At 71.0% G+C, this 218,843-nt stretch carries 197 protein-coding genes, 1 tRNA gene, 1 pseudogene and 1 riboswitch (1 of these 200 running past the window's edge); of the genes and pseudogenes, 97 read left to right on the top strand and 102 right to left on the bottom strand.

The features are described from left to right. Nucleotides 1–513 precede the first annotated feature (513 nt). Both AB0C26_RS03145 and AB0C26_RS03140 read right to left on the bottom strand, forming a co-directional pair. Nucleotides 514–2,649: a SulP family inorganic anion transporter gene (locus AB0C26_RS03145; RefSeq protein ID WP_360240654.1), complete on the bottom strand. Its 2,136-nt coding sequence runs from the start codon at nucleotides 2,647–2,649 to the stop codon at nucleotides 514–516. Between the two features lie 89 nt (nucleotides 2,650–2,738). Next, nucleotides 2,739–3,815 (bottom strand): NAD-dependent epimerase/dehydratase family protein, encoded by a 1,077-nt coding sequence (locus AB0C26_RS03140; protein ID WP_360240651.1) that lies wholly within the window; start codon nucleotides 3,813–3,815, stop codon nucleotides 2,739–2,741. A gap of 167 nt (nucleotides 3,816–3,982) precedes the next feature. Between AB0C26_RS03140 and AB0C26_RS03135 the strand changes: the two genes are divergently transcribed. The 3 genes from AB0C26_RS03135 to AB0C26_RS03125 are packed head-to-tail and all read left to right on the top strand — an operon-like array spanning nucleotide 3,983 to nucleotide 10,132. Beyond that, complete coding sequence (locus AB0C26_RS03135; RefSeq protein WP_360240648.1) at nucleotides 3,983–6,559, top strand: carboxylate--amine ligase/circularly permuted type 2 ATP-grasp protein; 2,577 nt, start codon at nucleotides 3,983–3,985, stop codon at nucleotides 6,557–6,559. A 19-nt stretch (nucleotides 6,560–6,578) separates the two neighbouring features. After that, nucleotides 6,579–8,351 carry an N-acetylglutaminylglutamine amidotransferase gene (locus AB0C26_RS03130; RefSeq protein ID WP_360240645.1) on the top strand — a complete coding sequence of 591 codons (1,773 nt, stop codon included), beginning with the start codon at nucleotides 6,579–6,581 and terminating at the stop codon, nucleotides 8,349–8,351. A gap of 20 nt (nucleotides 8,352–8,371) precedes the next feature. Further along, nucleotides 8,372–10,132 (top strand): S9 family peptidase, encoded by a 1,761-nt coding sequence (locus tag AB0C26_RS03125; protein WP_360240643.1) that lies wholly within the window; start codon nucleotides 8,372–8,374, stop codon nucleotides 10,130–10,132. A 42-nt stretch (nucleotides 10,133–10,174) separates the two neighbouring features. Here AB0C26_RS03125 and AB0C26_RS03120 read toward each other — a convergent pair whose 3' ends face one another. After that, the gene (locus AB0C26_RS03120; protein ID WP_360240640.1) at nucleotides 10,175–11,221 is read right to left on the bottom strand and encodes a M48 family metallopeptidase; all 1,047 of its coding nucleotides are present in this window, start codon (nucleotides 11,219–11,221) and stop codon (nucleotides 10,175–10,177) included. Nucleotides 11,222–11,380: 159 nt separating this feature from the next. Here AB0C26_RS03120 and AB0C26_RS03115 point away from each other — a divergent pair, with 159 nt between their 5' ends. After that, the gene (locus tag AB0C26_RS03115; RefSeq protein ID WP_360240637.1) at nucleotides 11,381–11,533 is read left to right on the top strand and encodes a hypothetical protein; all 153 of its coding nucleotides are present in this window, start codon (nucleotides 11,381–11,383) and stop codon (nucleotides 11,531–11,533) included. Nucleotides 11,534–11,621: 88 nt separating this feature from the next. On the opposite strand, the gene AB0C26_RS03110 is transcribed toward AB0C26_RS03115, so the two are convergent. From AB0C26_RS03110 to AB0C26_RS03070, 9 genes are all read right to left on the bottom strand, one after another. Continuing rightward, the gene (locus AB0C26_RS03110; protein WP_360240634.1) at nucleotides 11,622–12,440 is read right to left on the bottom strand and encodes an SDR family oxidoreductase; all 819 of its coding nucleotides are present in this window, start codon (nucleotides 12,438–12,440) and stop codon (nucleotides 11,622–11,624) included. A 9-nt stretch (nucleotides 12,441–12,449) separates the two neighbouring features. Beyond that, nucleotides 12,450–13,085 carry a response regulator transcription factor gene (locus tag AB0C26_RS03105; RefSeq protein WP_360240626.1) on the bottom strand — a complete coding sequence of 212 codons (636 nt, stop codon included), beginning with the start codon at nucleotides 13,083–13,085 and terminating at the stop codon, nucleotides 12,450–12,452. Further along, nucleotides 13,076–14,101 carry a histidine kinase gene (locus AB0C26_RS03100; protein WP_360240623.1) on the bottom strand — a complete coding sequence of 342 codons (1,026 nt, stop codon included), beginning with the start codon at nucleotides 14,099–14,101 and terminating at the stop codon, nucleotides 13,076–13,078. The genes AB0C26_RS03105 and AB0C26_RS03100 overlap by 10 nt, the downstream gene beginning before the upstream one ends. A 379-nt stretch (nucleotides 14,102–14,480) precedes the next feature. Then, nucleotides 14,481–15,080, bottom strand: coding sequence for a DedA family protein (locus AB0C26_RS03095; protein WP_360240620.1), 600 nt, complete (start codon nucleotides 15,078–15,080; stop codon nucleotides 14,481–14,483). A gap of 54 nt (nucleotides 15,081–15,134) precedes the next feature. After that, nucleotides 15,135–16,394 (bottom strand): amidohydrolase, encoded by a 1,260-nt coding sequence (locus tag AB0C26_RS03090; protein WP_360240617.1) that lies wholly within the window; start codon nucleotides 16,392–16,394, stop codon nucleotides 15,135–15,137. Next, on the bottom strand, nucleotides 16,391–17,587 hold the full coding sequence (gene kynU / locus AB0C26_RS03085; protein WP_360240614.1) for a kynureninase: 1,197 nt from the start codon (nucleotides 17,585–17,587) through the stop codon (nucleotides 16,391–16,393). The genes AB0C26_RS03090 and kynU overlap by 4 nt, the downstream gene beginning before the upstream one ends. Then, complete coding sequence (locus AB0C26_RS03080) at nucleotides 17,584–18,438, bottom strand: tryptophan 2,3-dioxygenase family protein (protein WP_360240611.1); 855 nt, start codon at nucleotides 18,436–18,438, stop codon at nucleotides 17,584–17,586. Before AB0C26_RS03080 ends, kynU begins: the two co-directional genes overlap by 4 nt. A gap of 22 nt (nucleotides 18,439–18,460) precedes the next feature. Then, nucleotides 18,461–18,871 (bottom strand): YchJ family metal-binding protein, encoded by a 411-nt coding sequence (locus tag AB0C26_RS03075; RefSeq protein WP_360240608.1) that lies wholly within the window; start codon nucleotides 18,869–18,871, stop codon nucleotides 18,461–18,463. An 8-nt stretch (nucleotides 18,872–18,879) separates the two neighbouring features. Next, nucleotides 18,880–19,272, bottom strand: a complete 393-nt coding sequence (locus AB0C26_RS03070) for a methyl-accepting chemotaxis protein (RefSeq protein WP_360240605.1) — start codon at nucleotides 19,270–19,272, stop codon at nucleotides 18,880–18,882. 461 nt (nucleotides 19,273–19,733) lie between these two features. Here AB0C26_RS03070 and AB0C26_RS03065 point away from each other — a divergent pair, with 461 nt between their 5' ends. From AB0C26_RS03065 to AB0C26_RS03035, 7 genes are all read left to right on the top strand, one after another. Next, nucleotides 19,734–20,732, top strand: coding sequence for a LacI family DNA-binding transcriptional regulator (locus tag AB0C26_RS03065; RefSeq protein WP_360240602.1), 999 nt, complete (start codon nucleotides 19,734–19,736; stop codon nucleotides 20,730–20,732). 230 nt (nucleotides 20,733–20,962) lie between these two features. Beyond that, nucleotides 20,963–22,348 carry a sugar ABC transporter substrate-binding protein gene (locus AB0C26_RS03060; RefSeq protein WP_360240599.1) on the top strand — a complete coding sequence of 462 codons (1,386 nt, stop codon included), beginning with the start codon at nucleotides 20,963–20,965 and terminating at the stop codon, nucleotides 22,346–22,348. Nucleotides 22,349–22,401: 53 nt separating this feature from the next. Continuing rightward, the gene (locus AB0C26_RS03055) at nucleotides 22,402–23,340 is read left to right on the top strand and encodes a sugar ABC transporter permease (RefSeq protein ID WP_360240596.1); all 939 of its coding nucleotides are present in this window, start codon (nucleotides 22,402–22,404) and stop codon (nucleotides 23,338–23,340) included. 2 nt (nucleotides 23,341–23,342) lie between these two features. Then, nucleotides 23,343–24,215 (top strand): carbohydrate ABC transporter permease, encoded by an 873-nt coding sequence (locus AB0C26_RS03050; RefSeq protein ID WP_360240593.1) that lies wholly within the window; start codon nucleotides 23,343–23,345, stop codon nucleotides 24,213–24,215. A gap of 67 nt (nucleotides 24,216–24,282) precedes the next feature. Beyond that, a complete protein-coding gene (locus AB0C26_RS03045) occupies nucleotides 24,283–25,866 on the top strand; it encodes an alpha-amylase family glycosyl hydrolase (RefSeq protein WP_360240590.1) in 1,584 nt (527 codons plus the stop codon). Nucleotides 25,867–25,963: 97 nt separating this feature from the next. Then, nucleotides 25,964–29,506, top strand: coding sequence for a discoidin domain-containing protein (locus tag AB0C26_RS03040; RefSeq protein WP_360240587.1), 3,543 nt, complete (start codon nucleotides 25,964–25,966; stop codon nucleotides 29,504–29,506). Between the two features lie 73 nt (nucleotides 29,507–29,579). Further along, a complete protein-coding gene (locus AB0C26_RS03035; protein ID WP_360240584.1) occupies nucleotides 29,580–30,452 on the top strand; it encodes an alpha/beta hydrolase in 873 nt (290 codons plus the stop codon). On the opposite strand, the gene AB0C26_RS03030 is transcribed toward AB0C26_RS03035, so the two are convergent. Both AB0C26_RS03030 and AB0C26_RS03025 read right to left on the bottom strand, forming a co-directional pair. Beyond that, the gene (locus tag AB0C26_RS03030) at nucleotides 30,396–31,745 is read right to left on the bottom strand and encodes a serine hydrolase domain-containing protein (RefSeq protein ID WP_360240581.1); all 1,350 of its coding nucleotides are present in this window, start codon (nucleotides 31,743–31,745) and stop codon (nucleotides 30,396–30,398) included. The two genes, AB0C26_RS03035 and AB0C26_RS03030, sit on opposite strands and share 57 nt — an antisense overlap. Nucleotides 31,746–31,951: 206 nt before the next feature. Further along, nucleotides 31,952–33,391: an MFS transporter gene (locus tag AB0C26_RS03025; protein ID WP_360240578.1), complete on the bottom strand. Its 1,440-nt coding sequence runs from the start codon at nucleotides 33,389–33,391 to the stop codon at nucleotides 31,952–31,954. 64 nt (nucleotides 33,392–33,455) lie between these two features. On the opposite strand from AB0C26_RS03025, the gene AB0C26_RS03020 reads away from it, so the two are divergent. Then, nucleotides 33,456–34,010 (top strand): TetR/AcrR family transcriptional regulator, encoded by a 555-nt coding sequence (locus tag AB0C26_RS03020; protein WP_360240575.1) that lies wholly within the window; start codon nucleotides 33,456–33,458, stop codon nucleotides 34,008–34,010. Here the strand turns inward: AB0C26_RS03020 and AB0C26_RS03015 are convergent. After that, nucleotides 34,007–35,032 (bottom strand): Gfo/Idh/MocA family oxidoreductase, encoded by a 1,026-nt coding sequence (locus AB0C26_RS03015; RefSeq protein ID WP_360240572.1) that lies wholly within the window; start codon nucleotides 35,030–35,032, stop codon nucleotides 34,007–34,009. The two genes, AB0C26_RS03020 and AB0C26_RS03015, sit on opposite strands and share 4 nt — an antisense overlap. Nucleotides 35,033–35,212: 180 nt before the next feature. Between AB0C26_RS03015 and AB0C26_RS03010 the strand changes: the two genes are divergently transcribed. Together AB0C26_RS03010 and AB0C26_RS03005 are read left to right on the top strand one after the other, a co-directional pair. Beyond that, nucleotides 35,213–35,779, top strand: a complete 567-nt coding sequence (locus tag AB0C26_RS03010; RefSeq protein ID WP_360240569.1) for a Uma2 family endonuclease — start codon at nucleotides 35,213–35,215, stop codon at nucleotides 35,777–35,779. A 96-nt stretch (nucleotides 35,780–35,875) separates the two neighbouring features. After that, a complete protein-coding gene (locus AB0C26_RS03005; RefSeq protein WP_360240566.1) occupies nucleotides 35,876–36,685 on the top strand; it encodes a methyltransferase domain-containing protein in 810 nt (269 codons plus the stop codon). Here AB0C26_RS03005 and AB0C26_RS03000 read toward each other — a convergent pair. Beyond that, nucleotides 36,682–37,332 (bottom strand): hypothetical protein, encoded by a 651-nt coding sequence (locus AB0C26_RS03000; protein WP_360240563.1) that lies wholly within the window; start codon nucleotides 37,330–37,332, stop codon nucleotides 36,682–36,684. The genes AB0C26_RS03005 and AB0C26_RS03000 overlap by 4 nt on opposite strands. Nucleotides 37,333–37,442: 110 nt before the next feature. Between AB0C26_RS03000 and AB0C26_RS02995 the strand changes: the two genes are divergently transcribed. Next, nucleotides 37,443–38,546, top strand: coding sequence for a histidine kinase (locus AB0C26_RS02995; protein ID WP_360243485.1), 1,104 nt, complete (start codon nucleotides 37,443–37,445; stop codon nucleotides 38,544–38,546). Further along, a complete protein-coding gene (locus tag AB0C26_RS02990; RefSeq protein ID WP_360243482.1) occupies nucleotides 38,525–39,193 on the top strand; it encodes a response regulator transcription factor in 669 nt (222 codons plus the stop codon). The genes AB0C26_RS02995 and AB0C26_RS02990 overlap by 22 nt, the downstream gene beginning before the upstream one ends. On the opposite strand, the gene AB0C26_RS02985 is transcribed toward AB0C26_RS02990, so the two are convergent. Genes AB0C26_RS02985 through AB0C26_RS02970 form a run of 4 tightly spaced genes read right to left on the bottom strand, consistent with a single transcriptional unit; the run spans nucleotide 39,187 to nucleotide 43,944 of the window. Then, nucleotides 39,187–40,665 carry a glycoside hydrolase family 130 protein gene (locus tag AB0C26_RS02985; RefSeq protein WP_360240560.1) on the bottom strand — a complete coding sequence of 493 codons (1,479 nt, stop codon included), beginning with the start codon at nucleotides 40,663–40,665 and terminating at the stop codon, nucleotides 39,187–39,189. The genes AB0C26_RS02990 and AB0C26_RS02985 overlap by 7 nt on opposite strands. Nucleotides 40,666–40,673: 8 nt before the next feature. Next, entirely contained in the window at nucleotides 40,674–41,759 is a 1,086-nt protein-coding gene (locus AB0C26_RS02980; RefSeq protein ID WP_360240557.1) for a glycosyltransferase, read from the bottom strand. Beyond that, entirely contained in the window at nucleotides 41,756–42,895 is a 1,140-nt protein-coding gene (locus AB0C26_RS02975) for a glycosyltransferase (RefSeq protein ID WP_360240554.1), read from the bottom strand. The genes AB0C26_RS02980 and AB0C26_RS02975 overlap by 4 nt, the downstream gene beginning before the upstream one ends. A 59-nt stretch (nucleotides 42,896–42,954) precedes the next feature. Continuing rightward, on the bottom strand, nucleotides 42,955–43,944 hold the full coding sequence (locus tag AB0C26_RS02970; RefSeq protein WP_360240551.1) for a glycosyltransferase family 4 protein: 990 nt from the start codon (nucleotides 43,942–43,944) through the stop codon (nucleotides 42,955–42,957). 94 nt (nucleotides 43,945–44,038) lie between these two features. On the opposite strand from AB0C26_RS02970, the gene AB0C26_RS02965 reads away from it, so the two are divergent. Continuing rightward, nucleotides 44,039–45,724 carry an alpha-glucosidase gene (locus AB0C26_RS02965; RefSeq protein ID WP_360240548.1) on the top strand — a complete coding sequence of 562 codons (1,686 nt, stop codon included), beginning with the start codon at nucleotides 44,039–44,041 and terminating at the stop codon, nucleotides 45,722–45,724. A gap of 365 nt (nucleotides 45,725–46,089) precedes the next feature. Here AB0C26_RS02965 and AB0C26_RS02960 read toward each other — a convergent pair whose 3' ends face one another. Together AB0C26_RS02960 and AB0C26_RS02955 are read right to left on the bottom strand one after the other, a co-directional pair. After that, on the bottom strand, nucleotides 46,090–46,236 hold the full coding sequence (locus tag AB0C26_RS02960; RefSeq protein WP_360240545.1) for a hypothetical protein: 147 nt from the start codon (nucleotides 46,234–46,236) through the stop codon (nucleotides 46,090–46,092). Nucleotides 46,237–46,293: 57 nt separating this feature from the next. Further along, complete coding sequence (locus AB0C26_RS02955; RefSeq protein ID WP_360240542.1) at nucleotides 46,294–47,844, bottom strand: CocE/NonD family hydrolase; 1,551 nt, start codon at nucleotides 47,842–47,844, stop codon at nucleotides 46,294–46,296. 50 nt (nucleotides 47,845–47,894) lie between these two features. Here AB0C26_RS02955 and AB0C26_RS02950 point away from each other — a divergent pair, with 50 nt between their 5' ends. Further along, nucleotides 47,895–48,521: a TetR/AcrR family transcriptional regulator C-terminal domain-containing protein gene (locus AB0C26_RS02950; protein ID WP_360240539.1), complete on the top strand. Its 627-nt coding sequence runs from the start codon at nucleotides 47,895–47,897 to the stop codon at nucleotides 48,519–48,521. Here AB0C26_RS02950 and AB0C26_RS02945 read toward each other — a convergent pair. After that, nucleotides 48,511–48,876, bottom strand: coding sequence for a VOC family protein (locus AB0C26_RS02945; protein WP_360240536.1), 366 nt, complete (start codon nucleotides 48,874–48,876; stop codon nucleotides 48,511–48,513). The two genes, AB0C26_RS02950 and AB0C26_RS02945, sit on opposite strands and share 11 nt — an antisense overlap. Before the next feature lie 43 nt (nucleotides 48,877–48,919). Then, nucleotides 48,920–50,914 carry an N-acetylmuramoyl-L-alanine amidase gene (locus AB0C26_RS02940; protein ID WP_360240533.1) on the bottom strand — a complete coding sequence of 665 codons (1,995 nt, stop codon included), beginning with the start codon at nucleotides 50,912–50,914 and terminating at the stop codon, nucleotides 48,920–48,922. 168 nt (nucleotides 50,915–51,082) lie between these two features. On the opposite strand from AB0C26_RS02940, the gene AB0C26_RS02935 reads away from it, so the two are divergent. Continuing rightward, a complete protein-coding gene (locus tag AB0C26_RS02935; RefSeq protein WP_360240530.1) occupies nucleotides 51,083–53,365 on the top strand; it encodes a bifunctional diguanylate cyclase/phosphodiesterase in 2,283 nt (760 codons plus the stop codon). Nucleotides 53,366–53,513: 148 nt separating this feature from the next. Here AB0C26_RS02935 and AB0C26_RS02930 read toward each other — a convergent pair whose 3' ends face one another. The 3 genes from AB0C26_RS02930 to AB0C26_RS02920 are packed head-to-tail and all read right to left on the bottom strand — an operon-like array spanning nucleotide 53,514 to nucleotide 55,667. Next, complete coding sequence (locus tag AB0C26_RS02930) at nucleotides 53,514–54,410, bottom strand: sugar kinase (protein ID WP_360240527.1); 897 nt, start codon at nucleotides 54,408–54,410, stop codon at nucleotides 53,514–53,516. Between the two features lie 32 nt (nucleotides 54,411–54,442). After that, the gene (locus AB0C26_RS02925; RefSeq protein WP_360240524.1) at nucleotides 54,443–55,078 is read right to left on the bottom strand and encodes a bifunctional 4-hydroxy-2-oxoglutarate aldolase/2-dehydro-3-deoxy-phosphogluconate aldolase; all 636 of its coding nucleotides are present in this window, start codon (nucleotides 55,076–55,078) and stop codon (nucleotides 54,443–54,445) included. Beyond that, complete coding sequence (locus AB0C26_RS02920) at nucleotides 55,068–55,667, bottom strand: hypothetical protein (protein WP_360240521.1); 600 nt, start codon at nucleotides 55,665–55,667, stop codon at nucleotides 55,068–55,070. The genes AB0C26_RS02925 and AB0C26_RS02920 overlap by 11 nt, the downstream gene beginning before the upstream one ends. Nucleotides 55,668–55,838: 171 nt before the next feature. On the opposite strand from AB0C26_RS02920, the gene AB0C26_RS02915 reads away from it, so the two are divergent. Then, on the top strand, nucleotides 55,839–56,741 hold the full coding sequence (locus tag AB0C26_RS02915; protein WP_360240518.1) for an NADP-dependent oxidoreductase: 903 nt from the start codon (nucleotides 55,839–55,841) through the stop codon (nucleotides 56,739–56,741). On the opposite strand, the gene AB0C26_RS02910 is transcribed toward AB0C26_RS02915, so the two are convergent. After that, the gene (locus AB0C26_RS02910) at nucleotides 56,731–57,423 is read right to left on the bottom strand and encodes an SDR family NAD(P)-dependent oxidoreductase (protein ID WP_360240515.1); all 693 of its coding nucleotides are present in this window, start codon (nucleotides 57,421–57,423) and stop codon (nucleotides 56,731–56,733) included. The two genes, AB0C26_RS02915 and AB0C26_RS02910, sit on opposite strands and share 11 nt — an antisense overlap. Before the next feature lie 87 nt (nucleotides 57,424–57,510). Here AB0C26_RS02910 and AB0C26_RS02905 point away from each other — a divergent pair, with 87 nt between their 5' ends. Beyond that, entirely contained in the window at nucleotides 57,511–58,359 is an 849-nt protein-coding gene (locus tag AB0C26_RS02905) for a helix-turn-helix transcriptional regulator (RefSeq protein ID WP_360240512.1), read from the top strand. On the opposite strand, the gene AB0C26_RS02900 is transcribed toward AB0C26_RS02905, so the two are convergent. Then, nucleotides 58,331–59,212 carry a TetR/AcrR family transcriptional regulator C-terminal domain-containing protein gene (locus AB0C26_RS02900; protein WP_360240508.1) on the bottom strand — a complete coding sequence of 294 codons (882 nt, stop codon included), beginning with the start codon at nucleotides 59,210–59,212 and terminating at the stop codon, nucleotides 58,331–58,333. The genes AB0C26_RS02905 and AB0C26_RS02900 overlap by 29 nt on opposite strands. 114 nt (nucleotides 59,213–59,326) lie before the next feature. On the opposite strand from AB0C26_RS02900, the gene AB0C26_RS02895 reads away from it, so the two are divergent. Further along, complete coding sequence (locus AB0C26_RS02895; protein ID WP_360240505.1) at nucleotides 59,327–60,520, top strand: FAD-dependent monooxygenase; 1,194 nt, start codon at nucleotides 59,327–59,329, stop codon at nucleotides 60,518–60,520. A 754-nt stretch (nucleotides 60,521–61,274) separates the two neighbouring features. Here AB0C26_RS02895 and AB0C26_RS02890 read toward each other — a convergent pair. From AB0C26_RS02890 to AB0C26_RS02880, 3 genes are all read right to left on the bottom strand, one after another. After that, nucleotides 61,275–61,505: a hypothetical protein gene (locus AB0C26_RS02890; protein ID WP_360240502.1), complete on the bottom strand. Its 231-nt coding sequence runs from the start codon at nucleotides 61,503–61,505 to the stop codon at nucleotides 61,275–61,277. A gap of 151 nt (nucleotides 61,506–61,656) precedes the next feature. Next, on the bottom strand, nucleotides 61,657–61,812 hold the full coding sequence (locus AB0C26_RS02885) for a YciI family protein (RefSeq protein ID WP_360240499.1): 156 nt from the start codon (nucleotides 61,810–61,812) through the stop codon (nucleotides 61,657–61,659). A 129-nt stretch (nucleotides 61,813–61,941) separates the two neighbouring features. Beyond that, nucleotides 61,942–62,781 carry an LD-carboxypeptidase gene (locus tag AB0C26_RS02880; RefSeq protein ID WP_360240496.1) on the bottom strand — a complete coding sequence of 280 codons (840 nt, stop codon included), beginning with the start codon at nucleotides 62,779–62,781 and terminating at the stop codon, nucleotides 61,942–61,944. Between the two features lie 125 nt (nucleotides 62,782–62,906). On the opposite strand from AB0C26_RS02880, the gene AB0C26_RS02875 reads away from it, so the two are divergent. Both AB0C26_RS02875 and AB0C26_RS02870 read left to right on the top strand, forming a co-directional pair. Beyond that, the gene (locus tag AB0C26_RS02875; protein ID WP_360240493.1) at nucleotides 62,907–63,491 is read left to right on the top strand and encodes an isochorismatase family protein; all 585 of its coding nucleotides are present in this window, start codon (nucleotides 62,907–62,909) and stop codon (nucleotides 63,489–63,491) included. 7 nt (nucleotides 63,492–63,498) lie between these two features. Then, complete coding sequence (locus AB0C26_RS02870) at nucleotides 63,499–64,383, top strand: DJ-1/PfpI family protein (protein WP_360240490.1); 885 nt, start codon at nucleotides 63,499–63,501, stop codon at nucleotides 64,381–64,383. Here AB0C26_RS02870 and prfH read toward each other — a convergent pair. Further along, nucleotides 64,363–64,977 carry a peptide chain release factor H gene (gene prfH, locus AB0C26_RS02865; protein WP_360240487.1) on the bottom strand — a complete coding sequence of 205 codons (615 nt, stop codon included), beginning with the start codon at nucleotides 64,975–64,977 and terminating at the stop codon, nucleotides 64,363–64,365. The genes AB0C26_RS02870 and prfH overlap by 21 nt on opposite strands. Then, nucleotides 64,977–66,044 (bottom strand): RNA ligase RtcB family protein, encoded by a 1,068-nt coding sequence (locus tag AB0C26_RS02860; RefSeq protein WP_360240484.1) that lies wholly within the window; start codon nucleotides 66,042–66,044, stop codon nucleotides 64,977–64,979. Before AB0C26_RS02860 ends, prfH begins: the two co-directional genes overlap by 1 nt. Nucleotides 66,045–66,136: 92 nt before the next feature. Here AB0C26_RS02860 and AB0C26_RS02855 point away from each other — a divergent pair, with 92 nt between their 5' ends. Beyond that, nucleotides 66,137–66,694, top strand: a complete 558-nt coding sequence (locus tag AB0C26_RS02855) for a nucleotidyltransferase family protein (protein WP_360240481.1) — start codon at nucleotides 66,137–66,139, stop codon at nucleotides 66,692–66,694. Continuing rightward, a complete protein-coding gene (locus AB0C26_RS02850; protein ID WP_360240478.1) occupies nucleotides 66,687–67,805 on the top strand; it encodes an XdhC family protein in 1,119 nt (372 codons plus the stop codon). Before AB0C26_RS02855 ends, AB0C26_RS02850 begins: the two co-directional genes overlap by 8 nt. On the opposite strand, the gene AB0C26_RS02845 is transcribed toward AB0C26_RS02850, so the two are convergent. After that, a complete protein-coding gene (locus AB0C26_RS02845; protein WP_360240475.1) occupies nucleotides 67,786–69,129 on the bottom strand; it encodes a hypothetical protein in 1,344 nt (447 codons plus the stop codon). The genes AB0C26_RS02850 and AB0C26_RS02845 overlap by 20 nt on opposite strands. 99 nt (nucleotides 69,130–69,228) lie before the next feature. Here AB0C26_RS02845 and AB0C26_RS02840 point away from each other — a divergent pair, with 99 nt between their 5' ends. From AB0C26_RS02840 to AB0C26_RS02830, 3 genes are read left to right on the top strand one after another with little or no spacing between them, the layout of a single operon-like run. Next, on the top strand, nucleotides 69,229–70,134 hold the full coding sequence (locus tag AB0C26_RS02840) for a hypothetical protein (RefSeq protein ID WP_360240472.1): 906 nt from the start codon (nucleotides 69,229–69,231) through the stop codon (nucleotides 70,132–70,134). Between the two features lie 36 nt (nucleotides 70,135–70,170). Beyond that, a complete protein-coding gene (locus tag AB0C26_RS02835; RefSeq protein WP_360240469.1) occupies nucleotides 70,171–71,331 on the top strand; it encodes a histidine kinase in 1,161 nt (386 codons plus the stop codon). A gap of 46 nt (nucleotides 71,332–71,377) precedes the next feature. Then, a complete protein-coding gene (locus tag AB0C26_RS02830; RefSeq protein WP_360240466.1) occupies nucleotides 71,378–72,004 on the top strand; it encodes a response regulator transcription factor in 627 nt (208 codons plus the stop codon). A gap of 96 nt (nucleotides 72,005–72,100) precedes the next feature. Here the strand turns inward: AB0C26_RS02830 and AB0C26_RS02825 are convergent, their stop codons facing one another. After that, nucleotides 72,101–72,223: a ribosomal protein bL36 gene (locus AB0C26_RS02825; RefSeq protein ID WP_127501833.1), complete on the bottom strand. Its 123-nt coding sequence runs from the start codon at nucleotides 72,221–72,223 to the stop codon at nucleotides 72,101–72,103. A 186-nt stretch (nucleotides 72,224–72,409) separates the two neighbouring features. On the opposite strand from AB0C26_RS02825, the gene AB0C26_RS02820 reads away from it, so the two are divergent. After that, the gene (locus tag AB0C26_RS02820) at nucleotides 72,410–74,056 is read left to right on the top strand and encodes a S8 family serine peptidase (RefSeq protein ID WP_360240463.1); all 1,647 of its coding nucleotides are present in this window, start codon (nucleotides 72,410–72,412) and stop codon (nucleotides 74,054–74,056) included. 187 nt (nucleotides 74,057–74,243) lie between these two features. Here the strand turns inward: AB0C26_RS02820 and AB0C26_RS02815 are convergent, their stop codons facing one another. Then, nucleotides 74,244–74,714 carry an NAD(P)H-dependent oxidoreductase gene (locus AB0C26_RS02815; RefSeq protein ID WP_360240460.1) on the bottom strand — a complete coding sequence of 157 codons (471 nt, stop codon included), beginning with the start codon at nucleotides 74,712–74,714 and terminating at the stop codon, nucleotides 74,244–74,246. Nucleotides 74,715–74,735: 21 nt separating this feature from the next. Continuing rightward, entirely contained in the window at nucleotides 74,736–75,245 is a 510-nt protein-coding gene (locus AB0C26_RS02810; protein WP_360240457.1) for a flavin reductase family protein, read from the bottom strand. 160 nt (nucleotides 75,246–75,405) lie between these two features. Between AB0C26_RS02810 and AB0C26_RS02805 the strand changes: the two genes are divergently transcribed. The 4 genes from AB0C26_RS02805 (at nucleotide 75,406) to AB0C26_RS02790 (ending at nucleotide 80,090) form a co-directional block, all read left to right on the top strand. Beyond that, complete coding sequence (locus AB0C26_RS02805; RefSeq protein WP_360240454.1) at nucleotides 75,406–76,965, top strand: winged helix-turn-helix domain-containing protein; 1,560 nt, start codon at nucleotides 75,406–75,408, stop codon at nucleotides 76,963–76,965. Nucleotides 76,966–76,979: 14 nt separating this feature from the next. Next, nucleotides 76,980–78,266, top strand: a complete 1,287-nt coding sequence (locus AB0C26_RS02800) for an FAD/NAD(P)-binding protein (protein ID WP_360240451.1) — start codon at nucleotides 76,980–76,982, stop codon at nucleotides 78,264–78,266. Nucleotides 78,267–78,344: 78 nt separating this feature from the next. After that, the gene (locus AB0C26_RS02795) at nucleotides 78,345–79,061 is read left to right on the top strand and encodes a carbon-nitrogen hydrolase family protein (RefSeq protein ID WP_360240448.1); all 717 of its coding nucleotides are present in this window, start codon (nucleotides 78,345–78,347) and stop codon (nucleotides 79,059–79,061) included. A gap of 90 nt (nucleotides 79,062–79,151) precedes the next feature. Continuing rightward, nucleotides 79,152–80,090 carry a serine hydrolase domain-containing protein gene (locus AB0C26_RS02790; protein WP_360243479.1) on the top strand — a complete coding sequence of 313 codons (939 nt, stop codon included), beginning with the start codon at nucleotides 79,152–79,154 and terminating at the stop codon, nucleotides 80,088–80,090. On the opposite strand, the gene AB0C26_RS02785 is transcribed toward AB0C26_RS02790, so the two are convergent. From AB0C26_RS02785 to AB0C26_RS02770, 4 genes are read right to left on the bottom strand one after another with little or no spacing between them, the layout of a single operon-like run. After that, complete coding sequence (locus AB0C26_RS02785) at nucleotides 80,085–80,837, bottom strand: endonuclease/exonuclease/phosphatase family protein (RefSeq protein WP_360240445.1); 753 nt, start codon at nucleotides 80,835–80,837, stop codon at nucleotides 80,085–80,087. The genes AB0C26_RS02790 and AB0C26_RS02785 overlap by 6 nt on opposite strands. Then, nucleotides 80,834–82,303, bottom strand: coding sequence for a phosphatase PAP2 family protein (locus AB0C26_RS02780; protein WP_360240442.1), 1,470 nt, complete (start codon nucleotides 82,301–82,303; stop codon nucleotides 80,834–80,836). Before AB0C26_RS02780 ends, AB0C26_RS02785 begins: the two co-directional genes overlap by 4 nt. A 41-nt stretch (nucleotides 82,304–82,344) precedes the next feature. Then, nucleotides 82,345–83,352 carry a YihY/virulence factor BrkB family protein gene (locus AB0C26_RS02775; RefSeq protein WP_360240439.1) on the bottom strand — a complete coding sequence of 336 codons (1,008 nt, stop codon included), beginning with the start codon at nucleotides 83,350–83,352 and terminating at the stop codon, nucleotides 82,345–82,347. Beyond that, on the bottom strand, nucleotides 83,345–84,313 hold the full coding sequence (locus AB0C26_RS02770; RefSeq protein WP_360240436.1) for a diacylglycerol kinase family protein: 969 nt from the start codon (nucleotides 84,311–84,313) through the stop codon (nucleotides 83,345–83,347). Before AB0C26_RS02770 ends, AB0C26_RS02775 begins: the two co-directional genes overlap by 8 nt. 62 nt (nucleotides 84,314–84,375) lie before the next feature. Here AB0C26_RS02770 and AB0C26_RS02765 point away from each other — a divergent pair, with 62 nt between their 5' ends. From AB0C26_RS02765 to AB0C26_RS02755, 3 genes are read left to right on the top strand one after another with little or no spacing between them, the layout of a single operon-like run. Next, a complete protein-coding gene (locus tag AB0C26_RS02765) occupies nucleotides 84,376–84,876 on the top strand; it encodes a DUF1990 domain-containing protein (protein WP_360240433.1) in 501 nt (166 codons plus the stop codon). Next, entirely contained in the window at nucleotides 84,873–85,649 is a 777-nt protein-coding gene (locus AB0C26_RS02760) for an MBL fold metallo-hydrolase (RefSeq protein WP_360240430.1), read from the top strand. Before AB0C26_RS02765 ends, AB0C26_RS02760 begins: the two co-directional genes overlap by 4 nt. Next, entirely contained in the window at nucleotides 85,649–86,254 is a 606-nt protein-coding gene (locus AB0C26_RS02755) for a VTT domain-containing protein (RefSeq protein WP_360240427.1), read from the top strand. Before AB0C26_RS02760 ends, AB0C26_RS02755 begins: the two co-directional genes overlap by 1 nt. Here AB0C26_RS02755 and AB0C26_RS02750 read toward each other — a convergent pair. After that, nucleotides 86,251–87,216, bottom strand: coding sequence for a serine hydrolase (locus AB0C26_RS02750; protein WP_360240424.1), 966 nt, complete (start codon nucleotides 87,214–87,216; stop codon nucleotides 86,251–86,253). The genes AB0C26_RS02755 and AB0C26_RS02750 overlap by 4 nt on opposite strands. Nucleotides 87,217–87,343: 127 nt before the next feature. On the opposite strand from AB0C26_RS02750, the gene AB0C26_RS02745 reads away from it, so the two are divergent. From AB0C26_RS02745 to AB0C26_RS02730, 4 genes are all read left to right on the top strand, one after another. After that, nucleotides 87,344–88,156 (top strand): hypothetical protein, encoded by an 813-nt coding sequence (locus tag AB0C26_RS02745; RefSeq protein WP_360240421.1) that lies wholly within the window; start codon nucleotides 87,344–87,346, stop codon nucleotides 88,154–88,156. Between the two features lie 115 nt (nucleotides 88,157–88,271). Next, nucleotides 88,272–89,420, top strand: a complete 1,149-nt coding sequence (locus AB0C26_RS02740; RefSeq protein WP_360240418.1) for an acyltransferase — start codon at nucleotides 88,272–88,274, stop codon at nucleotides 89,418–89,420. Between the two features lie 7 nt (nucleotides 89,421–89,427). Next, nucleotides 89,428–89,997: an RNA polymerase sigma factor gene (locus tag AB0C26_RS02735; RefSeq protein WP_360240415.1), complete on the top strand. Its 570-nt coding sequence runs from the start codon at nucleotides 89,428–89,430 to the stop codon at nucleotides 89,995–89,997. Further along, the gene (locus AB0C26_RS02730; RefSeq protein ID WP_360240412.1) at nucleotides 89,994–90,773 is read left to right on the top strand and encodes a hypothetical protein; all 780 of its coding nucleotides are present in this window, start codon (nucleotides 89,994–89,996) and stop codon (nucleotides 90,771–90,773) included. Before AB0C26_RS02735 ends, AB0C26_RS02730 begins: the two co-directional genes overlap by 4 nt. 130 nt (nucleotides 90,774–90,903) lie before the next feature. On the opposite strand, the gene AB0C26_RS02725 is transcribed toward AB0C26_RS02730, so the two are convergent. The 7 genes from AB0C26_RS02725 to AB0C26_RS02695 form a co-directional block, all read right to left on the bottom strand. Beyond that, nucleotides 90,904–91,548, bottom strand: a complete 645-nt coding sequence (locus tag AB0C26_RS02725) for a response regulator transcription factor (protein WP_360243475.1) — start codon at nucleotides 91,546–91,548, stop codon at nucleotides 90,904–90,906. Continuing rightward, nucleotides 91,539–92,777, bottom strand: a complete 1,239-nt coding sequence (locus AB0C26_RS02720) for a sensor domain-containing protein (protein ID WP_360240409.1) — start codon at nucleotides 92,775–92,777, stop codon at nucleotides 91,539–91,541. The genes AB0C26_RS02725 and AB0C26_RS02720 overlap by 10 nt, the downstream gene beginning before the upstream one ends. Nucleotides 92,778–92,779: 2 nt before the next feature. Beyond that, the gene (locus tag AB0C26_RS02715) at nucleotides 92,780–93,640 is read right to left on the bottom strand and encodes a hypothetical protein (RefSeq protein ID WP_360240406.1); all 861 of its coding nucleotides are present in this window, start codon (nucleotides 93,638–93,640) and stop codon (nucleotides 92,780–92,782) included. A 207-nt stretch (nucleotides 93,641–93,847) separates the two neighbouring features. Beyond that, nucleotides 93,848–94,582 (bottom strand): hypothetical protein, encoded by a 735-nt coding sequence (locus AB0C26_RS02710; protein WP_360240403.1) that lies wholly within the window; start codon nucleotides 94,580–94,582, stop codon nucleotides 93,848–93,850. A gap of 89 nt (nucleotides 94,583–94,671) precedes the next feature. Next, nucleotides 94,672–95,169 carry a DinB family protein gene (locus tag AB0C26_RS02705; protein WP_360240400.1) on the bottom strand — a complete coding sequence of 166 codons (498 nt, stop codon included), beginning with the start codon at nucleotides 95,167–95,169 and terminating at the stop codon, nucleotides 94,672–94,674. Nucleotides 95,170–95,237: 68 nt separating this feature from the next. Beyond that, on the bottom strand, nucleotides 95,238–96,284 hold the full coding sequence (locus tag AB0C26_RS02700) for a S1 family peptidase (RefSeq protein WP_360240397.1): 1,047 nt from the start codon (nucleotides 96,282–96,284) through the stop codon (nucleotides 95,238–95,240). Nucleotides 96,285–96,480: 196 nt separating this feature from the next. Then, nucleotides 96,481–98,019: a fibronectin type III domain-containing protein gene (locus tag AB0C26_RS02695; RefSeq protein WP_360240394.1), complete on the bottom strand. Its 1,539-nt coding sequence runs from the start codon at nucleotides 98,017–98,019 to the stop codon at nucleotides 96,481–96,483. Between the two features lie 96 nt (nucleotides 98,020–98,115). Here AB0C26_RS02695 and AB0C26_RS02690 point away from each other — a divergent pair, with 96 nt between their 5' ends. After that, nucleotides 98,116–98,973, top strand: a complete 858-nt coding sequence (locus tag AB0C26_RS02690) for a hypothetical protein (RefSeq protein WP_360240391.1) — start codon at nucleotides 98,116–98,118, stop codon at nucleotides 98,971–98,973. On the opposite strand, the gene AB0C26_RS02685 is transcribed toward AB0C26_RS02690, so the two are convergent. From AB0C26_RS02685 to AB0C26_RS02670, 4 genes are all read right to left on the bottom strand, one after another. After that, nucleotides 98,970–99,149: a DUF4236 domain-containing protein gene (locus AB0C26_RS02685; protein WP_097325190.1), complete on the bottom strand. Its 180-nt coding sequence runs from the start codon at nucleotides 99,147–99,149 to the stop codon at nucleotides 98,970–98,972. The genes AB0C26_RS02690 and AB0C26_RS02685 overlap by 4 nt on opposite strands. Before the next feature lie 76 nt (nucleotides 99,150–99,225). Next, the gene (locus tag AB0C26_RS02680) at nucleotides 99,226–99,681 is read right to left on the bottom strand and encodes an Rrf2 family transcriptional regulator (RefSeq protein ID WP_097325192.1); all 456 of its coding nucleotides are present in this window, start codon (nucleotides 99,679–99,681) and stop codon (nucleotides 99,226–99,228) included. A gap of 59 nt (nucleotides 99,682–99,740) precedes the next feature. Further along, a complete protein-coding gene (locus tag AB0C26_RS02675) occupies nucleotides 99,741–100,592 on the bottom strand; it encodes a helix-turn-helix transcriptional regulator (RefSeq protein WP_360240387.1) in 852 nt (283 codons plus the stop codon). A 204-nt stretch (nucleotides 100,593–100,796) separates the two neighbouring features. Then, nucleotides 100,797–101,228 carry an SsgA family sporulation/cell division regulator gene (locus tag AB0C26_RS02670; protein ID WP_020514863.1) on the bottom strand — a complete coding sequence of 144 codons (432 nt, stop codon included), beginning with the start codon at nucleotides 101,226–101,228 and terminating at the stop codon, nucleotides 100,797–100,799. A 276-nt stretch (nucleotides 101,229–101,504) separates the two neighbouring features. Between AB0C26_RS02670 and AB0C26_RS02665 the strand changes: the two genes are divergently transcribed. Continuing rightward, nucleotides 101,505–101,906, top strand: a complete 402-nt coding sequence (locus tag AB0C26_RS02665) for a TIGR02611 family protein (protein WP_360240384.1) — start codon at nucleotides 101,505–101,507, stop codon at nucleotides 101,904–101,906. 51 nt (nucleotides 101,907–101,957) lie between these two features. Further along, nucleotides 101,958–102,029 (top strand) — tRNA-Val (locus tag AB0C26_RS02660). A 322-nt stretch (nucleotides 102,030–102,351) separates the two neighbouring features. Here the strand turns inward: AB0C26_RS02660 and AB0C26_RS02655 are convergent. Beyond that, nucleotides 102,352–102,975 (bottom strand): TetR/AcrR family transcriptional regulator, encoded by a 624-nt coding sequence (locus AB0C26_RS02655; protein WP_360240381.1) that lies wholly within the window; start codon nucleotides 102,973–102,975, stop codon nucleotides 102,352–102,354. Nucleotides 102,976–103,093: 118 nt separating this feature from the next. Here AB0C26_RS02655 and AB0C26_RS02650 point away from each other — a divergent pair. Continuing rightward, nucleotides 103,094–103,947, top strand: a pseudogene (locus AB0C26_RS02650) (aldo/keto reductase). A gap of 3 nt (nucleotides 103,948–103,950) precedes the next feature. Here the strand turns inward: AB0C26_RS02650 and AB0C26_RS02645 are convergent. Then, the gene (locus AB0C26_RS02645; RefSeq protein WP_360240378.1) at nucleotides 103,951–105,441 is read right to left on the bottom strand and encodes a glycosyltransferase family 39 protein; all 1,491 of its coding nucleotides are present in this window, start codon (nucleotides 105,439–105,441) and stop codon (nucleotides 103,951–103,953) included. Between the two features lie 303 nt (nucleotides 105,442–105,744). On the opposite strand from AB0C26_RS02645, the gene AB0C26_RS02640 reads away from it, so the two are divergent. The 3 genes from AB0C26_RS02640 to AB0C26_RS02630 are packed head-to-tail and all read left to right on the top strand — an operon-like array spanning nucleotide 105,745 to nucleotide 112,101. Continuing rightward, nucleotides 105,745–108,051: a S1 family peptidase gene (locus AB0C26_RS02640; RefSeq protein ID WP_360240375.1), complete on the top strand. Its 2,307-nt coding sequence runs from the start codon at nucleotides 105,745–105,747 to the stop codon at nucleotides 108,049–108,051. Between the two features lie 58 nt (nucleotides 108,052–108,109). Then, nucleotides 108,110–108,598, top strand: coding sequence for a hypothetical protein (locus AB0C26_RS02635; RefSeq protein ID WP_360240372.1), 489 nt, complete (start codon nucleotides 108,110–108,112; stop codon nucleotides 108,596–108,598). A 35-nt stretch (nucleotides 108,599–108,633) separates the two neighbouring features. Then, entirely contained in the window at nucleotides 108,634–112,101 is a 3,468-nt protein-coding gene (locus AB0C26_RS02630; RefSeq protein WP_360240369.1) for a polymorphic toxin type 44 domain-containing protein, read from the top strand. 58 nt (nucleotides 112,102–112,159) lie between these two features. Here AB0C26_RS02630 and AB0C26_RS02625 read toward each other — a convergent pair whose 3' ends face one another. Together AB0C26_RS02625 and AB0C26_RS02620 are read right to left on the bottom strand one after the other, a co-directional pair. Next, complete coding sequence (locus tag AB0C26_RS02625; protein ID WP_360240366.1) at nucleotides 112,160–112,558, bottom strand: carboxymuconolactone decarboxylase family protein; 399 nt, start codon at nucleotides 112,556–112,558, stop codon at nucleotides 112,160–112,162. Between the two features lie 152 nt (nucleotides 112,559–112,710). Continuing rightward, nucleotides 112,711–113,589: a DUF6745 domain-containing protein gene (locus AB0C26_RS02620; protein WP_360240363.1), complete on the bottom strand. Its 879-nt coding sequence runs from the start codon at nucleotides 113,587–113,589 to the stop codon at nucleotides 112,711–112,713. A gap of 311 nt (nucleotides 113,590–113,900) precedes the next feature. Here AB0C26_RS02620 and AB0C26_RS02615 point away from each other — a divergent pair, with 311 nt between their 5' ends. After that, complete coding sequence (locus tag AB0C26_RS02615; RefSeq protein WP_360240360.1) at nucleotides 113,901–114,164, top strand: hypothetical protein; 264 nt, start codon at nucleotides 113,901–113,903, stop codon at nucleotides 114,162–114,164. A 212-nt stretch (nucleotides 114,165–114,376) separates the two neighbouring features. On the opposite strand, the gene AB0C26_RS02610 is transcribed toward AB0C26_RS02615, so the two are convergent. From AB0C26_RS02610 to AB0C26_RS02580, 7 genes are all read right to left on the bottom strand, one after another. Continuing rightward, entirely contained in the window at nucleotides 114,377–114,676 is a 300-nt protein-coding gene (locus tag AB0C26_RS02610) for a hypothetical protein (RefSeq protein WP_360240357.1), read from the bottom strand. A 57-nt stretch (nucleotides 114,677–114,733) separates the two neighbouring features. Next, the gene (locus tag AB0C26_RS02605; RefSeq protein ID WP_360240354.1) at nucleotides 114,734–115,615 is read right to left on the bottom strand and encodes an STM4011 family radical SAM protein; all 882 of its coding nucleotides are present in this window, start codon (nucleotides 115,613–115,615) and stop codon (nucleotides 114,734–114,736) included. After that, nucleotides 115,612–116,910, bottom strand: coding sequence for an STM4012 family radical SAM protein (locus AB0C26_RS02600; protein ID WP_360240351.1), 1,299 nt, complete (start codon nucleotides 116,908–116,910; stop codon nucleotides 115,612–115,614). Before AB0C26_RS02600 ends, AB0C26_RS02605 begins: the two co-directional genes overlap by 4 nt. Continuing rightward, nucleotides 116,907–117,704 carry an STM4013/SEN3800 family hydrolase gene (locus tag AB0C26_RS02595; RefSeq protein ID WP_360240348.1) on the bottom strand — a complete coding sequence of 266 codons (798 nt, stop codon included), beginning with the start codon at nucleotides 117,702–117,704 and terminating at the stop codon, nucleotides 116,907–116,909. The genes AB0C26_RS02600 and AB0C26_RS02595 overlap by 4 nt, the downstream gene beginning before the upstream one ends. Then, nucleotides 117,692–118,756: an STM4014 family protein gene (locus AB0C26_RS02590; RefSeq protein WP_360240345.1), complete on the bottom strand. Its 1,065-nt coding sequence runs from the start codon at nucleotides 118,754–118,756 to the stop codon at nucleotides 117,692–117,694. The genes AB0C26_RS02595 and AB0C26_RS02590 overlap by 13 nt, the downstream gene beginning before the upstream one ends. Then, nucleotides 118,756–119,676 (bottom strand): STM4015 family protein, encoded by a 921-nt coding sequence (locus AB0C26_RS02585; RefSeq protein ID WP_360240342.1) that lies wholly within the window; start codon nucleotides 119,674–119,676, stop codon nucleotides 118,756–118,758. The genes AB0C26_RS02590 and AB0C26_RS02585 overlap by 1 nt, the downstream gene beginning before the upstream one ends. Nucleotides 119,677–119,820: 144 nt before the next feature. Continuing rightward, a complete protein-coding gene (locus tag AB0C26_RS02580; protein ID WP_360240339.1) occupies nucleotides 119,821–120,987 on the bottom strand; it encodes a lanthionine synthetase LanC family protein in 1,167 nt (388 codons plus the stop codon). Between the two features lie 38 nt (nucleotides 120,988–121,025). On the opposite strand from AB0C26_RS02580, the gene AB0C26_RS02575 reads away from it, so the two are divergent. Further along, complete coding sequence (locus AB0C26_RS02575) at nucleotides 121,026–121,181, top strand: hypothetical protein (RefSeq protein ID WP_360240336.1); 156 nt, start codon at nucleotides 121,026–121,028, stop codon at nucleotides 121,179–121,181. 14 nt (nucleotides 121,182–121,195) lie between these two features. Next, nucleotides 121,196–121,687, top strand: coding sequence for a hypothetical protein (locus AB0C26_RS02570; protein ID WP_360240333.1), 492 nt, complete (start codon nucleotides 121,196–121,198; stop codon nucleotides 121,685–121,687). Nucleotides 121,688–121,856: 169 nt separating this feature from the next. On the opposite strand, the gene AB0C26_RS02565 is transcribed toward AB0C26_RS02570, so the two are convergent. Next, the gene (locus AB0C26_RS02565) at nucleotides 121,857–123,047 is read right to left on the bottom strand and encodes an aminotransferase class V-fold PLP-dependent enzyme (protein WP_360240330.1); all 1,191 of its coding nucleotides are present in this window, start codon (nucleotides 123,045–123,047) and stop codon (nucleotides 121,857–121,859) included. A gap of 35 nt (nucleotides 123,048–123,082) precedes the next feature. Next, nucleotides 123,083–123,199: riboswitch (SAM riboswitch) on the bottom strand. 59 nt (nucleotides 123,200–123,258) lie between these two features. On the opposite strand from AB0C26_RS02565, the gene AB0C26_RS02560 reads away from it, so the two are divergent. From AB0C26_RS02560 to AB0C26_RS02545, 4 genes are all read left to right on the top strand, one after another. Further along, a complete protein-coding gene (locus AB0C26_RS02560; RefSeq protein ID WP_360240327.1) occupies nucleotides 123,259–124,035 on the top strand; it encodes a DUF1684 domain-containing protein in 777 nt (258 codons plus the stop codon). Nucleotides 124,036–124,188: 153 nt separating this feature from the next. Continuing rightward, entirely contained in the window at nucleotides 124,189–124,488 is a 300-nt protein-coding gene (locus AB0C26_RS02555; protein ID WP_360240324.1) for a hypothetical protein, read from the top strand. After that, nucleotides 124,485–125,558 carry an FAD-dependent oxidoreductase gene (locus tag AB0C26_RS02550; RefSeq protein ID WP_360240321.1) on the top strand — a complete coding sequence of 358 codons (1,074 nt, stop codon included), beginning with the start codon at nucleotides 124,485–124,487 and terminating at the stop codon, nucleotides 125,556–125,558. The genes AB0C26_RS02555 and AB0C26_RS02550 overlap by 4 nt, the downstream gene beginning before the upstream one ends. After that, the gene (locus AB0C26_RS02545) at nucleotides 125,555–126,043 is read left to right on the top strand and encodes a flavin reductase family protein (RefSeq protein ID WP_360240318.1); all 489 of its coding nucleotides are present in this window, start codon (nucleotides 125,555–125,557) and stop codon (nucleotides 126,041–126,043) included. The genes AB0C26_RS02550 and AB0C26_RS02545 overlap by 4 nt, the downstream gene beginning before the upstream one ends. Here the strand turns inward: AB0C26_RS02545 and AB0C26_RS02540 are convergent. Further along, a complete protein-coding gene (locus tag AB0C26_RS02540; protein WP_360240315.1) occupies nucleotides 126,032–126,718 on the bottom strand; it encodes an aspartate/glutamate racemase family protein in 687 nt (228 codons plus the stop codon). The two genes, AB0C26_RS02545 and AB0C26_RS02540, sit on opposite strands and share 12 nt — an antisense overlap. Before the next feature lie 72 nt (nucleotides 126,719–126,790). On the opposite strand from AB0C26_RS02540, the gene AB0C26_RS02535 reads away from it, so the two are divergent. Together AB0C26_RS02535 and AB0C26_RS02530 are read left to right on the top strand one after the other, a co-directional pair. Continuing rightward, entirely contained in the window at nucleotides 126,791–127,855 is a 1,065-nt protein-coding gene (locus AB0C26_RS02535) for a serine hydrolase domain-containing protein (RefSeq protein WP_360240312.1), read from the top strand. A gap of 72 nt (nucleotides 127,856–127,927) precedes the next feature. Then, complete coding sequence (locus AB0C26_RS02530; RefSeq protein ID WP_360243472.1) at nucleotides 127,928–128,380, top strand: DUF3052 family protein; 453 nt, start codon at nucleotides 127,928–127,930, stop codon at nucleotides 128,378–128,380. Here AB0C26_RS02530 and AB0C26_RS02525 read toward each other — a convergent pair. Continuing rightward, entirely contained in the window at nucleotides 128,353–129,054 is a 702-nt protein-coding gene (locus tag AB0C26_RS02525; protein WP_360240309.1) for an APH(3') family aminoglycoside O-phosphotransferase, read from the bottom strand. The two genes, AB0C26_RS02530 and AB0C26_RS02525, sit on opposite strands and share 28 nt — an antisense overlap. 397 nt (nucleotides 129,055–129,451) lie before the next feature. Here AB0C26_RS02525 and AB0C26_RS02520 point away from each other — a divergent pair, with 397 nt between their 5' ends. Then, nucleotides 129,452–129,805 carry a hypothetical protein gene (locus tag AB0C26_RS02520; RefSeq protein WP_360240306.1) on the top strand — a complete coding sequence of 118 codons (354 nt, stop codon included), beginning with the start codon at nucleotides 129,452–129,454 and terminating at the stop codon, nucleotides 129,803–129,805. A gap of 3 nt (nucleotides 129,806–129,808) precedes the next feature. Here AB0C26_RS02520 and AB0C26_RS02515 read toward each other — a convergent pair whose 3' ends face one another. After that, nucleotides 129,809–130,471, bottom strand: a complete 663-nt coding sequence (locus AB0C26_RS02515; protein ID WP_360240304.1) for a hypothetical protein — start codon at nucleotides 130,469–130,471, stop codon at nucleotides 129,809–129,811. A gap of 134 nt (nucleotides 130,472–130,605) precedes the next feature. Between AB0C26_RS02515 and AB0C26_RS02510 the strand changes: the two genes are divergently transcribed. From AB0C26_RS02510 to AB0C26_RS02500, 3 genes are all read left to right on the top strand, one after another. Then, complete coding sequence (locus tag AB0C26_RS02510) at nucleotides 130,606–131,784, top strand: HupE/UreJ family protein (RefSeq protein WP_360240301.1); 1,179 nt, start codon at nucleotides 130,606–130,608, stop codon at nucleotides 131,782–131,784. A gap of 113 nt (nucleotides 131,785–131,897) precedes the next feature. Continuing rightward, on the top strand, nucleotides 131,898–133,853 hold the full coding sequence (locus AB0C26_RS02505; protein WP_360240298.1) for a fibronectin type III domain-containing protein: 1,956 nt from the start codon (nucleotides 131,898–131,900) through the stop codon (nucleotides 133,851–133,853). Nucleotides 133,854–133,917: 64 nt separating this feature from the next. Then, nucleotides 133,918–134,949 (top strand): WxL protein peptidoglycan domain-containing protein, encoded by a 1,032-nt coding sequence (locus AB0C26_RS02500; protein ID WP_360240295.1) that lies wholly within the window; start codon nucleotides 133,918–133,920, stop codon nucleotides 134,947–134,949. Here AB0C26_RS02500 and AB0C26_RS02495 read toward each other — a convergent pair. Further along, a complete protein-coding gene (locus AB0C26_RS02495; RefSeq protein ID WP_360240292.1) occupies nucleotides 134,935–136,425 on the bottom strand; it encodes a hypothetical protein in 1,491 nt (496 codons plus the stop codon). The genes AB0C26_RS02500 and AB0C26_RS02495 overlap by 15 nt on opposite strands. Before the next feature lie 303 nt (nucleotides 136,426–136,728). On the opposite strand from AB0C26_RS02495, the gene AB0C26_RS02490 reads away from it, so the two are divergent. Beyond that, nucleotides 136,729–137,412 (top strand): hypothetical protein, encoded by a 684-nt coding sequence (locus tag AB0C26_RS02490; RefSeq protein WP_360240289.1) that lies wholly within the window; start codon nucleotides 136,729–136,731, stop codon nucleotides 137,410–137,412. 13 nt (nucleotides 137,413–137,425) lie between these two features. Continuing rightward, nucleotides 137,426–142,297 (top strand): carbohydrate-binding protein, encoded by a 4,872-nt coding sequence (locus AB0C26_RS02485; protein WP_360240286.1) that lies wholly within the window; start codon nucleotides 137,426–137,428, stop codon nucleotides 142,295–142,297. Nucleotides 142,298–142,340: 43 nt separating this feature from the next. On the opposite strand, the gene AB0C26_RS02480 is transcribed toward AB0C26_RS02485, so the two are convergent. Together AB0C26_RS02480 and AB0C26_RS02475 are read right to left on the bottom strand one after the other, a co-directional pair. Beyond that, nucleotides 142,341–143,117, bottom strand: coding sequence for an NmrA family NAD(P)-binding protein (locus AB0C26_RS02480; RefSeq protein WP_360240283.1), 777 nt, complete (start codon nucleotides 143,115–143,117; stop codon nucleotides 142,341–142,343). After that, on the bottom strand, nucleotides 143,114–144,418 hold the full coding sequence (locus AB0C26_RS02475; RefSeq protein ID WP_360240280.1) for an FAD-binding oxidoreductase: 1,305 nt from the start codon (nucleotides 144,416–144,418) through the stop codon (nucleotides 143,114–143,116). The genes AB0C26_RS02480 and AB0C26_RS02475 overlap by 4 nt, the downstream gene beginning before the upstream one ends. A gap of 46 nt (nucleotides 144,419–144,464) precedes the next feature. On the opposite strand from AB0C26_RS02475, the gene AB0C26_RS02470 reads away from it, so the two are divergent. After that, nucleotides 144,465–146,120 (top strand): alpha/beta fold hydrolase, encoded by a 1,656-nt coding sequence (locus AB0C26_RS02470; protein WP_360240277.1) that lies wholly within the window; start codon nucleotides 144,465–144,467, stop codon nucleotides 146,118–146,120. On the opposite strand, the gene AB0C26_RS02465 is transcribed toward AB0C26_RS02470, so the two are convergent. Both AB0C26_RS02465 and AB0C26_RS02460 read right to left on the bottom strand, forming a co-directional pair. Continuing rightward, the gene (locus AB0C26_RS02465) at nucleotides 146,110–147,780 is read right to left on the bottom strand and encodes a gamma-glutamyltransferase (RefSeq protein WP_360240274.1); all 1,671 of its coding nucleotides are present in this window, start codon (nucleotides 147,778–147,780) and stop codon (nucleotides 146,110–146,112) included. The two genes, AB0C26_RS02470 and AB0C26_RS02465, sit on opposite strands and share 11 nt — an antisense overlap. Continuing rightward, on the bottom strand, nucleotides 147,777–148,898 hold the full coding sequence (locus AB0C26_RS02460; protein WP_360240271.1) for an epoxide hydrolase family protein: 1,122 nt from the start codon (nucleotides 148,896–148,898) through the stop codon (nucleotides 147,777–147,779). Before AB0C26_RS02460 ends, AB0C26_RS02465 begins: the two co-directional genes overlap by 4 nt. Before the next feature lie 638 nt (nucleotides 148,899–149,536). Between AB0C26_RS02460 and AB0C26_RS02455 the strand changes: the two genes are divergently transcribed. Beyond that, nucleotides 149,537–150,142 carry a helix-turn-helix domain-containing protein gene (locus AB0C26_RS02455; protein ID WP_360240268.1) on the top strand — a complete coding sequence of 202 codons (606 nt, stop codon included), beginning with the start codon at nucleotides 149,537–149,539 and terminating at the stop codon, nucleotides 150,140–150,142. Between the two features lie 223 nt (nucleotides 150,143–150,365). Here AB0C26_RS02455 and AB0C26_RS02450 read toward each other — a convergent pair whose 3' ends face one another. Continuing rightward, nucleotides 150,366–150,821, bottom strand: a complete 456-nt coding sequence (locus AB0C26_RS02450; protein WP_360240265.1) for a hypothetical protein — start codon at nucleotides 150,819–150,821, stop codon at nucleotides 150,366–150,368. Between the two features lie 74 nt (nucleotides 150,822–150,895). Between AB0C26_RS02450 and AB0C26_RS02445 the strand changes: the two genes are divergently transcribed. Beyond that, nucleotides 150,896–151,885, top strand: a complete 990-nt coding sequence (locus tag AB0C26_RS02445) for a helix-turn-helix domain-containing protein (RefSeq protein ID WP_360240262.1) — start codon at nucleotides 150,896–150,898, stop codon at nucleotides 151,883–151,885. 76 nt (nucleotides 151,886–151,961) lie between these two features. Beyond that, complete coding sequence (gene gap / locus AB0C26_RS02440; protein ID WP_360240260.1) at nucleotides 151,962–152,963, top strand: type I glyceraldehyde-3-phosphate dehydrogenase; 1,002 nt, start codon at nucleotides 151,962–151,964, stop codon at nucleotides 152,961–152,963. A gap of 3 nt (nucleotides 152,964–152,966) precedes the next feature. Here the strand turns inward: gap and AB0C26_RS02435 are convergent, their stop codons facing one another. After that, a complete protein-coding gene (locus tag AB0C26_RS02435) occupies nucleotides 152,967–155,717 on the bottom strand; it encodes an AAA family ATPase (protein ID WP_360240257.1) in 2,751 nt (916 codons plus the stop codon). Nucleotides 155,718–155,799: 82 nt separating this feature from the next. On the opposite strand from AB0C26_RS02435, the gene AB0C26_RS02430 reads away from it, so the two are divergent. Further along, nucleotides 155,800–156,048 carry an SCO4226 family nickel-binding protein gene (locus AB0C26_RS02430; RefSeq protein WP_360240254.1) on the top strand — a complete coding sequence of 83 codons (249 nt, stop codon included), beginning with the start codon at nucleotides 155,800–155,802 and terminating at the stop codon, nucleotides 156,046–156,048. Here the strand turns inward: AB0C26_RS02430 and thrS are convergent. Then, nucleotides 156,024–158,048 carry a threonine--tRNA ligase gene (gene thrS, locus AB0C26_RS02425; protein ID WP_360240251.1) on the bottom strand — a complete coding sequence of 675 codons (2,025 nt, stop codon included), beginning with the start codon at nucleotides 158,046–158,048 and terminating at the stop codon, nucleotides 156,024–156,026. The two genes, AB0C26_RS02430 and thrS, sit on opposite strands and share 25 nt — an antisense overlap. Before the next feature lie 442 nt (nucleotides 158,049–158,490). On the opposite strand from thrS, the gene AB0C26_RS02420 reads away from it, so the two are divergent. From AB0C26_RS02420 to AB0C26_RS02405, 4 genes are all read left to right on the top strand, one after another. Next, the gene (locus AB0C26_RS02420) at nucleotides 158,491–158,997 is read left to right on the top strand and encodes an RICIN domain-containing protein (RefSeq protein ID WP_360240248.1); all 507 of its coding nucleotides are present in this window, start codon (nucleotides 158,491–158,493) and stop codon (nucleotides 158,995–158,997) included. 193 nt (nucleotides 158,998–159,190) lie between these two features. Beyond that, nucleotides 159,191–160,168: a winged helix-turn-helix domain-containing protein gene (locus AB0C26_RS02415; RefSeq protein WP_360240245.1), complete on the top strand. Its 978-nt coding sequence runs from the start codon at nucleotides 159,191–159,193 to the stop codon at nucleotides 160,166–160,168. 44 nt (nucleotides 160,169–160,212) lie between these two features. After that, on the top strand, nucleotides 160,213–160,710 hold the full coding sequence (locus AB0C26_RS02410; RefSeq protein ID WP_360240242.1) for an NUDIX hydrolase: 498 nt from the start codon (nucleotides 160,213–160,215) through the stop codon (nucleotides 160,708–160,710). Nucleotides 160,711–160,790: 80 nt separating this feature from the next. After that, on the top strand, nucleotides 160,791–161,366 hold the full coding sequence (locus AB0C26_RS02405; RefSeq protein ID WP_360240239.1) for a hypothetical protein: 576 nt from the start codon (nucleotides 160,791–160,793) through the stop codon (nucleotides 161,364–161,366). An 83-nt stretch (nucleotides 161,367–161,449) separates the two neighbouring features. Here the strand turns inward: AB0C26_RS02405 and AB0C26_RS02400 are convergent, their stop codons facing one another. Beyond that, nucleotides 161,450–162,835 carry a non-reducing end alpha-L-arabinofuranosidase family hydrolase gene (locus AB0C26_RS02400; RefSeq protein WP_360240236.1) on the bottom strand — a complete coding sequence of 462 codons (1,386 nt, stop codon included), beginning with the start codon at nucleotides 162,833–162,835 and terminating at the stop codon, nucleotides 161,450–161,452. A 119-nt stretch (nucleotides 162,836–162,954) separates the two neighbouring features. Next, nucleotides 162,955–163,521: an NAD(P)-binding oxidoreductase gene (locus AB0C26_RS02395; protein ID WP_360240233.1), complete on the bottom strand. Its 567-nt coding sequence runs from the start codon at nucleotides 163,519–163,521 to the stop codon at nucleotides 162,955–162,957. Between the two features lie 143 nt (nucleotides 163,522–163,664). Here AB0C26_RS02395 and AB0C26_RS02390 point away from each other — a divergent pair, with 143 nt between their 5' ends. Next, nucleotides 163,665–163,823: a hypothetical protein gene (locus tag AB0C26_RS02390; RefSeq protein WP_360240230.1), complete on the top strand. Its 159-nt coding sequence runs from the start codon at nucleotides 163,665–163,667 to the stop codon at nucleotides 163,821–163,823. A gap of 277 nt (nucleotides 163,824–164,100) precedes the next feature. Here AB0C26_RS02390 and AB0C26_RS02385 read toward each other — a convergent pair whose 3' ends face one another. Continuing rightward, the gene (locus AB0C26_RS02385) at nucleotides 164,101–164,475 is read right to left on the bottom strand and encodes a hypothetical protein (protein WP_360240227.1); all 375 of its coding nucleotides are present in this window, start codon (nucleotides 164,473–164,475) and stop codon (nucleotides 164,101–164,103) included. 21 nt (nucleotides 164,476–164,496) lie between these two features. On the opposite strand from AB0C26_RS02385, the gene AB0C26_RS02380 reads away from it, so the two are divergent. Next, nucleotides 164,497–165,141 (top strand): DUF6308 family protein, encoded by a 645-nt coding sequence (locus AB0C26_RS02380; RefSeq protein WP_360240224.1) that lies wholly within the window; start codon nucleotides 164,497–164,499, stop codon nucleotides 165,139–165,141. Nucleotides 165,142–165,152: 11 nt separating this feature from the next. On the opposite strand, the gene AB0C26_RS02375 is transcribed toward AB0C26_RS02380, so the two are convergent. The 4 genes from AB0C26_RS02375 to AB0C26_RS02360 form a co-directional block, all read right to left on the bottom strand. Beyond that, a complete protein-coding gene (locus AB0C26_RS02375) occupies nucleotides 165,153–165,770 on the bottom strand; it encodes a DUF6518 family protein (RefSeq protein WP_360240221.1) in 618 nt (205 codons plus the stop codon). A 351-nt stretch (nucleotides 165,771–166,121) separates the two neighbouring features. Next, the gene (locus AB0C26_RS02370) at nucleotides 166,122–166,790 is read right to left on the bottom strand and encodes a hypothetical protein (protein ID WP_360240218.1); all 669 of its coding nucleotides are present in this window, start codon (nucleotides 166,788–166,790) and stop codon (nucleotides 166,122–166,124) included. Continuing rightward, nucleotides 166,787–167,443 carry an ATP-binding cassette domain-containing protein gene (locus AB0C26_RS02365; RefSeq protein ID WP_360240215.1) on the bottom strand — a complete coding sequence of 219 codons (657 nt, stop codon included), beginning with the start codon at nucleotides 167,441–167,443 and terminating at the stop codon, nucleotides 166,787–166,789. Before AB0C26_RS02365 ends, AB0C26_RS02370 begins: the two co-directional genes overlap by 4 nt. Before the next feature lie 9 nt (nucleotides 167,444–167,452). Then, nucleotides 167,453–168,442, bottom strand: coding sequence for a magnesium transporter CorA family protein (locus tag AB0C26_RS02360; protein ID WP_360240212.1), 990 nt, complete (start codon nucleotides 168,440–168,442; stop codon nucleotides 167,453–167,455). 47 nt (nucleotides 168,443–168,489) lie between these two features. On the opposite strand from AB0C26_RS02360, the gene AB0C26_RS02355 reads away from it, so the two are divergent. Genes AB0C26_RS02355 through AB0C26_RS02345 form a run of 3 tightly spaced genes read left to right on the top strand, consistent with a single transcriptional unit; the run spans nucleotide 168,490 to nucleotide 170,331 of the window. Continuing rightward, nucleotides 168,490–169,188, top strand: a complete 699-nt coding sequence (locus AB0C26_RS02355; RefSeq protein WP_360240209.1) for a nicotinamide mononucleotide transporter family protein — start codon at nucleotides 168,490–168,492, stop codon at nucleotides 169,186–169,188. A gap of 43 nt (nucleotides 169,189–169,231) precedes the next feature. Then, nucleotides 169,232–169,519 (top strand): hypothetical protein, encoded by a 288-nt coding sequence (locus AB0C26_RS02350; RefSeq protein ID WP_360240206.1) that lies wholly within the window; start codon nucleotides 169,232–169,234, stop codon nucleotides 169,517–169,519. Beyond that, the gene (locus AB0C26_RS02345) at nucleotides 169,516–170,331 is read left to right on the top strand and encodes a hypothetical protein (protein ID WP_360240203.1); all 816 of its coding nucleotides are present in this window, start codon (nucleotides 169,516–169,518) and stop codon (nucleotides 170,329–170,331) included. Before AB0C26_RS02350 ends, AB0C26_RS02345 begins: the two co-directional genes overlap by 4 nt. Nucleotides 170,332–170,583: 252 nt before the next feature. On the opposite strand, the gene AB0C26_RS02340 is transcribed toward AB0C26_RS02345, so the two are convergent. Beyond that, the gene (locus AB0C26_RS02340; protein WP_360240200.1) at nucleotides 170,584–170,988 is read right to left on the bottom strand and encodes a hypothetical protein; all 405 of its coding nucleotides are present in this window, start codon (nucleotides 170,986–170,988) and stop codon (nucleotides 170,584–170,586) included. Nucleotides 170,989–171,278: 290 nt separating this feature from the next. On the opposite strand from AB0C26_RS02340, the gene AB0C26_RS02335 reads away from it, so the two are divergent. Further along, on the top strand, nucleotides 171,279–171,662 hold the full coding sequence (locus tag AB0C26_RS02335) for a hypothetical protein (protein WP_360240197.1): 384 nt from the start codon (nucleotides 171,279–171,281) through the stop codon (nucleotides 171,660–171,662). A 1,076-nt stretch (nucleotides 171,663–172,738) separates the two neighbouring features. Here AB0C26_RS02335 and AB0C26_RS02330 read toward each other — a convergent pair. Continuing rightward, entirely contained in the window at nucleotides 172,739–173,581 is an 843-nt protein-coding gene (locus tag AB0C26_RS02330) for an ATP-binding cassette domain-containing protein (protein ID WP_360240194.1), read from the bottom strand. 69 nt (nucleotides 173,582–173,650) lie between these two features. On the opposite strand from AB0C26_RS02330, the gene AB0C26_RS02325 reads away from it, so the two are divergent. Beyond that, the gene (locus tag AB0C26_RS02325; protein WP_360240191.1) at nucleotides 173,651–174,589 is read left to right on the top strand and encodes a ribose-phosphate pyrophosphokinase; all 939 of its coding nucleotides are present in this window, start codon (nucleotides 173,651–173,653) and stop codon (nucleotides 174,587–174,589) included. 153 nt (nucleotides 174,590–174,742) lie between these two features. Here the strand turns inward: AB0C26_RS02325 and AB0C26_RS02320 are convergent, their stop codons facing one another. Beyond that, on the bottom strand, nucleotides 174,743–175,753 hold the full coding sequence (locus AB0C26_RS02320) for a lytic polysaccharide monooxygenase (RefSeq protein WP_360243469.1): 1,011 nt from the start codon (nucleotides 175,751–175,753) through the stop codon (nucleotides 174,743–174,745). Between the two features lie 146 nt (nucleotides 175,754–175,899). Here AB0C26_RS02320 and AB0C26_RS02315 point away from each other — a divergent pair, with 146 nt between their 5' ends. The 3 genes from AB0C26_RS02315 to AB0C26_RS02305 all read left to right on the top strand — a co-directional run bounded on the left by AB0C26_RS02315 (nucleotide 175,900) and on the right by AB0C26_RS02305 (nucleotide 180,593). Then, nucleotides 175,900–176,595, top strand: coding sequence for an NAD-dependent deacylase (locus tag AB0C26_RS02315; RefSeq protein WP_360240188.1), 696 nt, complete (start codon nucleotides 175,900–175,902; stop codon nucleotides 176,593–176,595). 60 nt (nucleotides 176,596–176,655) lie between these two features. Continuing rightward, a complete protein-coding gene (locus tag AB0C26_RS02310; RefSeq protein WP_360240185.1) occupies nucleotides 176,656–178,674 on the top strand; it encodes a response regulator in 2,019 nt (672 codons plus the stop codon). A 173-nt stretch (nucleotides 178,675–178,847) separates the two neighbouring features. Further along, nucleotides 178,848–180,593: a protein kinase gene (locus tag AB0C26_RS02305; protein ID WP_360240182.1), complete on the top strand. Its 1,746-nt coding sequence runs from the start codon at nucleotides 178,848–178,850 to the stop codon at nucleotides 180,591–180,593. Between the two features lie 6 nt (nucleotides 180,594–180,599). On the opposite strand, the gene AB0C26_RS02300 is transcribed toward AB0C26_RS02305, so the two are convergent. Then, on the bottom strand, nucleotides 180,600–189,341 hold the full coding sequence (locus AB0C26_RS02300) for a pectinesterase family protein (protein WP_360240179.1): 8,742 nt from the start codon (nucleotides 189,339–189,341) through the stop codon (nucleotides 180,600–180,602). A 470-nt stretch (nucleotides 189,342–189,811) separates the two neighbouring features. Between AB0C26_RS02300 and tuf the strand changes: the two genes are divergently transcribed. Further along, nucleotides 189,812–191,002 (top strand): elongation factor Tu, encoded by a 1,191-nt coding sequence (gene tuf, locus AB0C26_RS02295; RefSeq protein WP_360240176.1) that lies wholly within the window; start codon nucleotides 189,812–189,814, stop codon nucleotides 191,000–191,002. Between the two features lie 55 nt (nucleotides 191,003–191,057). Further along, nucleotides 191,058–191,663: an HAD family phosphatase gene (locus tag AB0C26_RS02290; protein ID WP_360243466.1), complete on the top strand. Its 606-nt coding sequence runs from the start codon at nucleotides 191,058–191,060 to the stop codon at nucleotides 191,661–191,663. A 76-nt stretch (nucleotides 191,664–191,739) separates the two neighbouring features. On the opposite strand, the gene AB0C26_RS02285 is transcribed toward AB0C26_RS02290, so the two are convergent. Next, a complete protein-coding gene (locus AB0C26_RS02285) occupies nucleotides 191,740–193,905 on the bottom strand; it encodes a carbohydrate-binding protein (RefSeq protein WP_360240173.1) in 2,166 nt (721 codons plus the stop codon). A gap of 183 nt (nucleotides 193,906–194,088) precedes the next feature. Between AB0C26_RS02285 and AB0C26_RS02280 the strand changes: the two genes are divergently transcribed. Further along, on the top strand, nucleotides 194,089–195,033 hold the full coding sequence (locus AB0C26_RS02280) for a 50S ribosomal protein L11 methyltransferase (protein ID WP_360240170.1): 945 nt from the start codon (nucleotides 194,089–194,091) through the stop codon (nucleotides 195,031–195,033). Here AB0C26_RS02280 and AB0C26_RS02275 read toward each other — a convergent pair. The 3 genes from AB0C26_RS02275 to AB0C26_RS02265 are packed head-to-tail and all read right to left on the bottom strand — an operon-like array spanning nucleotide 195,008 to nucleotide 196,906. Then, nucleotides 195,008–195,778 (bottom strand): DUF427 domain-containing protein, encoded by a 771-nt coding sequence (locus tag AB0C26_RS02275; RefSeq protein WP_360240167.1) that lies wholly within the window; start codon nucleotides 195,776–195,778, stop codon nucleotides 195,008–195,010. The genes AB0C26_RS02280 and AB0C26_RS02275 overlap by 26 nt on opposite strands. 29 nt (nucleotides 195,779–195,807) lie before the next feature. Continuing rightward, nucleotides 195,808–196,074 carry a PLDc N-terminal domain-containing protein gene (locus tag AB0C26_RS02270; RefSeq protein ID WP_360240164.1) on the bottom strand — a complete coding sequence of 89 codons (267 nt, stop codon included), beginning with the start codon at nucleotides 196,072–196,074 and terminating at the stop codon, nucleotides 195,808–195,810. A 58-nt stretch (nucleotides 196,075–196,132) separates the two neighbouring features. Next, on the bottom strand, nucleotides 196,133–196,906 hold the full coding sequence (locus AB0C26_RS02265; protein ID WP_360240161.1) for an SGNH/GDSL hydrolase family protein: 774 nt from the start codon (nucleotides 196,904–196,906) through the stop codon (nucleotides 196,133–196,135). Nucleotides 196,907–197,102: 196 nt separating this feature from the next. Between AB0C26_RS02265 and AB0C26_RS02260 the strand changes: the two genes are divergently transcribed. Next, nucleotides 197,103–197,486: a hypothetical protein gene (locus tag AB0C26_RS02260; RefSeq protein WP_360240158.1), complete on the top strand. Its 384-nt coding sequence runs from the start codon at nucleotides 197,103–197,105 to the stop codon at nucleotides 197,484–197,486. A gap of 255 nt (nucleotides 197,487–197,741) precedes the next feature. Here the strand turns inward: AB0C26_RS02260 and AB0C26_RS02255 are convergent, their stop codons facing one another. The 4 genes from AB0C26_RS02255 to AB0C26_RS02240 are packed head-to-tail and all read right to left on the bottom strand — an operon-like array spanning nucleotide 197,742 to nucleotide 201,495. Further along, a complete protein-coding gene (locus AB0C26_RS02255) occupies nucleotides 197,742–199,868 on the bottom strand; it encodes a UvrD-helicase domain-containing protein (protein ID WP_360240155.1) in 2,127 nt (708 codons plus the stop codon). A 6-nt stretch (nucleotides 199,869–199,874) separates the two neighbouring features. Continuing rightward, on the bottom strand, nucleotides 199,875–200,171 hold the full coding sequence (locus tag AB0C26_RS02250) for a DUF6510 family protein (protein WP_360240152.1): 297 nt from the start codon (nucleotides 200,169–200,171) through the stop codon (nucleotides 199,875–199,877). Beyond that, entirely contained in the window at nucleotides 200,168–200,926 is a 759-nt protein-coding gene (locus AB0C26_RS02245) for a ferredoxin reductase (RefSeq protein ID WP_360240149.1), read from the bottom strand. The genes AB0C26_RS02250 and AB0C26_RS02245 overlap by 4 nt, the downstream gene beginning before the upstream one ends. Continuing rightward, nucleotides 200,896–201,495, bottom strand: coding sequence for a sulfite oxidase-like oxidoreductase (locus AB0C26_RS02240; protein WP_360240146.1), 600 nt, complete (start codon nucleotides 201,493–201,495; stop codon nucleotides 200,896–200,898). Before AB0C26_RS02240 ends, AB0C26_RS02245 begins: the two co-directional genes overlap by 31 nt. 167 nt (nucleotides 201,496–201,662) lie before the next feature. Between AB0C26_RS02240 and AB0C26_RS02235 the strand changes: the two genes are divergently transcribed. Further along, complete coding sequence (locus AB0C26_RS02235; RefSeq protein WP_360240143.1) at nucleotides 201,663–202,406, top strand: hypothetical protein; 744 nt, start codon at nucleotides 201,663–201,665, stop codon at nucleotides 202,404–202,406. Nucleotides 202,407–202,413: 7 nt separating this feature from the next. Here AB0C26_RS02235 and AB0C26_RS02230 read toward each other — a convergent pair whose 3' ends face one another. Then, on the bottom strand, nucleotides 202,414–203,661 hold the full coding sequence (locus AB0C26_RS02230) for an IPT/TIG domain-containing protein (protein ID WP_360240140.1): 1,248 nt from the start codon (nucleotides 203,659–203,661) through the stop codon (nucleotides 202,414–202,416). Between the two features lie 114 nt (nucleotides 203,662–203,775). Beyond that, a complete protein-coding gene (locus AB0C26_RS02225) occupies nucleotides 203,776–204,408 on the bottom strand; it encodes a hypothetical protein (protein WP_360240137.1) in 633 nt (210 codons plus the stop codon). 188 nt (nucleotides 204,409–204,596) lie between these two features. On the opposite strand from AB0C26_RS02225, the gene AB0C26_RS02220 reads away from it, so the two are divergent. After that, complete coding sequence (locus tag AB0C26_RS02220) at nucleotides 204,597–205,337, top strand: hypothetical protein (protein ID WP_360240134.1); 741 nt, start codon at nucleotides 204,597–204,599, stop codon at nucleotides 205,335–205,337. 150 nt (nucleotides 205,338–205,487) lie between these two features. Further along, complete coding sequence (locus AB0C26_RS02215) at nucleotides 205,488–206,156, top strand: hypothetical protein (RefSeq protein WP_360240131.1); 669 nt, start codon at nucleotides 205,488–205,490, stop codon at nucleotides 206,154–206,156. 68 nt (nucleotides 206,157–206,224) lie between these two features. Here the strand turns inward: AB0C26_RS02215 and AB0C26_RS02210 are convergent, their stop codons facing one another. Then, the gene (locus AB0C26_RS02210; RefSeq protein WP_360240128.1) at nucleotides 206,225–207,892 is read right to left on the bottom strand and encodes an IPT/TIG domain-containing protein; all 1,668 of its coding nucleotides are present in this window, start codon (nucleotides 207,890–207,892) and stop codon (nucleotides 206,225–206,227) included. A 530-nt stretch (nucleotides 207,893–208,422) separates the two neighbouring features. Between AB0C26_RS02210 and AB0C26_RS02205 the strand changes: the two genes are divergently transcribed. From AB0C26_RS02205 to AB0C26_RS02170, 8 genes are all read left to right on the top strand, one after another. Then, nucleotides 208,423–209,469 carry an IPT/TIG domain-containing protein gene (locus tag AB0C26_RS02205; RefSeq protein WP_360240125.1) on the top strand — a complete coding sequence of 349 codons (1,047 nt, stop codon included), beginning with the start codon at nucleotides 208,423–208,425 and terminating at the stop codon, nucleotides 209,467–209,469. A gap of 105 nt (nucleotides 209,470–209,574) precedes the next feature. Further along, nucleotides 209,575–209,865, top strand: coding sequence for a DUF1540 domain-containing protein (locus tag AB0C26_RS02200; RefSeq protein WP_097327373.1), 291 nt, complete (start codon nucleotides 209,575–209,577; stop codon nucleotides 209,863–209,865). A 156-nt stretch (nucleotides 209,866–210,021) separates the two neighbouring features. Beyond that, a complete protein-coding gene (locus AB0C26_RS02195) occupies nucleotides 210,022–210,753 on the top strand; it encodes an NUDIX domain-containing protein (protein WP_360240121.1) in 732 nt (243 codons plus the stop codon). Beyond that, nucleotides 210,750–211,631: a molecular chaperone DnaJ gene (locus tag AB0C26_RS02190; RefSeq protein ID WP_360240118.1), complete on the top strand. Its 882-nt coding sequence runs from the start codon at nucleotides 210,750–210,752 to the stop codon at nucleotides 211,629–211,631. Before AB0C26_RS02195 ends, AB0C26_RS02190 begins: the two co-directional genes overlap by 4 nt. A gap of 10 nt (nucleotides 211,632–211,641) precedes the next feature. Then, nucleotides 211,642–212,592, top strand: coding sequence for a hypothetical protein (locus tag AB0C26_RS02185; RefSeq protein WP_360240115.1), 951 nt, complete (start codon nucleotides 211,642–211,644; stop codon nucleotides 212,590–212,592). Beyond that, entirely contained in the window at nucleotides 212,589–213,779 is a 1,191-nt protein-coding gene (locus tag AB0C26_RS02180) for an adenylosuccinate synthetase (protein WP_360240112.1), read from the top strand. Before AB0C26_RS02185 ends, AB0C26_RS02180 begins: the two co-directional genes overlap by 4 nt. A gap of 11 nt (nucleotides 213,780–213,790) precedes the next feature. Continuing rightward, entirely contained in the window at nucleotides 213,791–214,243 is a 453-nt protein-coding gene (locus tag AB0C26_RS02175) for a nitroreductase family deazaflavin-dependent oxidoreductase (RefSeq protein ID WP_360240109.1), read from the top strand. A gap of 42 nt (nucleotides 214,244–214,285) precedes the next feature. Further along, nucleotides 214,286–215,428 carry a DUF5925 domain-containing protein gene (locus tag AB0C26_RS02170; protein WP_360240106.1) on the top strand — a complete coding sequence of 381 codons (1,143 nt, stop codon included), beginning with the start codon at nucleotides 214,286–214,288 and terminating at the stop codon, nucleotides 215,426–215,428. 178 nt (nucleotides 215,429–215,606) lie between these two features. Here the strand turns inward: AB0C26_RS02170 and AB0C26_RS02165 are convergent, their stop codons facing one another. From AB0C26_RS02165 to AB0C26_RS02155, 3 genes are all read right to left on the bottom strand, one after another. Continuing rightward, the gene (locus AB0C26_RS02165) at nucleotides 215,607–216,368 is read right to left on the bottom strand and encodes a class I SAM-dependent methyltransferase (protein ID WP_360240103.1); all 762 of its coding nucleotides are present in this window, start codon (nucleotides 216,366–216,368) and stop codon (nucleotides 215,607–215,609) included. 215 nt (nucleotides 216,369–216,583) lie between these two features. Continuing rightward, on the bottom strand, nucleotides 216,584–217,807 hold the full coding sequence (locus AB0C26_RS02160) for a VWA domain-containing protein (protein ID WP_360240100.1): 1,224 nt from the start codon (nucleotides 217,805–217,807) through the stop codon (nucleotides 216,584–216,586). Next, nucleotides 217,804–218,843, bottom strand: partial view of a DUF5682 family protein gene (locus AB0C26_RS02155; RefSeq protein WP_360240097.1) — the end only. It continues 1,411 nt past the right edge of the window; 1,040 of the gene's 2,451 nt are visible here — the last part of the coding sequence; its start codon lies off the right edge, out of view; the stop codon is at nucleotides 217,804–217,806. Before AB0C26_RS02155 ends, AB0C26_RS02160 begins: the two co-directional genes overlap by 4 nt.

Genomic DNA, 218,843 nt, shown 5'->3' with positions numbered 1-218,843 from the left:
TGCGGCGGGACTTCGCCTCTGCGGCGGGACTTCGCCTCTGCGGCGGGACTTCGCCTCTGCGGCGGGACTTCGCCTCTGCGGCGGGACTTCGCCTCTGCGGCGGGACTTCGCCTCCGCCGTCGCAGGCTTTCGTGCCGCCGTCAGTGGCGCGGGCACTTGAGTGCCGGGGCACGTTCCGGCGCTGCGAGAACGAGCTGCACCGGCGGCATTAGGAGCTGGTGGGTGCCTGGCCGGAGTTCGGCTCGGGGCGTTCCGTCAGGCGGCCGACAAGTCGCTGATCCCCGACGCGGACGCGGAGCGGTTTTGGGAGGGGAGGAGTACTCCGACTCGGCCCTGCCCGAACGCGGAAGGCCCCAGGGTGGGACCCTCCGCGCCGCGGGCTCACTTGGCGGTGGTGACCGGACGGGCCTTCCGCATCGGCGGGGTCACCTCGCGAGTCCTCCCCGTCGGCGGGTCACGTCGCGTGTCGCGGGGGTTCGGTATGACGGGTGCGGGGCCCTTTCGCCCGTGGGGTCAGCTTGCGGCGGGTAGCGGAACCGGTGGTGGCAGTGGGGTGCGGGTGCCGTTGGACTCGTCGACTGTGTACATGCGGGCCTCGGCCAAGTTGAAGTAGAGGCCGGTCAAGGTCAGGCGGCCGGCGGCCTCGGCCTCGCGGACCACCGGGTAGGTGCGCAGGTTGGCCAGCTGCTGGGCGACGTTCGCGGTGACGCAGCCTTCCTCGTCGCCGCAGTCGGTGAAGTCGACGCCGGACTGGCTGAGCCAGCGGCCCAAGGGGCGGTCGGGGGTGTAGCCGCCGGTCATCAGCGCGCGGACGGCGCCGCAGCCGGAATGGCCGCAGACTGTGATCGTGCTGACCCGCAGCACCTCCACCGCGAACTCGATGGACGCCCCCACCGACGAATCCCCCGTGCCGTACTGAGGCACGATATTTCCGACATTGCGGACGCAGAACAGGTCCCCGGGACCGCTGGTGGTGATCAGGTTGGGGACCAGCCGGGAGTCGGCGCACGTGATGAACAGCTGCTCCGGAGCCTGGCCGTCGCGGGCCAGGCCGGCCAGGTGCGGGCGTACGAGCGGGGCCACGCTGCGCTCGAACTCCTGGATGCCGGCGGCCATGGCGTCGCGCTTCTGGCGGTCCAGGTTCTGCCACTGCGACCACGATCCGAAGCGCCGCGGCGTCGTCTTCCCGGCGCCCAGCCGGCCGCTTGTGGCCCGGTGGAACCAACCGTCGTGGGTTTCTCTGACCCTGACGGTTCCGCCTGCTTTCTCGTACGCCTCCCGCCAGTCGTCGATGACCTGGAACGCGCCGTGGTCCAGGTAGTCCAGGTGCAGTTCCACCGCCACCGACCGGCCGGCGGGGATCGCCGCCAGCGCCCGCGCCACCCGGCCCGAGCCGACGAAGGCCAGCGTGCCGGTGATCGTGACGACCGTTTCGCCGGGGCCGGGCTCGGCCGTCCGGATGTCGCACCGCGCGACCCGCCACAACATCACGGCGACGGCGGCGGCCAGGCCCAGCGCCACCCCGGTCAGCAGGTCGGTCGCGACCACGCCGACCGCGGTGATCAGGTAGGTCGGGAGCTCGCGATGGCGTACGTAAATTTTGATCTGGGCCAGACTGATCAGCCGAAGCCCGACCACGACCAGCACGGCGGCCAGCGCGGCCATCGGGATCTTCTCGAGCAGGCCGGCCAGCAGGAGCACGCAGCCGGCGACCCACACGCCGTGCAGGATGGCCGAGGCGCGGGTGCGGGCGCCGGCGCCGACGTTCGTCGAGCTGCGGACGATGACGCCGGTGATCGGCAGCCCGCCGAGCAGGCCGGAGACGGTGTTGCCGGCGCCCTGGGCGACCAGTTCCCGGTTGAGGTCGGCCCGGGGACCGTCGTGCATGCGGTCGACGGCCACGGCCGAGAGCAGGGATTCGACGCTGGCGACCAGGGCGATGGTCAGCACGGCCAGGGCGATCTCGCCGGCTCCGGCGTCGGGCCAGCGCGGAACCACCAGCTCGGACAGCGGGTTCTCGGGCAGGTCGACCCGCTGCACGTCGGCGCCGATCAGCGCCGACACCACGGTGGTGACGACGACCGCGACCAGGGCGGCGGGCAGCAGTGACGTGCGGACCAGGCGCGGCCAGAGCAGCAGCAGGCCGATGGTGAGCAGGCCGAGCAGCACCGAGACGCCGTGTATCCCCAGGATCTGGGCGGGCAGCTCCCGCAGGTTGTGCCAGGCGTCGCTCTGCGGCGCCCCGCCGAGGACCACGTGGATCTGGCTGAGCGCGATGACCAGCCCGATGCCGGCGAGCATGCCGTGCACCACGGCCGGCGACAGGGCCAGGGCGGCACGTCCGAGACGGGCCAGGCCCAGCAGCACCTGTACGCCTCCGGCCAGCGCCACGATGGCGGCGGTGGCCGCGAACCCGTAGTTCGCGATGGTGCCCGCGACGATCACGGTGAGCCCGGCGGCGGGCCCGCTGACCTGCAACGGTGCCCCACCGAGGGCCCCCACGACGACCCCGCCGGCCACGGCGGCCACCAGCCCGGCAAGCAGAGGAGCCCCAGAGGCCGCGGCGATGCCGAGAGACAGCGGGATCGCGATCAGAAAGACCACGATCGACGCCGGCACGTCATGACGGATTACCTTCAAGACGGACATGCCGGAAATGTACCGAGCGTCGGTTAACCATCCGTTACGGCACGAGCACCTACAGGTAAGCCACAGGCAATTGCCCGGCTCCACTCAGCTCACGCGGTGGGCTTCCAGACGTCCTGGTTGGCCTCGTACATCTCGCGGAGGATGGCGGGGACGTCGTAGGTGAGCTTCCAGTCCGGGTAGTGCTGTTCGAAACGGGCCGTGCTGCTGATCCACCACTGGTGGTCGCCGGTGCGGGCCTGGTCGACGTAGTCGGTCTTCGCCTCCAGGCCGGTGATCTCGGAGGCGATCTGGAAGGCCTCGATGTGGCTGCAGTTCGAGAAGCGGCCGCCGCCCATGTTGTAGACCTCGGCCACCCGCGGGGCCTTGTGGAACGCCTCGAACGCCGTGACCAGGTCGTGGGAGTGGATGGCGTCGCGGACCATCTTCCCCTTGTAGCCGTAGATGTGGTACGTCCGCTGCTCCATGACGCAGCGCATCACGTACGCCAGGAAGCCGTGCAGTTCGGCCGCCGAGTGGCCGGGGCCGGTCAGCGTGCCGCCGCGGAAGATGGCGGTCGGCATGTCGAAGTAGCGGCCGTACTCCTGGACCATGACGTCGGCCGCGACCTTCGACGCGCCGAAGACCGAGTGCAGGGTCTGGTCGATCGACATCTCTTCGGTGATGCCGTCGTAGAACTCATGACCGGCCGGAAGCTCGTAACGGGAGGCTTCCTCGACCAGCGGCAGGCGGTTGGGGGTGTCCCCGTACACCTTGTTGGTCGAGGTGAAGATGAACGAGGCGTTCGGCGCGTGCTGGCGTACGGCCTCGAGCATGTTCAGGGTGCCGCCGGCGTTGACGTCGAAGTCGGTGAACGGCTCCTTGGCGGCCCAGTCGTGGCTCGGCTGGGCGGCCGCGTGGATCACCAGGCCGACGCTCTTGCCGTAGCGGGCCAGCAGGGCGGCGATGCCGTCCCGGTCGCGGATGTCGATGTTGTGGTGCGTGTAGCGCTCGCCGACCTCTTTGACCAGGCGGTCGAGGTTCCACCGGGTGGAGCCGTCGGTGCCGAAGAAGTACTGCCGCATGTCGTTGTCGATGCCGACCACGTCCATGCCGAGACCGGCGAAGTGCCGGACGGACTCGGAGCCGATCAGGCCGGCGGAGCCGGTCACCACGACGACATTGCTCATCAAAACCTCCCGGTGTGAGAACGGGGCCGAGGTTACAGGGTGTGCGCATCACCGAGGGCCACCGCCCGGGGGGATGTTCGGCGCGAGCTGGAAATGGGCACGGAACAGGATCGGCACATGTGATGGCGAGGCTCGGGGTCAAGTCGGGCTAGGAACAAGGCGGTCTCATGACAGAATCTCTGAGCGTCACGGCGAGCGAGGCACACCGCTCTCAGGAGCTCACCCTCGGTGTCGAGGAGGAGCTGCACGTCGTCGACCTGGTCACCCGGGAGCTGGTGCCGCGGGCGCAGGAGGTGCTCGACCAGCTCGACCCGTCGAAGTTCTCGGCCGAGCTGCATCGCTCCGTGGTCGAGACGAACACCCCGGTCAGCGACACTCTGGACGATCTGCGCGAGGGCATCGCGGGCCGCCGGCGGGAGGCGATCACGGTCGCCGAGTCGCTCGGGCTGGGCCTGGTCGCCGCGGGAACGGTCCCGCTGGTCGACCTGGAGTCACTGCCCGTGACGCCGACGTCGCGCTACCGGCGGATGCTGGACGACTATCAGCTGCTGGCCCGGGAGCAGCTGATCTGCGGCGCGCAGGTGCACGTGGGCGTGCCCGACCGGGACGAGGCGGTAGCCGTCGCCCAGCGGGTCACCTCGGCGCTGCCCACGCTGCTCGCGTTGTCGGCCAGTTCGCCGTACTGGATGGGTGAGGACTCGGGTTATGCCAGCGTGCGCTCGCTGGTGTGGCTGCGCTGGCCGACCGCCGGCGACCCCGGCGTGCTGAACTCGGCCGCCGAGCACGACCAGCTGGTGGCCGACCTGATCGCCTCGGGCACCATCACCGACCCCAAGATGGTGTACTTCGACGTCCGCCCGTCGGCGCACGTGCCGACCGTGGAGCTGCGCGTCACCGACTCCAGCCCGGACGTGGACACCGTCGTGCTGCTGGCCGGGTTGTTCCGGGCGCTGGTGCTGCGCGCCCGCGAGGACTACCGCGCCGGCCATCCCGTGAAGCGAGTACAGCCGCCACTGCACCGGGCCGCCATGTGGCGGTCCGCCCGCTCCGGGCTGGAGGGCGACCTGCTCGACCTGCGCCGCGGGCCGGAGCCGGTTCCGGCCGCGCTCGCGGTGGAGCGGCTGGTCGGCGAGCTGCGCCCGGAGCTGGAGCGGCTGGGCGACTGGGAGCAGGTCTTCGACCTGTCGGTGCGGGCGCTCAGCCGGGGCAGCTCGGCCACCCGTCAGCGCCGGGCCATGACCAGGCGCGGGCGGATCTCCGACGTGGTCGACCTGCTGGTGGCCGACACGCGGGGCGGGGCCACGGGCATCGGCCCGGTGGGCCAGTCGGTTCCGGCGGGGCTCTTCCCGTACGCGCGTACCGGTGACGAGGCTTTCGCCAGTGGCGAGCCCACACCGGCGTACGCGGGAGTGGTGAATGTTCTGAAAGCTCTCGGCTCGGCCGGTCTGCGCCGCCGGGAGGACGCGCGCGACGACGAGCAGCGCCAGCGGGGCATCACGTTCAGCGTGGCCGGCGAGGCGGCGACCCGGCTGTTCCCGTTCGACCTGGTGCCGCGGATCGTGCCGGCCGAGGACTGGAGCGCCCTGCGCGGCGGCCTGGTCCAGCGGGTGCGTGCCCTCGACCTTTTCATTCAGGACGTGTACGGGGACCGGGAAGTGGTCCGCGACGGTGTCGTGCCCGAGTGGGTGATCGACGGGTCGCCGGAGCTGCGGCCCAGCGGCGCCCTGGTCGCCCACGCGGGGGTGCGGGCCCAGGTGGCCGGCGTCGACCTGGTCCGGAACGAGACCGGCGAGTGGTGCGTGCTGGAGGACAACCTGCGGGTGCCGTCCGGCATCGCGTACGCCATGCAGAACCGCCGTCTCACCCACAGCGTGCTCCCGGAGCTGCCCGAGCCGTCCGGCCTGATCTCGGTCGAGGACACCCCGGCGCTGCTCAAACGGGCGCTGATCGAGTCGGCCCGCCCGGCCGCGGGCGACGACCCCAAGGTCGTGGTGCTGAGCCAGGGCCCGGACGACTCGGCCTGGTTCGAGCACCGGATGCTGGCCGAGGAGATGGGCGTGCCGGTGGTGCGCAGCACGGAGCTGTTCGTGGACGAGGGCGTCGTCTACCGGATGCGCGACGGCAAGCGGCGCCGGGTCGACGTCATCTACCTGCGGATGGGCGAGGACAGCCTGGTGCACTCGCCGGGCGCGGACGGGATGCCGCTCGGGCCGAGCCTGATCACGGCGCTGCACGCGGACACCGTGGTGCTGGCCAACGCGCTCGGCAACGGCATCGGCGACGACAAGGCCGTGTACGCGTACGTGCCCAAGCTGATCGAGTACTACCTGGGCGAGAAGCCGCTGCTGGCCGACGTGCCGACCTATCTGTGCGGCATCCCGGAGCAGCGGGCCGAGGTCCTGGACCGGCTCGATCAGCTGGTCTGCAAGCCGGTGGACGGCTACGGCGGCGACCGCATCGTGATCGGTCCCCATGCGAAAGCGGAGGATCTGGCGGCCGTACGGCGTCAGATCCGCACCGCCCCGCACCGATGGGTGGCCCAGGAGGTCGTGCAGCTCTCGACGCACCCGGTCTTCGACGGCCACCAGCTCGCCCCGCGCCACGTCGACCTGCGCGCCTTCATCTTCACCGGCCGCGAGTCGGTGGTCGCCCCGGCCGCGCTGACCCGGGTGGCGCCCGCGGGCAGCATGATCGTCAATTCCTCGCGCGGCGGCGGCTCCAAGGACACGTGGCTGCTCAGCTAAACGACAGGGGAGGTTCTGTATGTGTGGGATCGCCGGTGAACTCCGGTACGACGGCCGGGCGGCCGAGGTGGAAGCCGTCCGGCGGATGTTGCCGTGCCTGGAGTCGCGCGGTCCGGACGGCGAGGGACTGTGGGCCCGGGGGCCGGTGGCGTTCGGCCATCGCCGCCTGAAGATCATCGACCTGTCCGAGGCCGGTGCCCAGCCGATGACCGACGAGGACCTGGGCCTGACCCTGGTCTTCAACGGCTGCGTCTACAACTACCGGCAGCTCCGTGAGGAGCTGCGCGGACACGGCTACAAGTTCTTCTCCACCTCGGACACCGAGGTGATCATCAAGGCGTACCACCGCTGGGGCGCCGACTGTGTGACCCGCTTCCTCGGCATGTTCGCCTTCGCGATCGTCGAGCACGACTCGGGGACCGTGACGCTGGCCCGCGACCGGCTCGGGATCAAGCCGCTCTACCTGGCCGAGAAGCCGGGCCGGGTGCGCTTCGCGTCGACGTTGCCGGCGCTGCTGGCCGCGGGCGACGTCGACACGTCGATCGACAAGGTCGCGCTCCAGCACTACATGACGTTCCACTCGGTGGTGCCGGCCCCCCGGACCATTGTCGCGGGGGTACGGAAACTCCCGCCGGCCACCGTGCGCGTCATCCGCGCCGACGGGTCGTCGACCGACCGGGTGTACTGGGAGGCGTCGCACACGCGGCTGTCCGGCATCACCGACGGCGAGTGGCCGGAGCTGATCCACGAGAAGCTCAAGGTGGCGGTGGAGCGCCGGATGGTGGCCGACGTGCCGGTCGGCGTGCTGCTCTCGGGCGGCATCGACTCCAGCTACATCGTGGCCCTGCTGGCCGAGCAGGGTCAGCGCGGCCTGACCACGTTCAGCATCGGGTTCGAGGCGGCGGGCGGCGAGACCGGCGACGAGTTCGCCTACTCCGACATCATCGCCAAGCAGTTCGACACCGAGCACCACCAGATCCGCATCGGCCGGGACAGGTTCCTGCCCGCTGTCGACCGGACCGTGGCGGCGATGGCCGAGCCGATGGTGAGCCACGACTGCGTCGCGTTCAACCTGCTCAGCGAAGATGTGTCGAAACACGTCAAAGTCGTACAATCGGGGCAGGGCGCGGACGAGATCCTGGCCGGCTACAGCTGGTATCCGCCACTCGCGGACGTGCCCCTCGAGCGGGCCGTCGACGCGTACGCCAAGGAATTCTTCGATCGTCCCCACAGCCGCCTGGCCCAGCAGCTCAACCCGGACTGGCTGATCGGCGAGGACGTGAGCCGCGAGTTCGTGGCGGCGAGTTTCGGGCGGCCCGGAGCCGAGACGGCGGTCGACGCGGCGTTGCGGCTCGACTCTCAGGTGATGCTGGTCGACGATCCGGTCAAACGGGTCGACAACATGACTATGGCGTGGGGGCTGGAAGCTCGCGTACCGTTCCTCGACCACGAGTTGGTCGAGCTGGCCGCGGCCTGCCCGCCCGGACTGAAACTGGCGCACGGGGGCAAGGGGGTGCTCAAGGAGGCGGCCCGCGGGGTCGTGCCCGACGAGGTGATCGACCGGACAAAGGGATACTTCCCGGTACCGGGCATCCGGCACCTCGAGGGAGCGATGCTGGAGAAGGTCCGCGACGCGCTCACCGCGCCGGCTGCCCGGGAGCGGGCGTTGTTCCGCCAGGACTACGTCGACTCCCTGCTGGCCGACCCGAACACCCCGCGTACGACGCTCGGCGCGAACCAGCTGTGGCAGCTCGCATTGCTGGAGATGTGGCTGCAGGACAAGGGAATCTAGCCATTCGAGGGAGGAACCGTATGACCGGTCAGCTCAACCGTGTCGACGTCACTGTGCTGCCCGTAGGGTTTTCCCCCCTCACGAAACCGTTCCCCTCGGAAGTCTCCGGAAGCTGGTCACCCACGCTGTCGCCGGACGGGCGGCACTGCGCGTACGTCTCGGACCGCGGCGGCCGCCCGCAGGTGTGGGTCCAGCCGGTCGGCAGCGACCTGGCGTTCCTCGTCGACACCGGCGAGGCGCCGGTCGCGGCGGTCCAGTGGTCGACCGGCGGCGGCTGGCTGGCCTGCTCGGTCGCGCCCGGCGGGGCGCCCCGGCACGAGGTGTGGCTGGTCCGGCCGGACGGCTCCCAGCTGCACCAGGTGGCCGGCTTCGGGGCGGACACGGCGGACAACATGCGCTGGCTGCCGGGGCGGTCGCTGCTGGCGCTCACCGAGAACCTGACCACCGCCCTGCTGATCGACCCGGTCACCGGCGACCGGACGGTCGTCGGCACGGGCGAGCTGATCTCGCTCCTCGACGTCGCCGAGGGTCGCGCGCTGCTGCGGGTCGGCCCGCGCGGCAGCCGGCACATCGCGGTCCGCGACCTGGCCACCGGCGTCGACTCCTACGTGACGGCGGGGGAGCAGGCGGTCTTCGGGCCGGACGGCACGACGATCTACGCGCGCAGCGAGACCGGCGAGTTCCCGGTGCTGATCCGGGTCGTCGACGGCTCGGTCGAGGTGGTCGCCACCTCCGAGAACGCCGAGGCGGAGTCGTTCACGATCACCGCCGACGGCGGCCGCGCGGCGGTGCTGTGGAACGTCCGAGGCGGCGAGTCCGAGGTCTCGTTGGTTAATTTGTCGGAAATATCGTGGCAGCGGCTGGCTCCGCTGCCCGGCTCCGTGGTCAGCGGGCTCGCCTGGAGCCACGACGGGTCGGCGCTCGCCTTCACCGCGGAGGGGCCCGGCCAGCCGCACGGGGTGTGGGTCTTCAACGGCACCGGCGTGGTGCCGGTCTCGGCCGAGCCCGCCGAGCCGGGCGCCGTACGGCCCACCCTGGAGACCTTCCCGGCCCACGACGGCCTGACGCTGACCGGCTGGCTGTTCCGCCCGGCCGGCCCGGGGCCGCATCCCACAGTCCTGTGGTTCCACGGCGGTCCCGAAGCCCAGGAGCGGCCCGGACACGGGCCGCTCTTCCAGTCGCTGGCCGCGCGCGGCATCGCGGTCTTCGCGCCCAACGTGCGCGGCTCGTCCGGGTTCGGGCGCAGCTTCGTCAACGCCGACAACCTCGGGCTTCGCCACGACGCGATTGCGGACGTACGCACGTGCGCGTCCTACCTGCTCGACAACGGCATCGCCTCGCGCCTGGGGATCATGGGCCGTTCGTACGGCGGCTATCTGACCCTGGCCGCGCTGGTGACGTTCCCCGACCTGTTCGACGCCGGCATCGACGTGTGCGGCATGTCGAACTTCGCCACCTTCTACGAACACACCGAGCCGTGGATCGCCGCGGCCGCCGTCAGCAAGTACGGCGACCCGGTGACCGACCGCGACCTGCTGGCCGACCTGTCGCCGATCACCCGGATCGACCGGCTGCGCACCCCGCTGATGGTCGTGCACGGCGAGAACGACAGCAACGTCCCCCTCATCGAGGCGGAGCAGGTCGTGGCCGCGCTGGCCGCCCGGGGCGTACCCCACAAGTTCCTGCTCTTCCCCGACGAGGGCCATGAGCTGCTGCACCGCTCGTCCCGGGCCGACTACCTGCGCGAGACGGTCGACTGGCTTCTTCAGCACCTGGCGTGAGATTCCGGGCGGCGCGGCCTCGATTCCGCGCCGCCCGGAAGATCAGTTGTTGCTGTTGTCGCTGCCCCGGGCCCAGCCGCGTGCGCCGCGAGCGGCCGAGCCGACCAGGTCGGCGGCCCCGCCCGCGGCCTTGCGGGCGAAGCTGACGAGCGGATCGCTGGAGTCGCGGAAGCTGTCCCGGTAACTGGCCGCGGCGGCCTTGACGTCGGCGGTCACCGAGGCGTCCCGGTCGTCGTCGCGGCGCGGGTAGTCGCCACCCAGGATGCGCGCGTAGTCCCCCGAGTCGACCCACTTCTGCAGCTCGGCGGCCCGGGCCACCGGCACCGGCTCGGAGCTGAACGCGGTCATGCCGATCTTGTGGATGCTGTCCCGCAGGTCGCCGCCCCCTTCGTACTCGGCAGCCTGGGCCAGGAACGCCGCGGTGTCGATCTGCGACAGGTCGCCGCCACCGGCCTGCTTCATGAACAGCCGCAGCGACGCCCCCGGATCCTGCGCCGCCAGCAGCGCCGCCCGGTCGGCCGACAGCTCCGCCTTGCGCCACCACTCGTACATGGCCGCGATGATCGCCCGCAGGGCGAGGGCACCCACCGGCAGCCAGCTCACGCTGGTCACCCACCGGGTCAGCACGGTCATGATGGTCTGGTAGACGGCGTGCCCGCTGCGCACGTGCCCGATCTCACGCCCGAGCAGCGTCCTCAGCTCGTCATCGTCGAGCTTCTCCACGGCGGCCGTGCTGATCACGACGAACGGCCGGTCCATCCCGATCGCCTTGCTCGTGATGACCGGTGACTGGCTGACGTACACCTCGGGCAGCTCCGCCACGTCGAGCGAAGCGGCCGCCTCCCCGAAGAGCCGGTGCACCCGCGGGTACTGCCCCTGCCCGACCCGGATGGCCCCGGCCAGATACGACAGGCGGAACCCGCGCTCGTTCCACATGCCGAACAGCCCACGAACCACGTCGTCGAAGCCCCGAAGCTCCCGAAGAGCCGTCAGAGCCCCCCGATCGGCCGGATGCTCCCAGGCCCGCGAACTGATCCCCGTCAGCACCACCCGGCTACGGCTGGGCAGATTGTCGTCGTCGATGGTCATCGTGACCCTCTCTCTCCGTGATCGTGTTCGAGAGTCCCGCACCACCCCCACCGCGCACATCCGCTCAGAGCCGGAAACCCCTCACGCCCACTACGACTTTCGGCCGACGCCCGGCCCGCCCAGCGGTACCGTCTTCAGCACACCGCTCGCGGAGGCTCCGTGACTGCCGCGATCGACGCCGGCCAGGCACGAAAGCCCCTGCTTCCGCTGATCGAACGGGTGAACGCGGATCACACGCCCGTCGAGATCCGATCGCCGGCCAACGCCAAACGGCTGGCGGAGAGCGTCGAGCAGTGGCGGGCTGGTCGCTGACATCACACGAGACCCAGAAGGCCAAGGAATCGGCAAACCGGAAATCCTGCGGAACGACCTCGATACCACTACTAGTAGACGGCCCTGGTCAGGGCTTGTTCCTGTGCAGGAGGGCGGCCAGGGGTGTTGCGGGGTGGCCGGTCAGGGTGGGGATGTCCGAGGTGATCTCGGCCAGCTCGCCGGCCGCGATCGCGGTGTACGTGCTGACCCAGGCGTCGAGCTGCCAGTCGGGGGCGTTGTATTTGCGCCTCGACTCGTAGGCCTCTTCCAGGGTCTCGTTGTGGAAGCGGGCCGGGTGGCCGGCGGCGGTCAGGGCGGCGGCGGCCTCGGACATGGTCAGGGCCTCGGGGCCGGTCAGGGTGTAGGTGCGGCCGGCGTGCGGGGCCGGGTCGCGCAGGACCGCCGCGGCGGCGTCGGCGATGTCGTCCTGGGCCACGAAGGCGGCGCGGCCGTCGGCGGCCGGGCCGCGGATGACGCCGTCGTCGCCGACCATGAACGGGAGGAAGTCGGCGTAGAGGCTGTCGCGCAGGAAGGTGAAGGGCAGGCCGCTGGCCCGGATGTGCTGCTCGGTGGCCCAGTGGTCGCGGGCCAGGGTGAAGGTCGCGGTGGGCGAGGCCCCGGCGAACGAGATGTACACGAGATGGCCGATGCCGGCCGCAGCCGCGGCGTCGACGAAGCTGGTGTGCTCGGCGACGCGGTCGGGGGCCTCGGCGGCCGACACCATCAGGACCGTGCCGGCGCCGGTCAGCGCCCGCCGAACGGCGTCGCCGTCGTCGTAGGTGGCGACCGCCACCTCGTAGCCGGCCGGCGCCCGGGAAGCGTCCCGGACCAGCAGGCGCGGGGAAGCGTCCAGGCGTTGCAGAATTCGTCCACCAAGGCGCCCGGTCGCGCCCGTCACCACGATCATGAGGCCAGCCTACGAGTCCAGGTAGTGCAGGATGGCCAGGACCCGGCGGTTGTAGTCGGAGGCGGCGGCCAGGTCGAGCTTGTCGAAGATGGCGTTCACGTGTTTCTCGACGGCGCTCAGCGACACGAACAGGCGCTCGGCCACCGCCACGTTCGTGTAGCCGGAGGCCATCAGGCGCAGCACGTCGTTCTCGCGCGGGGTGAGGCGGGTCAAACCCGAAGTGCCGGACATCAATTGCCGTACGACCTCGGGGTCGAGCGCCGTCGACCCGGCCGCGACCCGGTCGAGGGCGTCCAGGAAATCCTCGACCTGGGCCACCCGGTCCTTCAGCACATATCCGACACCGTCGGAACGGTCGGCCAGCAACTGGGAGGCGTAGCGCTTCTCGACGTACTGCGAAAGTACTAGTACACCGGTCGACGGCCATCGCCGCCGGATCTCCAGGGCGGCCCGCAGCCCGTCGTCGGTGCTGGTCGGCGGCATACGGACGTCGGTCACGACGACGTCCGGTCGATTTTCGGCCACGGAGTCGATCAGCGCCGGGGCGTCGGCGACGGCGGCCACGACGTCGTGGCCCTCGTCGGCCAGGAGGCGGACCAGCCCTTCGCGGAGCAGCGTGGAGTCCTCGGCGAGCACTATCCGCACGGCAACGAGACCCGGATCGTGGTGCCGCCGCCGGCCGGGCTGTCCAGCTCGAAACGCCCGTCCAGGGCGGCCACCCGGTCGGCCAGGCCGTGCAGCCCCGGCCCGTCGAGGGTGGCGCCGCCGGCGCCGTCGTCGCTGATCACCATCTCCACTCCCGGGGTCAGCCGCACGGTGATCACCGTAGCGCCGGCGTGCTTGGCGGTGTTGGTGATGGCCTCGCAGGCGACGAAGTAGAGGACGGTCTCGATCGGTCGCGGGGGGCGTTCCACCAGTTCGTACGTCACTCGGACGGGCACCGGGGAGCGCTGGGCCACCATGGTCAGCACGTCGTCGAGCGTGCCATGGTCCAAAGCGGACGGATAGACTCGCCACGCCACTTCGCGCAGCTCGTCGATGGCCCGCTGGGCGTCCTCGTGGGCTTGCGCGAGCAGTTCGCCGGCCCGGTCCGGCGAGCGTCGGGCCCGCCCCAGAAGCATGCCCAGCGCGACCAGCCGCTGCTGCAGTCCGTCGTGCAGGTCCCGCTCGATCCGCCGCCGCTCGGCGTCGACCGCGGCGATCACACCGGCCCGGCTGACTGTCAGTTCGGTGATGCGCCGCTCCAACTCGGAACGCGTCCCCGAGGCGAGCAGCGCCCGCAGCAGCCGCCGGTCCAGCGCGAGCGTGCTGGCCATCGCCTGAAGATCGAGCAGCAGCAGCGCCGAGCCGAACAGCACCTGCTCCAGCAACCCCGCGACCGACATCGCCCCGGTGGCCACCGACCGCACCACGATGCCGGCCAGCACCACGCCGACCAGCAGCATCCCGACGGTCAGCAGACCGAGAAACGCCGGCAGCAGCCGCGCCGCCAGATACCGGAAGGCCCGCCGCTCATCGAAGCGCACCGGCTCGACCCCGAGCCGGCGACGTTCAAATTCGGCAAGCCTTCGCGCGTACGGATACAGACCCGGCCGGAACGCCGAAATCACCGCCACCACGAGAAACAGCGCCTCGACGACACCACTCACCGTCCCGGCCACGAGAGCCCCGATCAGCCGTCCCAGAGCCCGCCGCCTGAGATCCCACGGCCTCCGTTCCGGCCGCCCCGCATCTGGTCGCGCTGGTTCCGGCCGCGCCAGTTCCGGTCGCGCTGGTTCTGGTCGCGCTGGTTCCGGCCGCGCCAGTTCCGGTCGCTCTGGTTCTGGCCGGCCGAGAGGCCGCCGTCCCAGTTCCGGCCGCTCCGGTTCCGGCCGGCCCGGATCTGGCCGTGCCGGTTCCGGCCGTGCCAGTTCCGGTTGCGGTGGTTGCGGTTGCGCTGGTTCCGGCTGCCCCGGTGCCGAGGCTGGGCTTGACGCTGGCTGTCCGCCGTTCCGGCCGTGCGGGTGCCGCGGCCGGATCGGTGGTCGTTCGGCGGTCACCTCAGCCATTCTGCCCGCGCAACAATCGACTGCCGACGAAATAAGCGATCAGCAGGGCGCAGGCGGCGATCACCACGTTCTGCAGTACGCCCACATAGGACTCGACGGCCGTCCAGTTGGCGCCGAGCGCGTAGCCGGCCAGCACGAAGGTCGCGTTCCAGATGAGGCTGCCGAGGGTGGTGCACAGCAGGAACGTGGTGAGCCGCATCCGTTCGACGCCGGCCGGTACCGAGATCAGGCTGCGGAAGATCGGGATCATGCGGCCGAAGAAGACGGCCTTGGTGCCGTGGCGGGCGAACCAGGCCTCCGTACGGTCGAGGTCGCTGACCTTGACCAGCGGCAGCCGGGCGGCGATCGCCCGCACCCGGTCGCGGCCGAGGGCGGCGCCTATGTAGTAGAGCGCGACCGCGCCCACCACCGAGCCGAGCGTGGTCCAGGCGATCGCGGCGATCAGGTTCATCCGGCCCTGGCCGGCCGTGAAACCGGCCAGCGGCAGGATCACCTCGCTCGGGATCGGCGGGAACAGGTTCTCCAGGGCTACGGCCAGGCCCGCGCCGGGGCCGCCGAAACGTTCCACCAGGTCGGTGACGAAGGAAGTCATGTGATCGACAGTAGAAATCGGGCGATCACCGGACCATGAGGACGGCCGCCGGGCTTACCTGGGGAAAACCGCAGGGTGTACGGACTCGTCGAGCACCCGCGCGGTGGCCAGCGAGTCGGCGAACCGGGCCGGGTCGAGGTCGAGACCACCGGGAATCCACGACAGGCCGTCGCCGGTCATCGCCTGCAGGATCTCGTTCGGGGTCAGGCCGGCCGACTGCAGCAGGCGTACCTCCCGGGGGTTGACGGCGGGTGGGAGAGGGCCGTTGCCGAGGTCGGTGCCGTAGCGGACCTGACCGCCGTACGACCGGAAAAGCCGCAAGTTGGCGACGGCCGTGACCGACTCGGGGGTCGGCTCGCCCCAGCCGTGGATGTCGAGGGTGCTGATCCACGTCATGCGGGCGGCGCAGTCGCGGGCGAGGCCGGGGTCGAGGGGCTCGGTCCAGGGGGTGTGCGCGAGGTAGGCGGCGCCCGATTCGAGGGCGAGGCGGACAGTGCCGGGACCTTCGGCGTGGACGACCACCGGGAGCCCCTGCCCGGCGACCGCGGCCATGATCGCGGGGGAGAGCAGCGGGCCGCCGGCGTTGGCGGTGACCTTGATGAGGGTGGCGCCGTGAGCTTTCGCTTCGGCCACCGCCTCGACGGCGTCGGCGGGGGAGCGGAGCTCCCGCCAACTGCCGGCGGGGGCCCAGGCGCGGTCGCTCGGGTAGCCGCCGGGTGCCGTCAGGAAGGGGCCGGCATATCGGATGTACGGCATTTTGCGCCGCTGGTGGTCCTTGGCGAGCGCGGCCACTGTGGAGGGCTCACCGCCGAGGTCCCACACACCGGAGATGCCGCCGGCCCGCACGGTCGCGAGGTCGACCAGCGCGGAGTGCACGTGCGCGTCGACGAGGCCCGGCAACAGCGTCCCGGGCAGGCGCGTCGCCTCACCGGAAAAATCCGTCGCGAGGGAGAAATCGGAAATGTCCGGATGGGTGACGGCGGCGGAATGGGGCTGGAGGGCGGCGTCGTCGGGCTGGACGGCGGCGTCGTGTTGGTGGGAGGTGGCGGCGTTGGGTTGGGGGAGGGCGGCGGTGCCGGGCTGGGGGAGTGCGGCGGCGTGGGTTTGGTGGAAGGCGCCAGCGCCGGGCTGAGGGAGGGGCGCGGTGTTGGGCTGGTGGAGGGGCGCGGTGTTGGGCTGGTCGAGGGCGGCGGTGCCGGGGTGGGAGAGGGGGGCGGCGTGGGGATGGTGAAGGGCAGTGGTGGGGTGGAGGGCGGCGCCTGTGTGGAGGCGGCCCGCCCACCAGATTGAGTCGGCGGTCAGGGGGAGGGTCACAGCAGGTCGCGCAAGGTGGACAAGCCGTGGTGGACCTCGGCGAAGCTGGTGCTCAAGGGGGCCGGGCCGATGCGCAGGCCGTCGGGGCGGCGGTAGTCGGGGATCACGCCGGCCGACCAGAGGGGCTCCAGGAGCTGTTCGAAACCGGGGCGCTTCAGCGTGATGTGGCCGCCTCGGCGGGCCGGGGTGCGGGGGCTGACCACCTCGACGCCGCGGGGCACCAGCCACTCGTCGGCCAGGTCCAGCACGTACGAGGTCAGGAGCAGGGACTTTTCCCGTACGGCCTCGATCGTCGCCTCCTGCAGGACGTCCAGGTTGGCGTGCAGCGGCACCATGGCCAAGATCGGCGGGGTGCCGCTGAGCATGGCCCGTGAACCCTTCGCCGGCTCGTAGCCGGGGCCCATCTCGAACGACGCCCGGTGGCCCATCCAGCCCTGGATCGGCTGGCGCAGCTCCTCCTGGAGGCCGCCGCGCAGGTAGGCGAACGCCGGCGCTCCGGGGCCGCCGTTGAGGTACTTGTAGGTGCAGCCGACGGCCAGGTCGACGCCCCACTCGTCCAGCTCGATCGGTACCGAGCCGGCCGAATGGCACAGGTCCCACATGGTCAGGGCGCCGGCCTCGTGGGCGATCCGGTTGATCTCGGCGACGTCGGCCAACCAGCCCGAGCGGTACGCGACGTGGCTGAACAGGACCAGGGCCGTGCGCTCGTCGACGACCTCGGCCACCTGGGCCGGCTCGACACCGGAGACGGGATCGGTGGAGATCCACACCAGTTCGAGGCCGCGTTCGGCGGCGATGCCCTCCAGCACGTACCGGTCGGTGGGGAAGTTGTCGGTGTCCAGGACCACGCGGCGGCGGCCGGGGCGGGCGTCCACGGCGGCCCGGGCCAGCTTGTAGATCAGCACGGTGGTGGAGTCGGCCACCACCACCTGGCCGGGGGCCGCGCCCAGGGCGATCTTGCCGAGCCGGTCGCCCAGCGTGATCGGCCACTCCAGCCAGCCGTCGGTCCAGCCCTGGATCAAACGATTCGCCCATTGCGTACGGATGAACTCGTCCATCAGGTCGGCGGTGGCCTTCAGCGGACGGCCGAGCGAGTTGCCGTCCAGATAGGAGGCGACGCCGTCGGCCGTCAGGAAGCGGTCGCGGAAGGGCGCCAGCGGGTCGGCCGCGTCCAGGGCGTGCGGGTCGGTCAACTCGTGGCTCCGATCTCAGTGCGTACGGCGTACAGCTCGGGAAAGAACGTCAGGTCAAGCGCCTTGCGCAGGAAATCGACGCCGCTGGACCCGCCCGTGCCCCGTTTGAAGCCGATCGTGCGCTCCACGGTCTTGAGGTGCCGGAAGCGCCAGAGCTGGAAGTTCTCCTCCAGGTCGACCAGTTCCTCGCAGGCCTCGTACGCCTCCCAGAACCGCTCCGGATCGCTGTAGATCCGCACGAAGACCGGCACCAGGTCCTCGTCGAAGTGGTGCGGCTCGGCGACGTCGCGGTGCAACTGCTCGGCCGGGATGTCGTGGCCGTGCCGGCTCAGGTAGCGCAGGAACTCGTCGTACACACTCGGGGTTTCGAGGGCCTCGACGAGCAGCTCGCGGGCCGCCTGATCGTCGTCGAAGAGCGACAGCATGCGGCGGTCCTTGTTGCCGAGCATGAACTCGACCGCCCGGTACTGGTACGACTGGAAGCCCGACGAGGTGCCGAGGAAGCTGCGGAACTCCGAGTACTCGCTCGGGGTGAGCGTGGCCAGCACCGACCACTGCTCGGTGAGGGTGCGCTGGATGTGTTTGACCCGGGCCAGGCCCTTCAGCGCCGGGCGCAGGTCGTCCTTGGCCAGGTACCGCTGGACGGCGCGCAGCTCGTGCAGCACCAGCTTGAGCCAGAGCTCCGAGGTCTGGTGCTGCAGGATGAACAGCAGCTCGTCGTGGTGCTCGGGGACGCTGACCGGGTGCTGGGCGCCGAGGATCTCGTCCAGGTGCAGATAGCGGCCGTACGAAAGGTTGACCTTGAAGTCACGGACGATGCCGTCCTCCATCGGTCGCTGGTCAGGTGCCATCCCTGAAGGGAATCACACGACCTCAGACATTGGCGAGTGACCCGTTGGTAAGGATCGGACCCCAGTAGACCCACTGACCGTCGTGGCGCACGAAGCGGCTGCGCTCGACCATGTCGCCCGGCTTGCCGCGATCGGTGTAGTGGGCCCGGAACTCGACGACGCCCTCGGTGTCGAACATGCCGCCGCGCTCGGTCTCGAGGATCTCCAGGCCGGTCCAGCGCAGGTGCCGGTCGGGTTCGATGCTCGCTGGGCGGGTCTTCGGATGCCAGGACCGCAGGACGTACGCGTCGTCGTCGCGCGCGAAGGCGGAGAACCGTGACCGCATCAGCGCCTCGGCCGTGGCCGGCTTCCCGCCCCGGTGGATCGGCTCGCAGCATTCCGCGTACGGCAGGCCGCGCCCGCACGGGCACGCGGTGGTCGTCTTCTTCGCCATGGCTCCATTTAACCGCTGATCATTCTTTGACAACGTTCCAGCTCGGCGATCGTCTTGCCGACCGCCTCGACGGCGCTGGCGGTGCCGGTGCGGATGCCGTCGACCTCGGAGTCGATGCGCTGGGTGGCGGTGGCGGTCTGGGCGGCCAGCTTCTGCACCTCACCGGCGACCACGGCGAAGCCCTTACCGGCCTCGCCGGCTCGGGCGGCCTCGATGGTGGCGTTGAGGGCGAGCAGGTTGGTCTGCTTGGCGATCACGGCGATGAGCTGCACGACCTGCTCGATCTCGGCGCTGCCGGCGGCCAGCCGTTCGATCACCGAGGCGGCGGCTCGCGCAGCACGCGCCGCCGCCTCCGTGGCGCTCGCCAGTTCCTCGGCGAGCCGCTGATCCGCATCGGTCATCGCGCCTCCCCTTGCGGCTTTCACGGTCCCACCGGCGGCGCCCTCTCGCAGCCGATTCCCCGCGATTGAGGAACTTTCCGCGCGGTTGTCGCCCCGACCCGCCACCGAGTCGTCCGTCAGCGGCCCCACATCGCCCCGCGTGCGCCTCATCGTGGCTCGGCGGCGATACGGCGCGGGCGGTAAGGGCATGAAAGGGGCGGCGTCACGGCTCGCGACGGAGCGGCCGAGCCCAGAGCCGGCGCGCCTCGAGCGACGCGCTTGGTGCAATCTTGGCGCAAGAGATGACTGGCGAATCGTCGCGCAGAGCGATCACTTAACCGCTTCATGGCGGGAGCGATGGATACGCGGCGCAACAATGGCGAAACATGATCGACGCATGGGATGACAGCATCTGAAAGAGTTCCGAAAGATCTGCAAGCAGCCGTTCGAAAATTGCAGCTTCCTGCCGTAGGCTGTCGGGCGTGACCAAACGTCTGGCCGAAGTGGCCAAGAAGGCGGGCGTCAGTGAGGCGACCGTCAGCCGGGTGCTCAACGGGCGCAGTGGCGTCTCCGAGGCCACGCGCGCGTCGGTGCTGACCGCTCTCGATGTCCTCGGGTATGAGCGGCCCACCAAGCTGCGCGGGGAGCGCGGGCGGCTCGTGGGGCTGGTGCTGCCCGAGTTGCAGAACCCGATCTTTCCGGCGCTGGCCGAGGTGGTGACCGCCTCGCTCGCGCAGCGCGGGTTCACGCCGGCTCTCTGTGCGCGGACCATCGGCGGTGTGCCGGAGCGCGACTACATCGAGATGCTTCTCGACCACCAGGTCTCCGGTGTCGTGTTCGCCGGCGGCTCCTACGCGCTGGCCGAGGCCGAGCACGGGCACTACAAGGCGCTCACCGACCGGCGGATGCCCGTGGTCATGGTCAATGCCGGCGTCAACGACCTGGGGTTTCCGCACATCTCCACCGATGACGCGGTGGCGGTCGAGCAGGCGTACGGACATCTCAAGTCTCTCGGGCACGAGCGGGTGGGCATGGTGATGGGGCCGGAGGACCACATGCCCTCACGCCGCAAGCTGGGGGCGCTGGTGAAGATCGCCGGGCCGGAGGGTGACGACTGGTTCGTCGAGCGGACCAACTTCTCGATGGAGAGCGCCCGCCTGGCCGCGGCCAAGCTGATCGAGCGTGGCGTGACCGGCATGATCTGCGCGAGCGACGTGCTCGCGCTCGGTTCGATCCGGGCCGCCCGCCGGCTCGGGCTCGACGTGCCGGCCGACGTGTCGGTGGTCGGCTTCGACGACTCGGCGCTGATGACCTGCACCGATCCGCCGCTCACGACAGTGCGGCAGCCGATCGAGATGATGGGGCAGGCCGCCGTCGACCTGCTGGTCAATCAGATCGAGGGCAGCGGCGTCGAGCCGGACGAGCTGCTGTTCGAGCCGGAGCTGGTGGTCCGGGGATCGACGGCGCCGGCGAAGCGGTAGCAAGCGGACGGAACAAAAAGGGCGAGCCCGTGAGGGCTCGCCCTTTTTGTATGCCCGGAAGTGTCTGGGCTCACAATCTCGACATCTGCCGGTATTGCAGTCGTGTTTTTTCAGCGAACGATCGAAACCTTGCCGAAACAGGTCGGTCTCGTTACAGTGACTCCACTCACTTCCAGCACACGCAACTTATCGATAGCCACGGATACACCCGTTCCTGAAGGGATGGACAGATGTCCACACCGCAGTACCGGAAGGTCGCGGCCCTGGCGCTCGCGACCGGCCTGGGGCTCAGCAGCCTGGTGGGCTGCTCCACGAAGAGCGACGACGACTCCGGGACCGACGCCGCCGGCAAGACCACGATCACCGTCGACTGCCAGCCCGTCGGCGCGCAGAAGGAGCTGCTGGCCAACTGGAACGCGGATGTCGCGGCGTTCGAGAAGGACAACCCCGACATCACCATCAAGAGCGTCAGCGTCGGCGAGCAGTGCAACAACCCGCCGGACTTCACCGCCCGCCTGGCCGGCGGCACGATGACCGACGTCTTCTACGGCTACATGACCGACCTGTCGCAGGTGCTGGACTCCGGTCAGGCCATGGAGATCACCTCGCTGGCGAACAAGGACACCATCCCCACCTGGGACAGCGTCGACCCCGCGCTCAAGGAGGTCTTCACCGACGGCGGCAAGCTGTACGCCGTACCGGTCAAGAACTACTCGATGGGCCTGGTCTACAACAAGGCGCTGTTCAAGAAGGCGGGTCTCGACCCGGCGGCTCCGCCCAAGACGTGGGCCGAGGTCCGTACGGCGGCCAAGAAGATCTCCGCCCTCGGCGGCGGCATCGCCGGCTTCTCCGAGTACAGCGCCGGCAACACCGGCGGCTGGCACTTCACCGCCGAGATCTACTCGCAGGGCGGCCAGGTTCTCAGCGAGGACGGCAAGAAGGCCGACTTCAACAACGCCCAGGGCAAGCAGGTCCTGCAGAACCTCAAGGACATGCGGTACGGCGACAACAGCATGGGCAGCCGCCAGCTGCTGCAGTGGGGCGACCTGCTGACCAACGCCGGCGCCGGCAAGGTCGGCATGTTCATCGGCGCGCCCGACGCCACCCAGGCCATCGTCAGCCAGTTCCAGGGCAAGTACGAGGACTGGGCGATGGGCCCGATGCCCGGCCAGGACGGCCCGGCCAAGGCGACCCTCGGCGGTGGCGAGGGCTACTTCTTCAAGAAGGGCCTCACCGACGACCAGGTCAAGGCCGGTCTGAAGTGGCTCGCGTACCAGAAGCTCACCCCGGGCAAGGGCCAGTTCGACTACGCGCGGGCCAAGCCGCAGAACTACCCGGTCGGCCTGCCCCAGCCGCTGCTGTTCACCAACGGCAGCGACGCCCAGAAGCAGGAGCTCGACCTGCGCAAGGCCAACGCGAACCTCGACACGGCCAACTTCGCGCCGTTCGAGCAGAACCCGGTTCCGATCAAGGGTGAGCCGCGCAACGCGCAGGCCATCTACGCGGTGCTCGACTCGGCGATGTCGGGTGTGCTGACCAACCCGAACGCCAACATCGACGAGCTGCTCAAGACGGCCGAGACCAAGGTCAACCAGCTCCAGGCCGCCGGTAGCTGATTCACCCGGGCGCGGGGGTCGAGAGGCCCCCGCGCCGGTACAAAGGAGTCCCCTTGACGATCGTTGCGCCGCAGATCACGAAGCAGCCCGCCGCGCCCGCGCCCATCCAGAGGACCAAACGAGGCCGCAAACTCCGAGACAACCTCACCGGCCACGCCTTCCTGATCGGGGCGGTCGTCTGCTTCGCCCTCTTCATGTGGTTCCCGATGATCCGCGGCGTCGTGATGAGCTTCCAGCGCACCCGCCGCGGCGAGACGACCTGGGTCGGCTGGGACAACTACACCCGGATCATCGCCGACCCCAGCTTCTGGATCGCCTGGAAGAACACCTTCGTCTTCACCCTGCTGGCGCTGGTCCTGGGCTATCTGCTGCCGTTCTTCGTGGCGATCCTGCTCAACGAGTTCCGGCACTTCAAGGGATACCTGCGGGTCCTGGTCTACCTGCCGGTGATGCTGCCGCCGGCCTCCGCGCTCTTCCTGTTCAAGTACTACGCGTACGACCCGAGCGAAGCCGGCCTGTTCAACGCGATCCTCAAGTTCCTCCACCTGCCCACGTCCGAGTGGATGCAGTCGCCCGGCATGACCATCCCGGCCATGGTCATCGCCTCGACCTGGATGAACATGGGCGGCGCGGTGCTGATCTATCTCGCCTCCCTGCAGAACATTCCGGGCGAGTTGTACGAGGCCGCGGAGCTGGACGGGGCGGGCATCGCGCGCCGCATCTGGAACGTGACGATCCCGCAGACCCGGCTCATCCTGGCCCTGCTGGCGATGCTGCAGATCGTTGCCACCATGCAGCTGTTCATCGAGCCGCTGATCCTGGCCAACGGCGCCGGCACGCAGGACTCGGCGACCTCGGTGGCCTACCTGATCTACCAGCACGGCTTCTTCCAGAACGATCTCAACGGCGCCGCGGCGCTCGGCGTGATCATGCTGCTGGTGCTGGGCGCCTTCAGCGCGGTCTACGTGCGACTGACCACGAAACAGGACTGACGATGACCCGTACCCTCATCTCGCAGGCGCAGCTCCGGCGCGGTCGCGGCCGGTTGATCTACTGGGCGGTCCTGGCCGTCGTGGTCCTCGGGTTCACCCTGGTCTTCCTCGGGCCGCTGTACTGGATGGTCACCGGCGCCTTCAAGTCCGGTCAGGAGATCGCGCAGACGCCGCCGACGTTGTGGCCGCGCGATCCCGAGGTGCGGAACTACGCCGACGCCTGGAACAACCTCGAGCTGGCCAAGCTCATGTTCAACACCTTCTACTACGCGGCCGGGGCGGTCTTCTTCCAGCTCGTGTTCGACACCGCCGCCGCGTACGCCCTGTCGAAGCTGCGTCCCGCGTTCGGCAACGTCATCCTGGCCGCGATGCTGGCCACGCTGATGATCCCGGCCATGGTCCTGATCGTCCCGCAGTACGTGACGGCGATCGACCTGCCGATCATCCACGTCAACCTGCTCGACTCGCCGTGGGCGATCTGGTTGCCGCTGGTCGCCAACGCGTTCAACATCTTCCTGCTCAAGCGGTTCTTCGACTCGATCCCCGAGGACCTAATCGCCGCCGCCCAGGTCGACGGCGCGTCGCCGCTGCGCACCCTGTGGTCGATCATCCTGCCGATGTCGCGGCCCATCCTGGGCGTGGTGTCGATCTTCGCGGTGACCGCGGTCTGGAAGGACTTCCTCTGGCCCAAGCTGGTCATGCCGTCACCGGAGACGCGCACGCTCAGCGTCGGCATCTACGCCTTCGCCGGCGGCACCCCGCAGAACGTGGTGATCGCCGCCTCGGTCATCGCCGCGATCCCGACCGTGATCATCTTCCTGATCTTCCAGCGCAACATCATGTCCGGTTTGACCACCGGTAGCCTCAAGGGCTGAAAATCCACGTAAAACGGGCGGTTTGGAAAAAACCGTCAGCCTCAGCGTGCACAGAAAGCGGGCAAAAGTGTCTCACCAAGATTCCCAGTGGTGGCGCGACGCGGTGATCTATCAGGTCTATCCGCGCAGCTACGCCGACGCGGACGGCGACGGTGTGGGCGACATCGCCGGCATCCGCGCCCACCTGGGACACCTGGCCGACCTGGGCGTCGACGCGATCTGGATGAGCCCCTGGTACCCGTCGCCGATGGCCGACGCCGGCTACGACGTGGCCGACTTCCGCGACATCGACCCCGCCTTCGGCACGCTGGCCGAGGCCGAAGCGCTCGTCGAGGAGGCGCACGCGGCCGGCATCCGGATGATCGTCGACATCGTGCCGAACCACGTCTCGAGCGAACACCCCTGGTTCAAGGCGGCGCTGGCCTCGCCCGGCGCCCCGGAGCGCGACTACTTCTGGTTCCGTCCGGGGCGGGGGCCGAACGGCGATCAGATGCCCACCGACTGGGTCGGCGAGTTCGGCGGCACGACCTGGACCCGCGTCCCCGACGGCCAGTGGTACCTGCACCTGTTCGCCCCGCAGCAGGTCGACCTCAACTGGGACCACCCGGACGTGCGGGCCGAGTTCGAGAGCATTCTGCGGTTCTGGTTCGACCGTGGCGTCGACGGCATCCGCATCGATTCCGCGGCCCTTCTTCTCAAGGACAAGAGCCTTCCCGAGGTACGCGACGGCGAGCCCCACCCGTTCCACGACCTCGACGGCGTGCACGACGTCTACCGGTCCTGGCGCCGCGTCGCCGACGAGTACGGCGGCGACCGCGCCCTGATCGGCGAGGTGTGGATGCCGGAGGTCGAGCGGTTCGCCAACTACCTGCGCCCCGACGAGCTGCACGCCGCGTTCAACTTCGACTTTCTCGGCTGCGCCTGGGATCCGGCCCTCATGCGCGAGTGCGTCGACCGCACCCTGCACGCCCACGAGGCGATCGGCGCCCCCGCCACCTGGGTGCTGTCCAATCACGACGTCACCCGGCACGTGACCCGGTACGGACGCCAGGACACCACCTTCAGCTTCGACAACAACCTCGACGGCACCCCGGTCGACCTCGAGCTGGGCACCCGCCGGGCCCGGGCGGCCGCCCTGCTGTCCCTTTCGCTGCCCGGCGCCACCTACATCTACCAGGGCGAGGAGCTCGGCCTCTGGGAGAACGAGAACATCCCGCCCGAGCAGTTCCAGGACCCGATGTGGGGCCGGCGCGGACACAGCCGTGACGGCTGCCGGGTCCCGCTGCCCTGGTCGGGCGACACCGAGCCGTTCGGTTTCACCACCGGTACCCCGTGGCTTCCCCAGCCCGCCGAGTGGAAGGACCGGACCGTCCAGGCGCAGACCGGCGACCCGAGCTCGATGCTGGAGCTCTACCGGTCGGCGATCGCCCGGCGCCGCACCGAGACCGGCCTGCACCAGCCGGCCATGACCTGGCTCGAGGCGGGCGACGACGTGCTCGCCTACACCCGCGGCGACAGGTTCGCCTGCGTCGTCAACATGTCCGGCGCCCCGATCGCCCTGCCGGACCACGAGACCCTTCTGCTCGCCAGTGGCCCTCTCGACGGTGACCGCCTCCCCCCGGATACCGCCGTCTGGCTGCGCCTGCGCTAATCCCCGGCGGTCGGCCGCCGGGGGGATCCACCCCCCTCGGCGGCCACCGGCGAGCAGAAGAAGGGGGCCTTTCACGGATGAAAGGTTCGCTCCCGAGATGAAGAAACGGCTCCTGGCCGCCTTAGCGGCGGCCGGCCTCGTCGTCACCGTCCTCATCGCACCTTCCCCCGCCAACGCCGCCGGTCTCAACCTGGCCGCCGGCAAGACCTTCAGCGCCAGCAGCTACACCGACGTCTACCCGGCGGGCAACGCCGGCGACGGCAACGCCAGCTCGTACTGGGAGAGCAACAACAACGCCTTCCCGCAGTGGCTCCAGGTCGACCTCGGCACGGCCGTCCAGGTCAACCAGGCCGTGCTCAAGCTGCCCCCGGCGGCCGCCTGGGCGACCCGTACCCAGACCCTGACCGTCCAGGGCAGCACCGACGGTTCCTCGTTCAGCACGCTGAAGGCCAGTGCCGGCTACACCTTCAACCCGGCCACCGGCAACACCGTGACCATCGACTTCACCGCGGCCGCGGCCCGCTTCGTCCGGCTCGCCATCACCGGCAACACCGGCTGGTCGGCCGGTCAGATCTCCGAGCTCGAGGTGTACGGGCCGGTGTCCGGTACCGACACGCAGGCGCCGTCCGCGCCGGGCAACCTCGCCTACACGTCCCCGGCCGCCGACCAGATCCGGCTCACCTGGGGCGCGTCGTCCGACAACGTCGGCGTCACCGGCTACGACGTGTACGCCAACGGCGTGCTGCGCACCAGCGTCGCCGGCAACGTCCTGACCTACACCGACACCCAGCCGGCCGGCGCGACCGTCTCGTATCAGGTGCGGGCCAAGGACGCGGCGGGCAACGTGTCGGCCGCCAGCAACACGGTGACCCGCAACGGCACGTCCACGCCGGGCGGCAACCTGGCCCTGGGCAAGCCGATCGAGGCGTCCTCGGTCGTGCACACGTTCGTGGCCACCAACGCCAACGACGACAACACCGCCACCTACTGGGAGGGCAGCGCCTACCCGGCCACGCTGACGGTCAAGCTCGGCGCGAACGCGGCCGTCTCGTCGGTGGTGGTCAAGCTCAACCCGGACAGCTCGTGGGGCACCCGGCAGCAGACGTTCGCCGTCCTCGGGCGCGAGCAGAGCTCGTCGTCGTACACGACGATCGTGGGCCCGGCCTCGTACACCTTCAATCCCGCCTCCGGCAACAGCGTGACCATCCCGGTCAGCGCGACCACCGCCGATCTGCGTCTCTCCTTCACCGCCAACACCGGCGCGCCGAGCGGCCAGGTCGCCGAGCTCCAGGTCATCGGCACCGCGGCGCCGAACCCGGACCTCACGGTCACGGCCACCTCGGCCTCGCCCGCCTCCCCGGTCGAGACCGACGCGGTCACCCTGTCGGCGACCGTGCGCAACGCGGGCACGGTCTCCAGCGGAGCCACCAACGTCAACTTCTACCTGGGTACGGCCAAGGTCGGCACCGCCACCGTGGGCGCCCTCGCGGGCGGCGCGTCGGCGACCGTCACGGCGTCGATCGGCGCCCGCGACGCCGGTACGTACCAGATCGTCGCCAAGGTCGACGAGGCCAACACCGTCTTCGAGACCAACGAGGCCAACAACTCGGCCACCGGATCGCTGACCGTCACGCCGGTCAGCAGCTCGGACCTGGTCGCCTCGGCGGTCTCCTGGTCGCCGGGCAACCCGACGGCCGGGCAGACGACCACCTTCTCGGTGACCCTCAAGAACCAGGGTTCGGCGGCCTCGGCCGGCGGCGCCCACGGTGTCACCGTCACGATCCTGAACGGCTCGTCCGTGGTGAAGACCCTCACCGGATCGTGGAGCGGCACCCTCGCGGCCGGCGCGTCCTCGCCGGCGATCAACCTCGGCACGTGGACCGCGGTGAACGGGCGCTACACCGTCCGTACCGTCATCGCCAACGACGGCAACGAGCTGCCGGTCAAGCAGGCCAACAACACCAGCGAGAAGTCGTTCTTCGTCGGTCGCGGCGCCAACATGCCCTACGACTACTACGAGGCCGAGGACGGCCAGACCGGTGGCGGCGCGGCGGTCGTCGGCCCCAACCGGACCGTCGGCGACCTCGCCGGTGAGGCGTCGGGCCGCAAGGCCGTGACCCTCAACCAGACCGGGTCGTACGTGCAATGGACCACCCGCGCGGCCACCAACACGATCGTCGCCCGGTTCTCCATCCCGGACGGCACCACCAGCTCGGTAAACGTCTACGTGAACGGCACGCTCAACAAGACGCTGCCGCTGACCTCCAAGTACGCCTGGCTCTACGGCAACGAGACCGCGCCGCAGAACTCCGGCACCGGCCCGCGGCACATCTACGACGAGGCCAACACCCTGCTCACCGGCTCGTTCCCGGCCGGCAGCACGATCAAGCTGCAGAAGGACTCGGGCAACAGCGGGAACATCGCGATCGACTTCATCAACCTGGAACAGGTCGCGCCCAAGGCCAACCCGGACGCCGCCAAGTACGTGGTGCCGGCCGGCTTCGACCAGCAGTCGGTGCAGAACGCCCTGGACGCCGCCCGCCAGGACTCGTCGAAGCTCGGCGTCTACCTGCCGGCCGGTGACTACCAGACCTCCAACAAGTTCCAGGTGTACGGCAAGTCGGTCCGCGTGGTCGGGGCCGGACCCTGGTACACCCGCTTCTCCACGCCGTCCACGCAGTCCGAGACCGACGCCGGCTTCCGGGCCGACAGCACGGCCAACGGGTCGACGTTCGCCGACTTCGCGTTCTTCGGCAACTACACGATCCGGATCGACGGGCCGGGCAAGGTCTTCGACTTCGCCAACACGGCCAACATCACCATCGACAACATCTGGACCGAGCACGTGGTGTGCCTCTACTGGGGCGCCAACACCGACAACATGGTCATCAAGAACTCCCGGATCCGGAACACGTTCGCCGACGGCGTCAACATGACCAACGGCAGCACCGGCAACCTGGTCGACAACAACGAGGCCCGGGCCACCGGCGACGACAGCTTCGCGCTGTTCTCGGCCATCGACGCCGGCGGCGCCGACGAGATCAACAACGTGTACTCGAACCTCACGTCGATCCTGACGTGGCGCGCGGCCGGCATCGCGGTCTACGGCGGCTACGCCAACACGTTCAAGAACATCTACATCGCCGACACCCTGGTCTACTCGGGCATCACGATCAGCTCGCTCGACTTCGGCTACCCGATGAACGGGTTCGGGGCCAACCCGCCGACGGTCTTCGACAACATCTCGATCGTCCGGGCCGGCGGCCACTTCTGGGGCGCGCAGGTCTTCCCGGCCATCTGGGTGTTCAGCGCGTCGAAGGTCTTCCAGGGCATCCGGGTCTCGAACGTCGACATCGTCGACCCCACGTACTCGGGAATCATGTTCCAGACCAACTACGTGGGCGGCCAGCCGCAGAACATCGTGCAGGACACCGTCTTCACCAACGTCACCATCAGCGGCGCCCAGCGCAGCGGTGACGCCTACGACGCCAAGTCCGGGTACGGCATCTGGGCCAACCCGATGCCCGAGGCCGGCCAGGGCCCGGCGGTCGGCTCGGCCACCTTCACCAACCTGCAGTTGAGCAACAACTACCGGGACATCGAGAACCCCACCAGCACCTTCACCATCATCCGGAACTGACCCTCTCCCTGTGGGGCCCGCGATCCGTCCCCCGCGGGCCCCATTCCGGCGGTTTGATGCGTATGTTCGGGTTGTGGAGCGAATCGACCTGCCGGACGGGCGCACGATGGAATACCTCGTCGAGGGGCCGACCGGCGGGCTGCCGCTGGTCTTCCACCACGGCACGCCGTCGGGGGCGGTGCGCTACGAGCCGGTCTTCGCCTCGGCGGTCCGGCACGGCCTGCGGATCATCATGCCGAGCCGGGCCGGGTACGCCGGGTCGACGCCGCACCCGGGCCGCCGGGTGGCCGACGTCGCGGCCGACGTGGCCGCGCTGCTCGACGGGCTCGAGGCGGCCCACTTCGTCACCATCGGCTGGTCCGGGGGCGGTCCCCACGCGCTGGCCTGCGCGGCCCGGCTGCCGGGCCGGTGCCTGGGCGCGGCCCTGATCGCCGGCGTGGCGCCCTACCGGGCGCCGGGGCTCGACTGGCTGGCCGGCATGGGCGAGGAGAACATCGCCGAGTTCGGGGCGGCCGCTCAGGGCGTACCGCAATTGGATCAGCTTTTGACCCGGATGGCCGAAGGCCTGGCCCGGGTGACCGGCGCCGACGTGGCCGAGGCGTTCGGCGACCTGCTGTCCGGCGTCGACAAACAAGCGCTGACCGGCGAGTTCGCCGACTACCTGGCCGAGTCGTCGCGCTACGCGGTCTCGGCCGGCGTCGCCGGCTGGCGCGAGGACGACCTGGCCTTCCTGGCCGACTGGGGCTTCAAGGTCGAGGACGTCAAGGTCCCGGTCGCCGTCTGGCAGGGCGCCGAGGACCGCATGGTCCCACCGGCACACGGCCAGTGGCTGGCCACCCACGTTCCCGGCGCCGAGGCTCACCTCCTGCCCGCCGAGGGCCACCTCTCCCTACTGGCCGGCATCGACGCCGTGGTCGAGAGCCTGCTCGCCCACAGCAACTCCTGACCCCGGCTCCCGGACGGCCACCCGGCCGCCGTAGAGGTAACGGCCGCCGTCGAGAAATGTGAGCGTCGAGTGATCGCCGTCCACCGGCTCGGCGGTGATGAAGGTGTCCCCACCGAGACCGACGTACCTCTCGGTGGTCGTGCCCTCGCCGAGCTGCGCGGCCAGCCCGCGAGGGGTGGACGTCACGTCGAAGCCGTCGTCGGTGGCCACCACGTCGTACGTGGCGAGCGGGAAGCGGTAGCGGCCGGCGAACCGCTCCGGACCGGGCCGCGGCGGCGTGGCCGGGGGCACCGGCCGGGCCGGGATCCGCAGGCCGGTGAGCTCATGGACGATCCGGTCGAGCACCTCGTCGAAGAGGCCGCGGTAGGAGGCGCTGTTGGCGCAGATCGCGACGACCAGATCGTGGTCGGGGACGACCCGCCACTGGGTGGCCTGGCCCATGGTGTCGCCGTCGTGGCCGATCGCCGTCGTGCCGTCCCAGTCGTACAGGACGGGGCCGAGCCCTCGATGCCGGGCGCCCCGCTCGGGGACGCCGGGCAGGTCGAGCTGCGCGGTGGTCATCGCCGCCGGCCCGCCGTCGAGGAACATCCGCCCGAACCGGACCAGCTCCCGGGGCGCGGCGCAGGGCGAGGCGCCGGCCGGCCCGATCGACCGGGGCAGTTGCCAGCGTGGGGTCACCGCGCCCCCGATGTGACCGGCCGCGGCACGGAAGAGGATCGCCTCCTCGGGGAAGAGCGCCACGTGACGCAGGCCCCGGGGCTCGAGAAGGCGGTCACGCAGCACGGATTCCCAGGTTCCGCCGCGTAACCGGGCGACCATCGCCCCGAGCACGCTGAAACCGGAGTTGCAGTACGAGTACAGCGCGCCCGGCGAGGCGATCTGTTCCGCGTTCTCGCCGAGATGGGCCAGGTAGCGGCCGAGCGCGTCGTCACCGCGACCGGTGTCCTCGAAGAGATCGCCCTCGAAGCCGCCGGTGTGCAGAAGCAGCTGCCGCACGGTGACGGTCGCGGTGGCCGCGGGGTCGACCACGGCGAACTCCGGAAGGTAGCGCCGCACCGGCTGGTCGAGATCGACGAGCCCGTCCTCGACCAGCTGCATCACCAGAACAGCGGTCCACACCTTGGTGACGGACCCGATCTGAAAGACGGTGTCCGGCGTGGTGGCCACGCCGGTGTCCACATTGACCACGCCGGTGGCCGCCTCGAACAGCTCACCCCGGTGACCGACGGCCACCGCCACGCCGGGAACGGCGTGCCGCTCGGCCGCTTCGGCGATCCATCCGTGGAGATCCATCCGCCTACCTCACCAGAGATCGAGCTGTCCGTCGACCTCGTCGGTGACCCGGGCCGGAAGCTGCCACAGCCGCAGAACGCCGCTGCGCCAGCCAGCCGACCTCGCGGATGAAGGTCACGCGCCGCGACGGCGGGACCTCGGCCTCGGCTACGGCGAGAGGGCGCACCGCGGCACATCAGCGCGGACGCCCTCCGGCGTGGGGGCGGTCAGACCTCGACCGGGGACAGCTCGGGCAGCACCTCCGGCTCCCGCTTCTGTTCGGTGGCGGCCGGACGGGCCGTCGGGACCAGCAGGGCGACCAGGAAGGCGGCCGCGGCGACGACGGCCAGGATCAGGAAGGACGTCGTGTAGCCGGACTCGGCGGGCAGGCCGGCCGGGCCGGGGTGGCTGGTGACGATGGAGCTGACGACCGCCGTGCCGATGGAGGCGCCGATGGTGCGGATGTTGGTGTTCATGCCGCTGGCGGCGCCGGTCTGGTGGCGGGGGACGGCCTGGACGATCAGGTTGATCATCGAGGAGTAGACCAGGCCGAGGGCGACGCCGAAGACCGCGCCGGCGATCGACAGGGACCAGCGGTCGCCGTGCTCGAGGGCGAAGGACAGGGCGGCCAGGGCGCCCAGGGCCGAGCCGATCAGCAGCTGGACCTTGCCGCTGAGCCAGCGGGTCAGCGGGCCGCTGAGCGAGCCGAAGACGGCCATCATGACCAGCATCGGCAGCATGATCAGGCCGGCCTCGGTGACCGAGGCGCCGAAGCCGTAGCCGGACGCCTTCGGCACCTGCACGAGCTGGGGCAGGAAGGCGAAGACGCCGAACATGGCGGCGCCGAACAGCAGAGCGACCAGGTTGGTGGTCCAGACCGCGGGCAGGCGCATCATCCGCATGTCGATCAGCGGGTTGGCCGAGCGGACCTCGGCCAGCAGCCACGCCGCGAACAGCACGACCGCGGCGGCGAGCAGGCCCAGCGTCGTGCCGGAGGTCCAGCCCCAGCTGGTGGCCTTGCTCAGCGGCAGCAGCAGGGCGACCAGCCAGGCCGAGAGCAGGGCGGCGCCGAGCCAGTTGACCTTGCCGGGGGTGCGTACCGGTGACGGCGGCACAAGGCGCCAGGCGGCGACGCCGACCACTGTCACGACGGCCATCGGGATCCAGAACAGCCAGCGCCAGTCCAGCGCGCCGACGATCGGGCCGGCCAGGACGATGCCGAGGCCGCTGCCGGTGGCGATGACGGCCGCGAGGACGCCGACGGCCGAGGAGACTCGCTCGGCCGGGAACTCGTCGCGGATGATGCCGAACGAGACCGGGAAGACGGCACCGCCGAGGCCCTGCAGGACGCGGGCCACGATCAGGACCGTGATGTTCGGGGCGATCGCGGCGACCAGGCAGCCGACGGCGATCGCGGCCAGCGCGACCAGCAGCGTGCGGTCCTTGCCGAGCATGTCGGCGACGCGGCCCATGAGCGGGGTGGCCACCGAGGCGGACAGCAGCCAGGCGGTGAGCACCCAGGTGACCGTGCCGGCGGACGTGTGCAGGTCCTGCTGGATCGTCGGCAGAACCGGCGTCACCAGCGACTGCATGAGCGAGAAGGCCGCCGCCGCGGCGGCCAGCACCGCGAAGGTCGTTCGCGGTTTGCTCTGATAAAGTCGAGGCATGCCTCCAGATTAGCGGAGGCAGGCCTCCGGTTAGCAATGACCGGAGGGTGTGAGGAGGGTCTCCATGACTGACGTGCCTGTGGCGGTGCGCCGGCCGCAGCGTGCGGACGCGCGGCGCAACTTCGACGCGCTGCTCGCCGCCGCGCGCGACGCGTTCGCCGAGAACGGCACCGACGCGTCGCTGGAGGACATCGCCCGCCGGGCCGGAGTGGGCATCGGCACGCTCTACCGGAACTTCCCGACGCGGCAGGACCTGTTCGAGGCGGTCTACGTCGAGGAGATCGACCAGCTGCGCCAGGTCGCGGAGAAGGTGGCGGCGCTGCCGCCCTGGCAGGCGCTGAGCGCCTGGATGGAGCAATTCGTCCGGTACGCCGTGACGAAGCGCGCCGTCATCGAGGCGCTCAACCGCGAATCGGAGATGTTCCGCTCCTGCCGCGCCACCATGTACGCGGCCGGGGAACCGCTGTTCACCCGAGCCCAGGAGGCCGGTGAGGTCCGCCCGGACGCCAGCTTCGACGACGTCCTGCGCATGATCTCCGGCCTGACCGGCGGCGCCTTCGTCGACGACGCCCAGCGCGACCGGGTGTTCGGTTTCGCGCTGAGCGGCATCAGAACCTAGAGGCGTACGGCCTCGCCGCTACGGGCGCTGCGCCGGGCCGCGTCGAGGACGGCCATCGTCCGTACGGCGTCCTCGGGGTCGACCGGAACCTGACCCACACCCCGGATCGCCGCGGCGAAGGCCGGGTAGTACGTGTCCCAGCGGCCGCGCTCGGTCGGCACCGCCGTGCCCTCGTCGCCGCGGAAGACCTTGCCGTCCAGCGGCTCGACGCCCCACTCGTCGCCCAGCTCGGCCGGGGACTTGCCGGCCTTGAGCAGATCCTCCTGGATGTCGATGCGGCCGTCGAAGCCGGTGATGAAGGCGCCGGTGGTGCCCACGACCCGGAAACGCGGGCCCGGCGCGGGCTGACGCCAGCTGCCCCACAGATGCGACTCGACGCCGTTCACGTGGTGCAGTGCCACGAACATGTCGTCGTCGAGCTCCCCGCTGCCGCGCATCTCGGCGTACACCCGAACCGCCGGGCCATGCAGCAGCAGAGCCTGATCGACGAGGTGGGAGCCGAAGTCCATGAGGGTGCCGCCGCCGGCCGCGCCGACCTGGCGCTGCGGCTGCCAGCGCTCGAAGCGCGACTCGAACCGCCGGATCTGCCCGAGCTGCCCGTCGGCGATGAGCCGGCGCAGCGTCAGCAGATCGGAGTCCCAGCGCCGGTTCTGGTAGACGCTGAGCTTCACACCCTTCTCGGCCGCCGCGTCGACGACCTCCCGCGCGGCCCCGGCGTCCAGCGCGAACGGCTTGTCGACCACGACGTTCAGCCCGTGCGAGATCGCCTCGAGGGCGAGCGCCGCGTGCGTGCCGACCGGCGTCGAGATGGTGACCCCTTCGGCGCCCGCCGCCGCGATGTCGGCGATCGAGTCGAACGCCGCCGCCTCGGGATGCTGCTTGCCCAGCTCGGCCCGCCGCTCCTCGTTGGTGGTGACCACGCCGAGGAATTCGATGTTCCCCGCGGAGGCGATCAGCGGAGCGTGAAAGATCCGCCCTCCCGAGCCATACCCGACAAGCCCGAACCGCACCGCGTCACTCATACCCGAAAGCCTGCCACACCGCCCTCCGCCCTCTGTCCGCGGTCCGTTCGGCCCTGCCTTGACCTCTTACTAGTCGTATGACATCGTGTCCTGCGACAAGGAATTGGTGGTAGTCGTCGCATCGGCGGGGCTTGACATGGCACGCTTACGAGAGCATCCGCCGAGAGGTGAGGCGGTCCGATGAGCGTGGCCATGCTGGAACACCCCGATCCGTGGAGTGAGGACGAGTACTTCGCGCTCGGTGAGACCACGAACCGGATCGAGCTGATCGATGGGAGCCTGTGGGTGAGCCCCGCGCCTAGCAAGCGCCGTCAGCACATTGCGCTCCTGCTCGCGATGGGCCTCTACGCCGCGGCCGAGCGCGTTGGCCTCCTCGTTTTGCAGGACGTCAATCTGCGCCTCGTCAGCGGGCGCATCCTTCAACCCGACATCGTCGTGGCCGATACCGACGATGCCGGAGGAACGGTCGAGGCGGCCGAGGCCAGGCTCGTCGTCGAAGTGGTGTCTCCGGGCAACGCGGGGACCGATCGGTTGCTCAAGCCGCAGCTGTACGCCGCGGCGGGAATCGGTTGGTATCTCCGGGTGGAGCAGCCGGACGACTCGGTCGAGCTGCGGCTCGAGCGGCTGGCCGGCGCGCATTACGTGCCGGCCATGGTCGCCGGCCCCGGTCAGGCGCTCGTCTGTGAGGAGCCGTTCCCGTTCGAGCTGGAAATAGCTTCTCTGCTGGAGCGATGCCGGCCCGGTTAGGTCGCTGCGACGGCTTGAGTGCAGTGCGTGATCTGTCCTGTCGGATGAGTGACCGGGGCTCGATGGCGAAGCGTTTCATGCGTCAACATTTGCCGCATGAAGCAGATGGAGCGCACCCCCTGGGCCGACCTCGACGGCCAGCCTCGCGAGCTGACCGCGATGCTGCTGGCCGCGCTCGAGGCGATGGGCCGCCACCCGGAGATCCGGCGGGTCCGTCGTACGGCCCGGGAGGCTCTGCGCCCCGAGACGGGCTGGCGGCTGCTCGACGCCGGGTGTGGGGCCGGCGACGTGGCGCGCCGGCTGGCCGGTGAGACCGGCGGCGAGGTTGTCGCCCTGGACGTGTCGGCCGCGACCATCGCCGCCGCCGTCGAGCGCCACGACGGCAGCGCCGTGCGGTACGCCGTGGGTGACCTCGCCTCGATCGACCTGCCGGCCGGCAGCGTCGACGGCGTCTGGTGCGAGCGGGTGCTGCAACACGTCGACGACGCCGACGTGGTCATCGCCGAGCTGATCCGGGTCACCCGGCCCGGCGGCCGCGTCTGCCTGATCGACACCGACTGGACCTCGCTGGCCTTCGACGGGGTGCCGCCCGCGCTGGCCCGCACGGTCGTCGACGACATGCACGGGAGGCTCACGCCCCGGCGGGCCGACATGGGCCGTACGCTGCGCCGCCGCCTGGTCGGCAAGGGCCTGCGCGACGTGACCGCCACCCCGGTGACCTGCCTGTTCCCCGATCCGGCGTCGGCCGCTGTGGTGCTGCCGATGCTCAATCCCGGTGTGCCCGAGGATGCCTGGACGACGCCTCCGGGCGTACGGCAGAAGTGGTTCTCGCATGTCGAGGCGGCCGGCGCCCGCGGTGATTTCCTGGCCGTGCTGACGATCTGGGTGGTGACCGGAGCCGTCTAGGAGGCTTGGCGCCAGAACTGTTTCTTCTTGACGTCGCGCACCACGATGCCGAGCCGGCCCAGCTCCTCGCGAAGATCGCGCAGCTCGTCGTCGTCGCCCGACTTCAGGGCCTTCTGCCGCTCGGCCAGGATCGCGTCGGCCGCGGGCGGCAGGCCGGGCAGGCCGGGGACCCAACGGCGATAGGCAGTGAGGTACGGGTCCTCGTCGGCCCACGGCACGCCGTGCTCGGTGAAGGCGGCCCGCAGCCGGTCCTTCGACCAGAGAAAAGGCTCCCGCGCCAGCTCGGAGCCGGTGCGCCCGAGCAGGACCAGCTTGTCGCGGTCGGGGAAGACCACCGCGATGTCGGCCCGCGGCACGACCCGCCGGTGGCCGGGCCGGGTCAGTGTCACCTCGGCCGCCGACACCCGCACCTTCAGCGACTCGGCGTCGACCAGCGCGGCCAGCACCAGACCGAGGACCACGCCCAGGGCCGGCGTGACGTATGTCGTCACCACCTCGGGCAGCTCCTCGATCAGTCCGAACGGCCCCGGCAGCCACTCGACGCCGCCCAGCAGGACGACCAGCTCGGCCAGGCCGAAGCCGAGCGCGGGAACCACGGTCCACACCAGGGTGCGGAGCCACCACGGGGTGGGCACAGTCGTCGTCACGCCGTCAGTCTGCGTGTCAGGTGAACCCCGGGATACCGACCGAGGGCGACGCGACGTAGACCAAAGTCGACTGCCCCCGTTCGCGCGCCGCCGGTAGCGTCGGTGCGGTGATGCGCCGCCCGCTCGTGGAGCTGACTCTGGCCGCCGTCGCGGTCGCGCTCGGCGTCTTCTTCGCGGTCAACTCGGTCGGCGAGGGCGACGGCGCCCCGGTCCAGCTCGAGGCCGTGACCGGCGTGCTCGCGGTGAGCGGCCTGGTCCTGTTCCGCCGCGGCCGCCCGGTCGCCCTGACGCTCGGGCTGATCCCGCTCGCGATCTACTTCGCCGCGCCGATGGGCGCCCTGCCGATCGCGCTGTTCAGCGTCGCCCTGCACCGTCGCGGGCAGGTCACGGTCGCCTTGGCCGCGCTGCACGCCGTGTCGGTCGCCGTCGTCTACGGGCTGGCGCTCGGCCTCACCCGAGTCTTCTACGAGAGCGTCACCTTCATCGTGCTGCTCAACGTCAGCCTGGTCGCGATCGGCATGCTCATCCGGTCGCACCGGCAGTTGGTCGCCTCGTGGGCCGAGCGGGCCCGGCAGGCCGAGGAGGGCCAGCGGCTCCGCGTCGAGCAGGCCCGCTCGGCCGAGCGGGAGCGCATCGCCCGCGAGATGCACGACGTCCTGGCCCATCGCATCTCGCTGCTCGCGGTCCACGCCGGGGCTTTGGAGGTACGGCGGGACGCGTCACCCGAGGAACAGCGGGCCGCGGGCACGATCCGCCAGTCGGCCCACGACGCTCTGGAGGACCTGCGCACCGTGATCGGCATGCTGCGGACGCCGGGCGAGGACCGGCCGCAGCCGACCCTGGGCGACGTGCCGGCGCTGGTCGAGCAGTCCCGCGAGGCCGGGGCCGAGGTCGACCTGCGGTTCGACGGCGCCGACGGGGTGCCCGAGCAGGTGGGGCGCAGCGCCTACCGGATCGTGCAGGAGGCGCTGACGAACGCCCGCAAGCACGCGCCGGGCGCGCCCATCGAGGTCACGATCAGCCGCACGGCCGAGCCCGGCCTCATCGTCGAGGTGGGCAATCCGCTGGCCGCGAGCGGGAGCCTGATACCGGGCGCCGGGGCCGGGCTGACCGGGCTGCGCGAGCGGGTGCAGCTGGTCGGCGGCCGGCTGGAGCACGGGCCGACCCCGGGTGGCGAGTTCCACCTCAAGGCCTGGTTACCGTGTCCGGCGTGATCCGGGTACTGCTGGTCGACGACGACGCCCTCGTCCGGGCCGGGCTGAGGATGATGCTGGCCGCCTTCGACGACATCGAGGTGGTGGGTGAGGCCGTGGACGGCACCGAGGTGGCGTCCTCGGTGAACACGCACCAGCCGGACGTCGTGCTGATGGACATCCGGATGCCGGGCCTGGACGGCCTGACCGCCACCGAGTCGCTGCGGCAGCGCCGCGACGCCCCCGAGGTGATCGTGCTGACCACCTTCGACACCGACGACCACGTGCTCCGGGCCCTGCGCGCCGGCGCCGGGGGTTTCCTGCTCAAACACACCCCACCCCAGCAGATCGCCGAGGCCGTACGCCGGGTGGCCGCGGGCGAGCCGATGATGTCGCCCGAGGTCCTGCGGAAGATGATCGGGCTGGTCGCGGGCGCGCCGGCCGACCCGCGGCGGCAGCGGGCCCGGGCCGCCCTCGCGCGGCTGAGCGCCGGCGAGAGCGACGTCGCCCGGCTGGTCGCCGAGGGCCGCACCAACCAGGAGATCGCCTCCGAGCTCCTGATGAGCACGGCCACCGTCAAGGCGTACGTCTCACGCATCTTCACGAAGTTGTCCTGCACGAACCGCGTGCAGATCGCGCTGGTCGTGCACGACGCCGCGGATCAGTAGCCGGTGGGAACCATCCGCGACAGCAGCTGCTCCAGAGGAACGCTGGCGAAGCCGATGCGGACGTCGCTCGCGCCGTACGGAAGCCAGAAGTTGCCGTCGTGGACCAGGCCGCCGCACGAGTAGACGACGTTGGGCACGTAGCCCTCGCGCTCGATCTCGTCCGGGTCGATCAGGCCCTCGGGCAGGTCGGCGATGACCCGCGCCGGGTTCTCCAGGTCGAGCAGCATGGCGCCGATCGCGTAGCGGCGCATCGGGCCGACGCCGTGGGTCAGCACCAGCCAGCCCTCGCTCGTCTCGATCGGTGAGCCGCAGTTGCCGACCTGGATCAGGTCCCAGCCCCGGTGCGGCACCAGCAGCGGCTCGGCCGCCTGCCAGCGGTGCTGGTCGTCGCGGACGGCCAGGCCCAGCGTCTCGCCGTCGGAGCGGCACAGCGCCATCTTGCGCCCGCCGATGTAGCGCGGGAACAGGGCCATGCCCTTGTTGCGGGCGGCCGGGCCGTGCAGCCGGGTCACCTCGAAGTGCCGCAGGTCGCGCGAGAAGATCACCCGGCCCGAGATCTGCCGTCCGTCGTACGCGGTGTACGTGCCCTGGTAGACGTGCCGGCCGTCCGGGTCGAGGACGCGGACGAAGCGGGCGTCCTCCATGCCGTTGCTCTCGGCCGGGGTGGCCGGCCACAGCACCCGCTGGTGCAGCGGCACGGCCGGCGGGAACTGCACCGCGTACTCGTCGGTGACGATGTGCCGGATCCGGTCGATCGTCTCCTGCGACGTGGGCCGGGCCAGCAGCTCGCCCGGCACGTGGCCGATGACGTCCTCGAAGTCCTGGTCGGTGTAGCGCTCGGGCAGGGCGCAGACCACGTACGCGGCGGCCTCGTGGTCGATGCCGGCGTCGATCAGCGCGGCCTCGAGCTGGTTGCGCCAGTGCTGGGCGCCGACCCGGTGGCCGATCATCAGGGGACCGTCGCGGTCCTCCATCCGGATGCGGTCGCCGGGGCCGAGCACGGCCGAGCAGAAGCCGATCGACGAGATGTGCCCCTCGCCGATCTGCCGCAGGCTGATCGCGACCCGCAGCTCGCCCGGGTCGATACCGGTCTGGTCGGGGTGCGGCACCATCGACGGGTTGCACAGCGCCGCCGCCTCGACCGCGAACTCGTGGCTGAAGTACGCGCCGATCAGCGTCCGGGCGGTGGGGGAGAGGTCGAGCCCGTTGGGCACCCGGTGCTGGACGAGCTCGTAGTGGTGACCGAAGACGCCGAGCAGGTCGTGGTGCCGGCCGGCGAAGCGGGTCAGCACGTCGTCGAGCAGCCGGGCGATCTCGGTCTCGTCGAGTTGCAGGATGCGCTCGATGAGGCTCTGGGTGCGGTTCTTCACGCCCTGGGCGTCCTCGCCGGGCACGAACAGCTTGATCACGACGCGCCGGCCGTCCGGCTCCATCACGATGTCGTGGCGGGTGATCACGCTCTGAGGGTTCATGACTGCGGTCATGCTAGGCCGCCTGACGGTCGGGTCGCGCTCCTGCTCACCAGATTGCGGGCGTGCTGCAGCGTGGAGACGAGCGCGAGGGTTGATTCGGCTCCTTGGTTCACATTAGGACCTTCTACCGTCAATCCGTCATAACATCCGCCGGTTAGGGGGTCGTACATGACGGTTTGTGAGTCGTTGTCCCCGAGAAACCAGGCAATCGCCCGGAAGAGCTGCTCGTCCCAGCGGTCGTCGCCGGTGACCGCCGCCGCCGTGGCGCAGGCGTCCGCCGTGGCCGCCGCCTCGATCGGCTGCTGGTCGAAGCGGTGCTTGGGTACGCCGGGCCGCCACCCGCCGACCGGCACCGTGGACAGGTGCCCGTCGTTGTCCTGCTGCCGGCACAGCCAGGCCAGCATCTTCAGGCCGGCCCGCAGCAGCGGCTCGTCGCCGAGCAGATCGCCGGCCGCGATCAGCACCTCGGCCAGGGCCGGGTTGGCGTAGGTCAGCTCCGGCTCGGGCCAGAACCAGTCGGGAGCGGCGGCCGCCGGCAGCCCGATGACCGTGGCCGCGTCGGCCAGCAGCTGGGCCGCCTCGGTGTCGCGCGGGTCGGCGCGCAGCACCTCGGCCGCGCCCAGGGCCGCGTACGCCATGGCCCGCGACCAGGGCGAGCGCTGCCGCAGGCCCAGCCGGAACGCGGTCATGGCCTCCCGGCGGATCCACGGCACGCTCGAGCGGGCGGCGGCGGTGCCCAGGCCCCACATCGCGCGGCCCCACCAGTCGCCGGTCGACGGCTCGTCGGTCCAGCGGCGGTCGTACGCCATGCGGTTGCGGAACGCGCCGTCCGGGCCCTGCGCGTGCGTGAGGAACGCCAGGTAGCGTTCGGCCAGGCCGACCAGTTGCCCGGTCGGGCGGGGTTCCCGGCTGATCAGCAGGAGGCCGCGGGAGACGTCGTCCACGCAGTAGCCGTGCTCGCGCCGGACGACCGCGTGCCGGGCGTGCTCGAGCAGGCCGGTGTCGTCGGAGAGCCGGGCGACGTGATTCCAGTCGGGCGGGGGTGCGTCGGCGAGCTGAATCGGCGGCGGTACCAGCCGGAGCCCGATCGTCATGCCGGAACCGGCGCGGCGAGCGCGGGCAGCAGGCGGCCGGCCAGGGCCTGGTATCGGGCCGCGACCGCGGGCCAGCGCAGGGTCGGCCCGCCGGCCAGGCCGGTGAGCCGGCCCGGCATGCGGGGTTCGGCCAGCGCGCGGCGGATCGCCACCGCCATCGCCTCCGGGTCCTGGTGGGGTACGAGCAGCCCGGGCCCGTCGGCCAGCAGCTCCACCGCGTGCGGGAACTCGGTCGCCACGACCGGGATCTCGGCCCCGACCGCCTCGATGAGCACGCCCGAGGTGACCTGCTCGGTCGAGTCGTACGGCAGGAGCACGACGTCGGCCGAGCGGATCAACCGGGTCAGGTCGGCCTCCTCCAGGTAGGCGTCGGCCCAGACGATATGGTCGGCCACCCCGAGCGAGGCGGCGAGTTCCTTGAGCGAGTCGCGGTAGACGTCGCCGAACTGCTCCAGCACCTTGGGATGGGTGCGCCCGGCCACCGTGTAGACCGGCTTCGGCTCGAGGTCGCCCAGCCGGGCCAGGGCGCGGATGGCCCACTCGATGCCCTTGCCCGGGCCGAGCAGGCCCCAGGTGAGCAGGTGTGGCCGGTCGTGGTCCTCGCGCGGGGTGCCGGCCCGGCTGCCGGCGCCGTGCGGGATCACCGAGATCTTGCGCGGGTCCACGTCGTACCCGCCGCTCAGCCGCTGCCGCGCGGTGTCGGTCATGGTGACCAGCGCGTCGGCCGTGGCGCCGATCCTTTCGAGGACCCGGCGCTGGAGCGGGTCGGGGTTGCTGAGCACCGTGTGCAGCACGACGATCGACGGGATCCGCAGGGCGCGCAGAAGCGGCAGCACCTCGTCTCCGGCGTCGCCGGGATAGATCCCGTACTCGTGCTGGATGATCGCCACGTCGAAGCGGTTGAGCGCGTTGGCGGCGGCCTGCCAGCCGCCCGGGGTGCCGGTGTGCCAGGTGTGCACGACGCGCGGCGCGGCACGGTCGAGTTCGATGCCGCCGCTCATGCTGTCGCCGGCGAGCAGCCGGACGACGCCGGAGGTGCCACCGGTGTTCAGATGAGTGGCCAAGGCGGCATTGAAGGTCGCCAAACCGCATTGGGTAGGCGGGTAGGTGCTCAAAAAGCCGAACTTCGCGGGCATGGCAGGCCTTTCAGGAAATACACCCGATTAACGCCAAATTCACATTTCGACGTTAACATTCAGCCGACGATCTTGCGGTAAATGGTCAGATAGTCCTCGACCATCCGGCCGGCCGAGAAGCGCTGCCGCGCCCGTTTCGCGCACGCGGCGCGGTCCAGCTCATCGATTTGCCCCACTCTGGCGACCGCTTCGTCCACGTTATCGACCAGATGTCCGGTCACCCCTTCGTCGACGACCTCGGGCATGGACCCTCTCCGGTACGCGATGACGGGCGTCCCGCATGCCATCGACTCCACCACCGAGAGACCGAACGGCTCGGCGAACCGAATCGGATGAAGAAGCGCCAGCCCGGAACCGAGGATGGCGCCCCGCTCGTCCGGGCCGACCGAGCCCCGATAGACCACTCGGTCGCCGTCGATACGCGGCTCCACCTTCTCTTCGAAAAAGCGCCGATCCTGCACGATTCCGCACATGATCAGCCGCCGGCCCGCCCGCTCGGCGATGTCGAGGGCCAGATCGGTGCCCTTGTCCGGGTGGATGCGCCCGAACAGGATCAGGTCCTCGCCGCCCGGCGTGTGTTCCGGCAGCCCGTCCAGGTCGATGCCGTGGTGCACGGTGGCCACGTAGTCGAGGTCGGGGGAGCGGTCGCTGTCCGAGATCGCGACGAAGTGCGACCGCGCCCGCCGGTACGCCGGCAGGATGTTCGCTCCGGAGAAGCCGTGGATCGTGGTGACCATCGGGGCCGCGCAGTGCTGCGAGAAGGCCAGCGGCAGCCAGTCCAGGTGGTTGTGCACCAGATCGAACTCGCCCGAGCGGGCCAGCGCGTGCCCCACGTGCAGGGCCTCCCAGACGCGCCCGTCGAGCTCCGCGTTCTCCTCGTAACCGCTCGGCGCGACGCCGTCGAGGGAGGCCTTGGTGATCGAGTCGAGGCTGGCGAACAGGGTCACGTCGACGCCGCGGGCCACCAGCCCCTCGGTGATCAGGCTGGTGATCAGTTCCCAGGGCCCGTAGTGCAGCGGCGGCGTACGCCAGGCGATCGGCCCCAGCATGGCGACCTTCACGACAAAAGCCGCTTTCGGGTAGTTAACACGTGCTTAGTATGCCGACGGGTTTGAGCCCGCGTTCTCGTGTTAGACAACTCGCATGACGGATCTTTGGTGGAAGAGCGCGGTCGTGTACCAGATCTACCCGCGCAGCTTCGCCGACGCCGACGGCGACGGCATGGGCGACCTGCGCGGCATCATCGAGCACCTGGACCATCTGGCCGGGCTCGGCGTCGACGTGCTCTGGCTCTCGCCGATCTATCCGTCCCCGCAGGACGACAACGGCTACGACATCAGCGACTACCAGAACATCGAGCCGATCTTCGGCACCCTGGAGATCTTCGACGAGCTGCTGGCCGGCGTCCACGCCCGCGGCATGAAGCTGATCATGGACTTGGTGGTGAACCACAGCTCCGACGAACACCCCTGGTTCGCCGACTCCCGCTCCTCGCTCTCCAGCGACAAACGCGACTGGTACTGGTGGCGGCCGGCCCGCGAGGGCATGGAACCCGGCACCCCCGGCGCCGAGCCGACCAACTGGGGATCGGCGTTCGGCGGCTCCGCCTGGGAGTACGACGAGAAGACCGGCGAGTACTACCTGCACCTGTTCTCGAAGAAGCAGCCCGACCTCAACTGGGAGAACGACGAGGTCCGGTCGGCCGTCTACGACATGATGAACTGGTGGCTCGACCGGGGCGTCGACGGCTTCCGGATGGACGTCATCAACATGATCTCCAAGGACGTCTCGCTGCCCGACGGCCGCCTCACGGCCGGTTCCTCGTACGGGGACGGCTCACCGGCGTACATCAATGGTCCTCGCATTCATGAGTTCCTCCAGGAGATGCACGCGAAGGTCTTCGCCGGCCGCGACGCCATGCTGACCGTCGGCGAGATGCCCGGCGTGACAGTGGACGAGGCCAAACTGTTCACCGACCCGGCGCGCGGCGAGGTCGACATGGTCTTCCAGTTCGACCACGTGTGGGCCGACCGCGGCGACGACCCCTGGCAGCTCGTCCCGCTCCAGCTCACCAAGCTCAAAGCCATCTTCAACCGCTGGCAGGCGGGCCTGGCCGAGGTGGGCTGGAACAGCCTGTACTGGAACAACCACGACCAGCCCCGGGCGGTCTCCCGGTACGGCGACGACAGCCCCCAGTTCCGGGTGGCGTCGGCCAAGATGATCGGCACGGTGCTGCACCTGCACCGCGGAACGCCCTACGTCTACCAGGGCGAAGAGCTGGGCATGACCAACTATCCCTTCCGTACGATCGCCGACTTCCGCGACATCGAGGCGCTGGGCCACTACGCGCAGGCGGTCGACCGTGAGGGCCGGACACCCGAAGAGGTGCTGACCGTGCTGCGGGCCCGGGGCCGGGACAACGCCCGTACGCCCATGCAGTGGAACTCCTCGGCGAACGCCGGCTTCACAACGGGAACGCCGTGGCTGGCGGCGAACCCGAACTACCCGGAGATCAACGCGGCGGCCCAGCACGACGACCCGGACTCGGTCTACCACTACTACCGCCGGCTGATCGAGCTGCGCCACAACGAGCCGGCCGTGGTCGACGGCGACTTCACCATGCTGCTGCCGAACGACGAGCGGCTGTACGCCTTCACCCGCCGCCTGGGTTCCACCGAGCTCCTGGTCATCGGCAACTTCTCCGGCGACTCGGTGACAGCGGACATCGACGGCTGGTCCGACGCCGAACTGGTACTGACCAACCTGCCGGCCCCGTCCGGCCTGACCCTGGCCCCCTGGCAGTCCGTGATCTACCGCCGAACCGTGTAGCGCCGACGCCGATTCACCGAGCCGCAGTTCCGCCCGTAGCGCGGGACTGCGGCCGCCTTTCGAACCCGGATGGCGGCAGCCTGTCGCGGTGCGCGCCGGTGTCCGATACTGGTTCGCGCCGCCGGTTGCCGGTGGCTTGCCTGGTGTGGATGGCCGAGCGGGCGGCCGTGCCGGTGGGTGCTCGGCTACTGGCCGAGGACCGCGAGTCGAAGTTGCACTATGCCGGACCTCTTCCGCCCGACCCCTCCACAGCGACCGCTACGACTCTTGGTTCTGAGGGCAAGCGGGTCAGGCGGTCGTCGGGGGTGCACCACGCCCATCGGCGTGCGGGCCGGCGGCGCTGACGGCCGCCGACCGTGCCGGCGTCAGCCGGTGATGGTGTCCCAGGAGTAGCCGAGCAGGGCGAAAGCCGCCCCCAGCAACGCCAGGCTCACGCCGCGCGTGCTGATGGGCAGGGCGGCCAGCACGAGCAGGATGACCGCGATCAGATAGAAAACGCCCTGGATGGACATGAATGCTCCTCGATCTGTGGGGATGGCGGCGCCGAGATACCCCACCGGCCGGGAGCGTCAAACCAAGGTCAGGTTCAGGGTTGCCGTACGGATCGTGGTGTCGGTTGCCCGCATTTCAGTCGCCCGCCCCGGCGGCTCCCCCGTGCCGTAGTTGCGCAGGAACCTTGGGTGGGCACCGCCCGCCACCAGCAGGCGCAGGCGGTGGCCGGGGCGGAAGACGTGGGCCGTCGGGCCCAAGTCGATGTGGGTGGGGCCTTCGGCGGGGATGCGGGTCAGGCCGTCGCAGATGTTGAGGGAGCGGCCGGCCGGGTCGACGTCGCACAGGCGGACGAACAGGTCGCCGCTGGCGGCCGTGGTGGTGGCGTCCACTGTGGCGGTCACCTGGCCCATCACGGTCAGCGCCTCGGCCAGCGGCTCTTCGGTGAGGACGAGCACGTCCGGGCGTTTCTCCAGGTCCGCGTTGTCCACCTGGCCCTGCGTGGGGGACTGGAGCGGGCCTCCGATCGACGGTGTCGGGTCGGCGGGGTCGTAGTGGAAGGTCACCGGTGTGTCGACGAATGAGCGGGGGGCGGCCCGGGTTCCCGGTGGTGGCCACGAGGGCAGGTCGCGCCATTCGCCGGCGCCGCCCACGTGGACCCGTACGGCATAGGGCGATTGTTCGCCGCGCAGCCGGCGCAGAGCCTGGGAGAAGATCTCCGCCCAGCCTTTCTCCAGGCTGGACGTGTGGGTCCACGGGCCGATCAGCAGGTCGACGTCGCGGCCGGCGGCGCGCAGACGGGCGTACTGCTCGAGCGTCTGGTCGATGGAGAGGTCCCACCAGCCGGTGCTGAGGCTGACCGGGACCTCCATGGCGCCGGCGGCCTCGGTCATGTCGGCGTCGCGCCAGAACTCGGGCTCCGGGTGGGCCAGCCACTCCTCGAACGCCGGCCGCCGGCCCCCGAGTACCCGCGGATAGGCGTCGATCAGTGGCACGTCGTGGGTGGCCTGGCGGAGCCGGAACTTCAGGCGCAGCGCCGCCCGCAGCAGGTCGCCGCTGGTCAGCGCGGACGACTGGAACAGGGCCAGGCCGCCGACGAGGGCCCGTTCCAGGCCGAACGCCCCGCCTCTCCAGAAGAAGTCGTGCGGGTCGTTGTGCCCGACCTGCTGCACCGCGCCGCGCCATTCGGGCGGTGGGTCAAGGGCCAGAGCCGATTGGGTGTACGCCATGTAGCTGGCCCCGAGCGTGTAGAGCTCACCGGTGAACCAGTCCTGTTTGCGCAACCATTCGACGGCCGCGCGGCCGTCGGCGGTCTCGTTCACCCAGGCGTGGAACGTGCCACCCGAGCCGCCGGCGCCGCGGGTGCTCTGCAGGAGCACATGGAAGCCCTGTTCGGCGAAGAGGACGCCGTAGAGGTAGTTCCAGGGGAAGCCGCTTCGCACGTACGGGGCGCGGATCAGCACGGTCGGGCAGGGCTCGGCGGTGACCGGGGCGTAGTGGTCGGTCAGCATCGGGCTCCGGTCGGCGGCCGGGACGGGCAGGCCGACGTCGCGGTGGACGTCGTACCGGGCGGGCGGCCCGTTGCGGGTCCGCCGTCGCAGCAGGCGGAGGAACAGTGGCAGTCTTTCCATCGGGCGATCCCCTTTTCCGTACGTCGTACCAGAAATAGTAGGAGGCATCGATGGCTCGCGGAAGACCGCCGTCGCACACGCGTGACCAGGTGGTGGACGCGGCGGTGGCCATCGCCGACGCGGAAGGGCTGGCGGCGGTCACCATGCGCCGGGTCGCCACCGAGATCGGGGCGGGGGCGATGTCGCTCTACACGTACGTCCCCACCAGGGATTTCCTCATCGACCTGATGGTGGACCGGGTCGGCGGCACGGCCGCCCAGGTGGAGCTGACGGGAGACTGGCGGGCCGATCTGCTGGCCATCGCCGGATCGCAGCGGGCGCTGATGTTGGCACATCCGTGGCTGCCGTCGGCCCTGCCGAACCGCCGCCTCACGGGCCGCAACACCCTGGCCTATCTGGAGCGCGGGCTGGCGGCGCTCGCGCCGACCGGGCTCGGCGGGGCGACCCGGATGGAGTTGATCGCTCTCGTGACGGGCTTCGTGGCGTCGTTCGTGACGTCCGAACTGTCGGCCGGCGTTCCGCAGGTCGCCGAGCCCGTCTCGCCCGCGGAGTTTCCGCATCTCACGGCCGCGTTCGCCGAGGGCGGGCCGGTGCGGGAGCCGACCTTCGAGCGCCTGGCCGACTGGATGATCACGGGCCTGGTCACCCAGGCCCGTGATCACTCGGCTAGCTCTTGATACAGATGTCGAACGGCTGACCGGACGGGTCGAGCAGCACCCGCCAGCGGTCCGGTTGCGGCTGCTCGTCCGGCTTGGTGGCGCCCAGCGCGAGCGCCTGCTGCTCGGCCTTGTCCAGATCCTCGACGTAGAAGTCGAGGTGGTAGCGCTTCGGCGCGCTCTCCCGGGGCCAGCCCGGCCCGGAGTATCCCGGCACCTGGCCGAAGCCGATGCTGGCCGAACCGTCGCCGATCATCGCGTACTCGTCCTGGCTGTGCAGCACCTTCCAGCCCAGCACCTCGGAGTAGAACCGGGCCAGGCCGGCCGGATCGGCCGCATCCAGGTTGATCATTGCCAACGTCGCGAATCCACTCATGACCCCGATCCTTCCCCGAGTACCTGACATCTTCTGTCAGTTATCACTTCAGGTAAACCAGGCCGTCGATCGCGACGCCCGGCCGTCCGGTGGTGCCCTCGACCTCGACCCGTACGGTGTGCTCGCTGCTCCCGGCCCACCAGCGCGACCACACGGCCTGGCGGTTGAGCGGCCCGGTCGCCTTCAGGTCGACGGTGCCCTGCGCCTGGCCGTCCACGAACACCCGTACCCGGCCGGCCTTCGAACCCCGGCTGAACGCCAGCGCCACCGAGCTTCCGCTGAAGGTCCAGCTCGCACTGCTTCCCGCGGTGGAGGCGCCCAGCGCGGTACCGCCCAGATAGGCGGGGTTGTTCAGCAGGCGCCAGGTGCCGGTCCGCTGCGACGCGGCCTCGGACAGGACCACCGGCGTACGGGTGACCGAGGCGTTGACGGTGTTGCGGGCCCGGTCGCCGGCCACGATCGCGTAGGTGGCCGGGACGCCGGCCCGGACCGCTAGGTTCCGGCTGGTCGTGGTGGTGAGCAGGTTCGTCCGGGTGGGCTTGGTGAGCCCGACGTAGATCAGGCCGCCCGGGTCGCCGGCCTTCCAGTCGAGACGGACGGGCACGGTGGCGCCGATCGTCCCCGGGCGCAGCACGAGATCGGGTTCCTTGTCGAAGACCGGCGCGACCGCGTCCGCGTACACGGTGGTGGTGATCCCGGCGACCCGGCCCGACAGGTGCAGGGCCCGGACGGAGACGGCGTGCTTGCCGGGCGAGACGGTCAGCGTGGTGGTGCGGTGCGTGCCCGGCACGGCGGCGGCCAGCACCCCGTCGACGTAGATCTCGAACCGGTTGATCAGCGCGCTGGCGGTGCGCGTGTCCCAGCGCGGGGTGATCGTGCCCTTGGTGAACCACATTCCCTCGTACGGCCAGGTCCCGCCCATGCCCAGCAGCCGGAACCCGGCCGGCGCGCCACCGGCGATGGCCCGGATGGCGGGAAGCTGCCGGTAGAGGGCATCGCCCGGACAGTCGGTACGCCCGGCGTCACGGTGTCCGGAGATCCGCCACATCTCGACCCGGGCGCCGGCGGGATAGCGGTTGCTGCCCCCGGAGGTCAGCACGACCCGCCCACTCGGCAGGTTCCCGGCGGCCCCCAGCTTGTACGCGGCGACGGTTGCGATGGCCCGCCGCACGGTGGCCGAGACGCCCGACCCACCGTACGTCCCGATGGCGGCGACTGCGCTGGCATCGGTGTTGAAGCCCATGGTGTGCGCGCCGAGAACGGGCATCTGAACGCCCCCGCCGCGCCCCTCGAAGATCGTCCCGCACTTGTCGACGAGGAAGTTGTACCCGATGTCGTCCCAGCCCCGGCTGCGGACGTGGTACGCCTGAATCCCGCGAATGATCGAGGCCGACTGCGAACAGGAGTAGTTGTTCCCGGTGGCCGTGTGGTGCACGAAGAACTCCTGAACAGCCCCCGTGTACTCGGGCTTGCCCCGCACGATGCTCTCGTCGGCCCCCCACTGCCCCCGCAGAACCATCCGAGGCACAGGCCGAACCGGAATCGTCACGGCCGCCCGCGCAGAGATCGGTGCGGTCGGTGCGGATGTGGTCGGCCGCGACGTCGCGGCTCCGCCGGCGTCAGGGTTGAACAGGTCGACGCGGAGGTCCGCGGGCAGCGGGCCGTGGGTGCCGACCACGCGGGCCTCGAGGCCGTTCGACGGGCCTACCCAGAGTGGGTCGGTTGATCCTCGGCGGTCGGCCGGGGAGACGCTGTCGGCCTCCAACGTCTGCCAGGGCGACCATCGGCCCGTGGCGATCGCCCGGGTTCGCACCCGGACCCCGCCGTCCAGCCGGGCGGCCGGGTCGGACCAGGTTGCCCCGAGCAGGCTGAACGGGCTGGTCTGTGGGCGGTCGGCGGCCGCACCGCTCAAGGTCACCGTCTGGAGTTCCGGTGGCGCCGCGGGTTCGGCCGCGGCCGTGGAACGCGGGATCAGAGTGCCCGCGACTATCGTGAGCAGCGCCGTCGCCGCCCGGGTGTTCGTCCGATTCCGGTGCACATGTCCCCCTGTGGTGCTGGTTCATCGGCCATGTGACACCTTGCCGGGGACGTACCGCGCCTGTCCGGAAAAGTCGGTCAAATCCCCTGGGGTTCGGGGCTGAATGTCCGAACGGCCGGTACATCACAACCGCTTTACCACCGGGTTCGCCCGCCGATGGGCACTGACATGACCAACGCCCGCGGTCTCGGACCGTCCGCAGCGCGCCTGCACCTGGTGCTGGGCGTCGCGCTGCTCGCGGTCCTGGCGGCCGGCCCGGTCTGGGCGCAGGTCCCGGCCACGGCGTTGATCATGGTGCTGGGCGTCGTCGCCCTGCACGTCGGCCCGCACCGGCATCTTCCGGCCGACCAGCGCACGCCGTGGCGGTACATCCGCTACGCGGCGTACCTGTTCGTCGTGGCCAGCGTCATCCGGGCCGCCGTGCCGAGCACGATGACCACACCGCCCACGATGATGGCGCTGATCCCGAACGCCTTCGTCGTACCCGCGTACATCCTGCTCGGCGCCGGTTTCAGCGGCATGCTGCGCCGCCGCCGCGCGGCCGACGACGATCCCGCCCGCATCGACGCCCTGCTCGTGGGCCTGGCCGGCGCGTTCCTGACCTGGACCTTCGTGATCGCGCCGGCGATCGACGGCACCGGGATGACCGTCGTGCGGGTGGTCGACGCGTTCTTCCCGATCATCGACGTGGTCCTGCTGGTGCTCATCGCCCAGCTCCTGCTGGCCGGCGGCGCCCGCCAGCCGGCGCTGTGGATGCTCGTCGTCGCCTCGGCCGACATGTTCGCGGCCGATCTGCTCTTCACGCTGCGCGACGCCGAGATGGTCTCGGCGTCGCAGCATGTCGTGGACGTCCTGTTCGCCGCCATGTTCGTGGCCATTCCGGCCGCCGCGCTGCACCCGTCCATGCGTACGCTCACCCAGCCTCAAAAGATCGTGGTCCGGGATCTGAGCCGCATGCGGTTGGCCGTGATCGCCACCGTGATGGTCGTGCCGACCGTGGTGGCCACCCTGATGCCGCTCGGCAGCCTCACCAACAACCTGGTCCGGGCACTGCTGTGCGCGCTGGTCGTGGTGGCCGTGCTGGTACGTGTGGTCCGCTCCAACAACTCGCGGGTCCGGGCCGAGCGGGCCAACCGCCGCCGCGCCACCCACGACGCCCTCACCGACCTGCCCAACCGCGAACTGCTCGCCGAGACCGTGGCGGGCTGGGCCGGCCGGGTGGCCGACGAGGGGCAGGAGATCAGCCTGCTCTTCCTCGACCTCGACCGCTTCAAGATGATCAACGACCATTGGGGGCACGGCGTCGGCGACGAGCTGCTCTGCGAGGTCGCCGGCCGGTTGAGCGCCCAGGTCCGTACGCAGGACATCGTCGCCCGGATCGGCGGCGACGAGTTCGTGATCGCGCTGGCCAGCCCGTCGCATCTGCGGTTGGCCGACTCGCTGGCCGAACGGCTGCTGGTCGAGCTGGCCCGCCCGTTCCGGCTGACCGTGGGCGAGGTGGTCATCTCGGCCTCGATCGGCGTGGCCAAGTCGCACGGCGGCGCGCACGCCCTGGAACTGATCCGGGACGCCGACACCGCCATGTACAAGGCCAAGGGGTCGGGCCGCAACGCGGTGGCGCTCTTCGACACCTCGCTGCGCGATCAGGTCCGCGACCGGGTGAAGCTCGAGCAGGCGCTGCGCGGCGCCGGTGAGCGCGGCGAGCTGGCCGTGCACTTCCAGCCCATCGTCGACGTACGCTCCGGTGAGCTGGACGGCTTCGAGGCGCTGATGCGCTGGAACTCGGCCGAGCACGGCTTCGTCCGGCCCGACGAGTTCATCCCGATCGCCGAGGAGACCGGCATGATCGTGGAGATGGGTGAGTGGCTGCTCCGCGAGTCGGTCCGGCAGCTCATCGAGTGGCAGGCCCTGCGCCGCCCCGGCGACCGCCGGCTGCACGTCTCGGTGAACGTGGCGGTCCGGCAGCTGCGCGACGGCTCCCTGGTCAACGTCGTCGACGACGTGCTGCGCGAGACCGGCCTGACGCCGTCCAGCCTCTGGCTGGAGATCACCGAGTCCGGCGTCATGGAGGACATCGAGACCGCCCTGCTCACGCTCAACGCCCTGCACGCGCTGGGCGTGGTGCTGTGCATCGACGATTTCGGTACGGGCTACTCGTCACTGAGTTACCTGCATCGCCTCCCGGTCGGCGTCGTGAAGATCGACCGCGCTTTCATCAGCCGCATCGGCGAGGACGGCGGCGACGAGCCCATCGTCCGGGCCGTCCTGGCCATGACCCACGCCATGGGTCACCTCGTCGTCGCCGAGGGCGTCGAGACCCAGGCCCAGCGGGATTGGCTGTACGGCCAGGGCTGCGACCTGATCCAGGGCTGGTTCTACGGCAAGGCCGACCGCCCCGAGAACCTGACCCACTGGATCCGCCCGCAACCCCAGCAGGCCTTCAGCGCGTAGCCGCTCACAGCACCACGTTGAGCAGGACAGTCAGCAGAACCGAGGCCAGGACCGAGAAGAGGATCATGCCGAGGCAGCCGAGCGGGCCGCCCAGGACCCGGACTTCCGTGTTTCCGATGCGCATGGGGGTGGAATACCCCCGGCGTTCTCAGCGATGCACGTCGTCGCCGGTCAGCGCGGTCAGGTCGGCCCGGGTGGGCGCGCCCTCGCAGTCGCCCGGGACGGTGACGGCGAAGGCGCCGGCCGCGATCGCGGTGGTCAGGCGGGCCGCCGGGGCCGCGCCGGCCAGCCGGTCGGCCAGGTAGCCGGCGACGAAGGCGTCGCCGGCGCCGACCGGGTCGACCACCGTGACCGGCAGGACCGGCAGCTCGTGGCGTTCGCCGTCGATCAGGGCGCGGCAGCCGCGGGCGCCGTCCTTGACGACCACCTCGGACGGTCCCAGCTTGGCCAGGGCGCCCAGCAGGTCGTCGGTGTCGACGAACAGCTCGGCCTCCTCGGGCGACGCGAAGACCACGTCGGCCCGCGAGACCAGGTCTCGCAGGACCGGGGCGGCGTCGAAGCGGCTCCACAGTTTCGAGCGGTAGTTGACGTCGACCGACACCGGAACGCCGGCCGCGCGGGCCGTCTCGACCGACTGGAAGACGGCGGCCCGGGCCGTCTCGCTCAGCGCGGGCGTGATGCCGGTGACGTGGACGACGCCGGCCGAGGTCAGCTCGGCCGAGGGCACGTCGGCCGGGGAGAGCCGCGAACCGGCGCTGCCGGCGCGGTGGTAGTCGACCTGCGCGAACTGCGCCGACCGCTTGTGCCGCACCATCAGGCCGGTGAAGGCCTCGTCGGTGATGGCGAGGGCTCGTACACCCGAAGCCGTCAGACGCTCGGCGATCAGCGCGCCCGTCGCGTCCGGCCCGACCCGCCCGAGCCAGGTGGCCTGGCCGCCGAGACGGGCCACGCCCACCGCGACGTTGCTCTCGGCGCCGCCGATGCCGAAGGAGAAGCTCTTGGCGTACGTCAAGGGGCCGATGCCGTCCGCGGCGACCAGGCCCATGGTTTCACCGAAGGTGAAAAGACCCGGGCCGGTCATGAGCGGGCGAACGCGACCGCGCTGACCGCGTGCCGCGCGCGGGCGGCCAGGGCGTGCATGTTGCCGCCGGTGGCGGCGTCGCCGATCAGCGGCGATCCGACGCCGACCGCCTTGGCCCCGGCGAACAGCCAGTCGGCGATGTCCTCGATCTTGATGCCGCCGGTGGGCATGACCGGGATCTGCGGCAGCGGCCCGCGGACGTCACGCAGGAAGGACGGGCCGAGGCCGGCGGCCGGGAAGAGCTTCACGAGCTCGGCGCCGGCGCGGTAGGCCGCGTACATCTCCGTGGGTGTGCTCGTGCCCGGATAGAACGGCACCTCGAAGCCGGCCACGAGCTCGGCGTCGATCACCGGCGAGACGAGAAACTCGGCGCCGGCGTCGACCGCCGCCTTGGCGTCGTCGGCGGTCAGGACCGTGCCGGCGCCGATCGCGACCGAGGCGGGCAGCTGGCGCCGGAGCCCGGCGATGGCCTCGACGGCGCCGCGGGAGGTCAGCGTGACCTCCATGGCGGTGATGCCGGAGTCGACCAGCACCTCGGCGACGGCGGAGAAGTAGTCGGCGGACGGTGCACGCAGGATCGCGACGATCCCGCTGCGGATGACGGCGGCGGTGGTTTCGCTCCTATCGGTCACGACTCAGATCCTGCCGGACATCGGCCGAACCCTCTAGAGGCTGCGTCTGTGGTTGCCGTCGCAGCAGCGACCGCGCGCGCCCGTTGAGCGACTCGGCCTCGACCGGCGGCGTGGCCTCTATCCGCAGCTCCTCGCGGATCGCCGCCTCGAACTGCTGCATCACGAGCGGCACCTGGGTCAGCAATTCACGGAAATGAATTTGCGGTTGTACGCCGGACACCGCGGCCGGGTTCATGTCGCTGTGCAGCTGCTGCAGGAGCAGGTGCACGGCGAGCGCGGCGCTGCGCACCGGCCCGGAGGCGAGCAGCCGCACCTGCATGAGGGCCGGCCCGACCTCGTCGACGTAGGCCAGCGGCGAGGCCGGCTTGGTGCCGGCGTCGTAGGCGGTGCGCAGGCTGTAGGTGTCGCGCTCGAAGACGGCGAGCAGGGCGACGTACGCGGCCTTGCGCTCCTCGTACCACCGCCGGGTGCGCCGCCGGCGACTGCGCAGGCTGGTGGTGCGGGCGGTCACGAGCTGGACGGTCGCGGCTCCGGCCAGGGCGAACACGGCGGCGATGAGGGGCAGCCCCCACCACGGGATCTCAGACACGCGATAACGGTATCGACGCCGCGCCCGGCGGGCTCGGGGCGGCCGGGGATCGTGACCGCCCGGCGATGATTTACCACCTATCCGGCCATCCGGGACGGCGCAGCGTCGATGATCCGTCACGCTCAGTGATTCCCTTGACCTTAAGGTAGGTCGAGGTTGCAGTGTCGACTCATGAGAGCAGCCGTCTTCGATGAGTTCGGTCCGCCGTCGGTTCTCCGCGTCACCGATCTGCCCGATCCGGTGCCCGGCCCGGGGCAGGTGCGGGTCCGGGTGCGCGCGGCCGGGGTGCAGCCGTTCGACGTGGCCGTCCGGCGCGGCCGCATGCCCTGGGCCAAGGTCACTTTTCCGCAGACCATCGGGCAGGAGTACGCCGGGGAGGTCGATCACGTGGGTGCGGGTGTCGAGCGCGTCGCGGCGGGGGACGCCGTGCTCGGTTCGACCATGCTGAACGGCGCCGCCGAGTTCGTGGTGGTTCCCGCCGCCGACGTCGTGCCCAAGCCGGCAAGCCTGGACTTCGCCACCGCGGCCGCCCTGGTCGCGGCCGCGCAGACCGCCAGTGGGTCGCTGCTGGAGCTGGGCGTCGGCCCCGACGACGTGCTGCTCGTGCACGGCGCCTCGGGCAGCGTCGGCACGGTCGCCACCCAGCTCGCCCGCCTGGCCGGGGCCACCGTGATCGGGACGGCGAGCCCGGCCCGCCACGACTGGTTGCGGCAGATCGGTGCCGTCCCCGTCGCGTACGGGCCGGGGCTCGCCGACGACGTCCGTGCCCTCGGTCTCGCGCCGACCGTCGCTCTCGACACCGCCGGCGGCGAGACCCTCGCGCAGTCGGCTGAGCTGGGCGTTCCGCTCGACCGGATCGGCACGATCGCCGATGACCGGGCCGCGGCCGAGGTGGGCGCCCGCGTGGTCCGGGCCGGCCGCGACCCGAAACGCCTGGCCGAGGTGATCGGCCTGGCGGCTCAGGGCCGGATTCTCATCGAGGTGCGCCCGTACCCGCTGGACCGGATCGCCGAGGCGCACGCCGCCGTGGAGTCCCGGCACAGCGGCGGAAAGGTGGTCCTGCTCATCGGGTGAGGTCGTGCCGGTCGATGAAGCGGCCCGAGCCGTGGCCGGGGCCTTCCGTGGCCAGGGCGACCACGGCGTCCGTACCCTCGGTGACGGTTTGTGGTCCGGAGTGGCCGTTGAAGTCGGTGGCCGTGTAACCCGGGTCGGCGGCGTTGACGCGTACGTCGGGAAGGGCCTTGGCGTACTGGTTCGTCAACATCGTCAGGGCCGCCTTGGACGAGGTGTACGCGGGCGCGATGACGTGCGACTCGGGCCGGGACGGGTCGTTCGTGTGCTCGAGAGACCCCATCCCGCTGCTCACGTTGACGATGACCGGGTCGGCCGAGCGGCGCAGCAGCGGCAGGAACGCGGTAGTGGCCCGGACCACACCGGCCACGTTGACGTTCAGCACGTCGAGCACCTCGCCGCCGGTGAGCCCGCTCGGATCCCCCATCGGGCCCGATACGCCCGCGTTGTTGATGAGCACGTCGACCAGCCCTTCGTGCTCCTGGACGTCCTTGGCGGCGGCGGCCACCGAGGCGTCGTCGGTGACGTCGATGGGCACGAAGCGGGCGCCCAGGGCTTCGGCCGCCGCGGCGCCGAGGGCGGGGTTGCGGGCGCCGACGACGACGGTGTGGCCGAGGGCGATGAGGCGGCGGGCGGTCTCGTAGCCGAGGCCCTTGTTGGCCCCGGTGATGAAGGTGATCGTCATGCCGTCGATGCAACGCCTGATCGGGGGTGTCTTCCAGAGAAAGCCAGTACCACCTTCGCGGCCGCCGGCGGAGGAACAATGGTCGTCATGACAGCTCTCGGCACGACGATCCGGGGCTGGCGGGAACGGTTGTCGCCGGCCGCCGCCGGCCTGCCGGCCCGGCACGGGCGCCGGGCCGCCGGCCTGCGCCGGGAGGAACTGGCCGAACTCGCCGGCGTCTCGGTCGACTACGTGGTGCGCCTCGAGCAGAGCCGGGCCACCACGCCGTCGGCCCAGGTCACGGCGGCGCTGGCCCGGGCCCTGCAGCTCACCCCGGACGAGCGCGACCACCTGTTCCGGCTGGCCCGGCTCACCCCGCCGGCGCACGATCAGATCGCCGACCACATCCCGCCCGGCGTGCAGCGGGTGGTGACCCGGCTCGGTGACACGGCCGCCGCCGTCTTCGCGGCCGACTGGCAGTTGCTGTGGTGGAACCGGGGCTGGGCCGGCCTGCTGGGCGACCCGTCGGCGTCGCCGCGCGGCCTGCGCAACTTCGCCCGCGACAACTTCCCGGTCGGTGACGGTGGCCCCCACCTGTCCCGGTGGCCGGTCACCACCCGGGACCCCGGCGGCACCAGGGCGGCCATCGTCTCCGACCTGAGGCGGGCCACCGGCCGCTTCCCGCACGACCGGCGGCTGGCCGTGCTCGTGCGTGAGCTGCGCGAGGGCAACGACGAGTTCGCCGCGCTGTGGGCGGCCGGCGCGGTCGGCGCCCACCGGGAGGACCGCAAGGTGATCGAGCATCCGTCGGCCGGGCCGATCACCGTCGACTGCGACACCCTGACCGACGGCGACGCCGAGCTGAAGATCGTGATCATGACGGCCGTGCCCGGCAGCGAGGACGAGACGAAGCTGCGGCTGGCCACGATCAGCCCCGTGCCTGTACGAACAGGCTGAGCCCGTCCAGCATGCGGGCCAGGCCGAACTCGAAGACCAGGTCGAGCCCGAAGTCGAAGCCCTCCTCGGTGAGCTGCTGGAAGTGGCTCATCCGGTTGGTGTCCATCACCTCGGTCAGGGTGGTCGCCTGCGTGTCCATCCACTGCTCGTTGGTCAGCCCGGTCTCGCGGACGGCCTCGGCCTCCGGTTCCAGCCCGTTGGCCACGCCGCGGACGAAGGTGAAGAGCACGATCTGCACGTACATGCGTTCCTCGAGGTCGAGCCCGGTGCCGTCGAAACAGGCCAGCACCCATTCGCTGAGCCGGAGCCCGTTCGGCGCGATCTGCGGCCGGGTGATCGACATCGACGAGCTGAGCCACGGGTGACGCTGGAAGACCGCCCACTCCTGCCGGGCGGCCAGCTCGATCGCCGGCCGCCAGCCGCCCGGATGCCGCCGGGGCAGCCGGATCTCGCCCAGCGCCTTGTCGATCATCGCGACGATCAGGTCGTCGCGGCTCGGCACGTAGCGGTAGAGCGACATCGTGGCCGCCCCGAGCTCGGCCGCGAGCCGGCGCATGGTCAGCTCGGCCAGCCCGAGCCGGTCGGCCACGTCGATGGCGGTGGCCACGATCCGCTCCCGGGTCAGCTCGTGCTCCCGGCGCGGCGCCGGACCCGCGACCACGGTGCCCACGCCGGGCCGGGCCACGGTCAGCCCTTCGTCGCGCAGGGCCGCGTGGGCCCGGGTCGCGGTGGCGATCGCGACCCCCCACTCCTTGGTGAGGGCCCGGGCCGACGGCACCCGGTCACCCGGCCGCAGCTCGCCCGACTCGATCCGCCGCCGCACGTCCTCGACGATCCTCCGGTACGGATGCACTAGTACACCTCCTGGGTCGACCCACCGCCGTACTAGTACACGTTGCCCTGTCGCCGGTCCGCTTCCTACGCTCAGCTAGTACACCAACGTACACCGTACGCAGAGGAGCGGGGAATGCGCGTACTCATCTCCGGCGCCGGCATCGGCGGCCCGGCCCTGGCGTTCTGGCTGCACCGGGCCGGCGCCGACGTCACCATCGTCGAGAAGGCGCCCGGCCTGCGCCCCGGCGGCCAGGCGGTAGACGTCCGCGGGGTGGCTCGCGGCGTCGTCGAGAACATGGGCCTGATGCCGGCCATCCGGGCCAGCCGCGTCGACGAGCGGGGCATCGCCCTGGTCGACAACCGCGGCCGCCGCCTGGCCGAGATGCCGGCCGACCTGTTCGGCGGCGAGGGCATCGTCGCCGAGATCGAGATCTCCCGCGGCGACCTCTCCCGGATCCTCGTCGAGGCCACCGCGACCATGGCCGACTACCGCTTCGGCGACCGCATCACCGCCCTGACCCCGGACGGCCGGGCGACGTTCCAGAGCGGAGACAGCGCCCGATACGACGTGATCGTCGGCGCCGACGGCGTCCACTCCGGCGTGCGCGCCCTGGCGTTCGGCCCCGAGCCGGACTTCGTACGCCCGCTGGGCGGCTACGGCGCCCTGTTCACCGTGCCGGCCCCCGACGACCTGAACCATTGGGCCCACATGTACAACGCCCCCGGCGGCCGGGTGGCCCTGATCCGCCCCACCGTCGAGGGCCGGGCCATGGCCGCCCTGAACTTCCTGTCCAGGACCCGGTACGGCCGGTTGAGCCGCGAGGAGCAACAGCGGCTGATCGCGCGCAACCTGGAAGGCGCCGGCTGGAAGGTCCCGTCGCTGCTGGCCGCGATGCCGACCGCCGCCGACTTCTACTTCGACTCGATCGACCAGGTACACGTCGACACCTGGTCCCGAGGCCGAACCGTCCTGCTGGGCGACGCCGGATATTGCGGCTCCCCACTGGCCGGCCTGGGCACCAGCATGAGCCTGGTCGGCGCCTACGTGCTGGCCGGCGAACTGGCCACCCACGGGGACCCGGAGGCCGCTTTCCCCGCCTATCAGAACGCGATGGCCTCCTACGTGGCCGAGGGCACCCGCCTGCCACCCGGCGGCATGCACGCCTTCGCCCCCAAGAGCCGCCTCATGATCCGCGCCCGGGCCGCATCGATGCGCTCGATGTCCCGCTGGCCGATGCGCCAGCTCCTGGCCAAGCAGTTCGGAAAGTCCGACGCCATAACGCTGAAGCCCTACACCTTCGCTGCCCTCCAAACCCCCAAGCCGTGAAGCCGCCCCCGCCGGCCTCCGGGATGGCTCCATCATTGCGTGCGCCGCAGGAGCGCGGGGGAGGGCTGTGGACAACTCCGGGACTGTGGAAAACGGGTCGTTGCCACGAGGAGGTGATAGGACTGTCAGGCGGCGAAACCGAGGTCCTGTGGCCGCGAAGGCAGTGCCGCCCGCCGCAAGCCCAGCCTGATCATGTCGCCCTTTGTCCCCCGCACATGGACGAAGGGACTACGCGATCCGTCTTTCTCCCAAGGGTCACCGCGACTGTGGGAGTCAGGCGGAGGAGGGCGGTTCGGCGGCTATGCGGGCCGGAACTACTACGAGGAGGAGGCTCAGGGAGTTGGCGACCGCGCTGCCGGTCGCGTAGTGCGGGATCGCGGCGTTGAGTGCGGGCGACGAAGCCGGGGATGGCCTGGTCGTCCAAGGGCAGGGCGCCGGCAGTGAGGCCGGCGGCCGCGAGCCCCAGCGTGGCTGGTGCTGACAGGTGTCTCCGGCCGGCGGTCGGCGGACCGTCGCTCAGCGGCGACTGGCCGGCGGCAGTGCCGGGTGACTCAAGTCCGCAGGCCGGCCTCGGAGACGCTGAGCGACCCTGCGCGCGTTGGGCGGCCTACGAGCGCGGGACGGCCGTGCGGGCGCTGGGTGGCCTGCGAGCGCGGGCGGCCTACGAGCGCGGGACGGCCGTGCGGGCGCTGGTTGGCGCCTGCGGGCGCTGGGTGGCCTGCGGGCCCGGGGCGGCGACGGGCCGCCGGGTGGCTCAGGAGCGCTGGGCGGACTCGCGGGCCAGGCGTTTGCGTTCGCGCTGTTCGCGGGTGTAGCGCTTGCGGTTTTCGAGGTCTCGTTTCCACTGTTCGCGGGCGCCCTCGTCGCAGCCCTGGACGGCGTTGCGGGTCTGGGCGGGTCCGATGATGGAGCGGAACCACCAGTCGTCGAACGTGTCGTGGAACCACTGCTTCACCCGGCCGCGGCCTTCAGCGTTCTTCGCCATGACCCTCACGCCCTCCTATCGTTGCCACGCCAACTATTTGTACCCCAACTATCGGGTGGGTAACCAGCCTCCTGAGGCAATCGCGGCGGTGGTGTGGCCACCGCCACACGCGAGAGCACGACGAGCCCGGCGCGGGCGGCACCGATGTCGGTCATCCGTGTTCGACCACCGGGCGGATCTCCACCGCGCTGTGCGTGTCGCGCACCTCGGGCAGCAGTGCCGCCAAGCCCTGAACCTCGTCGAGGTCTCCCGCCTCGATCAGGTAGAAGCCGCCGAGGATCTCCGCGTACGGGCCGTCGGTGGCCACGCCCGGTTCCCGCAGGGTGGTGGCGAAGCCGCCGGCGACGCGGCGGCCGGTCGGGGGTCGCTGGCCATGTCGGTTCCTTTCGCTGGTCCTGCCGCCCCGGCGAACGGGTTTCCCCGGCAATCGACTACCTCACGAAACCGCCGCGTCCACGGTCAGGGTTCCGGCGTCCGCGTCCAGCTCGGCCATGGTTCCGACGGGCAGATTTTCACCATCCAGGCCCCCGATCAGGGGTACGGACAGAGCACCGCACCAATCGTGCAGAACGTCCAGCACGCCAGGGCCGCAGTCGGTGTACCGCCCTACGGCCACGCCCCGCAGCCCGTCGAGCCGGCCCGCGTTGCGCAGCATGGTGAGCTGCCGGTCGATGTGGCCGGCGGCCAGCCCGTCCCCCTCGAGCAGCAGGATCGCCCCGCTCAGGCTGGGCAGCACCCACCCGGCGGCCGCGGCCACCTGGTCCTGGTCGCCGCCGAGGAGCACGCCCCGGGCCCGCCCGGTGGTGGTCAGCTCCCCGGTCGGCGCCTTGGGGTCGGACACCAGGGTGACCCGTTCGGCGCCGAACGCGCCGGCCGGATCGCCGCGCAGGCCGGCCAGCCCGGCCCGCTCCCACAGGGCCAGGTGCACGATCGCGCCGTCGCCGCCGGCGATGAACAGCTTCGGGTGGGCGGCGGCGGTGTTGAAGTCGAGGCGGTTCACGATCCGGTGCTCCCGCCGGTCGCCGCGCACGGCCACGAGTGCCCGCACCCCGGGGTCGCGCAGCGCCCGGTTGAGGTCCTCTGCCCGGTGCGTCTCGCTCTCCTGGAACGTGTACGCGCCGGCGCTGACCCGCAGCCCCAGCCCTTCGAGCCGCGCCCGGATCGCCTCGGCGTCCCGGCGGATCGCCGGCCCGCCGGGAGCGACCAGGCGCACCTCGTCACCGGCGCGCAGCCGCGGCGGCTGGACCACATCGACCTCGTTGTATGCAAGCCCCACGAGGGCATTATCGCGCCGCTGACCGGTACGTAGCCGCGCCGGATTGCCGCCCGTGACCGGATCGGTCCGGGGTGGGGCGTGAACGTGCCTTACGGGCGTGGCCGGCGCCGGCGAATCATCAAGGCATGACGAACGCGCTTCTGGTGATCGACGTACAGGAATCGTTCCGCGAGCGGCCGCTGTGGGCGACGCTGAACAACCCGGCTCTGATCGGCAACGTGCGGCGGCTGGTCGAGGCGGCGCGGGCGGCCGGCGACAAGGTCGTCTGGGTGTTGCACGCCGAGCCGGGCAGCGGCGGGCTCTTCGACCCCGAGAGCGGCCACGTGCGGGTGGTGGCGGAACTGGAGCCGGCCAAGGACGAGGCCGTCGTGACCAAGACCTCGCACAACGCCTTCACCACGACCAACCTCCAGCAGCTGTTGACGGCCGCCGGGGTGACCTCGGTGGCGGTGACCGGTCTGCGCACCGAGCAGTGCGTGGAGACGACGGCCCGGGTGGCCTCCGACTTCGGGTACCAGGTCACCTTCCTCACCGACGCCACCGGCACCTTCCCGATCCCGCACTGGACGGCGCCGGCCGGCCAGAGCGTCGAGGAGCTGCTGGCCGACCCGCGTACGCGGGCGGCGGCGGACGTCGTGGCCCGCACCGAGTACGCGCTGGCCGGGCGGTTCGCCGCCGTCCGAACGGTCGCCGACTATCTGGGGGAGTGACCGGATCGTGCAACGGGTGGTCTTCGTACTGACGCCGCAGTTGCATCTGCTCGATCTGGCCGGCCCGGCGCAGGTCTTCAGGACGGCGCCGGGCTACGCGCTGCACTACGTGGCCTCGGCCGCCTCGGTCCCGACCTGGCAGGGTGTCTGGCTGCAGGCCGCCGTCGGGTGGCCGGAGCTCACCCCGGACGACCTGGTGCTGGTGCCCGGCTGGCGGGACGGCTTCGACCCGCCCGGCCCGGCCCTGCTGGCCCGGATCGCCGCCCACCACGAGGCCGGCGGCACGGTGGCCAGCGTCTGCTCGGGCGCCTCCGCGCTCGGCCTGGCCGGCCTGCTCGACGGCCGGCGCTGCACGACGCACCACGACCTGCAGGAGACGCTGGCCCGCCGGCATCCGCGGGCCACGGTGATCCGCGACGTCCTGTACGTCAGCGACGGCCGCGTGGTCACCTCGGCCGGCATCGCCAGCGGCATCGACCTGGCCCTGCACCTGGTCGCCCAGCGGCACGGTCCGGCGGTGGCGGCCCGGGTGGCCCGCGAGATGGTGGTCTACGCCCGGCGCAACGGCGGCGAACAGCAGGCGTCGGCGATGCTGCGCCACCGCGGCCACCTCAGCGACGTCGTGCACCGCGTGCAGGACCGCATCGACGGATCGTTCAGCGATCCCCTGCCCCTGGCCGACCTGGCCGCCGGGGCCGGGGTGAGCGAACGCACCCTGACCCGCCTCTTCGAGGCCGCGACCGGGCAGACGCCCCTGCGCTACCAGCAGCAGTTGCGCGTCGAGCGCGCCGAATACCTGATCGGCCACGGCACCACGGTCGAGGCCGCGGCCCGGGCCGTCGGTTTCGGCGACGCCCGGATGCTGCGCCGCCTACGCGCCCGCGCCACCTGACGGCCGCTCCGTCCGGACCGGGTCGCCCCGGACCAGGTCGTCGTGGATCCGCCAGCGGGACGTCTCGACCGCGCGGGCGGCGGCCTCGTCAGCCTCCTGGAGGCGGGCTTGGAGGCGGCGCAGGGCGACGGCCCGGTTGAGGGAGAACTGTCGCTCGGTGTCGGCCACCACGACCAGGCCGGACGGGCGGTGGGTGGCGCGGACGGCCGTGCTCGCCTTGTTGCGGTGCTGACCGCCCGGGCCGCCGGTGCGGACGGGGACGATGTCGACGTCGTCCTCCGAGAAGGGGGTCGCCACGGTGTCGAACGAGCAGGGCTGGGCGGTCACGTACCAGTTCTTGCGGCCCGTCGACCGGTACGGGCTGGGCGCCTGCCAGCACAGCGTCCCCGTCCAGGAGGCCGCGAAGTCGTCGTCGCCCAGCCGGACCACCGCCGACCGCAGCGTGCCCGGGCGGTCGCCGGCCACCGTCGTCAGTCGCTCGCAGCGCACGCCGTGGCGCCGGGCGTCGGCCTCCAGGCGCGGGAGCAGGCGGGCCACGGCCCACGAGCACTCGAGCGGCCCGCGACCGGCCGACAGCATCAGGTGCCTGGTCATCAGTGGGCCACCGTCTTGTAGGTGACCAGCGGGACGGTGACCGCCACCGGGGTGGCCAGGTCGTGGGCGGTGAGGTCGCCGACGACCTGTTCGATGCGTTTGTACGCCGTGGGCGCCTCCTCGAACAGGAGTTGCCGGTCGCCGCAGACGACGATCGAGCCGACCGGCGTACGGCGAAGCTCCTCGACCGTGTGTTTGGCCTTGCCCCGGCGCAACGCGTCGGAGCGGGACATCTTGCGGCCGGCCCCGTGCGCCACCGAGTAGTTCGCCTCGGCGCCGGCGTGGGCCGCCACGAGAAAGGACGGGGTGCCCCGGGTGCCGGCGACCAGCACGTCGCGGCCGTCGCCCCGGGCCGCGCCCTTGCGGTGCAGATAGGCGCCGTCGCGGACCTCGACCAGGTTGTGGCACTCGTCGACGATCGGGTCCTCGGGGGTGGCGCCGAGGGCGAGGGCGACGCGGGCGGCCATCAGGCGGCGGTTGAGCGAACCCCAGCGCACCGCGTCGTCGTGGGCGGCCAGGTAGGCCGCCGGATCCTCGGCCGGGCCGGCGCCGTGCACCTCGGTGTGCGCGCGCAGGATGCGCTCGCCGAGGCCCCGTGAGCCACTGTGGACGATGAGGACCAGGTCGCCGCGGTCCAGGCCGGGGCGTTCGGCGTGTACGGCGTCGACGCGGGCCAGCTCGACGAAGTGGTTGCCGCGGCCGACGGTGCCGAGGTGGTCGCTGTGGCCGGCCGGGATGCTCGGTTCGACGTACGACCAAGCAAGGTCGTCGGGTTGGGGGGAGTAGTCGAGGTCGGGGAACTTGCGGGCCAGCTTCTCCGCGACCGGGCGTTTGAGCCGGATCGGGAAGACGGCGATGCCGCAGCCGATGTCGGAACCGACCAGGAACGGGTAGAGAACCGTGGAGAGCATGGCGGCGCCGATCGGGGCGCCCTTGCCGGGGTGCAGGTCGGGCATGCCGGCCACGTGGAGCATACCGTCGAGGGCGGCCACCTGGTGGCACTGGTCGACGGCACTGGACTCGATCCAGCTGGAGGGGGACGCGAAGACAGAAACCGTCGCTGACAAAACCGGCGCTCTTTCGAAAAACGGTGGAGAGGAACGGAATCGATGCTTCGTCAGTACGGGCCGTCTGCCAACTCATTTATTAGGCTTCAGGGATGACGGCCGGGTTGGTGCTCGCGGCGGGTGCGGGGCGGCGGTACGGCATGCCCAAGGCGCTCGTCCGATACTCCGGGAAGTTGTTGGTGGAGCGGGCGGTCGACACCCTGCGTGAGGCGCGGTTGTCGCCCATCGTGGTCGTGCTGGGAGCCGCCGCCGATCAGATGCCCGATCTTCCCGGCGTCGTGGTCAACCCGGACTGGGAGACGGGCATGGCGTCCTCGCTGAAGGTGGGGCTGAGCGCCCTCGAGGCGACCGAGGCCGAGGCGGCCGTGGTGCTGCTGGTCGACATGCCGGGCGTCTCGGCCGAGGCGGTCCGCCGGGTCAGCGCCTCGGCGAGCGCGGACGCGCTGGTCATGGGCGGGTACGGAAAACGGCGCGGGCACCCGGTGCTGCTCGGCCGCGAGCACTGGGCAGGTGTGGCGGCGTCCGCCACCGGGGACTCCGGAGCGCGGGACTACCTGCGCGCGCACGCCGGGCTGGTCCAGGTGGTCGCCGTGGGCGACGTATCCGATGATCTCGACCTCGACGTTCCGGAGTTGAATCCCCATGCGTGACGTACTGGATCCCCTGCTCCGCTGGTGGGCGGCGGGCGAGCCGGCCGGCCTGGCCACCGTGACCGCCACCTGGTCGAGCGCGCCTCGCCAGCCGGGCGCGGCGATGGCCGTCGGACCGGACGGCACGGTCGCCGGCAGCGTGTCCGGCGGCTGCGTGGAGGGCGCGGTCTACGAGATCTGCCGTGAGGTGGCCGAGACCGGCCAGGCCCGCACGGTCCGGTTCGGGGTGAGCGACGACGACGCGTTCGAGGTCGGCCTGACCTGCGGCGGCACCATCGAAATGCTCATCGAGCGGGTCGACCGGGAGTCCTTCCCGGAGCTGCCGGCGCTGGCCGAGGCGATCACCGCCAACCGGCCGGTCGCCCTGCTCACCCGCCTCGACGAGACCACGGCCCGGCACCTGCTGATCACCCCCGACGAGCGGAGCGGCACGCTCGGCGGTGACCGGCTCGACGACGCGGCCACCGACGACGGGCGCGGGCTGCTGGCCGCCGGCCGCACCGGGACGCTGCACTACGGCCCCAGCGGCGAACGCCGCGGCGAGGGCCTGTCGGTGCTGGTCGGCTCGTTCGCCCCGCCGGCCCGGATGCTGGTCTTCGGCGCCACCGACCACGCGGCGGCGACCGCCCGCATCGGGTCGTTCCTCGGCTACCACGTGACCGTGTGCGACGCCCGGCCGGTCTTCGCCACCAGGAAGCGTTTCCCGTCGGCCGACGAGGTCGTGGTCGACTGGCCGCACCGCTACCTGGCCGCCGAGGCCGAGGCCGGGCGCGTCGACGGGCGTACCGTCCTCTGTGTCCTGACCCACGACCCCAAGTTCGACGTGCCGGTGCTGGAGGTCGCGTTGCGGCTGCCGGTCGCCTATGTGGGCGCGATGGGCTCCCGGCGTACCCACGACGACCGGCTCAAACGGCTCGAGGAGACCGGCCTGACCGGCGACGAGACGACCCGCCTGGCGTCACCGGTCGGGCTCGACCTGGGCGCCCGCACGCCGGAGGAGACCGCGGTCAGCATCGCCGCCGAGATCGTCGCCCTGCGCTGGGGCGGCTCGGGCGCCCGGCTCACCACCACCGCCGGCCGCATCCACGGCCTCAGCCCAGAAAACCTCTGACCGCGGCCAGCCCCAGCGCCGTACGCGGGTGATAGGCCGTCCGCCACAGCCCGCCGTGCGCCGCCTCGACCGCCTCGTCGCGCCACGCCTCGGCCGCCGCCGGGCGCGGATTGCGCAGCTGGTGGACCATCAGCACGGCCATCAGGCGGTTCGCGGTCGCCGGTTCGAAGATCTCGACGTCGAAGCGGTGCGCGCCGGCGTAGGCCGCGGCCAGGATCCGGTGGGAGACGACCGATCTGGTCCGGGCCGGAGGCGCCACCGAGAAACTGACCGCGCCGTCCCGCCGGGCCAGGCTGGCCCGCCAGCGCTGAATGCGTTTGGCCAGCGCGTAGTTGGGACCCTGCTGCGGAACCAGACTGTCGTTGATGCCCGGCTCAGTGCCGTCCGGGTAGTTCGGCTGCAGAAGCCGCCCACCGGAGAGCGCGCCGGTCACCCGGGCCAGGCGCGACCGCGCGCGGAAACGTTCGGCCGACTGCGCGACGGCCGAGGACGGCACGGCGAAGACGTCCGTCGGCGTGGCGAGAAAGGCCAGGGCGACATCGTCACGGACCTTCTTGAGGTACGCCGCGAGCGCGTCCACGGTCACCGAAAGCTTGGTGTACGCGGCGCCGGGCGCGTAGACGTAGTTGCCCAGCGTCAGGCGCCCCTCCGGCCGGTCGGCCAGCCAGTGCGCGAGCCCGCCGACGTCCTCGAGCAGGTCGACACCCCGCGGCACGATCAACCGCCCGGCCGACCGGGCGGCCAGCGCCGAGATCCGGTCCTCCACACGGGGCAGGTCGACGCCGATGACAGTCGCACCCCACTCGAGCACCGCCGGAAGAGGGCCCATCTCGGCCCCGGCACCGAGCACGACCAGCTGCTGGTCGCTCAGATCGAGCCAGTCCGGGTTGTCCCGCACGGCCCGCACCGCGGTGGCGCACGACTCCTCGATCACACCGGCCTCGACCCATTTGTCGAGCCGGCGATCGAGTGCCGCGCCTCGGAGAAGTTCTTTTCCGTACGGTAGAGCGACCTCGCGCGACGGCTTCTCGCCACCCTCGACCGTGACCGTCTCCAGCGGCTTCCCGGGCGCGGTGATCGGCACCGGCATCCGCTCGTGGACCGAGGCCAGCCCGGCGGCGGCCACCTCGTAGCCGGTCTTCGCCGTCGCGATCAACTGCCGGAAGTGCCGTGGATAGCCGCGCCGCCAATCCGGCTCCGCGGCCGCGGCACCGGCCGCCTCCGGCGAGACGGCGCGCAGGGCGTCCGCGACCACCGACCGCCCGAAGGCCGAACTGCTCGGACGGCCGGACGCGCCGGCGGGAAACGTGATCACGGGCGACATCCTCTCCTACCCCGGTAGGAGGCCGCCTCCGACCCCGGGGCCACCGTCCGGGCCGGCGGCAGGAAGAGACGGCCGTCGAACGGCGCGACGCTGCCAGACATGACAACCACGACTGCCCGCACCGGCCGGCAACGCCGGCACCGGCCGCTGCTGACGCTCACCGCCGCGATGGCCGTGCTGGCGCTCGTCACCGCGGCCGGGCTCGCCGTCGACGACCGGACCCTGCTCGGCGCGAACGTCTGGCTCAAGCCGTTCAAGTTCGCCGTCAGCTTCGCGGTGTACGGCTTCACGCTGGCCTGGATCCTGTCGGTGCTGCCCCGCCGCAGCCGCCTCGCCGAATGGTCGTCCACCGTGATCGTCGCGGTCTCCGTCGTCGAGGTCGCGATCATCACGTTCCAGGCGGCCCGCGGCCACCGCAGTCACTACAACGACACGACTCCCTTCGACAGCCGCCTCTGGTCGATCATGGGCGCCTCGATCATGGTGCTGTTCGTGGCCCACCTCGTGGTCGCGGTGGTGGCCCTGAGGCAGCGCCTCCCCGACCGGGTCGCGGCGTACGGAATCCGCCTCGGCCTGCTCCTGGCCCTGCTCGGCTTCCTGGCCGCCATACCGATGGTCATGTCGACGGACACCGGCATCGACGGCATCAGCGGCGCCCACGCGGTCGGCGTGCCCGACGGCGGCCCCGGCCTGCCCCTGACCGGATGGAGCACCACCGGCGGCGACCTGCGCGTCGGCCACTTCATCGGCATGCACGGCCTGCAGGCGCTGCCGCTGCTGGCGTTCCTGCTCACCCGCACCCGCCTCGGCACGAGCCAGAGCACGCGTCTGCTGCTGACGGCCGCGTCCGCCTACGCGGCGACGGTCGCGATCGTCACGTGGCAGGCGCTGCGTGGTCAGCCCCTGCTGGCGCCCGACGCCGCGACGCTGGCGGCGGCCGGTGCTGTCGTGGTGGCCACGCTCATCGCCACCACCCTGATCGTGCGGAGTGCGCGAGTTGGATGACCGAAGCGGCTCCGTTCGCGGCCTAGGCTGGCGGGCATGGGCTGGGTAGAGCGTCTGTTCGATCGCCGCGACGCGTGGCTGCGTCTCGTGCTGCTCGACCTCAGCGGCCTCGGCTACCTGTACCTCAACGAGCTCACCAGACCGTCCCCGCCGCAGCTGATCCTCGCGCTCGGCGCCTTCGTCGCGATCCTCGCCCTGATCCGGTGGCCGCTGGTCAGCCTGCTCGTGCAGACCGCCCTGCTCGTGCTGGCGCTCCTGGTGGTCGACGACCCGACGATCAACGTGGTCGGCTCGAGCTGGATGCTGGCCGAACTGGTGGCGTGGGCGGCCCGCCCGGTCGTCTACTGGTCCGGCACGGTGCTGCTGCTGGCGGTGCATGTCGTGCTGGGGGCCGAGCGGCCCGTCGAGCTGCTGCTGCCGGTGGGGCTGCCGCTCCTGCTCGGCCTGGTCGTGCGCACGAACCACGAGCTGGGCGAGCAGCGGCGCCGCCGCGAGGCCGAGGAGGCGCGCCGCCGGGAGTCGGAGGCGCGGGCCGACCGGGCCGACGAGCGCAGCGCGATCGCCCGGGAGTTGCACGACGTCGTGGCCCACCATGTCGCCTCGATGGTGTTGCGTGTGGGTGTCGCCCGCCATGTCGTGCCGGGCCTCGATCCTCGGATCTCCGCGGTGCTCGACGACGTCCACGGCACGGGCACGACCGCGCTGGCTGATCTCCGTCGCTTGGTCGCGGCTCTGCGAGACCCTTCCGCCGTACGCGGTGACGCCGCTTTCACCGCGATCGAGCCGGGCGCGCTGCCGGCCGCGCTCGGAGCGGCCGTGGAGCGGGCCCGCATGACCGGCCTCACCGTGGAAGCCGACATCGACGAGGCGGTCGGCGGTTTGGATGCCGTACGGGCGATGGCTGTTCTCCGCCTGACCCAGGAGGCACTGACCAACGTGGCCAAACACGCCGGCCCGGCCGCCGTGGCCCGGCTGCGCGTGAGCGTCGAGGAGGAGAACGTGTGGTGGGAGGTCGCCGATGAGGGCGGCGCTCCACCGGCGTCCGCCCCACCCGGCGGCGGCCACGGCCTGACCGGCATGCACGAGCGGGTCGCCGTCCTCGGCGGTGAACTGACCGCCGGCCCCGCCGGCTCGGGCTGGCGGGTTTCGGCAGTGCTACCCGCGCACAACGGCGCGGCGGAGGGGGCGACAGCGTGAGGCGGGAATGGCCCGGCCGGGCGGATGGCGGCGTGGGGGTGGGCGTGTGATTCGGGTGCTTCTCGTGGACGACCAGCAGCTCATTCGGTCGGGGCTGCGGATGCTGTGTGAGGCCGAGGGTGACCTCGAAGTGGTGGGGGAGGCCGGGGACGGGCGGGAGGCGATCGCTCTGGCCGAGCGGCTCCGGCCCGATGTCGTGGTGATGGATCTGCGCATGCCGGGGGTGGACGGGATCAGTGCGACCAGCCGCATCCTCGCGGGGCGGCCCGCCACGCGGGTGCTGGTGCTGACCACGTTCGGGGACGACGACCACCTCTATCCGGCGCTCACCGCGGGTGCGGCCGGGTTCCTGCTCAAGGACGCGCCGCCGTCCGAGTTGCTGGACGGGATCAGGCGGGTCGCGGCCGGGGACAGCCCGTTCAGTCAGGATGTCCTGCGGCGGCTCGTGCGGCGGGCGGTCGGGGCCGGCAGTGAGCGCCGGCGGCCGGTCGACGGGCTCACCGCGCGGGAGCGCGACGTTCTGGGGCTGGTCGGTGAGGGGCTGTCCAACGCGGAGATCGCCGAGCGGCTGCACATCGGGGTGACCACCGTGAAGACGCACATCACGGCGCTGATGACGAAGACGAACAGTCCCAACCGCGTACGGCTGGCGCTGACCGCTCACCAGGCTTGAAAACATCGAAAGGCCGGAGATCCGTGGCGGCGGATCTCCGGCCCTGCGGCTGTCAAGCTATACGATCACTGCAACGCTGTCGCGCCAGCGCGCCGGTCAGCCCTGGCGGCCGTTCCAGCGGGGGTTCTTCTTGTTGATGACCACCTGGCGGCCGCGGCGACGGGTGACGACGCTGCCCGGCTTGCTCTTCAGCGAACGCAGCGAGTTGCGGACCTTCATGGGATCTCCCTCTTTCCGCGCCGGCTTGCGGTTCGCCAGACGCAATGGAGGTAACGCCACTGGTGAGCCCCCTATTTCCGTACGGGCGAGGAATTCGGACCGATCGGTCCGGGCTGCTGGTTGCGGTCTCGGAGTGATCATCGGGCGGGCATCAGGTGGGGCCGCGCGGCGGCCGATCCGACGGGCATGCGCAAGCGAACCCTCGGGACCCTGGTCACCGCCGCCGTTGTCGCCGTGTCCGGTACGGCCGTTCCCGCCTTGGGCGCGACCGGCGAAGGGACGGTCATCGGGGCCGGCGCGCCCGGCGCGATTCCCGGGCGCTACATCGTCACGCTCGACGAGCACGCCCCCAAGGGTGACGTCGCGGCGATGGCCGCCGGTGGCGACGGCGTCTTCGTGGCCGAGATGAGCGCGAAACAGGCCCGCCGCCTCGCCGCCGACCCCGAGGTCCGCTCCATCGAGCAGGACCGCCGGCTGCGCCTGGAAGGAACTCAGCGCAACCCGGGCTGGAACCTCGACCGCATCGACCAGCGGCCGGCCAAGCTGTCCAAGTCGTTCACGCCGACCGACGACGGCAGCGCCGTCCACGCGTACGTCATCGACACCGGTATCCGGATCACCCATGCCGAGTTCGCGGGCGGCCGGGCCACCTACGGCTACGACGCGGTCGACGGCGACGGCTTCGCCGCCGACTGCAACGGGCACGGTACGCACGTGGCCGGCACCATCGGCGGCACCCGCTTCGGCGTCGCCAAGCGGGTGCGCCTGGTCGCCGTCCGGGTCCTCGACTGCGCCGGCGAGGGCTCGCTGTCGCAGGTCATCGCCGGCGTCAACTGGGTCACGGCCAACGCGGTCAAGCCGGCCGTGGCCAACATGAGCATGGGCGGCGCGTTCAGCCCGGCGCTCGAGGCCAGCATCCAGAAATCCATCAACGCGGGTGTCACCTACGTGGTGGCCGCCGGCAACGAGGACGCCAACGCCACCAACACGAGCCCGGCCGGACTGCCGGCCGCGATCACCGTGGGCGCCACCGACGGCAGGGACCGCCGGGCGGGCTTCTCCAACTTCGGGGCGTCGCTCGACCTGTTCGCGCCGGGCGTGGGCATCCGTTCCGCGTACGCCTGGAGCAATTCCGCCTCCGCGGTCATGGACGGCACCTCGATGGCCTCGCCACACGTGGCCGGCGCGGCCGCGCTGGCCCTGGACGCCAACCCGGGGATGAGCCCGGCCCAGGTCCGCAACTACCTGGTCACCTACTCCACCAAGAACAAGGTCAAGGACGCCCACGGCTCGCCCAACCGGCTGCTCTTCGTGCCCGGGCCGCCGGCCAAGCCGGTCATCAGGTCGGCCGCCGTCGTGGTCGCCGCCAACCGCGCCGCGAAGATCACGCTGTCGGCGAGCCGCAAGGGCACGTGGAGCCTCACCGCGGGCCGCCTGCCGACCGGCCTCAAGCTCTCCGCCGGCGGCGTCATCACCGGCACGCCGACGGGCCGGGGCACGGCGAAGGTCACCGTCAAATTCACCGATTTCGTTCCGTACGCGGTCACGCGCACCCTAGCGGTGACGATCCGCAACACCGTGCCGGTCATCAACCCGGTCGCGATGCCCCAGGGCGTCGTGGGCGCCGGCTTCGAGGCGGCGCTCAGCGTCGCCGACGGGCGTGCCGGGTCGTGGTCGGTGACCGCGGGTTCGCTGCCGGAGGGACTGACGCTGCGCGCGAACGGTGTCATCGAGGGTGTGCCGGCGGTCGCGGGCGCCGGAACCTTCACGGCGGCCTTCGCGGACGGCTGGGGCAACAGGGTGATCCGCACCTACACCATCGAGGTCGCCTGAGGGTCAGGCCGGCCCGTCCCGCTCGACGACCGGGGGCACGGCATCGACGAGCGGGACGGGGGCCGGGTGCGGTGTGTTGCCCGGCTCGGCGTGGGCGGGGCGGATGCCTTCGGCCGAACCGATAACGAGGTTACGGATCCCGGCTCTCAGAAAGCTAGGACCGAGCTGGGTAAAAGCTGAAAATCATTCACGCGGTGAAGGTGGCCGCGTACTTCTCGGCGATCGCGGCGGTCTCCGGCAGGTCCGACTCGACCACCGGCAGGCCGGCCGCGACGTCCGCGCCGAGCTCGGTGAGCAGCCGGCGCAGCAGCGCCTCGGCCGCCGCCGCCTGCGGGGCGACGCCGGCCGTGACCACCGGCACGGCCCGCTTGCCGGCCAGGGCCCGCGCCGGCAGGTTGTCCAGCAGCACCTTGAGGACGCCGGTGTAGCTGCCCTTGTAGGTCGGGGTGGCGATGACCAGCACGTCGGCGCCCTGGACGGCGTCGAGGGCGGCGGCGGTCGCCGCGTCCCCGGGTGTCAGCAGGCCCGGGCCGAGCGCGCCCACCTCGATGACTTCCGGCGTCCCGGTGCCGGCCAGGGCGGCGCCGACGGCGGTGGCGAGCACCGAGGTGCGCGAGCCCGGACGGGGATTGCCGGACACGACGACGATGCGACTCATGATTCTCCTAGCGAGAGGTGGTCAAGCGGCACGGCCCAGTTGGGTGTATCGCCCGTCGTGGTAGACGAGCGGGGCCGCGGTGTGGTCCTCGTGATGCCAGCCGTGTTCGGGCGTGGCCAGCACGATCGTGTGGTCGCCGGCCTCGACGCGCTGGTCGACGCGGCAGACGATGCGGGCCAGCACGCCGTCGAGCAGCGGCACCCCGCCGGGGCCGCGCTCCCAGGCGCCGTGGGTGGCGAAGCGGTCGATGTTCTTGGTCGAGAAGGTTCGCGCGACCTGTTCCTGCTCCTCGGTCAGCACGTGCACGGCGACCGTCGCCGAGGCGGCGATCGCCGGCCAGGCCGAGGCGCTGTGGGCGAGGCAGAACGAGACCAGCGGCGGGTCGAGGGAGACGGAGGTGAACGAGGTGGCGGTGAATCCGGCGGGGGCCTGGCCGGGCGCGCCCGGAGCGGTGATGACCACGACGGCAGCGGCGTGGCGGCGCAGCAGGGCCCGGAAGAGATCGGCGTCCACGAGCGAACTGACGGTCACGGAAGTCTCCTAAGAACGTCGCGTCCACAGATTGAGATGGCGAACGCGCATGACCCCACCGTGCGTCCCGCCTTGTCGTGATGTCAATGGTGTTCTCATATCCTAGTAAACCTAGGGAGTATGGTTGACATGGCGGCATTGCGGCCCGCAAGGTTGGTCCATGTCCGCTCCCACGATTCCTGTCGTACGGCAGTGGCATCGTGGTGACGCCCATCCGTCGCCCCTGCTCGGCCACATCCCGGGTGCCCGGCGTCATCGCTCCCGGGTGGCGCGCCCCTCGGTGCGCCGTCGCTCGGTGCGCCGTCGCTCGGCCGGGCGCGGCTACGACTCGTACGAGGAAATCTCCTGGGATCTCGCCCTTGACCTGGTCGGCGTGACGGCCGGCGGCCGGGCTACCCACGACGTCGAGCGTCATGTGGCGGCGGCCCGGGGTGAGATCGTCTCGATCTCACCGCTGGGCGACGACCTGCCCTCTTCCCGGGGCGGGTGGCTGCCGCTGAAACCCGGCACCGATGTGGCGCTGATGTTCGCCCTGGCCCGGCGGATGGCCGCCGGCCGCACGTTCATCACCGTGAGCTGGTCGCTGCAGCGCGCCCCGTTCGGCGAGCAGCCCCTCTGGGCCGGCTACGCCGAGGCCTTCACCCAGGGGCGCTCCAGTCGGGAGTGGCTGCGTCACCTCTACGGGCGGTGGCGGGCCGAGCCGAAGAAGTCCTTCGACGAGTTCTGGGCGGCGGGCGAAATGGAGCGGCGTGACGACACGGTGCTCTTCGCGGATTTCCGGGACGGCGAGCCGCTGGACACGCCGAGCGGGCGGATCGAGCTTTACTCGGCGACGGTGGCCGGCTTCGGCTATCCGGAATGCCCGGGATGCCCGATCTATGCGCCTCGGCCGGGCTCACCGGCGTACGGGGAAATGGTCTTGATCTGCAATCAGACCGCCACGCGGCTGCACTCCCCGTTCGACATGGGCGGATTCTCGCAGGCCGCGAAGCGGTCCGGTCGCGAGCCGGTGCGGATGCGTCCGGCCGACCCGCAGGCCCGCGGTGTCGCCGACGGTGACGTGGTGCGCCCGCGCCGCTGCCGCCGATCCGGGCCTACGACCCACCGCTGGAGGTGTGAGTCCGCCCTCGTTGCGCGTGTTTTGACCTATCGAACAGATAGGAAATGTATTATTCCAGCGGCCCACCGGCCCGCACCCCCGAGGAGGACCCACATGTCCGCGCTCGCCGTCGCCCATCCGCCCGTTCCGCGCTCCCGCATCGCCCGCCTGCGACCGGTGCCCGACCTCGCCGAGCCGCCGGTCACGGTGACCATCAGCATCGCCGGAGGCGAGGGCGCCGGCCGCGACCGGGTGCTGGCCGCGCTGCGCGACCTGGTCGACGCGGCCGGCACGGCCGTCGAGGTGGCCGTCGAACCGGTCGGCGGGACCGCCCTGCGGCTCGACCCGAAAGCGCGCACCGCCACCCGCGACGGGCAGCCGCTCGACCTGAGCCGCCTCGAGTACGATCTGCTGCTCTTCCTGGCCCGGCACCCGCGCCAGGTGTTCAGCCGCAGCCAGCTGCTGGCCCAGGTGTGGGGGCACACGCACACCACCAACCGCACGGTCGACGTGCACGTCAGCCGCCTGCGCACCAAGCTGTCCGACCCGGAGGTCGTCACCACGGTCTACGGGCTCGGCTACCGTCTGGCCGACGACGCCGCTGTCGTTGTTTCTTCCTGATCGGGGTTCCACACATGTCCAAGCGGACCGTAGCGGTCGTCGGTGGCGGTTGCGCCGGCGTGCTGGCCACCCGGGAGCTGCTGCGCGGCGGCGACGACCGGGTGGTGCTGATCGAGCCGGACGAGCCGGGCGGCGGCCTGGCCTACGGCTCGGCCCGCCCGTGGCATCTGCTCAACTCCCGGGCCGGCGCCATGAGCGCCGACCCCGACGACCTCGGGCACTTCACCCGGTGGTCCGGGAGCACCCCCGACGACTTCCGCCCGCGGACGGAGTACGGCCGCTACCTGCGGTCGGTTTTCGCGGAGACGGCCGCCTCCTTCGGTGAGCGACTCGAGGTGCGGCCGGCCCGTGCCCGCGCTCTCGTCACCGGGGGCCTGGCTCTGGACGACGGCTCGACCGTGCGCGCCGACGAGATCGTGGTGGCCACCGGCAACCCGGCTCCCGCGCAGCCGGCGGCCCGCCCCGACCACCCCGACTACATCGCCGACCCGTGGGCGCCCGGCGTGCTCGACGCCATCCCGTCCGACGTGCCGGTGATGCTGGTCGGCGCCGGCCTGACCGCCGTCGACGTGGCGCTGACCCTCACCGCCGACCGTGACCGCGACGCCCCGATCACGGCGGTCAGCCGCCGAGGTCAGTTGCCGCTGACCCACACCGCGGTCGCGGCCCCGCCGGTCGGCCTGGCCCTGGACGACTGCACCACCCTGCGCGACGTGGTCCGCGCGGTCCGGGCCGAGGCGGCCCGCGCCGGCGACTGGCGCGCGGTGGTCGACGGCCTGCGCCCGTATTTGGACCAGCTCTGGACCGCGCTGACCCCCGACGAGCAGGAGGCGTTCCTGCGCCACCTGGCCCGCCCGTGGGAGTGTCACCGCCACCGGATGGCCCCGTCGGTGGGCAGCCGGGTGGCCGAACTGCGCGCGGAAGGCCGCCTGGAGGTCCGCGCGGGCGGCGTCCGCTCGATGACGGCCCCACCCGCCGGCGGCCTGCTGGTCGAGCTGGAGGCGGGCGTCCAGTGGTTCGGCGCGGTCATCAACTGCGCCGGCCCCGGCCGCCTCCCCGCCGCCGCGGGCGGATTCGTGGGCAGCCTGCTCGACGCGGGCCAGGCCCGCGTGGGCCCGCACGGCCTCGGCCTGGACATCGACGACGCCGGCCACCTGATCGGCGCCGACGGCCACGCCCGCGACAACCTGTGGCTGATCGGCCCGCTGCGCCGGGGCGCCCGCTGGGAGACCACCGCGGTCCCGGAGATCCGAGCCCAGGCCCGGGTCCTGGCCTGCGGCATGTCCCCGGTTCCGGCCTGATCCAGCGTCCACCACGTTCGCCGCGCGCTCGTCACCTCCTCGTCCCAGATCACGGCGGCCTCGGTCTACGCTGGCCCGGTGCGGATCGCGGCGTGTCAGACCCCGGAGATCCTGGGTGACGTCGAGGCGGCGCTGGCCTGCGTCGAGCGGTTCGCCGCCGACGCCGCCGGTGCTGACCTGCTGCTCTTTCCGGAGGGCTTTCTTCAGGGCTATCTGGTGACCGGCGACCACGTACGCCGGCACGCCCTGGCCCTGGACTCGCCGCCCTTCGCGGCGATCCTCCGGCGGCTGGCCCCGCTGCGGCCCGCCCTCGTGCTGGGGATGCTCGAACGCGACGGCGACCGCTTCCACAACACCGCCGCGGTGATCCACGGCGGACGGCTGCTCGGTGCGTACCGCAAGACGCGGTTGGTTCCCGGCGAGGCCGTCTTCACGCCCGGCGACGACTATCCGGTCTTCGACCTGGCGGGCGTCCGCTTCGGCATCAACATCTGCTACGACACCCGCTTCCCGGCCGTGGCCGCCGCCGTGGCCGCGCGGGGTGCCCGGGTCCTGCTCGTGTCGTCGCAGAACATGATGCCGAGGGACAAGGCCGAGCACTGGAAGGACCTGCACCACGCCATCCGCGCCGACCGCGCCCGCGAGACCGGCCTGTGGATCGTCTCGGCCGACGTCACCGGTGAGCGCGACCCCGGCCGCGTCGGCTGGGGCCCGACCAGCGTCCTCGACCCGGACGGCCGGGTGGTGGCCCAGGTCCCCTCGATGACCACGGGCTTCGTCGTCGCGGAGTTGTGAAAGCGGGCAAATCCGGCACACTTTTTTCCCCTGTGGACAACGGGCCGTCGAGGCGCCGATCGTGCCAGGCTGTCTTCCGTGACGACATCGATGCGTGAGCGCCTGGACGAGCTGCTGGCGGCCGGTGAGCTGGACGGCCTGCACGGGGTGGTGGTCGTCCAGGGTGGCCGGACCGTGCTGGAGCATTACGGCGAGGGGCCGGACGTCAGCTGGGCCACCCCGCTGGGCGCCGTCGCGTTCGGGCCCGCGGTTCTGCACGACCTCCGCTCGGTCACCAAGAGCGTGACCGCGCTGCTCTACGGCATCGCGCTCGGCGAAGGGCTGGTTCCGGAGCCCCAGGAGCCGCTTCTGCGCTACTTCCCGGACTATCCCGATCTCGCGCGCGACGCCGGGCGGGCGCGGCTCACCGTCGAGCACGCGCTCACCATGTCGCTCGGGCTGGAGTGGCGGGAGGATCCGCCGTACGACAGCCCGGCCAACGCCGAGATCGCGATGGAGATGGCCGCCGACCGGTACCGGTTCGTGCTGGAGCGGCCGATCGTGGGGCCGCCGGGGGAGCGCTGGTCCTACTGCGGCGGCGCCACCGCGCTGCTCGGCAAGCTGCTCGCCGACGGCACCGGGCGGAGCCTGCCCGAGTACGCGGCGGGGAAGCTGTTCGGGCCGCTCGGCATCCGGGATTTCGGGTGGCTGACCGGCCGGGACGGCGTGCCGTCGGCGGCCTCGGGGCTGCGGCTCGCCCCGCGCGACCTGGCCCGGATCGGTGAGCTCGTGCTGGCGGGCGGTCGCGGGATCGTCCCGGCCGGCTGGATCGAGGCCATGCTGCGGCCCCGGTTCGTGACGGAGTGGGGGCCGCGCTACGGCTATCAGTGGTATGTCGAGGACGGGTTCGTGGCGGCGATGGGCAACGGCGGGCAACGCCTCGTCGTGGTTCCCGGCCGGGAGCTCGTCGCCGCCATCGTCACCGGCAACTACGACCGGCCCGATCAGGGGCTGGTTCCGGCCACGCTGCTGGCGGAGGTGATCCTATAGATCGAGGGTCACCGCCACCGGGTAGTGGTCCGAGGCGTACTCGGTCTCGTCGCCCCGGATGACCGTCATGTCGTGGGCGAATCCGGCCAGTGACGGGCTGGCCAGCACGTAGTCCAGGCGCATGCGGGAGAACTCGCGGCCGCCGCCGTTCGTGGTGGGCACGGTCAGCGGGTTGCCGGAACCGGCCACGTTCCACAGGTCGACGAAGCCGGCGTCGAGGAAGGCGCCGACCGCCCGGGTGTCGGCCGAGCCGTCCGCCGCGAGGTGGCGGCGGCGCAGGAAGCCGGGCTGCGGGGCCAGCGTCGCCGTGTGGTCGGTGCCGGGGTTCAGGCCGTTCAGGTCGCCCGCGATCAGGGTGGGGCCGGGGTGGGCGCGGTAGCGGTGCGCGAGCCAGATCGCCTCGCGCATGCGGCGGTACGGGGCGAACGGGTTCAGGTGCGCGCTCACCACGGTCAGCAGGCCGGCCGACGTGGGCACCCGCACGATCGAGGCCGCGTGGTGCAGCTGCCACCGCACCTCGGCGCTGGCCGAGACGGTCAGCGGGGGCCGGACCAGCACGGCGACCGGCTGGCCGAAGACCGAGCGGGACACGTACGGCACCATGCCGACCGACTCCGCGAAAGACGGCGCGAAGTCGCGCAACTCCTGCATGGCCAGCAGGTCCGGCTTGGCGCGGTTGATCACCGCGGCGATGGCCGGCAGACGCTTGCCGCCGCCGGTCTTGATGTTCCAGGTCATGAACTTCATGCGGCCACCGGCTCCGAACGCGGACGGGAGACTTCCGATGCTGCCTCGGAGACTGTCACGGCGTGGGCGTTCGGGCGGATCACCCAGTACAGGACGCCGATCCAGCAGGCCGTCAGCAGGGCCGCGCCGAGCATGTCGGACGGGTGGTGCATGCCGCGGTACATGCGGGAGAGCGCCACGATGGCCGGCATCAGGACGGCCAGGCCGACGAAGACCCAGCGCCACCACTGGTGCACGCGGGCCATGCAGATCACCGCGATCGCCACCCAGACGCACATGGTGGCGGCGATGTGCCCGGACGGGAACGACGACGTGGGCATCTGGCCGTCGAGCTGCTCGACCGGGGGACGCGGGCGGCCGACCGCGGCCGCCGAGCAGAGGAACAGGGTGAGCTCGCCGACCATCGTCAGCACCAGGAACAGCACCGGGCGCCACTGGCGCCACAGGGCCAGCGCGAGCGGGCAGAAGACCAGCGAGATGAGCAGGATGGCGTGGGTGTCGCCGGCCTTGCTGGCCGCCCAGCTGAGGTCGTCGAGCCGTTCGGTGCGGAACGTCTGGAGCCAGCGCGGTACGCCGTCGTCGAAGCCGGCGAACGGTGTCCAGCGGGTCAGCGAGTAGCCGACCACGTAGAGCAGGCCGAACGTGAGCACCCAGCCGACCAGGATCTCGGCGCCCTTCGCCCACGGGTGCGGCAGCACCCGGTCCTCGGCCGGCGCGGGGGCCAGGTCGGTCTTGGCCTCCGGCTCCAGGCCCTCGGTCAGCGCGTGGTCGGGGTGGCCGGCCTCGCGGCGCCACACCCGGAAGGCGTACGCGGTGACGCTGATCCAGGCCAGTCCGAGGAACCAGCCGGCCAGCACGTCGGAGAGGAAGTGCACGCCGAGCGCGATGCGGGTCAGGCCGACGGCCACGATCACCACCGCGGCCAGCGTGATCACCAGCGGGCGGAAGCGGCGGGTCGCCGACAGGATGACCAGCGCCAGCATCCCGTACACGATGGTCGCCCCGAGGGTGTGCCCGCTCGGGAAGCTGTTGCCCTGCCCGTACGCGATCGGGTCGGCGACGACCGGGCGGACCCGGCCGACCAGGGCCTTCAGCGACGGGTCGAGCAGCAGCGCGCCGAGGCCGGTGACCGCCAGGTAGATCGCCAGCCGGGGCAGGCGGCGGATCAGCAGCAGCAGGATCATCATGATCGTCAGGGCGAACAGGGTCGTCCGCCCGCCGGCCGCGGTGATCGTGGTGAGCACCTTGACCACGGCCGGGTGGGGTGCGACCAGGTCGTTCAGACCGGAGGCGATCGACTGGTCGAGCTCGCGCAGCGGCGTCCAGTGGAAGCGCACGAGCAGCAACAACGTACCGAACGCCAGGCCGGCCAGGACCACCGCGGCCAGGCCGGCGACGCTGCGCTCGGCGAAGTGCCGCACGGGTGCCCAGCCGGCGCGCTCGACCACGCGGTGTTCGTCGGTCACGGCGGGTTCCTCCAGGGGAATCGATCGGGGGTGGACCCGATTTACCCGGTGGGCTCCTTCCGTACACCGTGGTGCCTCTGATGCGGTAGCTCGGGGGTTGGTTCCCATTTGTCGGCTACGGCCGGTTGGGGTACGCCGACGCGGGCGGCCTCCAGCTGGGCGGCGAACGCGATGCCCAGGAAGAGCGCGATCCCGGTCAGGTTGGCCCACAGCAACAAGGCCATGATCGCGGTCAGCGGCCCGTACGTGGCGCCGAACGAGGGGCCGAAGCGCACGTAGCCGGCCAGCATCAGGCTGGCCATCCACCACAGCACCGTCGACACCACCGCGCCGAAGATCAGCCAGGTCAGGCCGGGCTGGTGGCGGCGCGGGCTGTACTTGAACAGCAACCCGACCGCGACCACGATCAGGGCCAGGCTCAGCGGCCAGCGGACCACGTCCCAGGCCACCCGCAGCGTGCCGCCCCACTCCCAGTGCGACTCCGCCGCCTCGCCGAACGGGCGGCCGGCGACCAGCAGCAGGAAGCCGATCAGCGCGGGCACGCCGGCGAACGCCATGAGCAAGGTCGCCCGCAGGTATTTGAACAGGGCCGGCCGGTCCCGTTCGACGCCGTAGATCCGGTTGGCGCCGCGCTCGATCTGGGCCATCGCGGTGGTCAGCGCGACCATCCCGGTGATCAGGCCGAGGGCCAGCGCGACCTCGCCGGCGTCCCGGGTGCGCTCGTCGTTCTCCAGCAGGTCCCGTACGAGGGGGTCGCTCGCGCCCGGGGTCAGCGCCAGCACGGTGTCGGCCACCACCTGACCGCCGGACTCGACACCCAGGTCGGCGGCGAGACCGGCCAGCGCGATCAGGAACGGCACGATCGCCAGGCAGAGCTGGAACGCGAACGCGCGGGCGTGGCTGAAACCGTCGCCGTACCGGAACCGGACGAACGCGTCGCGGATCAGCGGCCACCGGCCGTACTTCTTGAGGGCCAGGAAAGCGTCGTCGGCGGAGAGCTCGTCCCCGCTCATGTCGCGCGTCTCGGGGACCGGCGAGGTACTACTCACGCGCGGCCTCGCGAATGTCCTCGGCTGCTTCCGCCGCGCTGCTCACGTCGTACGCCAGATCGGGATCGCCGGCCGGAACCGGAACGCAGAGCAGAAGCGCCGAGGGCTTGACGTGGATCTTGAGTTGGCGGCCGGAGTCGATGAGGTCGCCGTCGAGCTGCCGCGGCTGGACCTGCCGGGTGTGGATCTCGACGCGCTCGGCCGAGTACGTCTCCATCAGCGGCACCCGCTTCTGGCGGCGCACCACGGCCCACGACAGCCGCGCCCAGTGACCCAGGTTGTTCGGGCTCAGGATCGCCACGTCGAGCTTGCCGTCGGCCGGGTCGGCCTCCTGGAGCAGCCGTACGCCGCCCTGGAGCCGGCCCACGTTGCCGACGATCACGGTCCGCGCCTGCCGGGGCATCGGCGGGCCGCCGTCGAGCACGATCCGCGCCCGCATCGGGCGGTCCCGCAGATGGCGCAGGGCCCCACCGACGTACGCCAGCCAGCCGATCCTCTTCTTGGCCGTCTCGGACGTGCCGGCCAGCATCTGCGCGTCGAAGCCCATGCCGGCCATCACCGCGAAGCACTGGCCGCCCTCGACCACGCCCACGTCGATGCGGCGCCGGCCACCCTCGATGGCCACCTGCACGCCGGTCGCCGGGTCGGCGCCGAGGCCCAGGTTGGCCGCCAGCAGGTTGCCGGTGCCGGCCGGCAGCACCGCCATGGTCACGTCGGAGCCGGCCAGGGCGGTCACCACCGCCATCACCGTGCCGTCGCCGCCGCAGGCGAAGACCAGCTCGGCCCCGTCCTTCACGGCCTGCTCGGCCTGGCCCCGGCCGGGATCGGAGGCGGTGGTCTCGTACCAGGACGGCTCGGGCCAGCCCACGCTCGACAGACCTTCGCCGATGATCCGGCGCAGCTGATCGAGGTCGGGCACCTTGGCGGGGTTGTAGACGACTGCACTGCGGGGTCCGGTCACGCGCACAGTTTGCCCGAGACACTCGAGAATCATTCGTCACCCGGATGGGAAACACTGGGGGAGTGAGTGACTTGACCTATTCGCCCGTCGGCGGCACGCGCACGGGCGAGCGGCCGCCCGGTTTCCGCCACCTGTTCTATCGGACCCCCCTGGGTACGGGCGCCGATCTCCACCGCCGTGCCGGTGAGGCGGTGGTGACCTTCCGCATGCACCGGGCCACCGGGGCCACGGTGACCGCTTCGGCATCGCCGGCGGCGCCGGGCGTACGGCTCAGCGTCGGGGCCGGCCCGCTGACCGTCCCCTGCGAGGTCGTCTGGTCGTCGCTCGAGGGCGACCGGATCGGGTTCGGATACGGCACCCTCCCCGGCCATCAGGCCTCGGGCGAGGAGGCGTTCGTGGTCGAGCGTGACGAGCGGGACAGGGTCTGGTTCACCGTGACGGCCTACAGCCGTCCGGCCAGGCCTTTGATGCGGCTGGGCGGTCCGGTCGCGGTCTTCTTCCAGCACTTGTACGCCCGTGCGTGCGGCCGCGCGCTGAAGCGGCTCTGTACCGTGAACCCGTGAGTACGACCTCGGTCACCTGGTGGGGCCACAGCACCGTGTGGCTGTCCGACTCCGGCACGACCCTGCTGACCGACCCGGTGCTCAGCGACCGCTTCGCCCATCTCAAGCGGATGGCCGGCCCGACACCGCGGCTGCCCGGCGCGCCCGACGGCGTGCTCCTGTCCCACCTGCACGTCGACCACTTCCACCTGGCGTCGCTGCGCGCGGTCGAGGGCGAGCCGCCGCTGATCGTGCCGCGCGGGGCCCGCGCCTTCGTCGCCAAGACCCTCGGTTCGGCGTACGCGGACCGCACGGTCGAGCTGGCGCCGGGCGACGAGACCACCGTGGGGCGCCTGAAGGTGCGCGCGGTCCCGGCCGCCCACGACGGCGGCCGTGGCCCGTGGTCGCGGGACAAGGCGATCGCCGTCGGCTACGTGATCGAGGGCGCCGCCCGGACGTGGCACGCCGGCGACACCGGCCTGTTCGACGAGATGAGCGAATTCGCCCCGCTCGACCTGGCCCTCATCCCGGTCGGCGGCTGGGGCCCGTCGCTCAGCGCCACCCACCACCTCGACCCGGCCGCCGCGGCCGAGGCGGTGCACCGGGCCAAGGCCAGCTGGGCCGTGCCCGTGCACTACGGCACGTTCTGGCCGATCGGGCTGAGCCGGGTGCGCTCGCACATGTTCCACGACCCGGGCGTCCAGTTCGTCCGGCACGCCGAGCTGATCGCTCCCGACACCCAGGTGCGCGTGCTGGCGCACGGCGAGACCCTGACGATCGGCCGTACGGCGTGATGGCCCTGCTCGGAGCGCTCGCCTGGCTCTTCGCCGTGGTCGCCTTCGGCGCGATCATCCCGGTCGTGCCGACCGGCGCCGCCGTCAGCGGCGCCGCCGCCCTGGCCTTCCACGAACACCGCCCGCTCACCATCGTGCTGGTCATCGCGGCCGGCGCGGCCGCCGCGTACGTCGGAGACCTGGTCATGTACGCGGTCTGCCGGGTCGGCGGCGAGAAACTGGCCCGCCGCATGCGCTGGCTGCGCGACGAGGAACACCTGGTCAGCGTGAAGGAGCGCCTGCACCGCAGCCAGGTCCCGGTGCTGCTGGTCTCCCGGCTCATCCCGGGCGGCCGGGTGCCGGTGCTGCTGGCCGCGGCCTTCCTCGGCATGCCGTGGCGCACCTTCGTGGTGGCCAACGCCCCGGCCTGCGCCCTCTGGGCCACGGTCTACGCCACGATCGGCGTGGCCGGCGGCTCGATCTTCCCCGAGCCGTGGCAGGGCGTGATCGCGGCCGTGGCCCTGATCCTGATCGTCAACCAGAGCATCTCCTGGATCAGCAAACGCCGTACGGCCGCCGCCCAGGCCCCCTCGTCGACCTCCCCCGAAACGCCGTCGGAGGCCTAGTACTTCAGGTACTGCCGGGTCATCTTGGCGACCTTCTCCACCACGGAGATGCCGCCGGACATGGTGCCGTTGTTGTGCGACAGGACGGCGATGGAGACGTCCGTGCCGCTGCCGGTGACCCGGCCGACCGTGTTGATGATCCAGCGGTTGTTCTCGGTCGAACGGGCCAGCCAGCCGTTCTTGACGGTGAACTTCTCGCCGGTCCGCGCGGCGGCCGGCACACCCCAGTCCTGGCTGGCGTCGACGGTGCTCATCAGCGTGTAGGCCAGCTTGCGGGAGTCGGCGTCCAGCGGCCCCTTGGTGTCGACCAGCTCACCGAGCAGCCGCACCTGGTCGTCGACGGTCGTGCGGGTCAGGCCCCACGAGCTGCTGACCTTGGTCTGGGTCAAGCCGAGCCGCTTGTTGCAGGCGCCCACCGCCGGCGCCCGCCCGAGCTTGCTGAACAGCGAGGTGGTGGCGTCGTTGTCGCTGAGCCGGATCATGCGCTTGGCCAGAGCCAGCTCGGTCGAGGTGAGATCGCGGCCGGCGTCCTGCGCGGTGAGCAGCAGACAGGCCAGCACCTGCACCTTGACCACGCTGGCGGTCTCGTATTTCTCGGTGCCGCGGTACGAGTATTTCTGCCCCGTCCGCCGGTCGAGCACGGCCACGGAGAACTCGGGCGTGGACGCCGCGTACTTCTTGAGGGCGGCGTCGAGCGCCTTGACCCGCTTGGCCCGCTCGGCGGCGGCCAGCTCGGCCGCGGTCGGGCCGGCCGGCGTCGTCACCCGGGGCGCGGGCGCCGGCGCGGCGGTCGTGGTGGCTTTCGCCGCCGGGGCGGTCGCGCCCTCGAACGTACCGGCCACGGCCTGCGTACCGCCGTCGTCGTCGTTCATCATTCCCGCGCCGACCAACCCCGCACCTCCCAGGACCCCCACTGCCGCCACGGCCAAGATCCAGTTTCGCGTACGTCGCACGCCTGCCATAGTGCCGTGTCCGACCGCATCATGGGCGACCCGACCCCCGGTACATAAGAAGTTGACAGTGACTTTCCACCGATGGCGCGCCGACGGTCACGAAACGTGAGGTGTCCCGCTGGCGCATGATGGAAGAATGCGCTTCCCGTTCTTGTCTCCCGCCACCGTCGCCGACCTGACCCGCGCCGCCGTCGGTCAGGTGGTGGAGACAGCGGCGGCCGCCGTCACCGTCCCGGTACGGGTGGTCGGCCTCCTGGGCCAGGCCGAACTTTTGGTCAGCCGCGTGACGGTGATAGCCGACCAGGCCGAAACCCTGATCCACCGCGTCTCGACAGTCGTCGACACAGCCGAGAAGACAGTGTCCGACGCCCGGCAGACAGCCACCGCCGCCGCCACCTTGGTAGACCGAGCCGGCTCCACCGCCGGCGACGCCGACGCCCTGGTCCAGCGGGCCGCTCTGACCGCCGACGCCGCCGCCCTCCTGGTCGAGCGAGCCGCCACCACCGCCGACGCCGCCGGCGCCTTGGTCGACCGCGCGGGCACGACCGCCGACCGGGCCGGCGCCCTGGTCGACAAGGCCGGCGGTATCAGCGACGCCGCCGCCGGCGTGGTCGGCCAGGCCGAATCGGCCGCCCAGGAGGCGACCGGCCTGCTCAACGAGTACGCCGGGCCGCTGCGCAAGGGCGCCCCACTGGCCCGCCGTTTCGTCGACGAGCTCTCGCAGGAGGAGGTCACCGCCGCCATCCGCATGATCGACACCCTGCCGGCCCTGCGCTCGCACCTCGTCGATGACGTGATGCCTCTGCTGAACAAGCTCGACCAGGTCGGGCCCGACCTCCACAAGCTCCTCGAGGTCACCGAAGACCTGCACCTGGCCATCGCCGGCCTCCCCGGCCTCAAACTCCTCCGCCGCCGTGGCGAGGAGCGGGTCGACGATCGCAAGGCCTGACCGGCCCCTGACCTTCTGTTCAGAGAGTGAGCTGTATCACCTGTAGCTCTGGAGCCCGCGCTGCACATGTGTGACCGGACGCGATCACGTCCCCCCGGATCACCAGGAGCAGCCGATGACGACAGTCAGTCTCGCCCCCGCCCCCGCGGCCGTGCGAGGTGAGTCCGGCCCCGCGCCTGAACGCACGCCTCGGCTGTACGCGCTGGACGGATTGCGGCTGGTGTGCGCGCTGGCCGTGGCCGGCTACCACTTCGGGGACTCCTGGCGGTTGGACGGGGTGCACCCACCCGCGTACTTCCTCCCGGACGCCGCGCCGGTGTTGATCTACGGCTTCCTCGGCGTCGAAGTGTTCTTCCTGATCAGCGGGTTCGTCATCCTGATGAGCGGCTGGGGGCGCACCCTCCGCGGGTTCGCCGCCTCCCGCGCCGCCCGGCTGTACCCGGCCTTATGGGTGTGCGTCCTGATCACCGCCGTGGTCAGCACGGTGCTGCCGATCAGCGGCGGACTGCCGTTTCCGCCCCTGCCAGGCGGCCCGGACGTGCTGATCAACCTGACGATGCTGGCGGAACCTTTGAACAGGCCGCTGGTCGACACCGTGTACTGGACGCTCTGGTGTGAGTTCCGGTTCTATCTGATCGTCGCCTGCATGCTCGCCGCCGGGCTCACCGGCAAGCGGGTGCGGCTGCTCGGCGCCGGATGGCTGACGGCCGCCGTGCTCCTGCCGGCCTTCCCGGGGGCATCGCTCGAGCAGGTCGTGATGCCGGACTTCGCGCCGTACTTCATCGCGGGCATGACCATGTTCATGCTGCGCCGTGACCGCTCCGACCGGTGGTCGTGGGCGCTGTTGGCCGCCTGCTGGCTGGTCAGCTTGCACCACGTGCACGTACGGGCGCTGGACCTGCGTCCCGGCTTCGAGGTCGCGGTCTGGCCGGCGCCGGTGCTGCTCACCATGGCGTACGGCATCCTGCTGGCCATCGCCCTCGGCGCCACCGACCGAATCACCTGGAGTTGGCTGGGCACGGCGGGCGCGCTCACCTACCCGTTCTACCTGCTGCATCAGCGGGTCGGCTACAGCCTGATCCGCACCTTTCACACCGCGACCGGGCTGCCGGCGCCGATACTGATCGGGGGAGCCGTCGTCGTCCTGCTCACCGTGGCCTGGCTGATCCACCGCTACGTCGAGCGTCCGCTCGCACCTTTGATCCGCGTTTTCGTGCGGGGCCGGCGGCAACCGATCACGGCAGATCGGGCGACCCGAGCGTGAGGGAATCGTGAACCGGGCAACGGCGGACGCGGAAGCCGCCTTCCGCGAGCTCTTCGAGGCCGCGTACGACGACCTGCTGGTGTTCGCCGAGCGCCGGGCCGACCTCGCCGTGGCTGAGGACGTGGTCGCCGAGACGTTCCTGGTCGCCTGGCGGCGCCTGGACGACGTGCCGGACTCCCTCGACGAGGCCCGGGCCTGGCTTTTCACCGTCGCGCACAACCTGCTGCGCAACCGGCAGCGCAGCGAACAGCGGCAGCGGAAGCTCGCCCTGCGCATCCTGCGGGAACCGGAAGGGGACACCGGCGGTGACGCTGACGCGGTGGCGGCCCACGTCGACCTGACCCGGGCCTGGCAGCAACTGTCCGCGGCCGACCAGGAAGCGCTCACGCTCACCGCGATCGAGGACCTCACCGGCCCTCAAGCCGCCCACGTGCTGGGCATCTCCCGGACGGCATTCAGCCTGCGCCTGCTGCGAGCCCGCCGCCGCCTGCGCCGGCACCTGCGCCAGCAGCCGGAACCCGGACCCGCACCTTCCCCCGCGCCTGCCCATACCGCGTCACCCGGAGGCCCCGCATGACCAACGACGAACTCGACCACGCCATCCGGTCCGCCGCCGGCCCGGCGCCCGCTCGCGTCACCCAGGCCCGGGCCCAGAACCTGCTGGAGAGCATCGTCAGCACCGACCGGAGCGCGGGCTCGGAGCCGGTCGCATCCCGCCCCCGGCGCCGCCTGCGGATCGCCGGCGTGGCGGCGGCGCTCGCCGCTGGGGGCGCCCTGCTCGCCGGCCTGATCGCCGGCGGGCCCGCGTACGCTTCCTGGACCCCCGATCCGGGGCCGGTCTCGGCCGCCGAGGCCCGCGACATCGTGGCCAAATGCGTGCCGGCGGAGGAGACCGGCGCCGCGCGGATCGTCGTCGGCGAGACCCGCGGTGACTACGCGTACGTCAATGCCGTGACGCCGAGCGGAAGCCGGACCTGCTTCCGTGATCACAACGGGGACGTGCGCCAGTCCAGCATTCTCACCGTGCTGAGCAGCACCGAACAGCTGGGCGCCACCGGCGTCGAGCTGTACACGTGGGGCCAGCTGCGCACCGACGAGGGCTACATCCGGCTCATGGCGGGCCACCTGGGCTCTCAGGTGACCGGCGTCGACATCACCGTACGCTCCGGAAACGGCGACTCGTCCCGAACGGCGCACGCCACCGTCCGCGACGGCTACTTCGCCGCCTGGTACCCGGAAGGCCGCGACGAGGCGAACAGCGACACCACCACCCTCACCCTCACCCTCACCACCGGCGCCACCATCCCCAACCTTTCCGCCAGCCTGCTCTACGACCACCCAAAGCTCGACTGACACTCCCCAGCACCGACCGCCGCCGTATCGCCCCACGCAACCACCGCGCCCCCGGCAGGTACGGGCGAGGCCGCTGTCTGCGCTGTCTGCGCTGTCTGCGCAGTCGTGGCCGACGCCGGCTCGGGCGCGGTCAGCTTCGCAGGTATGTCAGGACGGCGAGGACGCGGCGATGGCCGTCGGCATCGGGAAGGTCGAGTTTGGTGAAGATGTTGCCGATGTGTTTGGCCACTGCGGCGTCGCTGATTCCGAGCGCTCGGGCGATGGACGGGTTGTTGTGGCCTTCGGCCATCAGCTCGAGCACCTCCCGCTCCCGAGCGGTCAAACGGTCGAGTGGGTTCGTCGTGCGGCGGCGGTCCAGCAACTGCCGTACCACGTCGGGGTCGATGACGGTCTCACCGGCCGCGACCCGCGACACCGCGTCGGAGAAATCGGCGATCTCGCCGATGCGGTCCTTGAGCAGATAGCCGACTCCGGCCTGACCGGACGGCCCGAGCAGTTCAGCGGCGTACGCGGTGGCCGCGTACTGCGACAGCACGAGAACCGCCGCGCTCGGGTCGCCGGCGCGTAGGGTCACCGCGGCACGCAGCCCTTCGTCGGTGAAACCGGGCGGCATGCGGACATCGGTGACGACCAGGTCGGGTCGATGCTCTCGGGCGGCCACCATCATCGCGTCACCGTCACCGACCGCCGCCACCACGGTGTGGCCCAGTCCTTCGAGCAGGCTGACGAGGCCGGCCCGCATGAGCGCGGCGTCTTCGGCAAGCACTATTCGCAGCGACACGGCAGGTCCATTCGCACAGTGGTGGGTCCCCCCGGTGGGCTGCTGATCTCCAGGGCGCCGGCCACGACGGCCACTCGGTCGGCCAGCCCTCGCATGCCCGTGCCCAGTGACGGTTCGGCGCCACCGGTGCCGTCGTCGACGATGGTCAGCGTCAGCCGTTGCTCAGCGAGTCTGCCACTGATCTGGATGCGAGTAGCTGCGGCGTGTCGTACCGCATTGGTCATGGCCTCGGAGACCACGAAGTAGGCGGTCGACTCGATCTCGGGCGGCAGCCGGCCGGACACGTCGAGATCGAGCTCGACCGGAATCGGACACCGTTCGGCGAGTTCGCGGACCGCCTCGGTCAGCCCGAGATCGGTGAGGACCTGAGGATGGATGCCGCGGATCTGGTCCCGCAGGGTGACGAGTGCCAGCCGGGCCTGGTCGTGGGCCTCGCCGACGAGTTCGCGGGCCCGTCCGTCCGCGCCGGTCATATGCCGCTCGGCCAAGCCCAGCTTCATCGTCAGGAGTACCAGGTGTTGCTGCGCGCCGTCGTGCAGATCTCGCTCGATCCGACGGCGTTCGGCTTCGAAGGCGTCGACCAACCGGCTGCGTGACAGGGCCAGCTCCTCTACCTGGCGGTTCATCTCGGGACCCGTGGGCGCGAGCAGCCACTTGGCGAAGGCGGCCTGGGCGCCGCCGATCACGCTGATCCCGTACAGGGTGACGACCGTCGCGGGCATCCCGGCCAGGCCGGCGACGGCGCACGCCTGCTCGACGGTCTCGACCGCCCAGGTGCCGATTGTGAGGTGGACGTTCACGCCCAACCCGACCAACAGCGGCAGCGCCAGCAGCAGCAGGCAGGTGAGCAGGACGAACACCGCAGCCAGGTCGAGGAGCGCGAGCACCGACAGCAGGCATCCGCAATAGCCGAGTTCGCGCCAGGTGGCAGCCTCGGTTACCCGCCGCCGCACCCATGCCCAGCCGCCCGGGGGCGCGGGTGCGTGCGGGTCGGGGACTGCGAGCGGCTCCACGAGGCCGAGCCGGTGGCGCTCCAGCGCCCCGATAGGTATGCCGACGAGCATCAGCAGCGGCGGAAACAGCAGCAGCGGTAGAACGGCCAGCCAGGCGATCGCACTGACCGCCACGCTACTGACGACATAGGCCAGGCTGCGCCAGAGCCATCGCGACAGGACGAACCGGACGGGGTTGCCCCCCATCGCCCGCCACACGCTCGTCGCCACGGTCAGCCTGCTCCTAGGACGTCGAGCAGTGAGGTGGCGGGGTCCAGCGCCGAGACTGTGCTGGCCGCTGTCACGAATAGCAGCAGACAAGCGGTCAGGGCCATGGTGACACCGAGTGTACGGTGCATGAATCGGACGCGCGTGGCGCTCGGTTCCCTGGCGATACGCCGCCTCCAGAAATGGGCGCTCACCAGTCCGGTCGCCACCATCAGCGTGGCAGAAACCGCAGCCATGACCCAGTGATATCGCGCGACCTCGCCGAGCAGTAGCGTCAGCGCGCCGGAACCGGCATGCGGACTGGTCGAGGCGGTCAGCCCTTCGCGCATCTCACTCAACACCGGCGCGAGCTTTCCCTCAGAGGTCCTACCGGATAACAGCGGCAGCAACGCGACCAACGGTACGGCCGTCGCCTGGATGTTCACCATCAGCACTCCCGTGGCGAGAACCGTCAACACCGTTACGGCCGTGGCAACCGCCGCGTATCCGGGCCGGCCTCGCACGTATCTCCGCCACAGCGCGGTGGCGAGCAGCGCGAGGACGACGACCAGCAATGCGCTGATCGCCACCTTGATCACATGCCATTCGAACCAGTAGTCGACCAGGGTCGCCAGGCGGGCGGGCAACGCCGCGGTTCCGCTTCGCCAGTACTCGACGAGAGCACGCCCGAGGGCGTCCTGCAGATTCGCCTCACTGTCGTAAGCCCCGAAAGTCGGCCTGAGAAAGGCGGCGGGGGCGAGCACGAAGGCCGCCACCAAAGCTATGCCGAATGCCAGCAGAAACCCGATCGCGGACCCCGAATGCAGCCGAACCTTTTTGCCGTCGGAACCTGGTACCGGTTCGGTTTTTATCGGTCGTAAAAGCATAGGACGACGGTAAAGACCGGCCTCGCACAGCGCGATGGCACAAGAGATAGTGCGGCCGGGTGAGTTTGCGTTACCCCTGAGGTAGAGCTAGCTCTACCTCAGGTCGAGGACCCGGCGGCGTGCCCGGCTGTTCGCGGTGTGGACCGAACGTCATGTGGCGGCTTTCCGGTGAGGCCGCCGAGATTCGGGCGGGACGCCCCGCCGGACCTAACGTCTGAGGCTGCGCGTGAGACGGTAGACGCAAAAGACTGCGCCGGCGGTGAGAGCCAGGAAGGCCAGGATCGGCGCAAGGCCGAACGGGACCTCATCGGGATCGAAGATCGGTCCTAGGAGGAAGAACAGGGCGCAGGCCCCCAGCATCAGCGTGACCGGCACCAGCACCAGCAGGAGGGCGATCAGGCCCACGATCCGGGCCGTCCTTCGGGTCGTCCTCCGCGCCGGCTGCCCGGCGGCTGGCGGGGTCGGCTGCGCGGGGCGGAGGCGGGCGGCAGCCGCCTGGATCTCGCCGAGGGTGGCGTCCAGCCATCGGTCTCCCACGATGAACGGGGTTCCATACTGGGCGGTTACCGCCTGGTACTGCACGCGCTGCAGCGGGTTCATCAGGCGCAGGGCGGCCGCCGGATCGGCCGGGACGATCAGGAGAACGGGCCGGCGGCGGGGTCCCACCGTCTCGGTGAGCCGGGCGATGTGGGGCCAGGTCAGGCGCATGTTGGGCAGCCGGATGCCCTTGTCGTCGACGGTGAGGACCGGGATCCGCAGAACGGTGCTCAAAATGAGCGGCAGGGCGAGGACAAGCGCGACCAGGCCGGAGCCGTCGGTGGCGATGGTGCCGACGGTGTTGTCGCCGTGGACGAGGATCAGGCCGAGGACGGCCGCGAGGGCGAAGCCGGCGAGTGAACCGAGGTAGGGGGTGTCGGGGCGGAACCGGACCTTGAGAGGCACCGCGGGAGCCTATGTTGTTGATCTACATAGGCTGAGACCGGGCGGTCCATGGCTTCGAGGGGCGAGATTTCGAGGTGTGGGCAACCTGTTCACCCCGACGAAGGTTTCTCGGTGCTCCTGGCCCGGATCACGTCCAGCATCAGGTCGAGGTGGCCGCGGTGCTGGGCGGTCTCGCGGATCATCTGGGTCCACAGCCAGCGCAGGCTGACCGGTGCCTTGCCGAACGACGGCAGCGCGGCCCGCGTGTCCAGGTCGTCGATGCGGGCGACGGCGGCTCGGCTGCGGGCGCAGGCCTCGGTGTAGAGCGTGCGGAGCTCGTCCACCGAGTCGTCCGCCGCCGAGCTCCAAGCCCACTGTTCGCCGGGTGGGGCGGACGCCCACGGTTCCGGGTAGGGCTCGCCGAGCAGCTTGTGCGTGAACCACAGGTCTTCCATGTGGGCGAGGTGCTTGACGATCCCGCCGATGGTCATGGTGGTCGCCGGGAGCAGGCGGGCCGCCGCGTCGGCCTCGGTCAGGCCGTCGAGGGCGGCCAGCGTCCACTCGCGGTGCTGGTCGAGGAACTGGGCCAGTGTGTCTCGCTCGTTCATGGCGTGGTTGATCGTCGACACCGGAACAGCCCCACCCGTACGGGCAGGGCTGTTTCGGTGTCGATGGATCAGAAGACCGAGACGCCGTAGACGCTCAGGGGCTCGGTGACCGGCTGGAAGTACGTGGTGCCGCCGGAGGAGCAGTTGCCGCTGCCGCCCGAGGTCAGGCCGAGCGCGGTGGTGCCGGAGTACAGCGGGCCGCCGCTGTCGCCCGGCTCGGCGCAGACGGTGGTGCGGATCAGGCCGGAGACCGAACCCTCGGCGTAGTTGACCGTGCTGTTCAGCGCGGTGACCCGGCCGGAGCGGGTGCCGGTGGTGGAGCCGCGGCGGTAGACGGTCGCGCCGACGGCCGGGGTGCCGGCCGAGGTGATGTCCTGCGAGCCGACGCCACCGGTCTTGGTGATGGTCGTGTTCGTGTAGCGGACGATGCCGTAGTCGTTGCCCGGGAAGCTCGTGCCGGACCGGGTGCCCAGGGTGGTCGAGCCGTTGGTCCAGGTCGAGCCGATGTTGGTGCAGTGGCCGGCGGTCAGGAAGTAGTTCGTGCCGGCGCTGTTGCGCACGTTGAAGCCGAGCGAGCAGCGGCCGCCGCCGGCGTAGATCGCGTCGCCGCCGGAGATCTTGACGGAGATCGTGCCGGGTGCCGACTCGATGCGGGCGCGGTCGCCGAGCTTGGCCACGGTGGCCTGGACGGCGGCGAGCTTGGCGCCGGTGACCGTGCTGTCGACGGACACGACGACCTGGTTGCTGACCGGGTCGATGGCGAACGCGGTGCCGGGGGTCTTGAGTTCGGCCTTCAGGGCGTTGTCGGCGGCGGCCAGGCTGGCGCCGCTGCGGGCGACGAAGCGGGGCGTGGCCCCGGCGGCGGTGACCGAACGGGCGGTGGCCGCGTCGGTGACGTTCACGACCACCTTGCCGGCGTCGTCGATGTACGACCCGGCGATGCTGGCGCCGAACTGGGCGTCGAGCTTGCCGGCGAGCGCCGAGGGCGCGAACGAGGGGTCGGCGCCGGGCGCGGCCGCCGCGGATGACGCGGGCGAGAAGGCCATGAGCGTGGAGCCGACGAGCACAGATGCCGCCAGGCCGACGATCGGTCGGCGCAGCTTCCGGTTGAGCACGGTTCCTCCCGGGGGATGGGGATGACGCCTGATGCGGCGTACCGGGCTCAGTATTGGCAGACGTCGATGCATCCTTCAAGATGCGGGCATTTCTCCCCAACCCCCGGCAGATCCGCTGTGACCTGGGGAAATGAGCTCACATACCGCCGATCGTATTACCGAACCGGGATGACAAGATTTATGTTTATCAATGCTTTTAGCGCTTGGTGCAGGCCGGAGCCGATGTGGCGATGCGGTTGCTCGAGTACGCGACGGCCACGGTGAAGCAGTAGTTCAGGTTCTCGTTCAGGCCGTACACCACGTAATCGCCGCTGCCGGCGGGCAGCTGCTGGAAGGGTTTCGGATCCTGCCCGGCGCGACCGCCGGAAACCAGAATCGGGCCTTCGGCGTCTTGCGGGTACGTCCACTGGAGCACCACGCTGTCGCGGTTGTCCCGCAGGCGCACGTTCTGCGGCGCGCCCGGATCGGCCTTGGCCGCCGGTGGCTTGGACGTGGCCGGCGCCTTACTGGTCGCCTGGGCCGACGGCGCCGCCGCAGTGGTGGCCGGCGGGGGCGGCGGGCCGGTGGCGCCGTCGGCGTCCGGCAGGGTCAACGCGACCACGGCGACGGCGGCGGCGATGCCCGCGACCAGCACCGCGGCCAGGATGAAGGGCTGGCGGCGGCGCGGGGCGGGCGGCTGCTCGGTACGGACCGGCAGGCGGCGCTCGGTGTTGGGCGGCGGCTCGTACGTGCTCGCCGGGGCCGAGCCGACCGGCTGCGGGCGCCCGTCCGGGCCGTAGTCGGGCGCGCGCTGGCCCGGCATCGGCGGCGGCGTGTCGGCTCGCGCGTGCCGGCCGGTCAGGTCACCCGGCGCCTGATGCACGTCGGACAGGTACAGCGGCTGCTGATAGACGGTGCCGTTCGGGTCGGTGGCCCGGTTGTCGGCCGGCTCCTCGGGCGGGAAACCCTCGCTCGGGTCGGGCACGGTCGGACGCCGGGGAAACGGCAGATGGCGTACGCCCGGAGTCTCCACCGTGGTGACGCCCGCCTCCTGGGCCTTGCAGGCGTGCTTCGGCGAGGCCGGCGCCGCCGCCAGCGCCGCCACCTGGCGGACCAGCGGATGATCGGCCGGCAGGTAACGGGCGCAGAGCTCCTGCGCCTTGGCCAGGTGATCGCGGGATTCGGCGTCGCGGCCGCAGTCGCGTTCCATCGCGCCCAGCCGGGCCAGCATCTTGATGCCGGCCGGAGCGGCGTCACCGTACAGGCGGCTGTGCCGGCGCCAGGCCGCGGAGAGCCGGCCGCGGGCGGCGCCGCAGTGGCCGGCGGCGTGCTCGGCGGTGGCCAGATCGGCCTCGGCGGCCAGCACGCGGGGCGTGTCCGGGCCGTCGATCTCGGTCAGGTCGCCGACCAGCCGGCGGTAGACCCGGGCCGCGTGCCCGAACTGGCCGATGCGCTGGAGGACGGCCGCGTGGGTGGCCGCGGCGGCGACCGTACGCTCGTCGTGCGGCCCGTGCAGGCGCTCCTCGGCCGCGTGCGCGAACTCGGCCCACACGCGCGCGCTCTGCACGTCGCCGAGCGCGATCAGGATGCGGGCGTGCAGCGCGGCCGCGAGCGCGAGGTCGGGACTGGCCTGGCGAGGGTCGGCGGCGGCCGGGTCGAGCACATTGGCCAGGACCCGCTGAGCGCCCACGAGATCGCCGGCCGACGTCAACGTCTGGGCGCGGTGGGTGAGCTCGGCTAGCGGAGGAGCGGCCATATATCTCATAGTGCTCGCGTGAATACCGTAGGTACAAGTCAGCAGGCGCGAACACCCAGTCCGATCTGCGCTGGCCAGGCAGGATAGAAATCAGATATGTCCGTCGAAGAGATCGCCATCGTCAAGCGCGAGTTGCTCATCCGCCATCTGGAGGCGTGGGCGCCCGCGGCGCTGCACCGGGCCCGGCGGGTGGTCTACGCGCACGGCTACGCCGACGCGGACGGCGGCCTGGCGGCCTCGGCGGCGGCTCGGGTGCTGGCCGATCAAGCCGATTATGTACGGGGTCGCGAGCTGTCCATGGTGGCCACGGGCGCCGAGGTGCCGGCGCTGGACGCCTTCCCGGTACACGCGATCTCCGGCCCGACGGACACGATGTTGCCGGTGGCGCTGACGGCGATCGGAGCTCAGCGCGTACCGCTGCTGGGTTTTCTGGATGGCGCCTCGGCCGGGGTGAGTCCCGCGCCGGCCACGGTCGCGGCGCTGACGGCCGGCCGGCCGGCCGAGTTCCTGCTGATCCTGCCGCCGGGCGCCGACCCCGGTCCCTATCGGGCCGGATGGCCGCTGGTCACGCGGGTGGAGCTTGCCGTCTCGGACGAGCCGGGCGAACTGCTGATCTACGGAACCACCCTGGGCAAGAGCCTCGAAGGGTTCAAGGAGACCCTGTGGGCGGTCGACGAGTTCGCCGGGGTGCGCTACCGCGACCCCGGCGACCCGGACCGGCACCTGATCGACATCTCGCTCACGCCGCACCCGGGTCCGCTTCGCCGCGAGCTGCTGGCGTTCCTGGAGCGGGGCCCGGCGACCGTGACGGAGTTGCGGACCTTCGCGCTCACCGAGACGGTCTACCGGGCGGCCGACGCCACCCGGGTGCTGCACTCGCTGGTGGACGCGGGAACGGTCTCCCGGTCACCCGAGCACGGCCGCCTCGGCGGAGACGTCGTGATCTCGCTTTAGGACCGGCTCTTGTCCTGCTTCCAGGACAGCGGGCCGGGCAGGTCGACGCGGTGCGCGCGGGTGCGCGAGTTCCACGACCAGCGGCCGATCTTGAAGCTCCACGAGGAGAAACCGTTCTCGGTGAAGTTCAGGATCAGCGGGCCGAACTTCTTGCGGCTCCGGAAGACGATGCCCATCGCTCTATGTCCCTTCGTGGGGGTGTCGGGGATGGGCCGACGATTCCCGATTCGCCGAATCGGCAAACTTGGCTGTCTAACGGGGCTGCCACGCGTCCGGGCGTGTCGTGAGCTTGCGGACGTGGGCCGGCATCCGGCCGCTGAGCACCTCGGCCAGGCTGACCTCGTCGAGCACCTCGCGGATGGCGGCGCGCACGGCGATCCAGAGGTTGGGCAGGTTTTCGGCCGCGCCCGTGTACTGAGTCTCCTCAGGACGGAGACCGCGCACGCCGGCGAGCGGCCCATCGACGGCCCTGATGATCTGGCCGATCATCACATCGCGTGGGGGTTGTGACAGTGTGTAGCCACCCTCGGCGCCTCGCTGGGCCCGGACCACACCGGCGCGGCGCAGGTCGGCCAGCACCGCCTCGAGGAACTTGCGGGGCATTTCCTGGTCTTGGGCGATGGCTTGGGCGGACATCAGCGCCGGGTAGGCCCGCGCCAAACTGAGGGCGGCCCGGACCGCGTAGTCGCCGCGCGCGGAGATCTGCACATACCCATAATGCCTCGTCGGCGCCAGCGACTCACACATACCCCACGGATATATGGGGATTACCCTCTGTCAGGTGGCCGTCGCTGTGCGGGAATGGCTTGCCGGGGTCCGTGCGCGGCGTCCGCACGAAACTGTCCCGGGCTCATGCCGACCTCTCGATGGAAGAAGCGGCCGAAGTTCGTCGGCTCGGCGAACCCCAGGTGACGGCCCACCTCGGCCACGGAGAGCGAGGTGCAGGCGAGCAGCCGGCGCGCCTCCAGGGCGACCCGGTCGTCGACGACCTGCTTGGCCGTGCGGCCGGTCATCGACAGACAGGCCCGGGTGAGGGTACGCACCGAGCAGTTCAGTTCGTCGGCGTAGTCCTCGACCCGGCGGCTGTGCGGATGACCGGACTCGAGCATCGACCGGAAGCGCGTGTAGGTACGGCTCTCCGGCCCGGCGTTGTCGGCCCCGGCCAGCAGGGCGATCCGCAGCAGCAGGACGCGGAGCTGGTGGCGCAGCAACTCGCCGGCCAGCGGGCCCCGGCGGTGCCGGTCGCAGTCGACCGCGAGCTGCGCGAACTCGCTGATCACGGCGTCCTCGTCCTCGCCGCGCAGCTGCCAGCGCCCGACCGCGGGCTCCTCGTCGCCGGCCAGATGGGGCTCGAAGGTGATCGCCGACGCGGTCAGGCCGTTGCGGCCCACCCGCAGCGCCTGGCCCGGCCGGATCCAGAGCAGCGTGCCCGGCCGGCAGGAGTGCGCGAAGAAGTCGACCTCGACCGCGCCGTGGCCGGCCGTCGCCAGCAGCAGCACGTGGAAAGGAAGCCGCTCGGGCGCCCCCGAGCCGGTGGCGTCGAGCGCGCAGGTGCCGACGCCCGCCCAGCCGGGCGGGCGGAAACTGGTCGCGGTGTCACGCGAGGCTGCAAGGGACATCGCGCCGACGGTAACCGCCGATGACCAGCGACGCATCCCTGGTCCGGACGATGTTTCCGTGGTCGGGGAGTTATTCACCCGCAGGCACGGATATGTCCGTTTCTTGACTCGGATTCCGCTATTTGTCCGGTTGTTGATTTTGCGCTCGTAAAAGAGCGACCCGCACGGACCGGCAGTGTCCGTGCGGGTCGCTTCTTTGTATTTCTATCTACCGGCGAGAAGCCGGTTGACCGCCGCGTCGACGTCCAGGTGTTCCGATTCCCGCCCGCGCGGCACCACCACATAGGTGCGCCGGAGGAATCGGACCAGGACGCTGCGAGGCACTTCGAACAGCGCGTTGCCGTCGGGTGACGACAGCGCCAGGGCGACGAAATCCCCCCGGGGCGTGGCCCACGGCCACACCCGGACGTCGCCGATGCCCGCGGGCTCATCGAGCCCGGTCACGAGCAGTTCCCGCGCAAAGGACCAGCTCACGGCTTCCCCACCGGCTGATTCTGCGTGGAACAACACGTGGACCGCATACGGGTCGGCTGGGTCGTAACGCAGACTGGCGCGCACGGGCAGTGCCGTGGCGTCAGGCGCTACGAGCCGCAGCGAGGTCTCGACCTCGACGGTCGTTGGACGAATGGTACTCATGGACGAACTCCCCCCGGCACCGCTGCGAGGCTGGTGAACCCCGCGTTTCCCATACTCAGGTGATCCCTGTCGTTACGCTCCGCCATACGCTGATCTCACCCAGTAGTGGGAAGACGGTTCCGAAAACCCTTTGGTACAAGACGAAAAGCGATATCTTGTCCTGTTCTGCCCAAGTACTCGGTTCCGCCCGGCGTCGGGTGGTCCAGCAGTTGACTTACTCCGGTAACGTCCATTCCTCCCGGGTAGTGACGGGGACCCGGAACACTGGGGGATGAAATGACTACGAAACCCGACGAAGATCAGTCCCCACTCGGTGTGCTGGACAAGATCCGCGCGAACCCGACAGGCCGGCTGGCCCTCAAGATCTCAGTAGCCACACTCGGCGCCATCGTCGTCGCCGTGGGCATCGTCCTGATCCCCTTCCCCGGCCCCGGCTGGGCGATCGTGATCCTCGGCCTGGCCATCTGGGCCATCGAGTTCGCGTGGGCCAGGAAGCTGCTCGAGTTCACGAAGAGGCACGTACAGGGCTGGACCCACTGGATAGCCCGCCAGTCCTGGCCCATCAAAATCATCGTGGGCCTGGTCAGCTGCGCCTTCGTGTGCGCCATCGTCTACATCTCGGTCCGCCTCAGCCTCGGCATCGACCTGATCGACGAGGGACGCAAACTGCTGACGTGACCCCTGATTCGCCCCCACGGGCCGGCGTCTAGTAGAGTCTGACTCCGTTGAGGGCGATTAGCTCAGCGGGAGAGCGCTCCGTTCACACCGGAGAGGTCACTGGTTCGATCCCAGTATCGCCCACATATTTCCGCAGGTCAGGCGGATACCGCCGACCGGATCGTAGATGGCTCCCGAAGTTTGGGAGCTTTTCTGCTCTTGGGGCAAGGAGCGCGGCGTTACGTTGAGCGCCCAGGCCTAGTCCCCTGATCGTGTTTCCACCGCCCGGTGGCCTGCTGAGCTGCGGCTGGAGGCTCTTCTACCGGTCGGCCGGCGGAGCAAACTCCGCGGTGACCTCGTGCCGTGTGGCCCGGAAACGTCACCAGCCGCGCCATGTGCGGTGGGTATGCCGCAGGTCGTGGAAGTGCTTGCGATGGGGCTGTCGGTCAGCGCCGTCGTTGGGCGGCTACTCCCTGCGGTCCGCCACCGGTCCGGATCGGCCCGGGTTGGCGAAAGGTGGCGCGGCGCTGGTGTTGCCGGTCCGAAGTCCGTCGACGATGAGCGTGACCATGCGACGGCCGTGGTCGGGTTCCTCGGTCGGCAGGGGCGTGCACAGTTTGGCGACCGCGTAGAGCAGGTCCTGTGGGCTGACTTCGGGGCGGATCTCCCCGGCGGCGACCGCGGTGTCGAGCAGGGATCCCAGGGCCGGCGCCAGCTTTTCCATCAGGTAGGCGGAGAGGCCGTCGTACGCGGGGTCGCCCGAGTGCAGCGCCGCGGCGAATCCGCGTTTGGTCGCGACGAACTCGGTGAGCCGGTCGAGCCATCGGGCGAGCGCGGTTGCCGGCGTGTGCTCGGCGGCCAGCGCCGGGCCGGCGTCGGCGCAGGCGTCGATCTCGCGCTCGATCACCGCTTTGATCAGGTGGGAGCGCTGGGGGAAGTGCCGGTAGAGCGTGCCGACTCCGACGCCGGCCAGGTCGGTGATCTCCTTCGCCGGCGCGTCCACCCCCGACGTCATGAAGACCGCTTTCGCGGCCTCGAGCAGCGACTCGAGGTTGCGCTGGGCGTCGGTTCGCTTCCGGCGCGTACCCATGCTCGCCCTTGAACCGGTGGTCTCCGGCACCGTCGCCTCCCTTGCTGTTCCGGAAAAGCTTTCCGTATAATTCCGGAAAGGCTTTCCGTTTCAGTCACCGTACCCCGAGGAGACGATCATGCGTTACCGCACCCTGGGCCGGACCGGCATCAAAGTCAGCCCGTACGGGCTCGGCGCGCTGATGTTCGCCACGCGGGTGGGCAACCCGGACCCGGAGGATTCGATCCGGGTGATCCACAAGGCGCTGGACGCGGGGATCAACCTCATCGACACTTCCGACGCCTATGGAGACTCGGAGGAAGTCGTGGGCAGCTGGACCCGGACACGGACATCGAGGAGACCCTCTCCGCGCTCACCGACCTGATCCGCGCCGGCAAGGTGCGGGCGATCGGATCGTCCAACACGCCGGCCGTCGACATCGCCGACGCCCACTGGCTTTCCGAGAGGCGTGGGCTGGAACGCTTCCGCACCGAGCAGCTGCCTTACTCGATCCTCAACCGCGGCGCCGAGAACGACGTGCTGCCGGCCGCGCAGCGCTACGGCCTCGGCACGCTGGTGTGGGGCCCGCTCGGGCAGGGCATGCTCACCGGCCGCGTCCGCAAGGGCCGGCCGAACGACCTGAGCCGCGCTCGCTACTTCAAACACCTCAACGACGAACGCCGCGTCGACGTCGTCGAACAGCTCGTCCCGCTCGCCGGCGAGGCCGGCCTGCCGCTGGCCCACCTCGCCATGGCCTTCACCATCGCGCACCCGGGCGTGACCAGCACGCTGCTCGGCGCACGCACCGTGGAACAGCTCGACGACCTGCTCAACGGCCTCGGCGTAGCGCTCACCGACGACATCCTGGAAAGGATCGACGCGATCGTCCCGCCCGGCACCGACGTCACCCGCCTCGACCAGGCCTACGTACCCCCGGCCGTGCTCGACCCGAACCTGCGCCGCCGGGCCGCCGGCGAACGCGGCGCCGCCTGAACGTCAGCGGGTGGGAGTGGGAGTTTTTCGTTCCAGCAGTACCACTACGAGGAGTTTGGTGGGGAAGCGCTGGACCGTCCGGTAGGACTGGTTGATGCGTTGGCGTTTGCCCGGGTTCATGTCTTGCAGGGGGTCGGTGGGGCTGTCCATCCGGACCACCCAGATGCGGGGTGGGTTGCCCAGGCAGGCGGCGTTGGGGCACTCGGTGGCCAGGAACTTGCCGTCGCGGCGCTGGGGGGTGCGGGCCAGCACGTCGGGCGGGCGTGGGGCCGGCAGGTAGCGCTCGTAGATGTCGCGGGCCGCCCACGGGATGCTCGGGTGGGTGTCGGGGAAGACCACGACGTCGCCCGGGCGGTAGCGGGGGCCGATGACCGCCGCGATGTTCTCCGAGTCCTGGCCGTGGCCGTCGACCAGGCGCAGGCTGACGTAGCTGGGCCAGGAGAGCAGGACGGCCAGGCCGATCGCGAGGAAGGCCTGGGTACGCCCGAAACGCACGGCGGCCGTGGCGGCGAGCAGGGCGATGGCCGGGAGCGAGAACAGCGCGTACCGGGGAACCCAGATCGGAATCACCGCACCCGCGCTCAGCATGAGCGTGGTCGGGATCAGGGCCGTGGCGGCGATGCTGACCAGGGCCGGCTCGGGGCGCAGGCCGACCAGCGCGAGCACCAGCAGGAGGCCGCCGACCGCGGCCGATCCGAACAGCGAGCTGGGGAACGCCTGCAAGCCGGACAGGCCGACCAGCCCGATCCAGGAGACCTGGGCCGTCTGGCCGGAGGCCCACCAGGCCAGCAGCAGCGCCGGTAGGGCGCCCACGACGGCGGCCGCCAGCCAGCGCAGGGTCGTCGGCCAGCCGTCCGTCTTTTTCGCGCACTGCAACCACACCACCGCGACCGCGTGCGCCGCGAGCAGGAACAAGCCGCTCAACGGGTGCAGCGCCCCGGCCAGGCCGGTGACCGCCGCGTAGGTGGCCAGGCGGCCGGCGGAGGGCCGCTCGACGAGCCGGATCAGGCATAGGACGGCGATCGCGGCCAGAAGCATCACGATGGCGTACGGCCGTGCCTCCTGCGCGTACCGGGAGGTGGTCGGCGTGACCACGAACAGCAGTGCCGCCACGCTGCCCGCCAGCGGGCCGGCGACCCGTCGGCCGATCGCCGTGATCACCACGGCGGTCAGGACGAAGGCCAGCAGACCGGGCAGGCGCAACGCCGCGGTCGAGGTGCCCGCGACGGCGGTGTAGACCTTCATGACGGCGTAGTACGGCGCCAGCACCGCGTCCACCGTTCCGGACAGTTGCCACAACTGGGACCACGAGACGCGCACCGCGCCCCAGGTGGCGAGCTCGTCGGCCCACAGCGCCGGGGTCGTCAGGTGCCAGACGCCGAACGTCACCGTGGCCAGCAGGGGCGCGACCCAGGCGGTGACCGACAGCCACCGGCCGGAGGCCGGGGACGGTGCCCGTCGGGACCGGACCGGCGTGGACGTGTCCCCGGTCACGGGGGTGCGCTGCTGGGGTACCAGAGCGCCCGATTTGTGCGTGGGTGCGGCGCTGGCGGTGATCGGTGACGCTCCAGGGCAGAAGGTCCGGGGGCTTTGCATCATAGAGCGCGAGCGATCGCGGTCGACACCGCTGAGTCGAAATCGTGGTGAACGGCGGAGCGTGTTAGATCTGTCACTCCCTATGGGGCCGCACCGTCCACATTGATCACCTACGCTGCACCGCGAGCCGGGCCATCGATCATCATGCGCCGGGCTGACTGCTGGGGCGGTCGAACTCTGTCGAGACACGGGGAGTAATTCGTGCGCAGACGCGCGCAGGTGTGGGGAGGCGGCCTGCTGACAGCAGCGTTGGCCGCTGGTCTTCTCGGGGGCGGTTCGGCGCTGGCCGTGGCCGGAGCCGAGGAGGTCGCCGATGGGGCACTGCCCTTCGTAGCAAAGATCAATTTCGGTGATCAGAGCGGCTGCGGCGGAGCGCTGGTCGCCCCGCAGTGGATCATCACCGCCAAGGACTGCTTCGCTGTCGGTGATGCGGCGGTTACCGCCGGTGCGCCGGCGAAGCCGGCCACGGTCCTGGTCGGGCGGGCCGACGTCACGACGACGACGGCCGGTAAGCGGCTCGCGGTGACGGCGCTCGTTCCGCACCCGGATCGCAATCTGGTACTGGCCGAGCTGTCGGCCACGGTCAGCGGTATCGCGCCGGTGTCGTTCAGCGCCGACGCGCCCCAGGAAGGCGAGACGCTGCGGATCGCCGGCTACGGCCGGACGAGCACCGAGTGGGTGCCGACCCGTATGCACGCCGGTGACTTCGCGGTCGGCGCGGTGTCGGCCGGCCGGTTCGAGCTCAGCGCCGCCTCGGCGGGCGCCACCCTGTGCAAGGGCGACGCCGGTGCTCCGGCGTTCCGGGAGACCGCCTCCGGCCCGAAGCTCGTCGGCATCAGCGTCGAGTCGGGTCAGAAGGGCTGCCTGGGCGAGCCGGACACCCGGACGGGCGAGGCGGCCGGTGCGCGCACCGACGACCTGGCCGACTGGATCCGGACCAGCACGGCCGTCACCCCGAACGGCCTGCGCGAGACCGTGACCGGCGAGTTCACCCGGGACGGGATCCAGGACCTGGCCGGCATCGACGCCGCCGGCGTCCTCTGGCTGTACCCCGGAACGGCCACTCCGGGCGTGTGGGCCGCCAAGGTCAAGATCGCCACCGGCTGGGCGAGCGTGCGTGAGCTCGAGACCGGCCGGATCAACCGCGACGCGTACGACGACCTGACCGGTATCAACGGCACGAACAACACCCAGGTGTACTGGCCCGGCACGGCCGCGGGTGGCTCGTTCGGCAGCAGCGTCCAGATCGGCGCCGGCTGGACCACCGACCTGCGGGACATCGCGATCGGCAAGGTCGACGGGGACGCGTACGACGACCTGCTGGTCGTGAAGACCTCCACTCAGCAGCTGTTCCTTTACCGGGGCACCGCGGCCGGCGGCTCCTTCGCCGGCGGTGTGCAGTACGGATTGGGCTGGGGCAACCTGAAAGACCTGCAGGTCGGCAAGTTCAACAACGACGCGTACGACGACCTGGTGACCGTTCAGTCGACCACCGGCAAGCTGTTCATCTACGCCGGCAAGCCGGACGGCTCGCAGTTCGAGCCCGGCGCCGACACCGGCTCGGGGACGGGCTGGAACACCGCGACCTCTCTCACCAAGGCCAAGATCGACCGTACGGGTCTGGACGGCCTGGTCGAGGTCGATTCCGCCGGAAAGTCGTGGCTGCACACGCGTACCGCCGAGGCCGGATGGAACAACCGCGTCGCGGCGCCCGGAAAGGTCAGCGCGCCGCAGCCCGGCGAGCTGTCGAACATCGTGACCGGCAAGTTCAACCGCGACAACTACACCGACCTGCTCGGCATCGACGCCGCCGGTGTCGCCTGGATGCACCCCGGCACCTCCGCGAACACGTTCGGTTCCCGCGTGCAGATCGCCACCGGCTGGGGCAGCCTGCGGGAACTCGCGGTCGGCCGGATCAACCGCGACTCCTACGACGACCTGTTGGCCATCAACGGCACGACCAACGCCCAGGTCTACTTCCCCGGCACGGCGGCGGGTGGCTCGTTCGGCACCAGCGTCCAGATCGGCGCCGGCTGGACCACCGACCTGCGTGACGTGGCCGTCGGCAAGGTCGACCGCGACGCGTACGACGACCTGCTGGTCGTGAAGAGCTCCACCCAGCAGCTGGTCCTGTACCGGGGAACGGCCGCCGGCGGGGCCTTCGCGGCCGGTGTGCAGTACGGCACCGGCTGGGGCGGCCTGAAGGAACTCCAGGTCGCCAAGTTCGACACCGACGACTACGACGACCTGCAGACCGTGGAGTCCACCACCGGCAAGATGCGGATCTACGCCGGCAAGGCCGACGGATCCCAGTTCGTGCCCGCCGTGGACACCGGCTCGGGCAGCGGCTGGCTGACCCGGTCCAACCTCGTTCCGGTCACCTTCGGCAGCGAGACCCGGGCCGGGCTGCTCGCCAAGGACAACGCCGGCAACCTGCTCCTTTACCCCAACCGGGTCCGCTTCGGCGTCGACTGGGCCGACCCGATCGTCTTCGGCCCTCGTGACTGATTCACCGGCGTCGAATCGCTCGATCGTGGCCCATGTGCAGAAACAAAGGGGAACTTCAATGTCGGCACCGATACGTCATCGGCGGGTAGCGGCCGTGCTCGCCGCCACCGCGCTCCTGGTCGGCGGCCTGGTCGCCCTCACCAGCGGCGCCGCCAGCGCCAAGGACGAGAACGTCGCCTCCGCCCCGCTGGTGGAGGACTTCAGCTACCCGGACGGCAGCGCGGACCCGGGCATCACCCTCACCCGGGGTGACGGCAACCTGGTCAAGGTCGAATGCGTCCTGGGCGAGACCCAGATCAAGGCGGTCTCGCTCGACGACCGGGGCATCAAGAACGATTACTGCTTCCAGCTCCGCGGCGACCACGGATTCGTGGAAATGGTCCTGGTCGGCGCCTTCCAGGTGTGGGCCGACGACACGCACGAGGTCGTCGCCCACTACACCGTGGAGGGCGAGTCCGAGACGACGACGGTCCAGCCCAACGACCTGGAAGGCATCGGCATCGGCGAGAGCCGGGACGCCGCGACGCTTCTGGAGCTGCGGATATGACCGGCCGCATCTCATTCCGTACGGCCGCTGCCTCCATGTCAGCCGTGTTGGTGGCCGGCACCCTGGTGGCGGGTGGCCTCACCCAGCCGGCGATCGCGGCCGAGCCCCAGCTCACCGACCGGGAGCGCGTTCTGCAGGTGCTTCTGGCGGCCAACGGCGGAGTCTCGCCGACCGCCGCCGACCGGATCGGCGACCTCGACGAGGATCTGGTGGCCAAGGTCAGCCCGGCTGACGCTCTCGGCACCGCCTCCAACGTCAGCCGGGCCGCGGGCGCGGCCCTGGCCGGCTCCGACAGCGACGTCAGCGCGTTCCTGAGCAAGGGATATGCCGAGGCTCTGGCACAGGACGAACGGCTGCGGACGGTACGGCTCGTGTCGACCGGCGGGCCGGCCACCCACCTGGCCGCGCAGACCGCGCTGAACGGAAGCGACGCCGACGTACACACCTTCCTGACGACCGGCTGGCAGACGCCGGACCAGGTCGACAACGAGGTGGCGGTCACTCAGCTGCTGACGTCGGCCACCGGCCCGGCCGTGAAGGCCGCGGCCCGGGCCGCCATCGACGGCACCCCCGAGGCCAGGAAGGAGTTCCTGGCCACGGGCTTCGTCGCGGCGCGGGCCACCGACCGCGAGGTCCGGGTCACCCAGCTGATGAGCTCCGGCGGGCCGATCGTCCGCGAAGCGGCGCGAACGGCGCTGCAGGGCGGCCCGGAGGACATCGAGGACTTCCTCGTCGTCGGCTACGAGATCGCCCAGGCCCGGGACGAGGAGGTCGCCACCCTCAGCACCCTGGTCGACCAGGCGACGGCGGCGAACCAGACCGCGGCCGAGGAGACCTTCGCCGCGAAACGCGCGGCGGCCCAGGCCAAGGCGCAGGCGCAGGCGGCCAAGCAGGCGGCCAAGCGCGCGGCCGACGAGACCGCGGCCGCCAAGGACTCGATGCAGAAGGCCAACGCCGCGGCGGCCCGAGCGGCCGAGGCGGCACGTGAGGCGGCGGCCGCCGCGCAGAAGGCGACCAGGGCCGCCCGGGCCGCGGTCGCGGCCGCGAAGACCGCCGCCACCGCGGCGGCCCGCGCGTCCCAGGCCGCCGTCCGGGCCAGCCAGGCGTCGATCAAGGCGCGCCAGGCGGCCCGGGACGCGGCCCACGACAAGACGAAGGCCGCGGCCGCGGCCGCCTCGGCCAAGGACGCGCTGGAGATCGCCCGGGCCTCGGACGACGCGTCTCTGCTGGCCGACCAGGCCGCGCTCGCCGCGGAGGACGCGAGTGACGCCGCGGATGCCGCGACCTCCGCCGCCGGCAACGCCGCCGAGGCCGGGGCGGCGGCGAACACCGCCAGCAAGAACGCCAACGTGAGCAAGAAGGAATCGGCCAAGGCCAAGCGCGCGGCCGCGCAGGCCTCCCGGCAGGCAGCCGAGGCGGACCGGGCGGCCAAGGCGGCCACCGCGCTGGCCCGGCGGGCCGCCGCGGCGGCGAAGCTGGCCGGCAAGTACGCCCGGGACGCCGCCACCCACGCCCGGCGGTCGGCCGAGGCGGCCGACACCGCGGCGGCGCACGCCGGCGAGGCGACCGACCTGGCCAAGAGCGCCGACGAGAACGCCGCCCGCGCTCAGGAGGCGGCCACCATCGCGGCTCAGGCTGCGACGACCGCCGACGAGGTGGACGCCGCCGCCCGCAGTGCCGAGGCGGAGCAGCTCACCGCCCGTACGGCGCAGGCCAAGATGGAGGCGCTGGCGGCGCAGGACGCCGAACTGGACCAGCTCGACGAGCTTCCGGCGTTGACGGCCGTGAACCTTCCGGTGCGCGAGCGCTGGAACGCGGCCACGGTCCAGTTGCTGGCCGAGGCGCGGCAGGCCACGGACACGGCGACGATCGTGAGCAAGACCCGGCAGGCGGCACTGCAGCTGCTCACCACCGACGGTGCTTGGGTGCAGACCGCCGCGGGCGACGCCCTGGTCGGGAGCGAGGACGACGTGGTGGCGTTCCTCCGGACCGACCTCGACTCCGCCGCCGACGAGGACGACCGCGACCAGCTGTTCGACCTGAGCGTCACGGGCGAGCCGCAGGCGCTGGCCGACGCGGCGAAGGCGAAGCTCGACGCCACGCCGAGCGAGGTGCAGGCGTTCCTGCGCACTCGCGTCTATCCCGGCAAGGCCGACTACCAGCGGGCGCAGATCACCGCGATCATGAACGCGGGCGGCGCGGCCTCCAAGGCGGCCGGCACCACGGCGCTCAACGGCAGCGACCAGGACCGGGAGAAGTTCCTGCTCACCGGTCAGGACTACGCGGCGGAGCAGGACGCCGTCGTCGCCACGACGCAGGTTCTGTCGGCGGCTCCGAAGGGATCCGAGGTACGCGCGGCCGCGCAGGCCGCACTGAGCGGGCCGATCAGCTACATCCGCCGGTTCCTCGACGTGGACCAGTACTACGCGCAACGCCGTGACGACAACACCGTGGTTCACCTGGCCCGGGTCGACAGCCTGCTCAACGAGGCGCATCAGGCCGCGTCGACCGCTCAGCGGAGTGCCGACCTGGCCGCCCAGTACGCCTACCTGGCGCACGGGTCGGCGGACGAGGCGCAGGACGCCGCCGACCGGGCCGACGCCTCGGCCACCAAGGCGGCGACCTACGCGACGAACGCGCGCAACGCCGCCATCCGGGCCAACAACTCGGCGACCAAGGCGTCGAACTCGGCCAACCAGGCCAACAACGCCGCGGCGACCGCCCGCAAGGCGGAGAAGTCGGCGATCCGGTCGGCCAAGAACGCACAGGCGGCCGCCAACCGCGCGTCCGCCGCGGCCAAGAGCGCGTCGGCCGCCGCGGCCGCCGCGCGCAAGTCGGCCATCGCCGCCGGCCAGAGCAAGGCTCAGGCGGCGATCGCGGCGCGGGAGACCATGGATGCCTACCGGGAGCAGCGGCGCAAGGATTCCGAGTCGCTGAACCCCTGCGAGAACCCGCCGGGATTCACCACGTACTGCACGTTCCTGGACTTCATGGTGGACGAGATGATCGCGAACGCGAACAGCGAGTTCGTCCGTGACATCCGCAAGGCGATGGCCAGGTGCGGTTCGAACGGAAGCGTCCTGTGTACGTCGGAGCCGGTGACGAAGTACGCGCTGCGGACGCGCCCGGGCGGCCCCTGGGACCACAAGTCCCAGCTCCGGATGATGGTGAACTGGCCGATCGATCCCCGGCTGTGTGAATGCCGATCGGACATTCCGAAGACGTCGTACGAGCTCTACTACGACGTCTGGTCCAACATCCACTTCGGATACGTGGGCACCGAGGCGGGTATCGGCCGTACCTATCTGCAGCTCCCGAACGTCATTCCGAGCAACCCGCTGACCGGGCAGACCGACATCGGGGACAAGGCCACGGTGCGGATGGGTATCGATCTGTCGAACATGTATTCCTCGCACAACAGATTGAGCAGCTACAACCTGCACATGTTGGTGATGATGAACATCCGTGAGCTGCAAATGAAGGACAAGGCCTACCTGAAGTAGCGGAACTGAACGGCCGCCGCGGGTCTCTTCCGAGGCCCGCGGCGACCGTGGGATCGGATCAGGCGCCGGCGGCCTCGCGACTGCTCGCCGCGGCCGCGCCACTGCTCGCCGCGGCCGCGCCACTGCTCGCCTCGGCCGCGGCGGCGGACAGGGCGGCCTCGGTGATGGCGAAGGCGAAACCGAGCGCCTCGGTGATCGCGGCGGCCGCCTTGAGGACGCGCGGGGCGCCGACGATGGGCGCGATGGCGACCAGGACGTCCTGGACGTCGTCGATCTTCACACCGGACTCCACCGCCGGGCCGATGTGCAGAAGGTAGGACGCCGACGGAGCGTCGACGGCGGCCAGGGCGGCGATCCGGGCCAGCAGAACCGTGCCCGGGGCGAGTTCGGTGCGGGCGAGCGCGACCGCGTTGATGTCGATCAGGGCTTCAAGGACTGGTGCTTCTCCGGTGGCCATCGACGTTCCCTTCCGCGAGTTCAGCGGCGGTGGTCGGATCCGATCGCCGCAGCGAGAAGTCTGTCGAGCCAACCGGCAAACCTCATCCTCCCGCCGGGATGAGGTGAGCCTTCCAGCCCTGGTCGGCGTTCGAGTCCGGGTTCGGCCGGGTGTCAGGTCTGGATCGAGGGGTGGTACTCCTCGGCGGTCAGGCCGAACGTCCAGGCGACGCCCTCCCGGGCGGAGTTGGTCTCCGGGGGAACCCGAAGCCAGTAGACGCGGCTGGTGCCGTCGGGCTCGGGAGTGGAGTTGACCACCTCGACCATGACGAGGGGTTCGTCGCCTGGCAGGTCGAGGCGCCACAGGGTGCCGGTCTCGTCGGAGCCGAGGTTGCGGGCGCCGGCCTCGCGCAGGTAGCGCTCGTAGCCGAAGTGTTCGAGCATGACCCGGCGGAGCTCGGCGTTCTCCTCCTGCTGGATGCGGGCCACGGTCAGGGTGGGCAGCTCGGCCACCAGCTCCGGCGGGATCGGCATGCCGCGCCAGGCCCAGAGGCCGTAGCCGTCGGGGAACTCCATGGCCGGGCCCTCGCCGCGATGCAGCCGGCCGACGTTGTCGCGGGTCAGCCGCGTGGGACGCTCGGTCAGGATGGCGAACCGCTCGGTCGCCCACCACCAGCCGGCATGCTGGGCCACCGCGGCCAGGCCGGACAGCGGCGCCAGGAGACCGGCCTCGGGCGCCAGCCGGTCGGCCGCCTCGAAGGTGGCCAGCCAGGTGCCGTCGTGCTGCCCGTAGATCGCGTCGAGAACAGCGCTCCGCAAGGTCCGGCCGGCGGCGCCGGGAAAGTCGGCGGCGAGGTCTTCGCTCAGCCGCAGGCGCAGCCGGCTCGCCACCAGATCCATGACCAGCGGCCACGACCGGCGCCCGGCGGCCGCGCTGAGTTGCGCCCACCCGTCACCGCCCAGAGCATCGACAGCGGCCTGCCGCGCCGCCGCCCACGGCTCCGTACGCACCCGGCGACGCAGCGACGCCCCGGCCACTCCACCCAGGCGCACCGGCGCCCCGTCCATTTCGCCGGGGTGAGGCGGCGCCCCGTCCATTTCGCCGGGGTGAGGCGGCGCCCCGTTCACTTCGCCGGGGTGAGGCGGCGACGACCCGGCCGAATCGCCGGGTTCCCAACCCTGCCGGCGCAACTCCGCGCAGACCTCAGCGAACCACTCGGGCGCCGCGCTGCCCCACACGGCGCCAAGCGAGGAGGGATGAGAGGCGATGGCGGCGGGAGCGGATGACGCCGAGGGAGACGGAGGTGCGGTGACGCTCGCCGAGAAAAGGTCGGGCGAGGAAGAGGTGGGCGACGGAGAAGCGGGTGAGGAGGAGGTGGGCGAGGGAGAAGCAGGTGAGGAGGAGGTGGGCGAGGGAGAAGCGGGTGAGGAGGAGGTTGGCGAGAAAGAAGCGTGTGAGGAGGCTGCGGGAGAAGGGGCCGAGGAGGAGGCGGCCGGCGGAGAAGCGGGTGAAGAAGAGGTGGGCGAGGGAGAAGCAGCCGGGGGAGAGGCGGAGGAGGGAGAAGGCGAAGTGGCGTCGTCACGCCAAGGGAAAGCGGGCGCGGCGCTGGGCTGCAAGGCGCCGGTGAGGAGGGCGAAAGCGGCCGCGCCGGCTCGGGGGGAGCCGAGCCAGAAGATGCGTTCGGGTGGGGTGGCGCCGGCCAGGCGGTAGGCCTCTCGGACGCCGGACTCGGCGGCGGCGCGGGTGGCGGGGCCGGTGGCGACGGCGGCGGCCAGCCACTGGTCCTCGATGGCGGCGGACATGGCTTCCTGGGCGGGGGTCAGCTGCATCGTCGGCCCCTCAGTCCGCGACCGGGCGGAAGGCGCCGGGAATGTACTCCCGCTGGCGGACCACCCGGTAGTGGCCGGCCGGCAGGGAGATGGGGCCGTGCTCCTCGTGGCTCACCCGGCCGTGGGTGGGCACGTCGATGAACATGCGCTCGAGGTCGTCGACGTCGGCCAGCAGCTGCAGGCCGGGGCCGCCCACCACGTGGGCGTGGCCGGTGGCCTCGCCCCGGGCCAGGACCATGCGGCCGCGGCGGTCGCGGGGGACGGGCGCGCAGACGGGCACCTCGCCCTCGGCCACTGGAATGATCAGCACATCGCCCTGCCTGTACATCGGATTCCTCCCCGCTCGCCGACCTCGGATGGACGCACGCTATCGGGTGGGTACGACACTTTCGGGCGTCGCCGGCCAGGCGTGTGGAATGCGTTCGAGAAGGCCCTCGGCGTACACGTCGCGCAGTCGCAGGGGCTCGAGGTGCACGTAGCCGATGTGGCAGTCGCACAGCGCGTTGGTGCAGGCGCGGGGCCGCAGGCCGGCGCGCCACGAGCCGTCGTAGAGGTTGCCGATCGGCGCTGGTATGAAGTGGCAACGGCGTACCGTGCCGTCGCCCAGCACCGAGATGGCGTCCTCGCCGGCCCGGCACGGCCGGCCCAGTGACGCGTGCGGGCGGACGCTGTCGCCGAAGCGGGGATCCAGGGCCGTCCAGCGGCTTTCCTCGGCGGCCGAGTACACGTGTCCCTCGGCCGCGTTGACCCACATGTACACGTGGGCGGGCAAGTCGGACCGCAGGGCGGCCGCCTCCTCGTAGTGGGAGGGCAGCCCGACCACGCCCACCGAGTAGCGCACCCCCAGCGCGTCCAGCTCCCGGCAGCGGGCGAGGAACCGGGACCGGGTCACCTGCCCCGGGTGGTAGGTCGCCCACAGCGCCGCCACGTCGGGGTTCGCCTCGGACAGCCACCCTGTCCGGGCCGCCAGGTTGGTCTGGATCGCCACCCGGGCCACGTGCGGCACGTGTGACAGGCGCACCATCGCGTCGCGGTACCAGGACCGGGTCAGCCCCTCGCCCCATGGCGTGAACAGCACCGACAGCCGCCGGTCGGTGGTCGCCGCGGCCCAGTCGGTGAACCGGAGCAGGTCGGCCTTGTCGGCGCGCAGCAGCGCGGGCGGGTCGACCCGCTTGGCGAACGGGCAGTACGGGCAGTCGTAGTTGCAGCTCGCGAGCGGCCCCCGGTAGAGCACGTAGAGGTCTCTCATCGCGTGACGTACGCCCCCATCGCCTCGCGGACCGTCCCCGAGACCAGCCACGGGCCGATGGCGTCGGAGTGCGCGAGCCCTTCCGCGGTCAGCGCCGAGCCCGCCAGCCAGCCCTTGTCGACGAGCACGGAGAGCTGCGGGAAGTCTTCGTCGTACGGCGTGCCGAACCGCTTGTGGTAGGCGGCGGCATCCACGCCTTCCGTACGCAGCAACGATTTCAGCAGCCACCGCCGTCGCTGCTCGGCCGCGTCGAGGCGGAAGCCGATCTCGGCGTACGCGAAATCGGACGCCGGCCGGCCCAGGTAGTCGTCGATCACCGCCCGTACCTCGGAGACCGAGACCGCGTAGTCGAACGAATAGTGCAGGTCCGATGTGTACGATCGGGCGCCGCACCCCAGCCCGATCGTGCCGTCGTCCTGGCAGCAGTAGTCCGGCCCGTCCGGCACCGGCGCGCCGGCGAGCCGGAACTGCCGCATCGAGTGCTGCTCGTATCCGGCCGCCGTCAGCACCTCGACCGCCTGCCGGTAGAGCGCGAGCCGCTCGGAATCCCAGTCGGCGCGCGCGTGGGCGCGCCGCCCGAGCCCGGTCAGTGGCCGCACGTACAGCGGATAAAGGTAAAGCTCCTCGGGCCGCCGCCGGATCGCCTCGTCGAGCGAGTGCTGCCAGGTCTGCGGCGTCTGCCCGTCGATGCCGTAGATCAGGTCGACGTTGAGCACCGGGACACCGGCCTCCCGGATCACGTCGAGCGCGCGGTCCACCTCGGCCTGCCGTTGCGGGCGCCCGGCCGCGCGGGCCTCGGACTCGAGGAAGCTCTGCACGCCCATGCTGACCCGGGTGGCGCCGTGCGCGGCGAGCATCGCGAGACGGTCCGGCGTGGCCGTGGCCGGCGACGTCTCGACCGACATGGGCACCGCGGCCGTGCCGAACACGCCGCCGACGATCGCGAACAGTTCCTCGAGCTCGCCCGCGGTCAGATAGGTCGGCGTTCCGCCGCCGATCGCGATCCGGGAGAAGGCCGCGCCGGGGGAGAGGCTGTCTTTGACGGCGGCGGCCTGGTGCCGCAGCTGTTCGAGGTACGCCGTCACCTGCTCCGCCGGCGGGTTGGCCCGCGTGAACAGGTTGCAGAAGCCGCAGCGCATCTCGCAGAACGGCAGATGCACGTACCCGAAGAGCGCGTCCTGAGGCTCGGCCGCCCACACCTCGCTCAGCGGCGGGCGCGGATCCAGTTTCCGATAGGCGGTCTTGTGCGGGTACGCGTACAGATAGCCCTGGTAGGGCGAATCGTCGAGGGTCATGAGGCGTCCAGAACAAAATCGGCGTACGGCACTGTCCACACGGCCTCGTGCGGAACCCGATGGCCGACGTGGCCGTCCTCGCCGTACAGGGTCCCGTGGTCGGCGCAGATGATCACCTGGCAGGGCCGTCCCCGGCTCGTGACCAGGGCGAACAGGCGCCCGAGCAGCCCGTCCACGTACTCCAGGGCGGCCGCCTGCGTCGCCGGCCCGTCCTCGGTGGCGCCGGGCACGTAATGCTTGTTGGGCTGGTGCAGGGCGGCGACGTTGACGAAGGTGAACAGCGGCCGCCCGGCCGGCAGACCTTCCACGATCGTGGCCAGCCGGTCGATCTGCGCGCCGAAGCAGTCGGGCTCGGTCACCCCGAAACCCCTTTCCCAGTACGCCTCGGCGAACAGCCCCGGCAGCACGCGCCCGAGCGGCGCCCCGGGGTTGAAGAAGCCGACCCCGCCCAGGCAGACCGTGTGGTAGCCGGCGGCGGCCAGGCCCGACGGCAGGTCGGCGGCGTCGAACACGAACGTGCCCGGCCCGCTGGTCTCGCTGCCGGCGAACCGGGCCGCGAACAGCCGCTCGTGCCGGCCCGGGGTCACCGGCGTCGGCAGGAACCCCGCGAAGAAGGCGTGGTGAGCCGCGTACGTGAAGGTGGCCGGGCTGTGCCGCCGCTCCCACACGCCGCCGGGCAGCACCCGGGCCAGCTCCGGAGTGCGCCCGCGGGCCAGGCACTCGGCGGCCACGTCGTACCGCAGCGTGTCCAGGGTGACGAAGAGCAGATCGTGACTGCCGATCAGGTCGCGCACGCCATCTCCTTGATCGCGGCCACCTGGGCCCCGTACGTGTCGAGACCGTCCACCAGCACGCCGGGCAGGAGATCGCCGAACGCGTTCACCTCGGCCACCGCGTGCTCCCGCCACCCGGCCCGGAACATCAGGTCGACACCGGCCTGCAGGCTGCCGGGGAAGCACTCGGCCACTCGGGCGCACGTGTGCATGGCGGCCTCCCACGCCCGCTCGCCGGCCGCCGCCCGCACCGCCGCGACGTCGCCGCGGGCGTTGCCGAGATGCAGGTTCGTCATCGGCGACCGGCTCGCCCGCACCACCACGTGCCGCGGCCGGCCGGCGATCACGACCACCCGCAGGTCGAGCACGCGGTCGTCCAGGGCGGCTTTCGGGAACCACCGCTCGACGTGCAGCCCGTCCGGCGCCAGGCGGTCGACGATCGACGCGATCACCGGCTCACCGTCGTACCGGCGTACCCGCAAGTTGTTGAAGAGCCGCCCACCGCTCAGCTCGGCCGAGGTGACCGCCGTGACCCGCCGCCCGGCCGCGGCCAGGGCCAGCACCCCGGACGCGGACGAACCGTAGGCCGGCTTGACGAAGACCCGGGGCCAGCCGGCCCGGGCCATGGCCGACCGCAGCGACGCGTAGTCGTGCACCGGCTCCAGAGCCGGCGGCACCGGGACACCCCGCGCCGTCAGCAGGGCGTGGCAGCGCGGTTTCGCCGTCATCGCCAGGATCTCGGCGGGGGAGTTGAGCAGCACACCACCGCCCGCCTCGACCCGGCCGAGGCCCACCCGCAGCCCCGCGAACGCGGCCGCCGCGCCGACGATCTCACCATGCTCGGCCGGCCCGGCCGGACGGCCGCCGCCCAGCTCCCGCAGCAGCGCGCCGACCTCCGCGTTCTCGCCCGGCGAGTCGATGCGCACGAGCGTGCCCGGACCGGGGACGCGCCCGTCCCGCAGCACGTCACGCCACGGGAAGACCTCCGGCGCGGGCAGGCCGGCCCGCTGGACGGCGGCGGCGAACAGGGCGACCCGGCGGTTCTCCGGGTTGCCGACGACGGCGAGCCGCATTACTCGGCGACCACCGTGTACCGGCCCCAGCGCGACTCGTCCTGACGGCCGGACGCGACGACCATGACGTCGGGCAACTCGTCGATCACGCGCTGGATCATCTCCTCGGACATGAAGTGGTGATGCAGGTCGAGCATCGTCAGGTGGGTGAGCGGCTGACCGGCCAGCAGAGCCTCGGCGCCCGCGTCACCGAGCACACCGAGCGACAGGTCGAGCCGAGTGAGCCGGGCGACCACCGGCGCGGCGGCCACGGCGGCGGCGAGCTCGTCGGCGATCTCGGCGTTGCACAGGCTCAGACGGGTCAGCGCCGGGAAGGCGCGCCCGCTCAGAATCGGCGCGAGGTCGTCGGGACGGGCGTCACCGCCGTAGTTGTCGACGCCCAGCCACAGCTCCAGATGGGTGAGGTTGGGGAAGTCGCAGGCCCCGACGGCCCGGACGATGGTGGCCGGCAGGCCGCCGGACTGGATGACGAGCTCGCGCAGACCCTCGTGGCGCAGCGGCTCCAGCTCGAGCCCCTGGGCGCCACGCACCCAGAAGCTCTCCAGAGCCGGGAGGGCCGCGAGCAACGGCGTCACGTCGGACTGGTTGATCCACGAGATCTCACACTGCTCGGAGCTCATCTCGCCCACGAACAGCGCCCGCAGCCCGCCCAGGCGCCCGGCGTTGCGAATCAGAAGGTCATAGGGGAATTTCGTCTCATACGCCGAACCCCACTCACCCACGATCAGCGCGGTCGGCCCCGCCGGCCCGCTGCGTTTCAGCACCCGCTCGAACGCGGCCTCGAACTCCGCGGGCGACGCCTCGAAGTCCTCCATGTCGATCCGCCAGGCCACCGCCGCCGGGTCGGCCGGATCCTTGTCGTCCTCGAGGTCGACGACGGGCAGCCCGAAAAAGGTCGTCAGGTGGTGGTTGATGGTCACGGGACTCCTTCGGCCGAGACGACTCCTGGCGGATCAGTGCCGAGAACCTAGCAAGCCCCTACGACACTTTCCCCGCCGATCAAGCAACGATGTCAGCGGCATCGCATCTGGCCGAAGTGATCGGGCCCCGGCGGCCCACGTTTCTCAGGATGATGGGGGATGGTCCGGCCACGGCACCGCGTACGCCGGGTCCGTTCCCTGGGTGAGGCGGGCGAAGCGCAGCAGTTCGCGGGCGATGCCGGCGTTGCCCATGGCCCAGCCGGGCTCCGGCGGGAGGGCACTGAGCGTCGCGCGGTGCTCGTGATTCGACCAGCGTGCGCCCGAGGCGTCGACGGTGGCCCGGGCCCGCAGGTCGTCGACCAGCACCTGGGCGAAGTCGAGCGGGATACCCCGCTCGAGGTGGCGGTCGCAGGCCAGCGCGAGAACCCCGGCCGTTCCGCAGCAGCGGCCGCTGTTGTCCCAGAAGCCCGGGCGTACGCGGTGCGGAAGCCCCGAGTGTATGACGGTGTGCCAGCAGCGGTCGCCCAGTGCGGTCCAGGCGCTGTCGCCGGTCACAGCGGCCAGCAGCCGGAAGACCTGGGCGTCGCCGGCGGGGCCGTTGCACCAGCCGTAGCTGTAGCGCTCGATCAGTTCCGGCCGGTGCGGCGGGTCGGAATGCGGGACGAGGAAGCCGTCGGGGCCCGCCTCGTCGCGGCTCACCACGTCGGCCGCGCCGGCCAGGGCCACCTCGAGGAAGTCGCCGCGACCGGCGGCGGCCCCCACGGCGGCCAGGGCGTAGACGATCCCGAGGGTTCCGTGCGCGATGTGGTGGGACCGCGGCGGGCTCGGGCGGACCGCCCAGTTGACCCCGCCGGGAGTCGGGTCGGCGGTGTCGAGATAGGGCGCCGCCGCGAGGACGGCCAGCTCCGGGTCGCCGGCGTGCAGAGCGCCCAGGGCGATCCCGGCGTTGCCGAACAGCAGCTCGAACATGGGGCCCCAGCGCTCCCCGTCGAACCGCGAGCGGACGAGCCGCAGAGCCCGGTCCGCGGCCCTCCCGGCGGACGAGTCGCCGAGCAGGCGATGCACCGCGCGCTGGGCGACCGCCGTACCCGTCAAGCCGAAATACAACGAGCAGTCGTCGACCTCGGCCAGGGCGGCCGCACCTCGAAGAGCCGCGTCGCCGTAGCGATCGTCGCCGAAGTGGCGGTGACCCTCCAGCAGCGCGAGCACGGCACCCGCGCCGCCGCTGTACAGCGAGTGGTCGCCCGCCGGCACCGACTCGATCATCCAGTCGAGAGCACCGGCGGCCAGTCCCTCCGCGTCTGCCGTCATGGTGTGGCAGCCTGCCATGACCGTCTAGGGTCGTCCGCATGGCGACACGGCTCGTGCAGATCACCATGAAGGCCCGGGACGACGCGGCGCTGGGCTGGACGCTCTCCAGCGGGGGTCCCGGCATCACCAACCTCGAGCCCGTGAGCCTCACCGACCCGGAAGGCAACGAGTTCTGCCTGCCGACCCCGGCCTGAGCAGGAAAGACGCGATGAGGGAGAACGACTGGCGGGATCCGGAGTGGGTGGCGGGTGCCCATGAGTGGACCGCCGGGCATCTGGACGCGCCCGCGGTGGGGGCTGTTGAAGAGGTTCGGGTGCGGCCGTGGTCGGTTTCGCATCGGGTGATGACGGGGGCGGGGGCCCGCTGGTTCAAGGCGAACATCACCGGGTGTCGCTATGAGGCGGGGCTGGCGGCGGCGCTTGCCGAGTGGGTGCCGGGGCGGACGCTGGCGCCGATCGCGGTGGACACCGAGCGGGGCTGGCTTCTCACGGCGGACGCCGGGCCGACGCTGCGCGATCTCGGTGACGGCGGTCACTCGACGACAACGTCTTCGCCGGGTTCCGGTTCTTCGACTGGGGTGACGCCAGCGTCGGGCATCCGTTCGGGTCGCTGCTCGTCGCGCTGGGTGTGGCCGGTGCGGATCGGGCGGAGCGGCTTCGGGACGCGTACCTGGAAGTCTGGTCGGACCTGGGGTCGCTGAAAAGCCTTCGCCGCTCCGCCTCGCTCGCCTTCCGCCTGGCTCGCGTGTCCCGGGCCATGGCCTGGCGTCGGGCGGTCGAGGGTGCGGCCCTGCCCGTCGACGAGGACTTCCGCACCGCGGCCGACTGGTGGCTCGGGCAGCTGCCCGAGCCCACGCCGATCTAGAGGGTCTAGAGGAGCCGCAGGTCGGTGAGGGCGTCGACCAGGCGGGTGACGTCCTCGGCGGTGGAGCCCAGGCCGAAGCTCGCGCGCAGCAGGCCGGGGGCGGTCTCGCAGCCCTCGGTGGTGGCGTGGCCGGTCAGGCGGCGGACGAGCGGGTGGGCGCAGAACTGGCCGGCCCGCACGCCGATGCCGTAGTCGCGGCCCAGGCGCTCGGCGACGCCGGACGGGTCCGGCAGGGCGAAGGAGACGATGCCGACGCGCGGGACCTCGCCGCCGAACAGGGAGACGCCGTCCAGGCCGGCCAGCAGGCTCTGCTCGTGGTCCAGCAGGGCGGCCCGGTCGGCGCGCAGCAGCGCGTCGCAGACCGCGCCGAGGGCCACCGCGCCGATCAGGTTGGGGGTGCCGCCCTCGTGGCGGGCGGGGCCGGTGGCCCAGGTGACGTCGCCGGCGAGGTCGCCGACGGCGGCGCTGGCGCCACCGCCGTACAGGTAGGGCTGGGCCTCGTCGAGCCAGTCCTGACGGCCGGCCAGAACCCCGGCGCCAAAAGGTGCGTAAAGCTTGTGCCCGGACAAAGCGATGTAGTCGGCGCCGAGATCGTCGAGAGAGACGGGCACGTGGGGAGCCAACTGGGCGGCGTCGACGACGACCCGGGCGCCGTGGGCGTGCGCGATGTCGGCCAGTTGGCGGACGGGCCAGATCTCGCCCGTGACGTTGCTGGCTCCGGTCACCGCGAGGAGTGCCGGGCCGCTCACCGCGGACAGCGCCTGCTCGACGGCGGCCAGCGCGGAGGCGACGGAGGTGGGCGCGGGCAGGCGGACCGGGGAGGGCCAGGGGAGCAGGTTCGCGTGGTGCTCGCCGTCGAAGACGATCGTGGTGGTGCCCTCGGGGAGCGAGCGGGCGAGCAGGTTGAGCGAATCGGTGGTGTTACGGGTGAAGACGACCTCGTCGCCGGGGCGGCAGCCGAGGAATTCGGCCACGATGTCGCGGGCGCGCTCGTACTCGAGGGTCGACTTCTGCGAGCGGCGGCCGGTGCCGCGGTGCACGCTGCCGTACAGCGGAAGCAGGCTGGTCACGGCGTCGGCGGCGACCCGGACGGCCGGGGCCGAGGCCGCGTAGTCGAGGTGGGCGAAACGCACCGTACGGCCGTCGGGAAGATCAACCGTGAGGTCGGCGCCGATGATGTCGAGTTCGTCGGACATGGATGTGCCTCCGCATGGGTCGGGGACCCACCGCGGGCCCGCGCTTGCCCGCGTCGTCTTCGGCGCGAGCCTGGTCCTCACCCGGGGCACCCCATCGCGAACGCAAGGGTTGCCGGCCAGCGAGCCGGGGCTTGTCACTGGCGCTCATGACCTCCAGATCGAGACTAGCACCACCTATCTCCTACCGGGCAAGTAGGCATATGGTCGTCGCATGACGAAGCAGACTTGGGCCGAGTGGCACGCCGCGCACGAGCAGAACCGTGCCGACCGCCACGGGTTCCTCGCGGTGACCAGCCTCAACTTCCTCAACGAGACCCCGCAGCGCTTCACCGACGCCCCGGGCGAGTGGAGCACCGGACCGGACGGCGTAGTGGTCGACCTCACCGACGGCGAGTCCCTGACGGTCGACGGCGCCGAGGTGACCGGCCGGCACAGCTTCGGGGTGCTGCCCGAGCGCGGCGGCGTCACGGCCGGCTACGGCGACGCCGTGATCGAGGTGGCCAAGCGCAGCGGCTTCGACATCGTGCGGCCCCGGCACCCCGACAACCCGGTGCGTACGGGATATCGGGGCACCCCGGCCTTCGAGCCCACCGAGAAGTGGGAGCTGAGCGGGCGCTACGTGCCGTTCGAGGAGCCGCGGCAGATCACCGTGGGTGCGGCCGTCGAGGGTCTGGAGCACGTGTACGAGTCGCCGGGCCGGGTGGAGTTCGAGGCGCTGGGCACCCCGCTCGCCCTGACCGTGTTCAACGGGCACGCGCCGGGCACCTTCTTCGCGCTGTTCACCGACGAGACCTCGGGCGTGACCACGTACGCGGCCAACCGGAGCCTGGCCATCGACGCTCCCGCCGCCGACGGTTCCGTGGTGCTCGACTTCAACAAGGCCACGAACCTGCCGTGCGCCTACACGGAGTTCGCGACCTGCCCGCTGCCGCCGGCCGAGAACAGGCTGCCGATCGCCGTGGAGGCCGGCGAGAAAACCCCGGCGTGACCCCCCGGGCTCGTACGAGCCGGCCCGGACCCGATCGTCCACAAAGGATAGATATGGTCAAGCTGGTGGCCCTCGACGTGGTGAACGCGTTGCGGGACAGCGGGAAGCCGCGGTCGTCTTCACTGCCCTGCCGATGCCGGAGGACGCCCTGACATGCTCGGTGGGGCGGTCCTTTTGTCCGAAGAAAAGCTGGACGAGCCGCTTCCCTCGTGGGCGGTGGCGCGGGACACCGGCCGCTGGTCGGTCGCGGGCACCCCGGAGCAGCTGGCCGCCGCCGTACCGGAAAGATTCGAGGCCGGTGTTCGCGACGTATTGTCGATCAACGGCATCGCCGGCGACCGCACGCACGACTTCGTGGTCGGCGGCCCGCCGACCGAACTACGCCGGCGCGGCATCGTCAAGGAGGACTACCGCGGCAGCACCCTCCGCGACAACTTGGGACTGACGCTATGACACTGGACGCGATCGTCGTCGGCGGCGGGGCGATGGGCTCGGCCGCGGCCTGGCAGCTCGCCCGGCGCGGCGCCGACGTGGCGCTGCTGGAACGGTTCGAGCCGGGGCACAAGCACGGCGCCTCGCACGGAGCGTCGCGGATCTTCCGGTTCGCGTACGCGCAGCCCGACTACATCGCGCTGGCCCGCGAAGCCCTCGACCTGTGGCGGGAACTCGACCCGTCGCTGGTCGAGCTGACCGGCGGGGTCGACCACGGCGACCGCACGTCGATCGAGCCGATCGCCGCGGCCCTGGCCGCGGCCGGGGTGCCCGGCCAGTGGCTCCCGAAGGAGGAGGCCACCGCGCGCTGGCCGGGGCTGCGCTTCACCGGCCCGGTCTTCTTTCACCCGTCCAGCGGGCGCGTGCACGCCGACCGCGCGGTGGCCGCTCTGCAGACGGCCGCGTCGAAGCTCGGCGCCGACGTGCGGCACGAGACCGAGGTCACCGACATCACCGTGCGCGGGGACGACGACGTGGAGGTCGTCACGGCCGGTGCGACCCTGCGGGCGCGCCGGGTCGTCGTGGCGGCCGGCGCCTGGACGTCGAAGCTGCTGCCCGGCCTGCTGCCCCTGCGGGTGACCCAGGAACAACCGGCCCATTTCACGCCGCTCCCCGGGCTCTCATGGCCCAGCTTCATCCACCACGACGGCGGCGCCGGCGTCTACGGGCTGCTCACCCCCGGCGAGGGTGTGAAGGTGGGCTTCCACGGGAACGGGCCGGTGGTGGACCCGGACGTACGCGACTACGCCGCGGAGCCCGTACGGGCGGAACGCCTTCGTGACTACGTACGGCAATGGGTCCCCGGGGTCGACCCGGACCGTGACGTGCCGATCAGCTGTACCTACACGACCACCCCGACCTCGGACTTCGTCGTCGACCGCCACGGGCCGCTGGTGATTGCCGCCGGCTTTTCCGGGCATGGTTTCAAGTTCACGCCGGCGATCGGGCGGCTGCTGGCCGACCTGACCACCACCGGCACCCCGGCGATCCCCCGATTCGCCCTCCCCCTCGGACAGGAGAGCCGCCCATGACCATGCAGTCGGCGCTGGAACCGCTGCGCCTGCGGCGCGTCTTCGGTTCCTTCCCCACCGGCGTGACCGTCGTGTCGGCGCTCGTCGACGGCAAGCCCGCCGGCCTCGCGGCCAACTCGTTCGTCTCCGTGTCGCTGGACCCGCCGATGGTCTCGCTCTGCGTGGCGCACACCTCCACCACCTGGCCCACCTTGCGCCGGGCCGGCCGTCTCGGCGTCAGCGTGCTCGGCGCCCACCAGGAACAGGCCGGCCGCCAGCTCAGCGCCCGCGACGTCGATCGTTTCGCCGCGCTCGACTGGCGCACCAGCCCCGACGGCGCGGTCTTCCTGGAGGGCTCCAGCGCCTGGCTGGACTGCTCCATCGACCGCGAGATACCGGCCGGCGACCACGACATCATCCTGCTGCGCGTGCACGACCTCGACGCCGACGAGTCCGTGCCGCCGCTGGTCTTCCACGGCAGCACGTACCGGTCGCTAGCCCTCTGACAGCATCCAGTCGAGCGCGGCCTCGACGTGGAGCAGCGTGGTGTCGTACACCCGCAACGGGCTCTGCTCCTGATCCAGCAGGAGACCGATCTCCGTGCACCCGAAGATCACCGCTTCCGCCGGCAGTTTTTCCAGGATGCGCAGGTACGCCTGGCGTGAGCCCTCCTCGACCCGCCCCTGACAGAGCTCGTCGAAGATGACCCGGTGCACGGTGTCCCGGTCCTCCTGATCGGGAACGACGACGGTGAGGCCGTTCGCTTCCAGCCGCTTTCGGTAGAAGTCCTGCTCCATCGTGTAGCGCGTCCCCAGCAGAGCGACCTCCTTGACGCCGTCGTCCAGCAGCGCCCGCGCCGTGCCGTCCGCGATGTGCAGAACCGGAATGTCGACCGCGTCCTCGATGGCGCCGATCACCCGGTGCATGGTGTTGGTGCAGAGAATCAGGCCCTCGGCGCCGGCCCGCTCCAGCTTCCGCGCGCACTCACCGAGGAACTTCCCGGCCTCGTCCCAGGCCCCGGCCACCTGCATCCGCTCGATCTCGGCGAAGTCCACCGTGTAGGTGACGCTGTGCGCCGAATGCAGCCCGCCGAGGCGCTCCCGCACCCCACGGTTGAGCCGCTGATAGTAGTAGTCGGTCGATTCCCAGCTCATGCCGCCGAGCAGCCCCAGAACTCGCATGCACCCATGCTCTCGCGCCGGCCGCGCGGCGCCGACGGCCAATTCGCTTGACGCGGCTGATGTGCTGCGGACATGGACCCTGTACGCGCGGCGTTCGAACAGAACTTCACCGACGGGCTCGAAGTCGGTGCGAGCTTCTGCGCGACCGTCGACGGCGAGATCGTGGCCGACCTGTGGGGCGGGCACGCCGACGCGGCCCGCACCCGCCCGTGGGAGCGCGACACGATCGTCAACGTCTACTCGATCACCAAGACGATGGCGGCACTGACCGCGCTGCTGCTCGCCGACCGGGGCGACCTCGACTTCGGCGCCCCGGTGGCCCGCTACTGGCCCGCGTTCGCGGCCGGCGGCAAGGACGAGGTCACGGTCGCGCAGGTGATGAGCCATTCGGCCGGATTGTCGGGCTGGCGTGCGCCGCTGGAGCCGGAAGACCTCTACGACTGGGAGAAGGTCACCACGCTGCTGGCCGCTCAGGAACCGTTCTGGAAACCCGGCACCGCCTCGGGCTATCACGCGGTCACCCAGGGCTTCCTGATCGGTGAGATCGTCCGGCGCGTCACCGGCCGTACCCTGGGAACCGTCTTTCGATCGGAAATAGCCGAGCCGCTGGGCGCCGACTTCCACATCGGGCTGCCCGCCTCGGAGGAGCACCGGGTCGTCGAGCTGATCCCGCCGCCGGAGGAGGCGTTCTCGGGCGAGGTCACCGAGCTGCCGGACAACGCCGCCCACAACCCGCGCCTGACCACGGCCGTCGCCAACACCCGGGCCTGGCGGGCGGCCGAGATCCCGGCCGGCGGCGGCACCGGCAACGCCCGCTCGGTGGCCCGGATCCACACCATCCTGGCCTGCGGCGGCGGTGTGCTCTCGGAGGCGGCACGCCGTCGTGCCCTCGAGGTCCAGATCGAAGGCGTCGACCTCATCCTGGGCCTGCCCGTACGGTTCGGCCTCGGCTTCGCGGTGGGCGGCGACTTCATGCCGAGCCCCAACACCCTCTATTGGGGAGGCGCGGGCGGTTCCCTGGCTGTCATCGACCTGGACGCTCGCGCCACGTACGCCTACACGATGAACAAGATGGCCGGCGGCGTGGCCGACATGCGCGCGTTCGGTCCCATGGCCGCCGCCTGGGCGGCCACGTGATCGCCGTCAGCTGTCGCGCATGCGCGCTAATATCCGTGAGCCACCGACGACGGGAAGGGCAGCGTGGCTGACATGGCCGGCTATTCGGGTACGCCGTTGTACCGCAAGCTCGGCATCAAGCCGGGCCACCGGGTCGTACTTCTCGGCGCGCCGGCCGGCTTCGTGGCCACTCTGGATGGGCTGCCCGCCGGGGTCGTCGTCCGGCCCGAGTTGGCCGCCGGCGCGCCGGCCGACGTGATCGTGCTGTTCGTGACCGAACGCGACGAGTTGCAGTCCCGCCTCGGCGAGGTCAGACGCGGCATGGCCCAGGACGGCGGCTTCTGGGTCGCCTGGCCCAAGCGGGCGTCGAAGGTGCCGACGGACGTCACCGAGGACGTCATCCGCGACGTCGCGTTGCCGACCGGGTTGGTCGACAACAAGGTCTGTGCCATTGACACGACCTGGTCGGGTCTGCGGCTGGTCATCCGCCGCGAGAACCGCACACCGGCCGTTCAGGTTCAGAAGAATTCGTCGAGCAGACGGTAGAAATCGTTCTTCAGAGGATCAAGTTCGATGCCATAACGGTTCAAGAACCGGTCAGCCGGCCGGGGCTCACGCCGCGGATCGAAATCTTCCGTGAGCGACCTGACCACGAGGGCGAGATCGGCCCAGCGGTCGGCCACGCCCAGCCGGCCGGCATCGATGAAGCCGCTCACCTGCCAGGTCTCTGGATCCAGCATCACATTGGGCAGGCTCAGGTCGCCGTGGCAGACCACCAGGTCTTCCTTCGACGGCTGGGTGGAGATCAGTTGGGCGACCAGTTCGTCTCGCGTCCAACCCGTGCGCTCATCGTCCACATCGTCGAGGTCCACGTCGGCCGCCAATGCCTCAGGCATCACCACGGACAGACGGCGATCGAATGGGCACTCGGCGATCGGCAGCGCGTGCAACGCGTGGATCATGTCGGCGAGGGCGTCGACGATGCGCGGACGGGATGCCTCAGGCCACTTCTCGGCGGCCGACACGCCCGGCACCTCGGCTGTCACGAGCAGACCGGGACGGCAATCGATGACCTCGGCGGCGGGAATGCCGTGCTCACGCAGCCAGGACAGGCGCGCGCCCTCACCCACCAAGTCGTCCCGCGGATCGTCCGACACCTTTCGATACAAACCGTTGCGCCGGTCGACCATGACAGTCGCACCGGACTCACCGATCGTCACCGGTTCCCACATTCGGCAAGGATCTCACTATCGATTCCGCTGACAGCGAGGGTCCAGCGGCAGGTGGCTGACTTCATAGTGCCGGAGACCGCCTTCACCTCCGCAGTGACTTGCCACGGTATGCGCCTCAGTGGCGCTCATCGACGGCCCAGCCGCCATTGCCGGTCCGGCAATTACCAGATCGCCCCGGTAACCCGTAGACGCCGTACAGTGTCACCGTGTCGAAGGTCAGGAAGTATGCCTACTGGTCAATTCCAAAGACCAGATCGCCAAGGCCACGTTGGACTTCCTAGGCTCCTCGGCGGTTGAGGACTTCGCCAAGTCGACGCGAGTGGAGATAGCCAAGGGGCACGGCAGAGTCGAGTTCGCTCGCTACGCCGGTGGACATAACGGCGTGGTGACCTACACCGAAGTCGCCACCTCAGAAGGTGAACGCGTCGGCGTCTGTCTCTTTGGCAGCTTGGACAATCTGGCGGACTGGGCTGGGGCGAAGGACGACTTCCCGGCCGGATGGTCTTCTTCGGCCTGGTACGCGATTGCGGATCTGCTGCGGAGCAGGGGCGTCGTGAAGGAATCCCAGTGGGATGATGACGAACAATTGGACACGCGGCTCACGCCCGGCCGTTGGGCAGACCTTCCTGCCAACGTCGATCGGATACTCACGGGGGCGCTCATGTGGGTTCGCACCGGGCCAGAGTCAGTCACACTCTACTCAAAACTGAGGCGAGAACTGGGGACCACCCTGTTCTGAGACTTAGACCTTGTCCAGCCAGAGGACGATGCCGGTGGTGCCGGTGAGGACCGCGGCCACGCCGGCTCGGATGGCGGCGGCGCAGCGGGACTCGGTGAACGACGCCGGGTCGTAGGCCGAGGACATGCCCAGGCCCTCGCCGCGGAACGAGGCGCCGGACCAGTCGGCCGCTGTCACGTTGACCGTGGGTTCGGCCAGTTCGGCTCCGACGACCAGGAAGTGCTGGTCCAGGTGGTTGGCGCTGACGGTGGTCAGGGCGTCGATCAGGGGGTTGCCGGCGCTGACGATCAGGTCCGGTTTCAGGTTCATCGCCGTGACGATGTCGTCGATCGGGTTGCCGGGGTCGGCCGCCACCTCGCGCAGGTCGACGTCCTCGTCCTTCGCCCAGTCGCGGACGCCCTTCGTCAGGGCCTTCGTCGGTGCGTCGTCGCCCGAGTGCAGCAGCACCACCCGGTAGCCCTTCGACGGGTGGATGCCGTCCCACGAGCCGGGGGAGGGGGTGACCGTGGCCTCGGGGGTGGGCGGGGCGGCCGGGTCGGTGAAGCCGGCGCCGAGGGTGCCGACGGGGGTGGGCGTGGGGTGGGGCTGGGACCAGTCGCTTCCGTTGCCGCAGCCGGCGACGGTCAGCAGGGCGGCCGCGGCGACGGCGCAGAGCAGGCGGCGCAAGACGTACTTCCTCTCAACATCAGGCGATCTTTTCTAGCCGACCGAAGGCGGGAAAACCGCCTGCGAGCTGCTTTTTCTCCATCGGTTCGCCAGTGTTTTTGATCTTGTTAACCCGCACGGTGCACGGTGCAACGATGAAACGCATCGCCCTGGTGATCGCCGTCGCGGCGCTCGCCCTGCTGGGAGCCACGCCGGCGTACGCGCACGGATTCAGCTCGACCGTGTACACCGACGTCACCTCGGGCGGTGACGGGCACGTCCGTACCAAGCTGGAGCTCGAGTACGACCTGCTGGTCGTCTCGGCCGCCGACATGGAGAAGGACGATCCGCTGTTCCGGTCGGGAACCGCCGCGTTCGAGGACGGCGATTCCGGCGGCCAGGCCCGGGCGCTCAACGAGCACGCCGAGACCGTCGTCAGCTACGTGACGAAGCGTTACTCGCTGACCGCCGGTAGCCGATCGTGCACGGCGACGCGGGAGGGCGACTTCACGATCGGGGAGCGGGAGGGTGTCCCGTACGCCGATCTGCTCCTCGACTGGACCTGCCCCGGCGCCGGGAACGGGCATGAGCTGCGCAGCGGCCTCTTCCCGGACGGCGAGGGCTACGTCAAAGGCACGAAGACGATCGTCACGTACGAGATCGACGGCCGTACGGGCAGTGCCGCGCTCGACTCGGGGCATCCCACCTTCTCCACGGCGCAGAGCTGGTACGAGCGGTTCTGGGAGTTCTTCCGGCTGGGCGCCGAGCACCTGCTCACCGGCCTCGACCACATCCTGTTCCTGCTGGCCCTGATCGCCGGCTCGCGCCGCCTGCGCGAGGTCGTGCTCGCCGCCACCAGCTTCACGCTGGCCCATTCGGTGACCTTCATGCTGGCCGCGCTGGGCCTGGTCGACGTGCCGGCCCGGGTGGTGGAGCCGATCATCGCGTTGTCGATCGCCGTGGTCGCCGCCTGGTATCTCGTGCGGGTCTGGCGGCGCGGCGACCATGCCACCGACCTGGACACGGCGAAAGGGCTCGACCGTGCCGGGTGGACGCGCCTGGCTGTCGTGTTCTGCTTCGGGCTCGTACACGGACTCGGGTTTGCCGGTGCCCTGGGGATCGACGAGGCGTTCTCGTGGACGCTGCTGTGGTCGCTGCTGGTCTTCAACGTCGGCATCGAGGTCGTGCAGTTGTCGATCATCGCGGTCGTCTTCCCGCTCCTGATCGTGTTGCGCCGGCGGAGCCCGCGGGCGGCGCTGTGGGTGACCGGTTTGATCTCGGCTGGGGTGGCGGCGATGGGCCTCGTGTGGTTCATCCAGCGGGTAAGAGCCTGACTTTTCGGCAGGTGCCACCGGAGTTCTTGATCTTGTTCATGAGCGGTTCACGGAGGCCAACCAGCTTGAGCATGCATTTCGCAACCCCCTCTCATCTGGATTGAGGAAAAACGATGAGATCCAGCAGGCACCATCGCGTCGGCGCGACCGCCGGCGCGGCGGTACTCGGCCTCGCCATCGCCCTCGGCGGCGGCCTGGCCACCCCCGCGAGCGCGGCCGACACGGCCACGCTCAGCGCCATCATCCTGGGCGTGGGCGCCGACGAGACCCAGCGCATCGTCACCTGGTACTCCTCGGCCGACACCGCCCAGCAGGTCCAGCTCGCGCCCACCGCCTCGATCGTCAACGGCGAGTTCCCCGCGAACTCGGCGACGTTCGCCGCGGTGGGAGCGGCGAACATCGCGACCAGCGGTGGCTTCAACCGGCACGCGACGATCACCGGGCTGAAGGAGAACACCCCGTACTCGTACCGGGTGGGCTCCGAGGGCAACTGGTCGCCGGCGTACGCCTTCAAGACCCAGGACTTCGAGGGCGACTACGACTTCCTGTTCTACGGCGACCCGCAGATCGGCGCCTCCGGCGACCTGGCCAAGGACCAGGCCGGCTGGGTGGACACGGTGAACGTCTCGACGGCGGCCAACCCGAACGCCGAGCTTCTGGTGTCCGGCGGCGACCAGGTCGAGACGGCCAACACCGAGGCCCAGTGGAACGCGTTCCTGGCCCCGCCGCAGCTGAAGTCGGTTCCGTGGGCGGCCACCATCGGCAACCACGACGTCGGCGGCAAGGCGTACGAGCAGCACCTGTTCACCCCGAACACGGACCGCTCGGCGTCCTACTACGCCAACGGCCAGCCGACCTCCAACACCTCGGGCGGCGACTACTACTACATCTACAAGGACACGCTGTTCATCGACCTGAACAGCAACTCCTACGCCACCTCGCAGGGTGGTGGCGGCGACGAGGCCCACCTGGCCTACGTCACCGATGTGATCAACAAGCACGGCGCCGAGGCGAAGTGGACGGTGCTGGTCTACCACCACGCCATCTACTCGGCCGCGTCGCACGCCAAGGACGGCGACAACAAGGTACGCCGGACGGACTTCCCGACCACCTTCTCGAAGCTCGGCGTCGACCTGGTGCTGCAGGGCCACGACCACGTCTACACCCGCAGCTACCTGATCAAGAACGGTGCCAAGGCCAACCCGGACGAGCAGCCGGGCGCCGCCGACGTCACCGCGGGCCCCGGCGGTGTCCTGTACGTGACCGCGAACTCGGCCTCGGGTTCGAAGTACTACGACATCACCAAGCCCGACAGCAGCGGCACCAGCGGCCCCGGCAACGGCCCGGACCCGCTCAAGCCGGAGAACTACTGGTACAACTCGGTCCAGAACCAGGAGCACGTCCGCTCGTACGTCAAGGTCGAGGTCCGCGGCGACAAGCTGGTCGTCCAGAACCTCCGCAGCGGCACCTGCGCGGCGCCGAACGCGGCGGTGGAGAAGGGCGTCTCCTGCACCAACACCGAGAGCGGCCAGCCGGTCGGCTCCATCGTCGACAAGGTGACCGTGCACCCGTACAACGGTGACGGCCAGCAGATCCAGGTCGCCGTGCCGAACGCGGCGCCCGGCGAGTTCGGCTGGACGATCGACGGCTACAACGGCCTGGTCGACCTCGGCACCGCCAAGGAGAACACCACCGGCGACTACTTCGCCGCCAGCGGTGAGATCAACCCGATCGTCGTCTCCGACACCCGTCGCACCCTCTCGCCGTGGTCGATCGCGGCCAGCGTGGGCGACTTCAAGGACGCCGACAAGTCGTTCTCGGGCGCCAACCTCGGCTGGACCCCGGGCGTCATCGCCAACGGCGCCGGCGCCAAGGCCGGTGCGGCCGTGGCCTCGGGCTTCGGCGGCAACGGGGACGGTCTGTCGGTCTCGCGCGGTCTCGCGTCGGCCGAGCAGGGCCACGCCCGCGGCACCGCCAAGGTCAGCGCCGGCCTGGACCTGAAGGTCCCGGGCGACGCGGCCAAGGGCACCTACCGCACCACCCTCACGATCACCGCGCTCAGCAGCTGATCGAGTTTCACCGGCGGGGCGGCGCCTGCGAGGGCCGCCCCGCTTTCTACGTAGGGATTTACCGATGAAGACCAGACTTGCCCTGTTCGCCGCCATCTTCCTCGTGAGCATGGTGCCGACGCCCGCTTTCGCCGACGAGGGCGACGTCACCTGGACGGTACGGACGGAGTCCAACAGCTTCGGCGCCACCCGGTCCAGCTTCAGCTACGCCGTGAACCCGGGCGGACAGGCCAAGGACGGGCTGGTCGTCGCGAACCGCGGGAAGACGGCGCTCAAGCTGGGCGTGTACGCCGCCGACGGCTTCACCACCGACACCGGCACGCTCGACCTCAAGGGCGCGGACGCCACGGGCAAGGGCGTCGGGGCCTGGGTGCACGCGGCCCGCAAGGACGTGACGGTCGCGGCCGGGAAGACGGTCACCGTGCCGTTCACCGTCGAGATCCCGTCGAACGCGACGCCGGGCGACTACGTCGGCGGCATCATCACCTCGCTGACCCAGGCCGACGACACCGCTCAGGTGAACGTCGACCGCCGGCTCGGCATCAAGATCAAGCTCCGGGTGGGTGGCGACCTCACGCCCGCTTTGACGATCGAGGACACCCATATTTCGTACGACGGCACCGCGAACCCGTTCGGCCGGGGCACCGCGACCGTCGACTACACGATCCACAATGTCGGCAACGCGGTCGAGACGGCCCAGCAGGGCGTGCAGATCACCGGCCCGTTCGGCCTGTTCAAGGCCGAGACCACCACGATCGCCAATCCGCCGGAGCTGCTGCCCGGCGAGAGCTGGAAGGTCTCCGTCCCGGTCGAGGGCGTCACCGCCGCGATCCTGCTCGACGCCACGGTCACGCTGGTACCGCAGCTCACCGACGCCTCCGGCTCGACCAGCTCGCTCGACAAGGTGAGCGCCACCGCGCACGGCTGGGCCTGGCCGTGGACGCTGCTCGCGCTGATCGTCGCCCTGATCGCGATCGTCGTGGCCGCCGTCGTCCTGACCCGCCGCAGCCGCGCCCGCCGCCGGGCCCGCGAGGACGCCCGGGTCCGCGACGCCGTCGCCGACGCCCTGCGCGACAAGGCCTCAGCGGCCGGCTGAGATCACCGCCGGGGTGGTGAGCAGCCACGACGCGGTGGTGCGGGCCTCCTGGGGCATGCGGGCGTCCTCGCGGACGCGGTGCAGCAGGCCGCGGTGGCTGTCGGTGCCGATGCCGTACGTGACGCCGTGCAGGATCTCGCGGCCGAGGCCGTCGGGGGAGCGCTGCCAGGCCGCGAGCTGGATGGCCAGGATGCGGCTCCAGGCCGGTTCCGGGAACGCGCCCGCGCAGTGCGGCGTGGCCCAGGCCGCCGCGTAGCGGGCCCGCTCACCGAACTCGCGCTCGGTCAGGATCTGGCCGATCAGCGGGCGGTGCACCTCGGAGCCGAGGTTGGTCAGGGTCCGCAGCGCGGCGTCGAGGTCGGTGTCACGGCGCCCGCGCAGATCGGTCACGACCCGGTCGAGGATGGCCGCGGCCACCGGCTCGCGCAGCGGGGTGGCCGCCACGAACATCGAGGAGAGCAGGCGCTCGTCCGGGTTGTCGCTGTCGAGGCACTCGCCGATCAGGCGGGCCAGGGTGACCTCGGCCGGCCGGTCGACGGGTGCCTGTGAGCAGGCGCGGGCCACTATGAGCCGGGCCTTGACTCCGGCATCCGAGGAGAAGCCACCCGCCGAGGGCGGGGTCTCGCCGGTCAGGGCGCGGTTGACCTCGGCCGCGAGCGGGCGCAGCATGCCGGCCAGGCCGGGGTCGGCGAGCAGGGCGTTCACCGAGCGGCCGATGTCGCCGAGCTCGCCGGGGCTGAAGTGCCGGACCCGGATCTTGCGGACGGCGGCGAGCAGCGCGCCGTACCGCGCCCGGTCGTCGCCGTCGGCGGCGATCATCCGGCGGATGTGGCCGTTCGCGTCCGGGTGGGCCGTCGTGTCCAGCAGGGACAACGGCTCGACGACCACCGGGTTGCCGGGGTCCGAGGCGAGCCGGATGCAGGCGTCGACCGCGTGCACCCCGGCGTCGGGGTGACCGAGCAGCCGGCTCATCGCCTCCTGCCGTTGCAGCCAGGCGCTGTTCTCGGCCACCGCCAGCTCGGTGAGCAGCCGTTGCGACAGGCTCTGCCAGAGCCGCGGCGGGTGCAGGACCAGGCCGGGCCGGGCCCGGACCAGGTCGGTCAGCTCGTCCCACTCGCCGCCGGTGATCGGGCCGGCGCCGGTGGCCACCTCGAGCAGGGCGTGCAGCCGCCGCGGATCGCCCGCCTCGGCCGTGGCGGCCGGCTCACCGGTGGCCCGGTCGAGGGCGTCCTTCAGCGTGGTCAGCGAATGCGGGGCGAGCCCGAGCAGGTCCTCGTACCGCCGGATCGCCGCCCGCGGCGCGCTGGTCGTGCCGTTCTCCCAGCGGGTGATCTGGGACTCGGCGAGCGGGCGGTCGCCCGGCGGGCGGAAGGCGGCGGCGAAGACCTTGCCGGTGCGCCAGCGGGGATCGCGGGCCAGGCGCCGGTTGACCCGGAGCAACCAGCCGATCCGCTCGCGAGGGGTGGCTGCCGGCACTCGATCGAACTTACTTGCCGTGACGAGATCAATGCAATCGAGAAAGTTGCACGGGCGCGTTCCGGTTGCAATCGATCTACGATCGCGGCCGCCACCTGGGTACCCTCGCGCCCGGAGGCACCCTTGGAAAGCTCGCTGGCGGGCGAGCTTCGTGGCCGCACGGTGGCGGCAAACGCCGTGCCGGCCCGAGCGCCGGTGTCCCTCGGGGGGAGGGGCGCCGGCGCTCTTCCTTAACCAGCCCTTCTCCTGCTGATCAAGTCAGCTAGCACTGGACTTCTCAGGGGACCCACAGGATTCACGTCCGTGCACCACTTCGGACGGCGTCTCGCCGCGATCCTTCTGCTCGTCGCCGTGGGAGCGCTCCTGCCCGCGCGGCCGGCCGCGGCCCACCCGTTCGGCGATCCACAGACCGTCACCGTCGCGCTCGACCCGGCCCGCCCCGAGGTCGTCCGGATCCGCTGGAAGGTGGGCGGGCTCGACGACCTCACGCTGCTCGGTGTGGCGCTGGGCGTGCTGCCCGAGGACCGCGTCCTCCTCGACGGGGCCGTCTTCTACCAGGCGTCGGACGCCGGTGCGGTCGGCCCGTCGGCGCAGCTGGCCGCGTACCTCCTCAAGCAGATCACCGTGACCGGCGCCGGAGAAGCGTGCCCCGGAACCGTGCTGGCGCCCAAGGACCTGGCCCGCGAGGGCGTGACCGTCGACTATGCCTGCCCGGCGCCGGTCGGCCGGGCCGCCGTCGCCGTGCGCACCCTGACCGATCTCAACCCGGCCTATCAGACGCTGGCCACCGGACCCGGCGGCCAGCACGCCGTCTACCGCGACGGCGAGGTCACCCACGACTGGGTCCTCGGCGACGTCGCGGCGGACGAACCAGATCTCGGGCGCAGCGCCGCCGTACAGATCGGCGGGGTCGCCCTCGGCGTGCTCCTCGTCGTGATCGTGCTGGTCGTGGCGGTGCGCCGGCGAGGCACCACCCACCCCACATAAGGAGACACCCTCCATGAACCGCAGGGCCCTGTGGCCTGTGCTCATGGTCGCCGTCACCGCCGCCGTCGTCGCACCCGCGACCGCGGGGGCACAGACGACGGCCGCGGGCAGCCCGCCCACGCTCAACGTGAGCGACGGGCGGACGCTCGACGGCACCACCCGCATCACCGCCGACCCGACCACCGAGGGCGACGCCGTCGTCGCCCTCACCGTCGACGGCAAGGCGCTGGACGCCGACAAGACCGCCGGCACCGCCCACCTCAGCTTCGACATGGGCGGCAACGGCACCGAGGGCCGCTACCACAACTATCTGGTGGTGAACGGCCACACCGCCGAGGCCGACCGTCTCTACCTGCCGGACATCGCCGGCGGCGTGCGCGGCACTGTCGACATCCCCGGCGAGTGGCTGCACAGTGGCGTCAACACGGTCACCGTCAACGCCGGCGCCAACTGGGTCGACACGACCAGCACCACCGCCACCGGCGTCGAGACCCTGCCCAACGGCGAGGGACTGCGCTGCCCGAACTACGACGACTTCGCGATCAGCAGCATCGGGCTCGGCCTGCTCGGCGTGGTCGCCGACAGCGAGCAGAACGCGTTCAGCTACAGCTTCGGCGACGGCACCTGCGGCACCTCGAAGAAGCTGCTGACTCAGCCGCTGACCTTCGTGATCTCCGGTGAGCCGGGCAGCACCGCCGGCCTCGGGGCCGATCTGGACACCACGAAGCTGAGCAACGGCACGCACACGATCGCGGCCGTCACCGCGACCGGCGGCACCGCGAGCGCCACGGTCGAGGTCAACAACGACCCGGCCGGCGCCGCGAAGATCACCCCGGCCGACGGCGTGCTGGTCCGCGGCGAGCAGCGGATCATCGCGGCCCCGGCCACCGGCGGCGGCGAGGCGGTCGCGAAGCTCGCCGTCGACGGCAAGGACGCCGAGGACGACGAGACGCTGGCCGGCACCTCGGCCACGCTGGCCCTGACCGTCGAGGCCGGCAACTCGATCGAGGCCAAGTACCACAACTACCTGCTGGTCAACGGCAACCGCGTCGACCTCGGCGGCGACTACGGCGTGGCCGGGGCCGAGACGGTCAGCCTGCCGTTCCCGGCCCGCTTCCTGCACAGCGGCGACAACGTCGTCGAGCTGCGCACCGGCACGTACAACGGCACGTCGGCCGGCGCCACCTGCGCCAACCACGACGACTTCAAGGTCACCCGCAGCTCGGCCACGCTGACGCTGTCGACCGAGGGCACGGTCACGGCCGGTACGACGTACCTCGTCACCGCCGGCACGAAGGCGGCCACCACCGCCGAGTCGATCGCGCTCGGTGACGGCACGTGCGGCGCCAACAAGGACCTCGAGCTGCACTTCGGCGTCGCGGGGGCGCCCACCACCCGTACCACCGGAACTCTCGGCAGTGGGGGCGACGCTCACCTGAAGGTCTTCGTCGGCGGCAACGGCTCCGACGGTGGCTACGACAACAAGGTGCTGATCAACGGCATCCCGCTCGACCTCGGCCTCTGGGAGAAGGAGACGGCCGACCTCGCCTTCCCGAACGAGTGGCTGGTGCCGGGCCTCAACAGTGTCGAGTTCGTGGCCGGCAACGACCACGGCAGCAGCTGCGCCAACTACGACGATTTCACGCTGCGGGACTTCGCGCTGACCCCGGCCGGTGGTAGGGCGACCCAGGTGACTCGCCTGATCGCCGGCACCACGGTCACGGTCGGCTCGGCGAGCTACCCGGCCGGATCGCCGGTCACCGTCTACGTCGGCGACGGCACCTGCGGCAGCAGCCACAACGCCACGCTCGACGCCACGATCATGTTCTACGTGACCGCCGCCGACGGCACGGCGCTGCCGGCGCTGGGCAGGCGGGCCGACCTCGACACCGCGTCCCTCGCCGACGGCAGGCACACCGTCACGGCCGTCGTGGGGGACAAGACCTCGACCCGCCGGATCACCGTCGACAACACCGCCCCCGAGATCGCGGACAGCACCCCGGCCGAGGGGCAGAAGCTCACCTCGACCGTGGCGCTGACCGTCGGCGTCAAGGACGCCTCGGGGGTGGCCGGCACACCGGCGGTCACCCTGGACGGCAAGGCCGTCAAGGAGGGCGACAAGATCGGGCACGGCCTGCCCGCCGGCGCGCACACGATCGCCGTCACCGCGACCGACGTGCTGGGCAACACGGCGACGCGGGAGATCCACTTCACCAGCGCCTACATCCCGGCGGTGCCGACTTCATTGGAGGCCGTCGCCGACGGTGACTCGGCCACGTTGTCGGCCAAGCTCGACGGGCCGGCCACGGCGACCTTCACCGCGGCCGGCGTGGTGCTGCCGACCGGCGGCTACCAGGGCGTCTCCGACACCGTGCCGACCACGCTGGACGTGGCCCACGACGCCGCCGTCGACGTGAACTCGCTGCGGCCCCTGGACGGGAAGACGGTCGACACCCCGTCCGGCCGGGACGTGGTGTTCCAGCGGTACGACCTGGCCGTGGGCACCCCGGCCCAGGAGCCGACGCTGCGCTGGGAAGGCACCATCGACCCGGCCCGGGTCGCCGCCCTGCGCGTGTGGGACGCGGCCGGCGGCAAGTGGGTCGTGCTCACCAGCTCGCGAGGCCAGTCCGGCAAGGCCACGGTGCTGACCGCGGCCCTGCCCGCCGGCTACCGCGCCGGCGGCACCGCGCACGTGCTGGTCACCGGCGAGGACCCGTTCGCCGACGACCTGTCGCCGCGTGACTCGAGCGCGCAGAACGACAAGGACCGGTTCGAGGACCCGTCCACGTACGACTTCTCGCTCGCGCACTTCACCGACACGCAGTACATCACCGAGGGCGCGGCCGGCGGCACGTACAACGACTGGGACGGCGCCGACGAGGCGTCCGACGTCGAGACGGCCGAGGAGCAGGCGATCTGGCAGAAGGCGTACCGGTCGGAGACGCAGTGGATCGCCGACAACGCGGCCCAGCGGAAGATCGCCTACACCGCGCACACCGGTGACGTGATCGAGAACGACTACTACGACCCGCTGGCCCGCAAGGCCGACGGCTCGCTGCTGCGGCCGGGCCTGAACGAGCAGGTCGAGAAGGAGCTCGCGGTCTCCTCGGGCAACCAGAAGGTGCTCGACGACAACGGCGTGGTCAACCAGGTCATCGCCGGCAACCACGACAACCAGCTCGGGGCCGAGACCGGTCCCGGCTCCCGGTTCAGCAAGACGTTCAGCGCCGACCGCTACTACAAGGTCGCCAAGTCGTGGCCGGCCGGCGCCGAATACCACTCCTGGGACGAGAGCGGCGCCACCCCGGGCAAGGACAACCAGAACAACTACGTCCTGTTCAGCGCGGGCGGGCTCGACTTCGTCGCGGTCGGTTTGTCGTACGGGGTCACGCGCGACGAGGCGCAGTGGGCCGACACCATCTTCAAGAAGTACAAGGACCGCAACGGCATCCTGCTCTCGCACGACTACCTGAAGCCGTCGGCCAACGCCGACGGCCGCGGGGCGGCGTTCTCCGAGCCGGACGGATCGGCCCTCTACAAGCAGGTGGTGGAGAGCAACCCGAACGTCTTCCTCGTGCTCGCCGGGCACGAGCACGGCGTCGGCACCAACCTGAAGTCGAACATCGGCGTCACCAAGACCCACGACGTGGTCGAGCTGCTGGCCGACTACCAGTTCTACACGGTGGCCAGCTCGGAGCTGTGGCCCGACAAGGTCGACGCCAACGGCGACATCGACGTCAACGGCGACGGCAAGATCGACCACAAGGCCACCGACCGTCTCCAGTTCGGCGCGAGCTTCCTGCGGCTGCTCCAGTTCGACGTCAAGCGGGCCGAGCTGCACATCGACACGTACTCGCCGTTCCTGAACAACTTCGGGGCGACCGAGTACGACATCCGCCAGGACGGCAGCCAGACCAAGCCCCGCTACAACGGCGCCGAGGACAACCTCACCCTGCCGGTCGACCTGACCAGCCGGAAGACGTCGTTCAGCACGGACTCGCTGGCCGCGTACGTGCCCGGCGGTGTGATCGGCGCGACCACGCTCGACGCGGCCGGCACGGCCTCGGTGACCTGGTCGAAGTTGCAGCCGGTGACGGCGTACGCGTGGGTCGTCTCGGCGCGTAGCGCGGACGGCGGTCTTGCGGTCGCCCAGCCCGCGGTGTTCCGTACCACCAAAGCCAAGCCCGCGATCGGCGTGACCACCACGCCGGTCGACTGGGGGACCGCGGCGCCGGTGACGATCAAGGTCGCCGGTGGAGTGGGCACCGTGGCGGTCAGTGAGGGGGCCAAGGTGCTCGGTTCGGCCGCGCTTTCCGGTGGTACGGCGGTGATCGCCCTACCCAAGGGCCTCGCCGGCGGAGACCACGAGCTGACCGTGTCCTACTCGGGCAGCGACACGCTCGAGGCCGGCACGGTGACCGCGACGCAGGTGGTCCGGCTGCCGGCGGCGTGGAACGCGACGACGGCCTACCAGGCCGGCAACCGGGTCACGTACCAGGGCAAGGTCTTCACCGCGTCCTACTACGCTCGCGGAGCGGCACCGGGCGACCCGAACGGAGCCTGGCAGGAACTGGCCATGACCGAGGCTGGTGACGCCGTGTGGACCGCGTCGCGGATCTTCCAGGCGGGCGACGTCGCGCTGTACGACGGCAAGTCGTTCAAGGCCCGCTGGTACACCCGCAACCAGAAGCCGGGCGACCCGAACGGCCCGTGGGCCGAGGTCGCCCCGCCCAAGCCGGACAACAGCCCGGCCGACTGGACCCCGACGACGGTCTATCTCGGCGGGGACCGGGCCACGTACAAGGAGCACGTGTACGAGGCGAAGTGGTGGAACCGCAACCAGGCACCGGGCGCCGCGTCCGGCCCCTGGAAGCTGATCAAGTAGTTCTCCCTCGGGGCCCGCGCACGTCGTGCGCGGGCCCCTTTCTCTATGCGAACGCGGCGGCGTGCTCGCGGGCGAAGGCGCCGATGTCGCGGGCCGGGCGGCCGGTGAGGGCCTCGACGTGACCGGTGGCGTGCTCGAAGCCGCCGGCCCGGATGAGGGCGAAGACACCGGCCAGATGGGCGGCGAGCCAGTCCGGCCGGCCCGCCCCCTCGAAGCGCGGGCGGGCCTGCTCCTCGGTCAGGTCGAGCGCGCGGACCGGACGGCCGGTCGCGTCCGCTATCGCCGCCGCCACGTCGGCGAACGTCACGGCCGAGGGGCCGGTGGGGTCGTACGCCTGACCCTCGTGCCCCTCGTCGAGCAGGGCCGCGGCGGCGCCGGCGGCCACGTCGCGGATGTCGATCATCGCGACCCGCCGGCCCGCGGTGGGCGCGGGCAGCAGGCCGGTGTGTGCGACACCCTCGGCCACCATGAGCAGGTTGGCCATGAAGAACGCGGGCCGCAGGATCACGGCCGGCATCTCCGTCTTGCGCAGGTGATCCTCGATCTCGCCGTGCCACTTGAAGGCGGGCAGAGCCGAGGCGGGGTCGGCGTGCATCGCGGAGAGCTTGACGATCCGTTCGGCGCCGGCCCGGGTGGCGGCGTCGATCACCGCGGTCTCCCGGGCGACCTTCTCGGGGCCGTCGGCGGCGCAGACATAGACGCGATCGCCGGGTCGCATGTCCTCCACGGCCGTGTGGACTTCGGCTCCCCGCGCCCGCAGTTCGCGGACGAGGTGGGTGCCGACTCTTCCGGCAGCGCCGGTGACGAGGACGCGGGTCATGGGATTACCTCCGGTGGAATGTTGTGGCCCTGATGGAAGAAGTTGCCGGGATCCCACACGCGCTTGATCGCGGCCAGGCGCGTGTAGTTGGCGGTGGTGAAGGCGTCACGGGTCCGTGACGGATCGGTCAGCAGGGTGAGGAAGGAACCGCCGGTCGCGTACGGGCGCAGCCGTGCCGACAGCCGGTCCAGGGCCTCGTCGCCGGCCGGACTCGGCCCGACGGCCATGACCGAGAACGGCACGTCGCGGTGCCCGGCCGGACCGGCGCCCGGGCCGGGGCGGGCCATGGCGCCACCCCAGTGGCGTACCTCGACGAACCCGAGCGGCGAGTCGGGGGCGCCGGCCGTGACGACCGTGTCCAGCAGGTCGTCGGGCAGCGTGCGGAAGAGCTCGATCTCCTGGCGGACGGCCATCGGCGGCGCGTCCGGGCCGTTGGTGGCGTCGCTCGCGTCGGGAAAAGAGCGCATCGCGTACGCGTCGACCAGCGGCGGCCCGGCCGCCGCGAGCAGTGGGGCGAGCACCCGGTGGCCGTCGTCGCCATGGTGGAAGGCCCGGATCGCCAGCAGGCGGCGCCCGCTCGACGGCTCGCGGACCAGCAGGACGGCCGTGTTCATGGCCTCCGGCTCGCCGGGAGCCCAATCACGGTAGGCGGCGAGCGTGGCCGGCGCGCGCTCCAGCGGATAGAGGGACATGCCGGAGAACACCCGCCGTACGGGATAGAGCCGGAACTCCAGCGAAGTGACGACGCCGAAGTTGCCGCCACCGCCGCGCAGCGCCCAGAACAGATCCGGATGCTGATCGGCCGACACGGTGAGCGTGGTCCCGCCGGCGGTGACGACGTCGGCGCGGACGACACTGTCGGCGGCGAAGCCGAAGGTCCGCGACAACCACGACTGGCCGCCGCCGAGCGTGTAGCCGGTGACCCCGACGGTGCTGCAGCGACCGGCCAGCCCGGCCAGCCCGTACCGGGCGGCGGCCCGGTTGACGTCGGCCCACACCGCGCCCGGCCCGACCCGGGCGATCCGGCGTCGGGGATCGATCTCGACGCGGTCGAGGGCGGTGGTCTTGAGCAGCAGGCCGCCGTCAGCGGGTGCGAGGATGCCGTGCCCGGTGGCCTGCACGGCGAAAGGCAGGGCGTGCTCGCGGGCGGTGAGCACGGCCTGGCGTACGTCGTCCGGGCCCGCGGCCGCCACGATGACGGCCGGCCGCGACGCGAAGGCCCGCTGCCAGCCGGCCCGGTGCCCGTCGTAGCCGGCGTCGCCGGGGCGGAACACCGGGCCGCTTGCGATGAAGGTCGTCATGCGGCCGAAGCTATGCAGGCGGCGGCCCGGGACGGATGCTGTGTGGATGTGGTCCGGATGTGTCGTGCGGGTGCTGGGGACGGCCGGGGTGCGTTCCGGGCCACGGCTGGAACGCAAGGCCCGGGAGCTGCTGACCGTCCTGACCGTTCACGCGCCGGCCGCGGTCACCCTGGACGAGATGGCCCGGCTGCTCTGGGACGACCCACCGCCGTCGGCGGTCAAGACACTGCGCGCCCATCTTTCCCGCATCCGCGCGGCGCTTTCCACGTCCGTCGCCCTTTCCGGCACCGCTGCCCTTTCTGGTCCCGGCGGCTTTCCTGGTCGCCGAGCCGGGGTTGATTCCGAGGACGGCGCTGAGTCGAGGGACGCCGTCGACGTCGGCGCCCGGATCGAGCGGGTCGGGCGGGACGCCTATCGCCTCGCGATCGAGCCGGGCCACACCGACGTCGGGCTGATCGCGGACGCCCGCGCCCGGGCCCGGCGGCTGCTCGGGGACGGGCGGCCGGACAGCGCGGCGGCGGTGCTGGCCGAGGCGCGCGAACTGTGGCGCGGCGACCCGGAACTGCCGGACACGGTCGCGGCGGCGGCGCTGCGCCAAGGCTGGCGGCAGGAGCGGCGGCTCCTCATCCAGGAACACCTCGGCTGCCTCGTGGCGGGAGCCGACCCGGGCGCGGCCCTGGGCGAGCTGGAACGGCTGACCACCGCCGACCCGCTGGACGAGCCACTGTGGGCCCACTACGTGCGCGCGCTGAACCGGGCCGGCCGGCCGACCGAGGCGCTGCGGGCCGCGGCCACCGCCCGGGCCGCGCTCGTCGAGGTCGGCCTCGACCCGTCGGCCGCGCTGCGCGCCGCGCAGACGGAAGTGCTGCGGCCACCCGCGACCGCCGCGGTCCGCTACGCCACCGACGGAACCGGCTCGACCGCGTACAGCCGGCTGTCGGACCGCGGCCACGACCTCGTCGTGCTCAACCCGGGGATGCTCACCATCGACGGGCTGCTCGACGGCCCGTACGCCCGAACCGCTCTCAACGCTCTGTCCGAGCACGCCGCGGTGCTCTGCCTCGACCGGCGCGGCATCGGCCTCTCCGACCCGCTCGACCCGGAGCGGCCGCCGCTGCAGCAGTGGGCCGACGACGTACGCCGGGTCCTCGACGCCGCCGGGATCCGCCGCACCGACCTGTTCGCCAACTTCGACACCGGCCTGGTGGCGCTGGAGTTCGCCGCCCGGCATCCGGACCGCGTACGACGCCTGGTCCTGGCCCAGTGTTTCCCGCGATACACGAGGAGCGGCGATTATCCGTACGGCCTGGACCGCCGTACCACCGAGACCCTGATCCGTGACACCGTCTCACCGGCCCGCGGCATGGATTCGGTGGCGCAGGCGGCGCCGAGCGTGGCCGCCGACGAAACCTTCCGGCAGTGGTGGAACCGCCTGGGCCGCCGAGCCGCCGCCCCCGCACCGGCGGCCGCGATCCGAGCGGTGGCGACCGGCGCCGACGTACGCCATCGGCTGCCCGAGGTGACCGCGCCGACCCTGATCCTGCACCGCCGCAACTGCCTCAACGTCGACATAGGACACGCGCACTACCTGGCCGCCCACCTGCCGTCGGCCCACCTGCGGGTCGCGCCCGGAACCGACGCCCTGTGGTTCACGGACTCGGCCGAGCTGAGAAGGTACGCGACGGACTTCCTCACGGCCTGAGAACAACCGCGACGCCGTCGGCGCGCGGGTCGCTGCCGGCGTCGAGAACATCCCCGCGCAGCCGGGCCACCTGAACGTGCCCGGCGTCGTCATGCGGCCCCGACGTGCTCTCGACGGCGTAATCACCGGCCTCCGCGGCCAGCCCCGGCTCGAGCAGCAGGGTGGGCACGGTCCGCCCGATCTCACCGGCCCCGATGACCCAGCGGGGCCGGCCCACGAGCTGATTCAGGTCCCGCGCGCCCACGACATCGGCCGCCACTTGAGCGAGAATCCACGGCTGCGACCGCCCACCCTGACACCCGAGGGCGATGACACCGTCACGGGTGACCGCGATGGTCGGGCACAGGGTGTGCGGCGGCCGCGAACTCCCTCGGATCCGCCCCGGATGCGCCGGATCGAGGCTGAACGACGACCCCCGGTTGTGCAGGACGACGCCCGTAGCGGGATCGAGCAGCCCCGCCCCAAAACTGAAGAACACACTCTGGATCAGCGTGACGGCGTTCCCCGCACTGTCCACGGCGCTGACCGCCACGGTGTCGCCGCTCGCACGCCCACCCCATGCGCCTTCTCCGCTCGCGCGTTCACCCCTCGCGCGTTCGCTCCTTGCGTTCGCCCCTCGCGCGTCTTCGCCCCTCGCGCGTTCACCCCGCCCGTCCTTACCGCTCGCCTTCTCTTCTCGCAATTCGGATATTCCCGATCTGCTGCTTAAGGCTTCCGCGCCCTCGGAGTGATGGGGCAGAAGGCCGTCCAGATCGATCGGCCTAGTTCGGGGATCGCCCAGGAAGGCATCGCGGGCGGCCCGGGCTCGCCAGGCGTCCGCGAGCAACGTTCCCGAGCCGACCAGGTCGAGGAACGTGGCTCCCTGCACCGGAGGCGGCGCCGCCGACCAGACAACCCCGTCGACCTCCCGGCTCAACGGATCCACCACCTCGGCCCGGTGCGCCGCGAAGTCGGCTCCGGTCAGAGCGCTACCCAGCTTGCGGAGCCCCTCGACCAGCGGCGACCGGTCATAGAAGGACCGCCAGTCCTCGGCGATCGAGGTCAAAGTCCGGGCCAGAGCCGGCTGTACGAGGTGATCGCGCAGCCGGTCGCCATCCATGAGCAGGGCGGTGAGACCGGGGTCGGCGCGGATGACGTCCAGCCCGGCCTGGGCCGCGCGGCGCAGGCCCGGGCTCACCGCCACGCCCTTCTCGGCCAGGGCGATCGCCGGGCCCAGCAGCTCGTGCAGGGGGCGGGTGGCGCCCAGTTCGGCGATCGCCGCCCATCCCGCCACCACGCCCGGCACGGTGACGGTCTGCGGACCGGCGACCGGCATGTGAGCGCCGACCGCACGCCGAGCCGCCACATTCGTCGCGGCCGCGCGCCGCGCCGCCACATTCGTCGCGGCCGCGCGCCGCGCCTCCCCATCGGATGCGGCCGCGCGAAGGGCTTCCACATCGGTCGCGGCCGCGGCGGCGCCGATCGAGAGCACGGCCCGTGGTGGCCGGCCGGCCGGGCGGACGATCGCCACCAGGTCGCCGCCGATCGAGCACTGGTGCGGATAGGCGACGGTCAGCGCGGCGGCCGCGGCCAGGGCGGCGTCGAAGGCGTTCCCGTCGATCGTGCGGGCGGCGCCGGCCGCGCCCGGGTGGGGCGCGGCCAGTGCGACGGCGAGGGTCATGCGGAAAGACTAGAGAAGAACGCCCGTACGTCGTCGATGAAAAGTTTCGGCTCCTCGGCCGAGAGGAAGTTGCCGCCGGCCGGCAGCTCGGTCCAGTGGGTGACCGGGGTGTCGCGGTCGGCGAACCGGCGGATGGTGATGTCGGTGACGCCGAGGGCCACGCCCAGCGGGAAGGTGGAGCGGGGCTTCGGGGCCCAGGCCGCCGGGTCGTGCGCGGCTTCCCAGTACAGGTTGGCCGACGAGCCGGCGGTGCCGGTGAACCAGTAGAGGCTGACGTTGGTGAGCAGCAGATCGATGCCGACGGAGTCCTCGGGCAGTTCGGCCGCCGGATCGGTCCACTCCTTGAACTTCTCGGCGATCCAGGAGAGCTGCCCGACGGGCGAGTCGTGCAGCCCGTACGCGAGGGTCTGCGGCCGCGTCGACTGAATGACGTTGAAGCCCATCTTGTCGTCCCGGAACTCCTGAAGGCGCTGCAGCCGCCCCTGCTCGGCCTCGGTGAGCCCGTCGAACTCGGCCGGATCCCCGGTGGGGAACGTGATGTGCCCGTTGACGTGGGCGCCGATCACCCGCTCGGGCGCCTGCCGCCCCATCTCGACGGCGATGGCGCCGCCACCCCCGGTGCCCTGCACGCCGTACCGCTCGTACCCCAGCCGCCGCATGACCTCGTGGTAGGCCCCCGCGATCTTCGGCGTGTTCCACCCCGCGGTGGTGAAAGGCCCGGAGAAGCCAACACCCGGAGTGCTTATGAGTACGAGGTGGAAGTCCGCCTTGAGCGCCTCGACAACCGGAAGGTAGAGCGCGAAGGACCCCGGCCAGTCATGGGCGAACACCAGCGCCGTCGCCTCCGGATTGTCCGAGCGCACGTGAGCGAAGTGCAGGGTCTGCCCGTCCACTTCGGTCAGAAATTGCGGAAGCTCATTGAGCCGCGCCTCAGCGCCCCGCCAGTCGAACTGCCCACCCCAGTACTCGGCCAGCCCACGCAGGTAGTCAACCGGCACACCCCGCACCCACCCCTGCCCCGGAACCTCAGGCGACCACCGAGTACGAGCAAGGCGCTCACGAAGATCAGCGATCTCAGCGTCAGAGATGTCAATGCGGAAGGGGCGGATCGCGGTCATTACCAGTCTCCTCCATCAGCGGAACAGAATGTTCCGTTCCGCTATCGACTGTACTCCGAGACGCAGCGGAACGGAATACTCTGTTCCGCAAAGCTCCGGCGCCTCCTCGACCGCATCCCACATCGTGTCCTTCTTGTCCGCGTTCTCCTGTCATGCCGCTTCCTGCGCTCGGTTTCTCACCGCGCCGCGCCCTGTCTGGCCGCGCCCTGTCTGGCCGCGCTCTGTCTGGCCGCGCTCTGTCTGGCCGCGCTCTGTCTGGCCGCGCTCTGTCTGGTCGCGCTCTGTCTGGCCGCGCACTGCCTGGCCGCGCCCTACCGGGCCTGCTCTGTCTAACCGCGCTCTTCCTGGTCAGCTGTCCCGTGTCTGGGCGTCCCGTATCCGTGCCTTCCGGCCCGAGTTCTCTGGCCGAGCCCTCCTGCGGTCTTCTGCCGCGCCCCGTCCGAGCCGAGTAATCCGCACATGCCGCATGTCGCCGATGCCCTCCGCGTCTGAGTGAGTCCCTTGGCTGCCTTCTTTTGCCCGGACCTTGGCTGCGTTCTCCTCCCGGGCCCTTCGCCCGCGTTCTCCTGTCCGCGCCTTTGCCTGCGTTCCTCCGTACGAGAGCGGAGCGGAACGTTCCGTTCCGGTAGGCTGTGGCTATGGCGATCTCTGAGCGGGCCCGCAGGGCGGCCCTGAATGACACCGCGATCCTGGCTGCGGCTCGGGACGTCTTCATCGCTGACAAGCGGGCGCCGATCTCGGAGGTCGCGGAGCGAGCCGGGGTCGGGATCAGTGCGCTGTACCGGCGGTACCCCAGCAAAGAGGAACTGCTGCGGGTGCTGTGCCATGACGGCCTCAAGACCTTCATCGCGGCGGCCGAGGACGCCACGGCCGAGCCGGACGGCTGGGTCGCGTTCGAGAACTTCCTGCGCACGGTTGTCGACGCGGACGTTCACTCGCTGACCGTGCATCTGGCCGGCACGTTCACGCCGACGGCGGAGATGGACGACGACGCCGCCCGGGCGAACGACCTGGCCGCGGTTCTGTTCGACCGAGCTCGCCCGTCGCTGCGCTCGGGTGTCGTGATGGCCGACGTGACGATGCTGCTGGAGATGTGCGCGGCGGTTCGGATTCCCGACGCCGAACGCACCAAGGAACTGCGCGAGCGCTACCTGACCGTCCTGCTCGACGGCATCCGCGCCGGCACCGACCTGCCGGGTCCCGAGCCCACCGACGCGGAACTCGGCTGGCGCTGGCGCCAGTAACGTACTCGCGCCGACCAGGTCCCGAGCGCACCGACGCGGAAGTCGGCGGGCGCTGGCGCCGATAACCTACCCACGCCGACCGGGTCGCGAGCCCACCGACGCGGAACTCGGCTGGCGCTGGCGCCAGTAACGTAGCCGCGCCGACCGGGTCATCGCCGGACCGCTTGCGGGCCCGCGGCGAACATGCGCCATAGCGTGGCGACCGCGGTATGAGCGATCGCTGTCAGGGGGCGGGGCGCTCGACGACCATCTCGTTCGGGCCCGGTGCCGGCGAGGTGGCCCGGCGGGCCCGGTGGCGGTTGCGGGCGCTGGTACGGGCTTGGAGTGCTCCGGTGATCAGGACGAGCAGGACCGCGAAGGCCAGCAAACCGATCGGGTCGGCCATGCGGGTGGCGGGGGTGTGGACCGGCGGATGGTCGTGGCTGACGAAGCCGGGGATCGAGGGCAGCGCCCAGGAGATCACCAGCGCGATCAGCAGGGCGCTGACGGCCGAGGCGAGCGCTCCCGGGCCGGCACGGCGCCGCCGTACGGCCACGACGGCGCCGGCCGCGACACTGCCGATCAGCCCCGCCCCGACGTTGGTCACGAGCACGGGGGCGGCCAGCACGAGCGCCGTCCACAGCGCGGCGGCAACCAGCGCGGCCAGACCCACGTCGCGGATCGAAGCACCAATGGCCATAGGAAGACGCTAGTCGCGTGCGGTGCCCCGTCAATCGGCCGATGGTGCGTGCCCTCGAGGGCTTGGTAGGCCCGATGACCGGGTGGGGAGCGTTCGTGGCTACCTTTTCATGCGTGGCCGCTACCCGCCTGAACCGTGTCGCTGTGCTTGTGCTTGAAGGGGCTAAACCCCTTGACGTCGGGATTCCGGCTCAGGTGTTCACGACGCGGGCCAGCATGCCGTACGAGGTGAAGGTCTGTGGGGCCAGACCCGGGCTGGTGACCGGTGGGGACGGGCTGTCGTATCACGTGGCGGACGGGCTTGACGCGCTCGAGTGGGCGGACATCGCCTTCATCCCCGGATATCGGCGGCCCGACCAGGAGGATCCGCCGCGGGAAGTGGTGCGGGCTTTACGGGGAGCCCACGAACGAGGGACGCGGCTGGCGGCGATCTCCACCGGCGCGTTCGCGCTGGCGGCGACCGGGCTGCTCGATGGGCGGCGGGCCACCACGCACTGGCATTACACGCGGCAACTGGCGTCCAAGTATCCGCATGTGCGGGTGGACGAGAACGTGCTCTTCGTCGACGAGGGCAGCGTGCTGACCTCGGCCGGGGCGGCGTCCGGGATCGACCTGTGCCTGCACATTCTGCGCGGGGACATGGGTGTGGCCGCGTCCAACCACGCGGCGCGGCGGCTGGTGGCGGCGCCGTACCGGAGTGGGGGTCAGGCGCAGTATGTGCCGCGCAGTGTGCCCGAGCCGCTCGGTGAACGGTTCGCGGCGACGCGGGAGTGGGCGCTGCACCGGCTCGGCAAGCCGCTCACGCTGGAGATTCTGGCCCGGCACGCGCGGGTGTCGCCGCGGACGTTCTCGCGGCGGTTCGTCGAGGACACCGGGTACACCCCCATGCAGTGGGTGATGCGGGCCCGCATCGACGTCGCGCGGGAACTGCTCGAACGTTCCGAGCGCAGCGTCGAGCAGATCGCGGCCGACGTGGGGCTCGGCACCGGGGCGAACTTGAGGCTGCACTTCCGGCAGATCCTCGGGACGACGCCCACCGAGTACCGGCACACGTTCGCTGAGTAGGCGTTGGCGCGATCCTTACGGACCATGGCGCTCGCGCCGCTGTCACGCTTCCGGGCCGGCGGACAGTCTTGAGGGCATGACACGCATCGCGATCAACGGATTCGGCCGCATCGGGCGCAACGTGCTGCGCGCCCTGCTGGAACGGGACAGCAAGCTCGAGATCGTGGCCGTCAACGACCTCGCCGATCCTACGGCGCTGGCGCGGCTGCTCGCCTTCGACAGCACCTCGGGCCGGCTCGGCCGCCCGGTCACCGTCGAGGGGGACACGATCGTCGTCGACGGCCGGCGCATCAAGGTGCTGGCCGAGCGCGTACCGGCCGACCTGCCGTGGAAAGAGCTCGGCGTGGACCTCGTGCTCGATGCGACCGGGCGCTTCACGTCCGCCGAGGCGGCCAAGGCCCACCTGGCCGCCGGCGCGAAGAAGGTCTTGGTCGGGGCGCCGTCGGACGGCGCCGACGTGACGATCGCCGTCGGGGTCAACAGCGACGCCTACGACCCGGCGGCCCACACCATCGTCTCCAACGCTTCCTGTACGACGAACGCCCTGGCCCCGCTCGCGCAGGTCCTCGACGAGCTGGCCGGCATCGAGCACGGCTTCATGACGACCGTCCACGCGTACACCCAGGAGCAGAACCTGCAGGACGGCCCGCACCGGGACGCCCGGCGGGCGCGGGCGGCCGCGGTCAACATCGTGCCCACCACGACCGGCGCCGCCAAGGCCATCGGCAAGGTGCTGCCGAACCTCGACGGCAAGCTGTCCGGCGACTCGATCCGCGTGCCGGTGCCGGTCGGCTCGATCGTCGAGCTCAACACCGTCGTCGCCCGTGACGTCACCCGCGAGCAGGTCCTCGAGGCCTACCGGGCGGCGGCGAACGGCCGGCTGGCCGGCGTTCTCGAATACTCCGAGGATGCCCTGGTCTCCTCCGACATCGTCGGCAACCCGGCGTCGTCGATCTTCGACTCGGCCCTGACCCGGGTCGAGGGCCGCAACATCAAGGTCGTGGCCTGGTACGACAACGAGTGGGGCTTCTCCCACCGCGTCATCGACACGCTGGAGCTGCTGGCCGCCACCGTCTGAGGCTCACCGGGCGGCCACCCACGTCGCGATCTGGGCTCGCCGCGAGACGCCGAGCTTGGTGCGGATGTGCTCGACGTGGGCGGCCGCCGTCTTCGGCGCGATGGTCAGCGCCACGGCGATCTCGCGGTTGGTCCGGCCCTCGGCCACGAGCCGCGCCACCTCCATCTCGCGCGCCGACAGCACGGCCGGTTCCGAGGGCGGCGAGGAGACAGGACCGGGAAGACCCGCTTGCGTGTACGCCGTGACAGCGGCCTCGCGGAAGGCGGCCGCGTCCGCCGGCCGGCGCGAGCGGGTCGCGCACCGGGCCTGATCGAGCAGCACGGCCGTGCCCTCCCAGAACCGTCCCCGGGCCGCCCAGAACGCGGCGGCCGAGGCCAGGGCCACCCGCGCCTTCCCGGTCTGGCCCTCGTGCAGCAGGATCAGGCCCTCGGCGTGGTCGATGGCGCCGAGCGTGCCCGGGATGCCCCGTTCGTGCAGCAGTTCCGACGCGCGCCGCCACCAGTCGCGGGCGGCCGTCGGGCCGGTGGCCGTCAGGTGCGCCCGGGTGCCCGTCACCACGTACGGGAAAAGGTAGGCCGCGTCCCGCACGCGCGAGGAAGCCGCGAAGCCCTCCTCGCAGAGGCCCAGGGCCGTGCCGAGATCGCCGCGCGCGAGAGCCACCTCGGCCTGGCCCCACCACGCGGGGGAGAGGCGCTGCAGCTCACGCATCGCGGCGCCGAGCCGCGCGGCCTCGTCGAGATGTGTGGTGGCCTCGTCGTACCGGCCGCGGCTCAGCGCGACATAGCCGAGCACGTGCCGGGCCGTGATCTCCGTGGTGATGCCGCCGCCGTCGGCCAGCACCCGCCGGGCCAGCATCGACGCCTCCTCGACGGCGCCGGTCGCCCACCGCACGTGCGCGAGGTGCGCGGTCATGTAGTGCTCGTCGTTGACCCGTTCGGCCCGCGCGGCGTAGGCGATCCCCTCCTCGAGCACATCGGCGGCCCGCGGGTACTCCACCAGCACGGACAGGCTGGAACCGAGCATCCGGTACGCCCGCGCGGCCTGCGCCTCGAGCCGCAGCCCGGCCGAGCGGGTGATCGCCCCGCGCAGCAGCTCCGTGCCCTCCGTCATGCGCCCGGCGAACAGGAACACCGACCCCACCGTCGCGTCGAGGTCGCAGCGCACCTGATGGCCGCCGTCGTCCGGCAAGTCACTGGTGAGGGCGCGGGCCAGCTCGCCGTCGGCGATCGCCTCGGTCAGCCGGCGGTCCAGCATGTACGCGGCGGACAGGGCGGCGTGGATCCGGGCCCGCTCGGGCGCGCGGCCGGCGACCAGCGGCAGGGCGTCGCGCAGGGCGGCGGTGCGCTCGGTCAGGCCGGCGCCGAGCAGATGGCGTACGGCCACCCAGTCGGGCAGAAGCGCGGCCGCCCCCGGGCCGTCGCCCCGGTCGAGCCGTAGCCGATACGCCTGCTCGTAGCAGTCGGCCGCCGCGGTGTTGTCGTCGACGGCGGCCAGTTCGGCGGCCAGCGCGGCCAGCAGTCCGGCCCGCTCGGCCGGCGGCAGCGTGGCCGGCCAGGTGCGCCGCGCCCGCCGGTAGAGCTGGACGGCCTCGCGGTGCGCGGACATGGCCGACGCCTCGGTGGCGGCCGCCAGCGCGTGCCGGAAGGCCCGGTCGGTGAGGCCGGCCCGCTCGTACTGGTCGCTGAGGAACGCGTCCGGAAAGCCGGCGGCCGCGGCGGCGGCCCGGGCGTGCAGATCCCGCCGCCGATGCGGGGCGATGTCGGCGTAGAGCGCGTCCCGGATCAGCGCGTGCCGGAAGTCGTACCCGTCCCGGTCGTCGCGCGGGCGCACGAAGAACCGCGCCGTGAGCTCGCGCAGCCCGTCGTCCACCGCGTCCGGGCCGGCACCGGTGATCGCGGTCAGCAGGCCCAGATCGAAGGAGCGGCCCAGCACGGAGGCCACCTCGGCCAGTGCCCTCGCCGCCGGCGACAACGCGGCGGCCCGCGCGAGCACGGCATCGGCCAGCGTTTCCGGTACGCCGTCGTCGGTGCCGGCGGCCAGGAACTCCTCGACGTGCAGGGGGATGCCGTCGCTGCGCGCGTGCACGGCGGCGGTGACCGATCGCGGCAGGCCGGCCCCGGCGATGGCGGTGGCCATGGCGGCCGTCTGGGCCGGGTCGAGGCGGGGGAGCCGCACCTCCTCGGCCAGCCGCTGGGTGAGCAGGCGGGTACGCCACCGCCGCATCGGCACCCGCGGGTAGAGCTCGTCGCTGCGGTACGTGCCGACGACCATCAGACGCCCCTGCTTGGCGCGGGCGCCCAGGCGCCCGATCACGTCGAGGGTCAGGTCGTCGGCCCAGTGCAGGTCCTCGCAGGCGACCAGCAGCGGCCCGGCCGTGCCGGGCCGGGCGATCAGGTCGGCCAGGTCGGCCACGAGCAGGCGGCGCTGCCGGTGCTGGTCGCCGTCGGCCAGCTCGTGCAGCCGTGCGGCCAGCCGTTCCCCGGCGGCCGCCGTCTCCGGCCGGAGGCGCATCTCGGCCCCGAGGTCGGCCAGCATCCCGCCGGCGATCTCACTGTCGCCGGGCGCGGCGCCGGCCGCGATCACGAGGTAGCCCGCCGCCCGGGCCCGGCCGGCGATCTCGCCGAGCAGCCGGGTCTTGCCGATGCCGGCCTCACCGGCCAGAAAGAGCAGCTCACCGGTGGCGGCGGCCAGTCGCCGCTCGGCCAGCGCGATCAGGTCGTCGCGCCCGACGAGCACGGGGCTGCTGAGCGTCACCCCGCGACTTTAGGCCGGCCGCGCCGGCTTCTTAGGTGCTCTGACCGATGTCCGACGCCGCGGCCCCGGCCAGGCTTGGGACATGGCGAAATTCATGGATGTACACAGCGGATTCCACGGCGTCACCGCCGAGCAGCTGAGCGCGGCCCACGACGCCGACCTCAAGATCGAGGGGGACGAGGGCGTGCACTTCGAGCGGGCCTGGCTCGACCCGGAGGCAGGCAAAGTGTTCTGCCTGAGCACCGGGCCGAGCAAGGAGGCGGTCATGCGCGTTCACGAACGCGCCGGCCACCCGACGACCGAGGTCTACGAGTTGACCGTCGAGGTCTGATCCGCGGCCGACGGGTTCACATTCGTCCGCGAGCGGACGATCTCGACCACGTGCGCGACGGCGTCGTCGACGGCGACGCCGTTGCGCTGCGAACCGTCCCGGTAGCGGAAGGACACCGTGCCCCCGTTGACGTCGTCGTCGCCGGCGATCGCCATGAAGGGGATCTTCTGCTGCTGAGCGGTGCGGATCTTCTTCTGCATGCGCTCGGTCGAGTGGTCCACCTCGGCGCGGATGCCCTGCTTGCGCAGTTTCTGGACGAACTCCTCCAGGTACGCGGCGTGGTCGTCGCGGATCGGGATGCCCACCACCTGCACCGGCGCCAGCCAGGCCGGGAACGCGCCCGCGTAGTGCTCCACGAGCACACCGAAGAAACGCTCGATCGAGCCGAACTTCGCCGAGTGGATCATCACCGGCTCCTGGCGGGTGCCGTCGGCCGCCTGGAACTCCAGCCCGAAGCGGGCCGGCTGGTTGAAGTCGTACTGAATGGTCGACATCTGCCACGTACGGCCGATCGCGTCCTTGGCCTGGACCGAGATCTTCGGACCGTAGAAGGCGGCGCCGCCCGGGTCGAGCACCAGCTCGAGCCCGGACTCGGCGGCCACGTCCTCCAGGACCTTGGTCGCGACCGCCCACTGCTCGTCCGAGCCGATGAATTTGTCGCTCTTCGGGTCCCGGGTCGACAGCTCCAGGTAGTAGTCGTCCAGGCCGAAGTCGTCGAGCAGCGAGCGCACGAAGTTCAGCAGGTGCTTGATCTCGCCCGGCGCCTGCTCGGCGGTCACGTACGAGTGCGAGTCGTCCTGGGTGAGGCCGCGGACCCGGGTCAGGCCGTGCACCACGCCCGACTTCTCGTAGCGGTAGACGGTACCGAACTCGAAGAACCGCAGCGGCAGCTCACGGTAGGACCGCCCGCGCGACCTGAAGATCAGGTTGTGCATCGGGCAGTTCATCGCCTTGAGGTAGTAGTTCGCCCCCTCGAGCTCCATCGGGGGGAACATCGTGTCCTTGTAGTACGGCAGGTGCCCGGAGGTGTGGAACAGCCCCTCCTTGGTGATGTGCGGCGACGAGACGTACTGGAAACCCTCCTCGATGTGGCGGGCGCGGACGTAGTCCTCCATCTCGCGCTTGATGATGCCGCCCTTGGGGTGGAACACCACGAGACCGCTGCCGATCTCGTCGGGGAAGGAGAACAGGTCGAGCTCGGTGCCGAGCTTGCGGTGGTCGCGGCGCTCGGCCTCGGCGAGACGATTGAGGTACGCCTTGAGCTCGTCCCGCGACGGCCACGCCGTGCCGTAGATGCGCTGCAGCTGCGGGTTCTTCTCGCTGCCACGCCAGTAGGCGGCGGCCGACCGCATCAGCTTGAACGCCGGGATCAACCGGGTGGTGGGCAGGTGCGGGCCGCGGCACAGGTCGCCCCAGACGCGCTTGCCGTCCTTGTCGACGTTGTCGTAGTGGGTCAGCTCGCCGTGGCCGACCTCCATGACCTCGTCGGCGTCGACGTCACCCTTGAGGTCGACCAGCTCGAGCTTGTACGGCTCGTCGGCCAGCTCGACCTTGGCCTCCTCGAGCGACCGGTACTCCCGGCGGCGGAAGCTCTGCCCGGCCTTGACGATCTCCTGCATGCGCTTCTCGAGCTTCTGCAGATCCTCCGGCTGGAACGGCTTCGGCACGTCGAAGTCGTAGTAGAAGCCGTTCTCGATCGGCGGCCCGATGCCGAGCTTGGCCTCGGGGAAGATGTCCTGTACGGCCTGGGCGAGCACGTGCGCGGCCGAGTGGCGCAGCACGTTGAGCCCGTCCGGCTCGTCGATCGCCACCGGCGTCACGTCGGTGTCCAGCTCAGGCTGCCAGTCGAGGTCACGCAGGCGACCGGAGGCGTCCCGAACGACGACGACCGCCTTGGGCCCGTTCATCGGCAGTCCGGCCGCGGCCACCGCGTCGGCGGCCGTAGTCCCGGCCGGGACGACGAGAGGGTCGGCCACAGCGGGGGTACGGGATGCGGACACGGTGATCTCCTTTACGAAAAGCATGCGTAGGCCTTGACGATGCTATCCGCCCGAAAATTCCCGCGATGAGGCAGCAAGCTTTTCCGTCACCGGTTCACCCGCTCCGCACCAGACGCCGGGTCGCGGCATCGTCGGGCTCAGCGATCGTTCTTGCGTTGTTCGCCATGCCGGTCGTGGGCGGTGCCGCGCAGGCCGCTACGCCATGCCCGTACTGCAACTTCTGTGCGCCCGGCGCGTACGCAGAGCAATCCTTCTGCATGGGGTGGCACCGGGTCCAATCCATCGACCCCTGTTGACCCCGCCGTATCCAGCATCCACTGGGGGCTCACATGCGTAAGAAGCTGTCCGCTGCCGCCGCCGCCCTTCCGGGCTGTACTGAAAGTGTTTCGACCACGCCCGAATGTCTCTTGTACGCCCGCGACCGGTTGCGCACCCTCGCACCATGACGCTCACAAGAAAATGGCGGATCCTGCCCGTCGCGTTCGTCGCGATGCTCCTCGCGACCTTCGCCCAACCCCCGCAGGCGGCCCTGGCGGCCTCCCGCTGGCGCATCGAGCACCGCAACTACACGTCGATGTGCCTGGACGGCAACAACGCCGGTGGCCAGGCGTATCTCTGGCAATGCGTGAAGGCCACCAACCAGTACTACTACTTCGATCTGGTCGAGGGTCTGTATTACCACCTGCGCAACGCGAAGACCGGCCGATGCCTCGGCAGCAACGGCGTACACGGCGACTCGCCGATCTACAACCTGGCCTGCGACGGCAACTGGGCGACGCACTGGTCGGTCGTCTTCGCGGGCCGGGAGAACGGCCACGACTACTACAAATTCGAGCCGCGGTACGTGGACGGTTTCTGCATCGCGCCATCGGACGAGTACAACGGCACCGGGATCGTCATGCACGTGTGCCAGAGCAGCTTCGACGACTGGACCTGGTACCAGATGTAACACGTTCGCTCGCGGGGGGAGGGAACGGCTGATGACCAGAACGCTGAACGACGCCCGCCGGGGGCGCCGGCTCCCGACATGGGAGACCACCAGGGGTTACGTGCCGAGCCACCCACGGTGGTACGTATTGATACCTGTCGACATGTCGACAAGTAGGTACGTTCTTCGCGCGTGAGTCCGCATCGTGGATGCCATGGGGAGCTTGCGCATTCACTTCGGCGTAGCCGACCTCAGCCGAACACAGGTGTTGGGCACACACGACCCGATGTGGGAAACGGTCTGCGCGGTACACCGTCTCCAGACCCCGCTCGGCCGCCACGATTACACGGCTTGGCGCCAGAAACTGCGCGCGAACCTGCATCAGGCCGGAGGCTTGCCGGCGATCCGCGAATTCCTTGTTCCGCTGCTGCCGCGGTCTGCCTACTTCCCTGACCTGCTCACTCCAGCTCCAAGCGCGGACCTCGACGTCACGATCGACCGGATTCAGCGCACCGATGTCCGCCGCCTGCGGCGGGAACTGGGCCGCCTCGACCCGCCCGCGTACGCCCGCAATGCCGTCGCCGACGTCGCCGCGGGCCGCCCGGCGGCGCTGAACCGGCTCGGCGCCGCGCTGCGCGACTTCTATCGGCTCGCGATCGAGCCGCACCTCGCGACTGTCTCGGCGACGCTGGCCGCGGACCGTGCCCGGCGTGCCGCTCAGGTGCTCACCGAAGGGCCCGGCAACCTGCTGCACGGTCTCGGGCCGACTGTGCGGTGGGATCCGCCGGTTCTCACCGTCGCCGGCTATCCGGTGGACCGTGACCTTGAGCTCGGCGGTCGCGGCCTCACCTTGGTGCCGTCGTACTTTTGCTGGCGTTACCCGATCGCGCTCGCCGACCCCGACTTGCCGCCGGTGCTCGTGCACCCGGTGCAGCGCGCCTCCGGTGAACTCGTCCGCCCGCCTCCGGGGCTCATCAGGCTGCTCGGCCGTACTCGGTCCGCGGTGCTCCAGCTGACCTGGGCCGGCGCCACGACCTCCGAGCTGGCCCGACTCACCGGCGCCTCCTTGGCGACGGTCAGCGAGCACGCCACTGTGCTGCGTAACGCGGGCCTGATCGCCAGTCACCGGCACGGCAACATGATGATCCATCGGGTGACGGATCTCGGAACATCCCTGCTTCGCCGCCACTGACCAGTCTTCAACGCTGTCCGGATCTCGGATCTAGCATGCTTGTCATGGACGACGTCAACGCCGGTGAGCTGCCCGAGCTGACGTTCGCGCTCCCGGCCATCCCGGCCTCGGCCGGCGCGCTGATACGTGGGCGCAAGAACCGCCTGCTCATCCTGAAACCGACGTACAAGGGCGGCTGGACGATCCCGGGTGGGGTTGTCGAGATCGGCGAGTCACCGTGGGAGGCATGTCGCCGCGAAACTGAGGAGGAGTGCGGCCTCAAAGTCACCGCGGGGCGGCTCAGGTGCGTCGACTTCCGCCGGCCTCGGCCTCACCGCCCGGGTGGTATGCGCTTCCTCTTCGACTGCGGCGTCTTCGACGACGCCGTCTTGGACACGGTGGTCATCCAGCCGATCGAGATCGCCGAAAGCCGGATCCTGCCGATCGACGCGGCGCTGCCGCTACTGAGCGGACCCGTGCGACGTCGCGTACGGGCCGCTTGGAAGGCGAAACGAGTGCGTTATCTGGAGGACGGCCGCCCGGTACCGGGGGTCAGCCCGTAGCGATCGGGAGACCCCCTTCTGCACCGCATCACTACAGGATCACCACCACCCTTCGCGCCGAATGGCCGAGGATGATCGCGATGGGAACGACCAAGAAGTGGGTCACGGCCCTCGTGGCGGCTGTGCTGGCCTGTGCGGCGTCGACGCTGTTGCTGCAGCGCTCCTACCGGGAGGCGAAGGACCGGCGGGACCTGGCCGACCTCACCCGTGGCTGGAACCGCCGCCTCGACGAACTACGCGTCCCGGACGGGATGCCGGCCGATCGAGTCGCCGGCGAAATCAGCGCCTACGGTATGACCCTGTCGTTCCCGGCCACCGGCGATACGTCGCCGGACATCATCGGATACTCCGTCCTGCTGCCCGACGAACGCGGAGCACCCGTCTGGGGCGTCAGCTGCGACGCCACCGCCATTGTGGTCTGCACCGATCTGGGTGACGGGTACACCCTGCTCCAGGAACTCGACACCGACAACAGCGACCCGGCCACGACCGTACGCCGGCGGGCGGGCGACCTGATGGTCGAGGCTCGTGTCCCGGGCGAGCGCCCGGACATGGTGACACGGCTGCGCCGCATCATCACCGAAACCCACGTCCCGGACGACGCCGAGCTGTTACGGCTCCTGCGCCCGGACGGCTACCGGACCGACTGGAGCTGACGCGGGCATCGGTGCCGATTGGTGGCCGAAAGGCGGGCCCGGTGGACACCGGGCCCGCCTTTCGTTGTCTTACCTGGTCGGGATCAGCGGCGGAGGGTCAGTAGAGCCGGCCGGTACGGCAGGAGGCCGTAGTCGCCGCCCGAGTTCGTGGCGCGGCCCTGGTACAGCAGCTGCAAGTTGCACGGGTCGATCGTGTTCGTCTGATCCGCGCTGGTGCGCAGCAGCTCGCCGTGGCTGATGTCGTTGGTCCAGGTGGCGCCGCTGTTGGCCTTACCCGCGAACGGGTTGTTGTAGGTCGCCGCGTTCGGCGTCCAGGTGCCGCTGAGGCTGGTCGCCGTGAACGAGCGGAAGTAGCGCTCCCAGGAGCTGGTCCTGGCCTCGACGATCATCAGGTACTGGTTGCGGCCCTGCACCTTGTAGACCTGCGGCGCCTCGAAGAGGTTCTCCGAGGTGTCGCTCATGATCGTCGTGTAGGTGGAGCCGAAGCTGCCCGGGAAGTTGCCGATCGGCATGATCTGGCGGTAGATCCGGCCGTTGTCGCCGGCGAAGAACAGGTACATGTTCTGGTCGTCGCCGATGATCGTCTGGTCGATCACGCCGGTGCCGGAGTCGGTGATCTTCGCGGTCGACAGGGTCTGCGGGGCCGACCAGCCGTTGGCGTTGGCCGGGTTGGTCGACGTGCGGTACGAGAACGACGTCGGACCCCACTGGTGGGCGAGGACCCAGATGTTCTTCGGCGCGAAGTAGAACAGCGACGGCGCGACGGCGCCCTGGCTCATGGTGTTCTGGCTGGCCGAGCCGAGCTGGTTGAGGTTGTCGACGAGGCTGAAGTTCATCGAACCCCAGCCGCCGGTGGCGCTGCTGCTGTGGGTGGTGGCGTACACCAGCTGCTTGCCCTGGTAGGGGGCGATGGTGAAGTCCTTGAGTGACGCCCAGCCGGACTTCGGCTGCGCCAGCGGGCCGGTCGACGACCAGCGGTAGGACGTGGGCAGCGCGCAAGAGGCCGGCGGCGGGCTCGACGGCGGCGGGCTCGATGGCGGCGGGCTTGACGGCGGGGTGGTGGTGGTCGGTTCCCCGGTGCAGGCCACGCCGTTGAGGGCGAAGTCGGACGGGATCGGGTTGCTGCCGTTCGACGAGCCGTTGAAGCCGAACGACACCTCGCCGTTCGTGCCGATGGAGCCGTTGTAGCTGACATTCTTGGCCGTCACGGAGGAACCGTTCTGGGTCAGCGAGGTGTTCCACGACTGGGTCACCGTCTGCCCGGCACCGTACGTCCAGGTCAGCGTCCAGCCGCTCAGCGCGTCGCCGAGGTTCTTGATGGACACGTTGGCGCCGAATCCGCCCTGCCACTGCGAGGCGATGGTGTAGTCGACCGAGCAGCCGGCCGCGGCGGCATTGGCCGGCATCGTCACCGCGAGCGCAGCCGACACCACCAGCGCAGCGCCGGTCGAGGCGAGAACGGCATTCATTCGTCTGGATCTGTTCACAGATTCGCTCCTAGGCGGAGGTGGCGCCTCTCAGGGCCGAGTGGATCGCTTTGTTAACGTTAACAACGTTACTCGTATGTTACGAGAGCACTCCGGAACTTTCAACAGAAGTCGCCAAACAAATTTGGGTCTATCAATGGATGCGTGGCGGTGCCAGACGGCTGAAGCTCGGTGAGCAGGAACTCCGCCAGGTCGGGGCGAGACACCCGCGCGGTGAAGGAGAGCCGCAGGTCGGTGCCCGTGCGGTAGCGGCCGGTTCGGGGACCGGTGGTGAGTACGGATGCGCGGACGATGGTCCAGGCGGTGTCCCGTATGAATACTTCCATCTGCTCCTTGTCGTTGAGTGCGGCCCGTTCGATCAGCCACGACACGGCGACGTACGCGGTGCGGCGGCGGCTGTCCGCGACCCCGTAGTTGCTCAGGACGATGAGACGACGCGGGCCGTTGCCGGCTGCGGCGGACAGCACTGTCCGAATGCCATCGGTGCAGATGCCGGGGCCTCGCCGCTGCCGGCCGAGAGTGCTGACGATCGCGTCAGCGCCGTTGAGCGTCCTGGCCACCGCCGCCGGGTCGCGGGTGAGGGCGCGAACCTCGTGGCCTTGTCGGAGGGCGTGGTCGACAACGGTGCGGTCGGCGCGGCCGGCCGCACCGAAAACAGCCAGGCGCAAGGGATTCTCCTGAGGCGCAGCTCGCCACCCACCTGGCCGGGACCGCCCGGACCGCATCGCCGATGCCGGGCGTCCGCAGCGTGGAGATCGTGCGATACAACATCAGCGGATCCCGCCCGCTGCGGGCCTGAGGGCCCGATGCCGTGTCGTACGATCGCGCGCTCCTGAATTTCAACGTGGCCCTGGCGGGCCTGCTCACCCGTGCGCAGCAGGCCGGAGCGGTGCGCGGCGACGCCGACAGTGCCGACGTCAAGGCTCTCATCGCCGACTGCGCCGCTCGCGACGGTGACGACACCGCATAGCAACGCATGATCGAGATCGCCTGCGACGGGCTCCGGCCGCGGCCGGCCTGAGCACTCGCGGCGACGCCCCGCCCTTGCGCGTCGACCTGCCTCCGCCTCCGGCGAGATTTACCTTCGCCATCCGCGAAAGTGGCGCCGGAGCCTGGCGGTCGAGGGTGGACAAGTGCTGTTCGCGTTGGACGCGGGCTCGGCCATTCCGCGGCCCGGCGCAGCGGCCAGCCGTCGTCCACGACGCACCGGGGCCAGCCGCAATCGGCCGCGTTCGGTCAACGGGGCGTTAGCGAAGATCGTGCCGAACGTCGAGCAGCAGGGCGGGCGGCAGATCTCGAGGCACGTCGACGTAGGACGGGGCATCGTGGTCACGGTGTGCGCCGTCCTGCCGGATCCGCAGGTCGTCACCGATCATCTCGATCTGCGGTTCGGGGTCGTGGCCCAGCCAGACAGGGCTGCCGGACAGAGCGTCAGCCCAGTCACGCCAGTCCTCCAAACCGGCGCAGCAGCCGGGCACCACAACGTTTCCGGTCGCCGAGTCATGCAGGCGAAGCCCACCATTGATGATCAGGATCATCACATCAACCGGCCACGGCGGAGCAAACGAGGCGCCCAGCGGCGCGACCTCGAAAACGGCTTTCGCAGTGATCACAAAGGCCATTGAACGCCCTATGCTCGCGCGATGCAGTCTGAAGAACTCGTTCGGCTTCGGATCGAAGAAGTGCTCGCGACTCCTGCCATCGGCCGACTCGTCGAGCGCTACTTCGACCCGGAGGGGCCGTTCGCCGGCGCTACGTTCGACCTCCTTGGTCAGAATCCGCCCCATGCCCTCACGCTTGACGATCTGCTGGCGACCTCCCTGCTCGACATCACGTGGCGGCCTCTCGCGGTCCGCAGACTCCTGGCGGCCGACAGCGACATCTCGGCCCGGCTCGCCGCCATACCCGGCGACGTGGACCTATGGAACGCTCCGCGTGACGTCCTGGAGACGGCGACGTTCCTGCACAGTTCGTTGAGCAAGCTTCCCGGAATCGGCCCGGTGATCGCGAGCAAACTCCTCGCCCGTAAACGACCTCGCCTCGTGCCCATCCACGACCGTGTCGTGCTTCGGGTGCTCGCGCCACCGAAGAACAAGTTTTGGGAGACGCTCGCCGCGGCACTGCGCGCGCACGCGCTCCGCGAGGGCATCGAAGCACTCCGGCCCGCCCACGGCGGCTCGGCGAGTCTTCTGCGACTGCTTGATGTGGCGATCTGGACCCGGCACAGCCGATCACGGGCTGCTCAGGCCGCACGGGCCAAAGCCGGCGTCAGCGAACCCACCTCGTGACGGCCGGGATCTCAGCGGAATCCGGTCAGGGACAGCAGGACGTATCCGACGGCGGTCAGTGGAAGGGCGAGCAGCAGCGCGAGCCCGCGCTGGGGCCAGGACCGGCCCACCAGCACGGTGAGTGCCACTCCCGCCGCGATCAGGACGACGGCGTACTCAATGGTGTCGGCGGTTTGGTAGCTCGGGTCTCCGATGCGCCTGAGCTGCATCGTGGCCTCGGCGAACAGCACCGCGCCGGGCATGGCCGCGGCGGCTGTGCTGAGACGGCCGCCGGTTCGTGCCAGGACGCCCGCCGCGCCGAAGACCGTGCCGGCCAGCACGCCCGAACCCATCCAGAGCAACGCGGTTGCGTTGTACATGTTCGCCGGGGCGTCGTTCTGGATGAGCGTGGCGGCGAGGTAGTAGCTCGGTACGGCCAGGACCAGGCAGACGACCGCGCCGAGGATGCCTACCGGCAACGTCCACCGGCTGCGGAAGGTGAGCAGGAACGCCACCACGGCCCAGACGGCCACGGAGTTGCCCAGCCCGCCGAACGGAAAGGGCACATACTTGATCCATACGAAGTCGAGAACGCCCAGAAGCACGCCCGCGACGGGAGCCACTACGGCCACGTTCCGGTTGATTGCCATGATCGCTGATCGTAGGAAGCCGAGGAGCCCGGCACATCGAACCGCGGACAGACCACACGGCCCGGCGATCCACCGAAAGGCAGACCGCGGTCGTGAAAGACGAGAACCCCACTGCCTTCCGGGCCACCGCGCGGCTGGAGAAGTCGAGGTGGCTGCGCCGCCCCAGGCGGGTGGTGCGCTATGACGCCCGCTGGGAGGACGGCCGGGTCGAGTCGGACATCCCCCTCGTGGACCTGATGTATCGACGCGCTCCCGCGGACTACGTGGTGGTCAAGAAGGCGATGGACGACCGTTGCCCACCCTTGGGATCCGTGGATCGGATATCCCTACGGCAACGTCATCGAATGAACCTCACCCAGCCGACCATGAAGAGCAGCCGATCTCGGCGAGATCTTCGGCGAGATCAGCGAGCCTGAGATCGGCGTTCAGACGGCGCACCAGGTCGTCGGTGAGCGGGCGCATCGCGAAGATCTCGGCGACGGCCGCCAGGTCCACCGGCCTCTCGTGGTAGTCCTCGGCAAATTTCTGGTACGCCTCCGGGCTGCCCTCGACGAGACCCTGGAACAACCACCCGGCGCCGTCGGGATCGTCGCCGGCCGGGAAGACGAGCTCTCCGGTGTGCCAGCGCTCGTCAGCGTGCTGCCGCCACAGGCACACCGTCGCCTTCAGCACGCCGTCGAAGCTGAACGCCGGCTCGGCCACGCAGGCCGAGAAGACCTCGGGCACCGTGTCGACCAGGCCCGGCCACAACTCGTCGTCGTTGCCGGCCGGGCTCATCGGCGACTCGTGGTCGAAGCCCCGGACGAACGCGCCGGCCGGCGAGAACACGATCGACCATTCGTCGCCGGCTCCGTTGCTCATGGCGGCCATCTGCTCGCCCGGCGACCATCGCGAATCGAACGAGTAGTACCTGTACTCCCAATCCGGCTCGATGATCGCCTCCAGCGTCGCCAGCACTCGACACCGGTCCCGCAGCACCGCGATGTCCGGCAGGGCGCGCGCCAGCTCGTGAACCGTCACCGGGGCCGGGCCCAGACCGCCTCGCCGTCGGCGAGGTGGAGCTCGCGGTCGCAGGCCGCGGCCGCCTCCGGGTCGTGGGTGGCGAAGACGACGGCCACGCCTCGGGCGGCTTCCGCTTTCAGCAGTTCGAGCACGCGCTGGCGGTTGGCCGCGTCGAGTTCGCTGGTGATCTCGTCGGCCAGCAGGACGTCGCCGCGCAGGGCCAGGCCGCGGGCGATCGCGGTGCGCTGCTGCTGGCCGCCCGACAGCTCCTCGATGAGCTGGTTCGCCTGCGCCGAGAGGCCCAGGGGCTCCAGCGACTCGGCCGTGCGGCGGCGGGCCTCGGCCGGGGTGCCGCCGGTGGCGATCACCGCCACCGAGATGTTCTCGGCCGCGGTGAGGATGGCGGCCAGGCCGTTGTCCTGCGGGATCAGCACGATGCCCAGTCGCACCGCCTGGTCGCGGTCGGTGACCTTCTCACCGTCGGCCAGCACCAGGCCGGTGACCGGCGGCAGCAGGCCGGCCATCGCGCTGAGCAGCGTCGTCTTCCCCGCGCCCGAGGTTCCCGTCACGGCCAGGATCTCGCCCGGTTCGGCTTGCACGGTGACGCCGCGCAGCACGGGGGCCTCGCTGTCCCAGGCGATGTCCGCCTCTTCCACCCGGAGCGTCGTCATCAGGGGAGGCTACAGCCAGCCACGGCGCTTCAGGGAGACGTACAGCCCGCCGGAAATCGCGACGATGAGGGCGGTGCTCAGCAGGAAGCCCCAGAAACGGTCGTAACCCGGATAGGGCAGGTTCTGCCCGAAGTAGCCGGTCACCGCGGTCGGCACGGCCACGATCGCGGCCCAGGCGGCCAGTTTGCGGGTGACGTCGTTGAGCACGTTGCCCTGCTCGGCGAGGTCGGCCTGCAGCAGCCCCTCGATGCGATCGCGCAAGTGCTCGACCTGGTCGACGGTGTGTTTGGCGTGGTCCTCGACGTCGCGGTAGTACGGCATCAAGTGTTCGTCGACGAGCCCGAGGTCGGCCCGCATGGCCTGGCCGACCAGCTCGGGCATGGGCGCGATGGCCCGGCGCAGGGCCGCGATTATCTTGCGGAGGTCCATGGCCCGCACCCGGACCGGCCGGGGCGCGCCGCCCTCCTCCAGCAGCGCGTCCTCCACACTGTCCATCGACGCGTCGAGCTGCTGGGTGGCCGCGTAGTGCCCGTCGACGACGACGTCGAGCAGGCCGTACAGCAGGAACGCCACGCCGCCGCCCTTGCCGAGGTCGGCGTTGGCGTCCCACCGCTGGACGAGCCGGGTGGTGTCGCTGTCCGATTTCCGTACGGTGATCAGGGCGCGGTCGGTGACGAAGACGCTGAGTTCGGTCTTGCCGAAGGTGGCCGGGTTTCCGGTCGCGACGTCGACCCCGTACACGTTGAGGAAGATGTGGTTGGGATAGCGGTCGAGCTTGGGCCGCTCATGGTTCTCGAGGGCGTCCTCGACCGCGAGCGGGTGCAGGTTGAAGACACCGGCGATCGACTGGAGGTCGGCCGCTTCCGGCTGGAGCAGGTCGACCCAGAGCACCGCACCCGGGTGCTGGTCGAGCATGGCGGGGCCGTCCTCGCACGGGAAATTCTCGGCGACGACCTTGCCGTCCTCGTAGAGGCGGGTGGCGGTGGCGGGGGAGGTCACACTGCCACTATGCCCCGGCGGTGCGGGATTCCCACTTACCATGAGCCGTGACCTGGCTCGATCATGCGCTGACCACCCTGTACACCGCCAAATGGCAGGTGACCGCCGACCAGGCGATCTATTACCGCGAGATCCTCGGCAACGCCTTCGGACTGGGCTCGGCCCTGTTCGGCCTGCGCCGCAACGCCTGGGCCTGGCCGGTCGGCATCGTGGGCAACGTGTTGCTTTTCACGGTCTTCACGGGCCAGGCGATCGGCAACGATCAGGGCACCCCGCTGTACGGCCAGGCCGCCCGGCAGGTCTTCTTCCTGATCGCCAGCGTGTACGGCTGGTGGCGGTGGCACAACAACCGGGTCCGCACCCACGGCACCGCTGTCACACCCCATTGGGCGACACCGAGACAGAGGCTTTTGTACGGGGGTGGGGCGCTCGTCGCGGTGCTGGTCTGTTTCTTCGTCTTCCGCGCGGTCGGCGCCGGCTTCCCGGTCCCGTGGTGGTACTACCTGGCCGACTCGTGGATCTTCGTCGGTTCGATGCTGGCCACGTACGCCATGGCCCGCGGCTGGGTCGAGTTCTGGCTGTGCTGGATCGCGGTGGACCTGGTCGGCGTACCCGAACTACTGCATTTCAAGTACTACCCCTCGGCCGTCCTGTACGCGGTGTACGCCGCGTTCGTGATCTGGGGTTTCGTGGTCTGGCTGCGCCTGACGCGCACCGAGCCGCACCCCACCCCCGTACTGGCATAGCTTTTGTACCTTCCGTAGTGACAACGACACGGAAGGTGATTCTATGACCGGCATGAACGTGCCCGCGCTGATGCGAGACGGCGACGAGGTGGCCGAGGTGGGCGACCGGCTCGCCGCCGACGCCGCCGGAATCCACGGGTGGGCCATGCGGGCCGGCGAGGCCGTCGAAGGCTCGCTCATGTGCCCGTCCCGGCTCTCCCAGTCGGGCTTCGACTGGGAGGTCACGCTCGGCCAGTTGGCCGGCGAGGTCCGGGCGTACGGTGTGGAACTCCGCACGTCGGCGCTGGCCTACCTGGTCGCCGACGAGAGGTCGGCCGGGAGGATGCCGTGACCATCAGCTTGCCGGCGCTGCTGCGGGCCGACCTGGCGGCGGTCCGGGGTGTCGCCGAGCAGTGGAGGCGGCTCGCGCTGCGCATCGACCGCGCCGTGGAAGACCTCACCCTGCGCACCAGCGACCTCGAGGACCATTGGTTCTCCGGTGACGCCGCCCAGCTGGCCCGGGACAAAGGCGTTCGCTTGCGGGTACGCCTCGGCAACGCCCACGACAACTGCGTCGCCACCGCCGTCGCCGCCCGCGAGTTCGCCGACGACCTGGACCAGTGCCGCCGCCTGCTCGGCCAGCTGGTCACCGAGGCCCACGGCCACGGCCTCGAGATCGACCTGGCCGCCGGCGAGATCACGGTCCCGCTCGCCCTCGCCGGCGCGGTCACCCAGGCCACCATCGACGCGTACGCCCAGCAGATCGCCCAGATCCTGGCCCGCGCCGACGAGGCCGACCAGCGCGCGACCGCGATCCTGGCCCGCAACAGCTACCGCGAGGACTTCGGCCCGGCCGACACGCTCCCGGAAAGCCCACAGATCGACGGCCCGACCTTGACCGCCTGGACCCCCAGACACCGCGCCGAATGGTGGCAGAGCCTGCACCCACTGATCCAGGACCGCCTCATCACCGAACAGCCCGACCTCATCGCCACCGCCACCGGCCTGCCCACCCACGACCGCGAGACCGCGTCCCGCCTGCTCCGAGCCCGAGCCGAGCAGTTCTTGCTCGCCGCCCGAGCCCAGGACGAGTCCCTACGAGGCGACGCTTCCAGCCGAGCCCGCGTCCAACGCGAACAGCACTTGTCCGCCCTCGACCGTTAGACATCCGGCCAGCGCCGCCCACATCCCGCCGGTCGAAGTCGGCAGCGCCGAACAGGCTCCCGACCTCGGTCGCGTGACCCGGCTCGCCGCGCCCCAGCGGATCGTGCGCAACGGAAGTGTTCTCCGATGGTGGCAATCGCTCGCCTGGATGAAGCGGCGGGCGCTATAAGAACGGCCCCTTTATGCCGTGATCGGGTGCACTCTAATGCCGAGTTGAGTGCGTCGGAAAACGGGTGACCGCATTCTGTTGCGTCATTTTCGGTACAGAAGAACACCTCCGTTGTAAAGCTCGCAATACCACTCGAAGCCCTTTTCTGTGGTGTCGAACCATACGGAGACATCATCTTCCTTTCCGGGTGCTGACCAATGCCGGACGTCGCGCAACAGCCCAGCTTGCTGCTCCAGAGCAACCGGTACGGCGTCGTTCTGTGGTAGCCCGCGGAACACGTAGAGGTCGACAAGTTCTTCGGCCAGTAGATACTCCAGGACGGCTCGGGCCCTGTCGCGAGCCGTCTCAAGCGACAGGAGCCCCTCGACGGCCTTCGCGATAGAGGCGGCGTCCCACAGCCCGGTGAAATCTTCGATGCCCGACCACAGGAAATCCTTAACCAAATCCGCCATGTTGCCGCCGTCCTGTCCGCCGTGATCGTGCCTCACATCTGAAGGCAGGGTAGGTCTCTAGCGCCCTCATTTGCCGCAAATCGCACGCGTATTCGGTCCCTGTCGGGCGCGCAACAGGTCTCGTGGGCCACCGGCGCTCGCCGAGGATTCCGGGAGGCGCCCACGATGCCGCAGATGGTGAAGGCCCTTCGACGCCTTTGCTGCCGGCGGGGCGCGCAAACCACCTCGCCGGCGTCTGCCTCGGCTGGACGCAACACCACCTCCCGGGCGGCCAAGGCTGACGCCCGTGGCCACTCGTGGGTTCTCCATCCCCATAGACTGCCGTAATGCGAAAAGTGATCATCGCGGTGATGTTGTTAATCGGCCTGGCCGGTTGCACAGGCGAGCCGACCTATGGTGATCCAGGGATTGACCCGGTGAGCCCCATCTGGGTCCTGCTAAAGCAGGACGTCACTTCGGTCGATAAGCAGAACATCGAGCAGCGCTTGCAAGCTACACCGGGCGTCGCGTCGGTCAGCTCGTGGCCGCCGGACCTGCAGACTCTTCCGCCGGGTGCCCCGCAGACCTACAAGGTCCTCACGAAGGACTTCGACGTTTACGACCAGTTGAAGGCCGGAACGTTCAAGGCCGACATGAAGCAATTACCCGGGGTCGAAGAGGTGGTCTTCAGCTGCAAGCTTGAGGAATCCGGATGCGGGCAAGCAAAGTAGCGGCGGGTTGTCGAGTACTGCCGATCGACCTGCGGCGGCACATGCTCATGCCGCATATAAGTGTGGCAGGTGTGACGAAAGTGAGCGGCGGGGCAAGGGCTGCGTACCCGGGTGGCGGTGTCGCTCGGGTGAACCTCACGACGGCGACTGCCACCCGGTCGTTACCGGGTATGTGGCGTGTGATTACCGCATTCGAGGACGGCCGCCGTCCGCAGCGAGCGCTCACTTACCTGCCGTGGTCCGGGCGCGCCGGGGCTACCGGACTCGAACCGGCTCATACCTTGCGGTCGTCAGCAGTAAATGCTGGTAACGGACTTTCCCATCCGCATCTGCCCGGCGCGCCTCGCGACAATACTGGCAATCTGCGCAGGTCACCAGGCCATCGCATCTCGACCCCCTCGCGTGGCCGCGGACCGTACGCGGTGGCCGGGCGGAGAGCCGTCGCGCGCTGCGGGGCGTGCCGCGTTCAGCCTGACGCGTGCTCGTCTCGACGAAAATGCGGTAGGCCAACGCGAGGTCCCCGTGCCGGATAGAGGCCTTGCCGTTGGGCATTCGCCGCTGGATCGATCCGGATCGAGTCGTTGGGACACGAGCACACGAGAAGACTGTCGATGGTCGAACCCTTGAAAGCTGCCGCCCGTGAGCTTCGCCGGGTCCGGAAGATGCGGCCGGAGGATCCGGCAGACCTGTATGACTTGGCCGACTGGCGGGCAGCTGTGGCTCAGGCGTTGGACGGCTTGGCCGGCGTCCTGGTTTTCGAGGAAGATCGTTATCGAGCCCGCTCGGAGGCGGCGGCTGCGCGGGCCGAGGCGGAGCGCCTGAGGGTCGGATGCGGGGGGACGCCGCAGCGCCCGGCTCACAACCCGCAAGTAGCTACCGTTGGCTACTTGGCCAGTTCCTTCCACCGCGCCGACGTTGGCCCCCGACTCCACGGTGTCCGGGTGGGGGTCGAGAAGAGCGATGGGTCAGCAGGGCGGGGCGTCAGGTCCTCGATCTGAGGCTCGTACGCGTTGCGTCCCGCAAGACGGCTGAACGGCGCCCGTGCGGACCCGGTCGGCGGCGGCGCTTCGGAGTTGCTAGGCGACGTGTTCGGTTCCGCCGGGGACCAGGGTTACCTCGCCGTCGATGTGCTGGACGGTGAAGAGGGTGCCGGGTGGGTAGCTGCCCAGGACCTCGGGTGGGAGCTGGACCGTGCCGTCGCCGGCGACCACCGCGAAGTCCTGGCCGTCGCGGCCCTCGGCGCCGACGCGGCCGTCGCGGATGGTCACGGCTCGGCCCAGGCGGGCGCCGACCTCGTTGTCGTGGGTGACCACGACGATGGTGGTCTGGCGTTCGGCGTTCACCGTTTCCATGGCGGCCAGCACCTCGTCGCGGCCGGCCGTGTCGAGGCGGCTTGTCGGCTCGTCGACCAGGAGCAGGCCGGGGCCGGTGGCTATGCCGACGGCCAGGGCCGCTCGCTGCCGGCCGCCCGGGGTCAGGTCGGACAGGCGCTGGCGGCCCTGGCCGGGCAGGCCGACCAGGTCGAGGATGCGGTCGGGGTCGTCCAGGGTGATGCCGCGGGTGTGCGCGGCGCGGCGCTGGGCCAGCCAGATGTTGCGGTGCAGCGACGCGTACGGCAGCAGGTTGCGGGCGGCGCCCTGCAGGACCACGCCGATCTCCGTGCCGCGCAGGCGGCTCACCTCGCCGTCGGAGAGCTTTCCCATGTCGTACGTGCCGATGTTGATCCGCCCGGCCGAGGGCCGCATCAGGCCGGCCAGCAGGGCGATCAGTGTGGACTTGCCGGATCCGGACGGCCCGACCAGCGCGATGGTCTCGCCGGGCGCGATGGACAGGTCGACGCCGGCCAGGGCGACCACGTCGCCGGCCTCGGCCCGGTAGATGTGCACGACGCGGCGGCAGGCGACGGCGAGTCCGTTCATGGGCCACACGCTACTGAAGAACGCGGGCTGGTGACGACCCGCTACACGGCCGCATTCTAGGGTGTGCGCGTGCGCGACATCGCCGTTTTCTCCGGATCCGCCCATACCGAACTCGCCGCCGAGATCTGCCACCACCTCGGTGTGCCGCTGCTGCCGACCAAGACATCGAGGTTCGCCAACGACGCCATCGAGGTGCAGTTGCAGGGCAACTGCCGCGAACGGGACGTCTTCCTGATCCAGCCGCTGGTGCCGCCGACCCAGGAGAACCTGGTCGAGCTGCTGTTCATGCTGGACGCGGCCCGCGGCGCCTCGGCCGGGCGCATCACGGTGGTGATGCCGCATTACGCGTACGCCCGCAGTGACAAGAAGGACGCGCCGCGCATCTCGATCGGCGGCCGGCTGGTGGCCGACTTGCTGACGACGGCGGGCGCGAACCGGGTGCTGGCCATGACGCTGCACTCGCCGCAGGTGCACGGTTTCTTCAGCATCCCGGTCGATCATCTGCACGCGCTGCGGGAGCTGGCCGACCACTTCCGGGGGTACGACCTGAGCAACACGGTCGTGGTCTCACCCGATCTCGGCAACGCCAAGGAGGCGGCGGCGTTCGCCCGGCTTCTGGGCGTGGGGGTGGCGGCCGGCGCGAAGCAGAGGTTCGCCGACGACAAGGTCGTGATCAGCGCGGTGATCGGTGACGTGGCCGGCAAGGACGTGATCGTGCTGGACGACGAGATCGCCAAGGGCAGCACGGTCTTCGAGCTGCTGGACCGGCTGCGCGAGCGCGACGTCAACAGTGTGCGGGTGGCCTGCACGCACGGGTTGTTCGCGGCGGACGCCGTGCAGCGGCTGTCGGCCGAGAAGGACATCGAGGAGATCGTCTGTACGAACACGGTCCCGATCCCGGCCGCCAATCAGACCGACAAGCTGACCGTGCTGTCGGTGGCTCCGGCGCTGGCCGAGGCGATGCGCCGCATCCACAACGGTGAGTCGGTGAGCGCGCTCTTCGGGTGAGCGCGCGGATGGAGGGGGACGGGGAGGGCAAGACTCCGTCCCCCGCGAGCACATGTTCATCCGCCGGGTCGAACTCAGCTCCTTTCGCCGAGATGCCGAGAGTGAAGTGGGAGCGCTCCCATCGATGAATGTAACTCCGTTGGAGGGTGAGCGCTAGGTGGTGCCGCAGGTTGCCGTCGGTGTCGCCGGGGCGCCCGAGTTGATGAAGCCGAACGACGTCGAGGCGCCGGCGGCCAGGGAGCCGTTGTAGGAGGCATTGGTCGCGGTCACCGTGGAGCCGCTGGCGCTGACCGTGGCGTTCCAGCCTTGCTGGACCGAGACCGCCGACGGGTACGTCAGGGTCACGCGCCAGCCGCTGATCGCGGCCGAACCGGCCGTCACCGTCACGGTGCCCTGATATCCGCCCTGCCACTGGCTGCTCACCGAGTAGGTCGCCGAGCAAGCCCCGGAAGGCGGCGGAGTGGTCGGGGGCGGGGTGGTCGGGGGCGGGGTGGTCGGAGGAGGCGTGGTGGTGGTGCCACCGAAGTTCACGTCGCTGCAGAAGTAGTAGGACTGGTCGAGGTGGCTGGCCTGCCAGATCGTGTAGACCATGGCCCGGCCGCTGCGGCCCGACAGGCGTACCGGCGCGCTGATCGCCACGCCGTTGCTCAGCTGCTCCGGCCACTGCGCGGCCGGGGTGTTGCCGATCTCGGCCACCTTCTCCAGGTCGGACCACTTCAGCGCCTGGGTCGTCGGGTCGAAGCCGGGCTTGGTCACGTACACCCAGATGTAGTCGGCGCCGTGGCGGGCGCCGTCGAAGAGGCGTACGTCGAAGGAATTGCCGATGTTCGCCGCCTGCCAGTCGCCCACGGCGTCCATCGCGTTGTAGCGGCCGCTCTGGGTGTGCCCGGCGCTGCACAGCTGCCCGTCGGGGATGGCGGCCTGGTGGTTGCCGGCCACGCCCTCGCGGAACAGGCCGTTCCAGTTCCACATGGCGTTCGGGTCGGCCTGCCACGCCTGCCAGCACATCGGGTCGAGGGTGGCCATCGCCGGGTCCTGGAACTTGCTGCCCCAGCGTTCGTAGCAGCCGTAGTTACGGGACGCGGGCCCGGTCACGTTGCCGTGGGCCGAGGCGGGACCGGACGGGGCGAGGAGGGCGACGGCGGCGATGAGGACGCCGGCCATCGCGCTGACTATCAAGGATTTCGTACGCATGAGGGCTCGTGCTCCGCGGTGTCGGAAGAAGCTCGGCGGAGGACTGCCCTCTGTCTCCGCGGGGGATGCCGGCGCGTGGACCTCACCCTGACTGGTGAATCGACTAATGTCAACGCGTGGAATCCGTCGGCGCCGCCGCTCGCCTGCTCTCCGAGGCCGAGAGGGTCGTCGTCTTCACCGGCGCCGGCATGTCGGCCGAGAGTGGCATCCCCACCTTCCGGGACGCCATGACCGGGCTGTGGGCGCGGTTCAGCCCCGAGGAACTGGCCACCCCCGAGGCCTTCGAGAAAGACCCCGAGCTGGTCTGGAGCTGGTACGAGGCGCGCCGCGCCGCCGTCGAGAAGGCCACTCCCCACGCCGGCCACGAGGCGGTCGCGGCAATCGGCGGCACCCTGATCACTCAGAACGTCGACGACCTGCACGAGCGCGCCGGCTCGCCCGATCCGATCCACCTGCACGGCAGCCTGTTCGCCCCGCGCTGCTTCGACTGCGGGCGCGCCACGACCGGCCCGGCCTGCGCCGAGTGCGGCGGACGGTCCCGTCCCGGCGTCGTCTGGTTCGGCGAGCAGTTGCCGGCCGCGGCCCTGACCAGGGCGGTCCAGGCGGCCGAAGCCTGCGACCTGCTGATCACCGTGGGCACGTCCGGCCTGGTCTACCCGGCGGCCGAGATCCCGCACGTGGCCGCCGGGAACGGCGCCGCCGTGATCCAGGTCAACCCGCTGGCGACGCCGCTCGACGAGGTGGCCACGGTGAACCTGCGGGGCACAGCGGCCACCCTGTTGCCGGCGATCCTCAGGGAAGCCACAGGGTAAAAACCTGGCGAACCGCCACCAAGCCCCCCGTAAGGCGCGGATCATATCGTCATGGGTGTCATGGCTTACCCCCTCCGGTACGCGCTCGCCGACCTCGCCCTGGCGCTCAGCCGGGTCTCGCACGACCCGGCCGCGGTCCAGTCCACCGCCGCGCGCGCGGCCGCCGACATGATCGGCGACGGCGCGGGCGTCCAACTGCTGCGTGATGACGGCCGGTACGACGGCATCACGTACCACCACATCGACGAGCAGCGGTCGCAGTCGCTGTCGCGGGTGCTCGACCACGTCGACCAGCTCCCCGACGACGACTTCTCGACCGCGATGGCGGCCAGCCGCCGCCCGATCGTGCTGGCCGGCGACGGCGTCGAGCCCCTGGCGGGCGAGGAGCACGAGATCCACGCGGCCGTCCTGTGCCCGGTGATCGTCGACAACACGTACGCCGGCTATCTGGTCCTGACCCGTGAGGCGACCGGCTCGTTCTATTCGACGGCCGAGGTCGAGCTCGCCCGCGACATCGCCGGTGAGCTGGCCCTGGCCTGTTCCAGCGCCCGCGCCCTGGAGCGGCTGCGGGCCAGCGAGGAGCGGTACCGCCGGGTCCTCGAGACGATCCCCGAGGGGGTGCTGCAGCTCGACCACGACGGCGTCATCACGTACGCCAACGAGCCGATCGGCGTGGTGCTGGGCATGCCCCGCTCGCAGCTGGTCGGGGTGTCGCTGCGTGGCTTCCTCAACGACCAGGGGCAGAAGGAGCTCAACCGGCGCATCAACGAGTGCATGCAGGGCCGCTCGACGGTGGGCGCGACCCGGCTCATGCGCGCCGACGGCTCGCAGCGCAGCGTGCGGATGAGCATGATGCCGCTGACCGATGACCACGGCACCTTCAACGGCGTGGTCTGCATGGTCACCGACACCACCGACCACATCGACGCCCGCGGTCTCAAGCGCCAGCTCGACCACCTGCGCCGGCTCGACAGCCTGAGCCAGCTCATCGGTGGCATCTCGCACGACTTCAACAACCTGCTGACCGTGGTCGGCGGCTCGGCCGAGATGATCACGTCGACCACGCCCGAGGACCACCCGACGCACAGGCTGGCGGCGGACATCCTGGAGGCGGTCGGCACCGGCCGTACGCTGACCCACCAGCTGCTGGCGTTCGGCCGCAGCGAGGGCAACCGCCCCGAGATCATCCCGATCCCGGACCTGCTCACCGACGTGCAGTCGCTGTTCAGCCGCACCCTCGGCGAGCACATCGGCCTCGACCTGGCCTTCGGGCCGGACGTCTGGCCGGTACGGGCGGAGCGCGGCCCCCTGGAGCAGGCGCTGGTCAATCTGGCCGCGAACGCGCGCGACGCGATGCTGCACGGCGGCATGCTGCGGGTGGCCGCGATGAACGAGCTGGTCGAGGCGGACAAGGCCCGCGAGGAGGGCATCCCGCCGGGCCGGCTCGTGCACATGGTCATCACCGACACAGGTGCCGGCATGACCGAGGAGGTACGGCGGCGCGCGCTCGAGCCGTTCTTCACGACCCGCCCGACCGCGGCCGGGCTGGGCCTGGCCACCACGGCCGGCATCGTGCAGGGCCTGGGCGGGCACATCGAGCTCGAGTCGGCGCCCCGGATGGGCACGACCGTGCACCTCTACCTGCCGGCGGCCGACGAGAAGCCGGCCTCGGCCGAGGGGCGCCAGGGCGCGTCCGCGGTGATCGGCCGGGTGCTGATCGTCGAGGACCAGCCGGAGGTGGCCCAGCTCGTGCAGCGGCTCATCGAGCCGGCCGGCTACGCGATCACGGTCGCCACCGACGCGCTGCAGGCGGTGACCCAGGTGGCCGGCGGCGCCCACCCGGACCTGCTGATCACCGACGTGGTGATGCCGACGATGACCGGGCCGGAGCTGGCCTCGGCGCTGCGCACGCACCGCCCGGACCTGCCGGTCCTGTTCATGTCCGGCTACACGGCGGCCTCGCTCGGGCCGCAGCTTCACCTGGACGACAACAGCATGCTGATCGAGAAGCCGTTCACCCGCTCGACACTGCTGGGGGCGATCCGCACGCTCTGCGGTCCGCAGCCTTCTACGCCCTGAACGACCTCCGCCCCCGGGGAGTAACGGGAATCCCGCGACTCCTACCAAAGGTGCGAACTCGGGCTCCAGGGCTTGCCATCCGATCCGGACAAACAGCAATATTCCGGGTCTGTACGACTTGGTCCACCGTCTGACGGCGGCGGGCGGGGCGGTTGGATGGGGAAGGACGCCGAGTGACCCAGGATCGCACGACGGATCGGACGAACCGCGCAGGCCGCGCCGAACCGGACGGCACGTCGACCATGGACCTGAGCGGGCGGTGCGTCGGAAGCTCGTACGTGCTGCAACGCCCGATCGGCCAGGGCGCCACCGGCACGGTCTGGGAGGCCCTGGACCGCACCTCCGGCGAGTCGGTGGCGGTGAAGCTCCTGCACGAGAGCCTGCTGCGCCAGCCCAAGCTGGTCACCCGGTTCGTGCAGGAGCGCACCATCCTGCGGATGCTGCGCCACCGCAACGTCGTCCGGGTACGTGACCTGTTCAGCGTCGGCGAGACCCTGGGCCTCGTCATGGACCTGGTCGCCGGCGGCAACCTGCGCGACCTGTTGCGCGACGAGCACACCATCGCGCCCGGCGAGGCGGCCCGGCTGACCGCGCAGGTCGCCGCCGCGCTGGCCGAGGCGCACGAGCTCGGCGTGGTGCACCGCGACCTCAAACCGGACAACATCCTGCTCGACACCGGCGACGGCCCGCCCGAGACCCGGCTCACCGACTTCGGCGTGGCCCGCATCCTGAGCACGCCGAGCATGACCACGCCCAGCTCGGTCTTCGGCACGCCGCACTACATGTCGCCGGAGGCGTTCCGCGGGGCCACGGCCAGCCCCGCGACCGACGTGTACGCGTTCGGCGTGCTCCTCTACGAGCTGGTCAGCGGCCACCCGCCGTACCGCAGCGACTCGATCCCCGAGCTGATGCGCCTGCATCTGGAGGGGAACCCGGAGCGGCGGCCCGGCATCCCGGACGAGCTCTGGGACGTGATCACGGCCTGCATGGAGCAGAAGCCCCGGCTGCGCCCCACCGCCGCCGAGCTGGCGGCCGAGCTCTCCGATCTGGCGCGCGCCCTCGCCGGCACGTCAGCCCTGACACCACCCGAACCCGCCGCGGAACCCGTGGTGGCAGCGCCCCGCGAACCCGAAGTCCCACCGGCCCCGCCGAAGTCGCTGATCCCGCAGCCCCGGGAGCGGCGGCGCAACGACGTGCCGAACTGGCGGTGGGCCCGGCCCGGGGCGACGCTGCTGATGATCGCCGGGGCGATGGCGGTCTCCGCCGTCGTCACGACCGCCTGGAACATCGGGCGGGCCGACGGCGAGCCGCAGAGCATCACCGTGCCGCAGATCGTCACCGCGCCGGCCTCGCCGCAGCCGCGCCAGAAGCCCGCCGCCAAGTCCGCTCCCCGCCCCGCCGCCGTCACGTCCCAGGCCCGGGCCGGGAGCGACACCCGGGTGCGCCCGGGCCTGCCGGCCGTCGCCGTCACGGCCACCCCTTCGCCCGTACGCAAGAAGCCCGTGGCCCACACGCAGCCGCAACCGACCCGGTCACCGCAACCCGAGGCCCGGCCCTACGGCCCGTGGGCGTGCCGGCAGGCGTTCGCCATCGACTTCCGCAACCGGACCGGGGTCGGGATCAAGCCCTGCCAGATGCTCGGGCGTGACATCCAGTACCAGGCCTCGCTGACCGCGCCCGGCGGTGGCCGCGGCAGCATCACCGTCTCGCTGCAGGACGTCGGCACCGGCCGTACCGTCGACGGCCCGAAGACCTGCGACAGCCTGTCGTTCGACGGCAACGCCGACACCCGGACGTGCGGGCCGGCCGGTGCCCAGCCGGCCCGCGGTCACAGTTACGCCGTCGTCGTCTCCTACCGCTACGAACGCGACGGCCAGAGCCTCGCCAACGCCGCCAAGGGAGCGGCCTTCGAGTGGTGAGCCCGCTCAGTTGCCGACGGGATTCCATCCGTCGGTGCCGGCCAGATACTTCGGCGCGGTGTAGGTCGCCGCGTCGGCGTCGCTGAGCATCGGCCGGGTCGCGGCGTCGGTGACCGCCGCCCCCGGTCCGCTGTTGCGGTACTCGAAGAACCGCCCGGCGGTCCAGGTGGTGGTGGCGTCCCAGTTGTTCCACGGCTGGGCCACGTTGACGGCCGCGCCGAGGACGGAGTCACGCACCACGACCTGGGCCTGCCCGGTCGTGCTGTACGGCCGGCCCAGGTAGATCGAACTGGCCGGCCCGTCGGTGACGATCGTGCTCCCGGTGATGAGGAACCCGTACGGTGAGGCGCTGCTGACCGACGAGTCGGTCAGGCTGGCGCCGGGGCGGGACAGGACGTGGAACGTGCTGCGGTCGAAGACCGCCACCGCGCGGCCGAGCACCATGTCGGCGCCGCCCTCGACGTACGCCCGGCGGAAGTAGAGCCGGCTGAAGGTGGTCACGTTGGCCGTGCTGAGCAGCAGGGTCTGCTTGTCGCCGAGCAGGCGCACGTTGTCGAACACGTCCTTGTCGCCGCTCTTGACCTGCAGGGCCGTCGCCTGCGCGCCGGCCGACGCCACCCCGTTGGTGTTGGCGACGGTCAGGTTGCGCAGGGTCCACTGGTTGCCCGAGAGGGTCACCGTGGCCACGGCCCCGGTGCCGCCGGCGGTCAGAACCGTGTCGGCCGGATCGTCGGTCGCGCCGAGCAGGGTCACGCCGTACCGGTTGCCGCTGGTGACCGGGCCGGTGTAAGTGCCCGGCCTGATCAGCACCACGCGGTAGCCCTGGGTCGTGTAGTCGGCGTTGTCGGCGAGCAGTGCGATGCCGGCGGCCACCGTGGTGGCGTCGCCCGAGCCGTCCGCGGCCACCACGACGTCCACCTTGACCGGGGTCGCGGTCGCCGCGGCCGACGGGTCCGAGGCGTTGCCGGCGGTGTCCGTGGATACCACGGTGTACGAGTAGGCCGTGCCGGTCGCGACCGTGGTGTCCGCGTACGACGTGCCGGTGAGGCCGGTCGCGATCCGGGTCGGCGCGGCACCCCCGGCGGACCGGTAGACGTCGTAGCCGGCCAGGTCGCTGTCGCCCACCGCGGCCCAGGTGACGGTCACCGACCCCTTGCCCAGGACGGTGCGCAGCCCGCCGGGCACGGCCGGGGCGGTGCTGTCGCCGGGCGCCGGGGTGCCCTCGACCGGCGCCGAGACGGGCGACTCGTTGCCCGCGGTGTCGACGGCGGTGACCGTGTACCGGTAGGCGGTGCCGTTGTCGAGGCCGGTCACGGTGTAGCTGGTCCCGGTGAGCAGGGCGGCGTTGAGCGCGGTGGTGCCGCCGGCCGGGTACACGTTGTAGCCGGCCAGGTCGCTCTCCCGGTTGGCGGCCCAGGTCAGCGTCAGCCGTCCGTCGCCGGCGCCGGCCTTGAGCCCGGCCGGGGCCGCGGGCGGCGCGCCGTCGGCCGGGGTGGCCCGCACGGTCGCCGCCACCGAGCTGTTGCCGGCCTTGTCCACGGCCACCAGCGCGTAGGTGTACGTGGTGCCGTTGGCCAGCCCGGAGTCGGCGTAGGACGTGCCCTCCAGACCGGACGCGACCAGTGTGGCCGGGCCCGGGGTGACGGCGGTGCCGGCGGCGCGGTAGAGCCGGTACCCGGCCAGGTCGGCGTCGCCGGGCGCGGTCCAGCCCAGCTTGACCGACTTGTCGCCGGCGGTGGCGGTGAGCGTGCCGGGCGCACCCGGCGCGGTGACGTCGGCCGGCGCCGCCGGGGCGGGGACGGCCGGGTACCAGGTGCCGGCGCCGAGCCAGTCGGCGGCCGTCACGGTCACCGAGGCGGCCGGGCTGAGCTGGGGCCGGTTGTCGTTGACGGCGGCGCCCTCACCGGTGTTGGCGTACTCGGCCAGCCGGCCGAGGGTCCACGGTTCGCCGGCCGGTCCGGTGCCCCACGGCTTGGCGGCGTCCAGGCCCGCGCCGAGGACGGTGTCCCGGACGACCGCCTGGCCCACCGAGTTGGGGGTGTACTGGTCGCCCCAGGCCCGGTACGGGCGCCCGAGCTGCACCCCGGTCACACCGGCCGGCGTGACCACGGTGCTGTTGATCAACAGCATGCCCGGGAACGTGCTCGCGGTGCTCGGCGTGAGTACGGCGCCACCGCCGGCCTTGACCGTGATGGCCGTCTTGTTGATCACGAGGGTGGCCCGGCCCAGGACGATGTCGCTGGTCCCCTCGATGACCGAGTCGTCGATCATCTGCCGGGCCGCGGCCGTGTAGGTGGACGTGTCGGCGAAGACCGTGCGGTTGGTGCCCTTGAGCGCGACGTGCTGCAGCAGCACCTTGTCGCCGGTCATGGACACGGCCGGCGCGGCGCCGGACGGGGTGGTGTTCCGCACGGTCAGATCGCGGACCGTCACGCCCGAGCCGGTGACCGACAGCGCGGCGGTCGCGGTGCCGCTGGTGAGGACGACGTCGCCCGGATCCCCGGTCGCGCCGAGCAGGGTGACTCCGGCCTTGGACACGGTCACCGGCCCGGCGTAGGTGCCGGCGCCGACGGAGACCACCCAGTCCCTCGTGCCGGGGGCGGCGTCGAGGGCGGCCTGCAGGGTCGGATAGGTGCCGGTTCCGTCCGCGCGGACGGTGGCGTCCACCCGCAGCGCGGGCGTGGCGGTCACCGTCGCCGAGGCGGCGGAGACGTGCCCGGCGGCGTCGACGGCGGCCACCACGTAGCTGTAGGCGGTGCCGTTGGTCAGTCCGGTGTCGACCAGGCCGGCCCGGGTCAGCAGCGTGCCGCCGACGCGGTGGGCGGCGTCGACCGGCACCGCGCCGGTGCCCGTGGCCCGGTAGACGGCGTAGCCGGCGACGTCGGCCTCGGTGTTCTCGTCCCAGGTCAGCGAGACCTGCGCGGCGCCGCTCAGCGCGGTCACCCGGGCCGGGGCAGCGGGCGCCACGTCGTCCGTGGCGTCGGCGACCGGATCCCAGCCGTCCGTGCCGGCGAGGTACTTCGCGGCCGTACGGGCGGTGGCGTCGTTGTCGGACAGCTGCGGCCGGTTGCCGTTGACAGTCGCGCCGGCGCCGGTGTTGCGGTACTCGGTGAAGCGTCCGTCGGACCACGTGAGCGGCGCGAAATCGGCCCACGGCCTGGCCGCGTCGATGCCGTCGTTGATCGTGGTGTCGCGGATCGTGAGCTGGCCACGGGAGTTGTCCGGCTGAGTGCCGTCGGCCCAGCCCTGCCACGGCCGGCCGAGGGAGAACGTGCCGGCGTCGTTGGCGCTGACGATCCGGCTGCCGGTCACCAGGTAGCCGTTCGGGTTCTTCGAGGCCGTGCTGGGCGCGAAGATCGTGCCGCCGTTGTGCGCGGTGGCGTGGATCGTGACCCGGTCGAAGACGGCGGTGGCGCGGCCGAAGACGAAGTCGACGTTGCCCTCGATGAAGCTGTCGTAGTAATACTGCCGGGCGTAGCCGGCGCCGGTGGCCGAGATCGCGCCGGCCGAGTCGGCCAGCAGGGTGTCCTGCACGCCGAGCAGGCGGACGTTGCGGTAGACCTGCCGGTCGCCGGTGGCCCGCAGCGCCACCGCCTGGGTGTTGTAGTTGCCGATCTCCGGGTGCTTGGCCGAGTCGAACGTGTTGGCGATCGTCAGGTCGCGGACCGTCACGTTGCTCGCGGTGACGGCGACGGTGAAGCTGCCGGAGGTGCCGCAGGTGGCGGTCGTGACGGTCGGGCAGGTGGCCGGACCGGCCGGGGTGCCGTTGGCGTTGTCGAAGGTCAGCACGACGTCCCGGGCGTCGCCGGAGGCGCCGGCGATCACCAGGTAGGGCTTGGTGACCGTCACCACCTGCCGGTAGGAGCCGGGCTTGACGAGGATGACCGTCGGCTTGGCGGCGGTGCCGGCCGGCGCGGCGTTCACCGCGGCCTGCAGCGTCGCGTAGTCGCCGCTGCCGTCGGCGGCGACGGTCAGGTCGGCGACCAGCGGCACCGGGTTCGGGGTGGCGGTGACCGGGGCGGACGCGGCGGCGGCGTTCCCGGCGGCGTCGACCGCGACGACGGTGTACGTGTACGCGGTGCCGTTGGTGACGGCCTTGTCGGCGTACCCCGCCTTGGTGACCGTGGCCACCGGTTGGTCGGCCCGGTAGACCCGGTAGGCGACGACGTCGCTCTCGGTGCTGTCGTTCCAGGCGAGGTTGACCACCTTGTCACCCCCGCCGGCGACCAGACCGGTGACCGGGGCCGGCGCGACGTCCGGCGCGGCGTCGGCGACCGGGTTCCAGCCGTCCGTGCCGGCCAGGTACGCCGTGGCGGTGTACTCCTTGGCCTGTTCCGCGGTCAGCTGCGGCCGGCCGGCCGTGGCGGCGGTGGTGCTGCCGGGGCCGGTGTTGGCGTACTCGGCGAACCGGGCGGTGCGCCAGTCGGTGACGACGCCGCTGTTGACCATGTCGGTCCAGGTGGCGCTGGTGCTGACCACCGGACCCAGCCAGCTGTCGCGGACCACGACCTGGCCGCGCGCGTTGTCGTCCTTGACACTCGTGCCGTCGGCCTGGGCCTTGCCGGGCTGCCAGGGGCGCCCGAGGTTCTGCGAGCCGTCCGGGGCGTTGCCGATGATCCGGCTGTCGGTGATCAGGAAGCCGTACTTCTGGCCGATGTCGGTGCTGGCCGCGGTCACCGCCCCGTTCGGGGAGGTGGCGTGGTCGAGGGCCTTCAGCGTGCTGTGGTCGAAGACCGCGGTGGCCCGGCCGAACAGGAAGTCGACGTCACCCTCGATCCAGGCGTCGTGGAAGTAGACGCGGGACGCGACGGTGGTGCCCGGCGAGTTGGCGTAGAGGGTGTCCTGGTTGCCGAGCAGCCGCACGTTGTCGAAGACCAGCTTGTCGCCGACCGTGCGCAGGGCCACCGCCTGCCCGTTGGCGTAGGTGCCTTCCTTGTACGAGTTCTGGATGGTCAGATCGCGCATCTGCACCGAGTTGCCGGTGACGACCACGGTGGCGCTGCCGGACGTGCCGTAGGTGGCTACGGTGCCGTCCTCGTTGGGCGCGGCGCCCGGGATCGGGGTCCCCGCGGCCCGGTTGCCGTTCACGACGACGTCGGTGGCGGCGCCGGTGGCGCCGACGACGATGACGTACGGCTTGGCGATCGTGAGGTATTCGTCGTACGTGCCCTTGGCCACCGAGATGACTGTCGGGTCGGTCGCGGTGCCGGCCGGTGCGGCGGCGAGCGCGGCGGTGATCGTGGTGAAGACGGTCTTCCCGTCGGGGGTGGCCGCCGGGTCGACGGTGAGGTCGGCGACCAGCGGGGCGGCCTCGACCGTGACCGTGGCGCCGATGGTGGCCGGCGACTCGGCGCCGCCGCGGGAGACCGCGGTCACGGCGTACGAGTAACTCTGGCCGTTTGTCACTGTGGTGTCGCTGAAGGCCGGCGAGACGACGCCGGCGATCTTCGTCAACGCGCCGGTGCCGGCGTCCGCCCGGTAGACGTTCCAGCCGATGACGTCCGCCGAGGGGTCGTCGTTCCAGGTCAGGTGGACGACCCGGGTGTCGGCGGCGGCGGCCAGCCCGGTCGGCGAGGCCGGCGCGGTGGTGCTGGCGGGCAGCATCGGGCTCCAGCCGTCGCTGCCGGCGAGGTACTTGGCCGGGGTGGCGTTGGCCGCCTGCGAGGCGGTCAGCTGGGGCCGGTTGGCGTTCAGCGTCGCGCCGGGGCCGATGGTGGCGTACTCGGCGAAGCGGGCGTCCTGCCACCGGAAGTTGACCTTGACGCCGCTGGAGTTCGCGGTCGCCATGTCCTCCCACGGCGCGTCGGTCGCGACGGCGGCCGGCAGCCAGGTGTTGACGACGTTGACCGAGCCGATCGCGTCCGGGTCGGCGCTCGGGTGCCAGGGCCGGCCCAGGTGCACGGTGCCGGCCGGGGCGGAGCTGACGACCTTGCTGTCGACGATCAGGAACCCGTACTTGCTGCCCTTGTCGGTGCTGGCCGCGGTGATCGCGCCGTTGTCGGACTTGCCGCGGTCGAGCGAGCGCAGGGTCACCCGGTCGAACACGGCGTCGGCCGCGCCGAAGATGTAGTCGACGTCGCCCTCGATGTAGCTGTTCACGTAGTACTGCCGCGAGCGCGTGGTCGGCTTGGGCGTGTCGGCGAGCAGCGTGTCCTGGTTGCCGATCAGCCGCACGTGGTCGCCGGTGAACCGGTCGCCCTCGACCCGCAGCGCGACGGCCTGCTGGTTGGTGATCTCGGGGTGCGCCTTCTCGTCGAACGTGTTGGCCACGGTCAGGTTGCGCAGCGTCACGTTCTTGGCGGAGACGAAGACGGTCGCGCTGTCCGCGGTCCCGTAGGTGCCGCCGGCCGGGTCGGGCGTGCCGGACGCCTTGTCGTCGGCGATGACGACCTCGGCCGGGTCGCCGGTGGCGCCGGCCAGTACCACGTTGGGCGACGTGATCTCGAAGGTCTCGTGGTACGTGCCGGGCGCGATGATGATCATCGTCGGCTGCAGGTTCGTGGCCGGGATCGACGCCAGCGCCGCCGTCACCGTGCGGTAGGCGCCGTTCGCGCCGTCCGGTGCGACGTACAGGTTGACGTAGTCGACGGGCAGCGCGACCGGGTCGGTGACCGAGGTGGCCGACGCCGCGCCGGACGTGGCGGAGACGTTGCCGACCAGGTCCAGAGCGGTCAGCTTGTAGTACTGCGCGACGCCCTTGGGGGCGCTGGTGTCGGTGAACGTGGGCGCCGTACCGGCCTTGGCCGCGGTGAGCGTGCCGATCAGGACGTAGCTGCCGCCGCTGCTCGACGAGCGAGTGATGTTGTAGCCGGCGAGGTCGGTCTCCTTGTTGGCGGCCCAGGTCAGAGTGATGCCGTGGGCCGCGCTCGGCGCCGCCTTGAGGCCGCTGGGCGCGGCCGGCTTCACCATCGGGTTGGCCGCGGTGACCGCCGAGTAGGAGGAGACGTTGCCGGAGGTGTCGACCGCGCGGATCCGGAAGTAGGCGCGGGTCCCCTCGGTGATCGAGGGGTCGGTGAACGTGGTGGCGGTGAACGAGGCGCCCGCGGCCGGCAGGTAGGGGACGTAGACCTCGTCGCCGTTGCGCTTCTGCACGGTGTAGCCGGCGAGGTCGGTCTCCTTGTTCGCCGCCCAGGTCACCGTCATGCCGACGGTGGCGACAGTGGCCTTGGCGGACGAGGGCGCGGCCGGTGCCTTCGTGTCCACGGCAAGCGTGACGGAGGCCGAGGCGGGCGCGGAGGCCCCGGCCGCGTTGACGGCGGTGAGCCGGTAGTACGACGTCGCGCCGGCCGGCGCGGTGGCGTCGGTCAGCGTGGTGCCGGTGACCGGGGCGCCGGTCAGGGCGGTGAACGGGCCGGACGCGGCGGCCGCCCGCGAGACGACGTAGCCGGTGGTCGTCTTGGTGGCGTTGGCGGTCCAGGTCAGCACGACGCCGCCGGTGCTGCCGGCGACCGCCTTGAAACCGGCCGGGGTGGGCGGCACGGCCGTGGTGTCGACCGGGCGGGTGGCCGACCCGGTCGCCGGGCTGGAGGCGTTGTCGCTGGTGTCGACCGCGGTGACCCGGTAGAAGGACGGCGCGCCGGTGGGCGCGGCCAGGTCGGTGTAGGCCGTCGTGGTCAGCGGGCTCGGGGTCAGCCGGCTGTAGGTGCCGCTGGACGAGTCCGATCGGTAGACCAGGTAACCCTTCAGGTCGGCCGCTTCCACGGCGGACCAGGTCAGCGTGATGCCACCGGTGGCGGCGGTCAGCTTCAGGCCGCCCGGCTTGGCCGGCGGCGTGGTGTCTTTGGGGATCGCCACCGAGGCCGAGGCCGGGGCCGAGGAACCGGCCGCGTTGACCGCGGTGAGCCGGTAGTACGCGGTCGCCCCGGCCGGCGCGGTGGCGTCGGTGTAGCTGGTGCCGGTGACCGGGGCCGCGGTCAGGTTCACGAACGGGCCGGCCGCCGCGGTGGCCCGGGCCACGACGTAGCCGGAGGTGGTGGTGCCCGCGTTGGCGGTCCAGGTCAGCGTGGCGCCGCCGGAGGACGGGGCGGTCGCCTTGAATCCGGTGGGCACCGGCGGCGCGGTGGCGGCGCCGGCCGGCCGGGCCGCCGAGGCGGTCGCCGCCGACGAGAGGTTGCCGCTGCGGTCCACCGCCGTGACCCGGTAGTACGACGTGGCGCCGGCCGGCGCGGACGAGTCGAGGTAGGACGTCGCCGTGTACGGGCTCGCCGTGAGCTGGCTGAAGGTGCCGCCCGAGGAGGACGACCGGGACACCACGTAGCCGGCGAAGTCCGGCACGTCGTCCACGGCGGTCCAGCTCACGGCGACGCCGGCCGAGGTCGCCGACAGTTTCAGGCCGTCCGGCTTGTCCGGCGCGTCGGTGTCGGCGGTCTTCACGGTGACCGTGCTCGACGGCTTGGACACGTTGCCGCTGCGATCGGCGGCGGCGACCGCGTAGTAGTACGTCTTACCCGCGGCGGCCGTGGTGTCGGTGAACGTCAACGCGGACGTCGTGGTGCCGAGCAGGTCGGTGGCGGCCACGATGGTCTTGGCCGTCGACCGGTAGACCCGGTAGCCCGCCGTGTCCGATGCCGACACCTTGCCCCAGCTGACGGACACGCCGACCTGGCCGTAGTACGCGGTCTTCAGGCTGCCGGGGGTCCCCGGAGGGGTGGTGTCGGTGGCCGCCGAGGCCGCGGTCATCCCCAAGGCCGCCGTGCCGGCGACGGTGAGCAGGGCGACCATGGCGGCCGATCGTGGGTGGTGCGACATGGGGCTCTCTTCTGTTCATGACGTACGCGCCGGAGGCGGGAACGATCAATGATCACCGGTGAAGTGACTGAGAGTTAAATCCTGAGCGCGAATATGGAGGTCGGTACGGTCGAACGCGGCCGTCCGTCACTCAGAGTCGCCGAATTGATCAGCAAGTCGGGCCGAGGCGGACCACGCCGGCACCGTCCCGGCCGATGGACAAACGGGCGGCGATGTGACCCGGGAATTCGGTCGCGGCTCCGCGCGTTTCCGCCTACCGTGATCCGCATGTTCGCACTCGGTCCGCAGCTGCCCTCGTCGGTGGCTCCCGTGTGCGTTCCGGTCGATACCCGAATCTGACCCTTCCCCATCAGCAGCAGAACCGCGGGGGAAGGGTGGATCCGCCGCGCGCGGTTCTGGCGCGCTCTGCCCGGCAAACAGGGCGCGCACCTCAAAAATGCCTCGCATCCAGTGAGGATTGAGTCAAGACCATGGCGAAGAGCCAGTTCATCCGTACGAAGCCGCACGTCAACATCGGCACGATGGGTCACGTCGACCACGGCAAGACGACCCTGACCGCCGCCATCACGAAGGTCCTGGCCGACCGCGACCCGGCAACCAACCGGTACGTGGCGTTCGAGGGCATCGACAAGGCACCGGAGGAGGCGGCCCGCGGCATCACCATCACCATCGCGCACGTCGAGTACGAGACGCCGAACCGGCACTACGCGCACGTCGACATGCCCGGCCACGCCGACTACGTGAAGAACATGATCACGGGGGCGGCCCAGGTCGACGGGGCGATCCTCGTCGTCAGCGCGCAGGACGGCTCGATGCCGCAGACCCGCGAGCACGTGCTGCTGGCCCAGCGGGTCGGCGTGCCGTACCTGGTGGTGGCGCTCAACAAGAGCGACGCCGTCGACGACCCGGAGCTGCTCGACCTGGTCGAGCTCGAGGTGCGGGAGCTGCTGTCCGAGTACGGCTTCCCGGGCGACGAGGTGCCGGTGGTGCGCGTGAGCGCGCTGAAGGCGCTCGAGGGGGACCCGACGTGGGTGGCCTCCATCGGCGAGCTGCTGGACGCGGTCGACGACTACGTGCCGGTGCCGCCGCGCGACCTCGACGTGCCGTTCCTGATGCCGATCGAGAACGTGCTCACGATCAGCGGGCGCGGGACGGTCGTCACCGGCAAGGTGGAGCGCGGCACGCTGCGCCTCGGCGAGCCGGTCGAGGTGGTCGGGCTCGGCCCGACGGTCACCTCGGTGGCCATCGGGATGGAGACGTTCGGCAAGTCGCTGACCACGGCCGAGGCCGGCGACAACGCGGCCATCCTGCTGCGTGGCGTCAAGCGCGACCAGGTGGAGCGCGGCCAGGTGGTCGCGGTTCCGGGGTCGGTGACGCCGCACCAGAAGTTCGAGGCCCGCATGTACGCGTTGACGCGGGAGGAGGGTGGCCGGCACACGCCGTTCGAGACGAACTACCGGCCGCAGTTCTACTTCCACACCACGGACGTGTCCGGCGGTCTCGACCTGGGCGACCGTGACCTGGTGATGCCCGGCGACACGCTGGACAAGGTCACGGTGACCCTGGGCAAGCCGGTCGCGCTCGAGGTGGGCCTCGGCTTCGCGGTCCGCGAGGGCAACCGCACGGTCGCCGCCGGCACGGTGACCGCCCTGCTCGACTGAGGCGACGACGGCCCCGGCCTTTTCCCAGGCCAGGGCCGTCTATCGTTGCCGGGTGATGTTGCCGCTGCCCGAGGGCGAGTTCGACGCGTACCTGTTCGACTGCGACGGCACGATCGCCGACTCGATGCCGATCCACTACAAGGCGTGGCAGCAGGCGCTCGAGGAGTGGGGCGCCGACTTCGGCGAGGAGCTGTTCTACGCCTGGGGCGGCCGTACGCCGGTGGCGGTGATCCAGGAGCTCAACGCGCGGCAGGGCCTGGCGATGCCGGTCGACGCCGTGAACGAGCGCCGCGAACAGGTCTTCCGGGAGCTGCTGCCGACCGTCGCCGCGGTGCCCGAGGTCCTGGAGCACATCGAGGAGGCGTACGGCCGCGTGCCTTTCGCCGTCGTCTCCGGCAGCAGCCGCGAGTCGGTGACCGCCTCGCTCACGGCGCTGGGCCTGCTCGACCGCTTCGACGTCATGGTCTGCGCCGGCGAATACCTCAACGGCAAACCCGACCCGGAGTGCTTCCTCACAGCGGCCGCGGCCCTCGGCGTCGCCCCCGAGCGCTGCGTCGTGTTCGAGGACGCCGATCTCGGCCTACAGGCCGCCGCCGCAGCCGGGATGCAGGCGGTCCGGGTGGCCCCACCGTGGCAGCGGCACCCCGCCGTCATCGATTGACCGGCACGATGGGTAGCCCGCCTTCATCAGCGCGGTGACCGGTCTGATCCTCGCGCTGATGCAGGGCTGAAATCCGTCAGCTCAGGCGCAGATAGTCGAGGTTGAAGCCGCCCGTTTCGCAGTGGAGGGTGAGCAGCTGGTCGCCGGCGGACAGGGTCACCGGGACGTGGATGGACTGGTAGGTGGCCCAGCCGCCGGTGGCGGGGACTGAGGCGGTGGCCAGGGTGGCGCCGGAGGCGTCGCGGAACGAGAGGGCGTCGGCGGCCTCGGCGCCGGTGCCGTTGGCCGCGCGGAGCTCCAGGTCGTAGGTGCCCGGTTGGGCCACGTCGACGCGGTAGCTGAGCCAGTTGCCGGGGGCGGTCCAGCCGATGTTCCGGCCGCCGCTGGCCGAGGGGTTGCTCTCGACGAAGTTGGCGCCGCCCTCGGTCCAGCCGTTCTGGGCCGCGTACGACTCGGCCTCCACCCGGGTGCCGATCGGGGCGCCGCGTGGGGCCACCGTCACCGCGACCGTCACCGAGTCGCGGGCGGCGCCGTCGGTGACGTGGAAGGTGAGCCGCTGGGTGCCGGCGGCAGTCGGTTTCAGGGTGACCACGCCGGTGGCCGCGTCGAGGGAGACGCCGGGCGGCAGATCGGTGGCGTAGAAGGCGAGCCGGTCACGATCGCGGTCGGTCGCCGACAGGCGGAACAGGGTGGTCGCGTACTGGTCGGCGGTCAGGGCCGGCACCTCCCGCAGAACCGGTGCGTGGTTGCGGTGGGCGGCGGGAACCTCGGCTTTCCAGCGGTACGTGGCGTACGCGCCGGCCGGCACGGAGACGACGAAGTCCCGGCCGGCGAGCACGATCCGTACCCGGGAAGCCTCGGTGTTGCCGTTGGCCAGGATGGCGGTGAACCGGTCGCCGTCGCGGTAGACGACGTTGCTGACGCCGGCCGACGGGGCGCTCGACTCGACGCGGACGTCGCCGGGGGACAGGTAGCGGGCGAACTGGCCCAGCGGGTAGAGCTCATCGCGTACCGAAGCGGTCCTGGTCTCGGTGTTGACCTTGACCAGGCGATCGGGCCATTTGGTGGTACGGCCGATCTCCTCCCAGTCGACGTTGTTGTCCCGCTTGTCGGTCCAGTGCAGGGTGCCGCCGGTCTGGTCGGTGGCCTGCGCCCACAGGGTGTAGCTGCTCGCGTTCAGCCGGAAGTAGCTCAGGACCGTGGCCGGGTTGAGGTCGCTGGTCTCGGTCATGTGCACCGGCTTGCGGAACTCCTGGTAGGCGTCGCGCATCACGGTGGGATCGCCCCAGTACGGGTGGAAGGCGATGCCGTCGGCCGCCTGCCGGGTCGCCGGGTCGTTGAAGATCCGGTGGTAGTTCTTGGTGGCGGTGCTGTTCGGGTCGCGCCAGTCCCAGAAGTTGAAGTCGTGCACGTACAGCCGCGTCCCGAGCCGGGCCTTACGCAGTTCGCGCTTGATGGCGACGGCGAGCTTCTGCTGCTGCTCGACGCTGATGTCCATCGCGGGGTAGACGACGTCCATGCCGGGCTCGTTGAGCAGAGTGAGGGCGTCGACGTCGATGCCGTGCCGGGCGTACGCCTGCACGTACTTGACGTAGTAACGGGCGAACACGTCGACGCAGTCGTCACGCAGCTTGCCGACCTGGTAGTGCTCGGTGGCGCTGCCCGGCTTGACGGCGACCTCGCCGGTGAACCGGTTGTTGGTCTTCATCCAGGCCGGGGCGCTCCACGCGGAGGCGAAGAAGGTGGCCCGCGGGTTGTACTTCTGGATCAGCTTGACGGTGTCGACCATGTGCAGGTCGAGGTCGCGCTGGATGGAGAAGTACTTGAGGTCGAAGTCGCTGGTCACGCCGGCCGGCAGCTCGTCGTACGACCAGAACGGCAGGTGCTCGATCAGGTCGGGGCTGCCGATGGTGAGCCGGAACCGGTCGAAGCCGGCCCCGGTGCGTGGATCGGCGAGCAGGCGGATGGTGCGCTCGCGCTCGGCCGGCGTCAGCTTCCACAGGTTGGAGACGCTGGTCTCGTCGATGGAGAAGCCGATGCCCGCGTAGCGCTGCCGCTCCTGCGAGGGGTCGATCACGACGGTGGCGTCGGCCGCCTTGCCGGGCAGCGCGCCCGGAAGGGGCTCCCACTGGTGGTCGGCGCCGGTCGAGTAGGTGCCGGTCACCTGAACGCCGTGCCGGCCGCCCGCCGTCGCCGGCGGCGCCACGGTCAGCGTCATCGCGACGGCCAGCGCCGCGGTCACCGTTCGGTTCGCCCGGCGTCCCCGCGCGCCGCTTCCTTGCGTTCTGTTGCCTCGCACCCGGCCTCCTCGCGCCCTGCCACGCTGCATCGACGAATGGGCATTCGTCTATCGAACGGAGTTTATTAAGGGCTTTAACTAACGCGCAACACTTCGGAAATCCGGAACTTCCCGCATGCTTGCCGGGTGCTGCCGTTCGTTCTGTTCCCCTCGATGGGTGAGTACCCGGTGTACGACGACGCGGTCTACGACGGGCTGGCGGCGCCGGACGCCCGGTCGCGCGCGTACGACGCGGCTCTACGGGCGGCGGCTCCCGGACGGGTCGTGCTGGACGTGGGCACCGGGCGGGACGCGCTGTGGGCGGTGGCGGCGGCGCGCGCCGGCGCTCGGCACGTGTACGCGATCGAGGCGGCGCCGGCCGCCGCCGCTGCCGCGCGTGCTGCCGTCGACTTGTCGGGATTCTCCCGCCAGATCACGGTGCTCGAGGGCTGGGCTTCCCATCAAGTTCTTCCGGTACGGGCCGAGGTCTGCGTCTCCGAAATCGTCGGCAACATCGCGTCGTCCGAGGGCGCGATCCCGATCCTGAACGACTGCCGGCAGCGGCTCTGCACCCCCGGCTGTGTCTGGATTCCCTTCCGGGCCCGCACGATGATCGCCGCCGTCGACGTAGGGGCACCTTCACTCGACCCGTCGTGCCGATCGCTGATGGACCGGGTGATCGCGGCCGCCGGGGGAGCCTCCGGCTTACGACTCTGCCTCGGTGGGCCGGCGTGGTCGGCGCTCGTCTCGTCCCCGGCCGTCGTCGAATCGGACGTCTTCGACAGCCGCATCCTGCCGCCGATATCCGATATGTCGGTTGAGGTGGAACTTGTCGCCGGCAAAGCGACGGGCCTGCTCCTCTGGACGCGGGTCGCGGTCGCCTCGTCCGGCCGTGAAGTGGACACGCTGGACGGGGGCACGCGCGCGTGGGCTCCGGTCTACCTGCCGGCGCCGCTGGCCGGCCGGGTGCGCGTCGGCTTCAGCCGCCGGACCAGCGACGACGGGGTCCACCCGGACTACCAGCTGACCGTGGACGGCGTGACCGTCTGGCGCAGCCCGCACCACGTCAGCTCTTCTTCGAGAACACCGTGACCGGGCGCTCCAGAAGCCGGCCGTCCAGGTAGGTGTCGACCTTCTCGTTGTAGAACGCGACCAGTCCCGCGATCGCGCCCACCGCCGCGTACGGCTGCCCGTACGACCAGGCCAGGTCCGCCTGATCGCCGACGCTCCAATAGTCGGTCGTCGAGCCCTTGTACGGGCAGTGCGTGCGCGTCTCCGAACGGGTCAGCGCCGCGACGTCCACCGCCGTCCGATCGAGGTAGTAGCGCGTCGGCAGGCCCGTCTCGAACAGCAGCACCGGCGAGCTCGACTCGGCCAGCACCACGCCGTCCAGCTCCACCCGCACGCGCCGGGAGGAGCGAAGGGCGTCGACCCGGTGGTACGGGTTGCGCGGATGGCCGAAGATCTCCTCGTCCTCCTCGAACCACGCGTCCAGCGCGTCCCACTCGAAGCGGACCAGCCCCGGAAGACCCGGCAGCTTGCTCTCCACGTAGTGCCGGCCGGCGGCCGGGCGGTGCACGTCGCCCGAGCGCAGCCCCAGCCGGCGGGCACGGCCGCGGCTCAGACGCTGCTCGTGCTCCTCGTCGACGATCACGTCTTCCGCGACGTCCTCGATCGGGATGTAGTACTGCGGATAGCTCGGGATCTCCCACAGATAGACCGCCCGCGTCGTGTCGACCACGACCCGGCCGCCGAGCATCGCGCGTACGCGCCGGGGCGACGGCTCCATCTGGTTGACCGCGGCGATCTCCCGCGGAAAGTCACTCGTCATACCCATGCCCGGAACGCTATCCCGCGCGGCCGGCTTCAGCGTTTGCCGAGCGAGGCCAGGAACTCGGGATCGTCGTCCGGCGCGATCATCACGGGGCGCTCGCGCAGGCGTACCTGAGCGATCGGCCGGCCCTTGACGAACCACGCGATCGCCGCGAACGGCGAGATCAGCAGGATGGCGAAGGTCCAGCCGCCCCGCGGCGCGACGCGGATCTTGTCCTCGTCGGCGTTCCAGCAGTCGATCAGGGCGCAGACGACCAGAGCGACATCGAGGAGCAGCAGCAGGGCGTACACGTTGGCCATGGCGACCAGAGTGACCGGCCGGGCCCGCACACGGAGGTCCCGGCCGGGTGCGCTTGCGTTAGAGCGCCGGCAGATAGCCGTACCGGTAGCCGTTGGCATTGGGGTGGAAAGAGTTCTGCGGGGGGAGAATCGTGAGGCCGTTGAGGTACGGGCTCGACGAGCAGATGCCGTGGCCCTGGAACTCGTCACGCACGTCCGACCAGACGAAACCGGCGGCCTGGGCCCGGGCGCCGATCAGATCGTCGAGCACCCGCGCGCCCTCGTTGAGCGCCCGCCGCTTGGTCAGGCTCATCCCGGCCAGCCCGCACGAGGCGGACGAGGTGTCGAACAGGATCGGGTAGCCGAGCACGACGACCCGGGCGCCCGGCGCTTTGGCGGCGATGGCGGCGTACGTGGCGTCGAGCTTGGCGCCGAGCGTCGCGGTGATGTCGGCGCGGGCCTGGGCGACCTTCTGTACGCAGGCCGCGTCGCTGGAGACCTGGCAGCTGAGCACCGTCGGCGCGAAGCCGGCGTCGTTGCCGCCGATCGTGATGCTGATCAGATCGGTGCCGGCCGGTATCGCCGGCACCTGGGTGCTCCGGACGTCGCCGGTGACGGCGCCGCCGCAGGTCAGATTGGTGAACGACGTAGGGGTGTTGCGGGCGGCCCAGAGCGCCGGATAGCCGTACGGGCTACGCAGGCAGGTGCCGCTCTGCGAGGGTGCGCCGACACCCGACGAGTAGGAGTCGCCGAGCGCGACGTAGTCGACGTCGGCTTCCGCGGCGACGGCGCGGGTGGTGGCGCCGAAAATCATGAGACAGGAGAGAACGAGGACGAACAGTCGCCTGTTCATGGGGTGGCCTCCGGTCCGTGGGGGAGAGGAAGCCGAAGCGCTCCGGTCACCGCACGGTAGGCCGCGCCATCGAGAAAAGATACACATCGATTTTCCCGGTACGCGGGAGTAGCGTGTCGTCCGTTCGTGGCGGATTCACACGGCCGCCACAGGCGATCTTCAGGCTCTGCTCAGTCGGCCCCACTAGCTTCGTCACATGGAAGAAGAACGGGCCCGACGGATCGTCGACACGCTACGCGCGCGCAATGTCTTCGCCCATGTGAAGCTGCCGCAGGCGGGCATCACGCAGTACGGCATCAGAGTCGTCCTCCCCGACGGCCGCGAGGCGATCTGGGACAACGACGGCACCGCGGGCCTGGAAGCCCAGATCATGCGCAACGGCATCCTGGTCGGCTTCGTAGCCTCGATCCCCGAATCGGAGAACTTCGGCGACGGCCAGATCACCGAGGCCATAGCCACCGCCGACTACGACCGCCCGGTCGGCCGCTCACGCCCCTCATCGTCCCCACGCCCAGCCGCCGCGGCGCCGCGCGCTTCCGGCTCCCTGGCCCAGCGCCTGCGCAGCGGCTTCCGAGGCTGATCCAGCCTTCTACGGCCGTTTTCGAGGGGCCAAGCCTTCCACGGGTCAGGTCATTCGATCAGAGCCTCGTGAGTAGCGCCTTTGCTGTCGCGCGGCTTTGCGGATCGCGCCGTCGCGGGCCTCTTGGCTGTCGCGGCTTGCGGGTGGCGCCCTTTGCGGTCGCGGCTTGCGGGTGGCGCCCTTTGCGGTCGCGGCTTTGTGGGTCGGGGCACGGAGGCAGGAGCGTCGCGGGTCGGGACTTTGCGGGTCGGAGCTTCACGGGTCCGGGCTGATGAGCTCGATCAGGCGGTCGAGCGCGACCGGCCAGAGCTCCGGCGTGAGGTTGGCGAGCAGGGTCTCGGCGAGCGCGTGCGCCACCATGTCGATCTGCTCCCGTACCGCCGGATCGAGGGGAGCCGGAGGCGCGGCTACGACCGGCTGGCTCGGCTCGGCTTCGAACGGCGCCGGCTCGGCTTGGAGGGGCCTCGGCTCGCGTTGGGCTTGGAGCGGGTCGGCTTCGGGCGGCGTCGGCGATAGCGAGCGCTCGGGAAGCGGCGCGGACACGTGTGGCGCTGATTCGAACGGCGCCGGCTCGGCTTGGAGTGGTGCCGGTTCGGGGTGGCGTGGCTCGGCTTGGAGTGGATGCGGTTCGGGGTGGCGTGGCTCGGGGTCGGCTTGGGGCGGCTTCGGGGAGGGTGAGCGCTCAGGGAGCGGCGTGGGCGCGGGTGGTGCTGAGACCGAGGTGAAGTCGGCGGGGAGGTCCTCGGGGGCGCCGACGAGATGCAGGTGGCTCGTTGCTCGGGTCAGGGCGATGTAGAGCAGCCGGTGGCCGCGCGGGTCGTCGTCGACGATGAGGCCGGGCTCGACGACGATGGCTACGTCGAACTCCAGGCCCTTCGCGTCGTGCGGGTTCAGGAGGGTGATCGGCGGGCTTCCTGGCTGCGTACCCCAGGGAAGGTTCTTCTGGCCGAGCCTCGCCTCGATGTCGTCGCGGCAGCGGGGCGGGCACACGATGGCGACCGAGCGGCCGGCCGCCGCGTGATCGGCGGCCGCGGCGGACACGACGGCGGCCCGTTCGGTCGGGTCGACCGGGGAGATGACCGGGTCGGCGGGGCCGTCGCGGACCGTTGTCGGCGGCTGGACGCTGGGGGCGGCCGTCGGCAGGAGTTCGGCGGCCAGGTCGAAGATCTGGCGGGGGATCCGGTAGCCGAAGCGCAACTCGCGATGCACGTGAGGCGCGGGTGAGGGCAGATGCGCGAGCACTTCGTGCCAGTCGTCGCGGGCCCACGGGCCGGTCGACTGGGCCATGTCGCCCACCACTGTCATGCGGCCGGTGGCCGAGCGGCGGGACAGGGCGCGCAGCTGCATCGGTGACAGGTCCTGGGCCTCGTCGATCACCAGGTGGGCGAAGCGCCGGGGCTCGGCGCCGGCCAGATGTTCGGTCTCGTCGAGCAGGGCCAGGTCGGCCCGGGCGAACTCGGCCGCATCGTCGGCGGGCCGCCGGTACAGGGCGTTGATCTCGCGGTCGGTGAACTCCTCGCCGGCGGCCGCGCTCAGCCGGTCGCGGGAGGCGAACAGGTCGCGCAGGAACGTGGCGGCCGAGAACTCCGGCCAGATCAGCTCGGCCAGCCGGTCGGCCGCCTCCAGCACGAGCCGCGGGTCGGGGCTGTCCGCGACCAGGACGGCCCGCAGCAGCCGGCGCCGGTCGCCGGGCGAGGCCTCGCTGGCCCGCGCGGTCACGATGACCCGCTGGACGGCCGCCGGGTCGAGGGTGACGGCGCGCCCGTGCACGGTCACGGTGGCCGGCATCCCGGCCGGAACGCCTTTCTCGCGCGCCTCGAGCGCGCGGCTGAGCAGCCCGGCCATCCGGGCCTCGCCCTTGAGCCGGGTCACGTACAGCGACTCGTCCCGGCCGGTCGCCACCCGCGGCAGCAGCCCGGCGACCGAGTGATGGGAAACCCCGGCGTGGCCCCAGCTTTCCAGCCGGGTGCGGCTTTCTTGGCAGTACGCCCGTGAGGGGCCGACCACGAGCACATCGGCGGGTGAGAGCCCCGCGCCGGGATCGTCGAGCAGCCACGCCACCCGCCGCAGCGCCGTGATCGTCTTGCCGGTGCCGGGCCCACCGTGAATCACCAGCAGACTTTCGGCCGGCGCCCGCACCAGCTCGTCCTGAGCAGCCCGAATGGTCGCGGCGAAGTCCGGTCCCGCCTCAGTCGTCCCTTGCCCGACGGCGGCGAGGAGAGGATCGGCGGCGGCGAGGAGAGGATCGGCGGCGGCGAGGAGAGGGTCCGCGGCTAGGAGTGGGTCCGCGGCGAGAAGCGGGTCGGCGGCGGCGAGAAGCGGGTCGGCGGCGGCGACGAGAGGGTCGGCAGCCGAGGGCTGCGCGAAGTCGCCGCCGTCCACGCCGGCTCAGTCGTCCGTCAGCGGCACTTCGAGGCGTACGCAACCGTGGAGGTCCAGGAAGACCCGGTCGGGGGCGCGTACCACGCGGAGGACGACGTCCGAGCAGTGTGGGCAGCGGGCCACCCGGCCGGCGGGTGCGCCCCAGAGTGTCAGGGTGGCTACCGCGTCGGTGTGGCCGCAGCCCGCGCATTTGTAGTTGGCCGCCGTCACGTCGAGCGCGAAGATCTCGCGCAGGTCGCCGGCCATCGCGTTCCCGTCGAGGGTGGTCGCCTCGACGGGTGCGCTGTCGTCGCGGTCGCTCACGACGTGCCTCCGAAACGTTCGGTGCGGATGCGGCGCGGGTCGTGGCCGAGCGCGACCAGGATGTCCGCGGCGGTCTCGACGAACGTCGTGGGACCGCAGACGTAGCAGTCCGGTGCGAAGTCCGGCGGCCAACCGTACGTGTTCACGGCCGCCACGTCGAGACGTTTCGGGGGTGCCGGCCAGCCGTCCGGCACCTTGCGGGTGTAGACGAAGTGCACGTCGAGGCCCGCGTCGTCGCGCACCCGCCGGCGCAGCTCGTCGGCGTAGAGCGCGTCCTCCGGCGTACGGACCGAATAGATCAGCCGGAACGGCTGCCTGGTCCCCGCGTCGGCGCGGGCGCGGATCATCGCCATCAGCGGCACCACACCGGAGCCACCGGCCAGCAGCGTCACCGGCGACGTGTTCTTGGCGCGCCAGACGAACCAGCCGCCCACCGGCCCGCGCAGCTCGATCTGGTCGCCGACCTGGACGTCGTCCGTCAGGTAGGGCGAGACCTCACCGTCGTCGAGCCGCTGGATCGTCAGCTCGACCTGGCCGGCGCCGGAGGAGGGCCAGGCCGACGCGATCGAGTAGCTGCGCTGGGCGCGGTAGCCGTCCTCGGCGGTCAGGCGCACGTCGACGTGCTGGCCGGGCAGGTGGCCCGGCCAGTCGGGGACGTCGAGCACGAGCGTCCGTGCCGACGGTGTCTCCCAGCGCGCCTCCGCGAGCGTCGCCGCCCGCCAGGTCAGTCGCCCTGATACCGCTGTTCCAGCCATGGGTCTCCGTACATGTGGTAGCCGGCCGCTTCCCAGAAGCCGGGCTCGTCCTCGTTCATCAGCTGGATCCCGTTGACCCATTTCGCCGATTTCCAGAAGTACAGGTGGGGTACGACGAGACGAGCCGGCCCGCCGTGCTCCGGCGCGAGATCCTCGCCGTCGAATTTGTACGCGATCCAGGCCTTGCCGTCGAGCAGGTCCTCCATCGGGACGTTCGTGGTGTATCCGCCGAAGCTGTGCACCATGGTGTAGTCGGCGGCCGACTCCACCTGCTCCATCAGCGTGTCGAGGGAGACGCCGCGCCACGTGGTGCCCAGCTTGGACCACTTGGTGACGCAGTGGATGTCGACCGTGTAGTCCTCGGCCGGCAGGGCCAGGAACTCGTCCCAGTTCCAGCTCTTGCTCTCACCGGTCTCGGTCTGGATCGTGAAGCGCCACCGGTCGAGCGGGATGCGCGGGGTCGGCCCGGCCGAGAGCACCGGGAAGTCGTGGGTCAGGTACTGACCGGGCGGCAGGCCGGGGACGGACTCGCGCCGCCGGCCGCCGAATCCTCGGGAAATGATGGCCATGGTGCTGAGTAAACCGCATGGTCATTTCCTGCGACAGCGCTTGGGCGCGTCATCACGGGGCTTGTGGCCGCCGACACGTAGGCAAAGCCGTAGTTCGGATTTTTCCGCCTATTTATCACCACGAGTGACATCATGGGCTCGGAACCGGACACGGGGGATCTTCCGCGATGGACATGGTCGAGGACGACGGCGTCTACCACTCCGAGCAGCGTCGACTCCGCCGCCGGGTGCAACGCCGCAAGAAGTTCGCCGTCGGGGTGGCCGGGCTGGCCGCTCTCGTCGCCGGCGCCGGGTACGGGGTGAGCGCCTGGCAGACCGCGCGGGAGAGCACCTTCGTGGCCGACGCGCCGGGTCCCGTCGTCACGTCGACGTCCCGGAGCTCACCGAAGCCGGCCGTCGTGCCCACGCCGGCGCCGCAGACGTCGTTCCGGGCCAAGCTGCCGCGCCTCTCCGCCGCCCGGCAGCGGACCAGCCCGTCACCGACGCCCTCGCCGACCACGCCCCCGGTGCGGGACGAAGACGTGGCCTCGGCCCAGATCAGCAGCCTGCTGCGGGCTCCACGGACCCGGCCGTCCGGCGGCGTCGCCGCGGCGGGCGAGTCGATCGCGGTGGCCAACGAGCGCGGCCCGGACGGTTCGACCATCCGGATCGTCTCCGCCCGCTACGACCTGACCGGTCGCGGCGCCCGGCTGTGGGCCACCGACGGCGGCGTGCCGGTGGGCAACGCCCGGTGCACCCGCAACGTCCGGGCCGACGGGCGGTCGGCCGCCGAGACCAGGCCCGGCCTGCTGCTGTGCTGGCGGGTGACACCCGACCGCAGCGTGGTCACCGTGGCCACCCGGACCGGCGGGAGCCCGGCCCCGGTGTCGAGCGCCCGCCTCATCGAACGGGTCTGGCAGCGGCTGGCCTGACCGTTTCTCAGTACGGGCCGACGGTGAACGTGGCGTCGCTGCTGACGATGGAGGGGCTGGCCTCCTCCGGGGTGGCGCTGGTCGAGCCGTTGGCGACGACGGTCATCGTGTACGTGCCCTCCGGCACCGGGCTGCCCTGCGCCGAGCTGTCGGACGGGTCGAGGCTGCTCGAGAGGTCGAGCGTGCACACCATCTCGGTCTTGCTGACGGCCAGGATGTCCCCGCACTCCTGGACGCCGCGGTTGGTGCTGGCCTCGTAGGCGTCGCGGACGAGGAACACGTGGGCCGAGGCGCCGGTCGGGGCCGCGCCGGCGTCGAAGGTCAGGGCGTCCAGGCCCATGGCACGGATCTCCACGCTCACGGTGGAGCGGGCCGGCGCCGTGTCCGGCGAGATCGCGATGCCGTTGCTGTAGGTGAACAGGATCGGCGCGTCGGCGGTGGCGGGATCGTTGTCCTGCGGCTGCTCGTTGTTGTCGGGGTCGCTGCTGAGCACCGTGCCCCCGGTGGTGGCCACGGCGACGGTCAGGCCGGTCGCGGCCGTACGGGGCGGCGTGGTCACGGTGAGGCTGCTGCCGCCGGGCGACACCTTCACATCCTTGGCCGCGGTGCCGCCGATGGTCACGCTTGTGCCCGACGCCGAGAATCCGGCGCCGTTGATCGTCACGGTCTTTCCGCCGAGCGCCGGGCTGCTCGCCGGGACGATCGAGGTGATCCGGGGCCGTACGGCGAGGGTGTACGGGGCGTTCGCGATCAGCGTGTCCGCGTTCTCGTCGTAGACGCAGACGTTCCACTTGGCCGTCGTCTGCCCGGCGGCCAGGGCCAGGCCGGTCGGGTTGACCGTGCTGGGCTGGCCGTCGACGTCGGCCGGGTAGGGCGACGAGGGCACCGTGAACACGATCTTGGTGGCGGTGAGCCGGCTGACCTCCGCCGGGTCGACGGTGAGCACGCCGCCGGTCGTCGCCGCGGCACTGCCCTGGATCGCGGCGACCGCCCGCGGGGCCGCGGAGCACGAGTTGGAGCCGGCGCCGACGTACTGGAACTGCACCCGGGGCAGCGTGCCGGCCGGGAACGGCGACGGGTTGGCCGCGGTGGCGGTGACCGTGCCGGTGATCGAGTTGCCGCCACCGCTGGGCCCGCTCGTGCTGCTGAGCGTCATCACGGTCGCGGCGTGGGCGGGCGTCCCCGCGATCGCCGCCGTCAGGACGGTCGCCGTGCAGCTCGCCACGGCGGCGCCGGCGAATCGGGTCAAGGGCATGCCGGATCCTCCTGAAGCGTCGGAGTGGTCCGGCGGGCCGGACGGCCCGCCGGGGTCCACGCCTGCTGCCCAGCAGCGTATGCCCGCGAAAAGTGGATATGTGCGGGTATGGCGCTACGCGGACTTGACGGCGCCCTTGATCGTGGCCGTGTCGGAGACCGTGACCTGATACTTCTGGCCCTTCGCGAGCCCGGACAGCGTCGTCGTGGCCCCTGTGGCACGGGTGACCGCGGCGAGCAGCCACTTGCCCTTCTCCTGGCGCTTCAGCACGAGGACCTGGCTGTCGAGCCCGGTGAGGGTGACGTTCAGCGTGTCGTTCTTGCGGGCCAGCTTGATGCCGACCTGCGGCCGGACGACCACGGTGTCCGAGGTGAACGCCTCCACCTCGTCGTCCTCCGGAACCACGACCTGGACCAGGAGCGGCGCCGCGAGCTTGGGGGTCTTGACGGACACCGTGCCGGACGCGCTGGTCTTGGTGTCGACGCAGGCGAAGTCCTCGGTGAGCGCGGCCGTGCACAGTTGCACGCTCCGCCGGGCCAGCCGCACGTTGTCGGCTTTCACGCTGAACGAGACGGTGGCCGACGACCCGTACGCCACCAATTTGTTGAATGTGGCGGTCGTGACCGTGGGAACCGCTTTCCCGAAGTCGGGGTCGTCGTCGGCCGCCAGCGCCGGGGCCGACGTGCCCAGCGTGAAGGCGCCGACGGCTAAGGCCCCCGCGGTGTACCGGCGCAGCGAGTGTTTCATCTTTCTTCTTCCTCCCCGTGAAGTCGGCCAGAAGGATCGGGCCGCCGGCGGTGGTCCTTAGCGAAAGCCGGTTGCCACCGGTGGATCGGGGATTTTGCTCCGCTATGTCCGAACCCTTGCGACCATGAACGTTCGGGGTCCGGCGACGCGACGTCGGCGGACCGCAGCCGACCGCGAGGGACAACGACATGACCATCGACGACGACCGCCTCGGCGACGACGGAGTCGAGAAGTCGCCGAAGCGCCACCGGAAACTCGCGGTGGGCGCGGCCGGCCTGGCCGTGGTGCTGGGCGGGGGTGCCTACCTGGTGGCCACGCAGGCCACCGAGAACACCGAGACGAGCGGCGTGGGTGCCATCGGAGCGCCCGCCACCGTCGCCCCGGCCCCGGCGTCCCCTTCCCCGCAGCCGACGCCCAGTCCGTCGGCGACCTCGGCCTTGCCGTCGGCCGCACCGTCTCCGGCGTCCGCCTCACCGTCCCGGAAGCCGGTGGCGGCGAAGAGCACGAAGCCGGTCGTCAAGTCCGAGGTGAAGCGGGAGATCCAAAAGGCCCGGGAGGCGGCCGAGAAGGAAGGGCACCCGGTACGCCGTGGGCTGTCCGCCGCCGGCACAACCAAGGTCGCCGCGTCGCAGCGAACCGAGACGACGGCCGACGGCACGATGCGGGTGATCACGGCGAAGGGCGACCTGACCGGCCAGAACGAGCTGCTGTGGGCGGCCGACAAGGGCGAAAAGGTCGGTACGGCGCGGTGCACGCAGCGCTTCCGCTTCAGCGCCGGCGACCCGGGCCGCGAACGCCCGAGCATGCTGCTGTGCTGGCGCACCTCCGAGGGCCGCAGCGTGGTCACGGTGGCGGTGGCCAAGAAGGGCCGCCCATCACCCGCGACAAGCGTCGCGACCATCAACCGGGAATGGTCGAAGCTGGGCTGATTCCCGCCGTACGTCTGCCGCCGGATCCGCACACGGAACCGGCGGCAGATTTCTGTGTACAGGCTGAATGTCCTGCTCTTCGCCGGTACGGCGGATCGAGTGACTGGAAGCATGGCCGTCGGCGGTCATGAGATTTCGGGGGAAACAATCATGAGGAAAATTCGTCGAACGCGACAGGTCGCGGCCGGGCTGGTCGGCCTCGCGGTGGCGCTGAGCGCCGGAGCCTGCGGCGGCGAGAAGAACGAGACCACGGCGGCGGGCGAGGCGTCGCCGGCCGGCAGCGTGAGCGCGGCCCAGCCCGGCCCGGAGCCGACCCTGCAGCAGTCCGCCGGGGCGGCCGTGGGTGAGGCCCCGGCGGCCAAGCCGTCGCCGTCCAAGAGCCCGCCGTCGCTCACGCCCTCGGAGGCGGCGCGGGTGAAGGCGGCCCGGGAGTTCGCCCAGAAACACAAGGTCACCATCAAGAAGCCGCTGACACCGCCGACCGTGCAGGCCGAGATCAACGATCTGAAGGTCTCCGAGACCGGCGACGTCCGCAAGGACCGGGAGATGCTGCGAGTCGTCACCGCGCGCAGCGACCTGACCGGGCAGCGGGAACTGGGCTGGGTGGCCGACGAGGGGGAGAAGGTCGGCGACGCGCGCTGCACGCAGACGGTGAAGCTGAGCAACAACCCGGTCGCGCGCAAGCGCCCGACGATGGTGATCTGCTGGCGGACCAGCGCGACGAAGAGCGTCTACACCGTGATGATCAACCTGGACGAGAAACCGTCCAAGACCAGGAGCGTGGCCGCGCTCGACAAGGCGTGGGCCAAGCTGGGCTGAGAACGAGCCAGCGGCTCGGCGCCGAAGCGCCGAGCCGCTGGGGTGATGCTGTGTTCAGAAGCGATCGATCAGAACGGCGCGACCGTGAAGGTGGCTCCGCTGGAGACGACCGACTCCTTGTAGGTTCCGGCGGTCACCGCGGCGGTGAGGTCGTTCGCCGTCGCATAGGTGCCGCTGTTGCTGACGATGGTGAGGTTGTACGCACCGTCCGGCACCGGGTCGCCGTTGCCGACGGTACCGGTCTGCGTGGCCTGGGTGGCGATCGCCGGCCGGGAGACGGTGGCGGTGGCGCCGTCGGCCGACACGGCCATGATGATCGTGCCCGGGCGAGTGTTACCGCTGGAGATGAGCTGGCGGCCGATGTCCGCGGTGGTGAAGGCGTTGGCACCGCCGGTCACGCTCGTGCTGTCCTGCGTGAAGCCCAGAAGCGACGTGAGCGTACGAACCCCGCCGACGTTGATGGCGGTGACCGGCCCGGCGACGCTCGCGGGCGCCGACAGCGTGGCGGTGGTCGAACTCGTCACCGAAGCGATGGTGGTTCCAGCAGTCAGAGTGGCACCCGTCAGGGTGACAGGAAGACCGACGTCGCTTTGCTTGAGGCCACCGTTGGTAACGGTGAGGCCCAGCTTGTCGGAACCCGTGGTGGCGCCGGCACCGAGGTCGCGAGCAGCCTGGCCCGTTCCCCAGTTGGCCTGGATCTCGCCGCCCGAGAAGTTCGTGGCCGACACGACCGACTCCGACAGGATCAGCGTGCAGACCAGTTCGTCGTCGGCGATGACCAGGACGTTGATGCACTCCGAGATCTGCGCCTTGGTCTTCTGGTTGGTGTTGGTGACGGTGGGGTCGTAGTCGCCCTGAACCAGAAGCACCTTGGCCGGTCCCGCGGGCGGCGTGGTGGCTCCGGTGAAGTTGTAGTTCAGCAGGTCGGTGCCGAAGACGTCGACGTCCTGCCACTTCTTCGAGCTCGGAGCCGTGTTCGGCATGACCGAGAGGCCGTTGATGTAGTCGTAGGCCAGGGTCCGGTTGATCGTGCCGGACGACGTGGTGATCGAGATCGTGGTGCCGGCCGCCGGGGCGTGCTGCGGGGCCGTGATGGTGAACTGCGTGTTCGTGCCCGGGGTCACCGTGGCCGCCGTGCCGCCGACCGTGGCGGTGATCGAACCGCTGGTGGTCGGGAAGTTGGTGCCGGTCACCGTGATGGTGGTGCCGCCGAGCGACGGGCCCGTGCTAGGCGTGATGCCGGTGACGGTGGCCGCCGCCGACACGGAGTAGGTCGTGTTCGCGCCGAGAAGGGTGGTTGCCGCTGCCGTCGGGTACAGGCACACGTTGTACTTGGTGGTCGTGGCCGTGCCGACCACGATGACGCCGGCCGGGACCGTGACCGCGACCTTGTTGTCAGCGATCTTCTTGACCACCGTGGCCTGGACGACGCCGGTGTTGGCGGTCGTCGCACCAGTCAGCGACAGGCCGGTCTGGTTGGCGGGGATCGAGGCCGGGCAGGTGGCCTGGGTGAAGTAGACGACCGGCGAGTTGTATCCGGCCAGGATCGACGTGGCCGTCGTGGCGGTGATCGTGTTGCCGCCCGTGGACGGGCCGGACGTCTGGCTCAGCGTGAGGCCGACCGCCGCCTGGGCGGGCGCAGCTGAGATGCCGAGCGCGACAGCGACCGTCGCCGCCGTCGCCAGGCCGGCGCGAATGCGGCGCCGGGCTCGGTCGTGAGTTGCGGACTTGCGCATGCGAGGTCCTCCTACGGTTTCTCAGAACCGCCTCTGGGATTAGGTGGCCCGTGCGCTCTATAGGCGCCGACGGGCTCTTCTCGCCGGAAGCCTAACTTGGTGGTGATGTGCCGTAGTCCAGAGTGACGAAAATCAGAGAAAATCTTTTCACTAACCATGGCCGAGTGTCGCTGCACTGGGTCTGAGCTGCGATAACACCTCGCCGGTCATTTACCTATTCGCATGTGGAGAGGCGAAAAGACCGACAATTTCAGGAGGCTGCTACCACATTGCTGCCCTCGATTCAGGGCTTTCTCCGATTTGGTGGCAGCGGGCTGAGGTGCGACTGATACTCCCTACGATTCCGGCACCTTGGAGGTCGAGTACCCATGTCTCAGCGTTCGCGCCGCGCCGCACTGGTCTGTGTCGTGGCGACACTTGTGGTTGCCGGGGGTGCGGCTGGGCCCGCTGCCGCGGCGGTGACCACGCTGCCGTTGACCCTCAGCAGTCCGTCGGGGCAGACCGGGGGTGGCAACGTCATCGTCGGTACCGTGACGGCCAATGCGGCCACGCCGACGCCGTTCCCGGCCGGGACCAAGCCCATCGTGCAGTTCCAGTTCGTCTCGGCCAGCGGGTCCGCCTGTGCCGGCACGGTCAAGCCGGTCACGCAGATCGCCGGCTCCGGCGGGGCGACCACGGCCGGCGTGCTGACCGTCGACCCGGCCAACGTTCTGCGGATCACCTCCACCAAGATTTCGTTGAAGGTGCCGTCGAGCCCCTACCCGGCCACTGACGCCCAGGGCGCCGCGAGCACCGTCAACCCGAACGGCCTGGCGCTGCTCGCCGACCAGGCGTCGGCTCGGTGGAACGTCTGCGTCTACGACAAGGAGGGCGCGTCCGGCAACCTGATCGCCGCGACCACGTACACCGTGGCGGTCAAGCCGACCATCACCTCGATCATCCCGGCCGGCAGCCCGGCCGCGGGCGGGCAGACGATCACCGTCAACGGCACCGGGTTCAGTGCCGTCGCCGGCACGACCAGCGCGACCGTCGGCGGCGTGGCGCTCACCAACATCAAGGTGGCGGCGAGCGGCAACAGTTTCACCGGGACGACCGGGCCGCGGGTCGCCGAGGGCAATCTCGCGCTGATCGTGACCGCTCCGGGCGGGAAGGTGAGCAGCCTCGACCCGGACAACAACGCCAACGCGACCGGTTCGCCGATCCCGTTCACCTACAGCAACGGCATCTCGATCGCGCCGAACACCGGGCCGGTCAACGCGAAGGTCACCATCGACGTCGTGGGCGCCGGCTTCTCCAGCCTCAACTTCGACCGGCAGGCCCCCTCGAACAGCGCCAACGCGCACGTGTTCCTGGTCAAGGACGCGTATCTGCCGGCCACCAACCGGGGCGCGGCCGAGTGTGTCCTGGAGGCCGTGCTCCGCGACACCGAGCTGGTGTGCACCCTCGACCTGACCGGGGTGAACGAGGGCGCGTACATCCTGACCCTGGTCGAGAACGGCCTGTCCAGCGCCACCCTCGCCGACGCCAACCCGACCCTCGTCACCAGCGGCGCCACGTTCACCGTCGGCCCTTATTAGGAATGCCTTACCTCATTTAATTTAATGAGTGTGTAGTTTCGTTTACCGCCGGGAATGGTTTATCGTCGGGTTGGACGGGATGCGTTAAATGGGAGGCGATGAATCATGACTCAGGCTCTGGAAATGCCCCGGGTGCAGACCTGTACGGTGACCCAGTGTGGCTACAACCACGACGGCTGTACGGCGTTCGCGGTCACCATCGGCAGCATGAACGCGGAGTGCGACACGTATGTCGAGACCGGCGACAAGGGCGGCACCGGCAAGCCGCTGGCCCAGGTGGGGGCGTGTAAGCGGTCCGACTGCGTGCACAACGGCGACCTCGAGTGCCACGCGCCGGCGATCGTCGTGGGCGCGTCCGGCGACAAGGCCGACTGCCTGACGTACGAGGCTCGCTGAAACGGATTCGAGAAAGCGCCCGCAAACCGCTGCGGGCGCTTTTCTACAGGTAAGGCTCGCCTTTATTAGGTGAGCCTTTCTTTATGTGGGGTTGACGCGGGAAGTAGTCCGAGCTAGGTTGTTCTCAGTTCGAGTCAATCTCAGGGTGAGGACAACATGGCGAGCGAAGCGGAGTTCCTGGCCGGGTACGACCCGGGGGCCTACCCGGCCGTCGCGGTGACCGTCGACGTGGTGGCGCTGACCATCCGCGACGGGCGGCTCTGCGTCCTGCTGGTCGAGCGCGCCGAGCACCCGTTCGCCGGCCGGCGGGCGCTGCCCGGCGGCTTCGTCCGATCCGAAGGACTCGACGACGCGGCGCTGCGGGAGCTCCAGGAGGAGACGGCGCTGGGCAAGGTTCATCTGGAGCAGTTGCGGACGTACGGCGATCCCGGCCGTGACCCGCGGATGCGGGTCTTCTCGGTGGCCTACCTCGCCTTCGCGCCCGGACTGCCCGAACCCCGGGCCGGCTCCGACGCCGCCGGCGCCGAGTGGGTGCCGGTCGAGCAGGCGACCGGGCTGGCCTTCGACCACGACACGATCCTGGCCGACGGGCTCGACCGGGCGCGCTCGAAACTCGAATACACGCCGCTGGCCACCGCGTTCGTGGGCGACGAGTTCACCATCGGCGAGCTGCGGCAGGTCTACGCCTCGGTCTGGGGCGAGGAGCTGCACGCCGGCAACTTCCACCGCAAGGTGCTCTCGGTGCCGGGCTTCGTCGAGAGCACCGGGGCCACCACGGCCCGCGGCGGCGAACGCGGCGGCCCCCGGGCCAAGCTCTACCGGGCCGGCGACGCCCAGCTGCTGCACCCGGCGCTGCTGCGGCCCGCCCGCGAGGACGGTGTGCGATGACGTTCCTCGAGGCGGTCGAGAAGATCGAGGCGGCCACGACGTACGCCGATCTGGACGAGCGCGACGGTGACGACGCGTACCGCAAGCTCGCCAAGGCCGTACACCCCGATGCCGTGACCGAAGCGCAGAGCGCGACCGCCACCAGGGTCTTCGCCAAGCTGGCGCGGCTTTACGAACAGCGATCGGTGCTGGTCGGCGACATCGCGGACCTGCGGCCCGGCGAGGGCGGGCTGGTCAAGGTGCCGCGCGATCCGGCCGACAACGATCTCATGGAGGCCGAGGCGGCGGCGCTGACCAGGCTGTGGACGAACGGAGACCCCAAGTTCCGGCCGTACGCCCCCCGGCTGCTCAAGACCTTCCTCCACGAGGACGGGCAGCGGCGCCGGCGGCGGGTGAACGTTCTGGAACGGCTCGACGGGTTCGTTCCGCTGGCGAACCTCCAGGCGAAACTCGACCCGCGCGACGCGGCCTGGATGTGGCGGCGGCTGCTGACCGGGCTCGGCTGGGCCCACCGGGCGGGAGTCGTGCACGGCGCCGTCTTCGAGGAACACGTGTTGATCCACCCGGAGCAGCACGGCGTCGCCCTCGTCGACTGGTGCTACTCGGGCGGCCGGGTCAGCGCCGTCATCAAGAACCGCCACTACCCGCCCGAGGTCAAGCGGGACCGGACGGTCACCCCGGCCACCGACATCTACCTGGCCACCGCCCTGATGGCCCGGATCACCGACATGCCCCCGCCGATGCGGCGGTTCGCCGACGGCTGCCTCTACGACGCGCCGCGCATGCGGCCGCAGGACGCGTGGTCGCTGCTCGGCGAGCTCGACGACCTGCTCGACAACCTCTACGGGCCGCGCACGTTCCGGCCCTTCAGCCTCTAAGGAGTACGACATGGGAAGCGGACGCTGGTCCACCGACGTCTACACGGCCGCCGCGAACTACCGGGCGCGCAGTGGCAAGAGCGCCTTCGACTACAGCGACAGCGGCGCCCGTACGGCGCACCCGGCTTTGGACCCGAAGAACCAGAACCGGGAGAGCCGGGACAGCGAGGAACACCCGTTCAGTACGCCGATCGCGGTCATCTTCGACGTCACCGGCTCGATGGGCCACGTGCCCCGGGCGCTTCAGACGAAGCTGCCGCAGCTGCTCGGCCTGCTGACCCGCAAGGGATACGCGACCGACCCGCACCTGCTGTTCGGCGCGGTCGGCGACGCCACCTGCGACCGGGTGCCGCTGCAGATCGGCCAGTTCGAGTCGGACAACCGGATGGACGACGACCTGGCCCGCATCGTGCTCGAAGGCGGCGGTGGCGGCCAGAAGCGCGAGTCGTACGAGCTGGCCATGTACTTCATGGCCCGGCACACGTCGCTCGACGCCACCAAGCGCGGCCGGCGCGGCTACCTGTTCCTGATCGGCGACGAGATGCCGTACCCGAAGGTCAGCCGCAAGGAGGTCAAGCGGTTCCTCGGCGAGGACCTGCGCGAGCAGATCAGCACCGAGGACCTTCTGGCCGAGCTCCAGCGCAAGTACGACGTGTACTACCTCATGCCGAGCGCGGCGAGCTGGGGCGGCGACCGCGAGATCCTGGCCCGCTGGCGGGGGCTGCTCGGGCAGAACGTGCTCGAACTGGACGACCTCGACGCGGTCTGCGAAACCATCGCCGTCACGGTCGGCCTGGGCGAGGACACCATCGACCTCGACGAGGGCCTGTCGCACCTGGTCGAGGCCGGTTCGAAGCACGGCGGCACGGTCGGCAAGGCCCTGGCCCCGCTCCAGCGCGGCACGGTCGTGCGCTCGTCGCTGACCATCGGTTCGGCCGGCAGCGGGAACGAGCGGCTGTGAACGAGCACGTCGCGGTCGTCGACCTCGGGTACGGCGACGCCGGCAAGGGCACCGTGGTGGACGCGCTCTGCGTCGCGAGCCCGGTGCGGGCCGTCCTGCGCTTCAACGGGGGAGCGCAGGCGGCCCACAACGTGATCACCGAGGACGGGCGGCACCACACGTTCAGTCAGTTCGGGTCGGGCACGCTGCGGGGCGTGCCGACCCACCTGACCCGGTTCATGGTCGTCGACCCGCTGGCCCTGGCGGCCGAAGCCTTGCATCTGGACGGCGCTTTCGAGCTGCTCACGGTGGACGGCGACGCCCTCCTCGCCACTCCGTGGCATCGTGCGGCGAACCGGCGGCGGGAGAGCGAACGCGGCGGGTCCCGTCACGGTTCGTGCGGGATGGGCGTCGGCGAGACCATGGCGTACGCGTCGGAGCACGCCGACGCGCCCCGCGTGGCCGACACCCGTTCCCGTACCCGCCTGCGCCGGCTCTTCGCCTCTCTCGCCGATGACCTCGGCCCGATCGACGTTCCGCTCGACGACGTGGTGGAGGCGTTCGCGCTCTTCGGCGACACGGTGTCGATCGTGGACGGGCGGCACACCGGGAGGCTGCTCGGTGAGGGGCCGTGCGTCTTCGAGGGCGCGCAGGGCGTGCTGTTGGACGAGTGGCGCGGCTGGCACCCGCACACGACGTGGTCGACGACGACCTTCGACAACGTGGCCGCGCTGTGCGGATCGTTCAAACGGCTCGGGGTGGTGCGGACGTACACGACCCGGCACGGGGCCGGGCCGTTCGTCACCGAGGACCCGTCGCTGGCGCTGCCGGAGGCACACAACGGAACCGGGGAATGGCAGGGCGCCTTCCGGATCGGGCACTTCGACGCCGTGGCCCACCGGTACGCGGTGGAGGTGGCCGGCGGCGTGGACGGCCTGGCCGTCACGCACCTCGACGCGCCCGATCGCTGCGCCTCGTTGCGCGCCTGTACGACGTACTCCATCGACGGGGTCGACGTCGACCGGCTCGCCCCCGGCCCCTTCCGCGATCTCGGCTATCAGGCCGAGCTGACCGCGCGGCTGTTCCGGGCCCGGCCCGGCCGGATGGAAAGGCCGCACGACTGGCCGGCCGAGATCGGTGCTCTGCTGGGCGCGCCGGTCGACCTCGAGTCGTACGGTCCCACTTCGGCTGACAAAAAGTTCGTGTGAGACTCCTTCTCATGCCACTTACGGGAGAGTACGAGCCGAGCACGTCCGAGTGGGCTCGCAAGCAGGCCGAGAGCTACGAGGAGTCGGACGGCGCCCGCTCCAACGAGATCCAGGGGAAGCCGATCGTCGTGGTGACGTCGGTCGGCGCGAAGAGCGGCAAGCTGCGCAAGACGCCGCTGATGCGGGTCGAGCACGACGGCGAATACCTGGCGGTGGGCTCGCTGGGCGGCGCGCCGAAGAATCCGGTGTGGGTCTACAACCTGCGCGAGAACCCCAGGGTCGAACTTCAGGACGGTACGGCGAAGCACGAGTACGAGGCCCGCGAACTGTCGGGTGAGGAACGCGACGTGTGGTGGAAGAGGGCGGTGGCGGCGTTCCCGAACTACGCCGGCTACCAGACGAAGACGACGCGGCTGATCCCCTTGTTCCTCCTGACGCGCGCCCCGATCGGGCCATCTGCCTGAAAATCGGGTGCCGTTCGGGCATCGAAGCTCGATCATGGAGTGATGCGCACTCCCCACCAGGCCGTTGACCGGCTCGGCACCCGGCACGACGCTGCCGTGGTGCCGGCCGTCGCCGCGCCGCTGCCCCTGGCCGGGGCGGTGGACGACGGCGACCGCCTCGTCGACGTGGTGGATCTGCTCGCGCTGGACGGTTTCGTCACCGGCCGCGAGCCGTTCGGGCGCAGCCGCTACCTGGAGAACGTGAAGGCGGACGCCCCGCTGACCGCCGACGGCGCCCGCCTGGTGCGCGACGCGATCGACGAGGACGGCCAGGGCCGCCTGTCGGTCGGCGAGGGCTGGACGCTGCACGTCACCCGCTGGAAGCAGAGCCGCCGGGCGCGGGTGACGGTCACCGCGGTCACCGCCGAGCTGGCCGAGTCCATCCTCGAGACGGCGACGAGGGACGCGGTGGAGGAGCCGGCCCCGACAAGCGACAGCGTGCCGATCGGCTTCTGGCACTTCGGCCCGCACGGCCCCCGCCGAGTCCAGCGCGAAATCGACGCGGCCCCCTGGGCGGACATCTCGGCGAACTACGCCGGCCCGGTGACGCGGACGCTGGAAAAGCTGATGGCTTTGGACGGTACGGCGGTGAACGGCCGCCTCCTGCTGCTGCACGGCGAACCGGGCACCGGCAAGACGACGGCCCTGCGGGCGCTGGCCCAGCAGTGGCGCTCGTGGTGCCAGGTGGACTGCGTGCTGGACCCGGAGCGCCTGTTCAGCGACCCGGCGTACCTGATGAGTGTGGCCCTGGGCAGCGACGACGAGGACGAGCCCCGCTGGCGCCTGCTCATGCTGGAGGACTGCGACGAGCTGATCAGCGGCGAGGCCAAGGCCAGCGCCGGCCAGTCCCTGTCCCGCCTGCTCAACCTGACGGACGGCCTGCTCGGCCAGGGCCGCAACGCGCTGATCGCCATCACCACCAACGAGGACCTGGCTTCCCTGCACCCGGCGGTGGTCCGCCCGGGCCGCTGCCTGGCCAGCATCGAGGTGGGCCGCCTCCCCTACCCCGAGGCGGTGGCCTGGCTGGGCACCGCCCAGGGCGTACCCCCATCGGGCGCCACCTTGGCCGAGTTGTACGCCCTCAAAACCGGCACCGAGCCCGTAACAGTCCCCAAAACCGAGCCCACCACAGGCATGTACCTGTAACCAGCTCCGCCCGTGCTCCCTGCTTCCTTGGCCTGCTTGCGCGGCGCCGTCCTGCTTCCCAGGCTTTCTGGTGCGGCGCCGTCCTCCTTCCCGGGTTTTTGGTGTGGCGCCGTTCTGCTTCCCGGGCTTTCGGGGCGGCGCCGTTCCGCGTCCTTACTCGCGTCTTCTCGCTTCGTGGTCAGCGCAGGCCGACGACGGCGGCGTCGGTGCCGCCACGCCACAGGACGCCGGCCTCGGTGTAGCCGGCCACGCGCAGGGCGTCGACGTGCCACAGCGCCGGCGGCGTCCACTCCTGGCTGTGGCGCGTCGCCGGATAGATCCGTTCGCGCTCAACCGCTTTCGGCGCCAGGAACTCGTCGGCCGCCGCGGCCGCCCACCAGTCGCCCCACGACGTGGCCGCCCCCGTGGCGTAGCGCGCCTCGCGCAGCTCCCGGGCGTGATCGCGCAGCCGCCCCGACAGCGTCGGGAGCGAGTCCTCCGGCATGTGGTCGGCGTTCACGAAGATCCCGCCCGGCCGCAACACCTCCCGGATCTCCCCGTACAGCGTCGCCACCCGCTCGGCCGGCAACCAGTGCAGGGCCGTTGCGGTCAGCACCGCGTCGAACCCTTCCTCCGGCAGCTTCGCCCGCCAGCCCGAGTCACCGAGGTCGGCGTCGACGATCGTCGCCCGCTCCCGCAGCGACGCGCCGGCGATGGCCAGCAGCACCGGATCCTGGTCGAGAACTGTGACCGTAGCGCCCGGGAACCGCGCCAGCGTCCGCAACGAGATCGTGCCGGTGCCACCGGCCAGATCGAGCACTCGTGGCGGCTCCCCGCCGGTGACCGCCCCGACCGCGTCGAGCATCGCCCGGAACCGTTCCTCCCGGTCGGGCATGAACGCTTCCTGCTGACGGTCCCAGCTTTCCTGCCACACCAGCGGGTTGCTCAAGTAAGCACTCATGCCGCTAACGCTAGTTACCGTTCCAGGCGCTCACAACCCGTTCCCACTGTCATCGACCACCCGCCTTCCGGCCCCGATTTCGACCGCCCGCTTTCCGTTCGGCGTCATCGGTCGTTCGCTTTCCGTTCGGCGTCATCGGTCGTCCGCTTTCCGTTCGGCGTCATCGGTCGTTCGCTTTCCGCTCGCCGTCATCGGCCGCCCGCTTGCGTTCGGCGTCATCGGCCGTCCGCTTTTCGCTCGTCGGTGAGGCGCTCGGCGAAGGCTTTCAGGTCGCGGCGCTCGATGGCGGCGGCCATCAGTTCCGGGAACGCGTCCGGCGTACAGGCGAAGGCCGGCACCCCGAGCGCGGCCAGCGCCGCCGCGTTCTCATGGTCGTAGGCCGGCGCTCCCTCGTCCGAGAGGGCGAGCAGCACGACCACCTGCACCCCGGCCGCGGTCATCTCCGCGACCCGGCGCAGCATCTGCTCCCGTACGCCGCCCTCGTAGAGGTCGCTGATCAGCACGAAGATGCTGTCCCGCGGCCGCGTGATCAGCTGCTGGCTGTAGCCGATCGCCCGGTTGATGTCGGTGCCCCCGCCGAGCTGCGTACCGAAGAGCACTTCGACCGGATCGTCGAGCTGGTCGGTGAGATCGACGACCGCGGTGTCGAAGACGACGAGCGACGTACGCAGCGACTGCATCGACGCGAGCACCGCGGCGAACACGCCGGAGAACACGACGGACGCCGCCATCGACCCCGACTGGTCGACGCAGAGAACGACGTCCCGCTGTACGGCGGTGGTCCGCCGCCCGTACCCGATCAGCCGCTCGGGGATCACCGTGCGGTGCTCGGCCTGGTAGTGCTTGAGGTTGGCCCGAATGGTCCGGTCCCAGTCGATGTCGGCGTGCTTCGGGCGGTTGATCCGGGCGGCCCGGTTGAGCGCCCCGCTCACCGCCGCGCGGGTCTGTTGCGCGATGCGCTTCTCCAACTGCTCGACCACCGTACGGACGACTTGGCGCGCCGCGTCCTTGGTCTTGTCGGGCATGACCCGGTTGAGCGAGAGCAGCGTACCGACCAGATGGACGTCCGGCTCCACCGCCGCCAGCATCTCGGGCTCGAGCAGCAGCCGGGTCAGGTCGAGCCGATCGATCGCGTCGGACTGCATGACCTGCACCACGGTGCTGGGGAAGTACTCACGGATGTCGCCGAGCCACCGGGCCACCTTCGGCGCGGAACTGCCCAGCCCCGCCGACCGCTTGCTGCTGCGCTCACCCTCGCCGTCGGCCCCGCCCGCGTCGTAGAGCGCCGCCAGCGCCGAGTCCATCGCGCCGTCACGCCCCTCGGCTTTGCCCAGCGCCTCCTCCGACGACCCGCCGAGCACCATCCGCCAGCGCCGCAGCCGCTCCCGCTTCGCCGGATCCACGGCACCCGCCTCGGCCGTACCCTCGCCCTGGCTCATCGCCCCTCCAAGCTCGCATGCACACCAGCCGCCAGCCCCACGGGCGCGCCCGCACTGCCTGCGCCCCCACTGCCAGCGCCCGCACTGCCCGCGCCGCCGCTGGCCGTGCCGATGCTGCTTACGGTCGTGCGGGTGCTGGCGTTCGGGCTGATCTCGTGGCCCAGCAGAGCGGTAAGCGTGGGCAAGGCAAGGTCGGCCCGTTCCGGGTCGAAGCCGAGGTTTCCCGCCTCGTCTTCCGGCGCGGCTCGCGGACCGGCCAGCCGTTCGCCGATCGCCCGCCGCTCGCCCGCGTCGAACGCGCCGAAGGTCCGCCGCAGCAGCGGCAGCACGTCGTCGAAGGCGTCGGCCGCGATGTCGGCGAGCCAGTCGTCGAGCAGCGCCAGCAGGGCGTCGTCGTGCACGAGCAGGAGACCGCCGCCGGAGAGGAAACCCTCCACCCAGGCCGCCCCGTGCGCCGGCGGCGTGCCGACGGTCAACGGCAGACGCAGCCGGCGGCGCACCTCGGCCCCGTCGAGCCGGCCCGCGTCGAGCAGCAGCCGGGTGAGCCGCCCGGCCAGCAGCCCGTGCAGGTCGGCCCGCCCGGCCACCGACTCGAGCGTGGACAGCCAGCGTTCCCGCAGATCGTCGTCCTCGAGCAGGCCCGCCGCCGCGTGTACCCCGTCGATCCGGTCGCGCAGCAGCTTGGCGGCCTCGTCGGAGACCGAGCCGACCGCCGACGGCAGCCCCGCGCAGACCCGCCCGAGCAGGCTCGCCGTCACCGTCGCCAGCCCGGCCACGTCGGTGCGGCGAACGTCGCCGTACCGAAGCGTGCGCGCAAGCGCCGGGATCGCCGCCATCAGATGGTTGATGTCGGCGTCGAGGGCCGCGCGCACGTCGAGCGCGGCGAGCACTTGCGGGTACGCCTCGGTGAGGTCGGCCAGCAGACACGTCTCGACCAGCGCTGTCACGTCGGCCAGCGTTTCCGCCCGATCGGCCGCCCGGACCACCTTGGCCGTGGCGGCGGCGGCCACGGTCGTGCCGTACATGCTGCCCTCGA

It is taken from the genome of Actinoplanes sp. NPDC048796, assembly GCF_040650035.1.
GTDB lineage: Bacteria > Actinomycetota > Actinomycetes > Mycobacteriales > Micromonosporaceae > Actinoplanes.
This window is presented reverse-complemented; position numbering and strand designations above follow the sequence as displayed.

What these genes read in the sequence shown, in the direction of transcription:
- AB0C26_RS03145 (WP_360240654.1), bottom strand. Translation starts at nt 2,649, where the DNA reads ATGTCCGTCTTGAAGGTAATCCGTCATGACGTGCCGGCGTCGATCGTG.
- AB0C26_RS03140 (WP_360240651.1), bottom strand. Translation starts at nt 3,815, where the DNA reads ATGAGCAATGTCGTCGTGGTGACCGGCTCCGCCGGCCTGATCGGCTCC.
- AB0C26_RS03135 (WP_360240648.1), top strand. Translation starts at nt 3,983, where the DNA reads ATGACAGAATCTCTGAGCGTCACGGCGAGCGAGGCACACCGCTCTCAG.
- AB0C26_RS03130 (WP_360240645.1), top strand. Translation starts at nt 6,579, where the DNA reads ATGTGTGGGATCGCCGGTGAACTCCGGTACGACGGCCGGGCGGCCGAG.
- AB0C26_RS03125 (WP_360240643.1), top strand. Translation starts at nt 8,372, where the DNA reads ATGACCGGTCAGCTCAACCGTGTCGACGTCACTGTGCTGCCCGTAGGG.
- AB0C26_RS03120 (WP_360240640.1), bottom strand. Translation starts at nt 11,221, where the DNA reads ATGACCATCGACGACGACAATCTGCCCAGCCGTAGCCGGGTGGTGCTG.
- AB0C26_RS03110 (WP_360240634.1), bottom strand. Translation starts at nt 12,440, where the DNA reads ATGATCGTGGTGACGGGCGCGACCGGGCGCCTTGGTGGACGAATTCTG.
- AB0C26_RS03095 (WP_360240620.1), bottom strand. Translation starts at nt 15,080, where the DNA reads ATGACTTCCTTCGTCACCGACCTGGTGGAACGTTTCGGCGGCCCCGGC.
- AB0C26_RS03080 (WP_360240611.1), bottom strand. Translation starts at nt 18,438, where the DNA reads ATGGCACCTGACCAGCGACCGATGGAGGACGGCATCGTCCGTGACTTC.
- AB0C26_RS03075 (WP_360240608.1), bottom strand. Translation starts at nt 18,871, where the DNA reads ATGGCGAAGAAGACGACCACCGCGTGCCCGTGCGGGCGCGGCCTGCCG.
- AB0C26_RS03070 (WP_360240605.1), bottom strand. Translation starts at nt 19,272, where the DNA reads ATGACCGATGCGGATCAGCGGCTCGCCGAGGAACTGGCGAGCGCCACG.
- AB0C26_RS03060 (WP_360240599.1), top strand. Translation starts at nt 20,963, where the DNA reads ATGTCCACACCGCAGTACCGGAAGGTCGCGGCCCTGGCGCTCGCGACC.
- AB0C26_RS03050 (WP_360240593.1), top strand. Translation starts at nt 23,343, where the DNA reads ATGACCCGTACCCTCATCTCGCAGGCGCAGCTCCGGCGCGGTCGCGGC.
- AB0C26_RS03040 (WP_360240587.1), top strand. Translation starts at nt 25,964, where the DNA reads ATGAAGAAACGGCTCCTGGCCGCCTTAGCGGCGGCCGGCCTCGTCGTC.
- AB0C26_RS03030 (WP_360240581.1), bottom strand. Translation starts at nt 31,745, where the DNA reads ATGGATCTCCACGGATGGATCGCCGAAGCGGCCGAGCGGCACGCCGTT.
- AB0C26_RS03025 (WP_360240578.1), bottom strand. Translation starts at nt 33,391, where the DNA reads ATGCCTCGACTTTATCAGAGCAAACCGCGAACGACCTTCGCGGTGCTG.
- AB0C26_RS03020 (WP_360240575.1), top strand. Translation starts at nt 33,456, where the DNA reads ATGACTGACGTGCCTGTGGCGGTGCGCCGGCCGCAGCGTGCGGACGCG.
- AB0C26_RS03015 (WP_360240572.1), bottom strand. Translation starts at nt 35,032, where the DNA reads ATGAGTGACGCGGTGCGGTTCGGGCTTGTCGGGTATGGCTCGGGAGGG.
- AB0C26_RS03010 (WP_360240569.1), top strand. Translation starts at nt 35,213, where the DNA reads ATGAGCGTGGCCATGCTGGAACACCCCGATCCGTGGAGTGAGGACGAG.
- AB0C26_RS03005 (WP_360240566.1), top strand. Translation starts at nt 35,876, where the DNA reads ATGAAGCAGATGGAGCGCACCCCCTGGGCCGACCTCGACGGCCAGCCT.
- AB0C26_RS02995 (WP_360243485.1), top strand. Translation starts at nt 37,443, where the DNA reads ATGCGCCGCCCGCTCGTGGAGCTGACTCTGGCCGCCGTCGCGGTCGCG.
- AB0C26_RS02985 (WP_360240560.1), bottom strand. Translation starts at nt 40,665, where the DNA reads ATGAACCCTCAGAGCGTGATCACCCGCCACGACATCGTGATGGAGCCG.
- AB0C26_RS02980 (WP_360240557.1), bottom strand. Translation starts at nt 41,759, where the DNA reads ATGACGATCGGGCTCCGGCTGGTACCGCCGCCGATTCAGCTCGCCGAC.
- AB0C26_RS02975 (WP_360240554.1), bottom strand. Translation starts at nt 42,895, where the DNA reads ATGCCCGCGAAGTTCGGCTTTTTGAGCACCTACCCGCCTACCCAATGC.
- AB0C26_RS02970 (WP_360240551.1), bottom strand. Translation starts at nt 43,944, where the DNA reads ATGCTGGGGCCGATCGCCTGGCGTACGCCGCCGCTGCACTACGGGCCC.
- AB0C26_RS02965 (WP_360240548.1), top strand. Translation starts at nt 44,039, where the DNA reads ATGACGGATCTTTGGTGGAAGAGCGCGGTCGTGTACCAGATCTACCCG.
- AB0C26_RS02960 (WP_360240545.1), bottom strand. Translation starts at nt 46,236, where the DNA reads ATGTCCATCCAGGGCGTTTTCTATCTGATCGCGGTCATCCTGCTCGTG.
- AB0C26_RS02955 (WP_360240542.1), bottom strand. Translation starts at nt 47,844, where the DNA reads ATGGAAAGACTGCCACTGTTCCTCCGCCTGCTGCGACGGCGGACCCGC.
- AB0C26_RS02950 (WP_360240539.1), top strand. Translation starts at nt 47,895, where the DNA reads ATGGCTCGCGGAAGACCGCCGTCGCACACGCGTGACCAGGTGGTGGAC.
- AB0C26_RS02945 (WP_360240536.1), bottom strand. Translation starts at nt 48,876, where the DNA reads ATGAGTGGATTCGCGACGTTGGCAATGATCAACCTGGATGCGGCCGAT.
- AB0C26_RS02935 (WP_360240530.1), top strand. Translation starts at nt 51,083, where the DNA reads ATGACCAACGCCCGCGGTCTCGGACCGTCCGCAGCGCGCCTGCACCTG.
- AB0C26_RS02930 (WP_360240527.1), bottom strand. Translation starts at nt 54,410, where the DNA reads ATGGGCCTGGTCGCCGCGGACGGCATCGGCCCCTTGACGTACGCCAAG.
- AB0C26_RS02915 (WP_360240518.1), top strand. Translation starts at nt 55,839, where the DNA reads ATGAGAGCAGCCGTCTTCGATGAGTTCGGTCCGCCGTCGGTTCTCCGC.
- AB0C26_RS02910 (WP_360240515.1), bottom strand. Translation starts at nt 57,423, where the DNA reads ATGACGATCACCTTCATCACCGGGGCCAACAAGGGCCTCGGCTACGAG.
- AB0C26_RS02905 (WP_360240512.1), top strand. Translation starts at nt 57,511, where the DNA reads ATGACAGCTCTCGGCACGACGATCCGGGGCTGGCGGGAACGGTTGTCG.
- AB0C26_RS02895 (WP_360240505.1), top strand. Translation starts at nt 59,327, where the DNA reads ATGCGCGTACTCATCTCCGGCGCCGGCATCGGCGGCCCGGCCCTGGCG.
- AB0C26_RS02890 (WP_360240502.1), bottom strand. Translation starts at nt 61,505, where the DNA reads ATGGCGAAGAACGCTGAAGGCCGCGGCCGGGTGAAGCAGTGGTTCCAC.
- AB0C26_RS02875 (WP_360240493.1), top strand. Translation starts at nt 62,907, where the DNA reads ATGACGAACGCGCTTCTGGTGATCGACGTACAGGAATCGTTCCGCGAG.
- prfH (WP_360240487.1), bottom strand. Translation starts at nt 64,977, where the DNA reads ATGACCAGGCACCTGATGCTGTCGGCCGGTCGCGGGCCGCTCGAGTGC.
- AB0C26_RS02855 (WP_360240481.1), top strand. Translation starts at nt 66,137, where the DNA reads ATGACGGCCGGGTTGGTGCTCGCGGCGGGTGCGGGGCGGCGGTACGGC.
- AB0C26_RS02850 (WP_360240478.1), top strand. Translation starts at nt 66,687, where the DNA reads ATGCGTGACGTACTGGATCCCCTGCTCCGCTGGTGGGCGGCGGGCGAG.
- AB0C26_RS02845 (WP_360240475.1), bottom strand. Translation starts at nt 69,129, where the DNA reads ATGTCGCCCGTGATCACGTTTCCCGCCGGCGCGTCCGGCCGTCCGAGC.
- AB0C26_RS02840 (WP_360240472.1), top strand. Translation starts at nt 69,229, where the DNA reads ATGACAACCACGACTGCCCGCACCGGCCGGCAACGCCGGCACCGGCCG.
- AB0C26_RS02835 (WP_360240469.1), top strand. Translation starts at nt 70,171, where the DNA reads ATGGGCTGGGTAGAGCGTCTGTTCGATCGCCGCGACGCGTGGCTGCGT.
- AB0C26_RS02825 (WP_127501833.1), bottom strand. Translation starts at nt 72,223, where the DNA reads ATGAAGGTCCGCAACTCGCTGCGTTCGCTGAAGAGCAAGCCGGGCAGC.
- AB0C26_RS02820 (WP_360240463.1), top strand. Translation starts at nt 72,410, where the DNA reads ATGCGCAAGCGAACCCTCGGGACCCTGGTCACCGCCGCCGTTGTCGCC.
- AB0C26_RS02815 (WP_360240460.1), bottom strand. Translation starts at nt 74,714, where the DNA reads ATGAGTCGCATCGTCGTCGTGTCCGGCAATCCCCGTCCGGGCTCGCGC.
- AB0C26_RS02805 (WP_360240454.1), top strand. Translation starts at nt 75,406, where the DNA reads ATGTCCGCTCCCACGATTCCTGTCGTACGGCAGTGGCATCGTGGTGAC.
- AB0C26_RS02800 (WP_360240451.1), top strand. Translation starts at nt 76,980, where the DNA reads ATGTCCAAGCGGACCGTAGCGGTCGTCGGTGGCGGTTGCGCCGGCGTG.
- AB0C26_RS02790 (WP_360243479.1), top strand. Translation starts at nt 79,152, where the DNA reads ATGCGTGAGCGCCTGGACGAGCTGCTGGCGGCCGGTGAGCTGGACGGC.
- AB0C26_RS02785 (WP_360240445.1), bottom strand. Translation starts at nt 80,837, where the DNA reads ATGAAGTTCATGACCTGGAACATCAAGACCGGCGGCGGCAAGCGTCTG.
- AB0C26_RS02755 (WP_360240427.1), top strand. Translation starts at nt 85,649, where the DNA reads ATGGCCCTGCTCGGAGCGCTCGCCTGGCTCTTCGCCGTGGTCGCCTTC.
- AB0C26_RS02750 (WP_360240424.1), bottom strand. Translation starts at nt 87,216, where the DNA reads ATGGCAGGCGTGCGACGTACGCGAAACTGGATCTTGGCCGTGGCGGCA.
- AB0C26_RS02745 (WP_360240421.1), top strand. Translation starts at nt 87,344, where the DNA reads ATGCGCTTCCCGTTCTTGTCTCCCGCCACCGTCGCCGACCTGACCCGC.
- AB0C26_RS02740 (WP_360240418.1), top strand. Translation starts at nt 88,272, where the DNA reads ATGACGACAGTCAGTCTCGCCCCCGCCCCCGCGGCCGTGCGAGGTGAG.
- AB0C26_RS02730 (WP_360240412.1), top strand. Translation starts at nt 89,994, where the DNA reads ATGACCAACGACGAACTCGACCACGCCATCCGGTCCGCCGCCGGCCCG.
- AB0C26_RS02715 (WP_360240406.1), bottom strand. Translation starts at nt 93,640, where the DNA reads ATGCTTTTACGACCGATAAAAACCGAACCGGTACCAGGTTCCGACGGC.
- AB0C26_RS02705 (WP_360240400.1), bottom strand. Translation starts at nt 95,169, where the DNA reads ATGAACGAGCGAGACACACTGGCCCAGTTCCTCGACCAGCACCGCGAG.
- AB0C26_RS02695 (WP_360240394.1), bottom strand. Translation starts at nt 98,019, where the DNA reads ATGGCCGCTCCTCCGCTAGCCGAGCTCACCCACCGCGCCCAGACGTTG.
- AB0C26_RS02690 (WP_360240391.1), top strand. Translation starts at nt 98,116, where the DNA reads ATGTCCGTCGAAGAGATCGCCATCGTCAAGCGCGAGTTGCTCATCCGC.
- AB0C26_RS02685 (WP_097325190.1), bottom strand. Translation starts at nt 99,149, where the DNA reads ATGGGCATCGTCTTCCGGAGCCGCAAGAAGTTCGGCCCGCTGATCCTG.
- AB0C26_RS02675 (WP_360240387.1), bottom strand. Translation starts at nt 100,592, where the DNA reads ATGTCCCTTGCAGCCTCGCGTGACACCGCGACCAGTTTCCGCCCGCCC.
- AB0C26_RS02670 (WP_020514863.1), bottom strand. Translation starts at nt 101,228, where the DNA reads ATGAGTACCATTCGTCCAACGACCGTCGAGGTCGAGACCTCGCTGCGG.
- AB0C26_RS02665 (WP_360240384.1), top strand. Translation starts at nt 101,505, where the DNA reads ATGACTACGAAACCCGACGAAGATCAGTCCCCACTCGGTGTGCTGGAC.
- AB0C26_RS02655 (WP_360240381.1), bottom strand. Translation starts at nt 102,975, where the DNA reads ATGGGTACGCGCCGGAAGCGAACCGACGCCCAGCGCAACCTCGAGTCG.
- AB0C26_RS02635 (WP_360240372.1), top strand. Translation starts at nt 108,110, where the DNA reads ATGTCGGCACCGATACGTCATCGGCGGGTAGCGGCCGTGCTCGCCGCC.
- AB0C26_RS02630 (WP_360240369.1), top strand. Translation starts at nt 108,634, where the DNA reads ATGTCAGCCGTGTTGGTGGCCGGCACCCTGGTGGCGGGTGGCCTCACC.
- AB0C26_RS02625 (WP_360240366.1), bottom strand. Translation starts at nt 112,558, where the DNA reads ATGGCCACCGGAGAAGCACCAGTCCTTGAAGCCCTGATCGACATCAAC.
- AB0C26_RS02605 (WP_360240354.1), bottom strand. Translation starts at nt 115,615, where the DNA reads ATGAGAGACCTCTACGTGCTCTACCGGGGGCCGCTCGCGAGCTGCAAC.
- AB0C26_RS02600 (WP_360240351.1), bottom strand. Translation starts at nt 116,910, where the DNA reads ATGACCCTCGACGATTCGCCCTACCAGGGCTATCTGTACGCGTACCCG.
- AB0C26_RS02590 (WP_360240345.1), bottom strand. Translation starts at nt 118,756, where the DNA reads ATGCGGCTCGCCGTCGTCGGCAACCCGGAGAACCGCCGGGTCGCCCTG.
- AB0C26_RS02580 (WP_360240339.1), bottom strand. Translation starts at nt 120,987, where the DNA reads ATGACGGCAGACGCGGAGGGACTGGCCGCCGGTGCTCTCGACTGGATG.
- AB0C26_RS02575 (WP_360240336.1), top strand. Translation starts at nt 121,026, where the DNA reads ATGGCGACACGGCTCGTGCAGATCACCATGAAGGCCCGGGACGACGCG.
- AB0C26_RS02570 (WP_360240333.1), top strand. Translation starts at nt 121,196, where the DNA reads ATGAGGGAGAACGACTGGCGGGATCCGGAGTGGGTGGCGGGTGCCCAT.
- AB0C26_RS02565 (WP_360240330.1), bottom strand. Translation starts at nt 123,047, where the DNA reads ATGTCCGACGAACTCGACATCATCGGCGCCGACCTCACGGTTGATCTT.
- AB0C26_RS02560 (WP_360240327.1), top strand. Translation starts at nt 123,259, where the DNA reads ATGACGAAGCAGACTTGGGCCGAGTGGCACGCCGCGCACGAGCAGAAC.
- AB0C26_RS02555 (WP_360240324.1), top strand. Translation starts at nt 124,189, where the DNA reads ATGCTCGGTGGGGCGGTCCTTTTGTCCGAAGAAAAGCTGGACGAGCCG.
- AB0C26_RS02550 (WP_360240321.1), top strand. Translation starts at nt 124,485, where the DNA reads ATGACACTGGACGCGATCGTCGTCGGCGGCGGGGCGATGGGCTCGGCC.
- AB0C26_RS02545 (WP_360240318.1), top strand. Translation starts at nt 125,555, where the DNA reads ATGACCATGCAGTCGGCGCTGGAACCGCTGCGCCTGCGGCGCGTCTTC.
- AB0C26_RS02540 (WP_360240315.1), bottom strand. Translation starts at nt 126,718, where the DNA reads ATGCGAGTTCTGGGGCTGCTCGGCGGCATGAGCTGGGAATCGACCGAC.
- AB0C26_RS02535 (WP_360240312.1), top strand. Translation starts at nt 126,791, where the DNA reads ATGGACCCTGTACGCGCGGCGTTCGAACAGAACTTCACCGACGGGCTC.
- AB0C26_RS02530 (WP_360243472.1), top strand. Translation starts at nt 127,928, where the DNA reads ATGGCCGGCTATTCGGGTACGCCGTTGTACCGCAAGCTCGGCATCAAG.
- AB0C26_RS02510 (WP_360240301.1), top strand. Translation starts at nt 130,606, where the DNA reads ATGAAACGCATCGCCCTGGTGATCGCCGTCGCGGCGCTCGCCCTGCTG.
- AB0C26_RS02505 (WP_360240298.1), top strand. Translation starts at nt 131,898, where the DNA reads ATGAGATCCAGCAGGCACCATCGCGTCGGCGCGACCGCCGGCGCGGCG.
- AB0C26_RS02500 (WP_360240295.1), top strand. Translation starts at nt 133,918, where the DNA reads ATGAAGACCAGACTTGCCCTGTTCGCCGCCATCTTCCTCGTGAGCATG.
- AB0C26_RS02485 (WP_360240286.1), top strand. Translation starts at nt 137,426, where the DNA reads ATGAACCGCAGGGCCCTGTGGCCTGTGCTCATGGTCGCCGTCACCGCC.
- AB0C26_RS02480 (WP_360240283.1), bottom strand. Translation starts at nt 143,117, where the DNA reads ATGACCCGCGTCCTCGTCACCGGCGCTGCCGGAAGAGTCGGCACCCAC.
- AB0C26_RS02475 (WP_360240280.1), bottom strand. Translation starts at nt 144,418, where the DNA reads ATGACGACCTTCATCGCAAGCGGCCCGGTGTTCCGCCCCGGCGACGCC.
- AB0C26_RS02470 (WP_360240277.1), top strand. Translation starts at nt 144,465, where the DNA reads ATGTGGTCCGGATGTGTCGTGCGGGTGCTGGGGACGGCCGGGGTGCGT.
- AB0C26_RS02465 (WP_360240274.1), bottom strand. Translation starts at nt 147,780, where the DNA reads ATGACCCTCGCCGTCGCACTGGCCGCGCCCCACCCGGGCGCGGCCGGC.
- AB0C26_RS02460 (WP_360240271.1), bottom strand. Translation starts at nt 148,898, where the DNA reads ATGACCGCGATCCGCCCCTTCCGCATTGACATCTCTGACGCTGAGATC.
- AB0C26_RS02455 (WP_360240268.1), top strand. Translation starts at nt 149,537, where the DNA reads ATGGCGATCTCTGAGCGGGCCCGCAGGGCGGCCCTGAATGACACCGCG.
- AB0C26_RS02450 (WP_360240265.1), bottom strand. Translation starts at nt 150,821, where the DNA reads ATGGCCATTGGTGCTTCGATCCGCGACGTGGGTCTGGCCGCGCTGGTT.
- AB0C26_RS02445 (WP_360240262.1), top strand. Translation starts at nt 150,896, where the DNA reads ATGACCGGGTGGGGAGCGTTCGTGGCTACCTTTTCATGCGTGGCCGCT.
- gap (WP_360240260.1), top strand. Translation starts at nt 151,962, where the DNA reads ATGACACGCATCGCGATCAACGGATTCGGCCGCATCGGGCGCAACGTG.
- AB0C26_RS02430 (WP_360240254.1), top strand. Translation starts at nt 155,800, where the DNA reads ATGGCGAAATTCATGGATGTACACAGCGGATTCCACGGCGTCACCGCC.
- AB0C26_RS02420 (WP_360240248.1), top strand. Translation starts at nt 158,491, where the DNA reads ATGACGCTCACAAGAAAATGGCGGATCCTGCCCGTCGCGTTCGTCGCG.
- AB0C26_RS02415 (WP_360240245.1), top strand. Translation starts at nt 159,191, where the DNA reads ATGGGGAGCTTGCGCATTCACTTCGGCGTAGCCGACCTCAGCCGAACA.
- AB0C26_RS02410 (WP_360240242.1), top strand. Translation starts at nt 160,213, where the DNA reads ATGGACGACGTCAACGCCGGTGAGCTGCCCGAGCTGACGTTCGCGCTC.
- AB0C26_RS02405 (WP_360240239.1), top strand. Translation starts at nt 160,791, where the DNA reads ATGGGAACGACCAAGAAGTGGGTCACGGCCCTCGTGGCGGCTGTGCTG.
- AB0C26_RS02400 (WP_360240236.1), bottom strand. Translation starts at nt 162,835, where the DNA reads ATGAATGCCGTTCTCGCCTCGACCGGCGCTGCGCTGGTGGTGTCGGCT.
- AB0C26_RS02385 (WP_360240227.1), bottom strand. Translation starts at nt 164,475, where the DNA reads ATGGCCTTTGTGATCACTGCGAAAGCCGTTTTCGAGGTCGCGCCGCTG.
- AB0C26_RS02380 (WP_360240224.1), top strand. Translation starts at nt 164,497, where the DNA reads ATGCAGTCTGAAGAACTCGTTCGGCTTCGGATCGAAGAAGTGCTCGCG.
- AB0C26_RS02375 (WP_360240221.1), bottom strand. Translation starts at nt 165,770, where the DNA reads ATGGCAATCAACCGGAACGTGGCCGTAGTGGCTCCCGTCGCGGGCGTG.
- AB0C26_RS02365 (WP_360240215.1), bottom strand. Translation starts at nt 167,443, where the DNA reads ATGACGACGCTCCGGGTGGAAGAGGCGGACATCGCCTGGGACAGCGAG.
- AB0C26_RS02350 (WP_360240206.1), top strand. Translation starts at nt 169,232, where the DNA reads ATGACCGGCATGAACGTGCCCGCGCTGATGCGAGACGGCGACGAGGTG.
- AB0C26_RS02335 (WP_360240197.1), top strand. Translation starts at nt 171,279, where the DNA reads ATGCGAAAAGTGATCATCGCGGTGATGTTGTTAATCGGCCTGGCCGGT.
- AB0C26_RS02330 (WP_360240194.1), bottom strand. Translation starts at nt 173,581, where the DNA reads ATGAACGGACTCGCCGTCGCCTGCCGCCGCGTCGTGCACATCTACCGG.
- AB0C26_RS02320 (WP_360243469.1), bottom strand. Translation starts at nt 175,753, where the DNA reads ATGGCCGGCGTCCTCATCGCCGCCGTCGCCCTCCTCGCCCCGTCCGGT.
- AB0C26_RS02310 (WP_360240185.1), top strand. Translation starts at nt 176,656, where the DNA reads ATGGCTTACCCCCTCCGGTACGCGCTCGCCGACCTCGCCCTGGCGCTC.
- AB0C26_RS02300 (WP_360240179.1), bottom strand. Translation starts at nt 189,341, where the DNA reads ATGTCGCACCACCCACGATCGGCCGCCATGGTCGCCCTGCTCACCGTC.
- tuf (WP_360240176.1), top strand. Translation starts at nt 189,812, where the DNA reads ATGGCGAAGAGCCAGTTCATCCGTACGAAGCCGCACGTCAACATCGGC.
- AB0C26_RS02290 (WP_360243466.1), top strand. Translation starts at nt 191,058, where the DNA reads ATGTTGCCGCTGCCCGAGGGCGAGTTCGACGCGTACCTGTTCGACTGC.
- AB0C26_RS02275 (WP_360240167.1), bottom strand. Translation starts at nt 195,778, where the DNA reads ATGGGTATGACGAGTGACTTTCCGCGGGAGATCGCCGCGGTCAACCAG.
- AB0C26_RS02270 (WP_360240164.1), bottom strand. Translation starts at nt 196,074, where the DNA reads ATGGCCAACGTGTACGCCCTGCTGCTGCTCCTCGATGTCGCTCTGGTC.
- AB0C26_RS02265 (WP_360240161.1), bottom strand. Translation starts at nt 196,906, where the DNA reads ATGAACAGGCGACTGTTCGTCCTCGTTCTCTCCTGTCTCATGATTTTC.
- AB0C26_RS02260 (WP_360240158.1), top strand. Translation starts at nt 197,103, where the DNA reads ATGGAAGAAGAACGGGCCCGACGGATCGTCGACACGCTACGCGCGCGC.
- AB0C26_RS02245 (WP_360240149.1), bottom strand. Translation starts at nt 200,926, where the DNA reads ATGGCTGGAACAGCGGTATCAGGGCGACTGACCTGGCGGGCGGCGACG.
- AB0C26_RS02240 (WP_360240146.1), bottom strand. Translation starts at nt 201,495, where the DNA reads ATGGCCATCATTTCCCGAGGATTCGGCGGCCGGCGGCGCGAGTCCGTC.
- AB0C26_RS02235 (WP_360240143.1), top strand. Translation starts at nt 201,663, where the DNA reads ATGGACATGGTCGAGGACGACGGCGTCTACCACTCCGAGCAGCGTCGA.
- AB0C26_RS02230 (WP_360240140.1), bottom strand. Translation starts at nt 203,661, where the DNA reads ATGCCCTTGACCCGATTCGCCGGCGCCGCCGTGGCGAGCTGCACGGCG.
- AB0C26_RS02225 (WP_360240137.1), bottom strand. Translation starts at nt 204,408, where the DNA reads ATGAAACACTCGCTGCGCCGGTACACCGCGGGGGCCTTAGCCGTCGGC.
- AB0C26_RS02220 (WP_360240134.1), top strand. Translation starts at nt 204,597, where the DNA reads ATGACCATCGACGACGACCGCCTCGGCGACGACGGAGTCGAGAAGTCG.
- AB0C26_RS02215 (WP_360240131.1), top strand. Translation starts at nt 205,488, where the DNA reads ATGAGGAAAATTCGTCGAACGCGACAGGTCGCGGCCGGGCTGGTCGGC.
- AB0C26_RS02210 (WP_360240128.1), bottom strand. Translation starts at nt 207,892, where the DNA reads ATGCGCAAGTCCGCAACTCACGACCGAGCCCGGCGCCGCATTCGCGCC.
- AB0C26_RS02200 (WP_097327373.1), top strand. Translation starts at nt 209,575, where the DNA reads ATGACTCAGGCTCTGGAAATGCCCCGGGTGCAGACCTGTACGGTGACC.
- AB0C26_RS02195 (WP_360240121.1), top strand. Translation starts at nt 210,022, where the DNA reads ATGGCGAGCGAAGCGGAGTTCCTGGCCGGGTACGACCCGGGGGCCTAC.
- AB0C26_RS02190 (WP_360240118.1), top strand. Translation starts at nt 210,750, where the DNA reads ATGACGTTCCTCGAGGCGGTCGAGAAGATCGAGGCGGCCACGACGTAC.
- AB0C26_RS02185 (WP_360240115.1), top strand. Translation starts at nt 211,642, where the DNA reads ATGGGAAGCGGACGCTGGTCCACCGACGTCTACACGGCCGCCGCGAAC.
- AB0C26_RS02175 (WP_360240109.1), top strand. Translation starts at nt 213,791, where the DNA reads ATGCCACTTACGGGAGAGTACGAGCCGAGCACGTCCGAGTGGGCTCGC.
- AB0C26_RS02170 (WP_360240106.1), top strand. Translation starts at nt 214,286, where the DNA reads ATGCGCACTCCCCACCAGGCCGTTGACCGGCTCGGCACCCGGCACGAC.
- AB0C26_RS02165 (WP_360240103.1), bottom strand. Translation starts at nt 216,368, where the DNA reads ATGAGTGCTTACTTGAGCAACCCGCTGGTGTGGCAGGAAAGCTGGGAC.
- AB0C26_RS02160 (WP_360240100.1), bottom strand. Translation starts at nt 217,807, where the DNA reads ATGAGCCAGGGCGAGGGTACGGCCGAGGCGGGTGCCGTGGATCCGGCG.